Below are 227,527 nucleotides of genomic sequence, written 5' to 3' on the forward strand. Positions count from 1 at the left end.
TAAGGCAAAAGGGGGCCGCAAGATGCGGCCCCCCGGTTTCCCACCCCGAAACAGTCAGATGAAGGCATCCGGCATCGAGGCCTTCTTGCGCGCGACATAATCGGCCAGCGCCTCGGCCACGCCCGCATCCAGCGCGGGCGGCTGATAGTCGCCCAGCATCCTGGTCACCCGCAGCGCGGCGAGGGTCTGGGTGTCGCGCGCGCCTTCCTCGTCCCAGGTCTCGAACGGCTTGTAGTCGAAAAGGTCCGACCGCCAGAACGCGCTCTTGAAGTTCTGCTGGGTATGCTCGCAGCCCAGATAGTGCCCGCCGGGGCCGACCTCGCGGATCGCGTCCATGCCCTGCCCGTTGGCATCCATCATCACGCCCTGCGCCAGATGGTGCAGCGTGCCCAGCTGGTCTGCATCCATCACGAATTTCTCGTAAGAGCTGACCAGCCCGCCCTCCAGCCAGCCGCAGGCATGCAGCATGAAGTTCACCCCCGCCAGCAGCGCCATGTTCAGGCTGTTCGCCGTCTCGTAGGCCGCCTGCGCATCCGGCAGCTTCGAGCCGCAGAAACTGCCGCCCGACCGGTAGGGCAACCCCATCCGCCGCGCCAGTTGCCCCGCGCCGTAGGTGATGTGCGCTGCCTCTGGCGTCCCGAAGGTCGGCGCGCCCGAGTTCATGTCGATGCTGGTGACGAAGGCGCCGAAGATCACCGGCGCCCCCGGCCGCACCAGCTGGCTGTAGGCCACCCCCGCCAGAACCTCGGCCAGCACCTGCGTCAGCGTCCCCGCCACCGTGACCGGCGCCATCGCCCCCCCCACGATGAACGGGCTGATGATCGCCGCCTGCCCGGCCTTAGCATAGACCTCCAGCGCGCCCATCATCGTCGAATCGAAGCTCAGCGGGCTGTTGATGTTGATCAGGCTGGTCATCACCACGTTCCGGTCGACGAAGTCATCCCCGAACAGGATCTTCGACATCGCCACCGAATCCCCTGCCCGCACCGGCTCGGTCACCGACCCCATGTAGGGCTTGTCGGAAAGCGTCATGTGGGCGTGCAGCATGTCGAGATGGCGCTTGTTCACCGCAATGTCGGTCGGCTCGCACACTGTGCCGCCCGAATGGTGCAGCCATTTCGACATGTAGCCCAGCTTCACGAAATTGCGGAAATCCTCCATCGTGGCATAGCGCCGCCCGCCCGCCAGATCGCGCACGAAGGGCGGCCCGTAAACCGGCGCCAGCACCAGATTGCGCCCGCCGATCTCGACGTTGCGCGCCGGGTTGCGTGCGTGCTGCGTGAAGGCAGATGGCGCCGTGGCGCACAGCCTGCGCGCAAGGCCGCGCGGAATATGCACGCGCTCGCCCTTCACATCCGCCCCGGCCTCGCGCCACAGCGCCAGCGCGCCCGGATTTTCCAGGAAGTTCACCCCGATCTCTTCCAGAACGGTGTCGGCGTTCCACTCGATGATCGCCAGCGCCTCCTCGTTCAGGATCTCGAAGTTCGGAATGTTGCGGCTGATATAGCGCGCGCTCTCGAAGCTGACCGCCGTCCGCTCCGCCCGCCGCGCCGACCCGCCGCCGCCCCGCGCCTTGCGCCCCGATACTTCGTTCATCGCAAACTCCTCCGGACTGCGCCGCGCGGCGCCTGATCCCGCCCTTATGCCGCCATTCGCCCCGCCCCCGGTCGCCGTTTCCGTCACCTGCGTCCCGAAAACGACATGCGCCCCGCCCCGCCAGTCACCCTTTCTGACCTTCCTCGTTCACCTTTGTGAAAATATCCTCGGGAGGTGATGAGCGCCCGGCAAACCTGCCAGTGGCAGGTTTGCAGCGAAGAACGCGCGGCCTGTGGCCGCGCTGGAGGGCAGACAGCCCCCCGCCTGTCCGCAATCGCGCCGCAGCCCCCTTGCGAATTCCGCCATCGCAGCCTAATCCCTGCGCGCATGAAACAGCATGACCGCCTTCTCATCATCGACTTCGGCAGCCAGGTGACGCAACTGATCGCGCGGCGCCTGCGCGAGCTGAACGTCTACTGCGAAATCCACCCGTTCCAGAAGGTGACCGACGCCTTTCTGGTGGATTTTGCTCCCAAGGCGATCATCCTTTCCGGCGGCCCGGCCTCGGTGTTTGCCGACGGCGCGCCGATGCCGCCGCCTTCGGTCTTCACGCTGGGGGTGCCGGTGCTGGGCATCTGCTACGGCCAGCAGGTGATGATGCACCTGCTCGGCGGCCGGGTGGAGCGTGGCCATGGCACGGCGGAATTCGGGCGGGCCTACGTCACGCCCACTGCCGTCAGCCTGCCGATGCTGGAGGGCTGGTTCGCGGACGGCCGCGAACAGGTCTGGATGAGCCATGGCGACCATGTCTCCGAAATCGCGCCCGGTTTCGCGGTCTATGGCACCTCGCCCAATGCGCCCTTCGCCATCACCGCCGACCCCGCGCGCCAGTTCTACGCCGTGCAGTTCCACCCCGAGGTGCACCACACCCCCAAGGGCGCGAAACTCTACGAAAACTTCGTCCGCCTTGCAGGCTTCACCGGCGACTGGACGATGGGCGCCTACCGCGAGGATGCCATCGCGCGCATCCGCGCCCAGGTGGGGGCCGGCCGCGTCATCTGCGGGCTGTCGGGCGGGGTCGACAGTTCGGTGGCCGCCGTGCTGATCCACGAGGCGATCGGCGAGCAGCTGACCTGCGTCTATGTCGATCACGGGCTGATGCGGCAGGGCGAATCCGAACAGGTCGTCGGCATGTTCCGCGACACCTACAACATCCCGCTGATCCATGCCGACGAATCCGATCTGTTTCTCGACGCGCTGGAAGGCGCTTCCGACCCCGAGGTGAAGCGCAAGACCATCGGGCGTCTGTTCATCGAGGTGTTCGAGAAACACGCCCGCGCCATCGGCGGGGCCGAGTTTCTGGCGCAGGGCACGCTTTACCCCGACGTGATCGAATCGGTCAGCTTTTCGGGCGGCCCCTCGGTCACGATCAAGAGCCACCACAACGTCGGCGGCCTGCCGGAAAAGATGGGGATGAAGCTGGTCGAACCGCTGCGCGAGCTGTTCAAGGACGAGGTCCGCGCGCTGGGGCGCGAGCTTGGCCTGCCCGCGCATTTCATCGGCCGCCACCCCTTCCCCGGCCCCGGCCTTGCCATCCGCTGCCCGGGCGAGATCACCCGCGAAAAGCTGGCGATCCTGCGCCAGGCCGATGTGGTGTTCATCGACCAGATCCGCCGCCACGGGCTATACGACGAGATCTGGCAGGCGTTCGTGGCGCTGCTGCCGGTGAAAACCGTCGGCGTCATGGGCGACGGGCGCACCTACGATTACGCCTGCGCCCTGCGCGCGGTGACCAGCGTCGACGGCATGACGGCCGACTACTACCCCTTCAGCCATGAATTCCTTGGCGAAACCGCCACACGCATCATCAACGAGGTGGCGGGGATCAACCGCGTCACCTATGACATCACCTCCAAACCGCCCGGCACCATCGAGTGGGAATAGGTCATGCGGCAGCACTTTGACGCCTGGATCGCCACGCAGGGGCTGGTGCCGCGCACCATCGCCTCGCGCTGTTCCGAACTGCGGCGGATCGAGGCGGCCTATGGCGATCTGGACGCGCTGGCTGCCGCCGGGCAACTGGATGCGGTGCTGGAGTCTTTGACCTATTCGCGCGCCGACGCCGACGCCGGGCGGGAAAACCCGTCGCGGATCGCGATCGCGGGCGACGTGTGGAACGGCCTCGCCACCCTGCGCACGTCGCTGCGGCTTTACCGGCGCTTCCTCGCCACGCAGCCCTTGAGATGATCGTGCTGACCGGCCGCCTGATCTGCGCCGACGCCGCCGAGGCGGCCCTGGTGGCGGAACACCTGCCCCGGCATGTCGCCCTGACCTTGGCCGAGCCGGGGTGCATTTCGTTCACCGTGGTTCAGACCGCAGATCCGCTGGTTTGGCAGGTGGACGAGTGCTTCACCGACCGCGCCGCGTTCGAGGCGCATCAGGCCCGCACCCGTGCGTCCATGTGGGCAAGCGCCACCGCCGCAATCCGCCGCGACTTCACGACGCGCGACACCGACGCCTGACGCAACAGCAACCGGCGCTTCCCCGACCTGCACCGAATCAGCCAGCATCCGGTGCTTCCGTGCTAACCCGTTCATCCCCTGGTTTTGACGGGCGGCCCGTGGATGTTTGGACTGGAACGCATTGCAGAAGGGTTTGACCGGATTCACGCTGATGTTCAGCGCGATGTCGACCGTTTCTTCCTGGAAGACTCGGCAAGGAAGATGGGCGAGCAGTTCGGCCCCGACAGCTTCATGACCTGGCAGGCGGCGATCAGTTCCGGCATCACCTGGTCGCTGATCACCTTCACGCTGGGGTCGGGAAAGAGCCTTGTCGATGTGTTGCGGCTGGGCGAAGGAACAAAGACCGGCACCGCAAAGGGCGTCGCGCAGGACGGGCTGCGCCTGCTCAACCTCGCCCCAGCCGTGGGCGCTGCGGCACGCGGTCTGGGCATGACCGGGCGGGTCGCGGTCACGGCATCGGCGGCGCGGGTGGTGGGGCAACAGGGGGCGATGTCGTGCGGGCCGACGGCGCTGGCGGCGGCGTCGCGGCTCTCGGGGCAACGGGCGGCCCTCACGCTGGACGAGGTCGGCACGGCACTTGGGCGCGGCCACCCCAATTCACCCAGCTTCAACGGCATGTGGTTCCACGAATTCAAAAGCACGATGGACGCCGTCTCGGTCACCCACAAGGAAATCAACATGGCCGGTCAGGGGATCGACGCGGTCGAAGCGGCGGCGGCGCAGGGAAAGGGGCCGGTGGTGTTCGGCATCCAGTACTGGACCAAGGCAAACAACATCATCCAGCCCGCCTCGCGGATCGTTCCCAACGCCCAGACCGGCCGGCAGATGCAGCAGTTCATGAATGCGGGCACCAATTACGCCGAGGCGGGCGACCACTGGATGGTGGCGTTCCGCAGCGCCTCGGGGCGGGTGCTGGTCGCCGACCAGCAGGGAATGCGGTCGATTGCCGACCTGACAAAGGCGGGTAACTTCACGGTGACCTCCCGGGCCTTGCTGGTGCCGGATGGTGCCTTGATGCGGGTCGTCGGGGCCGCGGAATCGCTCGCCTCTGCCACCAGCACCAGCGGAAGCAACGCGCGGTGGCTGGCCTCCAGCTTCATGATCAACGCCGTGGTGGTCAACGCGCCGACCACGGCGGCGCTTGACAACCGGGTGCGCGACGCGATGGGCCGCCCACCGCGCGAATGGCCCGGGGTGCCGGTCAACGGCAGTTCCGGCAGCGCAAGCCGGGGCCGCGACCTGCCCGGCCCGCGCGTCGATCAGGTGTCGGGCCAGACCCCCGGCAGCAATGCCCCCAGCACCATTCCGCTGCCCAACATCCTGAGCCCGACGCTGATCCAGGATTCGCTGCTGGTGTTGGCGCGCCTGCCCGTCAACGGCGACACGCGCGAGTTTGCCACGCTGGAATTCGAGACCGGACTGCCCGCGATGCGCGTGCGCGACGGGTTGCTGCGGCTGGTCTCCTCGGGGTTGATCGTGGTGACGCACTGGGGCACGGTCGGGGGCAGATCGACTCCGGTCATGGCGAAGCGCGCGATGCGGCGGTGATCGGTTCCTGATCCGGCGACGCTGGACAAGCCCGCACGGCCGGGTAACACAGGGGCGCAAGCTTGGCGGCCCCACCCGCCCGGAGGGGCCATGACCGCCAGGAAACCACAGACCCACCGCCCGCTGGCTGCCGCCCTGTGGATGATCGGCTCGATCCTGTCGTTCTCGTCGATGGCGGTGGCGGGACGGGCGGTGGCGGGCCAGCACGACACGTTCGAGATCATGATGTGGCGCTCGCTGGTCGGGTTGATCCTCGTGCTGGCGGTGGCGGGGGCGGCGGGGCGGCTGGGCGAGGTGCGCGCCGACCGGCTGGGCCAGCATCTGGCGCGCAATGTGGTGCATTTCACCGGGCAGAACCTGTGGTTCTGGGCGCTGACCATGATTCCGCTGGCGCAGGTCTTTGCGCTGGAGTTCACCTCGCCGATCTGGGTGATCCTTCTGTCGCCGCTGTTCCTGGGCGAGCGCATCACGCCCGCCCGCGCGCTGGCGGCGCTGATGGGCTTTGCGGGCATCCTGATCGTGGCGCGCCCAGACTTTGCCGCGCTGAACCCCGGCGTTCTGGCGGCAGCGGCCTCGGCGGTGTGCTTCGCCGGATCGGTGATCCTGACCAAGGCGCTGACGCGCGGCGAAAGCATCGTGTCGATCCTGTTCTGGCTGACAGGGATGCAGCTTGTGCTGGGGCTGATCGCGGCCGGGCTGGATGGCCGGATCGCCTGGCCATCGGCGCAAACCCTGCCCTGGCTCGTGCTGATCGGGGCGGCGGGGGTGATCGCGCATTTCTGCCTGACCACGGCGCTGTCGCTCGCATCGGCCTCGGTGGTGATGCCGATCGACTTTGCCCGCCTGCCGCTGATCGCGGTGGTGGCGATGGTGCTGTATGACGAGCCGTTGGACGTGCTGGTGATCCTTGGCGGGGCGGTGATCTTTGCGGCCAACTGGATCAACCTGCGCGCCGAGAACCGGGCACAACGCGCGGCCCGCAGCTAACAAGTCTGCCACAACCGGAAGGGTTTTTTCCCTGACGCCGCGTCATTGATTGACCGGGGATTTTTCGACCCATACGGTCGAAAAAAACTCGGGCAAGGCCGCCCTTAACTTAACTGCAACGGGGGATGAGGAAAATGAAGACATTGGCAGGGGCCGTGGGCGCGCTGGCATTGGGGGCCACGGCGGCGACGGCGGGGGGGATCGACAGGTCCGGCCAGAACATCGGCGTGCTGTTCGAGAAGGGCCGCTATGCCGAACTGTCGTTCGGCCATGTCACGCCCGACGTGACGGGGGTCGACAATGATGGCAATGCCACAGGCAATGTCGCCGGGTCCTTTACCCCTCTCAGTTTTGCCTACAAGTATGACATCAATGACCAGGTGTCGTTCGCGGTGATACTCGACCAGCCGTTCGGGGCCGACATCGCTTATGGTGCTAGGGCCTGTTGACGTTTGAGGATTCCCAAATCACCCGCTGACTGATTCAAGGTTGCCAACATGGGAGGCAACCTTGATCCGCACTACTCTGACTGATGCCCAGTGGGCAACCATCGCTCCGCACTGTCTTGGCCGCGCATGCGACCCCGGCCGCACCGGACCCGACCCTCGTCTTTTCGTTGAGGCGGTGCTGTGGATTGCCCGCACGGGCAGCCCCTGGCGCGACCTGCCAGAAGACTTCGGCAAGTGGAATTCAGTATTCAAGCGGTTCCGCAGATGGGTGAAAGCAGACGCTTTCTACTGTATGTTCAGGGCGTTGGCCGAAGATAGCGACTTCGAATACACCATGATTGATGGAACCATTGTCAAAGTCCACCGTCACGGTCAGGGCGCAAAAGGGGGACTCAAAGTCAAGCCATTGGGCGTTCTCGCGGCGGTATAACTACCAAGATCATGGCGTTGACAGACGCACTCGGAAACCTGATCGACTTCCGGTTGCTGCCGGGACAGGCTCACGACCTGCGGGGCACGGCGGCGCTCATCGAAGGGCTATCCTGCGGAAAGCTCCTCGCGGACCGTGCTTTCGACGCGAACTGGCTGCGCGAGATGCTGGCGGAGGCCAAGATTGAGGCGGTTATCCCGCCCAAATCCAACCGCCGTTTCCCTGCCGAGTTCGATTGCGACACCTATAAATGGCGTCACCTGATCGAGAACTTCTTTGGAAAACTTAAGGAATATAGGGGTATAGCAACAAGATGCTGCAAGACCGACACCAGTTTCAGCGCATTTATCTCCCTCGCATCAACCGTCATCCGGCTCCGGTGAACGTCAACACGCCCTAGTTCGACGCAACTCGGCGGAACGGTCGCAAATGCTGATTCCACTGCTCTGACCGGCCTGCTGCGCTACAAGTTCAACGAGAATTTCAGCGTTCACGGTGGCCTGCGCGCCTCGCGCGCGAGCGCCAACATTGACCTGCGCGGGTTGGCCTATGGACCGTCGAACGGCTATTCCGTCGATCTGGCGAATGATCTCGGCCTCGGCTATGTGCTGGGCGTCGCCTACGAGCGGCCCGAGATCGCCCTGCGTGTGGCGTTGACCTACAACTCGGTGGTCAAGCACGACTTCGACACGGTTGAAACCCTGAACGGCGCCACCATCGGCACCGAAACGACCAATGTGAAGACGCCGCAAACAGTGAACCTCGATTTCCAGACCGGGATCGCCAAGGACACGCTGCTTTTCGGTCAGGTCCGCTGGGCGGACTGGAGCAATTTCCGGCTTGATCCTACGACCTTCGTCGCGCGGTCACCGGACGGCACGGGCTTGATCAGCCTAGAGGACACCGTAACCTACACCCTTGGCGTCGGGCGCAAGTTCAATGACACTTGGTCGGGCGCGGCTTCGGTCACCTACGAGAAAGAGCTCAATCCGCTGGTCTCGCCGCTGGCCCCGACCAACGGGCGTCTGGGCATCACGCTGGCCGCGATCTACACCCGCGACAACATGAAGATCACCACCGGGATCAACTACACCAGTCTGGGCGATGCCAATCCTGAAACCGGCAACAATCCGGATGTGGCCCGCGCCAACATGACCGGCAACTCGGCGCTCGGCATCGGCGTGAAGGTCGGCTTCACCTTCTGACCGGCCGGTTTCTTCCGGACGGCACTGGGCCCCGCAGCGATGCGGGGCCTTTTCGCTTGGCGACTTGGGAAGCCGTTCTCTTCGCGCTATGATCGGGGGGAGGAGGCGGCCATGATCACCGATATCGAGGATTACTTCACCAAGGGCTGCGGCCGCTGCGACCGCTTCGACACGCCGGAGTGCTCGACGCGGCGCTGGGAAGGCGGCCTGCGAGACCTGCGCCGGATCTGCCTTGATGCGGGGCTGGTCGAGACGCTGAAATGGGCGCATCCCTGCTACATGCACGCCGGGCGCAACATCGCGATCATCGGGGCCTTGCGCGGCGATTTCCGCCTCGGGTTCTTCAACGCGGCCTTGCTGAAAGACCCCGAGGGCGTGCTGGAGAAAAGCGGGCCCAACACCAGCCACCCCGACACCCTGCGATTCACCGAAACTGCGCAGGTGGCGCAGATGGAGCCGGTGATCGTGGCCTGCCTGGCCGAGGCGATGGGCCATGCCGAGGCGGGCGTCAAGCCGCCGAAGGTGGAACGCGACCTCGACCTGCCCGAGGAACTGGTCGAGGCGCTGGACGCAGACCCCGATCTGGCCGAGGCATTCCACGGCCTGACCCCCGGTCGGCAGCGAAGCTACGTGATACATCTCGGGTCGGCCAAGACCTCTGAAACCCGGGTGGCACGGATCACCCGGTCGCGCGACAGGATCATTGCCGGCAAGGGCGCGAACGAGCGTTAAGCGGGTCTCGCTATCCGTCATGTTCCGGGTCGCGGTGCCGGTTCGATCCGGCTAAGGCTGCGGCATGATACAGCAAAGAACCATACCGCCACGCGCCTGGGCCGAGCTTCTGCTGCTGGCATTTATCTGGGGCGGGTCGTTCCTGATGAACCGGCTGGCGCTGGACGGGGTCGGCGTGTTCACCACCGTCGCCGTGCGGGTGGCGGGGGCCTGCATGATCCTCTGGGCGGTGGTGCTGTGGCGCGGGCTGGCGCTGCCACGCGGCGCGGGCGTCTGGGCGGCGTTTCTGCTGATGGGGGTGTTGAACAACGCCATCCCCTTCACGCTGATCACCTGGGGACAACTGACGATTCCCTCGGGGCTTGCCGCCATCCTGAATGCGTCGACGGCGCTGATCGGGGTGCTGGTGGCCGCCATCGCCTTCCGCGACGAGGCGCTGACCGGGCGCAAGCTGGCGGGCGTGGGTTTCGGCTTTGCCGGGGTGGTGGTGGTGATCGGGTGGGGCGCGCTGGCGCGGCTGGACCTGACATCACTGGCACAACTGGCGCTGATCGGGGCGTCGCTGTCCTATGCGCTGGCGGGCGTCTGGGCACGCAAGCGGCTGGGCGGCCTGGCCCCGCAGGTGGCCGCAGCCGGAATGCTGACCGGATCGAGCCTGATCATGTTGCCGACCGCGCTGTGGCTGGAGGGGTGGCCCGCGCTGGATCATGGCGCGGCGGTCTGGGGGGCGCTGGGGTATCTTGCGGTGGTGGCCACGGCCTTTGCCTATCTGCTCTATTACCGCGTCCTGGGCATGGCTGGGGCGGGCAACCTGAGCCTCGTCACGCTGCTGGTGGCCCCGGTGGCAATCGCACTTGGCGCGCTGGTGCTGGGCGAGGCCCTGCCGCTGCGCGCCTACGTCGGCTTTGCGCTGATCGCCTGCGGCCTTGCGGTGATCGACGGGCGCATCCTGCGGCTGTTCCGCAGACGGGCATGGCGCAAAGATTCCGCGTGAATTCCCCGCCGCCCGGCGTTACCACGGCCCGGGCAGCGGGGGTGCGTTCTGATGATCTATCAATCGGCAAGTGACTGGCGGGCGACGACGGCCAAGCGGGTGCTGCTGTTCGGCATGTCGGGCCTTGGCAAGACCCACCTTGCCAACATGCTGCGCGAGGGGGACGCCTGGTTCCACTACTCGGTCGATTACCGGATCGGCACGCGCTACATGGGCGAATACATCGCCGACAACTTCAAGCGCGAGGCGATGCGCCTGCCCTTCCTGCGCGAATTGCTGATGACCGATTCGGTTTACATCACCTCGAACATCACCTTCAACAATCTGGCACCGCTTTCGACCTACCTCGGCAAGCCCGGCGATCCGGCGCGCGGCGGGGTGCCGTTCGCCGAATACTGCCTGCGCCAGAGCCAGCACCGCGAGGCGGAAATCGCGGCCCTCCATGACACCACGCGCTTCATCCACCGCGCACAGGACCTGTATGGTTACCGCAATTTCGTCTGCGACAGCGGCGGGTCGATCTGCGAGGTGGTGGAACCCGACAACCCCGCCGACCCGGTGCTGCGCGAACTGGCCGACAACCTGCTGCTGGTCTGGCTCAAGGGGTCCGACGCGCATCAGGCCGAACTCATCCGCCGCTTCGACCGCGCGCCGAAACCGATGTATTACCAGCCCGCGTTCCTCGCGCGGATCTGGGCCGACTGGCTGACACAGCAGGGTCTGGCCGAAGATCAGGTCGACCCCGACGCCTTCCTGCGCTTTGCCTATGCGCAGGTGCTGGAGCACCGCCAGCCGCGCTATGCAGCCATGGCACGCTGGGGCGTGACCGTGACGCCCGAGGAGGTGGCGGCGGTGCGCGACGTGGCCGGTTTCGAAGACCTGATCGCCCGCGCCATCGACCGGCGCGGGGTTGAGGACGCGCCCGCCCCCGCATAGATACCGCCCCCCTGCCAGACCCCGGGAACACAGATGCCGATCACCCTGCCCGCCACCCTGCCCGCCTTCGAAGTCCTGCGCCGCGAGGGCGTCATGGTCATGTCGCCCGAACGCGCGGCCACGCAGGAAATCCGCCCGCTGCGCATCGCGCTGTTGAATCTGATGCCGAAGAAGATCCAGACCGAGAACCAGTTCGCCCGGCTGATCGGCGCCACGCCCTTGCAGATCGACCTGCACCTGATCCGGATGAGCGAGCATCAGACCAAGAACACCGCCGCCGAGCACATGGAGGCCTTCTATCGCCCCTTTCAGGAGGTCAAGGCCGAGAAGTTCGACGGCCTGATCATCACCGGCGCGCCGATCGAGCATCTGGATTTCACGCAGGTCACCTACTGGGACGAGCTCTGCGAGGTGATGGACTGGACGCAAAGCCACGTCCATTCCACCTTCGGCGTCTGCTGGGGCGGCATGGCGATGATCAACCATTTCCATTCCGTGCCCAAGCACCTGCTGGCGGCCAAGGCGTTCGGCTGCTTCCGCCACCGCAACGTCGCCCCGACCTCGCCCTACCTGCGCGGCTTTTCCGACGACTGCGTGATCCCGGTCAGCCGCTGGACCGAGATGCGCCAGCCCGAGATCGACGCCGCCCCCGGCCTGCGCACCCTGCTGGCCTCGGACGAGGTCGGCCCCTGTCTGGTCGAGGATGCCGGGCACCGCGCGCTCTACATCTTCAACCATTTCGAATACGACAGCGACACGCTGAAACAGGAATATGACCGCGACGTGGCCGCAGGCAGGGCAATCAACGTGCCGCTGAACTACTATCCCGATGACAATCCCGCGATGACCCCGCTGAACCGCTGGAGAAGCCACGCCCACCTGCTATATGGCAATTGGATCAACGAGATATACCAGTCAACCCCGTATGATATCAAAGCCATTGGCAGCTAGCTTCATCATCGCGGCCCTTGCTGCCAGCGGCTGCGCCGCCGTGGTGGACCGGCGGGCCGACGCGCGCGAGACGGCAGCCGAGGCCCGCTTTCCGCCCGAGGGTCGGCTGATCGCGGTGCCGGGCGGCAACGTCCATGCCGTTACCCGCGGCGCCGGGCGCGACCTCGTGCTGATCCACGGCGCATCCGGCAATACCCGCGACTTCACCCTGCGGCTGGTCGATCTGCTTGAAACCGACTTCCGCGTGACGGTATTCGATCGTCCTGGCCTTGGCTGGTCCGACGACCTTGGCACGCCCGGCATCAGCCCACTGGTGCAGGCCGATGCGCTGCGCGCCGCGGCGGAAACGCTGGGGTTGCACCGGCCGATCGTGCTTGGCCACAGCTACGGCGGGGCGGTGGCGATGGCCTGGGCGCTGCGCGACCCCGAAACGGCTGGCCTTGTCATCGTGTCGGGGGCCACCATGCCCTGGCCCGGCGGGCTGGGGCCGTGGTACGCGATTTCGGCCAGCAGGCTGGGCGGGGCAACCGTGGTTCCGCTGATCTCGGCCTTCGCGTCAGAAGCGCAGGCCGAAGCGGCGGTGGCATCCGTCTTCGCGCCGCAGATCCCGCCGCCGGGCTATGCCGAGGGCATCGGCATCGGCCTGACGCTGCGCCGCGACAGCATCCGGGTCAACTCGCGTCAGGTCAGCGGGCTGAAACCCCACCTGGAGCGGATGCTGCCGAACTATCCGCGCCTGACGCTGCCGGTCGAACTGGTGCATGGCGATGCCGACACGGTGGTGCCGGTGCGGGTCCATGCCGAGCCGCTGTCGCGCCTTCTGCCCGACGCAACGCTGACCGTGCTGCCCGGCGTCGGCCACATGCCGCACCACACCAACCCCGAGGTCGTGGTCGCCGCCATCCGCCGTGCCGCCGCAAGGTCGCGCTGAGCCGCCGATTGCACTGGCCCCCGGCTTGGCCCTAAGGTGATCCGCACAGCAAGGAGACCGCGATGCCCCTGCCCTTCGACGGCGCGATCAGCCACTACTTCAAGGAAGGCGCCCCCAATGCCATCCGCAAGGCCATCGAGGATGCAGACCACAACGACCTCTACGACCCCGCCTTCCCCTACCGCGAGGAAATGAGGCGCAAGGATTATGACGCGCAGATGGAGGGTCTGCAGCGCCAGCTTGTGCGGCTGCAGGCCGATGTCAAGGCAACCGGCAAGCGGGTGGTTGTGGTGTTCGAGGGGCGCGATGCGGCGGGCAAGGGCGGCACCATCGCGGTGATGCGCGAAAACCTGAACCCGCGCATCGCCAACGTGGTGGCGCTGGCCAAACCTTCTGACCGCGAGGCGACGCAATGGTATTTCCAGCGTTACGTCGACTGGCTGCCCGCCGCCGGCGAAATGGCTCTGTTCGACCGCAGCTGGTACAATCGCGGCGTGGTCGAACACGTCTTCGGCTTCTGCACCCCAGACCAGCGCGAGCATTTCTTCCGCCAGTTGCCCGCCTTCGAGCGGATGCTGGTCGATGAAGGCATCGTGTTCGTGAAGCTCTGGCTGAATGTCGGGCGGGCGGCGCAACTGCAGAGGTTTCTCGATCGCGAGCAGGACCCGCTGAAGCAATGGAAACTGAGCCCGGTCGACATCGAGGGGCTGGCGAAATGGGACGCGTACACCGCCGCCATCGACGAAACCCTGCGGCGCAGCCACACCGAAGACGCGCCCTGGACGCTGATCCTTGCCGACGACAAGCGCCGCGCCCGCATCGCCGCAATCCAGACCGTGCTGCGTGCCATGCCGTTCGACGGCCGCGACGACGGCTGCATCGGCGTGCCCGATCCAAAGATCTGCGGCGGGCTCGACCTCTGGCATGTCTAAGCGCGGCTATCACCACGGCAACCTGCGGCAGGCGCTGGTCGAGGCCGCGCTGCAACTGATCGAGGAAAAGGGGCCGCAGGGGTTCACCCTGTCCGAGGCTGCGAAGGCCGCCGACGTGACCCCCGCCGCCGTCTACCGCCATTTCGCCGGGCGCGAGGATCTGATCGCCGAGGCGGCACGTCAAGGCTACGAGATCTTCGCGGCGCTGATGGATTACGCCTACAACAACGGCCAGCCCTCGGCGCTGGCGGCCTTCGAGGCGACCGGGCGCGCCTACCTCGCCTTCGCGCGCAAATACCCCGGCCATTACATGGCGATGTTCGAAAGCGGCATTTCCCTTCAGGCCAACCCCGAACTGGCGCTGGTGGCGCAGAAGGCGCGCAATGTGCTGGAATTGGCCGCCGCCCGGCTGTCGGACCACATTCCCCCCGAAAAGCGCCCGCCCGCCGCGATGTTTTCCGCCCATGTCTGGGCACTGAGCCACGGTGTGGTCGAGTTGTTCGCGCGCGGCAACCCCGGCGCCAAGTCGCCCTTCCCGCCCGAGGATCTGCTGGAGGCGGGCATCGGCATCTACCTGCGCGGGCTGGGCCTGCTGCCCCCCGACCGCTAGGCCACCCAGCGCCGGTCATGCGGATAGATGCCTTCGGCGAGGATATTTGGGCCAAGATGAAACGCATCGGGTTTCTTCTTGGCCCAAATACCCCCTTTGCCGTCGGTCAGGCCGGGCGCAGGTTCAGCGGAAGAGCACCAGCGCGCCGGGGCTCCACGCCACCCGGGCGCGGGTGCCGATGTCGAGCACCGGGCGGCCGAACACGTTGCGCATCGAAATCCGCATCGGCGTGTCCACCCCGTCAAGGCGCACGTCGTAATAGGTCATGTCGCCGAAGTAGACGACTTCCTCGATGCTGGCCATGCTCTCGCGCTCGGCGGTGGGCTGGCCTTCGAACAGGATCGTCAGGGTTTCGGGGCGGAAGCCGACCGAAACCTCGCCGCCGGTCACCGCACCCGGAGCCTGCGCCGCCTCCAGCGTCGCGCGGCCGAAGCCGCGGACATCGACCTCGATGCCGCCCGGCCCTTCCGACAGCACCGTGGCGGGCAGGAAGTTCATCGTGCCGATGAACTCGGCCACCTTGCGCGACTTCGGGCGACGGTAGAGCGTTTCGGGGTCGTCGAGCTGGGAGATCTCGCCCTCGAACATCACGGCGATGCGGTCAGACATCACCAGCGCCTCTTCCTGGTCATGGGTCACCAGGATGAAGGTGATGCCGACCTGGCGTTGCAGCTTGATCAACTCGACCTGCATCAGTTCGCGCATCTTCTTGTCGAGCGCCGACAGGGGTTCGTCCAGCAGCAGAACCTTGGGCTTCAGGATCAGCGCGCGGGCCAGCGCCACCCGCTGCCGCTGACCGCCTGAAAGGGCATGGGCCGCGCGCGCACCGAAACCCTTCAACCCCACCATGTCGAGCGCCTCGCCGACGCGGCGGCCGAGGTCTTCCTTCGACAGCCGTTCGCGGCGCAGCCCGAAACCCACGTTTTCCTCGACCGTCAGGTGGGGGAAGATGGCGTAGCTTTGAAACACCATGTTGGTCGGGCGCTTGTTGGCCGGAATGGTCGCCGCATTCTTGCCGTCGATCAGCACCACGCCGGACGAGATGTCCTCGAACCCGGCGATGGTGCGCAGCAGGGTGGTCTTGCCGCAGCCCGACGGCCCCAGCAGCGAGAAGAACTCGCCCGCCCGGATCGTCGCGGTGATGCCGCGCAGGGCGTGGTAGTCGCCGTAATACTTATGCACATCGCGGAATTCGATCATGGTGGGTTTGGCTGCGACGGTGTTCACAGGAAGCCTCCGGTATCCTTGCCACCGGCCCGGGCGATGCCGCGGCGGCGGAAATATTCTGCGATGGAAAGAAGCACGATCGAGAGGCACACCAGAATGGTGCCCAGCGCCATGATCACGGGCACCGCCTGCGGGAAGCGGAACTGCGAGAAGATGTAGACCGGCAGCGTCGCCTCGGTGCCCGCGAGGAAGAAGGCGATGATGAACTCGTCGAGGCTGATCGTGAAGGAGATCAGCAGCGACGATATGATGCCCGGCATCACCAGCGGCAGGATGATCAGCCGGAAGGTCGAAAGCGGCGTCTCGCCCAGGTCATAGGCCGCCTCCTCCAGCGACTTGTCGAGGCTCTGGAAAGCCGAGGACAGGATGGCGATGGTGAAGGGCGTGCAGATCAGCACATGGCCGAGGATCACCGTGAAGATCGACAGCGGCACGCCGATGCCCAGCAGCACGATCAGCAGCGACACCGCCACGATGATTTCGGGCAGCACCAGCGGCAGCATGATCAGACCCATGATCCAGCCCTTGCCCGGAAACGGGAACCGGGTCGAGGCGCGGGCGGCAAACACCCCCAGCGTGGTCGCCAGGATCGAGGACGACACCGCGATGATCAGGCTGTTCTTGACCGCGCCGTAGAGCGGCGGGCTGTCAAGCATGGCACTGAACCAGCGGGTGCTGAACCCGGTCAGCGGAAAGGCGATCACCGTCGCGTCGTTGAACGCGAACAGCGGCAGGATGATGATCGGCGCATAAAGGAAGATCAGATAGCCCAGCGCATAGACCTTGAACCAGCCGGCTTTCATCATTTCGGGCCTCTCAGGTAGCGCCGGTTCAGGAACAGGAACACGAGGCTGACCGCCGTCACGATCGCCATCGCCGAAACCGCGATGGCCGACCCCAGCGGATAGTTGTCAAGCTTCAGGTATTGCAGCTGGATCAGGTTCGCGACCATCCGCCCTTCCGGCCCGCCGACCAGTTGTGGCGTGACATAGTCGCCGATGGTCGGGATGAACACGATCAGCACAGAGGCCACGACCCCCGGCATTGCCAGCGGCAGCGTGACCCGGAGGAAGGTCATGAACTTCGATTCTCCCAGATCCTGCCCGGCCTCCAGCAGCGACCGGTCGATCTTTTCCAGCGCCACGAAGATCGGCAGGATGGCAAAGGGCGCATAGGCATGGGCCAGCGTGATGACCACCGCATTGGTGTTGTAAAGGATGAAGGTCAGCGGCTCGTCGATCACCCCCAGCCCCAGCAGGCCGGAGTTCACCACGCCGTTGTAGCCAAGGATCACCTTCCACAGGAACACCCGTATCAGATAGCTGGTCCAGAACGGGATGGTGATCAGGAACAGCCAGAACGCCTTGCGCGACGGCGCGACATGAAAGCTGACGAAATAGGCCACCGGAAAGGCCAGCAGCACCGTGACCACCGTCACCGACATCGACACACCCAGGGATCGCAGCATCACCGTGCGGTAAAGCTCGTTGGTCCAGGCCTCGACATAGTTGGCAAGGGTAAAGAGCGGCAGAACCGTCAGGTAGCCGTCGGTCAGGACCGAGTAAAGGACGATGGTGCCCAGCGGCGCGGCCAGCAGCAGCAGGGCATAAAGCGCGGTCGGGCTGACCAGAAGCAATCCACTGGCGGCTTCAGTCTTTCTGAAGCGGCCCCATCGCATCCCGAGATCCATCTTTCCCCCTGTCAGCGCGGCTTTTTCGTTTATGTGGCACAGGACGGGCACTGTGAAAAGGGGCGATCTGGCCGGGTTGCGGCGCCCCTGACCGGGCCGGGGGCGCTGCATGAAGAAGCGGCAGCCGCCGGGATGGCGCACCGATCCCGGGCAGTTGCGAAACGGCCCGCGTCAGCGGATCACGGCCTCGACCATGATCTCGTGCTTCTTCAGTTCCGAGTACAGCGCCGGAACCACCCGTGTCTGGGTCACGGCGCGCGACAGGGCCTGCGTCAACCTGCTGGTGTCGGTCATGCCTTCCGTCACGCGCCAAACCAGACGGCGGGCGACGCCATCGTCATAGACGATTTCGGTCTCGCCGGTGCGGGCAGTGCGCAGTGCAAGAAAATCAGCACCCCCGTTGGGGGCGTGGAAGGAGGATTGGTGTCCCATTCTGGGCTCTCTTTGTTTTTGTGTGCTGCTTCGATCCGGCAAGTGTGCCCGTGCCGGGGCTGATCGGTCAACGCGCGACACAAGTTTGCGCGCCCGCAGGCACACAATTCCGCCAGACCTGGGCACAAGTGCAACAATCGGCACCCGGCCGCCGCTCAGACCGCCAGTTCCGAAGGCGGTCTGGCCAGCAGCCGTGCCAGCGTCGCCAACCCCATGTCGAAGGCCGCGCGCGGGATGCCACCCGCGATGGCCAGCCGCACCGCATGAGGTGCGCGGCCATGGATCAGCGCATATTCGTCGGCCGAACGCACCAGCACGCCCTCGGCCTCGGCCATGCGCGCAAAGGTCGAGGCCCGCCAGCCCGAGGGGAGACGCAGCCAGACGAACGGCAACCCCGGCTGCCAGGTCAGGTCGCTGGCCCCCAGCGCGTTGACCATCGCCTGCAGGCGATCGGCAAATTCGGCCTGCACGGCGCGGCGCAGGCTGGCGGCGCTGCCCGAGGCGAACAGGTCTAGACAGAGGTCCGACACCGGGCGGGCCAGCGCGAAATGGCCGTGCTGCGCGGTCAGGCGCCCGGCCTCACCCATCCCGGTCGGGCACAGCACGAAGCCCAGGCGCAACGCCGCCGAAATGGTCTTGGACAGGCTGCCGACATACCAGGTGCGTTCGGGTGCCAGCGCGCGCAGCAGCGGCAGATGGCTTTCGGCCACCGAATAGCAATCGTCCTCCAGCACCTGAAGGTCGTGGGCGCGTGCGATGGCGGCCACCTCGCGGCGGCGGGATTCGGGCATCCGGGCGGCGGTGGGGTTCTGCGCCTCGGTGGTCAGGCACAGCACCTGCGGGCCGTGGCGGCGGCAGGCGGCCTCCAGCGCGTCGGGGCGCAGCCCGTGCTGGTCAAGCTCGACCCCGACCACCTCGGCGCGTGCCAGCCGCGCGGCATGGCGGAAGCCGGGGTAGGCCAGATCCTCGCACAGCACCACCGGGCGGTCGCCGCGCAGGCAGCACAGGAACACCAGGTTGATCGCGCTTTGCCCGCCATGGGTCAGCGCCATGTCTTCCGGGCCATGCGGCCCCAGCACGCGGTCGGCCAGCCAGTCGCACACGGCGGCCCGCAGCGGGGCCTCGGCGCGCTGGCTGGGATAATCCAGCCAGTCAGCGCCGATCCCATCGGCCACCCGGCGCAGCGCCGCAGCAAAGGCTGCCCCCTGCCCGACATCCGGCAGCTGCGGCGACCGCAGATCGACAAGGCCGCCGATCAGCCCCGGATCGCGCTCGGTGAACAGCGGCTGCGTCGGGCCAAGGCGCGGCGCCTGCGCCGCAACAAAGGTGCCGCGCCCGACCGTGGCGGCCAGCAACCCCTCTTGCGTCGCAAGCTGGTAGGCGCGCGCCACCGTGCCGGGCGTGACCGAGATGGCAAAGGCCAGATCGCGCACCGTGGGCACCTGCACGCCATGCGGCAGCGCACCCGCCCTGATCGCCTCGCGCAGCGCCCGGGTCAGGGCCAGATATTTCGGGCCGGGGTAATCGGCCAGATCTGGCCGCCAGATTGTATCAGTCACAATGTTCCTCTGGTATCGGCTTCGGCAAGATTGTATTCTTTCTCTATCGAAGATTCAAACTTGTATCAATACAAAGCTCTGGTGTCCCATGACCCGCTCTCTGACCATCCCGCTGCTGCCGACCAACCCGCTGACCCGGTTCGCGCGTGACGCGACCCGCACGCTGCTGACCTGGGACGAGCGCCGCCGCAGCCGCCTGCATCTGGGGCGGATGGACGGGCATATGCTGCGCGACATCGGGCTTGAGCAGGAAGCGGCGCTGCGCGAGGCGCAAAAGCCGTTCTGGCGCGGCTGAGGCCGCAGCCCTTCACAGGTTTTCCCCAGACTGGGGCCGGGGCAACCCGGCCCCTTTTTTTCGCGCCCCCATCGTCCGCTGCCCGCAGCCGACTGCCGTTCATGGCGCATCCTGCGGAACCTTGCGGCGCCCCGGCAGTTGTTTCCATGCACGGTCTGAGTGCAATCACTGGAGGAAGAGACTGATGGACCATTCTACCCACATCCCGCTTGCACCCGAAGAACTGAACGTGACGAACCTGGAAGGCGCGGCCATCTACGATTCCGAAGACAACAAGATCGGCAGCGTGTCGCACATGCATGGCGCGGGCCCCCATGCGCAGATCATCGTGGATGTCGGTGGATTCCTGGGAATCGGCGCCAAGCCGGTGGCCCTGCCGCTGACCGAACTGCACTTCATGCGCGACAACAACGGTTCGGTTCACGCGACCACCGCCTGGTCGAAGGACGCCCTGAAGGACCTGCCCGAACATCACCACGTCTGACCGGCCGCCCCGCCGCGACCGCACAGCAAAAAGGCCCGCAAACCTGCGGGCCTTTCCATTTCCGTGAACCGGCGGTCAGCGCTTGGAGAACTGGAAGCTCTTGCGCGCCTTGGCCTTGCCGTATTTCTTGCGTTCCACCACGCGGCTGTCGCGGGTCAGGAAGCCCGCGGCCTTGAGCGCGGCGCGCAGGCCGGGCTCGTAAAGCTGCAGCGCCTTGGAAACGCCGTGCTTGACCGCGCCGGCCTGGCCCGAAAGCCCGCCGCCGGCAACCGTCGCCATCACGTCGAACTGGCCTTCGACGCCGGCCACGGTGAAGGGCTGGCGCAGGATCATCTGCAGCACCGGACGGGCGAAGTATTCCGCCATGGTCTTGCCGTTGACGATGACCTTGCCCGAACCCGGGCGGATCCAGACGCGGGCGACGGCGTTCTTGCGCTTGCCCGTGGCATAGGAACGGCCCAGCGCATCACGCACCGGCACGCGCGGCGGCGCGACGGGGGCTGCCACCGGGGCGGATTCGGTCACGGCGGATTTCAGATCGTCGAGGGATTTGAGGTCGGCCATGGTCATGCGCTCCGGGTGTTCTTCGGGTTCAGCGACTTGACGTCGAGAACGGTCGGCTGTTGCGCCTCGTGCGGGTGCTCGGCGCTGGCATAGACCCGCAGGTTGGTCATCTGCTGGCGGCCGAGGCTGTTGCGTGTGATCATCCGCTCGACGGCCTTGGTCACCACGCGCTCGGGGTGCGCGCCTTCCAGCACCTGACGCGCGGTGCGGAACTTGATCCCGCCCGGGTGGCCGGTATGCCAGTAATAGCGCTTGTCGTCGCGCTTGTTGCCGGTCATCTGTATCTTGTCGGCATTGATGACGATCACGTTGTCGCCCATGTCCATGTGCGGCGTGAAGGTCGGCTTGTTCTTGCCACGCAGGATGCTGGCCACGATGGTCGCAAGGCGGCCCAGAACGACGCCTTCGGCGTCGATCAGGATCCACTTCTTGTGGATGTCCGCAGGGGTTGCGGTGAAGGTTTTCATTTCGAACCTATTGAAGTGAAGCAGGGGCCAGGCCCCCGGGATCTCGGATGGCGCTGTATCCGACAATCGGGCGCCACGGTCAAGGCGTTTGACCTGTAAAATTGCATTGTAAAACAGGTGCTTGCAAGAAAGGTATCATTTTACCCCATTCATCGCGGTCATCGCGCACCCGCCGATCCGAAGTCTGCCCTAGCGCAGGCGGGGCGGGCGGGGCGGGATGGTTACGGGCGCATCCGGCGCAGGTGCCGCCGGACGTGCGGGTGTCGCGATGTCGAACCGCAGCCCGACCCGCGCCATTTCCCGTTCCGTCGCCGTGCCGGGCGCAACGAAGGTCACGTCCATCTCGCCCGCCTCGACGCCCGAAAAGGTCAGCGCCTCGGCGGCGGCGCGGGCCAGCGCGGCCTCGGCCTCCGGCACCGCCCCGACGAAGGCCAGCATCTGCCCGCGCCGCCCGCCCTGATACGTCACCCCCGCCAGCAGCACATGCGAGGCCAGCCCCCCGGCCCGGGCCAGCCGGCCTTCCAGCGCCACCCGCAATGCTGCGGGCAGAACCTGCGGGGCGTGGAACGCCTGCGGCACCGCCTCGACCTCGTCGGGGGCGTGCTGCAACGTCGCGGCCAGCCAATCGACGGCGGCGGGCGGCAGCAGCATCGACGACGGCGCCACCCCGAGGTTCACCCCCAGCCCGATCCCCTGCCCCGCCAGTTGCGCGGCGATCACCCGGCCCGGCAGCGCGGCATAGGCCACCGCCTGCCCCGCGAATTCGGCCAGCCGGTCCTGATGGTCGAAGATCAGCACCACCGGCCCGTCCTCGAGTTCGAACACGCGCGGCGTCAGCACGTCGCCTTCCGCCTCGGCTTCCAGCAGCAGCACCATCTCGCCATCGGCGATCTGGGCGTAGAAGCGCAGGCGTGCTGCGTCATCCTCGGGGTCGGCCAGCATCGCGGCATGGGCCTGATCCAGTGCGGTCATCGCGGGGTCTCCTGCTCGGGTCGCCCTTGGGTAGACCGGTCGGCGGGGGGCGGCAAGGGGCGGGGCGGCCGCCGGCCGCGGCCTTTCGCGGCGGCAAGGCACCGGCACGGATGCGGGGCGGCAACACATTGCCGCAAACCCCGCCGCGGTGCGCGGGCCGCATTGCCCCGACGCAGCCGCAGGGCTAGGTCGGCGGTGTTCCCCGCCAGCGCAATCCGTCTGTATCGGTCGCCCCCCATGTATCGCGTTTCGTCCTTCATCCGTCACTTTGCCTGGGCGCTCCTGTCCGGTGTCGCGCTGGCCACGCTGTGGGTCAACCTGTCGCCGGGCACCTACTACGATGCGATCGAGTGGCGGCTGGCAGACCTGCCGCTGGAACTGGGGCCGCGCGGCAGCCTGACGCTGCGGGCGCTGGTGTCGGAAGTGCTGATGGCGCTGTTCCTGTTCTATCTTGGCAAGGAGCTGTGGGAAGCACTGGTGCTGAACCGCGGCGCGCTGCGTGGGCGGCGGGCCGTGGTGCCGATGATGGCCGCCGCCGGGGGGATGATCGGCGCGGTGCTGGTCTGGCTTGTGCTGGCCGCCCTGTTCGAGACCGCCGAGGAGGCGACGCCCGGCATCGGCTGGGCGGTGCCGCTGGGCAGCGACGTGGTGCTGGGCTACGTGATCGGGCGGCGGCTGTTCGGTCCGGGGCATCCGGCGCTCCACATGCTGCTGCTGACCGCCATCGCCGCCAATATCGCCGGGCTGCTGGTGCGCGGCGTGTCCTTCCCGCCCGAGGCGCTGCGGCCGCTGTGGCTGATCCTGCCGCTGGCCGCGTCGCTGGCGCTGGCGGCATTCTGCCGACTGGCGGTCCGGTCCGAACGCGCGCGCAGGCGGGCGCTGCACATGTGGCCTTATCTGCTGGCCGGGGCGGCAAGCTGGGTCGGCGTCACCGCCTCGGGGTTGCCGGGGGCGCTGGGGCTGCTGCCGATCCTGCCCGCAATACCCCATGCCGACCGCGCCTTCGGGCTGTTCGCCGAGGCCGAAGAGTTCCTCACCGACCCGCTGAACCGCTTTGCGCATCTGATGGTGCGGCCGCTGATCGTGGTGCTGTTCCTGTTCGGGCTGACGCGCGGCGGCATCGACCTTGGCGCCATGGCCCCGACCACCGGCATCGTGCTGGGTGCATTGTGGCTGGGCAAGCCGCTGGGCTTTCTGGCCGGCGGGGTGCTGGCGCTGCGGCTGTTCGGGCTGCGCCTGCCGCGCGGCGTCACGTTGCGCGACCTGGCGCTGGTCGGGTTGATCTCGGGCATGGGCTTCACCCTGCCGATGCTGGCGCTGGAAACCGAACTTCCGGGCGGCGCCATGCAGGAGGCGGCCCGGCTGGGCCTCGCGCTGAGCCTTGCCGCGGGCCCGATTGCCCTGATGCTGGGCAGGCTTCGGGCGCGGGGCTGAGGCCAGCCTGCCGGCGGTGGGCGGGTCACAACCCCGGCACCCGGCCCCGGGCCCCTGCCCGTCCGCCGCAAGGGCATTGTCTTTCGCCCGGCAACTCCGACATAATGCTGCCGGAAAGGCCGGGCACGGTTCCGGTGACCGGGAATTAACGAAAAGCCCGTATCCGGGACGAACCCGGAACCCGAGGCCCCGGCACATGAGGCGCAAGCCAAAGGCACGAGCATGATCGCGTTCGAAAATGTCAGCAAGTCCTTCTGGACCGGGAAAACCCGCAAGGTCATTCTCGACGGCGCCTCGTTCCGGGTCGAGCTGGGGCATTCGCTGGGCATCCTTGCCCCGAACGGCACGGGCAAGACCACGATCATCAACATGATGGCCGGGCTGGAACAGCCCGACGAGGGCAAGGTGCTCCGCACCTCGCGGATCTCGTTTCCGCTGGGGTTCATGGGCGGCGTCACCTCCAAGCACAGCGGGACCGAGAATGCCCGATACATCGCCCGGCTCTATTCGCTCGACCCCGACTATGTCGAAAGCTTCTGCCGCTGGATGGCCGGCATCGGCGAGTATTTCGACATGCCGGTGGGCACCTATTCGCAGGGAATGCGGGCGCGCTTCTCGTTCTCGCTGATGCTGGCACTGGAATTCGACATCTACCTGATCGACGAGGGGATGCCCGCGACCACCGATGTGGAATTCAACCGCAAGGCCGGCGCGATCCTGCGCGAAAGGCTGAGCAAGTCGACCGTCGTGGTGGTATCGCATCAGCCGAGGACACTCGAGAAATTCTGCCGCTCGGCGGCCGTGCTGCGCAACGGGCAGCTTTACATGTTCGAAACCCTTGAAGAAGCGAAACGTCTTTATGACTATGAAGCTCAAGGCTAAGCGGTTCCGCATCCGGCGTCCCGATCCGGTGGCCCCCCCGCCCGCCGATCCCGCGGCCCTGTTCGAGACCGAAGACGAGGACGGTTTCGGCGCGGCACCCTTCGCCACCGCTTCCGCACCCCGCATGGCCGCCCCGCAGGACGTGTCGTCGCCCGCCGAGGTCGCCTCGGAAACCGACATGGACGCGATCCGCCGCGAGGGGCTGACGGGGCGGCAGCTGCGCATGGCGCGGCGCGTCGCGCAAAAGCACAACCTGCCCGCGACATCAGATTTCGACGCCGTGCGCCTGCTGCGCCAGGCCGGGATAGACCCGTTCCAGCGCACCAACATGCTGGAACTTGTGACCTCGGAAGGCACCCCCGTGGGGTCGCAGTCGCGCGCGCTGACGCCGGTGGGCGACGGGGTTCAGCTGCCCCAGACCGTCAAGCCGATCAAGGTGCCCTCGACCGAGGTGCGCGCCGAGGTCAGCCACGCCGCCGAAATCATGCGGATGCAGCAGGACATCGCGCGCCGCCGCCGCCGCAAGATGGTGCTGCTGTCGGCGCGGCTGCTGTTCTTCGTGCTGCTGCCGACGCTGCTGACCGGCTATTACTATTTCATGGTCGCAACGCCGCTGTTCGCCACCAAGTCGGAATTCGTGATCCAGCAGGCACAGAATCCGTCGGCCGCGTCCGGCGGGCTTGGCGGGCTCTTGCAGGGCTCGCCGATGGCGACCAGCCAGGACAGCATCGCCGTGCAGGGCTACCTGCAATCGCGCGAGGCGATGCTGCGGCTGGATGCCGACATGGGGTTCCGCGCCCATTTCAGCCAGCCGCAGATCGACCCGATCCAGCGTCTGGCCGCCGATGCCACGTCCGAGGCCGCCTACAAGCTTTACAAGCGCAATGTGCTGATCTCCTACGACCCGACCGAAGGTCTGGTAAAGATGGAGGTGATCGCCGCCGACCCCGCCATTTCGGAACAGTTCGCCCGGCACCTGATCGGCTACGCCGAGGAGCAGGTCGATCAGCTGACCCAGCGCCTGCGCGAAGACCAGATGCAGGGCGCCCGCGACAGCTACACCATGGCCGAGGCCAACATGCTGGACGCGCAGCGCCAGGTTGTCGAGCTGCAGGAAAAGTTCAAGATCCTGTCGTCCGAGGTCGAGGTGTCGCTGATCACCAGCCAGATCGGCGGGCTTGAAACGCAACTGACCACCGACCGGCTGTCGCTGACCCAGATGGAATCGAACGCCAACCCCAACGCCGCGCGGGTCGAGCCGCTGAAGCGGCGCATCGCGGCGGTTCAGGCCGAAATCGCCGCCATGCGCGCCAAGCTGACCGAAGACGGGGCGGGCGGCCTGTCGCTCGCCAAGGTGCAAAGCGAGCTGCTGGTGGCGCAGGCCGATGTGCAGACCCGGCAGCTTCTGCTGGCGCAATCGCTGCAATCCATGGAAACCGCACGGGTCGAGGCAAACCGCCAGGTGCGCTATCTGTCGCTGTCGGTCAGCCCGGTGGCCCCGGACGAGGCGACCTATCCGCGCGCCTTCGAGAACACGATGGTGGCGATGCTGATCTTTGCCGGGATCTACCTGATGATCTCGATGACCGCCGCGATCCTGCGCGAGCAGGTCACCGCCTGAGGCCGGGGGCGCGCGGCCTGGCGCCCTCTTTCCGGGCCGCGGCCCGGAGGGCGATGCGGACCCGGCGCCCTGCGGGCCGACCCCCGGCCCGCCACCCTGTGCAACCGCCAGCCCGCACCGGCGGCCTGCCCGCATTGCCTGATGCCATCGGCCCGGAACCGTGGTGCGGCCCTGGCGCGGCAGCGCCGGGCGAACGGACGGCCACCTTGCGGAGCCGGAATCCCCCGGGCGGTTGACCATCCCCGCCTCACGCCACCGGCCCCGACAGGGTGATGCGGACCCGGCGGGGCGCATCTGACAGGGGCAGGATCAGCGGGCCGCCGCCGTGGGGCACCGCCATGCCGTCGATCTCCACCTGCGCGATGCCGTGGCCGGTGCCGCCGGGATTCTCGACCAGCAGCGTGACCGCAGCCCCGTCCTGGCGCAGCGTCGCCTCCATCCGGGGCCAGGCGGCGGGAAAGCACGGGTCGATGTGCAGCGCGTTGCCGACCCGCGTCAGGCCGAGGATGCCCTCGATCCCGGCGCGATACATCCAGCCGGCCGAGCCGGTATACCACGTCCAGCCGCCGCGCCCTTCGTGCGGGGCGGTGGAATAGACATCGGCCGCCACCACATAGGGCTCGACCTTGTAGCGTTGCGCGTCGGCCGGGGTCAGGGCGTGGTTGATCGGGTTCAGCAGTGCGAAAAGGCTGCCCGCAGCCGTGCCGTTGCCGAGCCTTGCCTGCGCCAGTACCGCCCACATCGCGGCATGGCTGTATTGCCCGCCGTTTTCGCGCAGGCCGGGCGGATAGCCCTTGATGTAGCCGGGATCGCGCGGCGTGCTGTCGAAGGGCGGGGTGAACAGCAGCACAAGGCCGGGGTCCGGCCGCACCAGATGTGTCATCACGGACTCCATCGCCATCGCCGCGCGTGCCGGATCGGCCGCGCCCGACAGCACCGCCCAGGATTGCGCGATGGAATCGATCCGGCATTCGCCGGAACCGGCCGACCCCAGCAGCCCGCCGTCGTCATAGGTGCCGCGCCGATACCATGCGCCGTCCCAGCCCTCGGCCTCGATGGCGGCGCGCAGGGTTTCGGCATGGGCCCGCCAGCGCCCGGCGCGCTCGGGGTCGCGGCTGTCGGCCAGCGGCGCCAGCCGCGCGATGGTGGCAAGCAGCAGCCAGCCCAGCCAGACCGAGGTGCCCTGCCCGCCCTCGCCCACCCGGTTCATCCCGTCGTTCCAGTCGCCGGTGCCGATCAGCGGCATCCCGTTGGCGCCGGTCAGGGCAATCGCCTGGTCGATGCCGCGGGCGCAATGTTCGAACAGGCTGGCAATCTCGTCCGACATCCCGGGCTGGAAGAAGTCGTCATGCGCGCCGGGTTGCAGGTGCGGACCTTCAAGGAAGGGCAGCATTTCGTCGAGAATGCCCTCGTCGCCGGAAACAGTGATGTACTGCGCCACGCCGAAGCCCAGCCACACCCGGTCGTCGGAAATCCGGGTGCGGACGCCCTGCCCGGAATGCGGCAGCCACCAGTGCTGCACGTCGCCTTCGGGAAACTGCCGCGACGCCGCGCGCAGCAGATGCGACCGGGTCAGCGCCGGGCGGATCGCGGTCAGCGCCATGCCGTCCTGCAACTGGTCGCGGAACCCGTAAGCGCCGCTGGCCTGATAGAACCCGGCCCGCGCCCGGATGCGGCAGGCGACGGTCTGATACAGCAGCCAGCCGTTCAGCAGGATGTCCATCGCCCGGTCGGGCGAGCGCACCTGCACGCTGCCCAGCAGGTCGGCCCAGCCGCGCTTGACCTCGGCCAGCACGGCACGGGGGTCGGCGGCGCGGGTGCGCAGGATCAGGGCGCGCGCCGCCCCGGCGCTGGCGGCCTGCCCGATCAGGAAGGTGACCTCGACCGTCTGGCCGGGGGCAAGGGTCACGATGCGCTGCAGCGCGGCGCAGGGGTCCAGCGCCGGGCCGGTGCGCCCCGACAGCGGGCCCGCGATGCCCGCAGGCGCGGCAAGGTTGCCGTTCGGCCCCAGAACCTCGGCCCGGTCGCCGCTGCGGCTGGCGACGTCGGCCCCCAGATCGGCAAAGGCCACCCGCCCCGGAAAGGCGGTGGCATAGGGGTTGTGCGCCAGGACGGCGCCGGTCTCGGGGCAGGTCTCGGTGATGACATGCGCAAGGGTGGCATCGCGCGACGCGCCCAGCACCCATTCGGCATAACCGGTGACCGAAAGCCTGCGCGGCCGCGGCGTGGTGTTGCGCAACGTCAGGTGGCTGATCTTGACCGGATCGTCCGGCGGCACGAACTGCACCATCTCGGCCATGATGCCCTGTGCGGTGTGGCTGAAGCGGCTGTAGCCGAAGCCGTGCCGCGCGGTGTAGGCGCCCAGGCCGCGGATCGGCAGGGCGGTCACGGTCCAGACCCGGCCGGTGTCGAGATCGCGCAGAAAGATCGCCTCGCCCGCCGGATCGCTGACCGGATCGTTGGACCACGGGGTGATCTGGTTCTCGCGGCTGTTCTCGGCCCAGACATGGCCGCTGCCCTCGGCCGAGACCTGAAAGCCGAAGCCGTCGTTGGCGATCACGTTCAGCCAGGGTGCGGGCGTGGTCTGGCCGTCGCGCAGGATGGTGACATATTCGCGGCCATCGTCGTCGAATCCGCCGGTGCCGTTGAAGAATTCCAGCGCGGGGGGCGACTCGGGGCTGTCTTCGGCCAGCGGACGGGCCAGCGGCAGGGGTGCGGCCTGCGGGGCGGGCACGGGCAGGGCCGCGATCTGGTTTCCGATGCCGCCCCGGCTGGCCACCAGCGCCGCCCCGGCCACCGCGACCAGCAGGGCGCGCGCGTCGGCCGGGATCAGATCGGTTCGCAGGGCGAAGATCCGGCCCCGGTCGGGGTGATGGCCGTTTTCGGCGCGGGGCCGCGACTGGGCACTGCGCACCGCCGTCTCGATGGCGTTCTGCAGGTCTTGCACATAGGACGACGCGCGGTCGTTCAGGATCACCAGATCCACCGCGAACAGCCGCATCCGCCAGTATTCATGCGCCGCCAGCGCCTCGTATACCCGGGCGATATCCTGCACGTCGTCGATCTGAAGCAGCACGATCGGCAGATCGCCCGAAATGCCCAGCTGCCACAGCCGCGACTGCGGCCCCGCCCCCGCCAGGATGCGCGGCACCCCGGCGCGCAACCGGGCGTCGCCGCTGATCAGCACGCCCGACAGGCGCTGGAAATCCGCCGCGGCCGCCGGGGTCACGCCAAGGTGGCGCAGGCCCACCTGCGCCTGCGTCCAGGCCAGGGTTTCGGCGCGGGCATAGGCCGACACGTCGCGGTGGCGTTCGACCAGATCGAGCAGCGCCTCGGGGGTTTCCGCCACGATGGTCCAGAAGGTCACCCGCGCCATCCCGCCCACCGGCACCCGCAGGCGGCGGCGGATCGAGAACACCGGGTCGAGCACGGTGCCGGTGCTGCCCGACAGCGGCGCCGCCGCCATCACCGCCGTGTTGATGGCCCGGCCGCGCCCGATGAAGCGGGCACGATCGGTCTCGAACTGCATCGGCGCGGTTTCCTCGCCCTCGACCACGGCGATATGGGCGGCCCAGACCTCGGGTTCATCCGGACTGCGGCGGCGGCGCGTGGCGATGATCACGCCCAGTTCGGGCAGGTGGTCGGTCACGACGAACATCTTGGAAAAGGCCGGATGCGCCACGTCGGTCGCCGTCGGGGCCAGCACGAGTTCGGCGTAGGAGGTCACGTCGACCTCGCGCGCGTAGCGCCCGGTGTTGGTCAGGGTGACACGCCGCGCCTCGGCGTCATCCTCGGCCGAAACCACGACCTCGGTGGTGGTGGTCAGGTGCGGGCCCGCATGGGTGAAGGCGGCATGGTGTTCGCAGAATACGGCCGTGCGGCGGGCGGGGTCGCTGCCGGTGGGGGCCAGCCCCGCCGACCACAGCGCGCCGCTTTCGGCATCGCGCATGAACAGGAACGTCCCCAGCCCCTGCCCCGCATCGGACCGCCACCGGGTGATCGCCAGGTTGCGCCAGCGGCTTGACCCGGTGCCGGAGGGCGTCAGCATCGTGCTGAAGCGGCCGTTCGACAGCAGATGCGCGGTGGGGGCATCCTGCCCCGGGGCGGCAAAGCGGCGCAGCGCCAGGGTGTCGGACGCCGCCGCCGGGGTGACCGGCACGTCGGCCGCGCGGGGCTGCGCGCTGGCCGCGTCGCGCGGCACCCGTTCCTGCAACAGCAGGTCGACGCCCTTGATCATCGGCTCGGCGTGAAAGCGTTCGCGCAACCGACCGCCTTGCAGCGTGTTGGCGATGGCGGTGATCGTCATGCCCTGGTGATGCGCCATGAAACTGCGCACGATGGCGACCCCCGCCCCTTCGGGCAGGCGGGACCGGGTGAAATCCAGCGCCTCGTAGAAGCCGTAGCGCCCTTCGGCGCCCAGCGTGGCCAGCGCGGCGTAGTTCGCGGCGGCGGCGGCCGGGTCGACCATCGCGGCGAGCCCGGTGGCATAGGGCGCGATCACCCGGTTCAGGCTCAGCCCGCGCTTCAGCCCCAGACCCGGCACGCCGAAGTCGGAATACTGGTAGGTCATCTCCAGGTCGCGGGCATTGAACGACGATTCCGAGATGCCCCAGGGAATGTCCAGCGACGCGCCATAGTCCCGCTGCCGCGCCACAACCAGCCGGTTGGTCTGTTCCAGCACCGAGCCTGCGGGCGCACGCATCACCAGCGCGGGCATCAGGTATTCGAACATGCTGCCCGACCACGAGATCAGCGCCGAGGCCGCCCCCAGCGGCGTCGCGGCCCGGCCCAGCCGGAACCAGTGCCGGGTCTCCACATCGCCCTTGGCGATGGCGAACAGGCTGGCCAGCCGCGCCTCCGACGCCAGCAGGTCATAGCAGTTCGGGTCCAGCGTCTTGGTCGGCACGGTGAAACCGATCGACAGCAGCTTCTTCTCGGGGTCGAGCAGGAAGCCGAACTCCATCGCCAGCGCCATGTCGCGGGCAAGCCGCGACACCATCTGCAGGCGGCGCAGGTCGGGGCCGTCGAGCCGGGCGTCGGTGGCGGCCTCGGCCAGCCGCTGCCGGATCGCCGCGACCCAGAAGGCAGGGTCGCCCGGCGGCGCGCGGTCGGGCCGGGCGGCCTGCTTCGCATCGGGGCCGGTAAGTGCGGCCACCAGCGCCAGCGCCCGGTCGGCATCGGGCAGCATCGCCCCGGCGTCCAGGCGGCCGCTGTCCGCCAGCGCCGCCATCATCCCGTCCAGCAGGTCGGCCAGTTCCGCCCCGGCCAGGGTATCGGCACCCTCGGTCAGGGCCTGCCGGGCCAGCAGCAGCGTGTCGCGCAGGCCCGCCCGCAGGTCGCGGTCGTCGGGTGCGGCGGTCTGCCAGTCCTGGCAGGCCTGCGCCACGGCGATCAGATGCCCGGCAAGGTTGCCGCTGTCCACGGTCGAGACATAGGGCGGGTCGAGCACGCGGCCGTCGCGCGTGTCATACCAGTTGAAGAAGTGTCCACGAAAGCGCGGCAGCGCCAGCATGGCGTGCAGCGTCTGCTCCAGCCGTGTCAGGGCGGCGTCCTGACCGATCCAGCCGAGGTCGTGCGAAGCCGTGGTGGCCAGCAGGTAAAGCCCCATGTTGGTGGGCGAGGTGCGCTGGGCCACGACCGGGCGCGGGGTTTCCTGAAAGTTGTCAGGCGGAAGATGGCTGTCGGTCGGGGTGACGAAGGTCTCGAAATAACGCCAGGTGCGGCGGGCGATCAGCCGCAGCCGGGCAGCATCGGCGGGGCTCAGCGGGGCGGCATGGCGCAGGGCGCGCGGCCGGCTGATGCCCAATGCCACCGCCGGCGCGGCAAACCACAGCGCGACCAGCGGCAGAACCGCAGGCCAGGCGGCGGGGTTGACCAGCAGGGCCGCCCCTCCGGTCGCCAGCCCCAGCCCCAGCCCGCCCGCCATGCGCCGGTAGCTGCCCGCCAGCCCCGGCAGCGCGCTGCCTTCGGCCTGCGCCGCCGTCACCCAGTCGAGCAGGCGGCGCCGGCTGACGGCCAGCCGCCACAGGGTGCGCAGGGTGGCGTCGAGCATCTGCCAGCCGGTATCGGCCAGAAACACCACGCCCAGCACGATCTGCGACACCGCGGCCTTCGTGTCCGCCGCCAGCGCCGCGACATGGCTGCGCGAGGTGATCCCCGCCCGTCCCGGCAGCACCGCAAAGGGCAGCCCGATCAGCCGCGGCAGCGCCAGCAGGCCCAGCAGCAGCCCGGTCCAGGCCGCGGCCTGCGGCTGTGGCAGCAGCATCCAGCCCGCCGCGAGCGCGGCAAGGCTCAGCGGGGCCGTCAGCGACCGGCGCAGGTTGTCGAGCATCTTCCAGCGCCCCACCGCCGGGATGTCCCGGCCCCTGCGCCCGAACACCCAGGGCAGAAGCTGCCAGTCGCCGCGCACCCAGCGGTGCTGGCGGCGGGCGGCAACGTCGAAGCGGGCGGGGAAATCCTCGACCACCTCGATGTCGGACGCCAGCGCGGCGCGGGCGAAGATGCCCTCGAAAAGGTCGTGGCTGAGCAACGCGTTCTCGGGCACCCGCCCGGCCAGCGCCTCGTCGAAGGCATCGACATCATAGATGCCCTTGCCGGTGAACGACCCCTCGGCGAACAGGTCCTGATAGACATCGGAAATCGCCGCCGCATAAGAATCGATTCCGCCGGGGCTGGAGAACACCTGCTGGAACAGCGATCCCTCGCTTCCCACCGGCAGCGCCGGGGTGACGCGGGGTTGCAGGATGCCGTAACCGCTGGTGACCCGCCCCGAGGCCGGATCGACCCGCGCGCGGTTCAGCGGATGCGCCATCTTGCCGATCATCCGCCGCACCGTGTCGCGCAAAAGCCGGGTGTCGGCGTCCAGCGTGATGACATAGCGGATGTCCTGCGGCACCTCCTGCGGCAGGAAGGTGGTGTCGGTCGCGCCGCGCAGCAGGCGGTTCAGCTCGTCCAGCTTGCCGCGCTTGCGCTCCCACCCCATCCAGCAGCCCTGCGCCGGGTTCCAGCGCCGGGTGCGGTGCAGCAGCAGAAAGCGGTCGCCCCGGTCGGACGGATAGGTTTCGTTCAACTGGGCAATGCCCGCCCGTGCCGCGGCGATCAGGTCGGCATCGCCGGGCGTGGTTTCGGTGGCGGCATCGGGGCCGTCGGACAGCAGCGCGAAATGCAGCGCGCCGCCGGTGCTGGACAGGTGATGAACCTCCAGCCGCTCGATCTGGCGGGCCAGATCGTCGGCATCGCTGAGGATGACGGGCACCGCGACCAGCGTTCGCAGATGCGGCGGGATGCCGTCGATCAGGTCGAGCGCGGGAAGCAGCTTCGGCGCCACCGTGCGGGTGACGGCCAGGTTGATCAGCGCCGTGCCGGCCTCCACGGCGGCCGCAGCGCCGGTCAGCGCAAGCGGCAGCAGCGCGGCCGGGCCCGCCCCGCTGCCCCAGAGGGCTGCCGACAGAAGCGCGCCGCTGGTCGCCGCAATCGCCCCGAGATAGCCGCCCAGCCCCAGCCGACCAACCAGCCGCCGCGTCCGCAGCCGCAGCGGCGGGGCATAGCCCAGTTGCCGCTCCAGCGCCGCGCGGCCCGGACCGATCAGGGCGTGGCCCGGGTCGCCGTCGCGGGCCGTCATCGCCAGCGCCGCCTCGGTCACCCCGGTCTCGGTCAGGGCCGAGTGGCGCGAAAGATCCTCGATCGCGGTGCGGTAGCGGTTGCGCGTCGCGAAATCCAGCGCCTCGAAATCTGACGCTTGCCGCAGCCGCGCGTCGATCAGGCTGACCGCCTCGAACACGTCGGCCCAGTCGAGTTCCGATGCGAGCCTCATGCTGGTGACGATGTTGCGCATCGTGACGTTGGAGGCGGCCTGCCGCTGGTGGGCGCGCAGCACCACGTCGTCGATCGTGGTGCCCTGCTGGCGCAGGCGGTCCTCCAGCCAGCCGCGCAGCGGCGTTTCGGTGGGGTCGAGGCCGCGCAGCCGTTTGGCGATCTGCGCCGCAAGGATCTCGGGCAGCGGCCGGTCGGCGTGGTCCGCAAAGGCGACATGCACCGGCACCGGCGGGGCCGTCGATTCGTCTCGGGTCGGCTTGCCGAACACCGCATCGACCAGGGTATCGGCCTCCAGCCGCATCCGGTGGCCAACGGTTATCTGCGCCACCAGACGGCGCATGTTCTCTATCAGCACGATGCGCAGGGTGATGGCCACCGCCCACAACTCGCCGATCATCAGCGGCTGAACCTGCTGATAAGCCTGCACGAACCGGATGAGGATCGGCCCCGACAGCAGGCTGTCGGTATGGGCAACATAGGCCCAGGCCAGCCCCAGCACGCGCGGATACCCCGCCAACGGCCCATCGCGCAGTTTGGGCAACTGCCGGTAATAGCCCGGCGGCAGATCCTCACCGATCTGGCGCAACTGCTGTTCCACCAGATGCACGTTGTCGAGGAGCCATTCCGCGGCAGGCGACACGGTCTGCCCGTCCTGCACCGCCTGCGACAGCGACCGGTAGGCAGCCAGCAGCACCTGCGCATTTTCGCGCACCCGCCGCGTCAGCGGCAGCACTCTGGACGACCGCCCGTCCGGGACGACGGCTTGCGCCGCAGCAAGGGTGCGGGCGTGGTGCTCAAGCCGGTCAGGACCGAAGAGGTCGGCCCTGACCGGAGCGTCGTCTTGCCACAGGTCACGATCCGGTCGCGCCTGCCTCCACCGGGTCGTGAAGCCGCGCGAAGACGGCTGCGGGGCGGCGGTTGCGGGTTTGCCCTCGGGCAAGGGCGACCCGCTCACTTGACGGCCGGGGCCTCTGCTGCCGCATCGGCGGGCGGGGCGACCGGCGTCCCTCGGGGCAGGCTGCCCGCATCCATTTCAACCATGTCAATGCGCGGCGTCATCGCGCCCATCGAACTGCGCGGTTTTCGGACACCCTGAGCGCGGCAGGCCATCTCTGTCCATTTGGTTTCAATCTGATCCCAGGTCATGCAGCATTCCTTTCGTGTCTGTCAGGATGGAATGTGACAGCGCCCTTGGCAGAGGGGGCGCCCCGGTACGGGCGAGACGCCATACCGCCACACAGGATTTCAACGCAGGGGCGAGGATTTGGTTCCAGCCCCCGGGGCGCAACCGTCGGATGTTTTGCGCAGGGCGCCCGCACGGCCCGCCGGCGCCGTGCAGCCAAAGGTAAAGGCGGTTGCTTTCCGGGCGGGCAAAGGCTATCAAACGCCGGGAAAACGGCGGTTTCTGGCGTGGAAATGCAATGGATTACAGATATGTAGACCCGCCAACCCCAGGCTGGGCACGCTGGCGAAGCCTCTACCGCCACCATGCCGGCCTGTCGGTCCTGCGGGTTCTGGAATACGAAAAGCTGGCGCAGCAGCCGCTGGCCGGGCGGGTGCTGGATGTCGGCGGCGGGCGCAACGCGCGCTACCTGAGCCAGCTTCCGGCCGATATCACGCTGGAATCGGTGAACATCGACCCGAAGATCGACCCCACCCACCTGATCACCCCCGGCGCGCCCTTCCCGATGGCCGACGACAGCTATGACATGTCGATCTGCCTCAACACGCTGGAACACGTCTATGACGGCGCGGCGGTGCTGGCCGAGATTTTCCGCGTGCTGAAGCCGGGCGGCACGGTTTATGTCACCGTGCCCTTCATCTTCCGCATCCACGCCCATCCCGACGATTACTTCCGCGCCACGCCAAGCTGGTGGCGCGAGACGTTCCGGCGCGCGGGCTTTTCCGGCCTGACGCTGCAACCGCTGGTCTGGGGCCGCCAGACCACCGCCGGGATGATCACCGGCTATCGCGGCCCGTTCCCGCGCGGCCAGTTCCATCTCGCGCACCTGCGCGACCTTGCCTACGCCCGCCTGACCCGCTGCGGCGCCACCTATTCCGGGCGGCGCGGCGAGCGGATCTGCGCCGTGGCGCCGGGGTGGTTTCTGACGGGGGTGAAATGACCGTGCAGTTCCGCATCAACCCTGCAACCTGTGCCCGGTGCCCGCGATGAAGAAACCCCCGTTCCGCGCGCTGACCCTGCTGTGGCATCGCCTGACCGGCAGCAAGACGGTCACGCTGGCCGGGGTGCGCCTGCACACCGATGCCGGGCGGGTGCCCCGGTCGCTGCAAAGCGCGATTTTCAAGGGCCGCTATGAACTGCCCGAGCGGGTGCTGGCGACGCGCGCGCTCCGCAAGGGCGACCGGGTGCTGGAAATCGGCACCGGGCTTGGCTTCATCAGCCTGCTGTGCAGCAGGCTGGCCGGGCCGGGGCAGGTTGTGTCCTACGAGGCGAACCCGGCGCTGGCGCCCATCATCGCGGCGAATTACGCGCTGAACGGGCTCGACCCCCGGCTGGTGCTGAAGGCGGTGACCACCGACGGCGCGCCGGTGACGTTCTTCCAGAACGATAACGTGGTGTCATCCTCGCTCCTTGACCGCGATCTGGGCGCGCGCCGGATCACCGTGGAAAGCGACCCGATCAACAGCGTGATCGACGCGCACCGCCCCGATGTGATCGTGATGGATGTCGAAGGTGCCGAGATTGCCCTGCTGACAGAAGCCCATCTTGCAGGCGTGCGCGCCATGGTGGTCGAGGTGCATCCCCATATCGTCGGGCAGGCGGCCATCGACGCGCTGCTGGCGCATCTGGCGGCGCAGGGCTTCGGCGTGGCGCAGACGCTGCACAAGAACGTGCTGCTGACCCCCGGACGGCGGGCTAGGCCATGTGGCCCGCGCAGGTCATCAACCTGGCCGACAACACCGCGCGGATGGCCAATGCCGCAGCGATCCTCGACGCGCAGGGCATTCCCTTCACCCGGCTGGATGCGGTCCATGGCAAGACCCTGCGCCCGGCGGTGCTGAATCGGGTTTATGACCCCCGCGCCAACCGCGCCCGCGCCCGCCACCCGCTGGTGCTTGCCGAGATCGGCTGCTACCTCAGCCACATCGCCGCCTGGCAGGCGATTGCCGATGGCGACGCGCCCGGCGGCTTCATCTTCGAGGATGACTTTGCCGCCTCGGGCGATCTGGCTTCCGTTCTGGCCGCCCTGTCGCGGGATGCCGCGGGCGATTGGGACATGGTGAAGCTTTTCGCCTTCGACACCCATCCCCGCGTGGTGAGCCAGCGTGCGCTGGGGGACGGACACCGGCTGGTGATCCCCTACCGCGTGCCGACCTGCCTGCTGGGCTACGGGCTGACCCAGGCCGCCGCCCGGCATCTGGCGGGGCAGGCCTTGCCGTTCTTCCGCCCGGTGGACGAGGATCAGAAGTTCTTCTGGGAAACCGGGCTGCGGGTGGCGCTGGTGCTGCCGACACCCCTCCGGGTCGGTGACCAGCAGACTGTCACCGGCACCATCGGCAGCGCGCGGCGTGCGGCGGGCAAAAGCGGGCTGGCGTCGCTGCTGCGCGGCCTGCGCTACCAGATCGGCTACCGCGCCCGGCTGCACTGGCACCGGCTGCGTGGCGGGGCCGGGCAATGACCGGGACCGAGACTGCCCTGGCGCCTGCCGCCCTGCCCCGCGTGCTGCACCTGCATTTCGGCAAGGAAGGCGGGGCGGAACGGTTCTTCGTCAGCCTCGTCAACGCGCTCGGGCGGCGCGGTGTGGACCAACGCTTCGTGATCCGCCCCAACCGCAGCTGGCGGGGAGAGATCGCAGACCTTGGCCCGTTGATCGAGAACAACTACAGCCGCATCTCGCCGCTGAGCCCGCTGCTGGAATGGCAGGTGCGGCGCCTCTGCCGCGAGTGGCAGCCCGATGCGATCATGGCCTGGATACCCCGCGCCGCGCGGCTGATCCCCGACTGGCCGGGGGCGGTGAAGCTGGCGCGGCTGGGCGATTTTCCCAAGAACCTCAAGCATTTCGGGCGGTGCGACCTGCTGGTGGGCAACCTGCCCGGCATCGGCACCCGTTGCCGCGATCTGGGCTGGACGAAGCCACTGGTCACCATCTCCAACTTCCCGCGCCCGATCAAACCGGTGCCGGTCACGCGTGCCAGCCAGACGACGCCCGAGGATGCCTTTCTTCTGGTGGCAGGCGGCCGGTTCGTGCCGCGCAAGGGCATGGATGTGGCGATCAGGGCAGCGGCAGAGGTGCCGGGGGCGTGGCTGTGGCTGTTGGGCGACGGCAACGAGCGCCCGATGCTGGAGTCGCTGGCGCGCGAGCTTGGCATCGCAGACCGCGTGCGCTTTGTCGGCTGGGTGGCAGAGCCGATCCACCATCTGGCCGCCGCCGATGTCTTCCTGATGCCGTCGCGGCACGAACCCCTCGGCAACATGCTGCTGGAGGCGTGGCAGGCCGGGGTGCCCTCGGTTTCCACAAGGTCAGAGGGGCCGGACTGGTTCATGCGCGACGGCATCGACGGTCTGGTCACCCCGATCGACGACGTGGCGGCAATGGCTGCGGCGATCCGGCGGCTGCGGGCGGACCCGGCGCTGGCGCAGGGCTTCGCGGAGAACGCCAGCGGCCGGCTGGACGAGATGTTCAGCGAACACGGCGTGGTCGATGCCTACCTGCGCGTCTTCGCGGGCGAACTGCCCTTCGGGGCATAGGCCATGCGGGTGATGGTGATCAACCTCGCCGGGCAGACCGCGCGGCTGGCGTTTCAGGCCGGGCAGCTCGACCGGCTGGGCCTGCCCTGGCAACGGGTCGAGGCCGTCACCCCCGCGACCCTGTCGCCCCCTTCCGATGCGCCTTACTGGCAGCGATGGGAACGCCCGCTCAGCCCCGCCGAGAAGGCCTGTGCCGCCTCGCATCGCGCGGTCTGGGCGCGGGTGGCGGCCGGGTTCGGCCCAGTGCTGGTGCTGGAGGATGACGCGCTGCTGCTGCCGGGGGTCGCGGATTTCCTGGCCCGCGTGACGGGGTTTCAGGGGGTTGATCACATCTCGCTCGAAACCCGGGGGCGACGCAAGCTGCTGGGGGCGCCGCATCCGCAGGCCCCGATGCGGCGGCTGTGGCAGGACCGCAGCGGGGCCGCCGCCTATGTGCTGTGGCCCGCGGGCGCGGCGCGGCTGCTGGCGCGGGCCGACCGGCGGGCGGGCATTGCCGATGCGGTGATCTGTGCCGCCTATGACATGTCGTCGTGGCAGGCCGACCCCGCGCTGGCGATCCAGATCGACCAGTGCGCCCGCTACGGCATCCCGCCCCCCTGCCCGCCGACAAGAGCAGCATCGGCGCATCGGGCAAGGCGGCGCTGGCGGGAATGGCTGCGCGGGTGCGGGCCGGCTTTCGCCTGCGCCGGGTGGCGGCGCAGCTGCGCATGGGTCTGCGCCGGGTTCAGGTGATCGGCCGGGCAACGCGGCGCGAGGTCCTTCCGGCGCGCCCCTAAGCCTGCACCCCGGCCAGCCTCCGGGCGCGCGGCGCGCGTGGCGCCTTGCCGCCGATCAGCACGGCCGCATCGGCCAGCGGCAACAGCGGCGGCAGGGCCGAGGGAACCGCCAGGTAATGCGGATGCCAGGCCGGATCGAACTTCTCCTTGAAGGCGCGCAGGCCGGCGAAGTTGTAGAAGTTGCCGCCATGGCGGAACAGCGCCGCCCCGAACCTGTCCCACAGCCTGCGGCTGCGGTCGGGCATCAGCCCCGACAGCGGCGCCATGCCCAGCGAGAAGCGGTGATAGCCCTGCTCGCGCAGGCGCAGCATCAGGTCGGTGAACAGGAATTCCATCGTGCTGCCGGGTGCGTCCGCGCTGTGACGCATCATGTCAATCGAGGCCGCGGCGCGATTGTCGGTCACCAGCAGGTTGGCAAAGGCCACGATCCGCCCGGAATGGCGCACCACCGCCACCGGCCAGCGGTTCAGCCAGCCCGGATCGAACCGCCCCACGGAAAAGCCCTTCTCCCGCGCGTTCCTGGCCGCCAGCCAGTCGTCGGAAATGCCGCGCAGCGTGGCGATCAGCGCCGGGTCGTGCGGCGGGCTCAGCACCTCCAGCGTCAGCCCGTCGCGCTGGGCGCGGGCGTGGGCGGCGCGCAGCGACTTGCGGGCGGGCCCCTCCAGCGCGAAGGTGGCAAGGTCGATCACCGCCTCTTCGCCCAGTTTGTGCAGGTTCATCCCGAGGTCGAGCATCAGCGGCAGGTCACCCTCGCCAACCTCGTAGAACACCGGGCGGGCGCCCGCATGGCGGGCGGCATCGACAAAGGCCCAGGCGAGGCCCGCAAACGCCTCGGGCGCGCCAACCGGGCCGCCAAGGGCGATCCACGACCGGCCCTGCACCGCGAACATCAGGAAGGCATCGCCGCTGTCGGCAAACAGCAGCGTCTTGTCGCCGGTCAGCGCAAAGCCCGCGTCGGGTTTCTGCCCGGCCATCGCAATTGCCTCGGCCTGCACCAGTTGCACGGCATCGGGCAGGGTCGGAGTGAAGCGCGGTGCGCGCAGCAGCAGGAACAGCGTTGCCAGCCCGACCGCGAGGCTGGCCAGCAGCCCCGCCCGCAGGGCCCTGGGCGCGCCCTGATCCATCGCGAATTGCCACCACAATTCATGGGCATAGGGCGTGCTCTTGTTGGCGAAGAAGAATACGAACCCGAACGAGGCGACCGTGGCCGCCACCAGCACGATCCACCCCGGCGAGAAGAAACCAGAATGCGTCAGCCGGGTGCGGCGGTTGAACTCGCCCCGGAAGGGCAGCAGGATCAGGCAGGCCAGCCCCAGCACCACCGCGCGCTGGTAGTCCAGCCCCTGCATCAGCGACACCGCCATCCCCGCCGCCAGCGCCGCCAGCGACAAAAGCCACGCCCCAAGGCTGCGCCGCGAGATTCCCAGCGCCAGCACGATCAGCCCCGCACCAAGGGCCGAGGACAGCAGCGCCGACCCCTCGACAAAGGCCAGCGGAAACAGCGCCTCGGCGGCCTCGGCCGCTTCGGAGGTGCGCGGGATCAGCGCGGAAAAGCTCATCCACAGGCCCGAGCCGAAGATCATCACCGCCAGCAGCAGCGGTGCCAGCGGCGCCACGGCACCGAACGCCGGGCGCGTCGCGGCCAGCGCCCGACCGACCGGGCCGCGCGGTGCCACCAGCGCCGCCCCGCCCAGCGCGCAATAGCCCTCGTAAAGCGCCAGCACGATCAGGGCCAGCACGAAGGGCACGATGTAATAGGTGAAACGGTACAGCAGCAGCCCCGCCGCCACCGTCTCGATCTGGGTGCCCGCAGGCATCGCGGCGATCACCACCGTCTCGAACACCCCCACCCCGCCGGGCACATGGCTGAGAATCCCCGCCATGGTCGCCGCCGCGAACACCGCAAGGAACGAGAAGAACCCCATCTCGATCGGCGGAAGCAGAAGGTAAAGCGCAACCGCCGACAGTGCGATGTCGGCCAGGCTGAACAGCACCTGCCCCGCCAGCACCGGCAGGGTCGGCGCGCGCAGCGAAAAGCGGCGGAAGCGCAGCTCGCCCTTGCGCCACGAGGCGACCACCAGCGGCACCACCACGGCGGCAATCGCCGCCAGCGCCAGCCAGCGCAAGAGATGCGGCGCGATCGGCACCACCGCACTCAGCGCCGCCGGATGCGCCGCCAGCGCCCCCAGCCCCACCAGCGTCGCCGCCACCCCGTAGGACACCGCCGCGAAGGTAGACACCGCTGCTACGTCATAGCCGTCAAGCCCCAGACCGGAATAGATGCGGTAGCGCACCGCCCCGCCCGACACCGCGCTGAGGCCCACGGTGTTGCCGAAGGCATAGGCCATCAACCCGCCCGCCACCACCACCGGCACCGGCAAGGGCTTGCCGATGTAGCGCAGCGCCGACCAGTCATAGCCGACCAGTGCCAGATACCCGCCCAGGGTCGCAAGAAACGCCAGCGCCAGCGTCGACCATGGCGTGGCCCGCATCTGGTCCGCGACATCGTTGATGTCGACCTTGGACAGCAGGTGATACAGCGCATAGAGCCCCAACCCGAACAGGAACGCCGCCACCAGATACGGCAGGCTGGCATGGAAACGGTTCCACAGGGTGGTGTTGTGCCTGGCGGGCGGGCCTTCGGGCCGCGTCTGTTCCGTCATGCCGTGTTCGCTCCGCACTTGGGTTCGGATCTCTGTACCGGATATGGGGGTCACATGAAGAAAGAGCCCTGCCTTGTCGGATCGTTGCGGATCGTTCCGGATCGTTCGAGCCGACCTGATGCCAGTCCGGCGCCGATGCACTGATGACATCTTACCAGTGTATCGGGAAGGGTGAATGGGGAAAAATCTGCGCCCAGTGGCATGTCGCGATGCTCGTCCCCCGGCGCCCCTTGTCCCGGCGGCGCGCCAAGGGCCCCGCGCACGGGGCGGGCGGCGGGACCGGGGGCCCTGCGTCTCTCGGATGCCGGGCCGGAGGGGCCTTGACCCGAGGGGTCGAAAGGCGGTCTGGTCGGGATCAGGGCCGCGCCCACCTCGCCCAGCGTCGGCCCCGCGCCGAGCGGTTGGACGTTTGATCGGGCGGGAGGGCAGTCCGCATCCCCGCCACAAGGCCACCAATCAAGGAACGGACCTGCATGTTGCGAAAACTGCCCCATCCCCGCTTCGTGCTGTTCTTTGCCGTCCTTGCCGCCGGGACGGCGGCCTCCGCCCACCTGACCGGGGTCGAGGTCGCGTTCGTTGCGGGCTTCGACGCGGCGGCGCTGGCGTTCATCCTGTCCTGCCTGCCGCTGTGGCGTCAGGACCGGCTGGACGCGATCCTCAGGCGGACGGCGCGCGACGATGGCGGGCGGGTGCTGCTGCTGGTGGTGGCGGCGGTGGTGCTGGTCACCGTCCTGCTGGCGCTGGGGCGCATGATCGGGGCGCGTGCGACGCCGGGCCCGGCCGATTTCGCGCTGGTTACGGGCACGCTGGTGCTGGCATGGCTGTTCGTCAACCTGGTCTATGCCTTCCACTATGCCCATCTCTATTACGATCAGGGTGACGCGGGCGACACGCGCGGTCTGGCATTCCCTGGCAAGGACACGCCGCTTTTCGCGGATTTCTGTTACTTCTCCTTCGTGATCGGCATGACCTGCCAGGTGTCGGACGTCACGATCCAGACCACCACCCTGCGCCGGGTGGCGATGCTGCACGGGCTGTTCGCCTTCTTCTTCAACCTTGGCGTGCTGGCGCTGACGATCAACGTGCTGTCGGGCGTGCTGTGACGCCCGACAGCGGCGGATGGCGGTTCAGGCCGGCTGGTCGGCGCGGTTGCCAAGCAGCACCGTCAGCCCCTGCGCCTGACCGGCGCGCAGCAGGTCAAGCCTGACCGAGGCGCCCGGCGCGGCGCCGGCCACGATCCGCGTCAGCTCGCGCGCGTCGGCCACCTTGGCACCATCGACCGCCAGCACCACGTCACCGCGCTTCAGGCCGGCCTTCGCCGCCGGGCTGTTGGCCGACACGTCGGCGATCAGCGCCCCGTTGGTGGACACCAGCCCCAGCGCCGCCGCGATGTCGTCCGACACCGGCTGGATGGTGACGCCCAGCCAGCCCCGGTCCACCTTGCCATCGGTCGCGAGTTCGGCGATCACCTTCTGCGCCGTTTCGGCCGGCACGGCAAAGCCGATGCCGACCGACCCGCCCGAGGGCGAGAAGATCGCGGTGTTCACGCCCACCACCTGCCCCGCCCCATTGAACAGCGGCCCGCCCGAGTTGCCCTTGTTGATCGCGGCATCGGTCTGGATGAAGTTGTCGAACGGCCCGGCATTGATGTCGCGCCCCAGCGCCGAGACGATGCCCGCCGTGACGCTGTTGCCAAGGCCGAACGGATTGCCGATCGCCACCACATCCTCGCCGACCCGCAGCGCGGTGCTGTCACCGAAAGCGACGGTCGGCAGGTCGCCGGTCGGCACGACCCGGATCAGCGCAAGGTCGGTGGCGGGGTCGGCGCCGACCACGGTCGCGGGCAGCTTCGTGCCGTCCGAAAGCGTGACGGTCACCGTGTCGGCGCCCTCGACGACATGGCTGTTGGTCACGATGTCGCCCGAGGCCTTGACGATGAAGCCGGTGCCAAGCCCGTTCAATTCCTGGCCGGGGGCCTCGGGACCGCCCGGTATCCCGGGCATCGGCATTCCGAAGCGGCGGCTGAATTCCTCGAACGGAAAGCCCTGCGGCATCTCGGCGGGGTTGATCCCGGCCATGGTGGGGGCGGCCCTGGTGACTTCGATCAGCACCACGCCGGGGGCGACGCGTGCCACCAGATCGGCATGGCCGCCGGTTGCGGCGGCATAGGCATCGGCAGGCCCGAAGGCCGGGGCCAATGCGACGACGCTGGTTGACGCCAGCACTGCGCCCAGCACGAAGGCCGGCAGATGTCTGGCGCGCGGGAAAGCGGAAAGGGTCATGGTCAGGCTCCTGAAAGCGACGCCCGGTTGCAGGATCGCGCGGCGGGCGGATGCGGTGAAGCTGTGCGCGCAACCTCGCAGCGCGGTCTCGGCAGGATTACAAATCTGCAAGGCTGGCGATGCCGGGGTCACGATGACGTGTGCGGCCGGGCCTTGCCGCCGGGGCCCGCGCCCTGCCCTTCCAAACCGTGCATTCCCAAACCCCGCCTTCCCAAACCCCGCCTTCCCAACCCCCGCCTTCCCAAACCCCGCACGGGCCCCTACCTTGTCGGACACCGCGCCCCGGCATCGGGGCGGCAACCGGCAGGATGGCAATGAAGATTCTGGTGATCGAGGACGATCCCGCCACCGCGGACTACATTTCACGCGGCCTGCGCGAGGAAGGCCACGCGGTCGATCTGCTGGGCGACGGCCCCTCGGGCGTGGCGCAGGCGATGGTCGGGGCCTATGACGTGCTGGTGGTGGACCGGATGCTGCCGGGGCTGGACGGTCTGTCGCTGATCAAGGCCCTCCGCGCGGCAAGGGTCCGCACGCCCGCGCTGTTCCTGACCGCGCTTGGCGGGGTCGATGACCGGATCGAGGGGCTGAACGCCGGGGCCGACGACTATCTGGTGAAGCCCTTCGCCTTCGGCGAGCTGTCGGCCCGCGTCGCAGCCCTGGCCCGCCGCCCCACGATCCGCGACGAGGAAACCGTGCTGACGGCGAGCGATCTGCGGATGGACCTGATCCGGCGCAAGGTGACCCGGGCGGGGCAGGAACTCGACCTGCTGCCGCGCGAATTCGCCCTGCTGGAACATCTGATGCGCCGCAAGGGCCGGGTCCAGACCCGCACCATGCTGCTGGAGGCGATCTGGGACATCACCTTCGATCCGCAGACCAATGTGGTCGAAACCCATGTCAGCCGCCTGCGCGCCAAGGTCGACAAGCCGTTCGGCCATGACCTGATCAAGACCGTGCGCGGTGCGGGCTACCGGATCGAGGACTGAGCGTGCCGCCCGACCCGCAGCCAGCCCCGCCGCCAGCCCCGCAGCCCATCCCGCAGCCCGCCGCGTCGCAAGTCCCTGCGCCCGTCCCTGCACCAGCCCCGCACCTGCCGCTGCGCCGCCTGCTGGCCGCCTCGCCGGTGCGCCTTGCGCTGGGGCTGGTGCTGGTGTTCAGCCTGACCAGCCTTGTCACGCTGGGCGGGGCCTATCTGTCGATCCGCAGCAGCCTGGAATCCGGGCTGGCCGCCAACGTGGCGCAGAACATCGCCGGCTTTCGCGCGGCCCCCAGCGCCTTGGCGGTGGCAACGCTGGTGGAAGCCGAGGCGTCGGCCACCGATGTCGCGGACCGCATCTTCAGCTATACCACTGCCGATGGCCGCAGCTTCGGCAACGCCCGCGCCGAACCCGAGGCCGGAGGCATCGTGCTGCGCCCGGCCGCGGGCGGGCGGACGCTGGCGCCCGCGGGCTATCTGCACGAGGCGGTGCCGCTGCATGGCGGCTTGCTGGTGGTGGCCGAAAGCCGTGCGGCGATTGCCGAACTGGGCGACGTGTTTGCGGCGCTGCTGGGGCTCAGTCTGCTGCCGACCACGCTGGTGGCGCTGGGCGCGGGGCTGGCCCTGTCGAGGCGCGCGGCGCGGCGGGTGGCGCGGATCGAGGCGGCGCTGGATGCGCTGACGGCGGGTGATCTGGCGGCAAGGGTCGGCGGCAGCGCGGACAGGGCCGACGATCTGGACCGGATCGGCACGCGGATCGACCGGATGGCTGCGGCGCAGGAAGCCTCGGTTTCCGCCCTGCGCCAGGTTTCGGCCGACATCGCGCATGACCTGAAGACCCCGGTGCAGCGCATTGCCCTGCTGCTGGGCCAGTTGCGCGACGGGCTTGACCCCGGTTCGGCCGCCGCCCTCCTTGCCACCCGCGCCGAGGCCGAGGCCGACCGCGCGGTGGCGGTGTTCCAGTCGCTGCTGACCATCGCGCAGATCGAGGGCGGCAGCCCGCGCGCCCGCTTTGCCCCGGTCGATCTGGGCGCGCTGCTGGCCACCTTTGCCGAGATCTACGCCCCCGCAGCCGAAGACAGCGGCCATCTGCTGCACCTCTGTCCCCTGCCCGACCGCCCGTTGCCGGTGCCGGGTGACCGCAGCCTGCTGGGCCAGATCATCGCCAACCTGATCGAGAACGCCCTGCGCCACACGCCCCCCGGCACGCGGATCACCCTGGCGCTGGGGCAGGACGGGGGGCGCGCCACGCTGTCAGTCTGCGACAATGGCCCCGGCATTCCGGCGGAGGAACGCGACCAAGTGCTGCGCCGCCTCTACCGGCTGGAACGCAGTCGGACGACCCCGGGCCATGGCCTCGGCCTCAGCCTGGTGGCCGCGATCAGCGCGCTGCACCGCGCAGACCTGACCCTGTCGGATGCCGCCCCCGGGCTGTGCGTGCGCGTGGCCTTCCCCGCCGCCGGGGACGAATCATCCCCGCGGGGCGGCGCCGGCGCCGTGACATCGCGCCCGACCCCGGCCGCGCTTTCGCCCTGAATTGCCCGAGCCGGTCAATCGAATCTTAAACCCCCGTGCGTACCGATGGTCATGCGGGCCATCGGGCCCGGTTGCGATCAAGGGAGCAGGCGGAACCCCATGTCAGTCGGTTGGAAAACTTTCGCTTTGCCCGAAAGGGGGGGCCTTGGCGAGGCTCGGGGGCTCGAGGCGTTCCTGCGCGATCAGGTCGCGGCGCCGGTGCGGCTGGACGCAAGCGCCGTGCAGCGACTGGATACGCTGCTGCTGCAATACCTGCTGGCAGCCGGGCGCGCCTGGTCCCGCCGCGGCCTCGGGTTCGAGGTGACGGGGGTCGGCGCCGCCCTGGGGGCGGAGCTTGCGCTGGTCGGCCTCACGCCCGACCTGCTGGCCTGGCAGCGGGGGGCGGCATGACGATCAAGGTGCTGGCCATCGACGATTCGCGCACCATCCGGTCGCTGATGCAGAAGGTGATGCAGGACGCGGGCTTTTCCTGCGTCTGCGCCGACGACGGCGTGCAGGGCGTCGCGATGTTCGCCGCCGAACGGCCCGATGTCGTGATCACCGACATCAACATGCCCAACCTCGACGGCTATGGCGTGATCGCCACCATCCGGCGCGGCGAGGTGAACCGCGCGGTGCCGATCCTGGTGCTGACCACCGAAAGCGCCGATCACCTGAAGGCCCGCGCACGCGAGGCCGGGGCCACCGGCTGGATCGTCAAGCCGTTCGACGACGCGGCGATCGTTTCGGTGGTGCGGCGGGTGACGGGGGCGCGGGGCTGACATGACCAGCATGACCTCGATCCGCGACACGTTCTTTGAAGAATGCGAGGACCTGCTGGCCGCGCTGGCCGACGGGCTTGACCATATCGCGGCCGGAACGGCGGATGGCGACGTGGTCAACGCGGTGTTCCGGGCGGTGCATTCGATCAAGGGCGGGGCCGGGGCGTTCGGGCTGTCCGATCTGGTGGGGTTTGCCCATCGCTTCGAGACCGTGCTGGACGCGGTGCGCAACGACAAGCTGGTGGTGGATGGCGCGGTGCTGCACACGCTGCAACGCTCGGCCGACCATCTGGCCGAACTGATGGAGGCGGCGCGCGACGACCTGCCCCTGTCGCCCGAGGTGACGGCCGGTTTTCTGGAACAGCTCGATCTCTGCCTCGGCGATGACGATCCGGAGTCGGACGCCTTCGCCGATTTCGAGTTTGCCCCCCTGGCGCTCGATTTCGGCCCGCCAGAGGTCGGCGGGGTGTTCGACATCGACTTCGCGCCCGGCCCGGGGCTGTATCGCAACGGGCACGAACCGGCGCTGCTGATCGCCGCACTGGCCGACCTCGGCACGCTGGAGGTCAGGCTCGACGCCTCTGCCCTGCCCGACTGGGACGTGTTGGACCCGGGCAAACCCGGCCTGCGCTGGTCGATGCGCCTGACGACGCCCGAAAGCGAAGCCGCGCTGCGTGAGGTGTTCGAATTTGTCGAGGGCCTCTGCGAACTCGACATCCGGCCTGTCGAAGCCGCCGTCGAGGCGGCGCTGCCGGAGCCCGGGCCGGTGGCACCCGAAGCGCCGCCGCTTCCCCCCGTCGCAACGCCGCTCCCCCCGCCCGACGCCGCCGAAGAGGCCAGACCGGCGAGGCCCGACGATGCCGAGGCGCGGGGCCCCAAGCCCACGCTGCGCGTCGATCTGGAACGGGTGGACCGGCTGATCAACGCGGTCGGCGAACTGATCATCAACCAGGCGATGATCGCGCAGCGCACCGCCGAACTGGGGCTGGCCGCGGAATCCGACGTGGTGACCCATGTCGAGGATTACCGCCTGCTGGCCCGCGACATCCAGGAAGCGGTGATGGCGATCCGCGCCCAGCCGGTGAAGCTGCTGTTCCAGCGCATGTCGCGCATCGTGCGCGAGGCTGCCGATTCCACCGGCAAGCTGGCGCGCCTGGTCACGGTGGGCGAAAACACCGAGGTCGACAAGACCGTGGTCGAGCGGCTGGCCGACCCGCTGACCCACATGATCCGCAATGCCGTGGACCACGGGCTGGAAAGCCCGGAAACCCGGGTGGCCGCCGGAAAGGACCCGTGCGGCACCATCCGGCTGGCGGCGGCGCACCGCTCGGGCAGCGTGATCCTGACCCTGCGGGATGACGGCGCCGGGTTGAACCGCCCCCGGATCCGCCAGATCGCCGAACAGCGCGGGCTGGTGTCGCCGGAGGCCGAACTGAGCGATACCGAGGTCGATGCGCTGCTGTTCATGCCGGGGTTTTCCACCGCGCAGTCCGTGTCGAACCTGTCCGGCCGCGGCGTGGGGCTGGATGTGGTGCGCTCGGCGGTCACGAGTCTCGGGGGGCGGGTGTCGATCGCCTCGACCCCCGGTCAGGGCACCGAATTCACCGTGTCGCTGCCGCTGACGCTCGCGGTGATGGACGGGATGGTGGTGTCGGTGGCGGGCCAGACCATGGTGGTGCCGCTGGCGTCGATACTGGAAACCATCCGCCCCGCGGCCGCCGATCTGCATCCGATGGGCAGCGGCGAGACGCTGCTGCTGATCCGGGGGCGGTTCATCCCGACGGTCGATGTGGCCCGCGCGCTCGGGTTTGCACGGCCGGAGACGGCGGCAACGCCCCTGCTGCTGCTGATCGAGGGCGAAAATGCCAGCCAGTGCGCCCTGTTCGTCGATGCCGTGCACGACCAGCGGCAAGTCGTGATCAAGGGGCTCGACAGCAATTACGGCGCGGTGCCCGGCGTGTCGGCGGCCACCGTGCTCGGCGACGGGCAGATCGCGCTGATCCTCGACCCCGACGCCATCGCGGCGCAGCGCCCGCCCCTGAACTTTTCCGAAGGAACCCATCATGCCGCTCGTTGATCCCGGCACCTCGGCCGTCGCCGAATTCGTGACCTTCTTTTCCGGCGGTCAAAGCTTCAGCCTCGACATCACCGAAGTCCGCGAGATCCGGCGGTGGAGCCCGGTAACCCCCCTGCCCCACGCCCCGGCCGAGGTGCTGGGCGTGATGAACCTGCGCGGGTCGGTGATTCCGATCTATGATCTGGCGTCACGGTTCGGCTTCCCGCCCACCGCCGAAAACCCGCGCAACGTGGTCGTGGTGGCGATGCACGAACGCCAGACACTGGGCCTGCTGGTCGAGTCGGTGTCCGAGATCCTTTCGGTGTCGCGCGACCAGATCCAGGACACGCCCGACCTGCGGTCCGACTGCGCGCGCCCGTCGGTCACCGGGATGATTTCGGTTGGCGACGGCATGACCCGGGTGATCGACCTTGGCGCCGTGATCCACCCCGGCGCGCAGGTCGGCCCATGACACTGCGCGGCAACCCTGTGCTGGACGAGGGTGAAGCCCGCTTCACCGATGCCGATTTCGCGGTGATCGCCCGGCTGGCGCGGGCCGATTTCGGGTTGCACCTGACCGGATCGAAGAAGGATCTGGTCTATGCCCGGCTGGCCAGGCGGCTGCGCCACCTGCGCCTGCACAGCTTTCGCGCCTATTGCGACCTTCTGGAAGGCCCGGGCGGCGCCGAGGAACGGGTGCATCTGCTGTCGGCGCTGACCACCAACGTCACCCACTTCTTCCGCGAGGCGCATCATTTCCAGCTGTTGCGCGGCACGGTGCTGCCGCCCCTGATCAAGGCCGCGCGAGACGGGCGGCGGGTGCGGATCTGGTCGGCCGGATGTTCGGCCGGGCAGGAACCCTATTCGCTGGCCTTCACGCTGCTGGACCTTTGTCCCGAGGCCGGGCGGCTGGATATCCGCATCCTGGCCTCCGATGCCGATCCGGCGATCCTGCGGCGGGCCGAGGCCGGGGTCTACCCCGCCGAAGAGATGAAGGCCCTGCCGGTGGCCGCGCGCCGCCTGACCGATCCGGCGCCGAACGGGGCATTCGCGATCGCGCCCAAGGCGCGCGCGCTGGTGCGGTTCGGCGCGCTGAACCTGATGCAGGCCTGGCCGATGCGCGGCCCCTTCGACATCATCTTCTGCCGGAACGTCGCGATCTACTTCGACAAGGACACCCAGTCGCGGCTCTGGCACCGCTTTGCCGGCCTGATCCCCGAAGGGGGGCACCTGTTCATCGGCCATTCCGAACGCGTGGCGGGCCCGGCCGAGGCCGCATTCCGCGGCATCGGCATGACCGCCTACTGCAAACTTGCCGAAACCGGCGATCAAGGAGGATTACCGCGATGAGCCTGAAAGATTCGCTGCGGGTGATGGTGGTCGACGACATGTCGGTCAGCCGCGCGCTGATCGAGCAGTCGCTCGATGAAATGGGCATCAAGAACTACACCACCGAAAGCGACAGCCGCACCGCACTGGGCAAGCTGGCCGCGAATCCGGTTCACCTGGTGATTTCAGACATGCACATGCCGGGGATGACCGGGTTGCAGCTGCTGGGCTCGCTGCGCCAGGCGCGCGCCACGCAGAAGATCGGCTTCATCCTGATCACCGGCAGTCCCAGCCCCGAGGTGGTGCGCGAGGGTCAGGAGCTTGGCCTGAACAACCTCGTGCGCAAGCCCTTCACCACGCTCTCGCTGAAATCGAGCATCGAACGCGTGGTGGGCAGGCTGTGAGACCCTGCCCCGAACCCCAGGTGCAGTCGGCAGGCGACGTGCTGGCGCGCGCCGCGCTGGAAGTGCAGCGATGCGAGGTGATGCTGCGCCGGATCGAGACGGCCGTGGCCCCGATGATCGCCGCCGAACGCCGGGAAGGATGCAGCCACGCCCTGCAGGACATCGACCTGCTGGGCCAGAGCCTGGCCGACATCGCGACCTGCCTGACCGGCGTGGCCGGGCAACTGCCCCCCGGCGCCAGCGTCGATGCCCGCAGCCTGCTGGCACCGCTGCGGCTGGACGATCTGTGCCAGCGGCTGGGTGGCCTGATGGCGGTCGACTTGCGCCCCGAGGAACGGATCGCCCTGTTCTGATGCCTCCGTCGAGCCGCCATCGACATCAGGGGCCTGTGCCCCGCCGACCCCGATTTTCCGCACAAGGTGAGTGCCATGCTGAAGCTGAGAACCATGCCGCTGAAATTCAAACTGCCCGCGATGATCGTCGGGTTCTGCCTGGTGATCGCAGCCGCGCTGCAGGCCATCAGCTTCCATGACCTGTGGAAACGCGAGCTGGCGGCCGCCCGCGCGCAGATCGATGTCACGGCGCAGCAGCGCCACGCCGCCCTGCAGCAGCGGGTCGACAGCCTGACCCAGGATGCCCTGCTTGTCGCCGCCTCGCCCGCAACGGCGGATGCGATCCTGCGGCTTGGCGCCGCATATGGCAGCATCGCGGGCGATCCCGTCACCGCATTGCGGGATGTCTATGTGACCGCCAACCCCTGCCCGCGGGGCCAGCGCCAGCTTCTGGTCACGGCGCAGGGCGGACTGGCCTATGACGCGCCGCACGCGCAGTTTCACCCCTATTTCGAACGAGTCCGCAGCATCCGGGGCCTGCAGGACCTGCTTTTGTTCGATCTCGGGGGCAACGCGGTCTACTCTGCGTCGAAGGGCGCCGACTTCGCGACCAAACTTCCGTCCGGCCCCGATGCCGGCGGCGCGCTGGGCCGCGCCTTCGGCAATGCGCGCAACGGCGAGGCGGGCAAGGTCTACATGACCGATTTCGCCCCCGACGCCGCTGATGGCGGTGCGTCTTCGGTCTTCATTGCCACGCAGGTGGCGGCGGCGGATGGCACGCCGGTCGGGGTCGTCGCCTTCCGGGTGGCGCTCGGCACCCTGTCGGCAGCGACCGGCACGGCACAGGGCCTTGGCGAAACCGGCGAAGCCTACCTCGTCGGGGCGGACCTTGCGGCACGCACCGCCTCGCGTTTCTACGGCCGCTTCGCCGCGGCCGACCCGCTGCTGCCGGTGCCCCAGCTTGGCGATCTGGCGGCGGGTGCGGAACGGCTGCACGAGGACGTGCCGGTGCAGTCCGGCCAGCGCGGTTTGGCCCGGACCAGGCTGATCACCGGGCCCGGCGTGACCTGGCTGCTCGTGGTCGAGCGCGACATGGCGGAAGTGCTGGCGCCGGCATATCGGGACCTGCGCAAGATGCTGGCGGTCACCGGCCTCTGCGCCGTCATCGTGCTGGGTCTGGGCGTGCTGATGGCGCAGTCGGTGACCCGGCCGATCAACCGGGTCAGCGCCGCGATGCAGCGGGTGGCCAACGGCGATCTCGACACGGTCGTGACGGAAGCCGACCGCGAGGACGAGGTCGGCCGGATCGCCCGGTCGCTCGACGGGTTGCGCGAAAAGCTGACGATGGCCGAGCTTGGCGAGAAGGAGCGCGATCGCCTTCAGGCCGAACAGACCCGCGTGGTCGAGGCGCTGAGCGTCGGGTTGCAGAACCTGTCGAACGGCAATCTGTCCCAACCGATCACCGAACCCTTCGCGGGCACCTACGAAACCCTGCGCAGCGACTTCAACCAGACGCTGGCCGAGTTGAACGACACCATCTCGCAGGTGATCGAGGCATCCGAAAGCATCCGCAACCGCTCGACCGAAATCAGCCGAGCGTCCGAAGACCTGTCGCACCGCACCGAAAACCAGGCCGCCACGCTGGAGCAGACTGCGGCGGCGCTGGACGAGCTGACTGCCAGCGTCAAATCGGCCGCCGATGGCGCACGGCAGGTGGAATCCATCGTGCGGCAGGCCCGAAAGGAGGCCGAAGACAGCGGCGTGGTGGTGCAGGGCGCGGTGGACGCGATGACCGAAATCAAGAAATCCTCGGAACTGATCAGCCAGATCATCGGCGTGATCGACGACATTGCCTTCCAGACCAACCTTCTGGCGCTGAACGCCGGGGTCGAGGCGGCGCGGGCGGGCGATGCCGGCCGCGGCTTCGCGGTGGTCGCGTCGGAAGTGCGGGCGCTAGCGCAGCGGTCTTCCGCCGCGGCCAGGGAAATCAAGACCCTGATCAGCGCCAGCACGCAACAGGTCGGACGCGGCGTGGCACAGGTGGACCGGGCGGGCGAGGCGCTGGCCAGCATCGTCGGCCGGGTGGCGCATATCTCGACGCTGGTGTCCGACATCGCGTCGGGCGCCAGCGAACAGTCGACCGGCCTGGCCGAGATCAACATCGGGGTGACCCAACTGGATCAGGTGACCCAGCAGAACGCGGCGATGGTCGAGCAATCCACCGCCGCCAGCCACGCGCTGCATCAGGAGGCGACAGGTCTGGCCGATCTGGTGGGGCGTTTCGCGACCACCTCGGGCGAGGGAAGCTCGGGGCGCGAGGCCGAACCGCCCCACCCGATCGCGGCCCCGGTGACCAGGCTGCGCCCCCCGGCCGCTGCGCCGCGGCGCGAAGCCAGGGTGGCGGCCGCCGGTCACGGGGTCTGGCAGGAATTCTGATCGGTGCCATCCCGGGTCCGGCTGCGGCGGCCGGACACGATGATCAACCACGCCCCGACCTTCAGGAGTCTCGCGGATGAACGCGCTACGGATGATCATCGCCTCGCCCAGTCCGCTGGAACGGTCGCGCCTGGCCAAGGCGCTGGCGGGAGATCCCCGGATGACGGTGATCGCGCAGACGGCCGACCTGTCGGAAACCTACACGCGCGCCGAGCAGATGGAACCGGACATCGTGCTTCTGGCCGCCGCCTATACCGGAGTGGCCGAGTTCGCCTGCATGGAGGCGCTGTTCGACGCGCTGGAGATCAGCTGGCTGGCCATCGGCGCCGAAGGCGCGGCGCGCCCGGCTGTGCCGATGATCGCGGCCACCATGACGCCCGACCAGTTGTTGCAGCGCATAGCCGAGGCACGCCGGCTGCGCGCCATGCCCGGACGCGGCCGCCCCCGGCCGGCAAGGCAGGCGGTGCCGCACCTGCGGCGCGACCGGATCGTGCTGATCGGCGCCTCGACCGGCGGGGTGGTTGCGCTGCTGACGGTGCTGGGCAGCTTTCCGGCCGACTGCCCGCCCACGGCCATCGTGCAGCACACCGGGCGCGGCTACTCTGAAAGCCTGATCAAGCTGCTGGATCGCAATTGCGCGGCGCGCGTCGTCTCGGCGGCAGAGGGTCTGGTGCTGCAACCCGGGTCGGTCTGCGTGGCCGGCGGCAGCGCCGGGCACCTGCGGCTGCTGCCCGGGCGGCCGCTGCGCTGCGCCATCACGCCGGGGGCGCCGGTATCGGGCCACATGCCTTCGGTCGATGCGTTGTTCCGGTCGTTCCTGCCGGTGGCAGGGCAGGTCGTCGCGGTCGTGCTGACCGGCATGGGGCGCGACGGGGCGGAAGGGCTGCTGGACCTGCGCCGGGCCGGGGCCCACACCATCGGCCAGGACGAGGCCAGTTCCGTGGTCTACGGCATGCCGCGCGCCGCCGCGGAAATCGGCGCGGTGCAGCAGCAACTCGGCCTCGATCGCATCGGCCCGGAAATCCTGCGGCTGTGCGGCAGCGACAGCGCATTGCGACCGGTGACGCGATGAGCCTGCGGGCCGACACCATCCTGTTCGTGCTGCAGGGCGAATACCGGGTCTCGCGCGACCCGGACGAGGTGCTGGCGACCATTCTGGGCTCCTGCGTGGCGGTTTGCCTGTGGGACGAGGTCGCGGCTCTGGGCGGCATGAACCATTTCCTGCTGCCCTTCGGACCCAAGGCTGCCGCCTCTGCGCCGGAACGCTATGGCGTGCACGCGATGGAGATCCTGATAAACGCGATGCTGAAGGCCGGCGGGCGGCGCAGCCGGTTCAAGGCCAAGCTGTTCGGCGGGGCGCGGCTGTCAGCGACACTTGGCGATATCGGGCAGTCGAACGCGCTCTTTGCCAGGGATTTTCTGGCAACCGAGGGCATTCCGTGCATTTCGGAAAGCCTGGGCGGCACCAGTGCGCGGCGCGTGCAGTTCCGGCCCGTCACCGGGCAGGTGCGCCAGCTTCTGGTGCCCGACACCACGCTCAGTCCTCCGACGCTGGAAAGCCCCGTGATGCGACCGACCGATATCGTGCTGTTCTGACGGCGTCGCCCCGCCCCGCCTCAGCCCAGCAGCAGGCGGGGGGCCCTGTCGGTTGCGGCAATCCCGCCGATCACCGCCGCGCCTGGAAAGCCGTGGCGGGCGAAGATCGCAAGCACGTCTTCCACCGCAGAGCGGGCGCAACTGACCAGCAGCCCCCCGCTGGTCTGCGGGTCGGTGAGCAGCGCGCGTTCCGTGGCAGGAAACCCGTCGGGCAGGCACACCCCGGCGCCGTAGCCGTCCCAGTTGCGCCCCGAAGCGCCGGTGACGAAGCCTTTGGCCAGCAGGTCCCGCACCCCGGACATGACCGGCACGCGGCCCCAGTCGATCCGCACATCGCAGCCCGCCCCCCGAGCCATTTCAAGCGCATGACCGGCAAGACCGAAACCCGTCACATCGGTCAGGGCATGAACCCCCGGCAGCTCGGCCAGATCGGGGCCGGGCGTGTTGAGCCCGGTGGTGGTGGCGAGCATTTCGGCATAGCCGCTCGCGCTCAGCTGTCCCTTCTTCAGCGCCGCCGACATCACCCCGGTGCCAAGCGGCTTGCCCAGCAACAGAACGTCGCCCGGCCGCGCCCCCGCATTCTTGCGGACGCGGTCGGGATGCACCAGCCCTAGCGCGACCAGGCCGTAGATCGCCTCGACGGAATCGATTGTATGGCCCCCGGCAACCGGGATGCCCGCGGCGGCACAGGCGGCCGCCCCGCCCTCGAGGATGCGCCCGATCGTCGCGGTGGACAGGACCGCGATCGGCATCGCCACCAGCGCCAGCGCCAGGATCGGCCGCCCCCCCATGGCATAGACATCGCTGATCGCATTGGTGGCGGCGATGCGGCCGAAATCGAAAGGGTCGTCGACGATCGGCATGAAGAAGTCGGTGGTCGCGACCAGCGCCTGATGGTCGTTCAGCCGATAGACCGCCGCATCGTCGGAGGTGGCGATACCGACCAGCAGGGCCTCCGGCACCGGCAGCGCGGCCGTGGACCGCAGGATATCGGCCAGCACGCCCGGCGCGATCTTGCAGCCGCATCCGCCGCCATGCGACAGCGATGTCAGGCGCGGTTCTGTGGGGCTGGGGACGTTCATGCGCTTCTCTCCGACACTCGGCCGCCGCGGCATCCGGCCTGTCCGCGACGGTTAGGGGCGCAATCGCGGCCCGTCAAGCGGCCGCACCGACGCGCCACCCCCCGGCGGCCCCAAGGCGCCGTTCTGCGGCGACCGGGCTACGCCCGACCGGGCGTCACATCGTGGCGGACCAACGGCGAGAACATCAGAACAGGACAAGACCCACCAGATCGTCATCCTTCGGCCGTACCATCCCGTCCTGCTGCGCCCCTTCATCGCATCGTTCCGCCAGCCCGAACGCGTCGGCCAGCCGATCGTGAACCACCCTTTCCGTTTCCATGGTGTAGATTGATCTCAGGTCGACAAATTCGGGCGCGCAATCGGTGTCGGGCGCGACCGGTATGGTGCCACGGTCCAGCAGGTCGAGCCGCTCGATCAGCGCGGTCACGGTGCCAAAGAGGTCGGATTGCGCGGCAAGAGCCCGTTCGCCATCGCCGATTTCATGCCCCCTGACGGCCTTCGCACGGGTGGCCGCGCCCTGCGCTTCAAGCATGATCGCCGTGATCTCGTCGAGTTCGGTGATCAAGCTGGCCTCCAGCGCCGCGATGGCCCGCAGCTTCGACCCGACATCGACCAGCAAACGCTGGCCGACCGATGCGACGACCGGGCTCAGCGCCGAAATGCGCGCGCGCAGTCTGCCGAACTGCGCGCTCGACCGGCCGACCAGATCGCGCAGTTGCAGGGCGTTTTCGCGCAGCGCCTTCCCCTCGCCGCCAAGCCTGGAACAGACGATGACCGCGTTCAGGCTGATCAGGCGGGTGCGGATCTCGACATCGTCCATCGTGCCCATTATCCCGATCATGGTGGCAAAGCCGGCCTGAAGCTGCGTGGCGACCGGATCGAGCTGGGTCTGCGAGGCACGGCATCTTTCCAGGATCTGGCGCAGCGTCGTCACGCCCTGCTGGATGCTGCCGGAACAATCCGCCCCCGTGGCCCCGCCGACCCGGTCCGACCCGATCAGATCCTGCGTCAGATCGGTGGCCCTTTGCAGGTCGGCCCGGCCGATGCCGATCGCGGTGTCGTGCCGATCCTTGGCGTCGCGCAGCAGCGCCGACGCCAGTTGCACCACCGGCCGCGACAGCGTGCCGTTCGCCCGCAGGATCTGCGCCGCGGTTGCGATCACCCTGGCCGCATTCTGCAGCCGCTGATGCGTCGCGTCACCGATCTGCAACGTGGTCACGACCGAACTCACGGCTTGCTGGATCGCCCGGATGCGCCCTGCGGTCTGGCCGCCCGCGGCAGTGGCCTGCGCAACCTCGGCATCCAGCCGCCCGACATGCCCGCGGATTTCGCTCAGGGTGCGAAACAGCCCGGTGTCGAAGGCGCGTGACAGGGCAATCGATTCCGCGTCGGCTGCGGCCACCCGCAGCAGCATCTGCCGGATCGTGCCGTCGATGGCGCCGGTGATGGCGTAAGCCTCGTCGACCAGCCCCGAAGCGGCCAGCGTGAAGGCATCGAGTTCGGCGTTGCGCGTGGTCAATACCGCCGCGTTGACGCGCGCGTTCAGCGCGACAATCGACATGGTCTGGATGATGCGGCGCATCTCGACCACCTCGCCCTCGAGGTCGAGCGCGCCGCGATGCATGACATCGACGGCTTCGAACACGCGGTGCAGCGTCTGCATCAGGTCGCGTGACTGGTCTTCCAGCTCGGTCGCATACCCGACCAGTGCCGCAAGCTTGCCGCTGCCCGAGATTTCCGCCAGCTTCGCCAGCGGTGCGGCAAAGCGGTCGAAGCGGCCGACGGCCTTGCCCAGACTGGTGCCGGCGCGCAGGAAATACCGTTCGCTCCGGCCGCCGAGATAGGCGATTTCGTCAAGTATCCGGTCCAGCACATGCAGGCTTGCCACGGCGGCGGCATCCGGCAATCCGGGGGCCGGTTCGGGAGCCAACTCGGGGGCCGTTTCGGGTTCGTCCAGCCGGTCGGACAGGTCAAGGGCGAGCATGGCTGTCATCTGCGCCGCGCCCCCGGTGCCGGGTTGCCCTCGGCGAAGGCCATGATTTCCGCTGCGATGCGCGACAGTTGCACGCTCCGCTCCGCGCTGCCGCGGCTGATCGCCTCGCCCGGCATGCCGAAGACGATGCAACTGGCCTCGTCCTGCGCCAGGGTCCGGGCGCCGGCGTTGCGCATTTCAAGCAGGCAGCGGGCGCCGTCGTCGCCCATGCCGGTCATGATGACCCCCAGCGCATTCGCGCCGGCCGCCTGCGCCGTCGAGCGGAACAGCACGTCGACCGAGGGCCGGTGACGGCTGACGCAGGGGCCCTCAAGAATGTTGACGCGATACTCGCTGCCATGGCGACGCATGACCATGTGGTGATTGCCGGGAGCGATCAGCGCCGTGCCCGGTTCCAGCAGATCGCCATCCGCGGCCTCGCGCACGGTCATGGCGCATTGCGCGTCCAGCCGTCTGGCGAAGGCCAGGGTGAAATGCTCGGGCATGTGCTGCACGATCGCGACCGGCGGGGCGTTGGCGGGCAGCGCGCGCAACACCTGCAGCAGCGCCTCGGTGCCGCCGGTCGAGGCACCGATGGCAATCACCGGCCCGGTTCTGGGCACCGCGCGCGGCGGCATCGGCGGCAGGATCACGTCGGCCGACAGTTTCTCGCCCGGGGCAAGGGCGGCCGGGGCACGCGCCCCCGCCCCCTTGCGCCCGGTCTGGGCGGCGGCGCGCAGCGCATCCCCGATCCGGATCGCGGCCTCCTGCCGGTTGGCCGGGGTGTCGAGGCGCGGTTTCGCCAGCACCTCTGCCGCCCCCAGATCGAGCGCCTTCATCATCGCCTCCGACCCCGCCCCGGTATGGCTGGAACAGACGACGACCGGGATCGGGCGCTGCGACATGATCTTCCTGAGGAAGGTCAGGCCATCCATCCGCGGAAGTTCCAGATCCAGCAGCATGACATCGGGAATCTCGTCCCGCATCTTTTCCACGGCCACATAGGGGTCGGCGGCGGTGGCCATCAGCGACAACCCGGGATCGGCGGCGATGATCGACGAGAACGCCGCCCGGATCGAGGCACTGTCGTCAACGACCAATACACGGAGCACCTGACGGGGCCTGGGGATTGCGACGGCGGGCATGGACCTTCACCTTTTCTGAAACACGGCCGGCGCGATCTGCTTCAGCAGCTCGTGCCGCACCACCATCGATTCGGAATGCCCGACGACCAGGTGACCGGCGGGTGCCAGATGGGCGACCATCCGGGCGATGACCTGGGCCTGATCGCGCGGCTCGAAATAGATCAGCACGTTGCGCAGGAAGATCAGGTCGATGTCGCGATCCAGCGCATGGCTATCGCCCATCAGGTTCAGTCGGGCGAAATTGACCCGCGCCCGCAGTTCGGGCACGATCCGCACCTGCCCGGCGGTGGCACCGCTTCCCATGAGCAGAAAGCGGTGCCGATAGTCCTTCGGCACCGGTGCCACGCCGGCCAGCGGATAGATCGCCTGACGCGCGGTCGCGAGCACCTCGGTGTTGATGTCGGTTCCCAGGATCAGATAGCTGAACTGCGCCGATTTCGACGCGATGTCCTGCAGCACCATGGCGATCGAATAGGCCTCGGCACCGGTCGAACAGGCCGCGCTCCACACCCTGTAGCCCTGCCGCTGCCGCGCCGGCCCGCGCTGAAGCAGCGCCTGCGGCACGATTCTGCTTTCCAGCAGCCGGAAATGGTCGGGCTCGCGAAAGAAATCGGTGGTGTTGGTGGTCAGCGCGTCAAGGATGGCGCCGAGTTCGCTTTCCAGCCCGCCCTGATCGAAGATGTGGCGGAAGTAGTCTTCCAGCGTGGCAAGCCCCAGCGCCAGATGCCTGCGACGCAGCCGGCCTTCCACCATCTGCCACTTGTTGGCAGGCAGCTTGACGCCGATCTCGTCCTTGACGAGCCGGGAGAGGCGCTCGTAGTTCCGTGCCGAAGGCGTGCCTGACCCGGCGACGGTCGGCGTGCCTTCGGCACCCGGCACGGGCGTGGAGCGCGCACGCGGCACCGACATCAGGCTGCCTCCTCCGGCTGCGCGCCGTCGGGACCGGCGGCATGCAGATCCTCGGCGTCGAACATCCGGTCGATATCCAGCACGGTGAAGAAGGCGCCGTTGACGCGGCTGATCCCGACCACCATCTGCTGTTCCCAGCGCAGCAGCCGGTTCTGCGGCAGCGGCGTGAGGGCGGCGGAATCAAGTGCCGTCACCTCGAACACCCGGTCGGCCTTGATCGCCACCACCGCGCGTTCCTCGCCCGCCATGACCCAGAGCACCACGATGCGGTTCGCCTCGGTGTCGGGCACGGGCGCCAGGCCCAGCAAGGCGCGCATGTCCACCACCGGAACGCCTTCGCCGCGCACGTCGATCACCCCAAGCAGATGCCGCGGCGCATTGGGCAGGCGCGACACCCGCTGCAGGTCGAGGATCTCCTGAACCCGGGTGACGGGGACGGCAAACAGGTCGTCCCCCACACCCAGCGTCAGCACCTGCAATCCCCCGGCCACGGGGGAAACGCCCGACTCCATCATGCCGCTTCGCCTTTGCGCCCGCCGACCTGGCGCAGGAAGCCGCCATCGAGGCTGTCCCCGGCCGAAGCCATGTCGAACGAGAACCCGCCGTCGAGCTTGGAGGGCGCAGCCCGACGCGGTGGCGCTGCCGGAGCGGCGCGTTGCCGGGTCTTGACCACACGTTCCGCGGCAGCCACGGCCGCCAGCGGCGCATCCGACAGCCGGAAGAACGCAATGGCCGAGCGGAGCTGTTCGGCCTGGCTCGAAAGCTCCTCGGCAGTCGAGGACATCTCTTCCGCAGCGGCGGTGTTTTCCTGCGTGACCTTGTCAAGCTGCTGGATGGCCAGGTTCACCTGCGCCGCCCCGGCCGACTGTTCCTGCGCCGAGTTCGAGATCTCCAGCACCAGCTGCGACGTGCGTTCGATATCGGGCACCAGTCCTTGCAGCATCTCGCCCGCCGCCTGCGCCGCGCGCACCGTGTTGCCCGACAGGGCCGAGATCTCGCCCGCGGCCGACTGGCTGCGTTCGGCCAGCTTGCGCACCTCGGATGCGACCACGGCAAAGCCGCGCCCATGTTCGCCCGCCCGCGCCGCCTCGACCGCCGCGTTCAGCGCCAGCAGGTCGGTCTGCCGCGCGATTTCCTGCACCACCATGATCTTTTCGGCAATGGTGCGCATCGCCTCGACCGCCTTGGCGACCGCGGCGCCGCTTTCGCGCGCGTCATCGGCCGACTTGCGCGCCATCGATTCCGTCTCTGTCGCGTTCTGCGCGCTCTGCTTGATGTTGGCGGCCATCTGTTCCATCGACGCCGACGCCTCTTCGGTCGAACTGGCCTGCTCGGTCGCGCCGTCGCTCAGCTGTTGCGCGGTGATCGACATCTGCTCGCTGCCCGAGGCAACGTTGCGCGACGAGCTTGCCACATCGGTGACGACACCGCGCAGCCGCTCCACCATCGTGTTCAGCGCGCGCAGCAGGTCGGTCACCTCGTCATTGCCGCGCAGCGACGCGGTTTCGGTCAGGTTGCCGTCAGCCACGCCCTGCGTCAGCCTGATGGCCCCCTGCAGCCCGCGCGCGATCGAGACCACGATCCAGGTAGCTGCCAGCGAGCCGATCAGCAGCGTCGCGACGAGGATGGAGACCACCATGGTTCTGGCATCGCCGTACAGATGCGCAGCGTCCGTGCTTGCGACATCAAGCAGGGTCGTGTTGCGGTGCAGGATGGTGTCTAGAATGGTTTCCATTTCCAGCCAGGTCTTCCGGCCCTCGCCGACCAGGAACATGTAGGCCTCGTGGGTCTGGGCATTGCGGGCCATCGCCATGGCGCGGTTGTTGATGCCCTGCATCAAGGCGAGGTAATCCTGAAAACCCTCGAGTTCCGTTTTCCCCGCGTCGTCCGCCATCGCATAGAGCTCGTCGATGTTCGACTTGGTCGCTTCGCGTTCGGCGGCAAGCCGGGCCTCCACTTCGGACCGTTCGTCGGGGGCTGCCGTCAGCAGGTAGTTGCGCACCTCGCGCTGGATCTTGACCTGATTTGCAATCATTTCCTGCGCCAGGACGATCCGCCGGGCATCGGTGCTGACGATGCCCTCCACCTTGGTGTTCAGCGACGCCAGACCGTTCAGGGCGATGAACTGGCCAACCCCCCCCAGGACCAGGATGACCAAGAACGCCATCGCCAGTTTCAGTTTTACCGTCAGTCTCATGGTGTCAAATCCCTTCTTCCACCAGCGCACCGGCCGCGCAATGCGCCAGCCCTTGCGAGAATATCCGTCCAAGATCGGGCAGGATCACGAAGCCGCCCTGCCACTTTCCGATTCCGCTCACGAATTCGGGCGGCCAGCGCGTGCCCACCGCCGGAATGGCCGCGAGGTCCGCAACGTCGATTTCGGTGACCTCGTGCACCTTGTCCGCCAGGATCGCGACCACCGCCTTCGGCCCCGCGGTCTCGACATCGAGCACCAGCATCCGCGTGTCGGCGGTGGCGGGGTCCAGCGCCATGCCGAACGGCACCCGCAGGTCGGCCAGCGGCACGACGACGCCGCGCACGTTGATCAGGCCAGACACGAACTCTCCCGCCTGCGGCACCCGCGTCACCGCCACGGGTTCAAGAATCTCGCGCAGGCAGTCGGCGGGAATGGCCATCATCTCGCCGCCCAGCTTCAGGGTCACCACGTTCATCACTTCGCCTTTCTGCTGCGCGTTCATGGGTGCGGTGCCGGTCATGCCGCGCGCTCGCGCTGCGCGGTGCGGCCCCGATCTTCCAGCGCGCGCCCGGCGTTCACCAGTTGCGGCACGTCGAGGATCAGCGCCACGCTGCCGTCCCCAAGAATGGTCGCGCCGGAAAAGCATTTCAGATGCGCGTGCAGCCGCGACAGCTGCTTGATGACCGTCTGGTTGTTGCCGATGATCCGGTCGACCACGATCCCGACCCGTTCGCCCGCGGCCGACACGATCACCACCTTCTGGAAATCCGGCGGCGGCCCCGCGACCGACAGCACGTCGCGCAGCCGCAGGAATGGCACCAGCCCGCCCCGGATGTCGAGGAAGGACGACGCGCCGCCCGGCACCACATGCCGCGCCGGAAGTTCGACGCATTCCTCGACCGAGGCCAGCGGGAAGGCGTAGTGCTCGCTGCCGACCTCGATCAGCAGCCCGTCGATGATCGCCAGCGTCAGCGGCAGGCGCAACGTGACCGAGGTGCCGTGCCCCGGTTCGGACGCAAGCTCGATCGTGCCGCGCAGCGAATCGATGGTGCGCTTGACCACGTCGAGCCCGACTCCGCGCCCCGAAACCTCCGAAACCACGTCGGCCGTCGAAAACCCCGGCTCGAAGATCAGCCTGAACAGGTCGGCCTGCGGCGGCTGGGCGTCGGGTGCCAGCAAACCCGAGGCCACCGCGCGCTGGCGGATGCGATCGCCGTCCAGCCCGCGGCCGTCGTCGTGGATGGTGATCAGCACTTCCGCCCCGCTGTAGGCCGCGCCAAGCTCGATGCTGCCGGTTTCGGGCTTGCCCGCCGCGCGGCGCATCTCGGCGGTTTCGAGCCCGTGCCCGATGGCGTTGCGCAGCAGGTGGACCAGCGGGTCGGCCAGCAGTTCGATCACCGTCTTGTCAAGCTCGGTATCCTCGCCCGAGGTGGCAAAGGTCACCGGCTTGCCCAGCGATTGCGACAGGTCGCGCATCAGGCGGCGGAAGCGCCCCATGATCGAGGCGATCGGCACCATGCGGATCGACATCGTCGCATCGCGCATCCCCGAGGCCAGGCGCTGGATGTCTTCGGCGACGGCCAGCAGCACCGGCTCGCGCATCGCCTGTGCCAGCGCCGACAGCCGGGCCTCGGCGATCACCAGTTCACCGACCCGGTCCATCAGCTCGTCGAGGCGGGCGGTTTCCACCCGCATCGTGTCGGTATGGGCCGGCGGGGCCGGGGTGGGCACGCAGGCAGCCGCAGCCATGCCCGCCATTGGCGGCGGTTCTGCGCTGCCCTGCGGCGCGGGGGGCGTGATCTCAAGCCGCATGTCGTCACGGTAGAAGAAGAAGACCTCCTCGATGGCTTCGCGGCTGATCGGTCCTTCGATCCGCACCTCCCACCCCAGGCAGCAGGCGAACGGGTCGAGCGCCCCAAGCGGCGGCACGTCGGACAGGATGGCGCGCACCCGCGTCCTGCCAAGCTCGCGCAATTCATCCAGCAACAGCAGGGGGTTGCCGCCAAGGCGCAGCGTGCCCGCGCCCAGATGGAACCGCAGCAGCCAGCTTTCGGGCGGTGGCAGGCTTTCGCCCGCCGTCGCCAGCGCCAGTGCGGCCAGAAGCTCGGCGCTGGCCTCGGTCGCCGCCTGCGGCGCGTCGATCAGGCGGGTGATCTGGTCGCAGGCCCGCAGCGCCACCGCGATCAGCGCCGGGGTTACCATGGCCGCGCCGTTGCGCACCGCATCGAAGATGGTTTCGAATTCGTGCACGAAATGCGCAAGATCGGCATAGCCGAACATCGCCCCCGAGCCCTTTATCGTGTGCAGGTCGCGAAACACCGCATTGATCAGGTCCGCATCCCGCGGCGCGGATTCCAGATCCAGCAGGCCCTTTTCCAGCGAGGCAATCAGTTCCGCGGCTTCCTGGCGGAACATCCCGCCGATTTCGTCATCGCCATTCATGCGCCTACCACCTTCTTCATCACTGCCAGCAGTTGAGCCTGATCGAACGGCTTCATCATCCAGCCCGTCGCCCCGGCGGCACGGGCCTGTTCCTTCAGCGTGTCGCGCGACTCGGTCGACAGGAACACGATCGGCACGCCGATCGAGTCCGGCGAGGTGCGGAACTTGCGGATGAAGCCAAGCCCGTCGAGGCGCGGCATGTTCTGGTCGGTCAGGATGGCGTCGAAGCGTTGCGCGCCGACCTTGGCCAGCGCGTCTTCGCCGTCGCACGCCTCGACCACCGCAAACCCTGCCCCGGTCAGCGTCAGCCGCACCATCTGCCGCACCGAGGGCGAGTCATCGACTGTCAGTATCGTTTTCGTCATGGTGCGCTCCTCTCAGGCGTCGTGCAGGCCGGTCCAGACCCCGCTGGCGAGGTCGAGCCGCGCATCGCAGGCGTCGGCCACGCCGAACATTTCCAGCGCGGCAAGCATGGCGCCGCCGGCGGGCACCCCGATTTCCAGCGGCCGGCCCATGCGCGCTGCCTGCCGCTGCGCCGCAATCAGGATCTGCAGGGTTGCAACATCCATGTCCTCCACCGCATCGGTGACGATCCTGACCCGCCGCTGGCCGGAAAGCGCCTCCAGTATCTGACCGGCAAGGGTGTCGGCCTCCTGCAGGTTGGTGCGCGAGGGCAGTGTCAGCACATGGGTGTCGGCAGGCATGTTCCAGTCCTTTGTCCCGGTCGGGACAGTCCCGACAGGGGGACCGTAGGCGCAGAACGTTTAAGCGCGACTTAAGCCCCGCCGACCCCGGGTGCGGCGTTTCGTGCAGCAGTTTCCGCCACCGGATCTGCCCTCTTGCGGGCAATCACGCCCCCCGCGGCACAGGTTGGCTCACTTGGCCGAAGATGGGGCACCGGCCCCGATCCGGCAGACGCGACGCCGCAAGGGGCCAAGGCGTGCGGCAGGGCTTTGTGGAAAATGTCATGCCTTTCGGCCCGCATTCCCGGAAAACAGCCCTGGTTCACCGTTTGCAGCATGATGGCAGGCGGGGTTGTCCTCGCATCGGCCGGTGACGGGGGCTGCGGCGGGCCTCTGGCGCGCGGCCTGACGCGGGCGGCCGACACGCTACAATTGTCGACAATCTCTCGCGCCGCAGTATCCTTCGCAACTGGGGAAACAGACCTGCCTTCTGCCCGAGCGTGTCTGCATGGCGGGCACTGCGGCATTGCACGGTGCAACGCGTCCGGCACCCCGCCCCGGACATCGTCGTGGGGCATCACCGGCCCTTGCGCGGTCGGCCCCTGCCCGACCATCCGGCCCGCGCCCGGGCCGGGCTGCAGCGCCCCCGCCGCGGCAGGTGATGACCCCGCGCCACAGCGCGCGGGCGCTGCCGCAGTCCGCCCAAATTCGGACACAATCCGGACGTAATCGCGAATCCGGGCAGAATCAGTTCCGGGCATCGACGCGGAACGGCAGGCGGGCGGGCATATCGTGGCGATCATCAACGGAACTTCCGGGAACGACACCCTTGCCGGAACGGCGTCGGCGGATTCCATCAGCGGTGGCAGCGGCAACGACCTGCTGTCGGGCGGGGCGGGCAATGACACGCTGTCGGGCGGCAACGACAGCGACACGCTGATCGGTGGCGCCGGGGCTGACGCGCTTTTTGGCGGATCGGGCACCGACACCGCCGATTACAGCACCTCGGGCGCTGGCGTCACGGTCAACCTCGGCACCGGCAGCGCCAGCGGTGGCGATGCGCAGGGCGACACCTTCAACAGCATCGAGAACCTGACCGGATCGGACTTCAACGACGCGCTGACCGGCACCTCCGGCAGCAACGTGCTGGCCGGGGGCCTGGGAAACGATGCGCTGTCGGGCGGCGGGGGCAACGACACCCTTTTCGGCGGCGTCGGCAACGACACGCTGGCCGGCGGCAGCGGCAGCGACCGGCTCGATGGCGGCGACGGGTTTGATGTCGCAGACTACAGCGCCTCGACCGCGGCGGTGACAGTCAGCCTGGCAACCGGCCTGGGCAGCGGCGGCGATGCGGGCAACGACACCCTGACCGGGATCGAGGCGCTGATCGGCTCGGCCTTCAACGACAGTCTGACCGGCGACGCGGGCGACAACGCGCTTTACGGCGGGGCTGGCAACGACACGTTGACCGGCGGCGCCGGGGCCGACACGCTGGATGGCGGCGCAGGCACGGACACGGCCGACTACAGCGCCTCGGTGGCGGGGGTCATGGTTGACCTGTCCACCGGCACCGGAACGGGCGGCGACGCGCAGGGCGACGTGCTGACCGGGATCGAGAACCTGACCGGCAGCGCGCAGGCCGACATGCTGACCGGCGACGGCGCCGCAAACGTCCTGTCAGGCGGGTCGGGTGCCGACACCCTGTCGGGCGGCGCCGGGGCGGATTCGCTTTACGGCGGCAATGACGACGACATCCTGGCCGGGGGAAGCGGCGCCGACCTGCTGGATGGCGGCGCAGGCATCGACACCGCCGACTACAGCGCCTCGGCGGCCGCCGTCACCGTCAGCCTGGCCACCGGCACAGGCAGCGGCGGCGACGCGCAGGGCGACACGCTGAGCAGCATCGAGAACCTGACCGGCTCGGCCTTCAACGACCGCCTGACCGGCAATACCGGCAACAACATCCTGTCCGGCGGCGCCGGGGCCGACACGCTGGATGGCGGCAGCGGCACCGACACCGCCGATTACCGCGCCTCGGCCGCGGGCGTCACGGTCAACCTGGCCACCGGCGTCCACAGCGGCGGCGACGCGCAGGGCGACGTGCTGATCAGCATCGAGAACCTGGCCGGATCGGCCTTCGCGGACCTGCTGACCGGCAACGGCGGCGCCAACGTGCTGGATGGCGGCGGGGGCGACGACCGCCTGTCCGGCGGCGCGGGCAACGACACGCTGCTGGGCGGGGCGGGCGACGACACGCTGACCGGCGGCAGCGGCAGCGACCGGCTTGAAGGCGGCGACGGCATCGACACCGCCGATTACAGCACCTCGGCCGCCGCGGTGAACGTCAGCCTGGCCACCGGCAGCGGATCGGGCGGCGATGCGGCGGGCGATACCCTGACCGGGATCGAGAACCTGGCAGGCTCGGCATTCAACGACACGCTGACCGGCAACGCGGGCAACAACGCGCTTTACGGCGGTGCGGGCAACGACAACCTGTCGGGCGGCAGCGGCGACGACACGCTGGCGGGCGGGGCGGGGGCCGATACGATCAACGGCGGCGAGGGGATGGATTACCTCGACTATTCCGCCTCGGGCGCGGCCGTGTCGATCAACCTCGGCACCGGGGCCGCCTCGGGCGGCGATGCCACGGGCGACGTGCTGTCGGGGGTCGACGGCATCTTCGGCTCGGCCTTCAACGACACGCTGATCGGCTTCGACAACCAGGGCCTGGTCGGCGATGTCTACACCAACATCTTCTACGGCGGCGCGGGGAACGACTACCTCGACGGCGGCGGGTCCGACGACATCCTTTACGGCGGCGCCGACAACGACACCGTGCTGGGCGGTTCCGGGGAAGACGCGCTTTACGGCGACGAGGGCGACGACCTGCTGTCGGGCGGCACCGGCAACGACACGCTCGACGGCGGCACCGGCAACGACACGCTTTTCGGCGGCACCGGCAACGACACGCTTTTCGGTGACGCCGGGGCCGACAGCCTGTACGGCGGCGACGGCAGCGACAGCCTGGACGGTGGCGAGGGCAACGATCTGGTCGACGGCGGCGCGGGCGATGACCTGGTGCTGGGCGGGCTTGGCAACGACACGCTGCTGGGCGGCGGCGGCAACGACACGCTCTCGGGCGGCGACGGCGCCGACAGCCTGGACGGCGGCGAGGGCAGCGACACGCTGTCCGGCGGGGCGGGCAACGATACCCTCCGGGGCGGCGCGGGCGATGACGTGCTGTCGGGCGACGACGGCAACGACGTGCTCCACGGCGGCGACGGCAACGACCTGCTGATCGGCGGCGCGGGGTCGGATACGCTGTATGGCGGCGATGGCGACGACACGCTCATCGGCGGCGACGGCGGCGACTATCTGGTCGGCGGCCACGGCTCGGACGTGTTCCGCGTCGGTCTGGGCGACACCGTCAACGGCGACGAAAGCGGCGACGAATTCGACGTTCTCGACCTGACCGGGCTTGGCCGCCACCGGATCATCCAAGACCCCCTGAACCCCGAGAACGGCGTGATCGAGTTTCTCGACATGTATGGCGCGGTCAGCGGCACCATCACCTTCTACGACATCGAAACCATCGTGGCCTGCTTCACCCCGGGCACGCAGATCGCCACCCCGGCCGGGCGCGTGGCGGTCGAGACGCTGGCGGTCGGTGACCTGGTGATCACCCGCGACCACGGCCCGCAGACCGTCCGCTGGATCGGCTCGCGCCGGCTTGGCCGCCCGTCGCTGCGGCGCGACCCCAGCCTTCAGCCGATCCTGATCCGCCGGGGCGCGCTGGGACCGAACGCCCCCGACCGCGACATGATGGTGTCGCGCCAGCACCGGATGCTGCTTTGCGGGCCGCGGGCCGAACTGCTGTTCGGCAGCGACGAGGTGCTGGTGCGCGCCGTGCACCTGCTTGGCCTGCCGGGGGTCAGCACGGTCGAGGTGCCGGCCGTGACCTATATCCACATCCTGTTCGACCGGCACGAGATCGTGCAGGCCGACGGCGCCTGGAGCGAAAGCTTCCAGCCCGGCGACCGCAGCCTTGGCGGGCTGGATGCCGACCAGCGCGACGAGCTGTTCAAGATCTTTCCCGAAATGGGCTCGGCCGACCGGCCGGGGCAGTTCGAATCCGCCCGCGTCACGCTGAAATCCCACGAGGCGCGGGTGCTGCTGGCCGCCTGAGCCGCGACCGGACGCCAGCCGTCCGGCGCCTGCTGGCCGCCCGGCCTGCGCATCCCGCGGCCCGCCACCGCGAACCGGTCGTTCAGGGGCGTTTCCGGGGCCCGCCCCGGCGCCCCTCAGCCGCCGCGCCACCGACATGCCGGCCCGGCCCTTGTGTCATTGATCGGCCCCGCGCGGCCCCGTCACGATCATCGCCGCAGGGGGCCGGGCCGACGTGTCGGTGGGGTCGGCGGGGTCGGTGGCACACCACCCGCCATCCTCGCGCCGCCGGTGGCGCCGCGCATGGGCCACAAGGGCCTCGATATCGGCATCGGGCCCGACATCTCCGAACAGCCAGGCGCCCTCGCCCGTCGCGCGCCAGGCCACCGTGCAGGGGTGATCGCAACTCGACAGGCAGGTGGTGCCCGAGACCTCGAAACCCTCGGTCAGTCCCCCCGCCGCCAGCACGCGCTGCAACGCCGCAATCAGCGCCAGCCCCGGACCGCACGGCGCGTCCATGTGGTGGCACCGGGTGCTGACCAGCACCTTGTGCGGCGCCGCCTGCGCTGCCTGAAAGGTGGAATGGCCCGTCCGGGCGTGGTCCGTGGCCATCAGAACGCTCCTTCCGGGACACCCGGCCCGGTTTGCAGTCATCGGTCTTGACGGCAGGTCTCCCGACTTTCGGGTCATTGCCTGCCTGCGCCTTGCCGCCCCCGTGCGGGACCGTGGCATCGCGGGGCCGCTCCACTTGCGGTTGCGGGGGCAGGCACGGATCTGGCGGCTGTTGCCTGAACCTGAAAGTGTTCCCCTGTCATCCGGCGCAGCCTTGCGCCTGCCGGACCCATCGCACCCCTTATCGGCGCGAAGCCGCGCCCCCGTCAATGCCGGATGCGGCCCTCGCGCCTTCGCCGGCATCAGGACGCGGGGTGCCGTGGGGAAACACGGCCATCGCAGGCGCCACGCAGGATCGCTTGCCGACGCGAATGTTATAGTATAACACTCAGTCATGCCCGCAGCGGCCGAATGCCACCGCCTGATCCCGAACCCCAACCCCGCCACAGGTCGCCCATGCACCCTCACGACATCCGCCTTCCCGTTACCGTGCTGTCCGGCTTTCTTGGCGCGGGCAAGACCACGCTGCTGAACCATGTCCTGAACAACCGCGACGGCCGCCGGGTGGCGGTGATCGTCAATGACATGTCCGAGGTCAACATCGACGCCGACCTGATCCGCGAGGGGGCGGAGCTCAGCCGGTCAGAGGAAAAGCTGGTCGAGATGACCAACGGCTGCATCTGCTGCACCCTGCGCGACGACCTGCTGGTCGAGGTGCGCAGGCTGGCGGCCGAAGGGCGGTTCGACTACCTGCTGATCGAATCGACCGGCATTGCCGAACCGCTGCCGGTGGCTGCCACCTTCGATTTCCGCGACGCGACCGGCAACAGCCTGTCGGACGTGGCGCGGCTCGACACCATGGTGACGGTGGTCGACGCGGTAAACCTGCTGCGCGATTTCGCCAGCCACGAGCTTCTGGCCGACCGTGGCGAAACGCTGGGCGACGACGACCACCGCTCGCTGGTCAACCTGCTGACCGAGCAGATCGAGTTTGCCGACGTGATCGTGCTGAACAAGGTCGGGGATGCCGGGCCGCAGCGCGTCGATGCCGCGCGCAAGATCATCCGGGCGCTGAATCCCGATGCGCGGGTGATCGAGACCGACCGCGCGCAGGTCGACCCGGACGCCATCTTCGACACTGGCCTGTTCGACTTCGACGCGGCGCACACCCATCCGATGTGGGCCAAGGAACTGTACGGCTTTGCCAACCATGTGCCCGAAACGGAAGCATACGGCATTTCGTCCTTCGTCTATAACGCCCGCGCGCCATTCCATCCGGCAAGGGTGTTTGCCGTACTGAACGGCCCGCTGCCGGGGGTGATCCGCGCCAAGGGGCATTTCTGGCTGGCCACCCGCCCCGACTGGGTGGCCGAGTTCAGCCTGGCAGGGGCAATGTCGACCGTCACGCCGCTGGGCCGCTGGTGGGCCGGCGTGCCGGTCGAGCGGCTGCCGACCCATCCCGACGCGCAGGCCGAGATTGCCGCGAAATGGGCCGAGCCCTGGGGCGACCGGCGGCAGGAGATCGTGTTCATCGGCGCGGGGCTCGACCGCGAGGCGATCTGCACGGCCCTGAACGCGGCGCTGGTTCCCGCCGACGATTTCACGCCCGACGCCTGGAAACACCTGCCCGACCCGTTCCCTGACTGGCGGCGTGCACCCTCGGCGGCAGCCTGAGCCCGTGCGCGGGCGGAACCTGGCGACTGCGCCGCGGCGCGTGCCCGGTGCCGCCGATGGCGCCCTGCCGCAGCGGCTGTTCCGGCTGGCCGCGCTGCCGGTGGCGCTGGCGGTCGCAACCGGGGCGGCCTTGGCTATCGTGCGGTTGCGGCGAGGCCGGGGCGCAGACCGGCGGCCGGGCGGTGCAGGCCCATGTGCGGCTCCCGCCCTTTCGGGACAGAAAGGATCGACGCCCGCCTGACCCTCGCCCCGTCAGCCCTGCATCAGCCGCGCGCCACGCGCGCATCGCCCGCCCGCCCCCCCTTGATACGTCCTGCCAAGGCCCGCCGAGGCGGTCCGGGTCAGTCCAGACCCCACATCCGCGCCTCGCCGACCTCGACCGAGTTGCCCGCGGGGTCGCGGATGTAGACCGACCGCGCGCCGTCCGGCCACAGGTGATCGTGCTCCACCTGAAGGCCCAGGCGGACGAAATGATCGCGCCATGCAGCCACCTCGTCGGCATCTGCGGCCCGGAAACAGACGTGCCCCGGGCCATGGGCACCGTGGCGCGGGATCGGGTTCGCCGGGTCTGCCCTGGCCGCGGCGTCGGGGTTGAACACCAGGAGCATCTGCCGGCCGCACCGCAGAAAGACAAAGCTGCCGTCCACCTGCCGGACCACCGTCAGGCCAAGGACATCACGGTAGAACTGCGCGGCTGCGGCGATGTCGGCGGCGTAGATCGCCGTTTCCAGAATGGATGTGACGGGTTTCATCCGGGCTTCCCCTTCGCCAGGCCCCCTCGCGGGGCCCCCGCACCAAGCCTGCGCGCCAGGCCACCGCACGAAGCCAGGGGGCGGGTGCGCGGCCCCTGCCTGCACGATGCCGCCGCCCGGCCGTGAAGTAAACCCGCCGGGAAGCCCCCGCTGCCGCCCTGCCCGGCGATGCGCGATTTTTCCGTTACCGGAATCATGATAGCCTTCCCGGCACCACCCAGCAGCAGGAGCAGGATCATGACCCTCCGTCTCAGCCGTCGCGGCTTTCTGGCAGGCACCGCCGGGCTAGTCATCCTCCATCCGTTCTCGGCCCGGGCGCAGGCCAATCAGGCCCATCTGCGGATCATGGAAACCACCGACCTGCATGTGCATGTCTTTCCCTACGACTATTACGCCGACCAGCCGGTCGATACGGTCGGGCTTGCCCGGACGGCGGCCATCATCGCGGCGATCCGGGCAGAATCGACAAATGCGATCCTGATCGACAACGGCGACTTCCTGCAGGGCAACCCGATGGGCGACTACATCGCCTACGAGCGCGGCATGGCGGAGGGGGCCATCCACCCGGTGATCAAGGCGATGGACGTGCTGGGCTTCGAAGCCGCCACCCTTGGCAACCACGAGTTCAATTACGGGCTCGATTTCCTGATGAACACCGTCGCGGGGGCAGGCTTTCCCGTGATCTCGGCCAATGTGGTCACCGAAATGGGCGCCACGCCGGTGCAGGACAAGACGCTGGTGCCGCCCTACGTCATCCTCGACCGCCAGATCACCGACGGCGCGGGAGAAAGCCACCGCATCCGCATCGGCCTGATCGGCTTCGTCCCGCCCCAGATCATGAACTGGGACCGCAACCACCTGGAAGGCAAGGTGCAGGCGCGCGACATCGTCGAAACCGCCCGCGCCTGGGTGCCGCGCATCCGCGAGGAAGGGGCCGACATCGTGATCGCGCTGTCCCATTCCGGCATCGGCGCGGCAGAGGACGTGCCGGGGCAGGAAAATGCCGCAATCCCGCTGGCGGGCGTGGACGGGATCGACGCGATCCTGACCGGGCACAGCCATCTGGTCTTTCCCGGCCCGACCTTCGAGGGGCGCGAAGGCGTGGACAGCGCGGCGGGCACCATCAACGGCAAGCCCGGCGTGATGGCGGGGTTCTGGGGCAGCCACCTCGGCCTGATCGACCTCTTGCTGGAACGCGACGGGTCAACCTGGCGCGTGCTGTCGCACACGTCCGAGGCCCGCCCGATCTCCGAGCGCAACGCTGACAACAAGGTGGTGGCGCTGGTGGAAAGCGACGCGGTCGTGCTGGCGTCGGTGCAGCAGGAACATGACGAGACGCTGGGCTACATCCGCCGCGCGGTCGGCAGGACCGAGGCGCCGCTGCACAGCTATTTCGCGCTGGTGGCCGACGACCCCTCGGTGCAGATCGTGTCGATCGCGCAGACCTGGTACATCGCGCAGATGCTGGCGGGCACCGAACATGCCGATTTGCCGCTGCTGTCGGCGGCGGCCCCGTTCAAGGCCGACGGGCGCGGCGGGCCGGAGTATTACACCGACGTGCCGGTGGGCGACGTGGCGATCAGGAACGTGGCCGACCTTTACCTTTACCCCAACACGGCGCGCGCGGTGCGGGTAACGGGGGCGCAGGTCAAGGACTGGCTGGAACGCTCGGCCGGAATGTTCAACCAGATCACCCCGGGCGGGGCGGATCAGGTGCTGTTGAACCCCGACTTTCCCAGCTACAATTTCGATGTGATCGACGGGGTGGAATACCGCATCGACCTGTCGCAACCCGCAAGGTTCGACCGTGATGGCGCGGTGGTCGCGGCGGATGCCAACCGCATCGTGGATCTGACCTACCAGGGGGCACCCATCGACCCCGCGGCCGAATTCGTGATCGCCACCAACAACTACCGCGCGGGCGGGGGCGGGTCTTTCCCGGGGGCGGACGGGTCAACCATCATCTTCGAGGGCCCCGATACCAACCGCGACGTGATCGTGCGCTTCATCGTGGAGCAGGGCACCATAAACCCCAAGGCCGACGCCAACTGGGGTTTCGCGCCGATGCCGGGCACCACCGTGCTGTTCGACACCGGGCCCGCCGCGGCGGCCTATGCCGCCGATGTGCCGGGTGTGAGCATCGAACCGGCAGGCGACGGGCCGGACGGTTTCGCCCGGTTCCGCATCGCGCTGTGATCGGGGCCGATCTGCCCCCCCGGGCGGGGGCAGACCGCCCCGCCGCAGGCCGGGCCAGCCTGCGCCGCTTTCCGCCGACGGCAGGATTTCGCGCAACTTTTGCGCGAGGATTGCCGGAGTCCGCCCATGGTGACACTCTCCCGCGCAGGCCAGGGAGGTCCGCCATGGGAAAAGCCATTCCGCAACCCGCATCTGAAGCGGCGCCGGTTTTCGACGTGAAGGCCCGATCGCAGTTGCAGGCGCGGCTGCGCGGCATCGACCATGTCCGGGTGCGGCTGCTGGGGCCGGACCGGACGACGGCGCTGGAAGTCGTGACGTTTCTGACCGAAGCCGGCTTCGAGGTGGAGTTCGACACAATCGCACACATGGTCCCGGTGCCGGTGCGGCGTTTCGTGCTGCAATTCAGCGGCAGGACCGCCACCCTGACACTTGCGCCCCATATCGTCGTCGAGTCGCCCTCCGACGCAATGTGGTAAGGCCGGGCATCGGGCGGCGCCGGAATGCGGGCCGCGCGGCACGTCCTGCGCCCGCGGCACGGCACCTGCGCGGCCCGGTCGCCGCGGGCCGGGTGGCACGGGGCAATCGGCGGGGTCGGGCGGCAACCGTCCGCACGCCGGTTCCGGCGGGGCGCAGGCAGCGCGGCAAGCGGGCCGGCCCCTCCCTACCCGCCCCCCCTACCCGCCCCCCCTACCCGCCCCCCCTGCCCGCCACCCCATGCCCGCCGCACCCCGTGTCCGCCGCACCCGTGTTCGGCCACATCCTGCCCGCCACCACATGCACGCCCCCGAATGCCCCCCGTGGGCTTCGCCAAGTGCCCGACCAGCAGATCGCGCAGCCGGAAGACAGCCGACTAGGGACGGCGGCAGCCCTGCCCGGCCTGTGGCGGATGCGGGCCCGCGGCACGGCGGCGCTTTACTGTCGCGCCGGGCCGTGCCTCACTGGCACCGCACCCGCAGGCCGGGGCGGCCGCTGAAGGGACAGTTCATGACCGACGACAGGATCACCGCCGCCTTTGCCGCGCAGGCGTCCGGGGCCGCGCGGCGGCGGCTGGAGTTCGGGGCCGAGGCCCGCCGCGCGGCGCTGCTGGCGCTGCGGGATACAGTCCGGCGCCGGGAAGCCGAGGTCATCGCGGCTCTGGCGCAGGATTTCGGCAAGCCCGAGACAGAGGTGATCCTGACCGAAATCCTGCCGGTGCTGCAGGAAATCGGCCACACCGTGCGGCACCTGAACCGCTGGATGCGGCCGCAGCGGGTCGGGGCGACGCTGGCGACCCTGGGCACCCGGTCGCGCATCCGCCCCGAGCCGCGCGGCACCTGCCTGATCATCGCTCCGTGGAACTACCCGTTCAGCCTTGCGCTGTCGCCGCTGGTGTCGTGCCTTGCGGCGGGCAACAGTGCCATCCTGAAGCCGTCGGAACTGACCCCCGCCACCTCGGCACTGATCGCGCGCATGGTGGCCGAGACCTTCCCGCCCGACCTGGTGACGGTGATCGAGGGCGACAAGGAGGCGGCGACCGAACTGCTGGCGCTGCCCTTCGACCACATCTTCTTCACCGGCAGCCCGGCGGTGGGGCGGATCGTCATGGCGGCGGCCGCCAGGACCCTGGCCTCGGTCACGCTGGAACTGGGGGGCAAGTCGCCCACCATCATCGGCCCCGGCGCCGACCTTGCCCGCGCGGCGGACTGGGTCACCTTCGGCAAGTTCACCAATGCCGGCCAGACCTGCATCGCCCCCGACCACCTGTTCGTGCATGACAGCGTCAGGGACGCCTTCGTTGCGGCGTTGCGCGCCCGCATCGCCCGCGCCTACGGCCCCGCGCCCGACACCAGCCCCGATCTGGCGCGCATCGTCAGCCCCGGCCACGCCGACCGCCTGCGCGGCCTGATTGCCGATGCCACGGCAAAGGGCGCGCGGCTGCTGCTGGACGGCGCGGCGCAGGGCACCCGCCTGGCCCCGACCCTGATCGAGGCGATCACCCCAGAAATGCAGATCGACCAGGAGGAGATCTTCGGCCCCGTCCTGCCGATCATTCCCTATGGCGACCTGCAGCCGGTGATCGACCGCATCAATGCCCGGCCCAAGCCGCTGGCGCTTTACGTCTTCGACCGCGACCGCGCCTGTTCCGACCGGATCATTGCCGCCACCACCTCGGGCGGGGTGGGGGTGAACCTGACGGTGCTGCACTACACCCACCCCGGCCTGCCGTTCGGCGGCGTCAATTCCTCGGGGATCGGGGCGGCGCATGGCGAGCACGGGTTTCGCAGCTTCAGCCACCTGCGCGGCATCATGGAGAACCGGTTCTCGTCGCTGCCAGTGCTGTTCCCGCCCTACACCGGCACTGTCCGCCGTATGGTCGGGCTGGCAAGGCGGCTGCTGGGCTGATCTTGGACCATGTGCCCGGCCCCCTGGCGACCCAGGCTTGAATGCGGGCGGGAAGGCTGGCATGACGCTGCGGCGATGCACCGGCACGCGCGCCGGTCTTCGGGCGCGTCCGCGACACCGCGCTGCCCCTCGGCGCGGCCTTCCCGAGGCGCTGCGGGCGCGGGCCGACCCCGACGCCGCACCAGCGGCCCGACCCGCAGCTTCCCGTCCGGTTTCCCTGCCGGCAGGGCCTTTCCACCGACCGAGGATCCACGATGACACGTTCCCTTTCCCTGCTTGCCGCGCTCCTGCTGTGCTCTGCCGCGGTCGCGCATGAAAACACGGTGGGCGATCTGCAGATCATTCACGCCAGCATCCCGGCCCCGACGAACTCTGCCCGGTCTGCGGCGGGCTACATGGCGATCTCGAACGAAGGCACCGCCGCCGACCGTCTGATCGGCGTCGAGGTCGATTTCGCCGCGCAGGCCATGCTTCACACCACAGAGTTCGGGTCTGACGGCGTGGCGCGGATGATGCATCTCGATGCACTGGAGATTCCCGCCGACGAGACCGTGATGCTGGAACCGGGCGGCCACCACATCATGCTGATGGGCCTGAACCGGACGCTGGAACCCGGCGCGATGCTGCCCGCCACGCTGATCTTCGAACAGGCGGGCCGGGTCGAGATGGAGTTCATGGTCGATCCGGCCGCGCACGGGGGCGACCATTCCACGATGGATCATTCGGCGCACGGGGCCGCGACGACGACGGCGCCCTGATCGCCGCGCCCTGCGGCCAAGCCCCCTGCCCGCCCGCCGCCTCGGCTGCCGCGCCGATGCGTCTTTCATCCTCCGGTGCAGGGTCGGCCGGCCCGCGCGCCACCGCGCCCGATGCGGCAGCCGACGCCGGCCGCGGCAGTGGCAAACCGCCTCGTTTCGGAATGGGCGCCGGAACCGGCCTCGCGGGTCTGGCTGCGCGGCCCGCGCCGCCGCTGCGACCGGCCCGACATGACGGCTTGCCATTGCCGTGCCGGGCGCGGAAAACGGGGGGCCGGGGCGCGCAGGGCCCCCGCCAGCCAGAGGCTTGCCGCATGAACGACCGTTCTTTCCGCTTTACCCACGCCATCACCCGCCGCCCTGCGGCCAGCATCAGCCAGGGCCTGCGCGCGGTCGATACCGGCGCGCCCGACCTCGCGCTGATGCTGGCGCACCACGCCGACTACGTTGCCGCCCTGCGCGAAACCGGGGCTGCGGTGGTGGAACTGGGCCCGCTCGACGCCTTCCCCGACAGCGTGTTTGTCGAGGACACCGCGCTCTGCCTGCCCGAGGGCGCCATCGTGATGCGCCCCGGCGCGCCTTCAAGGCTGGGCGAGGCGGCGGAAATGGCGCCGCATCTGGCGGCGCTTTACGGTCAGGTGGTGCAGATCGGCGGGCCGGGCTTCATCGAGGGCGGCGACATTCTGGTGACGGGGGCCGAGATTCTGGTCGGCCGCTCGGCGCGCACCGATGCGGCGGGGATTGCCGAGCTGCGCGGCATCGTGGAGAGGTGGGGCCATGACCTGCGCGAGGTCGAAACGCCCCCGGGCGTGCTGCATTTCAAGACCGACTGTTCGCTGCTGGATGCCGAAACCATTCTGGCCACGCCGCGCCTTTCGGCCTCGGGCTGCTTTGCGGGTTACCGGGTGATCCATACGGCCGAGGGCGAGGAGGCTTGCGCCAACGCCATCCGCTTCAACGACCTCGTGCTGATGCCCGCAGGCTTTCCGGCCACCGCCGACCGGCTGGCGCAGGCGAGCTATGCCATCCGCCAGATCGGCAACAGCGAATGCGCCAAGCTCGACGGCGGCATGTCGTGCCTGTCGCTGCGCTTCACCCCCCGGGCGTAAGGGTCAGGGCATCAGCACCTGCGCGCGGGTGAAATCGGCCATGTCGGTGGCACCGTCGTCATAGGTCACCAGCACCGAAACCGCCTGCACCGACCCCAGCGGCAGCCGGATGTAGGGCTCGCGCCCGGCGGCAATCGCGTGGGGCTGGGCGGTGCCCTCGAAGCAGGGGTCCATCGCCCAGACCTCGGGTGCGGCCCCGTTCACGCCATAGCGCACCTCGGCCAGCCCGCAACGCCAGCTTTCCAGATGGGTGAAATGCAAGAGATCCTGCCCGTCGAATTCGCGCAGCGCCACCCAGTTGGTGCGCGTCGCCTCCAGAATGGGGCGGATCTCGGCGGCGGTGGTGAAACCCTGCGCCAGCGCCGCCCCGGCCAGCCCGGCAGCACAGGCGGCCACAAGGCCGAAATGTCCTGAGATCATGATGCTTTCCCTCGCTGTGATCCCTTCTGCCCGCCCGGTTTGGCCCCTATAGTCGGGCGCAAGACGCATGGGGGCAGGGTCACTATGGCAAGGACGGCGGGCATGAAACAAGGGGATGGTTTGCAGCCCTGCAACATCGTCGCCATCGTGCAGGCCGGGCGGCTGCAATACGAGGCCGTGCTGCTGGCGGCATCCCTGCGCGCCGCCAACCCCGGCTTCACCGGCACGCTCTATCTGGCCGAACCGCAGCCCGGCCCGAAGTGGCGGCAAGACCCCCGGGTGACCGACCCGGCGACCCGGTCGCTGCTGGAAAGCCTCGGCGCCGTGTTCCTGCCGTTCGAGAGCCGGGTGTTCGGCGACAGCTACCCCTACGGCAACAAGATCGAGGCGCTGGCCGCCCTGCCCGACGCGCCCTTCCTGTTCCTTGACACCGACACGCTGGTCACCGGCCCGCTCGACACGCTGTCCATCGACTTCACCCGCCCCTCGGCCTCGATGCGGCGCGAGGGCACCTGGCCGCAGAGCGAGCTTTACGGCCCGACCCCGACCCAGACGTGGAAGTCGCTTTACGACCGCTTCGGGCTGGATTTCGCCAGCAGCCTCGACCTGACGCAACCCGACAACTACTGGCAACGGTATCTCTATTTCAACGCGGGCTGGTTCTTCCATGCCAGCCCGCACGCCTTCGGTCGGCGGTTCCTCGATTACGCAACCGCCATCCGCGACACGCCGCCACCGGAACTGGTGTGCCAGCCGCTGACGCCCTGGCTCGACCAGATCGCGCTGCCGCTGGTGATTCACGCGCTTGGCGGCGGGCGGCCGGGGCCGGGGCTGGCGGGGCTCGACGGCGACGTGACCTGCCACTGGCGCACCCTGCCGCTGCTTTACGCCCGCGAAAGCGACCGGGTGATAGAGGTGCTGGAAACGGTCGCCGCCCCGAACCCGGTCAAGAAGGTGCTGAAAACCTACGAGCCGTTCCGCAAGCTGATCTATCAGGGCAAGGGCGCAGAAATCCGCGCCCTGTTCGACCGCGACGCCCTGCCCAAGCGCGAACAGGTGCTGCGCAACACCATCAAGCGCGAGGGACTGTGGCTGCGCTAACTCCATGAAATACGCCGCATCCAAGCATTGGCCAAATTGATCTGGATCATCGACGCGCCGGAAAATGCGGCGCGAGGTTCGGATTGAAGGCCAACCGTTCAGGCGGCCAGGGTGGAAGTGTCACCGACTTGCGTCCTGTTCCGGGGGTTCTTCGCCAAAGCAGGAGGACTCAATGAAATCTGTCATTGCCGCATTCGGAATCGTCGCAATCAGCCTTTCCGTATCCGGATGCAGCCAGAAATTCGTCGACGAAATTTCCACGGCCCCGATCACCCATCGCGGCAAGCAGGCCACGATCAGCAAGAGGCAGGTCGATTTCAAGTATCCGGAGGGCGGCATCGAGGCTGCGAAACCGGAAGAACGCTGGGAAGAATGGTGGGTGGTCTATGACGGAAACTCGAAGCAATGCGAAAGCAATTCGGTCGATAGCTGCAAGAAGGCGATGGACGAGTTGATCGCCGTCGAGACCTTCAACGCCGCAAAGCGGGTCAAGCCGCCACTTCCGGCCACAACGGACGACAGGAACGGGGGCAAGGACTGCTGACCCGACGTGCAATGATCGGCGTCCCGCCTTGAACGCATCAGGCCGCTTAGCCAAAGCGGCCTGGGCGACCGGAACGGGGGTGCCGGTCAGCGACCAACCACCCGTCCGGTGCCCGCCCTCTCAGACGCGCACGTCCACCACCACACGGCCCTGCACGGCGCCCTTGAGGATCGCCTCGCCCAGGGTCGGCAGATCGGCCAGCCCGGCGGGGTGGATCATCGCCTCCAGCCGGTCCGGCGGCAGGTCGCGCGCGATGCGCACCCAGGCCTGCTTGCGCCGCGCGATCGGGCACAGCACGGAATCGATGCCCAGCAGGTTGACCCCGCGCAGCAGGAACGGGATCACCGTCGCGGGCAGCGCCGTGCCGCCCGCAAGGCCGACCGCCGCGACGCTGGCGCCGTATTTCATCTGCCCCAGCACGCGCACCAGCATCGCGCCGCCCACCGCATCGACGCAGCCGGCCCAGGTTTCCGCCTCCAGCGGGCGCTTGACGACCTCGGCCAGATCGGCGCGCGGCACGATGCGCGCGGCGCCGAGCGCGGTCAGGTAGTCGGCCGTTTCGGGCCGCCCCGTCACCGCCGCCACGCGGTAGCCCAGCCCCGACAGGATCGCCGTGGCGACCGACCCCACGCCGCCCGCAGCGCCCGTCACCAGCACCTCGCCCGCGTCGGGGGTCAGGCCGTGATCCTCCAGCGCCATCACCGCCAGCATCGCGGTCAGCCCCGCCGTGCCCACCGCCATCGCGGCGCGGGTGGTCAGCCCGTCGGGCAGCGGCACCAGCCAGTCGGCACGCACCCGTGCCCGTTCGGCATAGCCGCCCCATTGCACCTCGCCCACCCGCCAGCCGGTCAGCACCACGGCGTCGCCGGGGGCAAAGCGCGGATCGTCCGAGGCCGCCACCCGGCCGGCAAAGTCGATTCCCGGCACATGCGGCCAGACCCGCACCAGCCCGCCGCCAGCGCCAAGGCAGAGCCCGTCCTTGTAGTTCAGCGTGGAATATTCGACCGCCACCGTCACGTCACCCGCAGGCAGGCGATCCTCGGTCACCTGCTGCACCGAGGCGTGCGTTGCCCCCGCCGCGTCCTTTTCGACCACCAGTGCCCGGAACATCGCATTCTCCCCCTGTCCTGACCCGCGATCCTGAGCGCAGGCGCGGGCAAGTGCAAGCCTTGCCGCCGCTCAGGCGTCGTCGTCGGTGGCGATGCCGTAGCGCGTGAACATCCGGCTCTGGGCCAGAAAGAACACCAGCAGCGCCGCCGTCAGGCCGAAGGTCTTGAAGTTCACCCAGACATCGGTGCTGAAGCTGCGCCAGATCACCTCGTTGGCGATGGCAAGGCCGAAGAAGAACGCGGTCAGGCGGCGGGTCAGGATCATCCAGCCCTCGGGCTGCATCGGCAGCACCTCGTCCATCACCAGCCGCAGGTAGGACTTGCCGCGCATCAGGCCGAAGCCCAGCACCCCGGCGAACATCAGGTAGATGATCGTCGGCTTCATCTTGAAGAACCGCTCGTCGTTCAGCCAGACCGAAAGCCCGCCGAACACCACCACCAGCACCGCCGTCATCACCTGCATCACCGACAGCTTGCCAGTCAGACGCCACATGATCGCGGTGGTGACCAGCATCAGCGGAATGAAGGCCGCCGTCACGACGATGAAGCCGTCATGGGCGGTGCCGCCGATGGTGAACATTTGGCCCTTCAACTTCACGTAGCCGATGAAGAAGGCTATGATCGGCCCCATCTCCAGGGCCAGTTTCAGCATCGGGTTGATCTTGCGGTGTTCGGTCATGGCGCGGCTTTCTTCAGGGGGATGGTGCCGACTTAGGGTGTCGCGGCGCCTGAATCCAGCGGGCGCGGCAGTTTCACGGCCGGGATCGGCAAGTCTCCACACCCGGCCCACGTCGCGGCGGGCCTGGCCGCGCCAGGTTCAGTCGTCCAGCCCGACCAGCGCGCGCGCGAAATCCTCGGGGTCGAAGGCGTCGAGGTCGTCGATCTGCTCGCCCACCCCGATGGCGTGGATCGGCAGGCCGAACCGGTCGGCCAGCGCCACCAGCACGCCGCCCTTGGCGGTGCCGTCAAGCTTGGTCATCACGAGCCCGGTCACATCGGCCAGCTTGAGGAATATCTCGACCTGGTTCAGCGCGTTCTGCCCGGTGCTGGCATCCAGCACCAGCAGGGTGTTGTGCGGCGCCTTGGGATCCTTCTTGCGGATGACCCGGACGATCTTCGACAACTCCTCCATCAGGTCGGCGCGGTTCTGCAACCGGCCTGCGGTGTCGATCATCAGAAGGTCGGCGCCGCTGGCCTGCGCCTGGGTCATGGCGTCGAAGGCAAGGCTTGCCGGGTCGGAGCCTTCGGGGGCGGTCAGCACCGGCACGCCGGCCCGCTGCCCCCAGACCTGCAACTGTTCCACCGCCGCGGCGCGGAAGGTGTCGCCCGCCGCGATCACCACCGACTTGCCCGCCGCCTTGAACTGCGAGGCCAGCTTGCCGATCGTCGTGGTCTTGCCGGAGCCGTTGACCCCCACCACCAGCACCACCTGCGGCCGCGAGGGGTAAAGCGGCAGCGGCCGGGCGACCGGCGTCATGATCCGGGCGATCTCGGTCGCCAGCGCCTCGCGCAGTTCGCGCGACGAGATGCGCTTGCCAAAGCGGCCTTCGGAAATGTTGGCGGCGACGCGCGCAGCCGTATCGACCCCCATGTCGGCCTCGATCAGCAGCTCCTCCAGCCGCTCCAGCATGGCGTCGTCCATCTCGCGCCGGGCGGTTTCCGCCGATTCGCCCAGCAGGCGTCCAAGAAAGCCGGGACGCGGCTCTTCGGGTCTGGCAGCGGCGCCGGGGGTTTGGACCAGGTTCGGGGCCGGGGCTGGCGGTGCCGCCAAGGGCGGGCGCGCCGCAGGGGCCTGCGGAACGGGAGCCTGAGGAACGGGGGCCTGCGGCGCTTGCGGCCGCGGCGCGGTGGCCTGCGGTGCGGCCGGTTGCGGCGCGGGGGCTCGCGGCGCGGCGTAAGGCGGGGGTGCGGGCCGGGCGGCGGCGGGCGGCACAGGTTGGGGGGGCGAAGGCTGGGGGGGCGCGGGTTGGGGGGGCGCCGGGGCCTGCGCCTGCGGCGCCGGTTTCAGCACCAGCGGCGGCAACGGGGCGGGACGCGGGGCGGTGGCCACCGGCTCTGTCCTTGGTTCGGGCAATGGCCCGGGCAATGGGTCACGCGGGGCGGCGGGCTGTGCCGCGGCCGCCACCCCGGCGACCGGATCGCGGCTGGCCGCACCGGCCGCCCCGGCTGCCGGGTCATGCGTTTCGGCGGGCGCGTCTGCGACAAGCGCATCCAGCCCCTCGCCGATCTTGTCGGAGGACCGGAACATCCGGTCGCGCATCTTCTTGAGAAAGGACATCGGCGGCCTCGCTGGCTTTTCCCATCACCTAGTCAATTCGGGGCAAGGATGGAAGGGCCGGAGGGCAGACTGACGATCAGGATCGGCACCTGACCGGCCCGACATGCGGGCCAAGGCACCCGCACCGGCGCAGGCCGCACGCCCGGCCACCGCAGCACGAAACCTTCAGGCGCCAGCAAAAGGTCCGGCAGCACGAAAAGTGCCGCGCGGGCCTGCGTCGGCGCGTGCGTCGGGCCCGGGGTCGTTGCCGCCGCCGCCATGGCAAGAATGGCTGCGGCATAGCCGCGCACCGGCCAGCCCGGCACCTGCGCACCGCAAGCCGGCAGCGCGAAGGGGCCGCGTCGGGCGCAGAGGGTCGCGACATGCCCGCCTGTCGCCGGACGCCCCGGTCGAACGCGGCCACGCCCGCCAGAAACGGCCGTGACGTGGCACGACACGGCAGGATCCCCTGCCCCGCCAGGGCCCAGGCCCGGCGCGCATCTGAGCGGGCGCCTGCCCGTCCCGGCCACCGTCAGCACCGCGACCGCCCCGGTCCTGACCACAGGACGCGGCCGCCCGCAAGTTTGCGCCCGGCAAGGCCCATCCGGGCAATTGGGTCAGACAGCAGCGATCCCCGGGGGCTGGCCGCGCACCGGGGCGGGCAGCCGGGGCGGGAGAACTGGGGCGGTACATCGGGGGCGGGACATCGGGGGCTGGCCCGGTCAGGCAAAGATGCTAGACTGCGCCGCGATGAAGCACCCGTTGGCCCTGCCCCCGATGGCGCTGTTCGCGCTGGCTGCGCTGGCCCCCTTGCCGCTGCTGGTGGCGGGGGTGGCGCTTGGCGGCGGCTGGGCGCTGGCGGGGCTCGGCTACATGACGATGCTGACCGCCAGCCTCGACCGCTTGGTGCCGCTGATTGCGGGCGACGCGCCGGAAGGGGCAGAGTTTCCGGCGGCCGACACGCTGCTGGTGGTCCTCGCGCTGGCGCATCTGGCGGCGCTGCCGCTGGCTGTCTGGGCAGTCGCGGGCGGCTCGGGGCTGGGCGGGGCGGAGCGGCTGGCGCTGTTCCTCGGCTTCGGGCTGTTCTTCGGGCAGGTGTCGAACCCGGCGGCGCATGAACTGATCCACCGCGGCGACCGCAGCCTTTTCCGGCTGGGGGTGGCGATCTACACCTCGCTGCTGTTCGGGCACCATGTCTCGGCGCACCGGCTGGTGCATCACCGCCATGCCGCCAGCCCCGACGACCCGAACACCGCCCGGCGCGGCGAAGGCTTCTACCGCTTTGCACCGCGCGCCTGGGCCGGATCGTTCCGGGCGGGCCTCGCCGCCGAATCCGCGTTGCGCGGACGGGGGGCGCGGGGGCTGCACCCCTATGCGGTCTATCTGTGCGGGGCGGGGCTGGCACTGGGGCTGGCCTGGGGGCTGGCCGGTGCGGCGGGCGTGCTGGCCTGGGCAGGACTTGCGGGTCATGCGCAGAGCCAGTTGCTGCTGTCCGATTACGTGCAGCACTATGGGCTGATGCGGGCGCGGCTGGCCGATGGGCGGCTGGAGCCGGTGACCGACCGCCACAGCTGGAACGCCGCCCCGTGGTTTTCGGCGCATGTGATGCTCAACGCGCCCCGCCATTCCGACCATCACGCCCAGCCCGCCCGCCCCTACCCCGCCCTGCGCCTGCCGGGCGCGGGTCAGGCGCCCCGCCTGCCGTGGTCGCTGCCGGTGGCCTGCGTGGTGGCGCTGCTGCCACCACTGTGGCGGCGCAAGATCCACCCCCGGCTGGCCGTCTGGCGGGCGCGTGACCCCGCATCGGCCTGAAGCGGCCGGATGTTGGCGCAGGCGTGACTGGCCAAGGCGCGCCCGCTCTGGCAGGGTGAAGCAAAACCGACGGAGACCGCGATGCGCAAGATCCTGGCCCTTGCCCTGCTGCTGCCGCTGCCCGCCTTCGGGCAGGACGCGCTGACCGCCGGCGACTTCGAAGCCTACGCCACGGGCAAGACGCTGTCCTATGCGTTGGCGGGTGAGATTTACGGTGCCGAACAATACCTTCCCAACCGCCGCGTCCGCTGGGCCTTCAAGGACGATACCTGCCGCGACGGCTACTGGTATGAAGCCGAGGGGCTGATCTGCTTCGTTTACGAGCATGACGCCACCCCGCAATGCTGGAGCTTCTATCTTGAGGATGGCAGCCTGCTGGCGCGCTATGCAGGCGACGCCGAAGGGTCCGAACTGTCGGAGGTTGCCCAGACGCCGGTGCCGCTGATCTGTGCCGGGCCCGATCTGGGCGTCTGACGGCCGCGCGGCAGCCCCGGCAGGCGCGAATTTTCTACGAAAATTCCAACCGGCCCGGGCGTGAATTTTCGTAGAAAATTCGCCTCCCCCGTGCGGGGCGTCAGAACAGCCGCCCCTGGTCAGGCCCGTCGCCCCCTGCCCTGCCGCGCCGGGACGGGCGGGCGCCCACGCTCAGCCTGCCATCGGCAAACTCGATTTCCAGCGCGGCCGCCTGCTCGGCCGCCGCCCTTGTGGTGACCAGCGCGCCGCCGTCGCGCACCACGGCATAGCCGCGCCGCAGCGTCTCGGCATAACCAAGCGTCTGGCGCATCCGGTCCAACGCGCCGAGCCGCTCAGCCAGCCCGCGCAACCGCAGCGCCGGGGCTGCGTCAAGCCGCAGCGCAACTGCCGCCAGCCGCTCGCGCCCGCGCGCCGCGTCGCGTCCGGCCAGCGCCAGTGCGCGGGCAAAGGCCGGTTCCAGCCGCCCGCCCTCGCGCGCCAGCCGGTCGGCGGCGCGGCTGGTGCGGGCCTCCAGCGCCGGGGCGAGGCGCGCGGCGCGGGCGGCCAGCCGGTCGGCCAGCCCCGCCAGCAGGGCGCGCAGCATCTGCGGGCGCAACTGCCCCGCCGCCCGTTCATAGCCCGAGCGGCGCCGCGCCACGGTCAGGCTCAACGCACCATCCAGCCGCCCCGACCACAGGTCGAACCGTTGCGCCGCCTGCGCGGTAAGCGTCTCGGGCCGGGGCACCGCGCGCGCAAGATCGCGCAGCCGCTGGCCGCGCAGTCCCAGCCCCTGTGCCACCGCATGGCTTAGCCGCGCGCCCTGCGCATCCAGCGCCGCCACGAGGTCCAGCCGCACCGGCACCGCCATCTCGGCCGCCGCCGTCGGGGTCGGCGCGCGGCGGTCGGCGGCAAAGTCGATCAAAGTGGTGTCGGTTTCGTGGCCCACCGCCGAAATCAGCGGGATGCGCGAGGCCGCCGCCGCCCGCACCACGATTTCCTCGTTGAAGCCCCACAGGTCTTCCAGACTGCCGCCGCCGCGCGCCACGATGATCAGGTCGGGGCGCGGCACCGGCCCGCCGGGCGCGATCGCGTTGAAGCCGTTGATTGCCGCCGCCACCTCGGCCGCGCAGGCCTGCCCCTGCACCGCCACCGGCCAGATCAGCACATGGCGGGGAAAGCGGTCGCGCAGCCGGTGCAGGATGTCGCGGATCACCGCGCCGGAAGGCGAGGTCACCACCCCGATCACCCGCGGCAGATAGGGCAGCGCCTGCTTCCGCCCGGCGTCGAACAGCCCTTCGGCCGCCAGCGCCGCGCGGCGTTTCTCCAGCATCGCCATCAGCGCGCCCGCCCCGGCCAGCGCCACATCCTCGACAATCAGCTGATACTTCGACTGGCCGGGAAAGGTGGTCATGCGGCCGGTGGCGATGACCTCCATCCCCTCCTCGGGGCGGACCTGCATCTTGGCGACCTGGCCCTTCCAGCTGATCGCCGCTATCACGCTGCGGTCGTCCTTCAGGTCGAAATAGAGGTGCCCCGACGACGGCTTCGACACCCGCCCCACCTCGCCCCGCACCCGCACCAGACCGAACTCGCCCTCGATCACCCGCTTCACCGCGCCCGACAGCTCGGACACGGTGTATTCGGGGGCGTTGCCCAACGGCGGAGTGTCCTCGAAAAGCTCTGACATGCGGGGCGTGATCCCTTGCCTTGTGATCTTGAAGGGCAGACCTTAGAACGCGCATCAGCAAAGGCCAAGCGGGGGCGACGATGAACATTCTGGTGCTGGGCGGCGGCGGGCGCGAACATGCGCTTGCCTGGGCGATCAAGCAGAACCCGAAATGCGACCGCCTGATCGTGGCGCCGGGCAATGCGGGCATCGCCCTGCTTGCCGAATGCGCCGACCTGAACATTCTGGATGGTGCTGCGGTGGTGGTGTTCTGCGAAGAGAACGCGGTCGATTTCGTGGTGGTCGGACCCGAGGCGCCGCTGGCGGCGGGCGTGGCCGATGCGACGCGGGCAGCGGGCATCCTGACCTTCGGGCCTTCGGCGGCGGCGGCGGCGCTGGAAGCCTCGAAAACCTTCACCAAGCAGGTCTGCGATGCCTGCGGCGCCCCCACCGCCGCCTGGGGCCATTTCACCGACGCTGACGCCGCACGCGCCTACGTTCAGGCGCAGGGTGCCCCGATCGTGGTCAAGGCCGACGGGCTCGCGGCCGGCAAGGGCGTGATCGTGGCTGCCACCGTGCCCGAGGCGCTGGCCGCGATCGACGCCATGTTCGCGGGCAGCTTCGGCGCCGCCGGGGCCGAAGTGGTGGTCGAGGAATTCATGGCGGGCGAGGAGGCCAGCTTCTTCGTGCTGACCGATGGCGAGACCTGCCTGCCCATCGGCACCGCACAGGACCACAAGCGCGCCTTCGACGGCGACGAGGGGCCGAACACCGGCGGCATGGGCGCCTATTCCCCCGCCCCGGTGCTGACCGACGCGCTGATGGCACAGGTGATGGCCGAGATCGTCGAACCCACGGTGCGCGAGATGGCGCGGCGCGGCACGCCCTATCAGGGGGTGCTCTATGCCGGGCTGATGATCGAAGATGGCCGCGCCCGGCTGGTGGAATACAACGCCCGTTTCGGCGACCCCGAAGCGCAGGTGCTGATGATGCGGCTCGGGGCGCAGGCGCTTGACCTGATGCTGGCCTGCGCCGAGGGGCGGCTGGCCGACTGCGCGGTGAACTGGGCCGACGATCATGCGCTGAGCGTGGTGCTTGCGGCGCGGGGCTACCCCGGCGCCTATGAAAAGGGCAGCGTGATCAAGGGGCTGGAGGCGCTGCCCGAGGACAGCTTTGCCATGGCGTTCCACGCGGGCACCACGGCGGTGGACGGGCGGATCACCGCGACCGGCGGCCGGGTGCTGAACGTCACCGCCCGAGGCGCGACACTGGCCGAGGCGCGGGCGCGGGCCTATGCCATGGTCGATGCCATCGACTGGCCGGGCGGCTTCTGCCGCCGCGACATCGGCTGGCGCGCGCTGCCCGCCTGACCCTCGCGGCGCCTGCCCTTCGGGCCGCCCACTCGCGCCGCCTACCCTTCGCGGCGCCTACCCTTCGCGGCGCCATACCCGCAGCGGCGCCAGACGCGGCGATTTCTTGTCGTGGTGCCGGTCCATCCGGGCCAGAATCCCGCGCAGGAAGGTCACCGCCGCCACGACATGCGGCCCCTTGTTCAGCATGACGCATTCGGCGCGCTGGCTCATCGCGGCGTCGGTCACCTCGGCGCGGCTGGCCTGCCCGTCCTTGACCATGCCCTCCAGCACCTGCGTCGCCCAGACCACCGGCACCTGCGCCGCCTCGCAGAGCCACAGGATTTCCTCCTGAATCTCCGACAGCCGATCAAAGCCGATCTCGACCGCCAGATCGCCGCGCGCGATCATCACGCCGACCGGCAGCAAGCCGCCCGCCTCGACGATCAGGTCGGGCAGCGCGTGCAACCCCAGCGGCGTCTCGATCTTCAGCAGCACGGCGGGCAGTTTCGCCCCCGGTTCGGCCCGCGCGTGCATTTCCACGATCAGGGCGCGCACGTCCTCCACCGTCTGCACGAAGGAAAAGGCCACGATGTCGGCGTGCTTGACCACGAAATCCAGTGCCGACAGGTCGTCGGGCGTCAGCGCCTCCACCCGCAGGTCGGCGCCGGGCAGGTTCACGCCCTTGCCGGGCTTGATCCGCCCACCCTTGGCCGGGGCGCGCGTGACCTCCAGCACCGCATGGCCCGCCTTGACCTTGACCACCCGCGCCCAGACCTTGCCGTCATCGACCGACACCTCGGCCCCCGGCACCAGCGCCGCCAGCAGCGCGCCGTGGCTGAGCGTGGCACAGACCATCGCCACCGGCCCGTCCTTCAGCCGCGCGGCAATGGCGAAATGATCGCCCGGCGCAAAGCGATGCTTGCCGCTGTCGCTGACCTCGGTCACCCGGAACTTCGGCCCGCCCAGATCCATCGACACCGGCACGCGCCGCCCCGTCTCGGCCTCGGCGCGGCGGATGTTGGCGATCATCGCGCCCCAGGCTTCCGGGTCGTCATGGGCGCAGTTGATGCGGAAACAGTCGGCCCCCTCGCGCACCAGCGCCCCGATCAGCCCGGCATCTTCCGCCGCCTCGGATGGCAGGGTGACCATGATGCGGGTCAGCGGCCCGCCCGTGCCCGCACCGAACATCGCGTCGCGACGCTGCGCCAGCAGGTCCGACCCTTCGGTGAAGGCGCGCGGGTCGGGATAGGGCACCCCGGCCTCGCCGCCCAGCACCGCCAGCGTGGCGATCACCGCGTCGAGCGAAGCGCGCACATGCCCGTCAAGCCGCCCCAGCGTCGACAGCCCCAGCCCGGCCAGCGGCCCCTGCAATGCCGTCAGGTCGGCCTGCCGCAGCGCCAGCCAGTCGGCCATGTTCTCGACCGAGGGCAGGAAGTCCATCGCCCGGATCGCGGGCCCCCAGGCCGCCATGCGTTCGCCTGCCTGGCGGATCAGGTCGGCGCGCAGGGCGGTCAGGTCGGCGTAAAGCGCGCGGGCCAGCGCCTGCTGCGGCCCGGGCTCTGCCTGGGGATCGGCCGGGTCGGTGGGCAGGGGGCTTTGGTCGTTCATGATAGGATGGCTTTCGGTCAGGAGGATGTCAGTCGGGGGCCGTCAATCTGGGGCGGTCAGTCTGGCGACCTAGCAGGACTGTGCGACAGTTCCGTGTCGGTCGGCGGGGATGCGGCCCACCGCCGCCCCGCCCCGGCGCTGCGCGCGGAGGGCCTGCCGCCCCGCCCCGGCGCTGCGCTGCGCTGCGCGCGTTCGGCCTGCGGCCCGCCCCGGCGCTGCGCTGCGCTGCGCGCGTTCGGCCTGCGGCCCGCCCCGGCGCTGCGCTGCGCTACGCGCGTTCGGCCCCGAAACGCTCCCCCGGAGCGTTTCGGGGCCTCACCCCATCCTCTCCGACGCGTAGGAACCGGGGCTGGCGGGAAACACCACCGTCTTGTTGCCGTTCTGGAACACCCGGTGATGGATGTAGGCGTGGATCGCCCGGCTCAGCACCGCCGATTCGACATCACGCCCCAGCGACACGTAATCCTCGGCGCTTTGCGCATGGGTCACCCGCACCGTGTCCTGCTCGATGATCGGGCCCTCGTCCAGGTCGGCGGTGACGAAATGCGCCGTGGCGCCGATCAGCTTCACGCCGCGCTCGTAGGCCTGCTTGTAGGGGTTGGCGCCCTTGAAGCTGGGCAGGAAGGAATGGTGGATGTTGATGATCCGCCCCGACATCTTCGAACAGAACGCATCCGACAGCACCTGCATGTAGCGCGCCAGCACCACCAGTTCCGCCCCGGTTTCCTCGACCAGCGCCAGCAGGCGGCCTTCGGCATCGGCCTTGTTGTCGCGCGTCACCTTGATGTGGAAGAACGGCAGGTCGTGGTTCACCACCACCTTCTGATAGGTCAGGTGGTTCGACACCACGCCGACGACCTCGATCGGCAGCGCGCCGATCCGCCAGCGATACAAGAGGTCGTTCAGGCAGTGGCCGAAGTTCGACACCATCAGCAGCACCTTCACCCGGCGCGCCGCATCGCGGATCGCCCATTCCATCTCGAACGGCGCGGCCACGGCGGCAAAGGCGGCAACCAGCGCCGCGCCGTCGGCACCCACTTCCGACAGAAAGGTGATGCGGGTGAAGAACATGCCGGTCTGGGCATCGTCATACTGCGCGGAGTCGGTGATGTTGCAGCCCTGTTCGGCCAGAAAGGCCGAGATTGCCGCCACGATCCCGCGCCGGGACCGGCATTTCACCGTAAGGACGTAAGACTTCATCTGGGTTTCCCGTGTCTGCCGCAGGGCCGCGCCGCCCCGCCATTTTCCGCGCCATGATGGCCGCATCGCGCGCCCGACCGCCAGCCCCGAAACGACCCAGCCGGGCGAAAGCCGACGCGGCCCCCCGGTGCCTTGCGCCTGCGGGGCCTTCTGCTATTAAGCAGGCGCTTTTTCAGGCGGGAACAGGACGTGAAGCCATGCCGCGACTGGTGATGAAATTCGGTGGCACCTCGGTGGCCGATCTGGCGCGGATCCAGAATGCCGCAGCCAAGGTCAGGCGCGAGGTCGAGCGCGGCTACGAGGTGATCGTGATCGTCAGCGCGATGTCGGGCAAGACCAACGAGCTGGTGGGCTGGGTCGAGGGCACCTCGCCGCTGTTCGACGCCCGCGAATATGACGCCGTGGTATCCTCGGGCGAGAACGTCACCGCGGGCCTGATGGCACTGACCCTGCAGGAAATGGGCGTGCCCGCCCGGTCGTGGCAGGGATGGCAGGTGCCGATCAACACCACCTCGGCCCATTCCAGCGCCCGTTTCGTCAGCATCCCGCGCGACAACATCGACACCAAGTTCGACGAGGGCTTCAAGGTCGCGGTGATCGCGGGCTTCCAGGGCGTCTCGCCGGAAGGGCGCATCACCACGCTGGGGCGCGGTGGGTCCGACACCACGGCGGTCGCCTTCGCCGCCGCCTTCGGTGCCGAACGCTGCGACATCTACACCGATGTCGACGGCATCTACACCACCGACCCGCGCATCACCGCCAAGGCGCGCAAGCTGGAAAAGATCGCCTTCGAGGAAATGCTCGAACTGGCCTCGCTGGGGGCCAAGGTGCTGCAAACCCGCTCGGTCGAGCTGGCGATGCGCTACAAGGTGCGGCTGCGCGTGCTGTCCTCGTTCGAGGATACCGACGAAAACTCTGGAACCCTGGTCTGCGACGAGGATGAAATCATGGAATCGAAAGTCGTCTCTGGCGTGGCCTATTCGCGCGACGAAGCCAAAATGACGCTCGTGCGGGTCGAGGACCGCCCCGGCATCGCCGCCGCGATCTTCGGGCCGCTGGCGGACTCGGGCGTGAACGTCGACATGATCGTGCAGAACATCTCGGAAATCGACGACCGCAGCGGCAAGCGGTCCGTCACCGACATGACGTTTTCCTGCCCGACGAATCAGGTCGCCCGCGCCCGCAAGGCGATGGAAGACGCCATGACCGCAGGCGCCATCGCCTATGACGATCTGGTGGTCGATACCGAGGTGGCCAAGGTTTCGGTCGTGGGAATCGGGATGCGGTCACACGCCGGGGTTGCGGCGACCATGTTTCACTCGCTGGCTGCCGAAAACATCAACATCAAGGTCATTGCAACCTCCGAGATCAAGATTTCGGTTCTCATCGACCGGAAATATATGGAACTTGCGGTGCAGGCGCTCCATGATGCCTTCGAACTCGAAAAGGCGCACTGAGGCGTCGGGCCAGGCGAGGTGCCATGCCGGAACGCACGGATAGCGATAGTCGCAGGCTGCTGAAACGGCTGCGGGACAGTCTGGCGGTGCCCGGGAAGGGCCAGGATCGGCTCGACCGGATCACCCATCTGATCGCCGATTCGATGCTGACCGAGGTCTGCTCGATCTACCTGTTCCGCGACTCCCAGACGCTCGAACTTTGCGCCACCGAGGGGCTGAACCCCGGTTCGGTCCACAAGACCCGGCTGAAACTCGGCGAGGGGCTGGTGGGCCGCGTCGCCCGCAGCGCCACCCCGATCAACACCGGAAACGCCCCCGCCGAACGCGGCTTCCGCTTCATGCCCGAAACCGGTGAGGAAATCTATTCCGCCTTCCTCGGCGTGCCGATCCAGCGGGTCGGGGAAAAGCTGGGCGTGCTGGTGGTGCAGTCCAAGGCCGCGCGGCAGTATTCCGATGACGAGGTCTATGCGCTGGAAGTCGTGGCCATGGTGCTGGCCGAGATGACCGAGCTTGGCGCCTTTCTCAGCGACGACGAGGCGATGCGCGCGCTGCACCAGCAGCCGGTGATGTTTCGTGGCGGCACCGGGCAGGAAGGCTCGGCCGAAGGCCATGTCTGGCTGCACGAGCCGCGCGTGGTGGTCACCAACCCGGTGGCCGACGACCCCGTGACCGAGGTCGCCCGCATCCGCGCGGCGGTTGGCGAATTGCGGGTGTCGGTCGATGACCTCTTGTCAGCGGCCAGCCTCGACAAGGACCAGCGGCAGGTGCTGGAAGCCTACCGGATGTTCGCCCATTCGCGCGGCTGGCTGAAGCGGATGGAGGAGGACATCCAGCTTGGCCTGTCGGCCGAAGCGGCGGTGGAGAAAGAGCAATCGGCCGCCCGTGCCCGGCTGGAACAGGTGCCCGACGCCTATCTGCGCGACCGGCTGCACGACCTTGACGACCTGTCGAACCGGCTGTTGCGCATCCTGACCGGGCAAGGCGCCGATACCGGCGCCGCGATGCCCGACGACCCGGTGCTGGTGGCGCGCAACATCGGCCCGGCGGAACTGCTGGAATACGGCCGCAAGCTGCGCGGCGTGGTGCTGGAGGAAGGCTCGGTCGGCAGCCACGCCGCCATCGTGGCCCGCGCGCTGGCGATCCCGCTGGTGATCCATGCGCAAAGGGTGACGACCGAGGCGCTGAACGGCGACCATATCCTGGTGGACGGCGATCAGGGCATCGCCCACCTGCGCCCCGAGGAAACCGTGGCCAAGGCCTTCCGCGACAAGATCGCGATGCAGGCCAAGGCGCAGGAACGCTATGCCTCGCTGCGCAACCTGCCCGCGCAGTCGCTCTGCGGCACCGTCACCAGCCTGCACATGAATGCGGGCCTGATGGCCGACCTGCCCAGCCTCGACAGCTCCGGGGCCGAGGGCGTCGGCCTGTTCCGCACCGAACTGCAGTTCCTGGTGCGCAGCCAGATGCCCAAGCGCGACGAGCTTGCCAAGCTTTACGCAAGGGTGATCGACGCCGCAGGCCCGATGCGCGTGGTGTTCCGCACGCTCGACATCGGGTCCGACAAGGTGCTGCCCTACATGAAGCCGAATGACGAGCCCAATCCCGCGATGGGCTGGCGCGCCATCCGGGTCGGGCTCGACAAGCCGGGGGTGCTGCGGATGCAGCTGCAGGCGCTGCTGCGCGCCGCCGACGGCCGCCCGCTGACCATCATGTTCCCCTTCATTACCGAGGCGGCCGAATTCGCCATGGCCCGCTCGCATCTGCTGCGCGAGATCCACCGCGAGAAAAGCCTGGGCCACGCCGTTTCCGACCGGATCGAGATCGGCGCGATGCTGGAAACCCCGAGTCTGGCCTTCGCGCCGCAGCATTTCTTCGAAAGCGTCGATTTCGTCTCGATCGGCGGCAACGACCTAAAACAGTTCTTCTTCGCCGCCGACCGCGAGAACGAACGGGTGCGCCGCCGCTATGACACGCTGAACCTCAGCTTCCTGACCTTCGTCAGCAAGATCATCGCGCGCTGCGCCAATGCGGGCACGCCCCTGTCGTTCTGCGGCGAGGATGCGGGCCGCCCGGTCGAGGCGATGTGCCTTGCAGCCCTCGGCATCCGCACCCTTTCGATGCGCCCGGCCTCGATCGGCCCGGTCAAGCACCTGCTGCGCCGGGTCAACCTGCGCGAGGTGCGCGCGGTGATCGACCGCGCCCATGCCGAAGGGGCGGATTCGGCGCGCCCGGCGGTGATGGACTGGCTGACCGGGCAACTGGACTGACCCCGGATCGCCCGCCACGGCCCCCCCGCCGAACGGCCTGCGCCGACATCCCGGCCGAACGGCCTGCACCGCCCTCCCGCCGCAACGCCCAACACCGCCGTTCCGATCGAACGGCCGGCAACACTTTCCCGGCCGAACCGACTGCAACACTTTCCCGACCGAACAGACTGCACCGCCTTCCCGCCGGAACGCCCAGCAACGCCACCCCGCCGAACGCCCTGAACCGCCCCGGGTTTACCGGAGGGTGGTTTGTTCAATGACTACGCGACCATATCGAGTGAGTTCAGGTTTGCATAGAACGCCTCCTCTGCTTCTGCGGGTGGGATGTATCCGATTGGGCCAAGCAGGCGGCGGTTGTTATACCAATCGATCCATTTCAGCGTTTCCCATTCGACCTCGCGCATTGATTTCCAGGGGCCGATCTGGTTGATGACCTCTGTCTTGAACAGGCCGATGACGCATTCAGCCAAGGCGTTGTCATAGGCATCGCCAACTGTTCCAACGGAAAGGTCGATCTCGGCCTTGGCCAGGCGTTCGGTGTATTTGATCGACAGGTATTGTGATCCGCGGTCCGAATGGTGGACCAAGCTCTTGTTATCCGGCGTCTTTCTTTGCCAGATCGCTTGCTCCAGCGCGTCGAGCACAAACTGGGTCTTCATCGATGTCGAGACGCGCCAACCGACAATACGACGTGCAAAGACGTCGATGACGAAGGCCACGTAGACGGTGCCGGACCATGTGGGCACATAGGTGAAATCTGAAACCCACAGCTTGTTCGGCCGATCCGCCATGAACAGCCGGTTCACCTTGTCGTCCGGGCAAGGCAGAGACGTGTCAGGATTGGTCGTGATGACCTTCTTGCCACGGACCACGCCCCTGATGCCCAGATGGCGCATCAATCGTTCCACGGTGCAGCGGGCGGCGTCTTCACCCTGCCGTCGCAAAACATGCCAGATCTTCCGCGCGCCATAGAGCTTGCGGTTGGCATCCCAGGCCGCGTCGATCTTGAGGCTCAGGGCGGCATCCGATTTGGCCCGGGCCGAGGCCCGGTCAGGATCACGCATGATCGCCCGCCGGTCATAAAAGGTGGAAGGGGCAAACTGCAGTGCCCTGCAGATCGGCTCGACCCCGAATGCCTCTCGGCTTTCCTCAATGAAAGCAGTCATTTGCGAAACGGGCGGTCGAGCTCCGCCTGGGCAAAATACGCTGAAGCTTTGCGCAGAATCTCGTTCGCTTGCCGCAGTTCCCGGTTCTCGCGCTCAAGCTCTTTGATCCGCGCGATCTCAGCGCTGGTAGGTCCCGGCCGTTCGCCACCATCGCGCTGGACCTGTCGCATCCAGACGCGAAGGCTGTCCGTCGAACAGCCCAATTTACCTGCAATCGCCGTCAGCGCCGCAGCCTCGCTCTGATAATCATCGCGGTGTTCCATCGCCAGCCGCACCGCACGCTCGCGGAACTCAGGTGAATACGGCTTCGAGGTCTTCTTCTTTGAGGTCTGTTCCATAACGGGCAATTCTCCGTGTTCAGCGACAACCATCTTGGCCGGTGCCGACAACCACCTTGGCCGGTGGGGCTGAACGGAAGACGGGCATGCCCGTCTGGAGGGCAGCCCCACCGGCTTGATTGATTTCGGGGAAGGTGCTGGTCGCTGCGGGTTGGTAAGCCGGGTTCCTCTGCCGTCAAACGGAGGATCCGGGTTGGCCTACAAACCCATCAACGACCAGCAATTGAGATTATACATGTCCGACCTCCGATATCACAGTCAGCGCACGTCGGCCGCCCGCGCCGGGTTCAGTGAGCGCACGGCCCGACGGTTCGATGCCGATCCGACGCTGCCCTCGAACCGCAAGATCGTTCACGGGCGCACGGTGGCCGATCCCCTCGAAGGCTTTTGGGAGGGCGACATCCTTCCCTTGCTGGAGAGGGACAGCGCCTTGCAGGCCGTCACCCTGCTGCGCCACCTTCAGGGCCTGCACCCGCTGGCCTTCCCCGATGACCGGATCCGGCGCACCCTGGAACGGCGGGTGCGGCAGTGGCGGGCGCTGAACGGACCCGAGCGCGACATCATCTTCCGCCAGACGCCGGAGCCGGGCCGCATGGCCCAGTCCGACTTCACTCATGCCGAGGAGCTGGAGGTGACGATCGCGGGCCAGCTATTCCCGCATCTGCTCTACCACTTCGTCATGGTCTACAGCCGGTGGGAGCATGTCGGGGTGGTCCTGGGCGGGGAGAGCTTCACGGCCTTGGCCGAGAACCTGCAGCAGGCGCTCTGGTCGCTCGGCGGGGCACCACAGGAGCATCGCACCGACAGCCTCTCGGCCGCTTTCCGCAACCTGACGGCTGACCAGCGCCAGGATATCACCACGCGCTACAATGCCTTCGTCGGCCATTACGGCATGGAGGCCAGTCGCAACAACCGCGGGGAAGCTCATGAGAACGGCGCGGTGGAATCCCAGAACCGGCACCTGAAGAAGGCCATCGAACAGGCGCTGATCCTGCGCGGCAGCCGCGACTTCGCCAGCATTGAGGACTACCGCCGCTTCATCGACATTCTGGTGGCACGGCGCAACCGGCAGCGGGCGATCGCGGTTCAGGCGGAACAGGCGCATCTGAAGCCCCTGCCGTCCCGGCGCACCACCGACTTTACAGAGACCGTGGTTCCGGTCACCCGCACCAGCGGCTTTCTGGTCAAGAGCATCTTCTACAGCGCCCCGTCGCAGCTGATCGGGCAGCGCTTGCGGGTCCACCTTTACGACGATCGCCTTGAGGCCTTTCTCGGCAGCACCCTGGTCGTCAGCCATACAAGGGCGCGTGGTCGCGGCGACGGCCATCGCGTGCATGTCATCAACTACCATCACGTCATCCACGCGCTGCGGCGCAAACCGCAAGCCCTGTGGAGTTCGATCTACCGCGACAGCCTGTTCCCGCGAACCGAATACGCTGCAGCCTGGCAGGTGCTGCAGCGTGATCTGCCCCGCCGCGACGCCTGCCGCCGCATGGTCGACCTGCTGTTCATCGCCCACGACCGGGCCTGCGAGGCGGAACTGGCACATCTGCTGGCAGCAGAATTGGACGCGGGCCGGGTGCCCGATCCCGGACCTCTGGCATCCTGCCTGAACCCGCGGCAAACGGCGCTGCCGAGAGATGTTGCCGTCGCCCATCCCTCGCTCGACAGCTTCGATGCCCTTCTGGGAGCCTGCGCATGACCTCCCGCGAGATCGACATCCACACGCTGCCAGGCATGCTGACCGCGCTGCGCCTGCCCAGCTTCCACAAGCTTTGGGCCGACATCGCCACCCGTGCCGACACCGAAGGCTGGCCCGCTGCCCGCTTTCTGGCTGTCCTCGCGGAATACGAACTGGCCGAGCGCGACATGCGCCGCATTCAGCGCCACATGAACGAGGCACAGCTACCGGCTGGCAAGACGCTGGCGACCTTCGACTTCAAGGCGCTGCCAACCCTGCCGCGCGCCCGGATCGAGGCCTTGGCGGCCGGCGACTGGCTGGAGGGTGGCGGCAATCTGATCGCCATCGGCAATTCCGGCACGGGCAAAACGCACATTCTCTGCGCGATAGGCCATGCCCTGATCGAGCGGGGACACCGCGTGTTCTATACCCGCACCAGCGATCTGGTGCAGCGACTTCAGGCCGCCCGCCGCGATCTGGTGCTCGAAGCCGCGCTCGCCAAGCTCGACAAGTTCGACCTGATCATCCTCGACGACATCACCTACGCCCACAAGGATCAGGCCGAGACAGGCGTGCTCTTCGAGCTGATCGCCCGGCGCTACGAATGCCGCAGCATCGCCATCGCCGCCAACCAGCCCTTCAGCGGCTGGGACCAGATCTTCCCGGACAAGGCGATGACCGTCGCCGCCATCGACCGGCTGGTTCATCACGCAGCGATCCTGGAGATGAATGCCGAAAGCTTCCGCCAGCGCGCGGCCGCCTCCAACAAAGAGGCGCTGAGCAGACCGCCAACGACAACCATCGCCGACAACAAGGACAAAGGAGAAGGCTGAGCGAAAAACAATTCCAGATACGCCAACCCAGCGGCCTAAAACCGGCCAACGTGGTTGACGGTCACGGACATGCTGGTTGACGCGCTACACTCCGAGAGTTTTGCCCTCCGGTAAACCCGGGGCGGTTCACCCCGCCACCGCCATCCCGCCGGAACGGCCCGCGCCGAGCCTGCGGGATGCGACGGCTCCGGCCCTGCCCCCCCTGCCACCGCGACTGCGGCGGTCAGGGGTCCTCGGGCGTCACAAGTGCCAGTTCGCCCGTCGTTTCCAGATCGCGGATCGTGGTGATCACCGCGCTCATCGCCGTCTCGGCGTCCTTTTCCTTGACCTTGCCGCGGGCAGCCGCGTCTTCGCGCAGGCCCTGCGCCATGCGTTGCGACATGTTGGCCAGAATGAACTCCGCCGCCGCGGTCAGGCCCGGATCGGCAAGGGCCGCGGCAAGCGCCGTGACCATCACCGGCTGGTCGATCAGGCGCACCACCTTGGGCACGTCGCGCGGCGCCAGACGGTCGGGGATGTGCACGAATGTGAAGATCGCCTTGCGGACCTGTTCGGCAAAGTCGGCGTCGGTTTCGTCCAGCCCCTTCAGAACATCGTCGCGGGTCAGCGCGGGCGACACGTTCAGGATCGCGCCGACCCGTTCCACCGGGCCGGTCTCGAAGGCGCGGATCGGCTGGGTATCCAGCTGGATCGCCAGCGACATGCCGATCCTGTGCACGGTTTCGGGATCGACATTTCCGGTCATCGACACGGCATAGGCGACGCGCCGGGCCCGTTCGCCCGCCATCTTGCCCAGCAGTTCGGCGGCCTTCGGCACCGGCAGCTTCGACAGCATGACGGCGGCCACCTCGGTGCTTTCCTGTTCCAGCACCGGCAGCAGCCTTTCGGTCGGCAGCGCCGTTATCCGGTCCCACGGATCGGCCCTGGAGCTGGCCCCGGCAAGGCGGCGCAGGCGGCTGGCGGCGGTGGTGCTGATGTGGCCATCCATCATCGCCAGCGCCCCTTCGATGCCGCCGGGGAACGACAGGCCGATCTGTTCCAGTTCGGTCAGGAATTCATCGACCACCGCGCCGAGCGTGGTTCGGTCGATCGAGCGCATGGTGCCCATCTGTTCGGTCAGCGCCGACTGCATGTGTTCGGGAAGCGCCGACAGCGGCAGCGGCGAACCTTCCGCCAGCATCAGCCGGACGATGATCGCGGCCTTTTCGCGGTTCGAGAGCACACGCGGGCCTGACGGCACCGGGTTCCCCGTCGCCGCCACCGCGCGTTGCACCGGTTTGATGCGTGCCAGAGCCTGAGCCATTGCCGTCCCCCGATTCCATTGCCTCGGGGGACTGTCGCAAGCCCGGGTTAACAGGCGCTTAGCCCGTGACGGTCACGCAACTCTTGCTGGCCGGGTCGTAAACCTTGCCATCCAAGCAATTCATCGCCACCTCGTCGTGGCCGCAGGCGGCATGGGCAAGGGCGGGGGCCAGCATCAGGGCAATCACGGCAAGGGTTGTCTTGATCTTCATGGTCGTCCTCCGGTCAGGGGGTCGGGACGGCAGCGCAGGCCAAGGGGGCCATGCACCGCCGACAGAACGAAGGGTAGCACGGGATTCGCCCGGTCAAGGGCGGAAATGTCCGCGCCCTGCCCCGCGCTGCATCACGGCTGCGTGATCTCAGGCGCCGAACACCCGGGCAAAGATCGTGTCGACATGCCTGGTGTGATAGCCGGTGTCGAACTTTTCCTCGATCTCGGCGGGGGTCAGGGCGGCGGTCACTTCCGCGTCGGCCAGCAGTTCGGTCTTGAAATCGGCGCCCTTTTCCCAGACCTTCATCGCGTTCCGCTGCACCAGCCGGTAGCTGTCCTCGCGCGAAACCCCGGCCTGCGTCAGCGCCAGCAGCACGCGCTGGCTCATCACCAGACCGCGGAACCTGTTCATGTTGGCCAGCATGGTTTCGGGATAGATCACCAGCTTTTCCAGCAAGCCGGCCAGCCGGTGCAGGGCGAAATCGAGCGTGATCGTGGTGTCGGGCGCGATGGCACGCTCGACCGAGGAATGGCTGATGTCGCGTTCATGCCACAGCGCCACGTTTTCCATCGCGGGCACAACGGCCATGCGGATCAGCCGGGCAAGGCCGGTCAGGTTCTCGCTCAGCACCGGGTTGCGCTTGTGCGGCATCGCGCTGGAGCCCTTCTGGCCAGGGCTGAAGAACTCTTCCGCCTCAAGCACTTCGGTACGCTGCATGTGGCGGATCTCGACGGCGATGTTCTCGATGCTCGATGCAATCACCCCCAGCGTGGCGAAATACATCGCGTGCCGGTCGCGCGGGATCACTTGAGTCGAAATCGCTTCCGGCGTCAGGCCCAGCATCTTGCAGACGTGTTCCTCGACCGAGGGGTCGATGTTGGCGAAGGTGCCGACCGCCCCCGAAATCGCGCCCGTCGCCACCTCGGCCCGGGCATTTACCAGCCGCGCCCGGCCCCGCGCCATTTCGGCGTAAAAGCGCGCGAAGGTCAGGCCCATCGTGGTCGGCTCGGCATGGATGCCGTGGCTGCGGCCGATGCGGACGGTATCCTTGTGCTCGAAGGCGCGCGCCTTCAGCGCGGCCAGCACCCGGTCCATGCCCACCAGCAGCAGGTCGGTGGCGCGCACCAGCTGGATGTTCAGCGTGGTGTCGAGCACGTCGCTGGAGGTCATGCCCTGATGCACGAAGCGCGCGTCGTCGGCACCGATATGCTCGGCCAGATGGGTCAGGAAGGCGATGACATCATGCTTGGTGACCGCCTCGATCTCGTCGATCCGGGCCACGTCGAAGGTCGCATCCTTCGCCCGCCACACCGCCGCGGCATTGGCCTGCGGGATGACCCCAAGGGCCGCCTGCGCGTCACAGGCGTGCGCCTCTATCTCGAACCAGATGCGGAACTTCGTTTCCGGCGACCACAGGGCGACCATTTCGGGGCGGGAATAGCGGAGGATCATCGGGCGGCCTTTCGCTGGCAGGGGGCGCTGACCTCCTAGACCGCGCCGCCCGTGCTGGCAAGCGCCGGCTCAGAGCGGGTTGTGGTCGCGGTAGAGCTTCCATTCCTCGACCACCGAGCCGTCGCGCAGGATGCAATAGCCCGCCTGCCCGCCCTGTTCGGCACGCATCTGCATCTTGCCCCCGATCTTGGTGCAGTAGACCGAGGCCGGGTTGGCCATGCCGGAGCGGTGGATGTCACCCCCCTCACCGCCGCCACCGCCACACCCGGCCAGAACCAGCGGCACGACACCGGCAAAGATCTTCATGCGATACATCAGGATTTTCCCATAAGCCATTGGTCAAAAGGATATTTCGTCAGGTTCTCGTATCCGGTCTCGGTGATCAGCACCTGATCCTCCAGCTTGATCGAGAAGCTGCCGCCTTCAGGGGATACCAAGGCTTCCACGCATAGCACCATGCCGGGCTGCAAGGCCACCTCGAATGCGCCGTCGGCCCAGGCGTCGGGATAGGGCACGAAGGGCCATTCGTCGCAGAGCCCCACCCCGTGCATCTTGCAGGAATACTTCTGCTTCCAGTATTCCGGGGCCAACTGGTGGCCGCCGTGGGTCAGCTCGCGCACGGTAACGCCGGGTTTCAGCATCGCCATGTTGGTGTCGATGTGGTCGCGGGCGTGGTGCATCGCGCTGATCATCGCGTTCGTGGGGCGCCGGTCACCGACCCACCAGGTGCGGCTGATGTCGATGCAGAAGCCGTAGGCGCCGATCAGGTCGGTGTCGAAGGCCACGATCTCGTTGGCCTGCACCAGCCGCGGCCCGCATTCCTGAAACCACGGGTTGGTGCGCGGGCCCGAGGCGAGCAGCCGCGTCTCGATCCATTCGCCACCGCGGCGGATGTTCTCGGCGTGCAGCACCGCCCAGATGTCGTCTTCCGACATGTTGCCCAGCGGCACCCGGGTGCGGCACTCGGCCTCCATCGCGGCGATGGCGCTTTCGCAGGCGTGGTGGGCGCAGCGCATCGCGGCAATCTCGTCGGCGCCCTTGATGGCGCGGGTGCGCTCGGTGACCTCCTCGCCTTCGATCACGGTGAACCCGGCGCGTTCCAGCGCGCGAAGGCCGTTGATCATGATCTTGTCAACCGCAAGGCGGCGGTTGGCACCGGCATGGGCGCGCATCACCTCGTCCACCTGCCCGGCAAAGCCCGCAGCATCCTGCGCCACATGGTCGCCGCAGACGTTGTAAAAGAACGAGGCCCCCGTGCGGATTTCCCGGATCAGCGGGTTGAAGGTCACCAGGAACGGCGCCTGCCGGTATTCCCATATCACCATGTGGCCGTCGGCGCACAGAAGCACGGCGCGGAACGGGTTGTGGCTGTTCCAGAGCTGCATGTTGGTGGTGTCGGTGGCGTAGCGGATGTTCAGCGGGTCGAACAGCAGGATGCCGCCAAGGTCACGCGCCACCAGCGCCTCTGTCAGCCGCCGCCAGCGGTATTCCCGCATCCGGTCGAGGTTCGGCAGCGCCAGCCCTGCCGCCTGCCATTCGGCAAAGGCAAGCTGCGTCGGGCCGATCTCGACCCGGTCATTGTCGTTCGGGGTGCCGTCGCCCAGCGTCGCGCCGCGGGAAGGGTCGATCTTGCGGCGGTCGGCATAGGGTTCGGTCATCATGCGCTCCGGTTTGCCGCAGGGTTTCGCGGCCGGGCGCGGGCGGCTTTGCCACGGGCGACACAGCGGGTCGCAATCGGGGGTTTCCGGGCGGCGGGGCCTGCCCCGGCCCGGCCCGCCGCCGCTGTCAGACCATCGCCGCCATCATCTGATGCCCCAGCGGGCTGTGGCTCAGCCCGACCAGCGTGCCGGTCACCGCCATCACCCGGGCCGAAAGCTGCATGTCCTCGCCGCGCAGCAGGGTGTAGGTCATCAGCGCCGCCCCCACCGGCAGCGATACCACGATCAGCGTCGCATTGACGGTATGAACCGCCAGCCGCATCGGGGTCGAGGGCTTCGCAGCCGGTCCGGCCGGTTCGGGCGCCGGGTAAAGCGCATCGCGCACCCGCTGCATCTGCTCAAGCTGCGGGCAAGGCAGATCGGGCCGGTCGTTGCCGGCACACGGGGCTGCGGCAGGCGGGGCCAGCGGCACCCGGCGGATGTGGGGGGCGACCACCACAATGGCCGCAGCTTCGGCTTCGGGCTGCGGCGCCGACAGCGCGGTCGCATCTGGCAGCGCGTCGATCAGCGCATCCACCAGATCGGGCGTCACCACCTGCGGCGTCTGGTGCCACAGCACCGTTCCGGCCGGATGCCGGCTCTGCACCCGGTCCACGATCAGCCGGCACAGGCCATCGTGCCGCAGGGCCAGCGGCGAGGGCGTCAGGCACCCCGGGCTCGGCCCGACCGCGATGGTCAGGCAGCCGGCATGACCCCCGCCCGGACTGTCGGAATGGCCAAGCACCATCCTCGTGCCGTCGGTGTCGAAGACCGCGACATCCTCGCAATCCCAGACAAAGGCGCGCGGCCCCGAACAGCACTTGTCCAGTGCCGCGTCCATCTCGCCCACGATCAGGGCAAAGTTCAGCGGGGTGTGGCTGGCAAAAAGAAGCTGGGCAATCGTGCTCGCCGTTGCGTCGTTCATCGCGTTCCCTCCGAAGGCTGGTGCCACCGTTGGATGCATCAGGAATGCGCCGACACTGCGCGGGGAATGTGGTGTTCACGCGTTATTAACCCTGATCGGCGCCGCGTTTCCGCCCCAAAGGCAAAGGCCGCCCGAAGGCGGCCTTTGTTTCCTCGATCTTCCAGGCTGCGGTCAGCAGCTGTAGTACATCTGGTATTCCACCGGATGCGGCGTGTGCTCGAAGGCGTAGACCTCTTCCCACTTCAGCGCCATGTAGCCTTCAAGCTGGTCCTTGGTGAACACGTCACCGGCCAGCAGGAAGTCGTGGTCCTTCTCCAACTCGTCCAGCGCCTCGCGCAAGGATCCGCAAACGGTCGGGATCGCGGCCAGTTCTTCGGGCGGCAGATCGTAAAGATCCTTGTCCGAGGCCGGGCCGGGGTCGATCTTGTTCTTGATGCCGTCAAGGCCGGCCATCAGCAGCGCGGCATAGCACAGGTAGGGGTTCGCCGCCGGATCGGGGAAGCGGGCCTCGACGCGCTTGGCCTTCGGCGATTCGGTCCACGGAATCCGGACGCAGCCCGACCGGTTGCGGGCCGAATAGGCGCGCAGCACCGGGGCCTCGAAACCGGGGATCAGCCGCTTGTAGCTGTTGGTCGAGGGGTTGGTCAGCGCGTTCAGCGCCTTGGCGTGCTTCAGGATGCCGCCGATGAAATACAGCGCGTCCTGGCTCAGGTCGGCATACTTGTCGCCTGCGAACAGCGGCTTGCCGTCCTTCCAGATCGACATGTTGACATGCATCCCCGACCCGTTGTCGCCCTTGATCGGCTTGGGCATGAAGGTCGCAGACTTGCCGTAGGCATGGGCCACGTTGTGGATCACATACTTGTATTTCTGCATGTTGTCGGCCTGTTCGACCAGACCGCCGAAGATCATGCCAAGCTCGTGCTGGGTCGAGGCGACCTCGTGGTGGTGCTTGTCGACCTTCATCCCCATGCGCTTCATGGTGGACAGCATCTCGCCGCGCAGGTCGTGGGCCTCGTCGATCGGGTTGACCGGGAAGTAGCCGCCCTTGATGCCCGGACGATGGCCCGAGTTGCCGCCCTCATAGGTGGTGTCGGTGTTCCACGACGCATCGGTGGCATCGACCTGATACGACACCTTGTTGATCGAGACCTGATAGCGCACGTCGTCGAACAGGAAGAACTCGGCCTCGGGGCCGAAGTAGGCGGCGTCACCGATGCCGGTCGATTTCAGATAGGCCTCGGCCTTGAGCCCGGTGCTGCGCGGGTCGCGGCTGTAGGGCTCGCCGGTGTCGGGCTCGACCACGTTGCAATGCACGCACATGGTCTTTTCGGCATAGAACGGGTCGATGTAGACCGAGCCCGCATCGGGGATCAGCTTCATGTCGGACTGGTCGATAGACTTCCAGCCCGCGATGGACGAGCCGTCGAACATGAAGCCTTCCTCGAAGAAGTCCTCGTCGACCAGATCGGCGCAGAGCGTCACGTGCTGCAGCTTGCCGCGCGGGTCGGTGAAGCGGATATCGACGTATTCGACCTCCTCTTCCTTCATCAGTTTCAGAGCAGTCTGGACTTTGCTCATGTCGGGGACATTCCTTTTACTTGAGGATTGTGGTTGCGGGCAACGGCGCCCGGCAATGGTTCAGATCGCGTCGTCGCCGGTCTCGCCGGTGCGGATGCGGATGGCCTGTTCGACCGTGCTGACGAAGATCTTGCCATCCCCGATCTTGTCGGTGCGCGCGGCCGCCACGATCGCCTCGATCGCGGCATCGACCATGTCATCGGCCAGCACGACCTCGATCTTCACCTTGGGAAGGAAATCCACGACGTATTCGGCGCCGCGATACAGTTCGGTGTGGCCCTTCTGACGACCGAAGCCCTTGACCTCGGTAACGGAAAGTCCCTGGATCCCGGCCTCCTGAAGCGCTTCCTTGACCTCGTCAAGCTTGAAGGGCTTGATGATCGCCTCGATCTTCTTCATGGGCCGACTCCCCCGGTGATTTCTTCTTGCAGGCCAGTGACCATTTCCGAGCGGCCGGAACAATTGGCGAGACGGCGGCTGCGGCGGTCCGGGGCGGATTTCCGCGGGTCGTGGTGAAAAATTGGGCTAATGGCTGCATTACTGGGCGGCCTGTAAACGGATTGGGCGGCGAAATGACCGAACTGCTGACTTCTGCCCAAATGCGCGCCGTCGAGGCCGCGGCGATCGCCACCGGCCGCGTCACCGGGCCGTCGCTGATGGAACGTGCGGGGGCGGGCGTGGTCGATGCGGTGCTGGCGAAATGGCCGGACCTCGCGGGGGGCCCGCAGCGCGCAGTGGTGCTGTGCGGGCCGGGCAACAACGGCGGCGACGGCTATGTGGTGGCGCGCCTGCTCGCGGCGCGCGGCTGGGCCGTGCAGGTGGTGGCGCCGACCCCGCCCGCCACCCCGGACGCCCGCGCCATGGCCGCCCGCTGGACGGGCCCGCTGCCAGGCCCGGATGCCCCCGACCGGACCAGCCTCGCAGACCGCCCGCTGGTTGTAGACGCGCTGTTCGGCACCGGCCTGTCGCGCCCGGTCGCCCCGGGGGTCTGGGGCCTGCTGGCGCTGGCACAGGGCTGCGGCTGCCGACTGGTGGCGGTCGACATCCTGTCGGGCATCTGCGCCGATTCGGGCCGGGTGCTGGCGACGGGCGGCTACATCGACCGCGCCGCCGACCTGACGGTGACGTTTCAGCACATGAAACTCGGGCATGTGCTGGCCGATGGAGCGGGCCTGAGCGGGGCCATCGCAGTTGTGCCGCTGGGGCTTGACCGCGAAATCGAGACGCTGCTGCGCGCCGATGATGGCCAGGCGGTGGCCGACCTCGCCACCCCGGCGACCGCCCTGCTGGGCAAGGAAGCGGGGCACAAGTACCGGCACGGCCATGCGCTGGTGCTGGCGGGCGGGGTCGGCCACGGCGGGGCGGCCCGGCTGGCGGCACGCGGCGCGCTGCGCATCGGCGCGGGCCTCGTGACACTGGCCTGCCCGCCCGCCGCGCTGCTCGAAAACGCGGGAAGACTCGATGCGGTGATACTGCGCAAACTGCCCGATGCGGCGGCGCTGACGGCCCTGCTGGCAGATGCCCGCATCACGGCCCTCTGCCTCGGCCCCGGGCTGGGGCTGGATCGCGCCCGCCGGATGGTGCCGGCAGCGTTGGCGGCGGGGCGGCCCTGCGTGCTCGACGCCGACGCGCTGTCCGCCTTCGCCGAAGATCCGGCGGCGTTGCTGGCGCGGCTCCACGATGGCTGCGTGCTGACCCCGCACGGCGGCGAGTTCGCCCGCCTGTTCCCCGACCTCGCCGGACGGCTCGACGCCCCTGCGTCGCATGGCCCCGCCTTCTCGAAACTCGATGCCGCACGGGCAGCCGCGGCCCGGGCCGGTTGCACCGTGCTGCTCAAGGGCGCCGACACCGTGATCGCCACCCCCGACGGCCGCGCCGCCGTCAGCGCCGCCTGCCGCGACCGCGCCGCCCCCTGGCTGGCCACGGCGGGTGCGGGCGACGTGCTGGCAGGCTTCCTCTGCGGCCTGCTCGCCCGCGGCCTGCCGCCGTTCCTCGCGGCGGAAACCGCAGCCTGGCTGCATGTCGAATGCGCCCGCACGTTCGGCCCCGGCCTGATCGCAGAAGACCTGCCCGAACACCTCCCCGCCGTGTTCCGCGCCCTCGCCCTCTGATCCTGCAATTTCTCGTTGGCCCAAATACCCCCGCCGGAGGCTCCACCCTCGCCGCCTGAATCCCCGCCCAACGCGCGCGACCCAAAATTCTTCAAAGAATTTTGCAAAAGTCTTGCAAGACTTTTGCCGCGCCCGACCGGCCATCCGCGGCCCGGCACCTGAAACCCGGCCTTGAACCTCCCCCCGTCCTGGCGCAGAACTGCGACAGAGCCGCGCGCGGCATACGGTCCGCACGGCCCCGTCGGTCCGGGCGCCTTTCCACGGAGGTTCCCGGCATGTCCCGGACGCAGACCCGAAGCCCGGCCAGCCGGGGCATCCTGCTGATGCTGGCCGCCGTCGCCCTGTTCACCGCGATGGACGCGCTGGCCAAGGGTCTGGTGGCCGACTATCCGACCCTGCAAGTCGTCTGGGCGCGCTACACCGGCCAGACGGTGATCGTGGCGCTGGTGCTGGGCCGCCGCCTGCCCGCCCTGCTGCGCACCCGCTATCCCGGCCTGCAGGCGTTCCGGTCCGCCTGCCAGTTCGGCGCGACGGCGCTGTTCTTCTTCAGCCTCGGCTTCATCGGCCTGGCCGAGGCCACCGCGCTGGTCGACATCAACCCGGTGCTGATCACGCTGGGGGCCGCGCTGTTTCTGGGCGAGAAACTCGGGCCGCGGCGGATCTTCGGGGTGGTGGCGGCGCTGGTCGGGGCGCTGATCGTGATCCGGCCGGGCCTCGGCGTCTTCACCCCGGCCGCGCTGCTGCCGCTGGGCTGTGCGGTGTGCTACGCCGGATACGCCATCGCCACCCGCCATGTCGGGCGGGATGAAAGCGCCTGGACCTCGCTGGTCTATGCCGCACTTCTGGGCACTGTGGTGACCTCGCTCGCCATGCCCGCGATCTGGGAACCAGTCGCCGCGCGGCATCTGCCGGCCTTTCTGGCCCTTGGCCTGCTGGGGGCGGCGGCGCAGTTCTGCCTGATCCGCGCCTTCACACTGGCCGAGGCGTCGGCGGTGGCGCCCTTCGGTTATGTCGGGCTGATCTTCGCCACCTTCTGGGGCATCGTGCTTTTCGACGAATACCCCGACCTCTGGACCATTGTCGGCGCACTTGTGATCGTGGCGGCCGGACTTTATGTCTGGCACCGCGAGACGCGGGCATCCCGCAACACGGCGTGAGGCAGGAACCGATGCGGGACGGCCCGACAGACAGGCTGCGCGCCTGGACGTGGAACCTCGCCATGAGGGGGCTGATCGGCGGGCTGCTGCTGCTGCCCTATGCCTGGCGGGTGCCGCTCTGCGGCTGGGTGATGGCCTGGATCATCGCGCCGCTGGCGGGCTACCGCGCCCGGGTGCGCGACAACCTCGCGCTGATCCTGCCCGACCTGCCCGCGTCAGAGGTCCGTCGCCTGATGCGCGCCGTGCCCGACAACGCCGGGCGCACGGTGATCGAGATCTATTCCGGGCCCGAATTCGTCGCCCGCGCCACCCGCACCCCGCCGCACGGCCCTGGGCTGGCGGCGCTGGACCGCGCCCATGCCGAAGGCCGCCCGGTGATCCTGATCACCGGCCATTTCGGCAATTACGACGCGAGCCGCGCCGCGCTGATCGCCCGCGGCTTCCGGGTCGGCGCGCTCTACCGCCCGATGAACAACCGCCATTTCAACGAGCACTACGTCCGCGCCATCACCCGGATCGGCGCGCCGGTGTTTCCGCGCGGCAAGCGGGGCCTCGGCCAGATGCTGCGCTTCCTGCGCGGCGGCGGCATGTTGGGCCTGCTGATCGACCTGCACATGCGCGGCGGCGCGCGGCTGCAGTTCTTCGGCCATGACGCGATGACCTCGGTCGCGGCGGCGGAAATGGCGCTGAAATACGATGCCCTGCTGGTGCCGACCTACGCGGTGCGCGCCGAAAACGGCCTCGATTTCGACGTGCGGGTAGAAGCGCCGATCCCGCAGGGCACGCCCGAGGCGATGACCCAGGCCCTGAACGATTCGCTGGAGGCGCTGGTGCAGCAGCATCTGGACCAGTGGTTCTGGATTCACCGGCGCTGGAAGGCGTAGGGGCGGCTCTGCAAGGCACGGAGGCGCTGCAAGGCACGGAGGCGCTGCAAGGCACGGAGGCGCTGCAAGGCACGGAGGCGCTGCAAGGCACGGAGGCGCTGCAAGGCACGGGGGTAGGCGACAGAAGGCGTAAGCCTCAGTCCAGCCGCGCCGCCGCCAGGATCTCGGCCGGACCTTCGGCCTGCAGGATCACCACGACCGGCTCGGCCCCGGCGGCCTCGGTCTCGATCTCCAGCGGGCTAGTGCCCGCCCACTGCGCCAGGGGCTGCCAGCTGGTCACGATGTTGTGGTAATCCACGGTGCGCCCGGCATTCTCGCCCCGCTCGATCGTCACGGTCTGCGACGGGCGATAGCGCACCAGCTGCACCCGCGCCGCATGGGTCAGCGGCGGCACCGCCTCGGCGCGGATGATCAGCCGTTCGCCCTTGCGCTCCAGCCACAGCCGCACGCGCGGCGCCTTGCCCAGATGCGCCGCGATCAGCCGTTCCACCTCGGCCGGGCGGTGGCCCTCGACCCGGTCCAGCCCGGCCACGATCAGCTGCGGGGTATAGATGGTGCGGCTGCCCGCCGCCCGGGCATAGGCCTTCTGGCGGTCGGTGAAGCGGGCCTGCGCGAAAGCGTCCGGCCAGCCGATGTAATCCCAGTAATCGACATGCAGCGACAGCGGAATCACCTGGCGGTTCTTGATCAGCGTTTCCAGATATTCGTCAGCCGGCGGGCAGGACGAACAACCCTGCGAGGTGTAAAGCTCGACCACCACCACCGGTTCCGAGGATTGCGCGAACGCTGTTCCGCAAAGGGCAAGCCACAGCCCGCATGCGGCGCTGATGATATGTCGCATGATCCGGATTCCACTCCCCAATGTGTTCACCGCTTCTAGCGCCGCAACCCACCCGCTGCCAATCAAGGTTTTGCGAGGGATGTCCCTTGCACCACGATCCCATTGCGGGCAAACCGCCGCAGGGCTGCCTGAAACTTGGTCTGGATTTTTGGCATACTATGGTATACAAGCCGGACAGCCCGCCTGCCCGCCCCCCTTCCGGGGACAAAATCCGCGCCGGGAGCCTTTTTGCTTGACCCGCCCTTCCGCCCGATATGCCATTGCCAGAACTGACCCGAGCCAGCCCAGGAGGCCCGCATGACCGTCACCGTCGGACACGACAGCACCAACACCCGCAAGACCCTGACCGCAGGCGGCCGCAGCGTGGCCTTCTACTCGATTCCCGCCGCCGAGGCTGCGGGTCTGGGCGCCTTCGCCCGCCTGCCCGCCAGCCTGAAGGTCGTGCTGGAGAACATGCTGCGCTACGAGGACGGCAAGACCGTCACGGTCGATGACATCCGCGCCTTCGGCACCTGGGGCGAACAGGGCGGCAAGAATCCGCGCGAGATCGCCTACCGCCCGGCACGCGTGCTGATGCAGGATTTCACCGGGGTTCCCGCCGTGGTCGACCTGGCCGCGATGCGCGACGGCATCATCGGGCTTGGCGGCAACGCCCAGCAGATCAACCCGCTGGCCCCGGTCGATCTGGTGATCGACCATTCGGTGATGATCGACGAATTCGGCACGCCGCGCGCCTTCCAGATGAACGTAGACCGCGAATACGAACGCAACATCGAGCGCTACACCTTCCTGAAATGGGGCCAGAAGGCGTTCGACAACTTCCGGGTCGTGCCGCCCGGCACCGGCATCTGCCATCAGGTGAACCTGGAATACCTGGCGCAGACCGTCTGGCTTGACGCCGACCAGAATGGCGAACAGGTCGCCTACCCCGACACGCTGGTCGGCACCGACAGCCACACCACCATGGTCAACGGCCTTGCCGTGCTGGGCTGGGGCGTCGGCGGCATCGAGGCCGAGGCCGCGATGCTGGGCCAGCCCGTGTCGATGCTGATCCCCGAAGTGGTCGGCTTCCGGCTGACCGGCACCATGGTCGAAGGCACCACCGCCACCGACCTCGTGCTGAAGGTGGTGCAGATGCTGCGCAAGCACGGCGTGGTGAACAAGTTCGTCGAATTCTACGGCGACGGGCTCGACCGCCTGCCGCTGGCCGACCGCGCCACCATCGCCAACATGGCCCCCGAATACGGCGCGACCTGCGGCTTCTTCCCGGTCGATGGCGAAACCCTGCGCTACCTGCGCAACACCGGGCGCGACGATGATCGCGTGGCGCTGGTCGAGGCCTATGCCAAGGCCAACGGCATGTGGCGCGACGCGTCCTATGACCCGATCTACACCTCGACCCTCGAACTCGACATGGGCACCATCGTGCCCGCGATTTCCGGACCCAAACGCCCGCAGGACTTCCTGCCGCTGACCGGGGCGGCGCAGGCCTTCGGCGACTACATCCGCAGCACGCGCAAGCTGCCCGCCGTCCCGGCGCTGGAAAAGGCCGAACTGGTGGACGAAGGCGGCAACCCCGCGCCCGAACATCTGCCGGGCAACCATGACGGATTCTCGTCGGCCATGGTGGCGGGCGAAAACTATTCGCTGCACGACGGGTCGGTAGTGATCGCCTCGATCACCTCCTGCACCAACACCTCGAACCCCTCGGTGATGATCGCGGCCGGCCTCGTGGCACGCAAGGCACGCGCGCTCGGCCTGACGCGCAAGCCCTGGGTCAAGACCTCGCTGGCCCCCGGGTCGCAGGTGGTGGAGGAATACCTGAACGCGGCCAACCTTCAGGAAGACCTCGACGCCATCGGCTTCAACCTCGTGGGCTTCGGCTGCACCACTTGCATCGGCAACTCGGGCCCGCTGCAGCCCGAGATTTCGGCGGCAATCAACGAGGGCGACCTGATCGCCACCGCCGTGCTGTCGGGCAACCGCAACTTCGAGGGCCGCATCAGCCCCGACGTGCGCGCCAACTACCTCGCCTCGCCGCCGCTGGTGGTGGCCTATGCGCTGGCGGGCGACATGAACATCAACCTGACCACCTCGCCGCTGGGCATCGGCACCAACGGCCCGGTCTACCTCAAGGACATCTGGCCGACCAACGCCGAGATCGCCGAACTGGTCGAAGCCACCGTGACCCGCGCCGCGTTCCTCAAGAAATACGCCGATGTCTTCAAGGGCGACGCCAAGTGGCAGGCGGTGGAGACCACCGACTCCGAGACCTACGACTGGCCGGCCTCGTCGACCTACATCCAGAACCCGCCCTATTTCCAGGGCATGTCGCGCGAGCCGGGCGTGATCTCGAACATCGCAGGCGCCCGCGTGCTGGCCGTGCTGGGCGACATGATCACCACCGACCACATCAGCCCCGCAGGCAGCTTCAAGGCCACCACCCCGGCGGGTGCCTACCTCTCGGAACGCCAGGTGCCGGTCTCGGAGTTCAACTCCTACGGCTCGCGGCGCGGCAACCACGAGGTGATGATGCGCGGCACCTTCGCCAACATCCGCATCCGGAACGAGATGCTGGCGGGAGTCGAAGGCGGCTACACCCTGGGGCCGGACGGGGCGCAGACCTCGATCTACGACGCGTCGATGGCCTACCAGGCGGCGGGCGTGCCGCTGGTGATCTTTGGCGGCATCGAATACGGCGCAGGCTCCAGCCGCGACTGGGCGGCCAAGGGCACCGCACTGCTGGGCGTCAAGGCGGTGATCGCGGAATCGTTCGAGCGCATCCACCGCTCCAACCTAGTCGGCATGGGCGTCATCCCGTTCGAGTTCACCGGCGGCGACACCCGCAAGTCGCTGGGCCTGAAGGGCGACGAGGTGGTGTCGATCGACGGGCTGGACGGCGACCTGAAACCGCTGTCGGTGGTGCCCTGCACGATCAGCTACGGCGACGGCACGGTGAAGACCATCACCCTGAAATGCCGGATCGATACCGAGATCGAGATCGAATATGTCGAACACGGCGGCGTGCTGCACTACGTGCTGCGCGATCTGGCGAAGGCCTGACTGTCGCCAATGCCAGGAGCCCCGGCCGACATGCCGGGGCCGACGGCCGGGCCGGGAGCCAAAATTCTTGCAAGAATTTTGCAAAAGTTTTGGGAAAACTTTTGGCGCCCGGCCCCGCCGCTGCACCCGACCTGCCCGCCGCCTGCGACCAGCCGGGCCGCCGGAGCCTCCGGCGGGGATATTTGAGAAAAGAAGAAGAAGAAGGGATCAGTCCGGCTTCTGTCCTGCCAGTGCGGGGCGGATGGTATCTTCCAGCGCCCGCGCCGAGATCGGCCCCGCAAAGCGCAGCACGATCGTGCCGTCTTCGTCGATGACGTAGGTTTCCGGCACGCCGTAAACGCCCCAGTCCAGCGCCATCCGCCCCGAGGCATCGGCCCCCATCGCGGCATAGGGGTTGCCCAGCTCGCTCAGGAACCCGAGCGCGTTTTCCGGTCTGTCCTTGTAGTTCACACCCAGAATGGTCACGCCTTCCGCCGCGAGCTTCTCGAGCATCGGGTGTTCGGCGCGGCAGGGCGCGCACCAACTGGCCCAGTAGTTCACCAGCTTCATGCCCGGCGCGCGCAGGGTCTCGTCGCTGAAAGGCTGGCCGTCGCCCAGCGGCGTCAGCTGCACGGCCGGCGCGGGCTTGCCGGTCAGCGCCGAAGGCAGCCCGTCGGGGTCATCTCGCGCCATGCCGAGCCAGAACATCGCGGCCAGCCCGGCGAACAGCACCGGCGGCAGGATCATCAGCGCCTTAGCCATCGTGCCGCCCCTGCCGTTCTTCCACATCGCGCAACGCGCGCCGCATCCGCGCCGCCCGCCACAGGCTGAGCACCACCAATGCAAGGATCAGCGCGATCGACGCCGCATAGGACATCAGAACCGCGCCCGCGTATTTGCCGAGTTCGGGCATCATGCCACCCTCTCGCGCGCCAGCAGGGCAGCCAGTCGGCGGGCGCGGATCTCGGTCCGGGTGCGCAGCAGCACCAGCGTGACAAACAGCAGAACAAAGCCCGCGATGCAGACCAGCAGCGGGAAATAGAACACGTCCGCCACGTTTTCTTCCTTGTCCAGCGACAGCGACGCGCCCTGGTGCAGCCCCTGGTTCCAGAAATTCACCGCATAGCGGCTAAGCACCGCAAACACCGACCCCACGATGCACAGCACGCTGGTCAGGTCGGCCGCAGCATCGGGATCGTCGATCGCCTCCCACAGCGCGATGTAGCCGAGGTAGAACAGGAACAGGATCAGGAACGAGGTCAGACGCGGATCCCAAGCCCACCAGGTGCCCCACATCGGCTGCCCCCAGATCGCCCCGGTCACCAGCGCGATCAGCGTGAACGTGATCCCGACCGGCGCCGCGGCCTTGGCCGCCAGCGCCGAAACGTGGTGCCTGCGCACCAGCCAGATCAGCGACGCCACCAGCATCATCAGCCAGGCATTGATCGCCATCAGCGCGGCGGGAACGTGCAGGTAGATGATCTTGACGGTAGAGCCCTGCTTGTAGTCATCGGGCGTGAAGAAGAAGCCCCAGACCAGCCCGCCCACCAGCGCCAGCGCCGCAAGCCCCGTCACCCAGGGCAGAACCCAGGCCGAAGTCTGCATGAATCTTTTCGGATTGGCATATTCCCAGATCGACATGGCGGAGCCTTACGTCCTCTCTGTTCCTGTCTCAAGTCAATATCATGTCAACCGGCGCACCGCTCAGCGCAGATTGACGCGGAGAGCCAGCGCCGAGGCGAAAGGCAGCAGCGCCGCCGCCCCCGCCGTGATGCCGGCCAGCATCAGAAGCGGCGTTCCGGTGTCCATTCCGGCCGCACCCCGCTTCACCACCTCGGCCCCGAACACCAGGGTCGGCACATAGAGCGGCAGCACCAGCAGGCTCAGCAGCAACCCGCCGCGCTTCAACCCCACCGTCAGCGCCGCCCCGAAGGCGCCGATCACCGACAGCGCCGGGGTTCCCAGCAGCAGCGAGGCCACCAGCCACGGATACCCCGCCGCGGGCAGGTTCAGCAGCACCCCCAGCACCGGCGCGGCCAGCGTCAGCGGCAGGCCGGTCACCGCCCAATGGGCCAGCGCCTTGACCGCCACCGCCCCTTCCAGCGGCAAGGGCGCCGTGGCCAGCAGGTCGAGCGAGCCATCCTCGTAATCCAGCGCGAAGATGCGGTCGAGCGACAGAAGGCACGCCAGCAGCGCGCCGACCCACAGGATGCCGGGCGCGATCAGCGCCAGCGTGTCGCCCTCGGGGCCGACCCCGAGCGGCACCAGCACCGCCACCAGCAGAAAGAATGCAAGGCCAAGGCCGAAGCCGCCCCCCGCCCGCATCGCCAGCCTCAGGTCGCGGATCAGCAGCGCGATCATGAGAAACTCCCGCCGAACGGGTCGTCGAACGCGGTGCCCCGGCCACCCTGCGCCGGGCTTGCCGCGCGGAAGGGCGCGAGGTCCAGCACCGCCGCCTCCTCCAGCCCGAGGTCGATGTGGCTGGCAATCAGCGCCGCGCCGCCGCCCGCCAGATGCGCGCGCACCACGCCCGCGAACAGCGCGACCGAAGCCGCATCCAGCGATACGGTCGGCTCGTCCAGCACCCAGATCGGCCGGCCCGTGACCAGCAGCCGCGCCAGTCCCAGCCGCCGTTTCTGCCCGGCCGACAGGTTGGCCGCCATGCGGTCGCGCAAACCGGCCAGGTTCATCTGCTCCAGCGCCGGGCGCACCAGCGCCGTGCCATAGATCGCCGCCCAGAAGGCCAGATTTTCCGTCACCGTCAGCGTGGCCTTCAGCCCGTCGGCATGGGCGGCATAGGCCATGCTTTCGGGCGGAGCCGACACCGTGCCTGCCATGGCCGGCTGCAGGCCCGCAAGGGTGCGCAGCAGGGTGGTCTTGCCGATGCCGTTCGGGCCGCGCAGCACCAGCGCACGCCCGCCGGCCAGCCGGAAGCTCACGCCTTCCAGCACGCGCAGCCCGCCACGGGCACAGGCAAGATCGGTGACGCTCAGTTCCATGGCGGCATGGTTAGCTCATGCCACGACATGCGAAAAGCGAAACCGGCCGAAGGTCGATCCCGCCGAAACGGCCGGGTGAGTCAAAATTCTTCACAAGAATTTTGCAAAAGTTTTCAGGAAAACTTTTGGCTCTCACCCTTCGACCGGCAGCAACGCCGCAGCGATCCGCCGCCCTTCCGACAAAAGCACGTTGTAGGTCCGGCAGGCGGCGGGCGAATTCATCACCTCGACCCCTATTCCGGCCGCTTCCAGCGTGGCGCGGAACCCCTGCGGCGCGTGGGCGATCTCGCCGCCCATGCCGACGAACAGCACGTCGATCCGCCCCTGCAGCGCCATCGGCCCCGCCGTGTCCTCGAACCCGCCCCAGGCCCCCGCCCCCCAGGGCGTCACCAGCACCGGCCCGCGCAGCACCTGCCCCGCGATGCGGAAAAACCCGGGGCCATAGCTGTCGATCGGGCGGGCCTCGTCATAGGTGATCTCGGTCAGGTGCATGGCTCAGGCGTCGATGTTGGCGAACTCGGACCCGGGCGCGTCCTTCTTCGGCTTGTCGCGGTCCAGCCCGATCATCAGCACGATGTTCTTGGCGACGAAGACCGACGAATAGGTGCCAAGGATCACCCCGAAGGCGATGGCGAAGGTGAAGCCCCGGATCACGTCGCCGCCGAAGATCAGCATCGCGGTCAGCGCGACCAGCGTGGTGGAAGAGGTCATCAGCGTCCGGCCCAGGGTCTGGTTGACCGAGATGTTCATCACCTCGCGCAGGGCCGTGGTCTTGTACTTGATCAGGTTTTCCCGCAGCCGGTCGAACACCACCACCGTGTCGTTGATCGAATAGCCGAGGATGGTCAGCAGAGCCGCGATGATCGTCAGGTCGAACTTGATCTGGAACAGCGCGAAGACCCCGATCGTGATGAAGATGTCATGGATCAGCGCCAGCACCGCCCCCAGCGCGAACTGCCACTCGAAGCGCAGCCAGATGTAGACAAGAATCCCCGCCGTCGCCCCGACCATGGCCAGGATCGCCTTCAGGATCAGCTCGCCCGACACCTTGGGCCCGACCGATTCGACCGACGGAAACACCATCGCCGGGTCTAGCGCGTTCAGCGCCCCCTCCAGGGCCAGGATCACCTCCGGCGTCACCGCCTCCGATCCCTCCTGCGGCGCGATGCGGATCATCGCCACATGCTGGTCGTCGCGGAACGTCGGGTCCGTCACCTCGATGATCGACACGTCGCCCAGATCCAGCGTGCCCAGCGCCGCGCGGTAGGCCCCGATGTCGACCGGCTGGGTGCTTTCGGTGCGGATCGTGGTGCCGCCCTTGAAGTCGATGCCGTAGTTCAGCCCCATCACCGCCCAGACCAGCAGCGCCGCGACCGTCATCACGATAGAGCCGCCGAAGGTCAGCTTCTGATATTTGAAGAAATCGAACGTCGTGTGTTCCGGTGCAAGTCTCAGTCGCCAGGCCATCGCCGTTCTCCCCTACACCACAACCGTTGCGGGCCGCCGGATGGCGAACCACATCTCGATGATCGCCCGCGTCACGTAAACGGCGGTGAAGACCGAGGTGACGATGCCGATCCCCAGCGTGATCGCGAAACCCCGCACCGGTCCGACCCCGACCGTGAACAGCACGATCGCCGCGATCAGCGTGGTGATGTTGGCGTCGATGATCGACGAAAGCGCCCGCTCGTAGCCGATCTGGATCGCCCGCGCCGGGTTCTTCTGGTTGCGCAATTCCTCGCGGATGCGCTCGAACACCAGCACGTTGGCATCGACCGCCATGCCGATGGTCAGCACGATGCCGCCGATGCCGGGCAGCGTCAGCGTGCCGCCGACGATCGACAGCGCCCCGAAGATCAGCGCCATGTTGATCGCCAGCGCCAGGTTGGCAAAAAGCCCGAACATCCCGTAGGAGACGACCATGAACACCGCCACCATGGCAATGGCGATCAGCGCCGCGATGCGGCCCGCGTCGATGCTGTCCTGCCCCAGTTCCGGCCCGACGGTGCGTTCTTCCAGAAAGGTCATTTCGGCAGGCAGCGCGCCCGCGCGCAGCAGCACCGCAAGCTTGGTCGATTCCTCGACCGAGAACGAGCCGGTGATGATCCCCGACCCGCCCGGAATGTGGCTCTGGATCACCGGGGCCGAAATCACCTCGTCGTCCAGCACGATGGCGAAGGGCGACCCGATGTTGTTGGCGGTATAGTCGCCGAAGGTCCGCGCGCCCGTCGGGTTGAAGCGGAAGCTCACCGCCGGGCGGTTGTTCTGGTCGAAGGCGGGCTGGGCATCGACCAGCTCCTCGCCGGTCACCACCGGCGTCGCCTCGACGATGTAATAGGTGCCCGGCTCGTCCATCGACGGCAGCAGCAGGTTGCGCGCCCCCGCCGTGGCCCCGGCATCCGACGTGCGCCCGACCACCGGATGGAAGGTCAGCTTCGCCGTGGTGCCGATCAGCGCCTTCAGCTCCGCCGCCGACCCGATGCCCGGCACCTGGATCAGGATACGGTCATTGCCCTGGCGCTGGATGGTCGGCTCGCGGGTGCCGACCTCGTCGACCCGGCGCCGGATGATCTCCAGGCTCTGCTGGATGGTCCGGCTGTCGGTCGCGGCCCGTTCCGATTCCGAAAGCTGCACCACGATGTCGCTGCCCTCGGCCGTCACCTCGATGTCGTTAGACCCGATTCCGGTCAGCGAGACCACCGGCTGCGCCAGCGCCCGCACCGCCGTCAGCGCCGCATCCATTCCCGCCGGGTTCGAGATCGCCACCCGCAGCACGCCCGGCACCGAAGGCTGGCGGCGCACGTTGCCCACCGTGTCGCGCACGTCGCGCAGCGCGTCGCGCACCTCGGGCCACATCGCGTCGATCCGGCTGGCATAGACGTCGGCCACCTGGACCTCGGCCAGCAGATGCGCGCCGCCGCGCAGGTCGAGGCCAAGGTTGACCAGCCCCGACGGCAGGAAGTCGGGCCAGCGCGCCGCCGCCGCCGCCTGTTCCGGCGTGGCGACCCCGCCCGCACTCTCGATCGCGGCGACGGCGTCGTTGTGCCCCTCCACCCGCCCGTAGAACCCGTTCGGCATCGCATAAAGAATGCCGAAGGCGCAGACCCCAAGGATCAGCAGGCGCTTCCACAGCGGAGTGTTGGTCATGACGGAACTTCCGGATACGGGCGGCAGGCGCGGCGGGAACAGGCGCGGCGTTCGGTCGCGATCGGGCGGCGGGGCGGTCAGGCGGTCAGGCTGCGGGTTCGGTCTTCGACATGACCTGCGCGATGGTGTGGCGCATCACGCGCACCTTCACACCGTCGGCGATCTCGACATGCACGATGCCGTCCTCGCCCACCAGCGTCACCTTGCCCAGGATGCCGCCCTGGGTCAGCACCTGGTCGCCGCGGCGCAGCGCCTCGACCATGGCCTTGTGTTCCTTCAGCTTCTTCTGCTGCGGGCGGATCAGCAGGAAGTACATGATCGCGAAAATCAGGATCAGCGGCACGAAGCTCGTGAAGGCGCTTGCAGCGCCACCACCGGCGGCAGCCTGCGCGAAGGCGGGGGTTGCGAACATGGGTCGTCCTTTGTGCAAGAGGGGGCAAAAAAACCCCGGAATTCCGGAGGTGCACCCTATAGGCGGGGTGCAGCGAAGGCAAGGCAGCCTGCCACCGCCGCGATATAGGCGCATCCGCCGTCCGAACCAAGGGGCAACCGTCGCCCGCGCTGCCCGCCGGGCGTCCTTGCCCGCTTTTCCCGCCCGACACCGCACCGCCCCCCCGTTCCGCCGCGCCGCCCCTTCCGGTCAGGCCCCTCGCTCCCGCCGGCCGCCCCACCCCGCTTCACCCCCATCCCCGCCCCACCATCCCGTTCCGCCGCGATACCCCTCCCGATCCACACCGATCCTCCGACCTCCGCCCCGCCACCCACCTTCCCCGGTTTCCCCCCCATCCCTGCCCCGCCGCCTCCCATCCGCCGCGCCTCCCCTCCCGATCCACGTCCAACCTCCGACCGCCGTCTGGACAGCCAACCACCCCGGCAATCCCTGCCCCGCGCCCGGCCGACCACTCGCCGCGCTCCCGCCACGGCCCTGCAACCACCCGGCACAGCCCTCTCACTGCACGTTCACCTTTGCCCAAATATCCTCGGGGGGTGAGCCCGGCACGGGCGAGGGGGGCAGACAGCCCCCCTGCTGCCGCGGCACCAAAACCTTGCCAGATCCTTGACAAAAAATGCTTTTCCTAATGATTACTGTCGACTGGCATGATTTTCACGCGTGAAACACCGCCCGCGCCCGGCCGCAGCTGCCCCCTTCACCCCGGCCGCGCAATCGGGCATATCTGCCCCGTCCAGCATCCGAGGGAACAGCCATGCACGACATCCGCGCCATCCGCGAAAACCCCGCCGCCTTCGACGCCACCCTGTCTCGGCGCGGCCTGCCGGGGCTCGCGGCGGACATCCTCGCCCTCGACAACTCGCGCCGCGCGAAGATCCTCGCCGCCGAAACCGCCCAGGCGGCGCAGAATGCTGCCTCACGCGGGGCGGGGGCGGCGAAAGCTGCGGGCGATGCTGCCGAATTCGACCGGCTGCGCGATCTCGTGGTCGCCACCAAGGCCGAGATCGCCCGCCTGACCGAAGAGGCGGGGGCCGAGGACGCGCGGCTGCGCGACCTGCTGCTCACGATTCCGAACAGCCCGCTGCCCGAAGTCCCCGACGGCGCCGACGAGACGGGCAATGTCGAGATCGGCCGCTGGGGCACGCCGCGCGCCTTCCCCTTCAAACCGCGCGAGCATTTCGACATCGCAGGCGTGAAACCCGGCATGGATTTCGCCACCGCCGCCAAGCTTTCCGGCGCGCGCTTCGTCGTGCTGCGCGGCGCGGTGATCCGCGTCCACCGCGCGCTGGCGCAGTTCATGCTGGATACCCACATCACCGAACACGGGCTGACCGAAACCTGGACCCCGGTGCTGGTCAAGGACGAGGCGATGTATGGCACCGGAAACCTGCCGAAATTCGCCGAGGACAGCTATCAGACCACCAACGGCTGGTGGCTGATTCCGACTTCGGAAGTCACGCTGACCAATACGGTCGCGGGCGACCTGCTGGACGAGTCCACACTCCCGTTCCGCCTGACCGCGCTCAGCCAGTGCTTCCGCTCGGAGGCGGGCTCGGCGGGCAAGGATACCAGCGGGATGCTGCGCCAGCACCAGTTCGAGAAGGTCGAGATGGTCTCGATCACCATTCCCGAAAGCAGCGCCGCCGAACACGACCGCATGACCCGCTGCGCGCAGGCGATCCTGGAAAAGCTGGGCCTGCCCTATCGCACCCTGTTGCTCTGCACCGGAGACATGGGGTTCGGCTCGACGAAAACCCATGATCTGGAGGTCTGGCTGCCGGGCCAGAACACCTACCGCGAGATCAGTTCGGTCTCGGTCTGCGGCGATTTCCAGGCCCGGAGGATGAATGCCCGCTTCCGCGCGCCGGGTGGCAAGCCGGAGTTCGTGCATACCCTGAACGGCTCGGGCCTCGCGGTCGGGCGCTGCCTGATCGCGGTGCTGGAAAACGGCCAGCAGGAGGACGGCTCGGTCGATCTGCCGGCCGTGCTGCACCCCTATCTCGGCGGCAAGACCCGGATTTCGGCCTTGGGTGAGATGGAGTAGGACCACCGGGGGCGGCAACGCCCCCGCCGCGGGTCAACTGCCCAGAATCACCGAAACGTAGTTCTTCGTTTCCTGATAGGGCGGAATGCCGTCGTGCTTTTCCACCGCCATCGGCCCGGCGTTGTATGCGGCCAGCGCCAGACGCCAGCTGCCGAACTTGTCATACATCAGCTTGAGATACTTGGCCCCGCCGTCGAGGTTCTGGTGCGGATCGTCGATATCGACCCGCATCAGGGTCGCGGTGCCCGGCATCAGCTGCGCCAGCCCGGTCGCGCCCTTGACCGACCTGGCCGAGGGGTTCCAGCCCGATTCCTGCTGCACGAGGCGCAGGAACAGGTCTTCGGGAATGCCGTGCTTGCGGGCCGCGGCCTTTGCCACGTCGAGGTATTCGCCCTTGTAGCTGCCCTTGAAGCGCGGCACCGCCGCCTCTGCCCCGGCCTTGACCTTGGGTTGCAGGCGGACCGAGGTCTGGTACTGCTTGGCCAGCCGACCGTCGAGCAGCTTGGCCTGCGACTTGAACAGCGCGGCCCGCGACTTGCTGGAGCCCGAGAGGGTCAGCCCCTCTGCCGCGGCACCGCCCGCCGATGCGGCCGCAGCCAGAACACAGATCACACCGATGAACCGCCGCATCGCCCCGCCCTGATCGTTTCACACCGCCAGACTATACGACATTTTCGCCATTCCGCCAGAGGAAGCACGCACGCGCCGGGCGGCAAGCCCGCATTGCGGGATGCCGAGGGCGGCGGTATAGGTTTTCATAACCATGCCGGGCGAGGATGCCCGGACCAACGCAGAGATGAGGGGAGAAGCCCATGGCGGGTTCGGTCAACAAGGTCATCATCGTGGGCAATCTCGGCCGCGACCCCGAGGTGCGCAGTTTCCAGAACGGCGGCAAGGTGGTGAACCTGAACATCGCCACCTCGGAATCCTGGCGCGACAAGGCGACGGGCGAGCGCAAGGAGAAGACCGAATGGCACCGGGTGGCGATTCTGAACGAGAATCTGGCCAAGATCGCCGAGCAATACCTGCGCAAGGGCTCGACCGTCTACATCGAGGGCCAGCTTGAGACCCGCAAATGGCAGGACCAGTCGGGGGTCGAGAAATACACCACCGAGATCGTGCTGCGCCCCTTCCGGGGGGAACTGACCCTGCTGGGCGGCCGGGCCGAAGGCGGCGGGGCGGCGGCCGGCGGTGGCAGCTACGAGGATCGCGGCGGCTATGACAATTACGAGGGCGGCCCCGCCGCAGGCGCGGCCAAGCCCGGGGCGGCGCGCGGCGGCGCAGGTTATGGCGGGGGGCCGGCAGGCGGCGGGCGGTCGGACATCGACGACGAAATCCCGTTCTGAGCAGGGCGGGACCGCGCGTCGGCCCGGGCCGCAAAATTCTTGCAGCAAGAATTTTGGCCTGCTGCACGGGCTTCCGCGACGACTCCGTCTTGTGGGGTGTTGCCCAAGGAGTGTTGCGCTGGGGGTGAGGCAGTGGTCCGGACGGGCGAGCCACCGCTTTGGTGTGGGATGGCGGGGCGGCCGCCGCTGCGTGCTTGCCTGCAAGGCTGCTCTGGCGCGCAGGCCGGAGCCTCCGGCGGGGATATTTGGAAAAGGAGAACGGGAGGGGTGTGGCCCGCGCCGGAGCCGTCCGGCTTGCAGGTGAAGCGGGCAAGGCCGATCTGCCCGGAAGACCCTAGCGCGGAGCCGTTCTTGCGGCCCGGAACGGTTCTGGCGGCCGACAAGGGGAGTGCGAAAGCGGTGAGCGGGGACGGGCTGTCGCGGCGGATCGCGCCCGATCGGCACCACTGGACGCGCGGGCGCTTATTCCCTATATAATCTCTCAACAAACCGCGCGAGAGTCACATGAACCAGGCCACTGACCGGATCGAGGGCACGCCCCTCATCAAGCCGTCCACCACCGAGCATCCGCTTTACGAGACGGTCGTCGAAGCCTGCCGATCCGTTTTCGACCCGGAAATCCCGGTCAACATCTTCGATCTGGGGCTGATCTACACCATCGAGATCACGCCGGAAAACGAAGTCGGGATCGTGATGACGCTGACCGCGCCCGGCTGCCCCGTCGCGGGCGAGATGCCGGGCTGGGTCGCCGATGCGGTGGAACCGCTGCCCGGCGTCAAGCAGGTCAACGTCGAGATGACATTCGAACCGCCCTGGGGGATGGAAATGATGTCGGACGAGGCCAAGCTGGAGCTTGGCTTCATGTAAAGAGCCGACGGGTGCGCGCCCGGCGGGCTTGAGACTGCCCGCGCGGCAACCCGCATCGGCGGAAAGGCAAGAAGGACGATCCCATGTTCGGCATTCCCGGCAAGCAGGCTGTCACCATCACCCCTTCGGCGGCGAAGCAGATCGCCCGGCTGATGCAGAAGCAGGGCTCGCAGGGCCTGCGGATCGGCGTCAAGAAGGGCGGCTGCGCCGGCATGGAATACACCATGGATTATGTGTCGGAAATCAACCCGATGGACGAGATGGTGGAACAGGACGGCGCGCGGGTGATGATCGCGCCGATGGCGCAGATGTTCCTGTTCGGCACCCAGATCGACTATGAGACATCGCTGCTGGAAGCCGGGTTCAGGTTCAACAACCCAAATGTGTCAGAATCCTGCGGTTGCGGCGAATCGATCAAGTTCAAGGACGCCTGAGCGGTTTTTCCGCCCGCGCGGCAATCGCGCGCTTCCCCCCCGCCCTCGGCATCGCGTAGAAAGCCCGGAACGCGGGATAGGGGAGAATGCGATGCGCAAACTGGCAGCAGGCAACTGGAAGATGAACGGCACGGCGGCATCGCTGCCGGAAGTGGCGGCGCTGCTGGCGGCACATCCCGCCCCCGGCTGCGAGATGCTGATCTGCCCCCCTGCCACGCTCTTGGCGCGGATGGCCGATCTGGCGGCGGGCAGCGCGCTGCGGATCGGCGGGCAGGACTGCCACGCCAACCCCTCGGGCGCCCATACCGGCGACATATCGGCCGCGATGCTGCGCGACGCCGGGGCGACCCATGTGATTCTTGGCCATTCCGAACGGCGCGCCGATCACGCCGAGACCGATGCTCAGGTGTGCGCCAAGGCCCGGGCCGCGCTGGCCGCGGGGCTGGTGGCGGTGGTCTGCGTCGGCGAAACCGAAGGCCAGCGCGACGCGGGCGAGACGCTGGACGTGATCGGCCGCCAGCTTGCCGTGTCGGTGCCGGATGGCGCCACGGCGGCGGGGCTGGTGGTGGCTTACGAGCCGGTCTGGGCGATCGGCACCGGGCGCACGCCCTCGCTGGCCGAGATTGCCGAAGTGCATGATTTCCTGCGCGCCCGGCTGACCGCCCGTTTCGGCGGCGAGGCGGCGGGGATGCGGCTGCTTTACGGCGGGTCGGTGAAGCCGTCGAATGCCGCCCAGATCTTTGCCACCCCGAATGTCGACGGGGCGCTGGTCGGGGGCGCCAGCCTGAAGGCCGCGGACTTCGGCGCCATCGTCTCCGCCCTGTCTGCCGCCTGAGGACGGGCGGCACGATGTCGGGCGCCAGAGGACGGGGCGTGACATCTGCGGCATGACCTGTCGCGCGCGGAACAGCCTGCCACCCGCGAACCGGGCAATCCTCGGGTCCGGGGCCAGACCCCGGCCCGAGCCCGGAGCGTCATGACCCGCCCTGCCACCAGCCCGCTGACCGCGAACCTGATCTGCATGGCCTCGATGCTGGTCTGGGCCGCGGGCCTGCCGGCCGCCGACCTGCTGATCGGGCCGCTGCATCCGCTGCCGCTGACCGCGCTGCGCATGGCGCTGGCTGCGGCGGTGCTGCTGCCCTTGTGGCTGGTGCTGGACGGGTGGGCCGTGCTGCGGGCCGCGCCCTGGCGGCGGGGCGTGCTGGTCGGCGGCATCGGCTTCGGCCTCGGGGCCTACCTTCTTATCCTGGCGCAGGCACTCAGCGATGCGGTGACGGTGGCGGTGATCACCGCCGCCATGCCGGTGGTCGGCATCGCGCTGGAATGCGCGCTCGACGGGCGGCGGCTGCGGCTGTCGCTGGTCCTGGGGCTGGCGCTGAGCCTCGCGGGCGGCGTTCTGGCATATGGCGCACGGGTGGGCGGCGTCGGGGTCGGGCTGGGGGCGGTGGCGGCGCTGGCCTCGGTCCTGGCCTTTACCTGGGGGTCACGGGCGACGGTCATGGCCTTTCCGGCGCTGACCCCGATCGGGCGGACCACGATCACGCTGACCGGGGCGGCGCTGGTCACCGCCGTGGCCGCGCTGGTCGCCGCGGGCATGGGCGCCCCCGCCCCGGACTGGGCCGCCATCGGCGGGCGCGAGATCGCGGCACTGGCGCTTTGTTCCATCGGCGCGCTGGCGGTCAGCCAGGTGCTGTGGATCCTGTCGGTCGGGCAACTGGGCATCGGCCTGGCCAGCCTGCACATCAACGCCGCCCCGTTCTACGTGATGATCTTCATGGTGCTGCTGGGCGGCACCTGGAACAACATGCAGGCGCTCGGCGCGGCCATCGTCGGCATCGGCGTGCTGGTGGCGCAGGGCCTGCCCGCCCGCCAGACGGCCTGAAGCGATGCAATCCCTGCGCCAGTCCCCCACCGACCCCGCCTTCGTGCAGAACCCCTACCCGTTCTACGAACGCGCCCGCGCGGCGGGGCCGTTCTTCTTCTGGGAAGACTACGGCCTGCCCTGCACCACCTCTGCCGCCGCCGTGAACGCCCTGCTGCGCGACCGCCGCGCCGGTCGCGAGGTGCCGCCCGAAAAGCGCGCCCCGATCCCCGACCATCTGCAACCCTTCTACGCGGTCGAGGCCCATTCGATGCTGGAACTCGAGCCGCCGCGCCACGGCCGCCTGCGCAGCCTGGTGCTGCGCGCCTTCACCTCGCGCCGCATCGCCGCGCTGGCGCCCGAGATCGCGCAGCTCTGCCATGACCTGATCGACGCCTTCCCGCCGGGCCGGTTCGACCTGCTGGCCGCCTTCGGCCAGCGCCTGCCGGTGATCGTCATCGCCCGCCTGCTGGGCGTGCCGGAATCCCGATCCGACGACCTGTTGCGCTGGTCGAACGCGATGGTCGGGATGTACATGGCCGGCCGCAGCCGCGCCACCGAAGTCCGCGCCGCCGCCGCAGCCACCGATTTCGCCGCCTTCCTGCGCGCCCATGTCGAAGCCCGCCGCGCCACCCCCGCCGACGACCTGATCAGCCACCTGATCGGCGCCGAATCCGAGGGCCGGCACCTGACCACCGACGAGCTGATCAGCACCTGCATCCTGCTGCTGAACGCGGGCCACGAGGCCACGGTGCACACCATCGGCAACGGCGTGAAGACCCTGCTGCAAGCCCGCACACCCGCCGCCGCGCTGGCCCCCGACGCCATCGCGGCGACCGTCGAGGAGATCCTGCGCTTCGACCCGCCGCTGCACCTCTTTACCCGCCACATCTACGACGATATCGACCTGATGGGCCACAGCTTCGCCCGGGGCAGCGAGGTCGGCCTGCTGCTCGCCGCCGCCAACCGCGACCCGGCGCTCTGGGACGCCCCGGCCCGCTTCAACCCGCGCCGCCCGGCCAAGACCAACCTCTCCTTCGGCGCGGGCCTGCATTTCTGCGTCGGCGCCCCGCTGGCCCGGCTGGAACTCCAGATCGCCCTGCCGATCCTGTTCGCCCGCCTGCCCGGCCTGCGCCTCGCCGAACCGCCGGCCTACGCCGATGTCTACCACTTCCACGGCCTGCAACGCCTGCTCGTCACCCCCTGACCAGCTTCCGTTTCATCTTGGCCCAAATATCCCGGGGTGCGGGGCAGAGCCCCGCTTCTTCCTACACCGGCAGCACCGTCGTCGACTTGATCTCCTGCATCGACAACAGCGCCGTCACGTTGAAAATCCGCACCTCGGAGATCAGCGCCTGATAGAAGGTGTCGTAGGCCCGCGCATTGGCGACCCGCACCTTCAGGATATAGTCGATGTCGCCCGCCAGCCGGTGCGCCTCCAGCACTTCGGGGCGGGCGCGCAGCGCGGTCAGGAAGCGGCGCTGCCAGTCGGCCTCGTGCTCCGAGGTGCGGATCAGCACGAAGAAGCACGCCTCCAGCCCCAGCGCCTCGGGGTCGAGGATCACCGTCTGGCGCAGGATCACGCCTTCGTCGCGCATCCGGCGGATTCGCGTCCAGACCGGGGTCTTCGACGACCCGACCTTCCGCGCGATCTCGTCCAGCGACTGCGCCGCATCCTCCTGCAACTCGACAAGGATTTTCCTGTCGATCTCGTCCAGACGGACCGCCATTCGCCCCACCCCCCGCTTTTCGGAACTCCGTTCCGTCAGGCGCCAGTATCCGAACAAATGTTCTTATCGGCAAGGCCGTCTGGTGCAGAACAGGGAAAATGTTCTATATTCCACCCAAGCCGCGAAAGGACAGACCATGCCGCACCCGCCCCAGTTCCCCGGTCATGTCACCTTCGCAGGCGCAGGCCCCGGTGCTGCCGACCATCTGACGCTCGGGGTGCTGCGCGCCCTGCAGTCGGCGGATGTGGTGATCCACGACCGGCTGGTGGGCCCCGAGGTTCTGGCGCTGGTTCCCGCCACCGCGCTCTGCATCGACGCAGGCAAGGAAGGCTTTGGCCCTTCCACCCCGCAATCCGAGATCAACGCGGCGCTGGTGGCGCAGGCCAGGGCGGGCGCGCGGGTGGTGCGGCTGAAGGCGGGCGACCCCGGCATCTTCGCGCGGCTCGATGAGGAAATCGAGGCCGTCACCGCCGCGGGCATCGCCTTCACCCTGCTGCCCGGCCTGACGGCGGCCAGCGTCGCCGCCGCCGCCATCGGGCAGGCGCTGACCTGCCGGGGCCGCAACGCCAGCCTGCGCATCATCACCGGCCACGACATGGCAGGCTTTGCCGAGCAGGACTGGCGCGGCATGGCGCGGGCGGGCGAAGTCGCGGCGATTTACATGGGCAAGCGGTCCGCCCGCTTCCTGCAGGGCCGCCTGCTGATGCATGGTGCAGCGCCCGACACGGCCGTGACGCTGGTGGAAAACATCAGCCGCGCCGACCAGCGCATCCACGCCGCCCGCCTGTCCACGCTGGCAAAGGTGGCCGCCGGGGTTGAAGGCCCCGCCGTCATGCTCTACGGCCTCGCCCCGAGGCAGGCCGCCGCCGCCCTGCCCCAGCTCAAGGAGGCCCACGCATGACCCGCGCCTTTACCCCCAAGGTCGTCACCGCCAACCTGCTGCTGGATGGCGAGGTGGTCTGGCTGACCGAAGATGACCGCTGGACGCGCCACCACCACGAGGCCGAGCTGATCGAGGACGAGGCGCACGCCCAGTTGCGCCTGCTCAAGGGTGCGGCACAAAAGCATCTTGTGGTCGGCGTCTATCTCGCGGATGCACGGGCAGGCAGTATCGGCCCCGAGCCCGTCCATTTCCGTGAAACGTTCCGCACGCGCGGTCCGTCGAACTATGCACATGGCAAGCAGGTCGATCATGTATGACTATTCCGATTTCGACGAAGCCTTCGTGCGCGCCCGCGTCGCGCAGTTCAGCCAGCAGGTGGCGCGCCGCATCGACGGCTCGCTGACCGAGGATGAATTCCGCCCGCTGCGGCTGATGAACGGGCTTTACCTGCAACTTCATGCCTACATGCTGCGGGTGGCGATTCCCTACGGCACGATCAACCCGCGCCAGATGCGACAGCTGGCGATGATCGCCGATGTCTATGACAAGGGCTATGGCCACTTCACCACGCGGCAGAACATCCAGTTCAACTGGCCGAAGCTGCCCGACGTGCCTGCGATCCTTTCCGCGCTGGCCGATGTGGAGATGCACGCGATCCAGACCTCGGGCAACTGCGTGCGCAACGTGACGGCCGACCATTTCGCCGGTGCAGCCGCCGATGAGATCGAAGACCCGCGCCCGGTGGCCGAGCTTTTGCGGCAATGGTCGACCGACCACCCCGAGTTCCAGTTCCTGCCGCGCAAGTTCAAGATCGCCATCACCGGCAGCCCGAATGACCGCGCGGTGACGCGGGCGCATGACATCGGGCTGCGCATGGTGCGCCGCGATGGGGCGCCGGGCTTCGAGGTCATCGTGGGCGGCGGCCTGGGGCGCACCCCGATGATCGGCCATGTGGTCCGCGACTTCCTGCCCAAGGCCGACCTGCTGCCCTACGTCGAGGCGATCCTCAGCGTCTACAACACGCTGGGGCGGCGCGACAACAAGTACAAGGCACGCATCAAGATCACCGTGCATGAAACCGGCGTCGCCGAGATCACCCGGATGATCGAGGACCGCTTTGCCGAGATCCGGCCGCAATTCGGCGGGAACGACCAGACGCTGCTGGCCGAGATCGAGGCGGCCTTCGCCCCGCCCGCCTTCCGCAACGCCCCGGTGGCGGATTTCGACGCGGCACGCCTGATCGACCCGGCCTTCCGCGCCTGGGCCGACACCAATCTGGCCGAGCATCGCAACGCGCAATATGCCATCGTCACCATCAGCCTTAAGGCGCATGGCGAAACGCCGGGCGATGCCTCGTCCGACCAGATGCGCCTGATCGCCGATCTGGCCGAACGCTACGGCCATTCGGAAATCCGCATCAGCCACGAGCAGAACGTGATCCTGCCGCATGTCCACAAGGGCGACCTTCCCGTGCTGCACGCCGCGCTGCTGAAGGGCGGGCTCGGTACGGCCAATGTCGGGCTGCTGTCGGACATGATCGTGTGCCCCGGCATGGACTACTGCGCGCTGGCCACGGCGCGCTCTATCCCCGTGGCGCAGGAAATCGCGTTGCGGTTCAAGGAATTGCAGATCGAACATGATGTGGGGCCGCTCAAGATCAAGATCTCGGGCTGCATCAACGCCTGCGGGCATCACCATGTCGGCCACATCGGCATCCTGGGGCTCGACCGCGCCGGGGTCGAGAATTACCAGATCACGCTGGGCGGCGACGGCACCGAAACCGCGGTGATTGGTGAACGGGCGGGCCCCGGCTTTGCCTATGACGAGATCACCCCCGCCATCGAGCGGCTGATCGTGGCTTACCTCGCCCTGCGGCTGGAACCGGCCGAGACGTTCCTGCAAACGTATCGCCGCACCGGCCTCGCCCCGTTCAAGGCCGCGCTTTACGATCAGGCCGACCGCAATGCCGCGTGATGTCGCGATGGACCCGGTGGCCGCGCGCGTCGAGGGGCTGAACGCCCGCTATCGCCACCATGCGGCGACGGCGGTGCTGGAACATGCGCTGCACGACCCGCAGGTTGGCCGCATCGCGCTGGTATCCAGTTTCGGCGCGGAATCGGTGGTGCTGCTGCACCTGCTGTCGGTGATCGACCGCGCCACGCCAGTGCTGTTCATCGACACGCACATGCTGTTCCCGGAAACCCTGAGCTATCAGGCAGAACTGGCGGAAAAGCTACAGCTTTCCGACATCCGCACCATCCATGCCGCCCCGGCGCGGCTGGCACTGGAAGACCCCGACGACACGCTGCACCAGTTCAACACCGACGCCTGCTGTGCCGTGCGCAAGACCGAACCATTGGAACGTGCGCTGTCTGGGTTCGACGCCTGGATCACCGGGCGCAAGCGGTATCAGGGCCAGACCCGGCAAAGCATCGACTTCTTCGAGGCCGACGGCGAACGGCGCATCAAGGTCAACCCGCTGGCCCACTGGGGCCGCGAGGATCTTGAGGAATACATGGTCAACAACCGTCTGCCGCGTCACCCGCTGGTGGCCAGGGGCTACCCCAGCATCGGCTGCGCCCCCTGCACCAGCCCGGTCGCGGCAGGTGAAGACCCGCGTGCAGGCCGTTGGCGCAACAGCGCAAAAACCGAATGCGGCATCCATTTCATCAACGGGCGCGCAGTGCGCTCCCCCCTGCCGAACACGGAGAACGCCGCATGAGCGTGATCGTCACCGACCAGGGCTTCGCGCCCGATGACTGGGCGTCCGAGATCGTGCCGCTGGCCGCCCTTGCGGGCCAGGATGCGGTGGAGCTTGCCCATACCGACGACCCCGCGGGGCTTGCCGGGCGGTTCGGCGGGCTGGCGCTGATCCGCGTCACCTTCCCGTCCTTCGGTGACGGGCGCGGCTTCACCGTGGGGCGGCGGCTGCGTGAACTGGGCTACACCGGGCGGTTGCGCGCCGCCGGGCCGCTGCTGGCGGATCAGTATGCCATGGCCCGCCGGGTGGGATTCGACGAGGTCGAGATTCCCGACGACCTGGCCGAACGCCAACCCGCGGAGCAGTGGCTTTTCCGCTCTGACTGGCGGTCGCATGACTATCAGTCGCGGCTGCGCGGGTGAAAACGGGGTTTTCCCGTTGCCACTTGTGACGTAAGCGTGACACATGTTCAGGAGTCCGAAACCATGACCGAGATGACCCCCGTGACCGACGCCACACCCGTGAAGATCCTGCCCGATGCGCAAACCGTGACCTTCGTGCAGCACTGGACCGACCGTCTGTTTTCGTTCCGCGTGACGCGCCCGCGTTCCTTGCGCTTCCGCTCGGGTGAATTCGTGATGATCGGGTTGCTGGACGAACGCGGCAAGCCGCTGCTGCGCGCCTATTCCATCGCCTCGCCTTCGTGGGACGAGGAGCTTGAGTTCTATTCGATCAAGGTGCCCGACGGGCCGCTGACCTCGAAACTGCAGCACATCGTGCCGGGCGACCAGATCATCCTGCGCCCCAAGCCGGTCGGCACGCTGGTGCATGACGCGCTGCTGCCCGGCCGCCGCATCTGGTTCCTCGCCACCGGCACCGGGCTTGCCCCCTTCGCCAGCCTGATGCGCGACCCCGAGACCTACGAGAAATACGATCAGGTCATCATGATGCACACCTGCCGCGAGGTGGCCGAACTGGAATACGGCCGCCAACTGGTGGAAAGCCTGAAGGATGACGAGCTGATCGGCGAGATGGTCGAGGGCAAGCTGCTGTATTACCCGACCACGACGCGCGAGCCTTCGGCGCTGATGGGGCGGATCACCGACAACCTGACCTCGGGCAAGGTGTTCGCCGATCTCGACCTGCCGCCGATGGACCCCGAGAATGACCGGGCGATGGTCTGCGGCAGCCTTGAGTTCAACCACGACGTGAAGGCGGTGCTGGAGAAGTTCGGCCTGCGCGAGGGTGCCAATTCCGAGCCGATGGAGTATGTGGTGGAGAAGGCCTTCGTCGGCGAAGGCATCTGATCCTGCGCGGAACACCTGTTTCCTTGACGCGCCGCGCGGCCCCCCGCGCGGCGTTTTCCTTTTCCGGCCCGCGCGGTCACATTCCCAGCGCGGCCTTCACCTGATCCAGCGTCGGCTCGATCATGGTCGGATTCGCGGCGGCCTGATCGACCGCGGCCTTCAGCGTGGTCTTGGTCGCTTCATCCAGCGCCGAGGCGTCGATCAGGGCGCTGATTTTCGCGGCGTCGAAGTTTTCCACCGTCAGCCGTTCGGCCGGCGGCATGTCGTCGCCCGCCGCAACGAGGGCCGCGGCGGCGGCTTCGGCGTCGTCGGCCAGCGCCCTTGCGGCGGCCTCGGCATCGGACGCGACCGCGGCTGCCGCATCCTCGGTAGCGGCGACTGCGGCATCGCCGGCATTCTCGACCGCGGCGGCTGCTGCCGCGGCCGCTTCCTCGGCAGCCCTGACCGAGGCGGCGGCAGCCTCTTCGGCGGCTTTGGTCGCGGCTGCGGCCTCCTCGGCGGCACGTACTTCGGCGGCTGCGGCCTCTTCGGCGGCTTTCTGGGCAGGGACATAGCTGAACTGGTAGTATCCAGCCGCGGCCGCCACGATGACGACTGCCCCGATGATCACGCTCTTGTTCATTTCAGACCTCCTTTGACCGGTTCAACCCTCGGTCGCATCCGGCATGACAGAAACGGGCTGCCTTGAAAAGGCGCAGGCATCTGGCGGTGTTGCGACTATTTGCCGACCGGCGGAACCGGCCCGTGCCGCAGAAGCCGGAAATCGGCGCGGAATCCGGGTTGAATCACCCCGGCCAGAGGTCTATTTTGCCACGACCGCCATAAAACAAGGAACGACACCATAGCCCGCAGACCCCACAACGCCCCGCCGCAACGCGACACGGGCCCCCGCATCAACGACCGCATCCGCAACCCCGAGATTCGCCTGATCGGCGCCGATGGGGAGAACGTCGGTATCGTGACGCCGGCACGGGCGATGCAACTGGCCGAGGAGGCCGGCCTTGATCTGGTCGAGATTTCGCCGAACGCCGAACCGCCGGTCTGCAAGATCATGGATTTCGGCAAGTTCAAGTACGAGCAGCAGAAGCGCGAGGCCGAGGCCCGCAAGAAGCAGCACATCATCGAGATCAAGGAAATCAAGTTCCGCCCCGGCACCGACACGCATGACTACGACGTGAAGATGCGCTCGGTGCTGAAGTTCCTGGAAGAGGGCGACAAGGTGAAGGTCACCCTGCGCTTCCGGGGCCGCGAGATGGCGCACCAGGATCTGGGGCTGGAACTGCTGAACCGGGTCGCCGCCGACGTGACGGCCGCCGAGGCCGGAAAGGTGGAATCGTTCCCCCGGCTGGAAGGCCGCCAGATGGTGATGATGATCGGGCCGAAGTGATCGGTCTTCTGTAACCGGCGCGAATACGGCAGACACCGGGGGGTTCACACCCCCCAGCCCGGCCACTGGCCGGGCTTTCTTTGCCTAAAACCTTCCACTGGAAGTTTTTTCCGGGCGCGCGTCGCCCCGTGGGGTATTTTCACCAAGAAGAAGCCGGAACGCATTCGGGCGCTGCGACCTTCTATTCGGCGTGGTCCCGGGGTCGGCCCCTGACTGGCGTTTCCTTCAGCAACCCGCCAACGCCCATTTCGGCGATGTCGTCATCGTTGACGGTCAGGCCGCAGGCAAGGCGGTCCAGCACCCAGTCCGCGCCGTTCAGCGCGGGCGAGCGGGCGCAGCCGGGCAGGCCGATCACCGGGCGCTGCCCCAGCCGGCCATGAAACAGCAGGTTGCCCGGATCGACCGGCATCCCGAACCGCGCCACGCTGCCCCCCGCCGCGCGCAGCGCCTGCGGGCCGGTATCGTGCAGGTCGGATGTGGCAGAGCCGGTCAGGATCAGCAGCATCGCCCCCGGCAGGCGCGTCAGGGCCGCAGCCATCGCCTGCGTGTCATGCGCGGTGACCTCGACGCCCGCCAGTTCCATGCCGAGCGCACGCAGCCGACCCTCGACCGCGCGGCGACCCTTGCGGGTCAGCTTGTCATCCTGCCCAGGCACCTCGGTCAGCAAGAGGCCGGCCGAGCCGAGCGTCACCGGAAGGATGCGCAGGGCGGCATGGGCAAGAGCCTCCGCTTGCGACAGCGCCGCCCCCGGCACGGCGTAGGCGATGATCTTGACGGTGCCGACCATCTGCCCCGGCGCCACCCGGGCAAAGGGCGGCAGGGTGGCCAGCGTGATCGCGGGGTCTAGTCGGTTCAGGGCGTGAATCGCCGCCGTGTCGATCTGCACGATGCCGATACCGGCGGCCTTGAGGTTGACGCGGCCGGTGCTGGCGGGGCTGAGCGTCAGGCCGGCCGCTGCGGGGTCGGGCACAAGGGCTGCGGCAAGGCGGTCGGCGGCGGCGTCCTCTGCCAGATCGAGCGGGCCGGGGCGGGCCACCGTCACCTCGGCCACGCCCGCAGCCAGCAGGCGGGCGATGTCGGGCGCCTGCAGCACCAGCCCCTTGCGCAGCCGCCCGTCGGGCAAGGCCACCGAATGCGCCAGCAGAGCACCCGACGCCCGTGCCGTGGGCACCGCGCCGAACTCCATCAGCCGCGCCGCAGGGTCTGGGTCACCTGCGCCATGATCGACACCGCGATCTCGGCGGGCGATTTCGCGCCGATGTCGAGGCCGACCGGCGCATGGATGCGGGCAATCTGGTCTTCCGCCACACCCTCCGCGCGCAGCCGGTCCAGCCGCCTGGCATGGGTGCGGGGCGAACCGAGGCAGCCAAGGTAGAAGGCGGGCGAGGCCAGCGTGCCGCGAATCGCCGGGTCGTCGAGCTTGGGGTCATGCGTCAGCGTGATCACCGCCGTGCGGGCATCGGGGGCGAGGGCCGCCACCGCCTCGTCGGGCCAGTCGTGCAGGATGGTTTCGCCGGGAAAGCGGGCGGCGGCCCCGAAGGCCTCGCGCGGGTCGATCAGCACCGGGTCGTAGCCGCAGGCCCGCGCCATGCCGAGCAGCGGCTGCGCGATATGCACCGCGCCGACCACGATCATCCGCAGCGGCGGGTTGTGGATGCCGATGAACCAGCCGGATTCGTCCATCCCCGAACGGTCGGCGCGCAGGCGGGTGGCGATGGCTTCGGCCAGCGGGTCGCCAGGGCCGTCACTTAGCCGGTGCTCGCCGGTTTCGGGATGCACCAGCAACGCCACGGCGCGGCGGGCGGCGCGGGCTTGCACCAGATCGGCCAGCATCGCCACCGGCAGCACTTTGCCGACCGGCGTCACCAGCACCCGTATTGTGCCGCCACAGGCCAGCCCGACCGCAAACGTCTGATCGTCACTGACCCCGAAAGTCAGCAGCCGCGGCTTGCCGTCGGCGATGGCGTCCACCGCCTCGGTCACCACCGCGCCCTCGACGCAGCCGCCCGAGACCGACCCCATGATCTCGCCCGCCGCCGAGATCACCAGTTGGCTGCCGGCGGGGCGTGGGGCGGAGCCCCAGGTTTCCACCACGGTGGCCAGCGCCACCCCGCGGCCCTCGCGCGCCCAGGCAAGCGCGACTTCGGCCATGCTGTCATGATCTGCGTGTATCATCGCTTCCCCCCGTTTGGCGCGAAGTATGGCGGGTGCCCGTGCCGCGCGCCACTGTCGAATGGTCGGACAGCCGGACATGGGAACGCCGCGGAAGCAGTCTCCCGCGGCGCTGGTTGGTCATCCGGCCGGAGTGTCGCGCCCTGGCGGCGCGACTTCCGCAACGGGCGGCGGCGTCAGTTCGAGGCAAGCCGCTGCAGCAGCGGCGAGATCAGCCGCACCGCCGCACGGCGGTTCAGCGGTTCGCCGACCTGCGTCGGGATACGCAGTTCCGATTCGCCGTAGCCCTGCACCACCATGTTTTCCGGCGGCACCCGGAAATATTCGGTCAGCGCCAGCGCCACCGATTCCGCACGCCGGTCGGACAGCGCAAGGTTCGAGGCGGCAGAGCCGACCGCGTCGGTATGGCCTTCGATCAGGAACATCTCGGAGGGGTTGGTCTTGATCAGGTCGGCCATCAGGCCACCCAGACGGGCAAGCTTTTCCGCCTCGGTGGAATCGATCGCCGCCGATCCGGTGCGGAAGGTGATGTTTGCCACATCGACGGTCGGGGCAAGTGCCCGGACCTCGCGGTATTCGCGGATCTGGCGCAGGCTGAACTTGCGGCCAAGGTCGCGCTCTTCCGCCGCGCGCAGGGCAGCGCGCAGGGCGGCCCCTTCGTCACGGGTCGAGACGTAGGGCACCTCGACCGGGCGCGGCAGGGTGGCGACGTTGACCGGCTCGACCGGGGTCAGATCGTCGAGCAGCAGCCTTTCGCGGCCGTCGACATCAATGTGCGACCGGCGCAGAACCCGGCCAGAGGCATCGCGGATCGTCACGATCCGGGTATTGTCTTCGCGGGTGACGATCGAGCGGGTCGAACCGTCGGCGAAGTTTTCCGTGCTGACGGTGGAGCCAGGCTGGCGGATCAGCGTGTCGTCGTCGCGCATGACGGTATAGTTGCCGTCCTGATCCTCGACCACGACGCGGTCGCCGGAATTCGACACCACCTTGTTGCCGTTGTTCAGGATGGCACCGACCACAAGACCGCCCAGAACCACCAGACCGAACTTTTCAAGATCGCTGAGGCCGCCCTTCTTGCCGCTGCTGGTTGCGACCGGGGCTTCTCCTGTGGCCGTGGTCGAGAATTCCTCGCTGCTCGACCGGCTGTCGGCTTCGGTCACGTTGGTGACCGTGGCGGTGCCGGACAAGGCGGCGGCGGCAGCGGCGGCCACCGGAGAGTCGCCCTGTTCGCGGGTCGACAGGATCTGCGCCAGGGCGTCGGCAGCGGCCGTGTCGGAGACCGGGGCTGCGACCGGCGGGTTGGCCAGGGCGTCGGCTCGGGCGGCGGCGGCTGCGGCCTCTTCCTCGGCGGCTTTCTTCGCAGCCCGGGCGGCGACCCGCGCCGCCTTGGCGGCGGCGGCATCGTCACCGGTCTGTCTGGCAGCAGCGGCGTCGGCATCGGCAGCGGCAGCTTCGGCGGCCTGTGCGGCGGCGGCGTCAGCGGCGGCCGCTTCGGCTGCAGCTGCGGCGGCTGCATCACCGGCCGCAGCGGCGGCTGCGGCTTCGGCGGCGGCAGCGGCTTCGGCGGCGGCAGCGGCTTCGGCGGCGGCAGCGGCCTGCGCCCTGGCCGCGTCGTCGGCGCCATCCCGGGTGGCCTGGGCGGCAGCGGCGTCAGCGGCGGCGGCGGCCTCGGCAGCAGCGGCGGCCTGGGCGGCAGCAGCGGCGTCGGCAGCAGCAGCGGCGTCGGCAGCAGCAGCGGCGTCGGCAGCAGCAGCGGCCTCGGCGGCGGCAGCGGCCTCGGCGGCGGCAGCGGCCTCGGCGGCGGCAGCGGCCTCGATTGCGGCAGCAGCCTCGGCGGCGGCCTGGTTGGCCTCGGCAGCGGTGGCGGCTTCGGCGTCGGCTGCGGCCTTGCGGGCGGCCCTGGCTTCGGCGCGGGCCGCTTCGCTGGCCTCATCTTCGGCGGCGGCGGCAGCGTCAGCGGCAGCCTTGTCGGCAGCCTTGTCCGCGGCCTTGTCGGCCTTGGCCTCGGCCTTTCCGGCAGCGCGGTCGGCCTTCCTGGCGGCCTTGATTTCCTCGGGGTCGTCGCAGGGCGGCTCGGGGATCACGAAACAGGTGGCACCTTCGGGGCAGGCCCGATCGGCTTCGGTCAGGCAGACGATCCCCTGTTCGCCAAGGGTCTGGGGGGTCTGCGCCAGCAAGGGCAGCGGCGACATGCCGGCCAGTGCAACCGAAAATGCCGTGGTGGAGGTCAGAAGCCGTCTCATCGGGTCGTCCTTTCAAGTGGTCCTTGCCATGCATCCGGACCGATTCTGCCCGTGCCGGGCCGGTCCGGAATGCAACGTCGCGGCACGAAAGGCCATTTCGCCCTGATATGCGATAACAACCGATGGACATCCCGTGACAGCCGGGCGAAACCCGGCAACCAAGCAACGTGCCCGGGGCCTCAAGGTTCCTGCAAAAGACCAAGCAGACGGGTCTTTTCGCCCCGGTCGCCCGGATCCGAGATCACCAGCGCCAGGGATTCCAGCGAGGCGATCGAATGGCCGGCGCGGAAACTGTCGACATGGGGCAGCATGGCGCGGATGCCGCTGGCGCGCGGGGCAAAGCCTTCCCAGCGCAGAAGCGGGTTCAGCCAGATCAGGCGGCGGCAGGAAAGGTGCAGCCGCTCCATCTCGCGCGCGAGGGTGCCGGGCTCGTCGCGGTCCAGCCCGTCGGTGATCAGCAGCACCACTGCCCCCTGCCCCAGCACCCGGCGCGACCAGTCGCGGTTGAAGGCGTGCAGGCTGGCACCGATCCGGGTGCCGCCCGACCAGTCCTGCGCCTCGGACCCGGCGGCGGCGAGCGCGGCATCGACATCGCGCTGCGCAAGGTGGCGGGTGATGTTGGTCAGCCGCGTGCCGAAGGTGAAGCCGTGGACCCGGCTCCAGCCCTGACCCTTGGCATTGGCCACCGCATGAAGGAAATGCAGCACGAAGCGGGAATACTGCGACATCGACCCCGAGATGTCGCAGAGCACGACAAGGTTCGGCCAGCGAATCGCCGGTGACTTGCGCGCGATGCGGGTGATCTCGCCGCCCTGGCGAACCGCCGTGCGCAGGGTGCGGCGGGCATCGGCACGCGCGCCCGACGGGTCGGCAAAGGTCCGCCGCGAGGTCAGCGGCTTCACCGGCAGCGACAGGCGGGCCAGCATCCGCTTGGCCTCGGCCACCTCGGCGGTGGACATCTGCTCGAAGTCGAGGGTGCGCAGGCGTTCGTCGCGCGACATGGTGCGGGAGGCGTCGATTTCGATCTTCGTCTCGCCGTCGTCCTGGGGCGCGTCCTGCGGCGCCTCGCGGTCGGCACCGTCGAGCAGCGCCTCGGCCGCGCGCTTTTCGGCGGCCTGGGCCGCGCGTTCCTCCTGCACGCCGCGGATCGCGGGCAGCATCATCGACATCATGTGTTCAAGGTAGCGCGGGTCGCGCCAGTAGAGCCGGAATATCTGCTGGAACACCGCGCGGTGTTCGGGGCGGCTGACAAAACAGGCGTGCAGCGTCCAGTAGAAATCGACCCGCCGGGTGAAGCCCGCCGCCTGCACCGCCGTGACCGCGTCGATCACCCGCCCCGGCCCGATCGGCAGCCCGGCCTTGCGCAGCGCCCGGGCGAACCAGGCGATGTTGTGGGCGAGCTTGCCGTTCTCGGGCAGGGCGATGTCGGGGTATTCGGGCATGGGGACCGGCTGGGGGATTGCGGAAAGACCGGGGGGGCTGCCTGCCCCCCGGCCCCCCCGGGGATATTTGCGAACAGAAGAAGGGGGCAGGAAGTGGGGGTCAGGCGGGGGCGAGGCTGCGGCGGACCTCGTCGAGCAGGCGTTTGGCTTCGGAGCCTTGCAGTTTCTGGATGTCGTCCTGGTATTTCAGGATGGCGCCCAGCGTGTCGGCGATGACTTCGGGGGAAAGCTGGATCACGTCAAGCGCCAGCAGGCATTTCGCCCAGTCGATGGTTTCGGCGACGCCGGGCTTCTTGAACAGGTCTTCGGTGCGCAGCCGCTGCACGAAGGCCACGACCTCGCGCGACAGGGCTTCGGAGGCTTCGGGGGCGCGGGCGCGCAGTATCTGCATTTCGCGCTCGTGGGTCGGGTAGTCGACCCAGTGGTAGAGGCAGCGGCGCTTCAGGGCGTCATGCACCTCGCGGGTGCGGTTGGAGGTCAGGATCACGATCGGGGTTTCGGGGGCGCGGATGGTGCCAAGCTCGGGGATGGTGACCTGGAAATCGGACAGGGCTTCGAGCAGGAACGCCTCGAACGGCTCGTCGGTGCGGTCAAGCTCGTCGATCAGCAGCACGGGGGCGCCGCCGGGTTGCGGGCGCATCGCCTGCAGCAGCGGGCGTTCGATCAGGTAGTCTTCGGTGAAAAGCTCGGTCTTGAGGCTGTCGCGGTCGGCGCCGCCCCCGGCCTCGGCGGCGCGGATCGCGATCATCTGGGCGGCGAAGTTCCATTCGTAGACGGCGGAGGAGGCGTCGAGCCCTTCGTAGCATTGCAGCCGGATCAGGCGGCGGCCGAGGCCTGCCGCGATGGCCTTGGCGATCTCGGTCTTGCCGACGCCGGCCTCGCCTTCGAGGAACAGCGGACGGCCGAGGCGCAGCGACAGGAACACCACGGTGGCCAGAGCGCGCGAGGCGACGTAGTTCTGGGCGGCGAGCATTGCCGCCACGGCGTCGATGGAGTCAGGCTTGGCGATCACGGGGCGGCTCCCTGGGGTTGGGCCATGCTGGCGGGGCGGGCCCTGGCGGTCAAGGCGGCATGGGTTCGTCTGCGACCTAAGAAGGGGGTCAGAGCGCCGCCATCCCCTGCCGGATGAAGCGGTTGTCGCCGCGCGTCAGCACCCAGCGGCCAAGGCGGCGGGCAAGGTCGGGGCGGCCCCGGTCGAGCGCGCGCTTGAAAAGCTCGCGCTGGTAGCGGGGGAAGGTCTTGCGGGCGCGAAGTGCGCGGTAGAAGGCGCTTTCGGTCAGGGTGCCGTTCAGCGCGCCGAGGGTGATCGGAGCGAGGATGCCCATCTGCTGCAGGCTGGAGCCGAGCCGGTGGCCCATCAGCGAGGCGCGCAGTTTCAGCACGTTGGGGCCGGTGAAGCGGGTGGCGTGGCCGCTGTCGAGCGGCTCGAACGGGTCGTAGAGCAGGGTGACGCGGCCCGCGGCGCGGCTGACCTCGGCCGCGTCGCCGTATTTGCCGGTGAAGTCGCGGTCCCAGGCGGTCTTGTAGCGGGTTTCCCACGGCACCATCGCCCGGTCGAGGGTGGATTGCGGCGAGATTGCCACCACATCGGCCCCCGGGCAGGCGGCGACGAAGGCGCAGGCGGCGTAGCCCCCCATCGAGGCGCCGTAGAACACCACCCTTTTGAAGCGTGCGAAGAAGCCCGAGGCGGCAAGCTGGTCGAACTGGTCCCACACCCAGGGGTCGCGATACCAGGTCCAGCCGTTGGCCATCACGCCGAGCATCGACCAGCCCTGCTTTTCGATGAAGCCGAAGCCCCAGGGGCGGCGGTCCTCGCGCTTGGTCATCGCGATGTCGAGGTTGTCGAAGGTCACCACCAGCGTGTCGCCGCGCGGCATGTAGAGGAAGCTGTGCTGGCCGTTGTCGCGGAAGAAGCCGTCGGGGCCTGCGAGGGTGCGGGCGATGGCGCTCCAGCCGTCATCCGACGTTGGCGGGGCGGCGGGGGCGTTGGCGCGCAGCAGGACGCGGGTGATGGTGGTGCCGCCGGAGCCGTCGCGCGACAGGGTCTCGGCGGTGCCATAAGCGGCGAGGAAGGGGAAGGCGCCCGAGCCCTTGCGGATGTCGGTCAGCAGGCGGGTATCGGCGTGCAGGCAGGTTTTCAGCAGCGGTTCCAGATGCTTGACCTTGTGCACGTCGCCAAAGCCCGCAAGGTTGGCGATCACGTCGAACGGGTGCAGCGCGACGGCGCTGGCGATCACCTGCACCTTGTCGGCGGGCACGCCGTCAGCGATCAGCCGGGCGCGGGCGGCGGCGATGCCGGGGCTTGCGCTGGCGGGAAACGCGCCGCGCGGGTCGAGGTCGATCAGGGCGATGGTGCAGTCCCACCGCGACCAGGCGGCCAGCGCCAGGGCGGGGGCGGTGCCTGCGATGTCGGCAAAGCTCGCGACATCGGGCAGGTCGATGGCGTCGATCAGGGCGGCGTCGCGGTCGGGCGCGGTCTCGGGCGCGATGGGGGCGGCGGCGGGGTCGATGCCGTGGGCAGCGGCCTGTTCGGCCAGAAAGCTGCCCGCAGGCGGCAGACCCGCGTGTTTCAGCGCAAGGTCGCGCCGCGTCGCGGGCCAGAGCCGCAGGGCGCGCGCCCCGGGCGGCAGCAGGGCCGCCACATGCGCCGCCCCGCGTTGCAGCTTGCGCCGGTCGCTGCCCGCCAGCGGGGCCAGCGCGGCGGCGGGCAGCAGCCGGGCCTGCTGGTCATGGGCGTGCAGCGCGTGGAGGAGCGAGGGCAGCGGGTCGGCCAGCAGCGCGGTCAGCATCCGGCTGCGGGCGGGCATGGCCAGCAGCGCCGTGCTGACGCCGCCTGCCCCGTCGGACCCGATCAGCCAGCCGTCGCGCGCCGCCACCGGGCCAAGCGCCAGCGTATCCGGCTCGGCCCAGATCATGCCGGGGCAGGCCCGCAGCATGAGCAGGCGGAAGCGGTCGGGGGCAGTGCCCTCGGGGGCAACTTGGGTCGCCTCGCGCAGCGTGATGCCGGGCGGTGTGCCTGCGGGCGCCGGGCCGAAGTGGAACAGCGTGACCCCGTGACCGGCATCGCGGAACGAGGCGAGGCACAACTGGTCGAGCCACGTCAGCGCGCCCCCCGGTGCGAGCGTGCCGATATCCGCCGGTCTTGCCATCTGCGTGCCCTTCCGCCCTGCCCGCCGGACTGCGCCGACCCCCGCACTTCGTCGGATTGGCGTCACTCTGACAAGAAACCCGGGGCTTGCCAAGGACGTGCGTCAGTCATCGTCGTCTTCCGCCGCACCTGGCTTGACCGGGATCGGGGCGGCAGTGGGGTCGATGCCGTGCTTGCGCAGCAACTGCCCGATCAGGCTGCGCGGGCGCGGGATGCCGCCGTCCTTGGAAACGATGCGCGCCCGCATCCGCCGGCCGTAGAAATGGATCGAGAAGGTCTCGTCCGTCACATAATCCGAGACCTCGACGCCGGGGCGCAGCATCAGGCGGCGGTCCTCGTAGGCAAAGGGGTAGAGCGCGGCGCGCGGCAGGGTGTGGCGCACCTCGCCGGTCTGTTTCAGGAAATGGGTCAGCGCGTGCGGCCCCCACACCCCCCACGGCTGTTCCGAGACATGCAGCGGCGTGCCCGCATCGCGCAGCGCGCGCAGTTTCGCGCAGTAGTCCTCGTCATACCAGTCGGGCACGGCGAATTCGTCGCGGGTGAACGCCAGCAGCGCCGCCAGCGTCGCGCTGTCCTGCGGCAGGCCCAGCACGCCGCCGTTGATGCCGGTCTCCGATTCCCACGCGTGGAAATGGCCGGTCGGCGTGGTGAAGGGTTTCACGCAATAGGCGTCGGTGTCGGCCCAGATCATGCGGTCGCGCTTTGCCAGCAGGTGATAGCGGAACACGTCGGAATGCAGCGCCGGGCTGCCGGTGCGTTCATGCCGCAGAAAGCCGGTCTGCGGCAGGATGGCGGCGGCATCTTCCAGCGCCACGCCGTCGGGAGCATTCGTCACCCCTTCATAGGTGAACAGCGTCACCTGCTGCCCGGCATCGACGAAGGATTTCAGGCACAACTGTTCAAGGAAACTCAGCGACCCGCCGATCCACAGGGCGCCGATCTGGTAGTCTTGGCTCATGTCACGTCCCCGGGGCACGACCCGGCCCCCTGTGCGGCAGAGTGGCGGGGCTTTCGGGGCGGATGCAATGGGTAAAGTGGGGCGGTTCTCAGGCGGGCGGCGATATGCTAGCAGGGACGCACGGGGCGGCGGCAAGACCGCCCGGACGGGCAAGGCGATGGGTTCGGCAGGCATGGACAGGGACGGTTCCGGGCGACGGGCGGGCGGGGTGCAGGTCTTGCACCGCCGACTGTGGATGCAGGACATCCACGCGGGGGGCGTGACGCGCCTGCTGGATGCGGTGGCGGAACCCTCCGGTCGGCTGCGGCTGTTCTTCGGCCACGGCACGAAGCCCGAAGCCTTTCTGCCCGATGGCGCGCCGGGCTGCTGCCTGCCCGAGGAACTGCGCGACATTTCCGACAGCACGATGGTGGTGGCGCGCGGCGGCTCTGCCGTGCTGGCGCTGACGGATGGCGGGCGCATCACGGCGCAGCCTGCCCCCGCGGAAACCGGGTTTCTGGCCGGGCTGAACTGCATCCTGTCCTTCCGGCTGGAGGAGACGGCGGCGCAGGTGGCCGAAGGGCTGGCCCATCAGGCGCGGCACCATGGGCTGCAAGGGGTGCTGATCGTCAACCGGGTGCCGGGTGACGACCCGGCCGGTTTTGCGGCGGAACTGGAGGCGGCGCTTGCGGGGTTTGACCTGAGCGTGGTGCTGCTCGACTGCCCGCAGCCGCTGGGCAAGCCCGACCTCGGGCCGGAAAGCCACCCGTTCCTTGCCCCCGACGCCCCCGGCAAGGACCGCATGACCCCGCCCGACCCCGACCCGTGGCGCTCGGCACTGGGCGAGGGGCTGATCCACGAGGTGGCGAAGTGGCGCTTCCTTGCCGAGGCGCGGGCTGTGCTGACGCTCGACCCATGCGACATCCTCGCGCCGCGCCTCGCCGGGGCGCCGACGGCCTTTGACCTTTGCGTGCAGGCCAAGCATGGCGTGGTGCTGATGATCGGGCGGCGCATCTACCCGTGGCGGGTGCGCGCGGGGCAGCAGGCGAGGTTCGGTGACCACATCTGCCGCCCGTTCGACGCCCGGCGCGGCATGGCGCGCTGGGGTGTGGCGCCGCAAAAGGCGGGGCTGGAAAACACCTGGCGGGCGGCGCGGGTGGCCTTTGCCAAGCCCGATGCCGGGGTGACGGTGCCCTTCCTGCGCGCCATGTCGATCAAGGTGCCGGGCCGGTCGGCCTCGGAACTGGTGCCCAAGACCGCGCTGATCGAGGATGCCGCCCTGCTGGCGCTGGCCGAAGGCGCGTTCGGCCACAAGCCGATCCGCGCGCCGGTATCGGCGCCGAAGCCCGCCCCCCGCGCGGCGGTGGATGCCGGGCGCACCGCCATCGTCACCACGATGAAGAACGAGGGGCCGTTCATTCTGGAATGGCTGGCCTATCACCGCATGATCGGGGTGCAGGATTTCCTGATCTACACCAACGACTGCACCGACGGCACCGACACGATGCTTGACCTCCTGCAGCGCAAGGGGCTGGTGCAGCACCGCGAGAATCCGTTCCGCACCACGGACCTCAAGCCGCAGCACGCGGCCCTGCAGGCGGCCGAAGCCGAGCCGGTGATGCAGAATTGCGGCTGGGGCATCTGCATGGATGTCGATGAATTCATCAACATCAGGATCGGTGACGGCACCCTGCCCGCGCTCTACGACGCGATGGGCGAGGCCAACATGATCAGCCTGACCTGGCGGCTGTTCGGCAATGCCGAGGTGCAGGCGTATCGCGACCGCTTCCTGCTGGACCAGTTCGCCCGCTGCGCGCCGGAAGTGATCCGCAAGCCGCATCAGGCCTGGGGCTTCAAGACGCTGTTCCGCAACATCGACATCTACAAGAAGCTGGGCGTCCACCGCCCCAAGGGGCTGCGTCCCGACCTGTGGAATCAGGTGCGCTGGCTGAACGGGTCGGGCAAGCCGATGCCGACCGAGATGTTCCGCAACGGCTGGCGCTCGACGCTGGAAACCTATGGCTACGACTGGGTGCAGCTGAACCACTATGCGGTGCGGTCGGCCGAAAGCTTTCTGGTCAAGCGCGACCGCGGCCGGGTGAACCATGTCGACCGCGATCAGGGGCTGAACTACTGGTTCCGGATGAACCACAATGTCGGGCTCGACCGTTCCATCCAGCGGATGATCCCGCGGATGAAGGTCGAATACGACCGCCTGCTGGCCGACCCCGAGATTGCGGCGGCGCATGGGTTCTCGGTCGCCTGCCACCGGGCGAAGATTTCCGAACTGCGCGGGATGGACCACCATCGGCGGTTCTACGACGAGCTGACCGGCGACCGGATGCAGCGGCTTTGCCGGCTGCAGGCGCATTTCGGCTCGGCGGTGTTCAATGCCGGACCGGGGGTGATTCCGGCAGACCTGCACGAACGGGAACTGGCGCCGGATTTCCTGTTCACCGTGGCCCATGAAGGCGAGGCGGAGCATTGAGCGCTTCCGTCCGGCAGTTTTCGGGCGGAAGGGGCGGAGCCTCCGGCGGGGATATTTGGGCCAAGATGAACGGGGGCGCGGGGCGGGCATGAGCGGCGGGTTCACCGTGGTGACCACGATGAAGAACGAGGGCGCATTCCTGCTGGAATGGGTCGCGCACCACAAGGCGCTGGGGTTCGACGCCATCCTGATCTGCACCAACGACTGCGCCGACCCGACGCGCGAGATGGCGCTGCGGTTGCAGCAGATGGGGCTGGCGCGGCATCATGCGACGAAACCCTGGGCGGTGACCTCGATCCAGCGGTCGGCGCTGAAGCAGGCGACGCGCTATCCCAAGGTGACGGGGGCGGAGTGGCTTTATGTCTGCGACGCCGACGAGTTCCTGTGCGTCAAGCTGGGCGACGGGTCGGTGCGGGCACTGGTGGCGGCGGCGGGGGCCGGGGCCGAGGTGGTCTCGGTGCCGTGGCGGGTGTTCGGGCCGGCCGGGCGGCGGGATTATGACGACGTGCCGGTGACGCGGCAGTTCATCCTGGCCGAGGCGCCGCCGCAGCGGCCGGTCTACCCCAAGTCGCTGTTTCGCGGGCTGGACAATGTGGGACGGATCGGCATCCATGCGCCGATTGCGCGCGATGGTCTGGGGCGCGACCTGCGGCGCGAACTGCCGGGCGGGGTAGCGCATGTGCCGCAGCATCACGCGATGTTTGTTGCGGGCGACGTGCGCTTTGCGCAGGTCAACCACTATGCCCTGCGCACGCGTGACAGCTTTCTGGTCAAGCGCGACCGGGGGCGGGTGAACCATTCGGCGCAGGGGATGGAGATCGACTACTGGGACCGCTTCGACCGCGCCGAGGTGCCCTGCGACGCCATCCGGCGCTATGACGAGGCGGTGGCGGGGTGGCTGGCGCATCTGCAGGGCGACGCGGTGCTGGCGGGGCTGCACGCCGTATCGGTGGCCTGGCACCGCGAACGGGTGGCGGCGCTGAAGGGCCGGGCAGACCATGCCGACATTCTGGCGGCGATCGGGGAAAGGCAGGGCAGATGCGTATCCTCGCCATCCTGACCGTGCGCGACGAGGGTGCCTTCCTGCTCGACTGGCTGGCGCATCACCGGGCCTGCGGGTTCACCGATTTCCTCGTGTTTTCGAATGATTGCACCGATGGCACCGATGCGATGCTCGACCGGCTGGCGGCGCTGGGGGGGCTTTGCCATGTGCGCAACGACGGCCCGCACCCCGAGGGGCCGCAATGGGCGGCGCTGAAGGCCGCCGACCGGCACCCGCTGAAGGCCGCCGCCGACTGGGTGCTGGTCTGCGACATCGACGAGTTCGTGAACATCCATGTCGGGGATCGCAGCGTGGCGGCGCTGCTGGCCGCCCTTCCGCAAGCCACGGCGATTCCGCTGACGTGGCGGCTGTTCGGCAATGCGGGCGTCGTGGACCATAGCGACGCGCCCGTGCCCCATGTCTTTACCCGCGCCGCCCCGGCCGTGCTGCACTGGCCGTGGCGTGCAGCGCTGTTCAAGACGCTGTTCCGCAATGACGGGGCCTATGCCAAGCTGGGCGTCCACCGCCCCCGCGCCCCCGACCCCGGCCGCCTGCCCGACCAGCGCTGGTTCGACGGATCGGGGCGCGAGATGCCTGCGCTGTTCCACACGGGGCGGATCTTTTCCGACTTCGGGCAGGACAACTATCAGATGGCGCAGTTGAACCACTACGCGCTGGGGGCGATGGCCAGCTATGTGGTGAAGTGCGACCGGGGCCGGGCAAACCGCGACGCCTCGGCCTTCGACATGAGCTATTGGGTCGAGCGGAACTTCTGCGACGCCGAAGATGCCAGCGTGCTGGCGCTGGAGCCCGCCGCGGCCCCCCTGCGCGCCGCGCTGCGTGCCGACCCGGTGCTGGGGCCGCTGCATGACGCGGCGGTGGCCTGGCGGCAGGCGCGCTTTGCCGCGCTGATGGCGGAAGAGCAGTGGCGGGCACTGTTCGGGCGGCTGCTGATGACCCCGCCCAGCCGCGCCCTGCCGCGCGACCAGGCGCGGATGATCATTCGCCATGCCCGCCGGGGGAACGATGGTTGATGCCGGGGTGGAAACAATAGCGCCGAATTGTTTCCGGGGTGCCCGGAAAAGCCGCAAACCTGCCCCCTTGTCCGCCCGATTTGGCCACGCAACACTGAGACACTGGCTGAACGACCCAGACCTTCCCGGCGAACCCGCAGAGGCATCCCCATGACGCGTGACGATGTGCCCACCCTTACGATTGCCGTCGATGCCGAAGCCGCCACCGACCGTGACAGCTGGCTGGCGCTGATGGACCAGATCGGTGAAGAGGCGGGGCATTTCCAGCCGCTGGGCGCGCGGCACTGGGCGTTCTTCGTCGACGAAAGTCCGATCCTGCTGGTCAGCTTCGAATCGCTCGACGAGATCCGCGCCGACCAGCCCGGCCAGATGCCGCTGGGCCATGCCATCGCCAGCGGTCAGGGCTGGTCGCACCTGTGCCTGATCGCGGATGGCGAGACCTGGTATCGCGACCCTGCGGTTTACGGCTATTTCGACCGGCTGGTCGATGATGCCTTTTTCGAGGATTTCGACCGCGTCGTGTTCTACGGCGCGGGGATGGGCGGTTATGCCGCCTGCGCCTTTTCGGTCACCGCCCCCGGTGCGACCGTGGTGGCAGTGCAGCCCGTGGCGACGCTAGACCCCGCCGTGGTCGGCTGGGACCGCCGCCATCTTGGCCAGCGGCGGCTGAACTTCACCGACCGATACGGCTATGCCCCCGACATGACCGAAGGCACCGGCGAGGTGTTCGTGGTGGTGGACCCCGTGCAGGTGCCCGATGCGATGCACGCCGCCCTGTTCCGCAGGCCGCATGTCACCGTTCTGCGCTGCCCCCATCTGGGCGACCGGCTGGAGGTGGCGCTGAGCCACATGCAGATCCTGACCCCGATGATCGAGGCGGCGGGCGAGGGGCGGCTGACGCCCGCCGCCTTTGCCCGGCTGTGGCGGGCGCGCCGGCAGTTCGGCCCCTATCTGCGCCAGATGCTGACCCTGTCCGAGCAGGCGGGCCACCTGTCGCGCGCCGCCAGGGTCTGCCGCAGCGTCACCAACCGGATGAGCGCGCCGCGCTTCCGCAAGCGCCTTGCCGAACTGGAGGCGCTGATGGCCGCCCCCCCGGAGCCACCGTCCGCTTCGCCGCCGGGTCAGTAGGTCACGGCGATCGCGTCCAGATCCTCGGCGCGCTGCCAGGTCAGGCGGGCGCGGCAGGCATAGATCACCATCGGCTCGATCGACCCGCCGTGATAGGCATAGCCCTCGGCGGAGCAGGTCGCGTCGCGAAAGGTGACCCAGGCGCGCTGCGCGTCGCGAAGTTGCATCTCGGCACCGCGCCGGGCCTCGGGCAGACCCGCGTCAATGTTGCGCATGACATCGCGGGCCGCTTTGTATGTGACGTTCAACGCCTTGTCGGCGGCGTTCCAGTCCTGCTCGGCGCAGAATGTCAGTTCCATCTGGACCTCGGCCGCCTCGCAATCGACCTCCTGCGCGGCGGCGGGCTGGGCAAGCAGGAGAGCGGCAAGGGCAGCGGTCAGCGGTAGGGGGTGGGTCATGGCGGGCTCCGGGGTGGCTGTGGGTTTGATCAGGCAGAAAACGGAAGCGTGCGGCAGTGGAGGCATCATTCTTCGCAAACTGGCCAAGCCGAATGTAAGATCAACGCAGGTGCTCTGGATAAGAAAAATCCCACACCAACATCCCGACGGGCGGAAATCTGCGAGGTAGATTCGTCGGATCGAATGGAAGTTCCCTTGCCACTGAACTATCAACAGCTTGATTCAATTGATTGTGCTGTTCTGCATAAAAATAACAGAGCTTCAAGTATCTGCGAAGCACTGCCAGACTCGGAAAGGTCATTCTCTGTCGATGCCAAACCATTAAATCCTTGTCGCCACGGCTTGTATTGCAGTGAGGGCACGAGCGCACCTGATTCAACGCAATGTATTTTCCATTCAGCTTGCTGCGCGGTATCAGATGATCCCAATGATACACCGGGCTCGTGCTGCCACAGTGGGCGCATACCGGAGTTCCATCCTGTGCGAGCGCATCGTCACGGTCAAGAGTGCTGATGTTCAAGGTTTTCTGCTGATATTTGGACATAATTATATTCGTCGCCTTTGTCCTGCCTCCTGGATATGGATTAGGTTTTCCTGCTGTTGCGCACTTTTCCAATTGGCGGCACACGGTCAGCATAGAATAAGCCCAGAAAATGTGATCTTCAACGGTTAGAAGCCTTCTGTGCCGCTTGAGATCGCTCCAATCCCAGTTGTTCTTGCCGGACATAGCGCATCTCCCCAGAAGCTCGATTGACTTAACCTTACGCGAACTGGTGTTAGGGGCAAAGGCTTCAACTCCGTCGCCGTCGATCGAATGTCGCCCGGGCAAGGTTGCCACCACGTTGAAAGTGGCCACCCACCCCACAAGCCACTGGAAAACCGCCCCCCGATGCGCTACCCGCTCCCCATGACCCAGAGCCTCACCATACGCCGACCCGACGACTGGCATCTGCACCTGCGCGATGGCGCGATGCTGCAGGGGGTGCTGCCCGAAACCACCCGGCATTTCGCCCGCGCCATCGTGATGCCGAACCTCGTGCCGCCGGTGGTGACCGGGGCGCAGGCGGCCGCCTACCGCGACCGCATCCTTGCCGCGATGCCCGAAGGCGCAGCGTTCGAGCCGCTGATGACGCTTTATCTGACCGAGACCACCGACCCCGACGACGTGGCCGCCGCCGCCGCCTCGGGCCTCGTCAAGGCGGTCAAGCTCTACCCGGCCGGCGCCACCACCAATTCGCAATCCGGCGTGCGCGATTTCGACCGCGTCCGCCCGGTGCTGGAACGCATGGCCGAAATCGGCCTGCCGCTCTGCGTGCATGGCGAGGTGACCGACCCTTCGGTGGACATCTTCGACCGCGAAGCGGTGTTCATCGACAGCGTGCTCGACCCGCTGCGCCGCGCCACGCCGGGGCTGCGGGTGGTGATGGAACACATCACCACGGCGCAGGGCGTGGGCTATGTGCGGCAGGGGGGCGCGGATCTGGGCGCCACCATCACCACGCATCACCTGATCCTGAACCGCAACCACATCCTCGCGGGCGGCATCCGGCCGCATTACTACTGCCTGCCGGTCGCCAAGCGCGAAAGCCACCGCCTGGCGCTCCGCGCCGCCGCCACCAGCGGCGAGGGCTGCTTCTTCCTCGGCACCGACAGCGCCCCGCATGTCGACGCAGCGAAGGAACAGGCCTGCGGCTGCGCCGGCTGCTTCACCGCCACCAACACCATGGCCATCCTGGCCGAGGTGTTCGAGGCCGAAGCCGCCCTGCCCCGGCTGGAAGCCTTCGCCAGCCTGAACGGCCCAACCTTCTACCGCCTGCCGGTCAACCGGACCACCCTGACCCTGACCCGCAGCGACCACCCCCATTCCCCCTCCCTCTGGCCCGACAAGATCCTGACCGAGGCCGGCCCCGTCACCGTTTTCGACCCCGGTTTCCCGCTGCACTGGCATGTCGAAGGCTGATTTCTTCTGTTTCCAAATATCCCCGCCGGAGGCTCCGGCGGATCGGCCGGGTGCCTCCGGCGGGGATATTTGCGCCAAGATGAAAACGATTTTCACGAAAGGACAGCGCCCATGATCCCCTCTGCCTTCCCGCCCAGGGATGAAATCGCCCGGCTGACGGCGCGGATGCTGCTGGAAATCAAGGCGGTGCATTTCAACACCGAGACGCCGTTCACCCTGGCCTCGGGCCTGCCGTCGCCGACCTACATCGACTGCCGCAAGCTGATCTCGCATCCGCGCATCCGCTCGGTGCTGATGGATTTCCTGACGGTGACGGTGATGCGCGATGCGGGCTTCGAGGCGTTCGACAACATCGCGGGCGGCGAGACGGCGGGGATTCCCTTTGCCGCGCTGGTGGCCGAACGCATGGCGCTGCCGATGACCTATGTGCGCAAGAAGCCCAAGGGCTACGGCCGCAACGCCCGGATCGAGGGCGAGATGACGCCCGGCCAGCGCGTGCTGCTGGTCGAGGATCTGACGACCGACGGCGGCTCGAAACTGTCCTTCGTCGATGCGATCCGCGAAACCGGGGCCAGCTGCGCCCATACGGCGGTGATCTTCTACTACGGCATCTTCCCCGAGACGACGCAACGGCTGGCCGACCACGGCGTGACGCTGCATCACCTGTGCACCTGGTGGGACGTGCTGGCCGAGGCGCGCGCCACGGCGGCCTTCGATGCCGGGACGCTCGCCGGGGTCGAGGCTTTCCTGTCAGCCCCGCGCGCGTGGCAGGAGGCCCGGGCGGCGAAATAGCGCCCATCCGCGCCGCGGCCGCGCCGGACGGGCGCCGCCGCCTGTGGATCATCCCGCCGCCCGCCCCCGCGGAATCGCCACAAGCTGTGGCCCCTGTGCAGCGCCCCCCCGGATATGGTAGGGTCACACTTGTCCACAGCCTATCCACAGGCCATCCACAAGGCACAGGGCCGGTTTGGCACCGCCTTGTGCCCTGTTTCGGGAAGCCCCGGCATGGGGTATGCACGACCCACAAGAAACGTCGCCAGAAAACACGAGGGCAGCATGAACGAGATCACCGCATTCCGGCCCACGGCTCCGCAACCTGCTCCGCCGGCCGCCGACGATGCCCTGCCCCAGAATATCGAGGCCGAACAGCAGCTTCTGGGTGCGATCCTGACCAACAACGACGTTTACGACCGCATTTCGGCGGTGGTGAAGCCCGAGCATTTCTTCGACCCCGTGCATCAGCGCATCTTCGAGATCGCCGCCGCCCGCATCCAGAAGAATGCCCTCGCCTCGCCGGTGACGCTGAAGGCGTTTCTGGAGGATGACGCGGGGCTGAAGGAACTGGGCGGCCCGGCCTATCTCGCCCGCCTGGCAGGGGCGGCGATCTCGGCCTTCGCCGCGCGCGACTATGCCCAGATGATCTACGACCTTGCGGTGCGGCGCGAACTGATCGCGCTGGGGCGCGACATCTCGGCCCGCGCGGCCAAGGTCGATGTGACCTCGGAGCCGAAGGAACAGATCGTCGAGGCCGAACAGCGGCTTTACAAGCTGGGCGAACAGGGCCACGCCGAACGTGGATTTCAAAGCTTTCTCAAGGCGGTGACCGACGCGGTGAATGTGGCCAACGCCGCCTACCAGCGTGACGGCGGGTTGGCCGGCATCTCCACCGGCCTGATCGACCTCGACAAGAAGCTGGGCGGCCTGCACCCGTCGGACCTCCTGATCATCGCCGGGCGCCCCTCGATGGGCAAGACCTCGCTCGCCACCAACGTCGCCTTCAACATCGCCAAGGCCTACAAGCGCGGCCGCCAGCACGACGGGTCGGAAGGCGCGGTCGAGGGCGGCGTGGTCGGCTTCTTCTCGCTGGAGATGAGCGCGGAACAGCTGGCCGCGCGCATCCTGTCCGAAGCCTCAGAGGTGCCCTCGGAACAGATCCGCCGCGGCGACATGACCGAACAGGAATTCCGCCGCTTCGTCGAAGCCGCCAAGTCGCTGGAGGCCTGCCCGCTCTACATCGACGACACGCCCGCCCTTGCCATCAGCCAGGTCGCCGCCCGCGCCCGCAGGCTCAAGCGCACCCACGGGCTCGACGTGCTGATGATCGACTACCTGCAACTGCTGAAAGGCACCAACAAGAACGACAACCGCGTCAACGAGGTGTCCGAGATCACGCAGGGCCTGAAAGCCATCGCCAAGGAACTGAACATCCCGGTGGTGGCGCTGTCGCAGCTCTCGCGCCAGGTCGAAAGCCGCGAAGACAAGCGCCCGCAACTGTCGGACCTGCGCGAATCCGGCTCGATCGAGCAGGATGCCGACGTGGTGATGTTCGTCTACCGCGACGAATACTATAAAGAACGCGAAAAGCCGGGCGACCACGAGCTGGAAAAGATGGCGCAGTGGCAGTCGGTGATGGAACAGGTGCACGGCAAGGCCGAGGTCATCATCGGCAAGCAGCGGCACGGCCCGATCGGCTCGGTCGAACTCAGCTTCGAGGGCCGCTTCACCCGCTTCGGCAACCTCGCGAAATCCTGGCAGGGCGACGGCGGCGACGACCGGTTCTGACCGGCCGGCCGGGACACCCCGATCCGGCACAGAGGGGTATTTGAACCAAGAAGAAGCCTCACCGTTTCTTCTTGGCCCAAATACCCTCTCCGCCTCTCCCCCGACGCCACCGCACGACGCCCGGGGTGCGTCAGCGCCGCCCGAGGGGGCTCGATGCCCCCGAGGGCGGCGGCTCCGTCCCCTTTCCCCCTTGACCTCGCCCGCCCGCCTGTCAAAACACGCCCCATGGCCACAGCAATCCTCACCATCGACCTCGACGCCATCGCCGCCAACTGGCGCGCGCTGGACCGGCTCAGCGCGCCCGGCACCCAGACGGGTGCCGTGGTCAAGGCGGATGCCTATGGCCTTGGGACGGCGCGGGTGGTGCGGGCGCTGGCGCAGGCCGGGGCGCGGCGGTTCTTCGTAGCCGTGGCCGAAGAAGGTGCAGCCGTGCGCCAGTCGCTGGGGCCGGGGCCGCAGATCAACGTGCTGGGCGGCCACATGACCGGCGACACCGAGATGATCCACGACCTCGATCTGACGCCGATGCTCAATTCCATCGAGCAGATCACCCGGCACCTCGAATCGCTGCCCGGCCATCCCTTCGGGGTGCAGCTTGATACCGGGATGAACCGTCTCGGGATCGAGGCCGCCGAATGGGAGGCCGTGGCCGCCCTGGTGATGGAGGCCGGGCCCGAGCTGGTGATGAGCCACCTCGCCTGCGCCGACGAGCCCGAGCATCCGATGAACACGGCCCAGCTGGCCGAGTTTCACGCCATGACCGACGGCATCGGCGTGCCGCGTTCGCTGTCTGCGACGGGCGGCATCCTGCTGGGGCCCGAGTATCACTTCGACCTGACCCGCCCCGGCATCGGGCTTTACGGCGGCCGCCCCTTCGATGCCGGTGCCCGTTCCGTCGCGCTGTCGCTGCCGGTGGTGCAGGTGCGCGAGGTCGCCACGGGCGAGGCGGTTGGTTATGCCGCAAGCTGGATCGCCGAGGGTCCGGCGCTGATCGCCACCGTTTCGGGCGGCTATGCCGACGGTCTGCCGCGCGGGTTGTCCAATGCCGCCGTGCTCTGGGATGGCGACACGCCCTGCCCGCTGGTCGGCAGGGTGTCAATGGACCTGATCACGGTCGACATCAGCCACCTGCCCCGGGTGCCCGCGCATCTCGACATACTCGGGCCGCATCAGGGCCCGGACGATCTGGCCGACGTGGTCGGCACCATCGGCTATGAGATCCTGACCCGGCTCGGCGCGCGCTACACGCGCCGCCATGTCGGCAGCCTCGCATGATCCTGCTGGCCCCGGTGGCCGCTTTGGGCAAGGTGGTGCTGGCCGCCCTTGCCAGTCTGGGTCGGGTGATGCTGTTTGCGGTGCAGGTAGTGTCGCACATGTTGCGCCCGCCGTTCTATCCGCGCGAATTCGGCCATGCGCTGGTGCAGATCGGCTGGCTCAGCCTGCCGGTGGTCGGGCTGACCGCGCTCTTCACCGGCGGTGCGCTTGCCTTGCAGATCTATTCCGGCGGGGCGCGGTTCAATGCGGAATCGGTGGTGCCCTCGATCGTCGCCATCGGCATGGTGCGCGAACTCGGGCCGGTGCTGGGCGGGCTGATGGTGGCGGCGCGGGTTGCCAGCTCCATCGCCGCCGAGATCGGCACCATGAAGGTGACCGAGCAGATCGACGCGCTGGTGACGCTTTCGACCAACCCGTTGAAATACCTTGCAGTCCCGCGCGTGCTGGCCGCCACGCTGGTGATGCCGGTCCTGGTCGCGGTGGGCGACGCCATCGGCATTGCCGGCGGCTGGATCGTGGGGGTGAATCGGCTGGGCTTCAACTCGGCCACCTACCTCAAGAACACCATCGACTTTCTCGAACCGTGGGATGTCGGGTCGGGCCTCGTCAAGGGCGCGGCCTTCGGCTTCATCGTGGCGCTGCTGGGCTGCTGGCACGGCATGAACTCGGGGCGGGGCGCGCAGGGCGTGGGGCGTGCGACCAAATCGGCCGTGGTGGCGGCTTCGATCCTGATCCTTGCGGCCAACTACCTGCTGACGGAGGTGTTCTTCACCTCATGATCGAGCTGACCGGCGTTCACAAATCCTTCGGCGGCAACCATGTGCTGCGCGGCATCACGCTCGCGGTGCCCGAGGGGCAGAGCATGGTGATCATCGGCGGGTCGGGCACCGGCAAGTCGGTGCTGCTGAAATGCATCCTCGGGCTGGTGCATCCAGAACAGGGCCGCATCGCGCTGGATGGCGAGGATGTGACGCGGGCCGAGCGCGAGGGCTTCCTGTCGAAGTTCGGGATGCTGTTCCAGGGCGGCGCGCTGTTCGACAGCCTGCGGGTCTGGGAAAACGTCGCCTTCCGGCTGCTGCGCGGCCAGGGCAAGCTGCCCAAGGCCGAGGCGCGCGCCATCGCACTGGAAAAGCTGCGCCGGGTCGGGCTGGGGCCGCAGGTGGCCGACCTTTACCCGGCCGAACTGTCGGGCGGGATGCAGAAGCGCGTCGGCCTTGCCCGCGCGATCGCCGCCGCGCCGCAGATCATCTTCTTCGACGAACCGACCGCCGGGCTCGACCCGATCATGGCCGGGGTGATCAACGCCCTGATCCGCGAGATCGTGGTCGAGATGGGCGTAACGGCGATGACAATCACCCATGACATGACCTCGGTCCGCGCCATCGCCGACCGGGTGGCGATGCTGCACGAAGGCGTCATCCAGTGGACAGGGCCGGTGGGCGACCTCGACACCACGCCCGACCCCTATCTGCAGCAGTTCATCCACGGCCGCGCCACCGGACCGATCGCCGCGGTGCGTTGACAGGAATGGCCCCGGGTGGAACAACCCGGGCCAGAGGGGGAACACCCGTGCCCGGCCCGACCCTGAACCGCCTGCTGTTCGCCGCCAACCTGTTGCTGGCGCTGCTGTTCCCGGTGGCGTGGTTCGCGCCGCTGATGACGGTGAAGGTCAGCCTGAAATTCTGGGCCGAGGGCACCGACCTGTCGGTGATCGGCACGCTGCAGGGTCTGTGGCCCGACGATCCGGTGCTGGCGCTGCTGCTGACATTTGCCGCCATCGTGGCGCCGACCGTCAAGGTGCTGGGCACGGGGCTTATTTTGCTGGACCTGCTTTCGCCCCGCGTGCAGGGCGCGCTGTTCCACATCGGGCGCTTCGCCATGGCGGACGTGTTCCTGATCGCGGTCTACATCGCCATCTTCAAGGGGCTGGACGGCGGCAGCATCACCATCGGCTGGGGGCTGTATCTCTTCACCGGCTGCATCCTGGCCTCGATGCTGATCGGGCTGATCGACCACCGGCGCTGACCGGCCGCCCTTGCGGCCCGCCGCCGGGCGTTGCATCAAGGCGGCATGGCAAAAGCACCCAACACCTTCACCTGCACGGCCTGCGGGGCCGTCCACCGCAAATGGGCCGGGCGCTGCGAGGCCTGCGGCGCCTGGAACTCGGTCGTCGAGGAGGCGCCGCTTTCCACCGGCCCCAAGGCACTGGGCGGCAAGGGCCGCACGATCCCGCTGACCGACCTTGCCACCGAGGAAGCTCCGCCCCCCCGCGCCGGGTCGGGGATGGAGGAGCTTGACCGCGTGCTGGGCGGCGGGCTGGTGCCGGCCTCGGCGATCCTCGTCGGCGGCGATCCCGGCATCGGCAAGTCGACGCTGCTCTTGCAGGCCGCCGCCAGCTTTGCCCGCACCGGGCTCAAATGCCTCTACATCTCGGGCGAGGAGGCGGCGGCGCAGGTCCGGATGCGGGCGCAAAGGCTGGGGCTGACCGACGCGCCGGTGGCGCTGGGGGCCGAGACCAACCTGCGCGACATCCTGACCACGCTCGATGCCGAACGGCCCGGCCTTGCCATCATCGATTCGATCCAGACCATGTGGCTTGACACCGTCGATGCCGCGCCGGGGTCGGTCAGCCAGGTGCGGGCGGCGGCGCACGAACTTGTGACCTTCGCCAAGCGTCGCGGCGTGGCGGTGGTGCTGGTGGGGCATGTCACCAAGGACGGCCAGATCGCGGGGCCGCGCGTCGTCGAACACATGGTCGACACCGTGCTTTACTTCGAGGGCGAGCGCGGCCACCAGTTCCGCATCCTGCGCGCAGTGAAGAACCGTTTCGGCCCCGCCGACGAGATCGGCGTGTTCGAGATGACCGGCGCGGGGCTGGCGCAGGTCAGTAACCCGTCGGCGCTGTTCCTGTCGGAACGCGGCACCGCCACGCCCGGCTCGGCGGTATTCGCAGGCATCGAAGGCACCCGCCCGGTGCTGACCGAGATTCAGGCGCTGGTCGCCCCCTCGCCGCTCGGCACGCCGCGCCGCACCGTGGTCGGGCTGGATTCGGGGCGCCTCTCGACCATCCTCGCGGTGCTGGAGGCGCGCTGCGGCATCCCCTTCACCGGGCTCGACGTGTTCCTCAACGTGGCGGGCGGAATGCGGGTCAGCGAACCCGCCGCCGACCTTGCCGTTGCGGCAGCCCTGGTTTCGGCGCGCGAGGATGTGGCAATTCCGCCAGACATGGTGCTATTCGGTGAAATCAGCCTGTCGGGTGCCCTGCGCCCGGTCGGCCAGACGGAAAACCGGTTGAAAGAAGCATCGAAACTTGGTTTTTCACAGGCAATTGCGCCGTCCCGCTCCAAACTGGGCGGGGGAGAGGGGATGCGGGTGCGTCAGATGCCCGACCTCACGGCGTTCGTGGGCGAAATGTTCGGGGCCGGATAGTCCCCGAGAGGAGCATGTGAATGGAAGGCTTTACCCTGATCGACGCCGTCGTGGCGGTGGTCATCGTGCTGTCGGCGGTGCTGGCATACTCGCGCGGGCTGGTGCGCGAGATCATGGCGATTGCGGGCTGGGTGGGTGCGGCGGTGCTTGCCTTCATCTTCGCCCCGCAGGCGCAACCGCTGGTCAAGGAGCTGCCGGTGATCGGCAACTTCCTGGGCGACAGTTGCGAATTGTCGATCATCGCGGCCTTCGCGGCGGTGTTTGCCATCGGTCTGGTGGTGATGTCACTGTTCACGCCGCTGTTTTCCTCGGTGATCCAGCGGTCCGCTTTGGGCGGGGTGGATCAGGGGCTGGGCTTCCTGTTCGGCGTGCTGCGCGGCATTTTGCTGGTTGCGGTGGCCTTCATCGTCTATGACCGCGCCGTTGCGGCCAATTCGGTGCCCATGGTCGACAATTCGCGCAGCGCCAAGGTGTTCGCCTCGTTCCAGGTCAGCATCGACGAGAACATCCCCTCGGATGCGCCGGGCTGGATCGTGGGCCAATACGAAAAGCTGGTTGGAAGCTGCGGCGCCCCGTCGGCCCCCGCCGCTGGTCCGGCCGCAGCACCGGCCATCGGCAACTGATCCCGCCGCACCATCGGCGCGTGACAGTGGCGTGACATCGGACTAAACGCGGGGCGTTCCCTGCCCCCCGGATTCGGAGCTTCGCATGATGCGTCTTCCCCTTGCGTCCCCCTTCGATCCCGCCTTCGACGACGACAAGCTGAGGGAGGAGTGCGGCGTCTTCGGCGTGATCGGCGTGGCGGATGCCGCCAACTTCGTGGCGCTTGGCCTGCACGCCCTGCAGCATCGCGGGCAAGAGGCCGGCGGCATCGTCAGCCACGACCCCGAACAGGGCTTCAACTCGGCCCGCCGCTTCGGCTACGTGCGCGACAACTTCACCAACAAGACGCTGATGGACACGCTGCCGGGGCCGCTTGCGATCGGCCATGTGCGCTATTCCACCGCCGGATCGAAGGGTTCCACCGCGATCCGTGACGTGCAGCCGTTCTTCGGCGAGTTCTCGATGGGCGGGGCCGCGATTGCCCACAACGGCAACCTGACCAATGCCGATGCGCTGCGGCGCGAACTGATCGAGCGCGGCTCGATCTTCCAGTCATCCTCCGACAGCGAATGCATCATCCACCTGATGGCGCGCTCGATCCAGAAGAACATCTCGGAACGCATCAAGGACGCGCTGCGCCGGGTCGAGGGCGCGTTTTCCATCGTCGCCATGACGCGGACCAAGCTGATAGGGGTGCGCGATGCGCTGGGGGTGCGGCCGCTGGTGCTGGGCCGCGTCGGCGAGGGCTGGGCGCTGAGCTCCGAGACCTGCGCGCTCGACATCATCGGGGCCGAGTTCATCCGCGAGATCGAGCCGGGCGAGATGGTGGTGATCGACGGCAACGGGATCGAATCCACCCGCCCCTTCGCCCCGGCCAAGCCGCGCTTCTGCATCTTCGAGCATGTCTATTTCTCGCGCCCCGATTCGATCCAGGGCGGCCGCTCGGTCTACGAGACCCGCCGCCAGATCGGGGTGGAACTGGCGATCGAGGCCCCGGTCGAGGCCGATCTGGTCTGCCCGGTGCCCGACAGCGGCACCCCCGCCGCCATCGGCTACAGCCAGCAGTCGGGCATCCCCTATGCGATGGGGATCATCCGCAACCAGTACATGGGCCGCACCTTCATCGAGCCGACCGAAAGCATCCGCAACATGGGCGTGCGGCTGAAGCTGAACGTCAACCGCAGCCTGATCAAGGGCAAGCGCGTGGTGCTGGTGGACGATTCGGTGGTGCGTGGCACCACCAGCCGCAAGATCAAGGACATGATCCTCGAGGCCGGCGCGGCCGAGGTCCACTTCCGCATCGCGTCGCCGCCGACCGCCTGGCCCTGCTTCTACGGGGTGGATACCCCCGAACGCAGCAAGCTCCTGGCCGCCAACATGTCGGAAGAGGAGATGCGCGACTGGATCGGCGTCAATTCCCTGCGCTTCATCAGCCTTGACGGGCTTTACCGCGCGGCGGGCGAGGCGCTGGGGCGCGACAACAAGGCGCCGCAGTTCTGCGACGCGTGCTTCTCGGGGCAATACCCCGTCGCGCCGTCCGACAAGATCGAACAGGGCTTCGAGATGAAGGCGGCGCAATAGCCGCATTGCTTGCCACGGCCTGCGCTTTCATCTTTGCCCAAATATCCCCGCCGGAGGCCCCCACGGTGCCGCCGGACCGACGCCGGGCGTTCAAGCCCGCCAGAACCGAAGGCCCGTCCCCATGACCACCCTGCCCGACCGTCCCCGCATCGCCCTTGTCACCGGAGCCTCGCGCGGGCTCGGTTTTGCCATCGCCGAAAATCTGGCGGCGCAAGGCTGGTATGTGGTGGCCGTGGCGCGCACCGTGGGCGGGCTGGAGGATCTCGACGACCGCATCAAGGCCAATGGCGGCGAGGCGACGCTGGCCCCGATGGACATCACCAAGGACGACGCCATGCGCCACCTCTGCCGGTCGATCCACGATCGCTGGGGGCATCTGGAACTGTGGGTGCACACCGCCATCCATGCCGCCCCGCTATCGCCCGCGGCCTATCTGGATGGCGAGGACTGGGACAAGTCGGTTGCGCTCAACGTCCGCGCCACCGGCGTGCTGATCCCGCTGGTGGAGCCGCTGCTGGTTGCCTCGGGCCATGGCACGGCACTGTTTCTGGATGATCCGCACGGCGGCGAGAAGTTCTTCGGGGCTTACGGCACCACCAAGGCGGCGCAGATCGCGCTGGCGCGCAGCTGGCAGGCCGAAACCGTGAAAACCGGCCCGCGCGTGCGGATCGAAACCCCCGCCCCGATGGCCACTGCCACCCGCGCGCGCTTTTACCCCGGCGAGAACCGGGCGGTTCTGGCCGACATCCATGCCGAAGCTGCGCGGATCGTGGCGACGCTGGGCTGAGCGGGCTGCAAGGAAGAAGGGGGGCTGTCTGCCCCCCTCTGCTGCGCATTCACCCCCCGAGGATATTTTCGCAAAGGTGAATGGGCGAAGGCAGGGCTATTCCAGCCTTGCGGGGAAGCCTGTCGCGCGCAGGTCTGTGCCGAGAACGTCTTCCAGCAGCTTGACGATCTGGGTCGATTGCGCCTGCCCGCCATAGGCGGCGCGGCCCTTCACGAAGGTCTGCTGCGTCATTGACGCAAGATCCAGCGGCACACCGAACTCTCGCCCGAACTCCATCGCAAAGCCCAGATCCTTCAGCGCCAGATCCATGCTGAAGGAGATGTCATAGCTGCCGTTCAGGATCAGCTGGCCCTCGGTTTCATGGACGAAGGATGTGCCCGACGAGGCGGCGATCGCCTCCCAGGCGGTCTTCAGGTCCAGCCCGCCGCGTTTTGCCAGCATCAGCGCCTCGCCATCCGCCACAAGATGGATGAAGGCCAGCATGTTGGTGATGACCTTGATCACCGCCGCCGAACCGAGTGGCCCCATGTGGAAGATGCGGTCCCCCATCGCCTGCAGGGCGGGCAGGTGACGGTCGTAGAGGTCAAGGTCGCCCCCCGCCAGCACGGTGATGCGGCCCTGTGCGGCCAGATGCACGCCGCCGGTCACCGGCGCCTCCATCAGCCGCACGCCCTGCCCGGCGGCAAGCTCTCCCAGCCGCAGGATATCGTCGCGGCCCAGGGTGGAATTCTCGATCCAGCAGGCACCGGGCCGCATCCGCGGCAAGATCTGCGACAGCACCCGTTCCGATGCGGCTGGCGAGGGCAGGCAGGTGATGACATGATCGACCGCCGCCGCCAGATCGGCGGCGCTGTCCGCCCGGCCTGCCCCCATCGCGATGTGGCGTTCGGCCAGCGCGGGGTCGATGTCATGCACCGTGACGCGGAAGCCTCCGCGCAACAGGCTGGCGGCAAGGTGGCCGCCGAGGTTGCCCAGACCGATATAGCCGTAATGCATCATGCCTCTCCCAAACCGACCCGCGTTCTGACCGCGCTGGCGTCGCGAATGCCCCGATGGGCGGAACAGGGGTTGACCTGACCGGCGCTTCCGCCCCGCGGCGGGGCGGCAGAGGCGCCGGGGATGCAGGGTTTCAAGCGGTTGTCGAAGGTCATCGTGCTGTCACCTGAAATGGATGTTGTAGGTCGCCCGGATCGCGGCGTCGATCTCGGGTTCGATCTGGCTGCCGGCCCTGGCGAGCAGTTCGTTCTTGCGGGCAATCGCGCGGTCCAGCAGCATCGGCCGCCCGGCCTCGACCCATTCCTTCGGGCTCATCCGGTTGCCGACCGCCGGATAGATGTATTCGGTCTGCATCAGCGCCAGCGTCTGGTCGGACCCGAGGTAATGCCCAGGCCCGCCAAGGCAGACCTGCTTCATCGCCTCGATCGACGTGCTGTCCTCGGTCACGTCGATGCCGCGCACGCAGCGCAGCACCTGGCCCAGGATGTCGTCGCCCAGCACCAGGCTTTCCATGCAGAAGCCCAGTAGCGATGCGTGCATCCCCACCGCCTCGTAGACCATGTTCAGCCCGGACAGGCCCGCCAGCGTGTTGGTGATCGCCTGCTCCCAACCCGCCTGCATGTCGGGCAGCTTGCTGTCGCTGATCCCCGCCGCCGCCCCGCCCGGCAGATCGTAGAAGCGGTGCATCTGCGCGCAGCCCGCCGTCAGCAGCGCCTGCTCGGCCGACCCGCCCGACATTGCCCCGGTGCGCAGATCGGAAACGAAGGGCCAGGTGCCGAAGATGCAGGGCGCGCCCGGCGTGATGGCATTGGCATAGACCACCCCCGCGAGGCATTCCGCCATGGCCTGCACGATGGCCAGCGCGATCGGCGCCGGCGCCGTCGCCCCCGCCTGCCCGGCCGACAGCAGCAGCATCGGCATCCCCGCGCGGATGCAGGCCTCCATCGTGATGCAGCTTTCCTCGGCAAATTTCATCGGCGGCACGACGAAGCAATTGGAATTGCTGACGAAAGGCCGCGCCCGCCACTTGTCCTCGCCCCCCGCCACCCGGTGCAGCAGGTCGAAGCATCCCTCCACATGGGACGGGTCGCTGAACGAGGTGCCGACATGCTTGGTCGTGCCCGAAAGACAGGCGTAAAGCGTGTTGATGTCCATGTCGAAGTTGTCCAGCACGTCGCGGCAGACCATGGCGCGCTGGAAGAAATGCACGTTGTCAAGGTGATGCGTGATCCGCGCCGCGTCGTATAGATCCTGCGCCGTGCTGTCGCGATAGGTGTTGGTGGCCACGTCCACGATATGCACCGCCGCCCCCGCCGTGCCGAAATGCACGTTGGTGCCGCTCAGATGCAGGTCGAACTTCGGGTCGCGGGCGCAAAGCGTGATGTCGCGCGCCGCAACCGCCAGCATGTCCTCGACCAGCGCGCGCGGAAACCTTATCCGCCCGTCATCACCCAGCACCGCCCCCGCCTCGGTCAGCAGCGCAACACCCGATGGCGGCGCCTGGGCAAGCCCGATCACCTCCAGCGCGTCCAGCGCCGCGGCGTGGATCTTCGCCATCCCGGCTTCGGTCAGGGGCCGGTACTGCCCACCCGGCATCCCGGCCCGCACCGGGCGCAGGTTCTCGGCCAGCGGGGCCGAGCGCAGCGCCACCCGGTTCGCCCGCCCACCCGACCGCCGCGCCCGTGCCGGTTCGCACGCTTCGCCCACGTCGCTCATGGCCCCATCCTTCTTCTGTTCACAAATATCCCGGGGGTGCGGGGGCTGGCCCCCGCTCGATCCTTGGTCACCCGCGCACCCGCACGGCCTTCGGATCATGCATCGCCACCAGCGAGGCCACCGCGTCGTGCCTGCGCCCGGCAATCTCGATCTGGTAGTGCCCGGCCAGCACCTCTTCGGCACTTTCCCCCCGGCAGGGCACATAGCCCAGGCCGACCGACCCGCCGAGGAAATGCCCGTAGTTGCCCGAGGTGACCGGCCCGACGATCCGCCCATCGCGCACCACCGCCTCGTTGTGGAACATCAGGGGCTCCGGGTCGGCCAGGCGGAACTGCACCAGACGGCGGTCGAGCCCCGATTCCTGCTTGCGCAGCACCGCCTCGCGCCCGATGAAATCGCCCTTCCCGGTCTTGACCGCAAAGCCCAGGCCCGCCTCCAGCACATGATCCTCGTCGGTGATGTCGTGGCCGAAATGGCGGTAGCCCTTCTCGATCCGGCAGGAATCGAGCGCGTGCAGCCCGCATAGCGTCAGCCCCGGGTCCGCCTCGACCAGTGTTTCGAATACATGCGCCGCCTGATCGGTGGGCACATAAACCTCCCAGCCCAGCTCGCCCACGTAAGTCACCCGATGCGCCCGCCCCAGCCCCATGCCGATCTCGATTTCCCGCGCCACCCCAAAGGGATGCGCGGCGTTGCCGAAGTCGTTCGGGGAAACCGCAGCCAGCAGGTCGCGGCTTTTCGGCCCCATCACGCACAGCACCGCCTCGCCCGCCGTCACGTCCGTGACCACGGCGAATGCCTCACCGAGATGCCGCCGCAGCCACGCCAGATCGCGCTGCAGCGTCGCCCCCGGCACCACCAGCAGGAACGCGGTCTCGGAAAGCCGCGTCACCGTCAGGTCGCTTTCAATTCCCCCCCGCGCGTTCAGCATCTGGGTGTAAACGATCCGCCCCGCCGCCACGTCGACATCGTTGCCGCACAGCCGCTGCAGGAAGGCGCAGGCGTCGCGCCCCTCGACCCGGATCTTGCCGAACGAGGTCATGTCGAACAGCCCCACGCCCTCGCGCACGGCCATGTGTTCCGCCCGCTGGTTGGCGAACCAGTTCTGCCGCCCCCAACCGTAACGATACTCCCGCTCCTGACCGTCGCGCGCGAACCAGTTCGCCCGCTCCCACCCCGCCACCTCGCCGAACACCGCGCCGCGCGCCGCCAGATGCGCGTGCAGCGGCGAACGCCGCACCCCACGCGCCGTCGCCATCTGCCGGCAGGGGAAGTGGTCGGCATACAATAGCCCCAGCGTCTCGCTGACCCGCTCCTTCAGATAGCGCCGGTTCTTCTGGAACGGCTGCGCCCGCCGGATGTCGACCTCCCACAGGTCGAACGGCGCTTCGCCGTTGGTGATCCAGTGCGCCAGCGCCATCCCCGCCCCGCCCGAGGACACGATGCCGACCGAATTATACCCCGCCGCGATCCAGTAGCCGCCCAGTTCGGGCGCCTCGCCCAGATAATAGCGGTCGTCGGGGGTGAAGCTTTCCGGCCCGTTGAAGAAGGTGTGGATGCCCGCAGTCTGGAACAGCGGCATCCGCTGCATCGCCGCCTCTAGGATCGGCTGGAAATGGTCGAAATCCTCGGGCAGCGTGTCGAAGCAGAAGTCCTCGCGGATGCCGCCCATCCCCCAGGGCTTGGCCTTCGGCTCGAAGGCCCCCAGCATCATCTTCCCGGCATCCGACTTGTAGTAGGCGCATTCGTCGGGCACCCGCAGCACCGGCAGATGGCCCAGCCCGTCAACAGGCTCGGTCACCAGATAGAAATGCTCGCAGGCGTGCAGCGGCAGCGTCACCCCGTTCTGCGCCGCAAGGTCCCGCCCCCACATGCCGCCGCAGTTGATCACCACATCGGCGGCGATATGCCCCCGCTCGCCGCCCACCTCGTAGTCGACCCCGGTCACCCGACGCCCCGCCTCGGTGACCCCCGTGACCTTGACCCCCTCGAATATCCGCGCCCCGCGCATCCGGGCGCCCTTGGCCAGCGCCAGCGCGATGTTGCCCGGGTCGCACTGCCCGTCCAGCGGCAGCGCCACCGCGCCCACCACATCGCCGACATTCAGATGGGGATAACGCGCCTTCACTTCCGATGGCGAGATCTCGTGCACCTCGACATCGAAGATCCGCGCCACCGTCGCCTGGCGCAGCAGCTCCTCGTGCCGCGCCGCCGTCAGCGCGACCGAGATGGAGCCCACCTGCCGCATCCCCGTCGCCACCCCGGTCTCGGCCTCCAGCTTCACGTAAAGGTCGGCGGAATACTTCGCCAGCCGGGTCATGTTCTGGCTGCCTCGCAGCTGCCCGATCAGCCCCGCCGCATGCCAGGTGGTGCCGCAGGTCAGCTGCCGCCGTTCCAGCAGCACGATGTCGGTCCACCCCGACTTCGCCAGATGATAGGCCACCGAACACCCCGAGATCCCCCCGCCGATGATCACCGCCCGCGCCGTTTTGGGAACCTCACCCATCCGCCAAACCCTCATTCTTCTGTTCACAAATATCCCGGGGGGTCCGGAGGGCTGGCCCCCCGGCTTTGCCCCTCAACCGCGCAGCCGCGTGTTCGCCGCATCCCACAGCGGCGCATCCGCCTGCACCACCGCCGGATAGAGGTGCCCGAAGATTTCGACCTCCAGCGCCGTGCCCGGTTCTGCCAGATCGGCCCGCACCATGCCCAGCGCCACGCAGGCGCCGACCCGGTGGCCCCAATAGCCGCTTGTGGTCTCCCCAACCACGCCGCCCGCGTGCCACAGGGTCGACATGTAGGGCGGGTCGCAGTCGCCTGCCGCCACGCGCAGCGTGACGAAGCGCCGGGTGACGCCCGCCTGCTTTTCGGCCGCCAGCGCCGACCGGCCGCGGAATTCGGGCTTGGACCAGTCGATGAACCGCTCCAGCCCGCCCTGCAACACGGTGTAATCGGTCGAGAGGTCGCCCTTCCACGCCCGGTAGCCCTTCTCGATCCGCAGCGAATTCAGCGCGAACATGCCGAAGGGGCGCAGGCCGTAGCCTTCCCCGGCCCGCGTCACCGCGCCGAACACCGCCGGGATGTCGGCCACCCGGCTGTGCACCTCCCACCCCAGCTCGCCCGCGAAGGACACGCGGAACAGCATCACCTCTGCCCCGCCGATCCGCCCCGTTTGACAGGTCAGCCACGGCCGCGTCAGGTCGGCGTCACACACCGCCGCCAGAATGTCGCGCGACAGGGGCCCGGTCAGGATCTGGCATGACCAGTCGTCGGTCTCGTCCACCAGCGCCAGCCCCGGCTCCAGATGGCGCGCCAGCCAGTCGCGGTCATGCGCCTGCGCGGTGGCGGCGGTGATCAGCAGCACCGTGTCATCCGCCAGCCGCGCCATCGACATTTCGGTGACGATACGGCCCTTGTCGTCGGCGAAATAGGCCAGCCCCAGCCGCCCCACGGGCGGAACCCTGCCGGTGATCTGGCGCGCCAGCCACTCCGACACCCCAGCCCCGGTCACCCGATAGCGCGAGAAACCCGGCAGGTCGAGAATACCCGCCGCGTCGCACACCGCCTGACATTCGGCCCGCACCGCGCCGAACCACGGGCCCTCTCGGCCCCACGTCCGGCTGGCGGCCTCCGACACGTCGTCGCCGGGCCGGGCATACCACAGCGCCCGCTCCCAGCCGTTGTAGGGGCCGAACTGCGCCCCCAGCGCCGCCACACGGTCATGCACCGACGACAGCTTCCGGTCGCGCCCCTCCGGCCAGACGTGGTGCGGGAACTGGATGGCGTATTCGTTGCCGTAGACCTCCATCCCCTTCTTCACGCAGTAGTCCCGGTCCTCGAAGCCGGTGAAGCGGCGCGGGTCGCAGGACCACATGTCCCATTCGGTGGCGCCTTCGGACACCCATTCCGCCAGCACCTTGCCCGCCCCCCCGGCCTGACAGATGCCGAAGGTGAAGACGCAGGCCTCGAACGCGTTCGGCACCCCCGGCATCGGCCCGATCAGCGGGTTGCCATCGGGGGTGTAGGGGATCGGCCCGTTTATCACCTTGGTCAGCGCCGCCTTTTCCAGCAGCGGCACACGCGCCATGGCGTCGGCGATGTGCCACTCCAGCCGGTCAAGATCGTCGGGGAAAAGCTGAAAGCTGAAATCCTCAGGGAAAGGGTCGTCGGGCGTCGCCCAATGGGCGCGGCAGTTGCCCTCGTAGGGGCCAAGGTTGAAGCCGTTCTTTTCCTGCCGCAGGTAGTAACTGGAATCCACGTCGCGCAACAGCGGCAGCTTGTGGCCGACCTCTGCCGACCACGCGGCCAGTTCGGGAATGGTGTCGAACAGCATGTATTGATGGCTCATCACCATCATCGGCAGGTCGCGGCCGAACCATTTGCCGACCTCTCGGGCATAATAGCCTGCCGCATTCACCACCACCTCGCAGCGGATCTCGCCCTTGGCGGTCTGCACCACCCACTCGCCCGCCTCGCGGCGCACGCCGTTCGCGGGGCAGAACCGCTCGATCCGCGCGCCAAGGCTGCGCGCCCCCTTGGCCAGCGCCTGCGTCAGCTGCGCCGGGTCGATGTCGCCATCGTAGGGATCATAAAGCGCCCCTGTCAGGTCGTGGGTTTCCACGAACGGGTATTTGGCGCGAATCTCGTCCGGCGCGAGGATTTCCAGGTCCATCCCCTGATAGCGGCCCATGCCGACCACCCGCTGAAACTCCTGCAACCGCGCGCGGCTGTGTCCCAGCCGCACCGATCCGGTGACATGGTAGTTCATCGGGTAATCGACCGCCTGCCCCAGCCCGCGGTAAAGCTCTGCCGAATAGCGCTGCATGTTCATGATCGACCAGCTGGAACTGAAGGTCGGCACATTGCCCGCCGCGTGCCAGGTAGACCCGGCGGTGAGTTCGTTCTTCTCCAGCAGCACGGCATCGGTCCAGCCCGCCTTCGCCAGATGGTAGAGCGCCGAAACCCCCACCGCCCCGCCGCCGATGATCACAACCCGCGCTGATGTCGGAAATCCGGCCATCCCTGCCCCCCTGCTTTGCCCGCAGTATCGGGTGGCGCGGCCGGGCTTACAATTCGCCATTTCCGGCCTTATTGATCGGATATTCCGATCAGGGGCCCGCCATGCAGATCGACCTTCTGGAAACCTTTCTCGACCTGATCGAGACCCGCAGCTTCAACCGCAGCGCCGAACGGCTGGGGGTGACGCAATCCACCGTCTCGGGGCGCATCGCGGCGCTGGAAACGGCGCTGGGGGTGCGCCTGTTCACCCGCAGCCGGGCCGGGACCGAGATCACCACCGAAGGGCTGAAGTTCGAGGCCCATGCCCGCGCGCTGCGCCACGCCTGGGCCGAGGCGACACGCGCGCTGCGGGCAGGAGGCACGGCGGCGCTGTCGCTGCGCATCGGCATCCAGAACGATCTGGCGGCGGGGCGGATCGGCGACTGGGTGCAGGATTTCCGCCGCGCCCTGCCCGATTGCGCCTTCTACATCGAGCCCGACTATTCGGCGCAGATGTGCAACGATCTGGCGCTCGGCATCCTCGATTTCGCCGTGCTGTTCACCCCGCGCGCCCTGCCCGAGCTGCATGTGGCAAGCCTTGGCGACGTGCGCTACCGCCTGATCTCGTCCGACACCGCCAGCCGCGCGGGCCTGACCCCAGCGCGCTACATCCTTGCCAACTATGCCCCGGCCTTTGCGCAGACCCACGCACAACTGTTGCCGGAATTTTCGGGCGCGCCGCTGGCCTCGGGGCAGAACGCGGCCGTGGCGGGGCTTCTGACCACGCTGGGCGGCGCGGGCTTCGTGCTGGAGGACACCGCCCGCCACCTGGTCGATACCGCCGGTTTCCACATGGTGACCGACGTGCCCGCGATTCCCCAGCCGGTCTTTGCCGCCATCCATCAACGCCACCGCACCTCGCGCCTGCACCGCCGCCTGCTGCGCATCGTGCAGCGCCCCTTCGCCGCACGCTGACCCCGCGGTTTCATCTTGGCTCAAATATCCCCGCCGGAGGCACCCGCCCCCGCCGCCGGAGCCTGCGGCGCGGATATTTGAGCCAAGATGAAAGGGAAAGGTCAGCCCTCAAACCAGCGTGTGCAGCCGGTAGCCGGGCGCATAGGCCAGACGGACCGAGGTGACCGGCGCCGCCTCGGTCCAGGTGGTGCGCTCGGTGATGAACAGGGCGGCGCCGGGGGCGAGGCCCAGCACCGCCGCCTCGGCGGGGGTGGCCGGGGCGGCGGAGAAGGCGATGTCGCCGGTGGTGAAGGGCACATGGCTGACCAGCCATTCGTTGACGCTGATCGCGGTGAAATCGGGGGCCGGGTCGGGCAGGACGGCGGGGTTCAGCCAGCGGTCCTCGAAAAGATAGGGCCGCCCGTCCGCCAGGTGCAGGGTGCCGAGGTGCCAGAGCGGCGTGCCGGGGGCGAGGCCAAGATGCGAGGTGACCGGCACCGGGGCGCGGGTCATCATCTGTTCCAGCAAGCGGAAGCTGTAGGTCTGGCCGCGCCCCTCGACCTCCAGCCGGGTCACCGGGATGTCGAGCGTCGCCTTGCGCACCGGGTGCAGCGTCACGCGGGTGCCCGCCTTGCGGCGGCGTTCCAGAAGCCCGGCCTCGGCCAGATCGCGCAGCGCCCGGTTGACGGTGGCGCGGGCGCAGGCGAACTCGGCCGCCAGCGCCTCTTCGGTGGGGATCGTGGCGCCGGGGGGCCAGATGCCGGTGCGGATGCGGCGCAGGACTTCGGCGCGGATTTCCTCCCAGCCCTTCGGCCCGGCCTCGACGTTCACAGCCGCGCCCTCAGACCCGCCATGCAGGCGCGGTAGCGGGCGGTGATCCCGTCTTGCGCGACATGACGGCCACCCTGCACCAGATGTCGCCCGGCGGACCACACCTCTGCCACCATCCTGTCATCGCCCGCGAAGATCCAGGCATCGAGCAGGGCGTCGCCCGCGCGCCCCTCCAGATCGACCGCCGTGCCGTCTAGCGCCAGCAGGTCTGCCGTGGCGCCGACCCGGATCGCGCCCGCATCCCGCCCCGCTGCCTGCGCGCCGCCCCGCACCGCGCCTTCAAACAGCACCCGGCCAGTCGTATGCGCCTCAGTTGCCAGCAGCGACCGCCCCCGGTCGCGCAGGCGCTGGCCGTATTCAAGCAGGCGCAGTTCCTCGGCCAAAGCAACACGCAGGTTGCTGTCCGACCCGATACCGAAGCGCCCGCCCGCGCCGAGGTAGCGCACGCCGTCGAAGATGCCGTCGCCCAGATTGGCCTCGGTGATCGGGCAAAGCCCCGCCACCGCCCCCGAGGCCGCCAGCGCCAGCGTCTCGGCCGGTTCCATCTGCGTCGCGTGGATCAGGCACCAGCGCGCATCGACCGCATGGTTGGCCAGCAGCCATTCGACCGGGCGCGCGCCATAGGCCCCCTGCACCTCGGCCACCTCGGCCAGTTGTTCGGCGGCGTGGATGTGGATCGGCGCGGCGGGGGCCATGGAGGCCGCAGAAAGCAGCCCCTCCTGCGTCACCGCGCGCAGCGAATGCGGCGCCACCCCCAGCACGGCATCATCGGGCAAGCTGGCCAGCGCCCGCGCCGCCGCCTGCCACAGCCGGGCAAAGCCGTCCGGGTCATTGCCGAAGCGCCGTTGCCCCGGCCCCAGCGCCCGCCCGTCGCAGCCGCCTTGCTGATACAGCACCGGCAGCAGCGTCAGCCCGATGCCGCTGGCCGACGCCGCCGCCGCGATGCGGCCCGACATCTCGGCCGGGTCGGCATAGGGCGCACCATCCGGCCGGTGGTGCAGGTAGTGGAACTCGGCCACCGCCGCATGGCCGGCCAGCAGCATCTCCATCTGGACGAAGGCAGCGATGGCCTCGACATCGTCCGGCGTGAGGTGGTCGAGGAAGCGGTACATCAGGCTGCGCCAGGTCCAGAAACTGTCCTGCCCGGCGCTGCGCGCTTCGGTCATGCCCGCCATGGCGCGCTGAAAGGCGTGCGAATGCAGGTTGGCCGGGGCGGGCAGCAGGCAGGACAGGCGGCGGCCCTGCGGCGCGGCGCCGGGGTTCACGCCCGTGATCCGCCCCGCCGCGACGGTGACCTGCACGTTTGCGGCCCAGCCGTCCGGCAACAGCGCGGTTTCGGCCCAGAGGGTGATGGCGGGCATGGCGGGCCTCTTGACAGCTGTTATTATGTGCAGACATATTAAGTCAAGGCGCAGACAAAAGGCAAGTCCGATGATTCTGACCCATGCAACGGTTGCGACGATGGTGGCGGGTTACTGCCTGATCCGCGATGCGGCGGTGGTGGTCGGCGGCGGGCTGATCCTCTGGGTCGGACCGATGACCGACCTGCCCGGCACATATGCCGCCCTGCCGCAGCGGCACATGGGCGGGCGGCTGGTCACCCCGGCGCTGATCGACTGCCACACCCATCTGGTCTGGGGCGGCCACCGCGCAACGGAATTCGAGATGCGGCTGAACGGGGCAAGCTATGCTGATGTGGCGCGCGCCGGGGGCGGCATCCTGTCCACCGTCGCCGCGACCCGCGCGGCCCCGGACGACGCGCTGCTGGCGGCGGCGCTGACCCGCGTTGACCAGATGCTGGCCGAAGGTGTCGGCACCATCGAGATCAAGTCGGGCTACGGCCTTGATGTGGAAACCGAACTGCGCATGTTGCGGGTGGCGCGACGCATCCCCGAACTGCGCGATGTGACGGTGCAGACCAGCTTTCTCGGCGCCCATGCCATCCCGCCCGCCTACGCCGGGCGCGCCGATGACTACCTGACCGAACAGGCCCTGCCCGCCCTGCGCGCCGCCCATGCCGAAGGTCTGGTCGATGCGGTTGACGCCTTCTGCGAAGGCATCGCCTTCTCGCCTGCGCAGGTGGCGCGGGTCTTCGCGCGGGCACGCGACCTCGGCCTGCCGGTCAAGCTCCATGCCGAACAACTGTCGAACCTCGGGGGGGCGGCACTGGCGGCGCGGCATGGCGCGCTGTCGGCCGACCATCTGGAACATCTCGACGCGGAGGGCGCGCGGGCGATGGCTGCGGCCGGAACCGTGGCGGTCATCCTGCCCGGCGCCTTCTACACCCTGCGCGAAACCGTGGTGCCGCCGATTGCCCTGCTGCGCGCCCACGGCGTGCCGATGGCGGTCGCGACCGACTGCAACCCCGGCACCGCGCCGATGACCTCGCCCGGCCTCGCGATGAACATGGCCTGCACCCTGTTCCGCCTGACCCCGCAAGAGGCGCTGCTCGGCACCACGGCCCATGCGGCCCGCGCGCTCGGCCTGCGCGACCGGGGCTCCATCGCGCCCGGCCTGCGCGCCGACCTTGCGGTGTGGGAGGCGGACCATCCCGCCGAACTGGCCTACCGCATCGGCGCCACGCCGCTGCACGCCCGCATCATCGGAGGCCGCCATGACGCCTGAAACCCTGATCCCGGGCGCCACGCCGCTGGCGCAACTGGAACGGCTGTTCCGCAACGGCGCCCCGGCCCGGCTGGACCCCTCGGCCCGTGCAGGCATCGAGTCTGCCGCCGCCCGCATCGCCACCGCCGCCGCAGGATCGCAGGCGGTCTATGGCGTGAACACGGGCTTCGGCAAGCTCGCCAGCCTGAAGATCGCGGCGGAAGACACCGCGACCCTGCAACGCAACCTGATCCTGTCGCATTGCTGCGGCGTGGGCGAGCCGATGCCGCGCGACGTGGCCCGGCTGATGCTGGCGCTGAAACTGCTCAGCCTCGGGCGCGGCGCGTCGGGCGTGCGGTGGGAAATCGTGGCGCTGCTGGAAGGGATGCTGGAACGCGGCGTGACGCCGGTGATCCCGGCGCAGGGCTCGGTCGGGGCCTCTGGCGATCTGGCACCGCTGGCGCATATGGCCGCCGTGATGATCGGCGAAGCGCAGGCAGAGGTTGGCGGCGTGGTCCTGCCGGGCGCGCAGGCGCTGGCAAAGGCGGGGCTGACCCCCGTCACGCTCGGCCCCAAGGAGGGCTTGGCGCTGATCAACGGCACGCAGTTTTCCACCGCCTACGCGCTGGCGGGCCTGTTCGGGGCGTGGCGGGCGGCGCAGGGCGCGCTGGTAACCTCTGCGCTGTCCACCGATGCCATCATGGGATCGACCGCCCCCCTGCACCCCGAAATTCACGCCCTGCGCGGCCACGCGGGCCAGATCGAGGCCGCCGCCACCCTGCGCGCCCTGCTCGACGGCTCCGAGATCCGCGAAAGCCACCGCGACGGCGACACCCGCGTGCAGGACCCCTACTGCATCCGCTGCCAGCCGCAGGTCACCGGCGCCGCGATGGACGTGCTTCGCATGGCCGCCCGCACGCTGGAGGTCGAGGCCAACGCCGCCACCGACAACCCGCTGGTTCTGTCGGATGGCCAGATCGTCTCGGGCGGCAACTTCCATGCCGAACCGGTGGGCTTTGCCGCCGACATGATCGCGCTGGCAATCAGCGAGATCGGCGCGATTGCGCAGCGCCGGGTGGCGCTGATGGTGGACCCGACGCTCAGCTTCGACCTGCCCCCGTTCCTGACGCCGAACCCCGGCCTGAACTCCGGCCTGATGATCGCCGAGGTCACCACGGCCGCGCTGATGAGCGAGAACAAGCACCTCGCCACCCCCTGCGTCACCGATTCCACGCCCACCAGCGCCAATCAGGAAGACCACGTTTCCATGGCCGCCCATGGCGCGCGCCGCCTCGCGCGCATGGTCGCCAACCTGAATGCCATTCTGGGGGTCGAGGCGATCTGCGCCGCACAGGGCATCGACTTCCGCGCCCCCCTTTCCACCTCCGCCTCGCTGAAACGGGTGGTTGCCCGCCTTCGGAAAGACGTGGCGACGCTGGGCGAAGACCGCTACCTCGCCCCCGATCTCGAAGCCGCGACCCGCCTGATCGCCAGCGGCGCGCTGACGGATGCCGCCGCCCTCCCGCTGCCCGCCTTTCATCTTGGCTGAAATATCCCGCGGGGGTCCGGGGGCGCGAAGCCCCCGGTTCCCCTGCCGGACGACAAGGACCGCATCATGACCCGCCACAACACCCGCGACATCTTTCCCGCCACAGGCTCGACAATCACCGCCAAAAGCTGGCTGACCGAGGCACCGATGCGGATGCTGATGAACAACCTGCACCCCGACGTGGCGGAAAACCCGCACGAACTGGTGGTCTACGGCGGCATCGGACGCGCCGCCCGGACGTGGGAAGATTTCGACCGCATCGTGGCGACGCTGAAAACGCTGGAGGAGGATGAAACCCTGCTGGTCCAATCCGGCAAGCCGGTCGGCGTGTTCCGCACCCACGTGGACGCGCCGCGCGTGCTGATCGCCAATTCCAATCTGGTGCCGCACTGGGCGACCTGGGACCATTTCAACGAACTCGACAGGAAGGGTCTGGCGATGTATGGCCAGATGACCGCCGGGTCGTGGATCTACATCGGCACGCAGGGCATCGTGCAGGGCACGTTCGAAACCTTTGCCGAGGCCGGGCGGCAGCACTACGGCGGCAATCTGGCGGGCCGCTGGATCCTGACCGGGGGCCTTGGTGGCATGGGCGGCGCGCAACCGCTGGCTGCGGTGATGGCCGGGGCCTGCTGCCTCGCGGTGGAATGCGACGAGACGCGCATCGATTTTCGCATTCGCACCAGATACCTGGACGCCAAGGCTCACACATTGGATGAAGCTCTGGCGCTGATTGCCGGTTGGACGGCGAAGGGCGAGGCGAAGTCGGTCGGCCTGCTCGGCAACGCCGCCGACGTGTTCCCCGAACTGGTCGCGCGTATGAAACAGGGCGGCCCGCGCCCCGACATCGTCACCGACCAGACCAGCGCCCACGACCCGCTGCACGGCTACCTGCCCCAGGGCTGGAACGTGGCCGAATGGCGCGCAAGGCAGGAAACCGACCCCAAGGCCGTCGAGAAAGCCGCCCGCGCCAGCATGAAGACCCATGTCGCCGCGATGGTCGATTTCTGGAACGCGGGCGTGCCGACGCTCGACTATGGCAACAACATCCGGCAGGTGGCACTTGACGAGGGGCTGGAAAACGCCTTCGCCTTCCCCGGCTTCGTGCCCGCCTACATCCGCCCGCTGTTCTGCCGCGGCATCGGTCCGTTCCGCTGGTGCGCCCTGTCGGGCGACCCCGAGGACATCTACAAGACCGACGCCAAGATGAAGGAACTGTTCCCTGAGAACACCCACCTGCACCAGTGGCTCGACATGGCGCGCGACCGCATCGCCTTTCAGGGCCTGCCCGCCCGGATCTGCTGGATCGGCCTCGGCGACCGGCACAAGGCGGGACTGGCCTTCAACGAGATGGTGCGCTCGGGTGAATTGAAAGCCCCGGTGGTGATCGGCCGCGACCACCTGGATTCCGGCTCGGTCGCCTCTCCCAACCGCGAAACCGAGGCGATGAAGGACGGCTCCGACGCGGTGTCGGACTGGCCGCTGCTGAATGCGCTGCTCAACTGCGCCAGCGGGGCGACCTGGGTCAGCATCCATCACGGCGGCGGCGTCGGCATGGGCTTCAGCCAGCATTCCGGCATGGTGATCTGCGCCGACGGCAGCGACGACGCCGCTCGCCGCCTGACCCGCGTGCTGTGGAACGACCCCGCCACCGGCGTCATGCGCCACGCCGACGCGGGCTATGACGAGGCGCTGGCCTGCGCCCGCGAACACGCCCTGCGCCTGCCGGGCATCCTGGGCAACTGAGCGTCCTTACCCGACACCGCACCGTCCACCCATTTCTCGGGCACAGCAGATGGGAACAGCCAGTCAGGGCCCTGGCTCCCCAATTTCTCATTGGCCAGGATACCCTCGGGGGTGATGCGCGCCGGGAAAACCTTCCGCTGGAAGGTTTTCAGCGCAGAACGCCCGGCCCGTGGCCGGGCTGGGGGGGCAGACAGCCCCCCGGCGCCAGCCGCAAGACCACCATCAGATCGTGGCCACCGTCGCCCCGCCGTCCAGCAGGATGTTCTGCCCGACGATGAACCCGGCATGCATACTGCACAGGAAGGCGCAGGCCGCGCCGAATTCGTCGGCGGTGCCGTAGCGGCGGGCGGGAATCGTCGCCTCGCGGGTGGCGCGGGCCTCTTCGAGGCTGATGTTCTGCGCCTTCGACACGCCGCCATCCAGCGCCACGGCGCGGTCGGTGTCGTGAATTCCCGGCAGCAGGTTGTTGATCGTCACGCCAAACGGGGCCACCTGCCGCGAGGTGCCCGCGACATAGCCGGTCAGCCCGGTGCGCGCGGCGTTCGACAGGCCAAGCTGCGGAATCGGCGCCTTGACCGATTGCGAGGTGATGTTGACCACCCGGCCCCAGCCCCGGTCCATCATTCCCGGCAGCAGCGTGGTCATCAGCGCGATGGGGGTCAGCATGTTGGCATCCAGCGCCCTGATGAAATCCTCGCGCCGCCAGTCCTGCCACAGGCCCGGCGGCGGGCCGCCCGCGTTGGTCACCAGGATGTCGATCTGGCCCGCCTGTTCCAGCACCGCCTCGCGGCCCTCGTCTGTGGTGATGTCGGCGGCCACCGCCGTCACCTCGATGCCATGGCGCGCGCGCAGCATTGCCGCCGCCGCGTTCAGCGCATCGGCGCCGCGCGCGTTGATCACCAGATCGACGCCCGCCATCGCCAGTGCCTGCGCGCAGCCATAGCCGAGCCCCTTCGACGAAGCGCAGACCAGCGCCCGCTTGCCGCGTATTCCCAGATCCATGGCATATACCCTCCTGCGTTCCGGCGTTCAGTCCTAGCAGGCGTGGGCCTGCCGGGAAAGGGCGACGGGTGATTCGCCCTGCCGCTGCGCGCCCCTTGCCCCCTGCCGCCACGTTCCGGCACTGTGGCGCCGGACGCGACAATCCGGCCGGTCCCGTCGCAGCCGTTTCGCATCTTCACGGATCAGTGTGCCCCGGTTGACGCGGGGCCAGAGACCTTGATACCTCTGCAAGGGCTTGGTGGGGACCGGAGCACGCCCGAAACTTCGATGAACCCTGGATTGGCCGCCGACATGACCGCCCCGAAAGCACCCTTGCCAGACCGCCACGCCCTGCCCGGCCACGCCTGTCAGGTGTTCGAGGCCGACTCGATCTTCGTGTCCTCCGGGGCGAACATCGGTGACGGCATCGGCGGCACCGAGGCGGCCTGCCTCGGCGATGTCTATGAACTCGACCGGAACGCCCGTGCGCTGCGACTGGTGGTGACGCGCGTGGCGCAGGGCGGGGTTCAGCATGTGGCCCCCGGGTCCGAGGTCGGGGTGCCGGGCGAACCCGTGCGGCTGGACGCGCGCTTCACCCTGCTGGCCCCCGACGGCGACCGCGTCGAACTGCTGATCCTGCGCCATGGCGGCGCGGCGGGGGGCTGCTTTGCGCTGCCCCTGTCACCGATCGGGGCGCGGATCGACTACACGCTGGTCAAGATCGACCCCGAACCCGAAGCGGCGCTGCTGGCCGACCTGATGTGCGTGTCCTTCGCGCGCGGCACGATGATCACCCTGGCCAACGGCGAGCAGCGCCCGATCGAGGCATTGTCGCCGGGCGACCGGGTGCTGACGCGCGATCACGGCGCCCAGAAGGTGCGCTGGGTCGGGCGCGCCGCGCTGAAGGCGCTGGGAGCCTTTGCCCCGGTGGTGATCTCGGCCGGGGCGCTGGGCAACGCGGGCGATCTGATGGTAAGCCAGCACCACCGGATGTTCCTGTATCAGCGCGACCGCAGATCGGGTCTCGCGACCTCGGAACTGCTGGTGCAGGCCAAGCACCTGATCGACGGCGACCGGATCTTCCTGCGGCCCGGCGGCTATGTCGACTACTTCAGCCTGGTGTTCGACCGGCACGAGATCATCTATGCCGAGGGCATTCCCGCCGAAAGCCTGCTGGTGACCGAGGCGACGCTGTCGCGCCTGCCCGCCGATCTGGCCGACGAGGTGAAGGCCCGCTTCCCCGGCCTGAACCAGAACCAGCATTTCGGCACCGAGGCCGGGCGCAACCAGCTTGACGCGATTGCCGTGCCCGCGCCCGCCAAGCCGCCGCGCGCCGGGGCTGCACGCTGACCGCCCTTCCTGCCTGCCCTGGACGGTAGACGCCGCGCGCCGCTTGGGCTAAAGCCCCTGCCATGTTGGACACGCCGAACCGCCCCGCCCTGCCGCCCGAAATCGCCCGCCGCCGGACCTTTGCGATCATCTCGCATCCCGACGCCGGCAAAACCACGCTGACCGAAAAGTTCCTGCTGTTCGGCGGCGCGATCCAGATGGCGGGGCAGGTCCGCGCCAAGGGCGAGGCGCGGCGCACAAGGTCGGACTTCATGAAGATGGAGCAGGAGCGCGGGATTTCGGTCTCCGCCTCGGCCATGTCGTTCGACTTCCGGCAGTATCGCTTCAATCTGGTCGACACCCCCGGCCACTCCGATTTCTCGGAAGACACCTACCGCACCCTGACGGCGGTCGATGCCGCGATCATGGTGATCGACGGGGCGAAGGGCGTCGAGTCGCAGACCCGCAAGCTGTTCGAGGTCTGCCGCCTGCGCGACCTGCCGATCCTGACCTTCTGCAACAAGATGGACCGCGAATCCCGCGACACCTTCGAGATCATCGACGAGATCCAGCAGAATCTTGCGATCGACGTGGCGCCGGCCTCCTGGCCGATCGGCATGGGCCGCGATTTCCTCGGGTGCTACGACATCCTGCATGACCGGCTGGAACTGATGGACCGCGCCGACCGCAACCGGGTGGCGGAATCGATCAAGATCGACGGGCTGTCGGACCCGAAGCTGGCCGACCACATACCGGCCGAACAGCTTGCCAAGCTGCGCGAGGATCTGGAGATGGTCGAGGCGCTGCTGCCGAAGTTCGACCGCGCGTCGTTTCTGGAAGGCCACATGACGCCGATCTGGTTCGGCTCGGCGATCAACTCGTTCGGGGTCAAGGAACTGATGGCCGGCATGGGCGAATACGGGCCCGAGCCGCAAATCCAGAAAGCCCGCGAACGCCAGATCGCGCCCGAGGAAACCACGGTCACGGGCTTCGTGTTCAAGGTGCAGGCCAACATGGACCCCAAGCACCGCGACCGGGTGGCCTTCGTGCGCCTTGCCTCGGGGCATTTCCTGCGCGGGATGCGGCTGAACCACGTCCGCACGAAAAAGCCGATGGCGATCACCAACCCGGTGCTGTTCCTTGCCGCCGACCGCGAGCTGACCGAGGACGCCTGGGCGGGCGACATCATCGGCATCCCGAACCACGGGCAGTTGCGGATCGGCGATGCGCTGACCGAGGGCGAGGCCCTGCATTTCACCGGCATCCCCAGCTTCGCGCCCGAACTGCTTCAGGGCGTGCGCGCGGGCGACCCGATGAAGGCCAAGCATCTGGAAAAGGCGCTGATGCAGTTTGCCGAGGAAGGCGCCGCCAAGGTGTTCAAGCCGATGATCGGCTCGGGCTACATCGTCGGCGTGGTCGGTGCGCTGCAGTTCGAGGTGCTGGCCAGCCGGATCGAGCAGGAATATTCGCTGCCGGTGCGGTTTGAAGGCTCCAACTTCACCTCGGCCCGCTGGGTCAGCGGCCCGAAGGCGGAAGTCGAGCGGTTCGTGAACGTCAACAAGGGCCACATCGCGCAGGACAGTGACGGCGATCTGGTGTTCCTGACCCGCCTGCAATGGGACATCGACCGGATCGGGCGCGACTACCCCGAGGTCAAGCTGACCGCGACCAAGGAAATGATGGTGTGACCGAAGGGCAAATTGCCCTTTCCGGGCGGTTTGCTATCCTGTGTCCCTGGATGCGGCGGGTCGGGATGCCCGGGGCTAAAACCGGGGAAACGGGATGAATCCGATCAATACGGCAATCGGCCGCGCACTGGCCAGTTTTCTGGAAAAGCAGACCGCGGGCTATGTGCCCTTTGCCGTCACCCCACCGCACAGCCTGCTGTCCACCCTGCGCCCCGGCGACGTGCTGCTGGTGGAAGGCGACCGTCGGGTTTCGGCGGCGATCAAGTATCTGACCCATTCCACCTGGTCACACTCGGCCTTCTATGTCGGCGGCGATGCGGCGACCGCGCTGATCGAGGCCGACCTGCAGGCAGGCGTGCGCGCCGTGCCGGTCGCGACCTACCAGAACCTGAACACCCGGATCTGCCGCCCGGTGGATCTTGCCCCCGAGGATCTGGCGCGGGTGATCGGATTCATGCAGGCCAGCATCGGCAAGAGCTACGACCTGCGCAACGTCGTCGATCTGGTGCGCTATCTCTTGCCGCACCCCCCCGTTCCGCAGCGCTTTCGCCGCCGGATGCTGGCGCTGGGGTCGGGCGACCCGACGCGCGCCATCTGTTCGTCGCTGATCGCAGAGGCGTTCCAGAGCGTGCGCTACCCGATCCTGCCCGAACCACGCCCCGACCGCGACGATGCCTTCACCGAGGAAATGGACCGCATCCGCCACCATTCGCTCTACACCCCGCGCGATTTCGACCTGTCGCCCTATTTCCGCGTGATCAAGCCGACGGTGGAAGAGGCGTTCGACTACCGGCAACTGCGCTGGTACGGCGGCTGACCCGGCGCGCGGAAAGGTTTTTTTTCGCACAGCAACCCGCCCTTTCTGCACGGCACAACCGCGCATCCTGCCGGGTTAAACGCCACATTTCGCCAGGGTTGCCTGACATTTCGCCCGATCTTTCGGCCATTCATGCGGCCATGGTGCCGCACCCGCCCCTTGCGCACCCGCCCGCGACCCGATCTTAGTCCGCCCGATCCCTAGCGCGAGGCTGCAATGACCCTGACCGGCAATGTCCATTCCCTGCTTGAAACCCTTGGCGTGACGCTGACGGCGGGCCCCCTGCCCGCCCGCAGCCCGATCACCGGCGAAACGCTGGCAGAGATTGCCGAACATTCCCCCGCCGAGGCCGACGCCGCCATCGCCGCCGCCCACGCGGCCTATGCCGAATGGCGCAGCGTGCCAGCCCCGCAGCGCGGCGAACTGGTGCGGCTTTTGGGCGAGGAGCTGCGCACCCACAAGGCGGCGCTGGGGCGGCTGGTGTCGATCGAGGTCGGCAAGGTGGTTTCCGAAGGGGCCGGCGAAGTGCAGGAGATGATTGACATCTGCGATTTTGCCGTGGGCCTGTCGCGCCAGCTATACGGGCTGACCATCGCCTCGGAACGCCCGAGCCACCGGATGATGGAAACCTGGCACCCGATCGGGGTGGTGGGCATCATCTCGGCCTTCAACTTCCCGGTTGCGGTGTGGTCGTGGAACGCGGCGCTGGCGCTGGTCTGCGGCAATGCCGTGGTGTGGAAACCGTCGGAAAAGGCGCCGCTGAGCGCATTGGCGACGCAGGCGCTGCTGGGCCGCGCGATTGCGCGCTTCCGCGCGGCCGGGGGCCAGGCACCCGAGGGGCTGGCCGCGCTGCTGATCGGCGGGCGGGCGCTGGGCGAGGCGCTGGTGGAAAGCCCGTCGGTCGCGCTGGTGTCGGCCACCGGATCGACCGCGATGGGCCGCAGCGTCGGCCCGCGCGTCGCCGCGCGCTTCGGGCGCAGCCTGCTGGAACTGGGCGGCAACAACGCGGCCATCGTCACAGCCTCGGCCGACCTGGACCTGACGCTGCGCGGCGTGGCATTTTCCGCCATGGGCACCGCGGGCCAGCGTTGCACCACCCTGCGCCGCCTGTTCCTGCATGACAGCATCGCCGCCAGCTTCCTGCCGCGCCTGAAGGCCGCTTACGGCTCGGTCAAGGTCGGCAACCCGCTGGAGCAAGGCGTGCTGATCGGCCCGCTGATCGACGCGGCCGCGCTGGGGGCGATGCAGGCCGCGCTGGACGATGCCCGCGCGGCCGGCGGCACCGTGACCGGCGGCGAAGTGGTTGACGGCCCGGGCGGCGCCTATGCCCGCCCGGCGCTGGTCGAGATGCCGCAGCAATGCGGCCCGGTGCTGCGGGAAACCTTCGCGCCGATCCTCTACGTCATGACCTACAGCGATCTTGATGCGGCGATGGCCGATCACAACGCGGTGCCGCAGGGCCTGTCGTCGTCGATCTTCACCAACGACCTGCGCGAGGCCGAGGCCTTTCTGTCGGCAGCCGGGTCGGATTGCGGCATCGCCAACGTCAACATCGGGCCATCGGGCGCCGAGATTGGCGGGGCGTTCGGTGGCGAGAAGGAAACCGGCGGCGGGCGCGAAAGCGGGTCGGACGCGTGGAAGGCCTACATGCGCCGCGCAACCAACACGATCAACTACGGCCGCACCTTGCCGCTGGCGCAGGGCGTGACCTTCGACATCGGCTGACCGGCTGCAACCGGCGGGTGCAGGGCGGCATCAAACACCCTGCCCCGCCGCAGATCGCAAAAATTTCCTTCAAGATCATATCGAAAGGGCCTTGCCACAGGCCCTGTCGCCATGCTGACATCCCCGTCGAATTCAGGGGGAAAATGGATGGCAATTGCGACTTTCGGTTCGGGTGTGGCCAGTTCGATCAGCACCATTCTGTCCGGCATCGACCGCTTGGCAGGGGATGTGGACTTCGTATCGGCCACCCCGACCGCTGCCGTCGTGACTGACGGCATTTCGGTTTTCACCGTAAGCGGAACTGGGCTGCAATACGGCCTCGTCGGCGGCTCGCCCGCGCTGATTGGCGGTGTGATCGACAGCGTTGTCGAGACGATCAATGGTGTGATGCAGGTTTCCATTGCCGATCTGAAAATGAACGCCGCGGATTTCTCGAATGCGGTCAGGCTTGAGGTTACGGGTTCCGACAACGGCGCGATCGAGCGGCTGTTTCTCGACCTCGACTGGACCTACATCGGAAAGGGGAATGCCGACATCCTGAACCCCGGCACAAGGTCGCCCGACGGGATCGAACTCAATCTGATGGGCAATGATCTGTTTCGCGGCAACGGCGGCAACGACCGTTTCGCGCTTGGCGACGGCAATGACCGGGGCTATGGCGGGGCCGGAGCAGACCGGATCTGGGGCGGCGCAGGCAACGACAGGCTTTACGGCGATGCGGGCAATGACGTGCTGACGGGCGATGCCGGTCGTGACATGCTTTATGGTGGCCGCAATGCCGATACGCTGACCGGCGGTGCGGGCAAGGACACGCTGGATGGCGGCACCGGCAACGACGTGCTGGCGGGCGGTCCGGGCGCCGACACGTTCGATTTCCGCACCGGAGACGGTGCCGATGCGATCACCGCCTTCAACGCGGCGCAGGATGTCATCAGGATCGACTCCGCCTCGGCGCCGGCGGTGACGGCGCTGCAACAGGGCAACGGGGTCAGCATCGAATACGGCAACGGCGACACCATCCTGCTGATGGGCGTCAATGTGGCCGACATCGTGATTGGCGACAACCTTCTGCTGGTCTGACGCTTCGCCGGGGGCCGATCATCATCCGGCCCCCGGCGGGACTTGCAAGCGCAGGGCTTCGCCGCAATGATCGCGCCTGATGAAGTCGCCAAGGATCGCAGCGTGACCGCCACCCAGGCCACCTACCCCGACGCCCCGGAAAGCCTGATCACCCATTGGGAAAGGCGCCGCGCCCGGCTGACCTTCGCGCCGGGCGAGGCCCTGCCGCCGCTTGATGTCGATCTGGCCGCGCTGGCTGCGGCCAGACTGCCGGCAGAGGTGCCGCCCCTGGCCAAACCGGCCAGTCCGCACGCGCAGAAACGCCATGCCCTGATGCAGGAACTGGCGGGGCAAAGCGAACTGGCGCTGTTGAATGCCCTGCTGATCGCGCATCTGCGCAAACGGCGCTATCCGCGCAACACCACCCGCCTGTTCCGCCGGATCTGGGTCGAGCAGGGGCCGTTCCTGATGGGCGAGTTGTCGACGCGCTGGCTGATCTCGTCGATGATCACCTTTGCCGACCATGGCGAAACGGAAGCGCAGCGCCGCCTCCGGCAATCGCTCAACATCCTGTTTTCGCTGATGAAGCTTTACGAATATGAACGCAGCTACACCGGGCTGGAACCGTCACGCCCCTTCAGGAACGGCCCGCGCAACATCGCACCCCTGCCGCTGGGAATGCCGGAATTCGCGCTGGCGACCGGCGGGCTCGACATCAACCTGCTGGCGCCGATCTGGAAAGAGGCGCAGGAAGAACCGGTGATCGGGCCGCTGGCCTGCCACCTTCTGGCGGCGCTGAACGCCGACCCCGGCAACCTGTTCCGCCGCATCACCCAGATGCGCGTCAAGCTGCGCCGCCGCCGCGCCGCCCGCGCAACCGCGGATTGAAGCCGAATCACCCCGCCCCTCCCCTGCCACCAGACCGCCGCCGGAGGTCAGAATGGCGCCCGCCCCACCCCTGACGGGCCAGATTCGGCGCCATGCGACACGAAAAGGCAGAAACCTTGACCTTGGAGGGAAATTCGGATAATCCGCAGGCGAGCCTTCGGGCCAAAGACGCCGGGGCGCCCGGATATGCAGCGTCCCTGAATTCAATGCGGTCCGATACCGCATCCACAGGACGCACATGACCAAGTTTTCCGACCTTGCGCTGGACCCCCGCGTGCTTCAGGCCGTGCAGGAAGCCGGCTACGAAACCCCGACCCCGATTCAGGCCCAGGCCATTCCCCATGCGCTGGCAGGCCGCGACGTGCTGGGCATCGCCCAGACCGGCACCGGCAAGACCGCGAGCTTCGTGCTGCCGATGATCACGCTGCTGGGTCAGGGCCGCGCCCGCGCCCGGATGCCGCGCAGCCTGGTGCTGGCGCCGACCCGCGAACTCGCCGCCCAGGTGGCCGAGAATTTCGAGACCTACGCCAAATACACCAAGCTGACCAAGGCGCTGCTGATCGGCGGCGTGTCGTTCGGTGAACAGGACAAGCTGATCGACCGTGGCGTCGATGTGCTGATCGCCACGCCGGGCCGCCTGCTCGACCATTTCGAGCGTGGCAAGCTCTTGCTGACCGGCGTGCAGATCATGGTGGTGGACGAGGCCGACCGGATGCTCGACATGGGGTTCATCCCCGACATCGAACGCATCTTCAGCCTGACCCCCTTCACGCGCCAGACCTTCTTCTATTCGGCCACCATGGCGCCGGAAATCGAGCGCATCACCAACACCTTCCTGACCAGCGCGGTCAAGATCGAGGTGGCACGGCAGGCGACATCCTCGGAAACCATCGAACAGAAGCTGTTCGCCATCACGCCCTCGCGCAAGGACCAGAGCTTTGCCGACAAGCGCGCCACCCTGCGCGCGCTGATCCGGGCCGAGGGCGAAAGCTGCACCAACGCGATCATCTTCTGCAACCGCAAGATGGATGTCGACGTGGTTGCCAAGTCGCTGAAACAGCACGGCTTCAACGCCTCGCCCATTCACGGCGACCTTGACCAGTCGGTGCGGACCCGCACGCTGGACGGGTTCCGCGATGGCACGGTGCATCTGCTGGTCGCCTCTGACGTGGCGGCGCGCGGCCTGGACATTCCGGCGGTCAGCCATGTGTTCAACTTCGACGTGCCCTCGCACCCCGAGGACTATGTGCACCGCATCGGCCGCACCGGGCGGGCCGGGCGCAAGGGCAAGGCCTTCACCATCGCCACGCCCTATGACGACAAGTATCTGGCGGCGATCGAGCATCTTGTGAAACAGCCGATCCCGCGCGGCACCCTGCCGGAAGGCTTTGCCCTGCCCGAACCCGGCGAGGCACGCGCCACCACGAAACCCGAAGGCCGCAGCAGCAGCGGGTCGAGCCGCAGCCGGGGCGGCAGCAGTTCCAGAAGCCGCGAACGGGGCGAAGACCGCCGTCCGCCGCGCGATGCCGAAGCGACCGAGGTGCCAGCCGTCGAGGCCGCGGCCACCGAAGCCGTTCGCGAAGAACGCATCCCCCAGCCCCGCCGCGAGGAACCCCGCCGGGAAGAACCTGTGCGCGAGGACGCCCGCCGGGAAGAACCGCGCCGCGACGACCGCCGCCGCGATGCGCCGCGCGATGACCGCCGCGACCGCTATCCGCGCGACAACAGCCCCGGCGTGGTCGGCATGGGCGACCATGTGCCCGATTTCATCCTGCGCAGTTTCCGCATCGAGACCGTCACGCCCGACGAGCCGGAAACCGAATCGGTCGGTGAAGCCAGCGAAAGCTGACGACACCAACGCTGACGTTACCAACAGAAAGGGGCGCCGCAGCGCCCCTTTTTCTTCATGCGCCGGTCAGCAGGTCATTCCGCCAACAGGCGGCTGACGACCACCGTGACCTCGGGCTTCTTGCCGATCTCCTCCATCGAGACCTGACGCACGATCCGGCGCGTGGCCTCGTCGAGCTTGTCATCGTCGCGCAGCACCTTGGCCCCGGCGCGGCTGAGAAACTCGCCCAGTTCGGATTCCAGCGTTTCCGACAGCACAGCCCCGGTCTTGCCGCGGGCAGGCAGGCCCATCAGTTCCACCCAGGCATCGCCCAGCGGCGCGTCGGATTCGTCAAGCAGCACCGTCACCAGCGCATGGCCGTTCAGCGCCATGCGGATCCGGTCGCGCACCACCCCGTCACGCGCCCCGATCATCACCGAACCGTCAAGGTAGGTGCGGCCGGTCTCGATGAACTCGGCCACTTCCGGCGTCCTGCCGGTCAGGTCGATCAACATGCCGTTGGTCACCACTTCCGAGGCGATGCCCTTGGCGGTGGCGATGCGGGCATGTTCGCGCAGGTGGCGGTGTTCGCCGTGCATCGGAATCAGCATCTCGGGGTTCAGCGCGTGATGCATGGTTTCAAGGTCAGGCCGGTTGGCATGGCCCGAGACGTGGTAGAGCCCGTTGCAGTCATCGACAATGTCGACGCCCATCTCGCTGAAGGCGTTCATGATGGCGATCACGCCGCGTTCGTTGCCGGGGATGGTCTTGGACGAGAACAGGAACAGGTCGCCCTCCTTCATCTCCATCCCCAGATACTTGCCGCGGCTGAGCTGCGCCGAGGCGGCCCGGCGTTCGCCCTGGCTGCCGGTGACGATCAGCATCAGGTTGCCGCGCGGCACCTCCATCGCCTGTTCGGGGCTGAGCATGGGGGGGAAATCGGTCAGCACGCCCGACTCCTGCGCCGCCGTGACCATGCGCTTCATCGCCCGGCCCAGCAGGCAGACCGAACGGTCCGCCGCCCGCGCCGCCTCAGCCAGCGTCTTCAGCCGGGCGACGTTGGAGGCGAAGGTGGTGGCGACCACCATGCCGCGCGCGCCCTTGATCAGGTCGCGCAGCGGTTCGCGCAGCGTGGTTTCCGACCGGCCGGGATGGGGCGAGAACACGTTGGTGGAATCGCACATCAGCGCCTTGACCGGCACCTCGGCCGCGATGCCCGCGAAATGCGGCGCATCCCAGGCCTCGCCCACCACCGGGCTCGCGTCGAGCTTGAAGTCGCCAGTATGCACGATCCGCCCGCCGGGCGTGTCGATGATCAGCGCCGAGCTTTCCGGGATCGAATGCGCCACCGGCACGAACTGCACCTTGAACGGCCCGGCCTCGACCACGTCGGGGCGGGTGCCGACCACGGTAATCGCATCCTGCGGATGGCCGTGTTCCTCGAACTTCAGCCGGCCGATGGTGGCGGTGAAGCGGCGGGCGTAGATCTTCGATTTCAGCCGGGGCCAGAGGTGGCCCAGCGCGCCGATGTGGTCTTCATGGGCGTGGGTGATGAAGATCGCCTCGATCCGGTCGCGCCGGGCCTCAAGCCACGAAATGTCGGGCATGATCAGATCGACGCCGGGGGTTCCATCCATGTCGGGGAAGGTCAAGCCCAGATCGACCACGATCAGGCGTTCGCGGTCTTCCGGCCCGTAGCCGTAAACATAGCAATTCATCCCTATCTCCCCCGCGCCACCGAGGGGGAGGTAGATCAGTCGGTTCTTGGCCATACGTTTTCCAGTTCCTTGTTAACGTCCGTTCAGGACGACGGTCTTTCCGCGGTCACGCGGCATTCAGTTGGCTGATCAGGACGAGACCATGCATGGTCAGATCGTCCTCGACAGCGTCAAATAGGTCGGTTCCCTGATCGAACAGGGGGGCAAGCCCCCCCGTGGCAATCACCCGCATCGGGCGTTCGCGCTCCAGACGGATCTGGCGCACGATGCCTTCGACCAGGCCGATGTAGCCCCAATACACGCCCGATTGCATACAGGCCACCGTATTCGTGCCGATGGCGGATTGCGGTTTCGTGACATCGACATGCGGCAGCGCCGCAGCGGCCATATGCAGCGCCTCCAGGCTGAGGTTGACGCCGGGGGCAATGACGCCGCCGATATAGGCTCCGTCGATGTCCACCACGTCGAAGGTGGTGGCGGTGCCGAAGTCGACCACGATCAGGTCGCCGCCATGCCGGTCAAACCCCGCCACGGTGTTCACCAGCCGGTCCGGCCCGACCGTGGTGCCCTGATCGACGCGCGGGGCCACCGGCAGCCTGCATTCCGGCTTGCCCACCACCAGCGGGCGGCAGTCGAAATAGCGGTTGCAGAGCACCCGCAGGTTGAACACCACGCGCGGCACGGTGCTGGAAATGATCGCCTCGTTCACCAGCGCCTCGGTCCTGGTCAGCATCATCAGCGACGACAGCCAGACGAAGTATTCATCCGCCGTGCGCTTGTGGTCTGTGGCGATGCGCCAGGTCGCGAGGAAACGGCTGCCATCCCAGATGGAAAACACCGTGTTGGTATTGCCGCAGTCGATCGCCAGAAGCATGTCTGCCCCCTTTTCAGAAGAAAACTTCGGCCGCCGGAATCGCCTCGCGCCCGGTGGCGGTGTTCAGGATCAGCGCGCCACTCTGGTCCAGGGTCTCGAAGATGCCCTCGCGGGTGTGGGTTCCGGTGCGGGCGCGGATCGGCTGGCCCAGCCGGGCGGCGCGCGCCAGCCAGGCGGCGCGGATCGGGGCAAAGCCGTGGTCCACAAACGTCGCCTCGCGCGCGGCATAGGCCGGGGCCAGCGCATCGAGGAACGCCTCGGGCGTCACGCGCAGCCCGGTCTCGCCCAGCAGGCTGACCGGGCGCAGCGCGCCGACTTCCACCAGCGCGGGGTCGGGGGCAGCAATCAGGTTGACGCCGATGCCGATCACCAGATGCGTGACCCGCCCGCCCTGCCCGGCACTTTCCAGCAGAATCCCTGCCAGCTTGCCACCGTTCAGCAGCACGTCATTGGGCCATTTCAGGGTGAAGGCATCGGCCAGCCCGGTCAGCCCGGCGCAGGCGTCGTGCAGCGCCAGCGCCGCCACAAAGGACCGCAGCGCCACCTGTTCGGCAGGTTCGCCCGGGGTCATCACCAGCGAGGCGTGGAAATTGCCGCGCGGGCTGGCCCAGGGCCGACCGCGTCGCCCGCGCCCGCCGGTTTGCGTCAGCCCCAGCACCCAGGCGGGGCCGGGGGCGCGGCGGGCGGCCTCGGCGTTGGTGCTGTCGACCTCGTCCAGCACGACGCGCGCAACACCGGCCGGCCAGGCGGCCTTAGCGGACAAGCGATTCCGCCGCGATGGCTGCCAGCGGCTCGATGCCCAGCAGGTTGATCACGCCGAACACCATGATCAGCGCCGACCCCATCAGCATGACCCATTGCACCGGCACCGTGCGGCTGATCATGGATTCGCCGTCCTTGCCGAAATACATGAAAAACACCATCCGCAGGTAGTAGTAGGCCCCGATCACCGAGGCCAACGCCCCCGCCACCGCCAGCCAGACCATCCCGGCATCGACCGCGGCCTTCAGCACGAAGAACTTGCCGAAAAACCCGACCATCGGCGGCACGCCCGCCATGCTGAACAGCAGCACCAGCAGCGCCAGCGCCTTCAGGGGGTCACGCCGGGCGAACTGGTTCAGCCCGTCGATGGCGGTGATCGGCTTGCCATCCCGTTCCATCGACAGGATGAAGGCGAAGGTGCCGATGTTCATGGTGACATAGATCGAAATGTAGACCAGCGTCGCCTGCACCCCCTGCGCCGTTCCCGAGGCCAGCCCGACCAGCGCATAGCCCATGTGGGCGATCGAGGAATAGGCCATCAGGCGCTTGATGTCGCGCTGACCGATGGCGGCAATCGCGCCAAGGAACATCGAGGCCACCGCCAGCGCCGCCAGCACCTGCCCCCAGTCGCCGGGGATGCCGCCAAAGGCGTCATGCACCACCCGCGCGATCAGGCAGATCGCGGCGACCTTGGGCGCGGTGGCGAAGATCGCGGTGATCGGGGTCGGCGCGCCCTCATAGACATCGGGCGTCCACATGTGGAATGGCGCCGCCGAAACCTTGAACGCCAGCCCCGACAGCATGAACACCAGCCCGAACAGCAGCCCCAGCGGCACCTCGCCGCCCAGCGTGCTGAGGATGCCCGAAAACAGCGTCGTCCCGGCAAAACCATAGACCAGCGACGCGCCGTAAAGCAGCAGTCCCGACGACAGCGCCCCGAGCACGAAGTATTTCAGCCCCGCCTCGGTCGACTTGATGGAATCGCGCCGCAGGGTGGCGATGACGTAAAGCGCCAGACTTTGAAGCTCCAGCCCCATGTAAAGCGTCATCAGGTCGCCCGACGACACCATCACCATCATGCCGATCACCGACAGCGCGACCAGGATCGGGTATTCGAAGCGCAGCAGGCCCCGCCGTTCCATGTATTCCTGCGTCATCACCAGCACGGCGGCGGCCGACAGAAGCAGCGTCACCTTGGCATAGCGCGAGAACGGATCGTCGACGAACATGCCGCCAAAGGCCGTGCGCGCGCCGGTGCCTGCGACCCCGGTCCACAGGGCCAGGGCGGCAAACAGCCCCGCGGTGGCCCAGACCAGCGTTGGCGCGGTGTTGTCCTTGCCCATGAAGGCCCCGAACATCAGCGCAGCCAGCGCAAAGACCGCAAGCACCACCTCGGGCAGCACGGTATAGAAATCGGCGGGGGTCATCGGTCGCGTCCCTTAATGCATGGCCACGTCGCTGCCCGGAACAACGGGCAGCGCGGCGCGGTAGTCGGCGGTCAGCTGGGCGACCGAAGGACCGATGATGTCGGTCACAAGGCTCGGGTAGACGCCCAGCAGCAGGGTCATGGCCACCAGCGGCGCGAAGATGGCCTTCTCGCGGCCGGTCATGTCGGTGATGGTCTTCAGGCTTTCCTTGATCAGCGCGCCGAACACGACGCGGCGGTAAAGCCACAGCCCGTAGGCCGCCGACAGGATCACGCCCGAGGTCGCCACGGCGGCAACCCAGGTGTTGACCTGGAAGATGCCGATCAGCGTCAGAAACTCGCCGATGAAACCGCTGGTCCCCGGCAGGCCGACGTTGGCCATGGTGAAGAACATGAACACCAGCGCATAGACCGGCATCCGGTTGACCAGCCCGCCATAGGCGTCGATCTCGCGGGTGTGCATCCGGTCATAGATCACGCCCACGATCAGGAACAGCGCGCCCGAGATGAAGCCGTGGCTGATCATCTGGAAGATCGCGCCATCGACCCCCTGCTGGTTGGCGGCAAAGATGCCCATGGTGACAAAGCCCATGTGCGCCACCGAGGAATAGGCGATCAGCTTCTTCATGTCGCTTTGGGCCAGCGCCACCAGACTTGTGTAGACGATGGCGATGGCGCTCATCCACAGCACCAGCGGCGACAGCAGATCCGACCCGACCGGGAACATCGGCAGGCTGAAGCGCAGGAAGCCGTAGCCCCCCATCTTCAGCAGGATGGCCGCCAGCACGACCGACCCCGCCGTGGGGGCCTGCACATGCGCGTCGGGCAGCCAGGTGTGCACCGGCCACATCGGCATCTTCACCGCAAAGCTGGCAAAGAAGGCCAGGAACAGCAGCGTCTGCAGCCCCCCGATGATCGGCAGGCCCAGAAGATGCATCGTGTCGCTGCTGAAGTTGTGGGTCAGCAGCGTCTCGATGTCGGTGGTTCCCGCATCGAAATACATCGCGATCATCGCGACCAGCATCAGCACCGAGCCGAGGAAGGTGTAGAGGAAGAACTTGAACGCCGCATAGATCCGTTCCTTGCCGCCCCAGATGCCGATGATCAGGAACATCGGGATCAGGCCCGCCTCGAAGAACAGGTAGAACAGCACCAGATCCAGCGCGCAGAACACGCCCAGCATCAGCGTTTCCAGCACCAGGAACGCGATCATGTATTCCTTGACCCGCGTCTTGACCGGCCAGCAGGCGGCGATGGTGATCGGCATCAGCGCCGTGGTCAGCATCACGAACAGCACCGAGATGCCGTCCACCCCCATCTTGTATTGCAGCCCGATGATCCAGTCGTGCTGCTCGACGAACTGGAAGCCGGTGTTGGACGGGTCGAACCCCGCCAGCAGGAACAGCGACACCACGAAGGACGCCGAGGTTGCCAGCAGCGCCAGCCATCGGGCGTTCTTCTGCGCCGCCTCGTCATCGCCGCGCAGGAACAGCGCCAGGATCAGCGCCGCCACCAGCGGAATGAAGGTTATGATGGAAAGCAGGTTTTCCATTATTCAGCGCCCCCCGTGAGCGTCATCCAGGTCACGAAGATCACAATCCCGAGGAACATCGCGAAGGCGTAGTGGAAGATGTAGCCAGACTGCGCCCGCCCGGCCAGGCGGGTCAGCAAGGGAATCAGGCCCAGCGCCACCCCGTTGATGGAGCCGTCGATCACGCTGCCGTCGCCGCGCCGCCACAGAAAATCGCCAAGCCAGCGGGCGGGGCGCACGAAGATGATCTCGTAGAGCTCGTCAAAGTACCATTTGTTCAGCAAGAACAGGTAGAGGGGGCGCTGCTGCGCAGCCAGCTTGCCCGGCAGCGCCGGATTCGCGATGTAGAACAGCCAAGCCAGCGCAAGGCCCAGGACCATCGCGACGAAGGGCGACAGCTTGACCCAGGCGGGCACCAGATGCGCCTCGTGCAGCACATGGTTGTCCGGCCCCATGGCAATCGCGCCCTTCGGGGCCGCGCCATGGACAGCCGGTGCCGCGTGCGGTGCGGCGTCGGTGACCGCAGGCTCTGCCGGAACGGCCGCGCCGTCGGTGACGACAGGCGCATCTGCCGGGGCCGCAGGCTCTGCCGGGGCGGCCGCGCCGTCGGTGACAACAGGCGCCCCGGCCGGGGCAGCGGGTTCGGCCGGGGCGGCGTGGCTTTCCACCGCGGCATGATCGCCCGCCCCAGCCTCGTGCTGTGCAGCCTCCATCCCGAACCAGTTGCGGACCTGATCCTCATCGCCGAAGAACACGTTGTACCAGATCATCCCCGAGAACACCGCCCCGAGGCCCAGCACGCCCAGCGGAATCAGCATGGTCTTGGGGCTTTCGTGGGCATGGTCATGGGTGTGGTGATCGCCGCGCGCCTTGCCGAAGAAGGTCATGAACATCAGCCGCCAGCTGTAGAAGCTGGTCATGAAGGCCGCGACCACCAAAAGCCAGAAGGCATACTGCGACCCGACGAAGGCAGACTCGATCACCGCATCCTTGGAAAAGAAGCCCGCGAAGCCGATGTAGGTGAAGGGTATCCCCACCCCGGTGATCGCCAGCGTGCCGACCAGCATCGCGGCGAAGGTGTAGGGGATCTTCTTGCGCAGGCCGCCGTAGTTCCGCATGTCCTGTTCGTGGTGCATGGCATGGATCACCGAGCCCGCGCCAAGGAACAGCATCGCCTTGAAGAAGGCATGGGTGAACAGGTGGAACATCGCCACCGAATAGACCCCGACACCCGCCGCCACGAACATGTAGCCAAGCTGCGAACAGGTCGAATAGGCGATGACGCGCTTGATGTCGTTCTGCACCAGACCGACCGTCGCGGCAAAGAACGCCGTCGTGGCACCCACCACCACGACCATCATCGCGGCATCGGGCGCATATTCGTAGATCGGCGACATGCGGCAGACGAGGAACACCCCCGCCGTGACCATCGTCGCGGCATGGATCAGCGCCGAAACCGGCGTCGGGCCTTCCATCGCGTCGGGCAGCCAGGTGTGCAACCCAAGTTGGGCCGACTTGCCCATCGCCCCGATGAACAGCAGGACGCCGATCAGGTTGGCGGCATTCCACTCGCCCCAGAGAAAGTGCAGGTTGGTCTCTGCCAGTTCGGGCACGGCGGCGAACACGTCGTCAAAGCGGATGCTGTCGGTCAGGAAGAACAGCGCAAAGATCCCCAGCGCAAAGCCGAAATCCCCGACCCGGTTGACGACGAACGCCTTGATCGCCGCCGCATTGGCGCTTGGCTTGCGGTAGTAGAACCCGATCAGCAGATAGGAGGCGACCCCCACCCCTTCCCAGCCGAAGAACATCTGCACCAGGTTGTCGGCGGTCACCAGCATCAGCATGGTGAAGGTGAAGAACGACAGATACGCGAAGAACCGCGCCTTGTAATGCTCGTGATGGCTCCAGTTCTCGTCATGCGCCATGTAGCCGAAGGAATAGAGGTGCACCAGCGCCGAGACCGTGGTCACCACCACCAGCATGATCGCGGTCAGCCGGTCCAGCCGGATCGCCCATTCCGTGCTGAGGCTGCCGGATTCGATCCAGCGCATCAGCACGACCTGCGTGGTCACGCCGTCGAAGGTCAGAAAGATGATCCAGGACAGCAGCGCCGCCAGGAAGACGAGGCCGGTGGTGATCACCTGCCCGGCAAATTCGCCGATGTAGCGCCAGCCGAAGCCGCAGATCAGCGCGCCGAGCAACGGCGCCAGTAGGATGATCGTTGCCATTGCGTCAGCCCTTCATCACGTTGACGTCTTCGACATCGATGGTGCCGCGCATCCGGAAGAAGCTGACGAGGATCGCCAGACCCACCGCCGCCTCGGCCGCCGCAACCGTCAGCACGAACAGGGTGAAGATCTGACCCACCAGATCGCCCAGAAAGCTGGAAAAGGCGACGAGGTTGATGTTGACGGCCAGCAGCATCAGCTCGATCGACATCATGATCACGATGACGTTCTTCCGGTTCAGGAAGATGCCGAAGATCCCGATGACGAACAGAGCAGCCGATACCGTCAGGTAATGTTCAAGTCCCACCATTTTCGTCCCTCCGGGTCATGCGCCCGTTTTTCCGTGTTCAGGGCGGTCCCGCGCGGGGGCCGCTGGAATGCGTCTCTCAGAGCCCCTGCCCCGGTTTCACGTCTTTCAGTTCCATCGCCTTGGCCGGATCGCGCCACATCTGGTGCAGCACGTTCTGGCGCTTGACATCGGTGCGGTGGCGCAGCGTCAGCACGATCGCCCCGATCATCGCCACCAGCAGGATCAGCCCGGAAAGCTGGAACAGCAGGATGTACTTGTCGTAGATCAGCAGGCCCAGCGCGCGGGTGTTCTCGACCTCGGCGAGGTCGGGTGCCAGCGCCTGGCGCAACCCCATCGCGCTGTCCGACTGGACCCAGACGCCCATCGCCAGCGCGAACTGCATCAGCAGCACCACCCCGATCAGCAGGGCCAGCGGCATGTATTTCGACATTTCCGCCTTCAGCTTGGCGAAATCCACATCCAGCATCATCACCACGAACAGGAACAGCACCGCCACCGCGCCGACATAGACGATCACCAGCAGCATCGCCACGAACTCTGCCCCGCACAGCAGGAACAGCCCCGACGACCCCATGAACGACAGGATCAGCCACAGAACCGAATGCACCGGGTTGCGAGCGATCGTGACCATCAGCCCGGCGGTGATCACGATCAGGGCAAAGGAATAGAAGGCGACATCGGGAAAGCTCATGCCTCGTCCTCCCCGGTTTCGGCAAAGACCGACTGCGCGATTTCCAGCGCCTTCTGCATGGCGGGCAGGCCGCCGAACATGCTCATCTGATAGATGACCTCGGCCACCTCGCGCTTGGTCGCCCCGGCGGCAAGCGCGTGGCGGATCGTCAGGCGCAGCTGCGGTTCGGCCTGCGCGCCCAGCACGGTCAGCGCGGCGATGGTGACCAGAAGCCGGGTGCGGGCATCAAGGCCTTCGCGGTTGAAGGTCTTGCCGAACCACATCTCCAGCATGTCCTTCGACATGGTGGGAAACAGCTTCTCGAAGCCCTTGACCTGGAAGTTCTCCAGCGCCGGGTTGAAGGCGCGGGCCATTTCCTGGCTCTGATCCATCATTGCCTTGAACATCTTGGAAAATTCTTCGGTCATACCTCAGCCCTCCAGCCGGTCTGTGATGCGCTGCATGTGGCCCGCCAGAAGCGTCAGGATCACCGACAGCCCGTCGGTCATCTGGCCCTGCTCGGCGCTTTCGCGGCGCAGCACGGCCATGTCGGCCCGCAGGGCGGCGATGTCGGTGCGCAGGGCCCTGATCTCGTCGAGGATATTGTCATCCATCGGGGTGCTCATCTGTAGGGCGCATCGGTTTCAAGGTTGCGGGCAATCTCGGCTTCCCAGCGGGCGCCGTTTTCCAGCAGGCGGTCCTTGTTGTAGAACAATTCCTCGCGGGTCTCGGTCGAGAACTCGAAGTTCGGGCCTTCGACGATGGCATCGACCGGGCAGGCTTCCTGGCAGAAGCCGCAATAGATGCATTTCGTCATGTCGATGTCGTAGCGCGTCGTGCGCCTGCTGCCATCCTCGCGCGGTTCGGCGTCGATGGTGATCGCCTGCGCCGGGCAGATCGCCTCGCACAGCTTGCATGCGATGCAGCGTTCCTCGCCGTTGGGGTAGCGGCGCAGCGCGTGCTCGCCGCGGAACCGCGGGGAAAGCGGCCCCTTTTCATGCGGATAGTTCAGCGTGACCTTGGGGGCGAAGAAATACTTCATCCCCAGCCCGAACCCCTTGATGAAATCGAACATCAGGAAGTACTTCGCCGCCCGCGTGTAGTCTATGGCACGATTGTCGCCCACGTCAGCCTCCCACGGTCCAGCGGGCCCAGGCCCCGCCCATCACTTCGAATTTCGCCAGGAACGCCACCAGGATCACCCAGCCGAGGCTCATCGGCAGGAACACCTTCCAGCCGATCCGCATAAGCTGGTCATAGCGGTAGCGCGGCACGATGGCCTTCACCATCGCGAACAGGAAGAAGAAGATCGCCATCTTGCCCACCATCCACAGCGCGCCATCGGGCAGGCCGGGAATGGGCGACAGCCAGCCGCCGAAGAACAGCACGCTCATCAGGCCGCACATCATGAAAATGGCGATATATTCGCCGGCCATGAACAGCAGGTAGGGGGTCGAGGAGTATTCGACCATGAACCCCGCCACCAGTTCCGACTCTGCCTCGGGCAGATCGAACGGCGGGCGGTTGGTTTCGGCCAGCGCCGAGATGAAGAACAGCACCACCATCGGCAGGTGCGGCAGCCAGTACCAGTTGAACAGCCCCAGATCGCCGTCCTGCGCCCGCACGATGTCGCTGAGGTTCAGCGACCCGGTCGAGATGATCACCCCGATGATGATCAGCCCGATCGACACCTCGTAGGAGATCATCTGCGCGGCGGACCGCAGCGAGCCGAGGAACGGGTATTTCGAGTTCGACGCCCAGCCCCCCATGATCACGCCGTAAACCTCCAGCGAGGACACGGCAAAGATGAACAGGATCGCCACGTTGATGTCGCCCAGCACCCAGCCGTCTGCGAAGGGTATGACCGACCACGCCATCATCGCCAGCACGAAGCTCAGCATCGGGGCAAGGAAGAACACCGCCCGGTCGGCCCCGGCGGGGATGACGATTTCCTTGACCACGTACTTCAGCGCATCGGCCACCGATTGCAGCAGCCCGAACGGCCCCACCACGTTCGGCCCGCGCCGCATCTGCACCGCAGCCCAGATCTTGCGGTCGCCATAGACGAGGAACAGCAGGCTGATCATCACGAAGGCCACGACCAGCAGGCTTTGCGCCGCCAGCAGCAACACCGTCCCCAGCCCCGTTTGCAGAAAGTCAGCCATGATGCCCCGTATTCCTCAGCGCCCTGTTGCTTGGCGCGGCCCCAGTCGTGCGATGCCCTGTCGGGCACCCCTTGTCAAACCGTCGGTATGCCCTGCTCGCCACAATCGCGCACCGTCACTTCGGCGTCGATGGTCTTGAGCCCGCGGGGCAGCGCCGACGAAATCGTGTAGACCGCATCGCCGCGCCAGCCGTCCCCGGCACGCGACACGTTGGTGCGCAGATGCCGGGCGAAACCGAACCCCCGGATCAGCGCATATTGCGCCGCCGCACAGCGCCCGTAGGCCGCCACATCCTCGTTGTTGCGCGCGCCTTTCATGGCGACGCGAAAGTTCACCAGATCGCCGTCCAGCAGGATGGTCTCGATCCCGCCATAGGCCGGGCGGAAGCCCGAAGTCGAGGGCGCCTCCTGCGGCGCACAGCCCGCCGCGAGGGCGAGCGTCAGGCCAAGGCAAAGGCGCGTGCCGCAAGTCATGCCGTCACTCCGCCGCAAGCGGGCTGTTGCGCCGCGCCGCCACGCCCGCCGAAAGCTCGGCCATCAGCGCGCTGGCGCGGGCAATCGGGTTGGTCAGGTAGAAATCGGCCACCGCGGTGCGGAAATCGGCCCTTGCCGCATCGCGCAGCGGCAAGGGTTCCCAGACGTTCACCGGCACCGCGTCGATCCGGGCCAGATACGGCACCGCCTGCACCAGCGCCCGACGCAGCGCCGCCAGCGAGTCCCACGGCTGCACCACGCCCAGTTCGGCCGACAAGGCCCGCAGGATCGCCCAGTTCTCCTTGGCCTCGCCAGGCGCAAAGCCCGCGCGCGAGGCGCGCTGCGGCCGGCCTTCGGTGTTGACGAAGATGCCGCTTTCCTCGGTCCAGGCCGCGCCCGGCAGGATCAGGTCGGCGCGGTGCGCGCCCCTGTCTCCGTGGCTGCCCTGGTAGATCACGAAGGCACCGGCGGCGATTTCCACCTCGTCGGCCCCCAGATTGTAGATCACCTCGGCACCGTCCAGCGCGGCAGCCAGACCGCCTTCGGTCACCGCCCCCACATCCATCGCGCCGACCCGTGCGGCGGCGGTGTGCAGCACCAGCAGCTTCCCGCCCTGCGCCCCGGCAAGCTGCATCGCCTGCGCCAGCACGGCCTCGCCATCGGCCTCGGTCAGCGCGCCCTGCCCGACGATCACCAGCGCGGGCTTGTCCATCGCCTGCGCCCCGGCCGCCATCTGCGCCAGCGCATCGCGCCCTGTGCCTGCATGGGTCACGTCATAGGTCAGGTCGGCGGCGGGCCCGACAAGCGTGATCTCTGCCCCCAGCGTCCAGGCCTTGCGCAGCCGCGCGTTCAGCACTGGCGACTCCAGCCGCGGGTTGGTGCCGATCAGGGTGATCACCTTCGCAGCATCGATGTCGGCAATCGTCGCGGTGCCGACATAGGCCGAGCGGTTGCCCGCAGGCAGCTTCGCGCCATCGGTGCGGCACTCGATCCGCCCGCCGAGACTGTCGATCAGCGCCTTCAACGCAAAAGCCGCCTCGACCGGCACCAGATCACCGACCAGCGCCGCCACCTTGCGCCCGCGCATCGCGGCGGCGGCAGCCACCAGCGCCTCGCCCCAGCCCGCTTTGCGCAGGCGGCCGTTCTCGCGGATGTAGGGCGTGTCGAGCCGCTGGCGGCGCAGGCCGTCCCAGACGAAGCGGGTCTTGTCGGAAATCCATTCCTCGTTCACGCCGTCATGGTTGCGCGGCAGGATGCGCATGACTTCGCGGCCCTTGGTGTCTATGCGGATGTTCGACCCCAGCGCATCCATCACGTCGATGCTTTCGGTCTTGGTCAGTTCCCACGGCCGCGCCGTGAAGGCATAGGGCTTGGAGGTCAGCGCGCCGACCGGGCACAGGTCGATGATGTTGCCCTGAAGGTTGCTGTCCAGCGTGCCGCCAAGATAGGTGGTGATCTCGGCATCCTCGCCGCGCCCGGTCTGGCCCATCTGGGTGATCCCGGCGACTTCCGAGGTAAAGCGGACGCAGCGCGTGCAGGAAATGCAGCGCGTCATCTTGGTTGCGACCAGCGGCCCCAGATCCAGGTCTTCCGACGCGCGCTTGGGCTCGCGGTAGCGGCTGAAATCGACGCCGTAAGCCATCGCCTGATCCTGCAGGTCGCATTCGCCGCCCTGATCGCAGATCGGGCAGTCGAGCGGGTGGTTGATCAGCAGGAATTCCATCACCCCCTCGCGGGCCTTCTTGACCATGGGCGAGTTGGTCCGGACCACCGGCGGCTCGCCGTTGGGGCCGGGCCGCAGGTCGCGCACCTGCATCGCGCAGGAAGCGGTGGGTTTCGGCGGCCCGCCCACCACCTCGACCAGGCACATGCGGCAGTTGCCCGCGATGGTCAGCCGTTCATGGTAGCAGAAGCGCGGCACCTCCACCCCTGCCAGCTCGCAGGCCTGGATCAGCGTCATCGCGCCGTCAACCTCGATCACGGTGCCGTCGATGCTGATTTTCTTGAGGTTGGTCATAGGCTTACTCCGCCGCCGCTTGGGCACAGCCGTGGGTTTGCCACAGGCTTGTCTCACTCAGATGCGACCGGCCGAACGCCTGATCGCTGTCACCATGGTCGTGCATCCCGGTCATGCGCAACCCTCCACGAAAACCCAGCCGCCACCGTCGAACCGGTCGTGGATCGAGCTTTGCACGCCGCCCGGGCCGCACAGCGCGTCGGCCGCGCGCCGCGCATCGGCGCCCTGGTCATAGGCAAAGGGCACCGGCCCCGTCCGGGTAACCCGCACGCCGCCGCCCGCCACCGGTTTCAGCACCGCCTGCACCGGGGCCGCGCCGACGGGCATCGCCACCGGCGCCGGGGCCGCGCAGGCCGCCAGCACCGCCGCCGGAACCAGAAGGGTTGTTGCCCGCTTCACCGCCTACCCCGCCGCCATCGCGCCCATGCGCCCGGTCTTCTTCGCCTTGATGCGGTCCTCGATCTCCTCGCGGAAATGCCGCACCAGCCCCTGGATCGGCCAGGCCGCGGCATCGCCCAGCGCGCAGATCGTGTGGCCCTCGACCTGCCTGGTCACGCTCAGCAGCATGTCGATCTCCTCGACATCGGCCTCGCCGGTCACCAGCCGTTCCATCACCCGCATCATCCAGCCGGTGCCTTCGCGGCAGGGGGTGCACTGGCCGCAGCTTTCGTGCTTGTAGAACTTCGACAGCCGCCAGATCGCCTTGATTACGTCGGTGCTCTGATCCATCACGATCACCGCCGCCGTGCCGAGGCCCGACTTCTGCTCCCGCAGCCAGTCGAAATCCATGATCGCATCGTCGCATTGCGCGGCGTTCAGCATCGGCACCGACGACCCGCCGGGGATCACCGCCTTGATGTTCTTCCAGCCGCCCCGCACGCCGCCGCAATGGCGGTCGAGCAACTCGCGCAGGCTGATCGACATCGCCTCCTCGACGACGCAGGGGTTGTTGACGTGGCCCGAGATGCCGAACAGCTTGGTCCCGGCATTGTTCGGCCGACCGAAGCCCGCGAACCACTCGGCGCCGCGCCGCAGGATGGTGGGCACCACCGCGATGGATTCGACGTTGTTCACCGTGGTCGGGCAGCCGTAGAGGCCCGAGCCTGCCGGGAACGGCGGCTTCATCCGCGGCATCCCCTTCTTGCCTTCAAGGCTTTCCAGCAGCGCGGTTTCCTCGCCGCAGATGTAGGCCCCGGCGCCGTGGTGCAGGTAAAGATCATAGTCATAGCCCGACCCGCAGGCGTTCTTGCCGATCAGCCCCGCGTCATAGGCCTCGTCGATCGCGGTCTGCAGCGCCTCGCGCTCGCGGATGTATTCGCCGCGGATGTAGATGTAGCCCGCCACCGCGTTCATCGCGAAACCGGCGATCAGGCAGCCTTCGACCAGCGTGTGCGGGTCGTGGCGCATGATCTCGCGGTCCTTGCAGGTGCCGGGTTCGGATTCGTCGGCGTTCACCACCAGATACGACGGCCGCCCGTCCGATGCCTTGGGCATGAACGACCATTTCAGCCCGGTCGGAAAGCCCGCCCCGCCGCGGCCGCGCAGGCCCGAGGCCTTGATGCGGTCCACCAGCCAGTCGCGGCCCTCGCCGATGAAGCCCGCCGTGCCCGACCAGTGCCCGCGCTTGCGCGCGCCCGCAAGACTGCGGTCGTGCATCCCGTACAGGTTGGTGAAGATCCGGTCCTGGTCTTTCAGCATCATGCGTCCTCAATTGTTCCGTGGGCCGGCCTTCTGTCGCCGCCAGAGCCGATAGGTGACAACCAGCGCCCAGACGAACGCGGCCAGTGCGGCAAGGTCGAACAGGAAGGCAAAGCGGCTGTCCCAGCCCAGCCGCCCGCCCAGCCATTGCGCCCCCACCCACAGGATCATGGTGCCCGCGATCATGAACGCGACCATCCGCGCCTGCTTCGCCAGATACCTGTCCTCGGGGGTGGGGGCTTTTGTCATGGGTCAGTGAATCCGGCCGGCCCGGACACCGGCCGAATGTTCGGTCTTGCCCCCGGCGGCCAGAATCTTCGCTTGCTCCACCCAGTCGTCACGGGTCACGCGCCCATTGAAGCCTTCCAGATTGTCATCGACCCAAGCGATCTCTTCCGGGGTCCAATGGGCGATCTGGTCGAAATGGTAAAAGCCGAGGCTGTGGCAAAGCACTTCAAGCTTTGGCCCTATACCCTTGATTTCCTTCAGATCATCCGCCTTGCCCTCGCGCGCCATGCTCAGCCCTTCGGGTTTGCGGGCCGGTGCCCCGGTTGCGGCGGCGGCGGTCACCGCGGCGGGCGCCATGGCGGCGGGCGCGGCACGGGCCGGCGTGGACGCGGCAGGAACGGGCGCCGTGGCCGGTTCGGCCGCAGGCACCACGGGCGCCGGCGGGGCCATGCCCGGTTCACCCCAGCGCAGGCCGATCACCAGCCCGAGCACGGTCGTCAGCACGATGCCGGTGAATGACGCCTGCATCAGGTTGAAGTCGCCGATCACACTGGCGACGCCACCGGCCACCAGACCCGCAGCCACCGCAATAACCCACCCGTCCAGCAGGGGGCCGTTCTTGAATTCTGCACTACTCATTGGTTCGGTCTCCACTTTATTGCCCGTCACCGGGTCGTGTTGCCTATGTGTCGAGATCGTCACAGTCATCTTGCGGGCCGAAGGTCAGCTCTGGCCGCCCGCTGCCAGTCGTTTCGCCTGCGCCACCCAGTCGTCGCGGCTCACGCAACCGGCCGGGCCTTGCAGATTGTCATCCATCCAGGCCACTTCGGCCGCCGTCAGGGCCGCGATCTGGTCGAAATGGAACAGGCCCAGATCGTGGCACCGGGCTTCAAGTCCGGCGTCCATCCCCTTGATCTGCATCAGATCGTCGGGTTTGCCACCGCGCGGGGCGGCAAGCGCCTGCGGCTTTTCGCGGGTCAGCGGTTCGGCGGGCGCGACCGAGGGCTGGCGCTCCGGCATCCCCTTGGAAAGCGCCGGCGCCTCCTGCACCGTGATGCCGGTCGCATCCACGGGAACGCCTTCGCCCGGCGTCGGTTCGGTTTCCTGCCCCTCGGCAGGGGTCGCGGGTTCGGCGCGGCCCAGCCAAGGCGTCAGCAGAGGCACTTCGCTGCCGTCGATCCGCTTCACCGTGTCGCCAAGGTCCACCGCCGCCTGCACGCTGGCATTGTATTGCGTGCGCCCGCTTTCGAAATCCTTCAGCGAGGTCAGCCCCGACAGCGGTTCCGAGGCATAGCGCCCGTTCTGGGGCCCCGGCACCGGCACCTCGCCCGCCGCAAACCGCCCGATCAGCTCGCGCAGCCGGGCTGCCGTCAGGTCTTCGTAATAATCCTTGCCGATCTGGGCCATCGGCGCGTTGGTGCAGGCGCCGAGGCACTCGACCTCTTCCCAGCTGAACCGGCCATCGGCCGACAGCGTGTGCGCCTTGGGCGAAATCAGTTCCTTGCAGACCGCGATCAGTTCCTCGGCGCCGCAGATCATGCACGAGGTGGTGCCGCAAACCTGAACATGTGCAATGGAACCAACGGGTTGAAGCTGAAACATGAAGTAGAACGTCGCCACTTCCAGCGCCCGGATACGGGCCATGCCCAGCATGTCGGCGACATGCTCGATCGCCGGGCGGGAAAGCCAGCCCTCCTGCTCCTGCGCGCGCCAGAGCAGCGGAATGATCGCCGAAGCCTGTCGCCCATCCGGGTATTTGGTGATCTGGCCCTTGGCCCAGGCGAGGTTCGCCGCGGTGAAGGCGAAACTGTCGGGCTGGGTGTGGTTCAGGCGGCGCAGCATCAGTTCATCCTATTGCAGATCGCAGGCCGAAGCCCATTCCAGACAATCAGCGAGGCTGGCACCAGAGTGGCGAGCACCGTTCCCGCCACCAGACCCGCCCAGAGCACGGCGCGCCAGTATCCCCCGCCCCAACGCGCCGCTGCGGTGCCGCCCAAGAGCGCCAGTCCGAAGGGCGTCAGAGCGATCAGCAGGCCGAGGATCTTCCACTTCGTGCAGTAGTCCATCGGGCACCATCACCGGTCGATCTCCCCGAACACCACATCCATCGAACCGATGATGGCCGACACGTCGGCCAGTTGGTGACCCTTGGCCATGTAGTCCATCGCCTGCAGGTGCAGGAAACCCGGCGCGCGGATCTTGGCGCGGTAGGGCTTGTTCGTCCCATCTGCTACCAGATAAACGCCGAATTCGCCCTTGGGCGCCTCGACGCAGGCGTAGATTTCGCCTGCGGGCACATGGAAGCCTTCGGTGTAGAGCTTGAAGTGATGGATCAGCGCCTCCATCGAGGTCTTCATCTCGGCCCGCTTCGGCGGCGTGATCTTGCCGCGCGCCAGCACCTCGCCCGGCTCGACCCGCAGCTTGGCGCAGGCCTGGCGGATGATGCTGGTCGACTGCCGCATCTCCTCCATCCGGCAGAGATAGCGGTCGTAGCAGTCGCCGTTCTTGCCCACGGGAATCTGGAAGTCGAATTCGTCATAGCATTCATAGGGCTGGCTGCGCCGCAGATCCCAGGCAAGGCCAGAGCCCCGCACCATGACGCCCGAAAAGCCCCAGTCGAGAATGTCCTGCTCGGTCACCACGCCGATGTCGGCGTTGCGCTGCTTGAAGATGCGGTTCTCGGTCAGCAGGCCGTCGATGTCGTCGATCACGCGGGGGAACTCGACCGCCCACTGGTCGATGTCCTCGATCAGCTGCGGCGGCAGGTCCTGATGCACCCCGCCGGGGCGGAAATAGGCCGCGTGAAGGCGCGCCCCACAGGCCCGCTCGTAGAACACCATCAGCCTTTCGCGTTCTTCGAAGCCCCAGAGCGGCGGCGTCAGCGCGCCCACGTCCATCGCCTGCGTCGTCACGTTCAAGAGGTGGTTCAGCACCCGGCCGATCTCGCAGAACAGCACCCGGATCAGTTGCGCCCGACGCGGCACCACCGTGCCGGTCAGCTTCTCGATCGCCAGACACCAGGCATGTTCCTGGTTCATCGGCGCGACGTAATCGAGCCGGTCGAAATACGGCAGGTTCTGCAGGTAGGTGCGGCTTTCCATCAGCTTTTCGGTGCCGCGGTGCAGCAGCCCGATATGGGGGTCGCAGCGCTCGACGATCTCGCCGTCAAGCTCCAGCACAAGACGCAGAACGCCATGCGCCGCAGGGTGCTGCGGGCCGAAGTTGATGTTGAAGGTGCGGATCGACTGTTCGCCGGTCAGCGCGTCGTCATAATGCGCGTCCATCACTTCGCCCCCGCCTTCTGGTCACCGGGAAGGATGTAGTTTGCCCCTTCCCACGGGCTCATGAAATCGAACTGGCGGTATTCCTGCACCAGCTTGACCGGCTCATAGACCACGCGCTTCTTTTCCTCGTCATAGCGGACCTCGGTATAGCCGGTGGTCGGAAAGTCCTTGCGCATCGGGTGGCCGCGAAAGCCGTAGTCGGTCAGGATGCGGCGCAGGTCGGGGTGGCCGGTGAACAGGATGCCGAACATGTCGAACACCTCGCGCTCGAACCAGTTGGCGCTGGGGTGGACGCGGTGCAGCGAGGCCAGCATCTGGTCTTCGCGCAAGGCCAGCTTCAGGCGGATGCGCTGGTTCTGGTACATCGACAGGAAGTGGTAGACCACCTCGAACCGCGCCACCCGGTCGGGATGGTCGATCGCCGTGATGTCCACGAGGCTGGAGAACCGGCACGCCGGATCGGTCTTGAGAAATTCGACCAGCGCCACCAGATGCGCCGGCAGCACCTCCAGCGTCAGCTCGCCATGCGTCACGGCGGCCGAAACCACCGCATCGGCGCGTTTCATCCGGATCAGGGCACCAAGTTCGACAAGCGCATCAGACATCGGACGCCTCCTCAGCGGGTGATGGTGCCGGTGCGGCGTATCTTGCGCTGCAACTGCAGAATGCCATAAAGCAGGGCCTCGGCCGAAGGCGGGCAGCCGGGCACATAGATGTCGACCGGCACGATCCGGTCGCAGCCGCGCACCACCGAATAGCTGTAATGATAGTAGCCGCCGCCATTGGCGCAACTGCCCATCGAGATCACGTAGCGCGGTTCCGGCATCTGGTCATAGACCTTGCGCAGCGCGGGGGCCATCTTGTTGGTCAGCGTGCCCGCCACGATCATCAGATCCGACTGTCGCGGGCTGGCGCGCGGGGCGGTGCCAAAGCGTTCGAGGTCATAGCGCGGCATCGAGGTGTGCATCATTTCCACCGCGCAGCAGGCCAGACCGAAGGTCATCCAGTGCAGGCTGCCGATGCGCGCCCAGTTGATGACATCCTCTGTCGAGGTCAGAAGAAAGCCCTTGTCGGCCAGTTCCGCATTCAGGCTCCGGGTTGCGACCTCGGCATCGGGCCCGGCCGCGTTGACGCCGGTGCTCACGCCCATTCCAGTGCCCCCTTCTTCCATTCATAGACAAATCCGACGGTCAGAACGCCCAGAAACACCATCATCGACCAGAAACCGACCATCGACATCTCGCCGAAGGCGACGGCCCAGGGGAAGAGGAACGCCACTTCCAGATCGAAGATGATGAACAGGATCGACACGAGGTAGAAGCGCACGTCGAACTTCATCCGCGCGTCGTCGAAGGCGTTGAAGCCGCATTCGTAGGCCGACACCTTCTCGGGGTCGGGGTTGCGCACCGCCAGCACGAAGGCCGCCAGGATCAAAATGATCGCGAGCCCCCCCGCCACGATGAGGAAGATCAGGATCGGCAGATACTCTCGGAGAAGGTCGTTCACGAGTGGCTCCTTCGGCTGTCAGCTGACCTGAATACAGGGGCGCGCGCTTCGATTTGCTGGGGACCGTTTACTCTGCCCCCCGGGCTGGGTCAACCGAAGGTGGCTGCGCCAAGTCCAGCAAACGCTCTGTCCGACCTCAGTGTATTCCATTGTGTGCCGTCGACCACGACAAAATTGCCGCTGTGACATGCTGTCCCGCAGCATCACCGCGACTCACACCCGCCGCGCCGCCCGGGGCGCCGCCGATTCCCCCCGCCAACCACCCGACCTTTCATCGCCTGAAACCGGCCCCACGGCCCGGCCGGGGCCGGTTCTTCGGCACGGATCGTCGCACCAGCCACCAGCCGCCCCGCGCCGGCCCAAAATTCTTCAAAGAATTTTGCAAGAATTTTCGAAAATTCTTGCCGCGTCCCACCGGCAGTTCCCGGGCCACCGGCGCGGCGTCTGCCCCGGCGTCAGCCGGCCTTGCCGCCCTCTGCGCTTGTAACGGCGCGCAAAGCGCGCATCCTGCGTCCACAAGCAACCATTCTGGGATCAGACGCCATGCCCCGCCACATCCGAACCAGCCTCGCACGGACCACCCTGGCCTGCGCCGCCCTGACCTGCGCCGCCCTGCTGGCCACCCCCGCCACCGCGCAGGAGGTTGGGCGCGTCGGGGTCGACTGGGTCGGCAACGACATCATCATCGAAGCGATTGCCGACCCCGGTGTGCCCGGCGTCACCTGCCATGTCGCCTATTTCGAACGCTCGCTGATCGACCGGCTGTCGCAGGGCAACTGGTTCGAAGACCCGTCGAACGCCTCGATCGCCTGCCGCCAGACCGGGCCGATCACCATCGGCGACATAAGGCGCGGCCCGAAGGGCGAGCAGATCTTCCGCGAAAGCCGGTCCATCGTGCTGAAATCGCTGCGCATCACCCGGATCTTCGACGAGGCGAACCAGACGCTGATCTATCTGGCTCATGCCGCCGAACTGACCGAAGGCTCGGCCAAGATGTCGATCTCGTCGGTGCCGCTCTATCGCGGCAACTAGTCGGCGGTCCCGGTGGCGGATACCGCAGCCGCCCCCTGCCAGACGGCCGAAACCTCGGCCCGGAGGATGCGCCCGATCTGGGCGGCGTCGTCCAGGCTGAAGGTCAGCGGCAGGCGCAGGTCGATCAGCCCGGCCAGCACCCGGTCGGTCTGCGGCAACGGCTCTGGCTGCGCGTAGTGCCAATGGTCATAGCGCGAGGTGAAGGCTGCCGGTTCCGCCGCGCCGAACCATTTCAGCTCCACCCCCCGCGCCAGGGTCCGCGCCAGCAGCGCCTGAACCCGCGCGCCTTCCCACCCCGGCAGCAGGAACTGGAAGGACGAGCCGACATAGCCCTCGTGTTCCGGCCGCGTGATCAGTGCCAGCCCCGGCGTGCCCGCCAACCCCGCCTCCAGCACCCGGTAAAGCGCCCCCCAGCGCGCCACCCGGTCGGGGAGGCTGGCCAGTTGCGGCCGCAGGATCGCGGCGCGCAGGTTGTCCATCCGGCCCGAGATGTTGGGCATGTCATATTTCAGCCCCTCGAACACCTCGGGCGGCGGCGCTGCGCGGTGGCGGGCATAAAGCATGTAGCTGCCCGACAGCAGGATCGCGCGGGCCATCGCCTCGGCATCATCCGAGATGATCAGCCCGCCCTCGCCGGAATTGGCGTGCTTGTAGGTCTGGGTAGAAAAGCAGGCCATCCGCCCGTGCCGCCCCGAAGGCACCCCGCGCCACGCGGCCCCCATGGTATGGGCGCAATCCTCGACCACCTGCACCCCCGCCGCATCGCAAAGCGCCATCAGCCGGTCCATGTCGCAGACATGGCCGCGCATGTGGCTGAGCAGCAGCACCTTCGCGCCGCAACCAAGCTTGGCCGCCAGATCGTCCAGATCAATCGTCAGATCGTCGGTCACCTCGACGAACACCGGCACCGCGCCGACCGAGGCAATCGCCCCCGGCACCGGCGCCAGGGTGAAGCCGTTCGACAGCACAAGGTCGCCCGCCCCCATCCCCAGTGCGCGCAGCGCGCAGGCCATGGCATAGCCGCCCGAGGCCACCGCAAGGCAGTAGCGCGCCCCGGTCAGGGCGGCGAACTCCTCCTCCAGCAACGCGGCCTCGGCCACCTCGCCTGGGGCGGTATTGTAGCGGTGCAGGCGACCGTGGCGCAGCACGGCCATGGCGGCGGTGATCGCCGCCTCGGGGATCGGTTCCTGTTGGGTGAAACTGCCGGTGAATACTTCCATGGCGCGGGTCTGGCTTTCTGACGAAGGACGGGATGACCCCATGACAGCCGATTGTATCACGCAGGCGACAGCAGCCGTTCGGCCAGCGCCGGCAGGTCGTCGAAATGGTCGAGCAGCGCCTCCGGCTGCATCCGCGCCACGCCGCCGCCCTCGGGACCAAACGTCACCAGCGCCACCGGCACCCCGGCAGCGCGCCCGGTGTCGCGGTCGGTTCCGGTATCGCCCACCAGCATCGAACGCGCCACCGTTCCCCCCGCCCCGCGCACCGCCGCGATGTAGGGCGCGGCATCGGGCTTGCGGGTCGGCAGGGTGTCGGCCCCGATCAGCGCGCCGAACAGGTCGCGGATGCCCATCCGGCGCGTCAGGGTCTCGGCCAGACCTTCGGGCTTGTTGGTGCAGATCGCGGTGGCAAAGCCTGCGCGCAGCAGGGCCTGCACCGCCGCCACAGCACCCGGATAAAGCGTGGTGTGGGTGTCGATCGCATCGCCATACGCCGCCAGCAGCCGGGGGTACTGCGCATCCACCTCGGCCTCGCTCACCTGCCCGAGCCGCCCGAACCCCAGCCGCAGCATCGCCCGCCCGCCGTGAAAGGCGGTCAGCGCATCGCCCGGCCCCAGCAGGTCGCCATGCCCCAGATGCCGGAAGCAGGCATTCGCCGCCGCCAGCAGGTCGCCCGAACTGTCCACCAGCGTGCCGTCCAGATCGAAAACCACCGTCCGCATACCCTGCCCCCTGAAACCTGCCGAAAGGTGGCGTGATGCCATCGCGCCTTGCGGCCCGTCCAATCCCGGTTAAAACGGGCGCAAGCCAAAGAAAAGGGGTGCCATGCCAGTTTCAACCTCGTTGTCGCTGATTGTGCTGGCCGCGGGCCAGGGCTCGCGGATGAATTCGGAACTGCCGAAGGTGCTGCACGGGCTGGCGGGCGCACCGATGCTGCACCATGCGCTGGCGGCGGGGCGCGCGCTGGAACCCGACCGGCTGGTGGTGGTCGCGGGCCATGGCGCCGCCGCGGTGCGCAAGGCCGCGCTCGCCTATGACGACACGGCCGAAATCGTCGAGCAGACCGAACAGCTTGGCACCGCCCATGCCGTAGCACAGGCAGCCCCGCTGCTGGCCGACGTGCCGGGCGATGCAATCGTGCTTTACGGCGACACCCCCTTCATCCGCCCCGAAACGCTGGAGGCAATGCGCGCCGCCCGCAGCCGCCATGCGGTGGTGGTGCTGGGCTTCCAGCCGCGCGAGGCGGGCCGCTACGGCCGTCTGGTGATGGATGGCGACACGCTGGAACGGATTGTCGAGTTCAAGGACGCCACGCCCGAAGAACGCGCCATAACTCTTTGCAATTCAGGCGTTATCTGCGCCGAAACCCGGCTGCTGCTCGATCTGGTTGCCGCCGTCGGATGCGACAATGCCGCGCGCGAATACTACCTGACCGACATCGTGGCCCTCGCCCGGGCGCGCGGCCTCTCCGCCGGGGTGGTGACCTGCGACGAGTCCGAAACGCTGGGCATCAACACCCGCGCCGAACTGGCCGCCGCCGAGGCCGCCTTCCAGACCCGCGCCCGCGCCGAGGCGCTGGAAAACGGCGTCACCCTGACCGCCCCCGAAACCGTGTTCTTCGCGCTCGACACACACATCGGCCGCGATGCCATCGTGGCGCCGCATGTGGTGTTCGGCCCCGGCGTCACCGTCGAATCCGGCGCCGAGATCCGCGCCTTCTGCCACCTTGAAGGCTGCCACATCAGCCGCGGCGCCACGGTCGGCCCCTTCGCCCGCCTGCGCCCCGGCGCCGAACTGGCCGAGGATGTGCATGTCGGCAACTTCGTCGAGATCAAGAACGCCATCCTCGACGAGGGCGTCAAGGTCGGCCACCTGACCTACATCGGTGACGCCGACATCGGAGAGCATACCAACATCGGCGCGGGCACCATTACCTGCAACTACGACGGGGTGAACAAGCACCGCACCAGCATCGGCGCCAACGTCTTCATCGGGTCCGACACCATGCTGGTTGCGCCCGTCAGCATCGGCGCCGGCGCCATGACCGGCTCGGGCTCGGTCATCACCGAAGACGTGCCGCCGGGTGCGCTTGCGCTGGGGCGTGCCCGGCAGGTCAACAAGCCGGGCTTTGCCGCGAGACTCCTGTCCCTCTACCGCGCCGCGAAGGCCGCGCGCCAGAAAGGCCCCCAATAATGTGCGGCATCATCGGCGTTCTGGGCGATCACGAGGTCGCCCCCCTGCTGGTCGAGGCGCTCAAGCGCCTCGAATATCGCGGCTACGATTCCTCGGGCATCGCCACCGTCAACCACGGCCGCCTCGACCGTCGCCGCGCGGTCGGCAAGCTGGTCAACCTGTCGGACCTTCTGGTGCATGACCCGCTGGCGGGCAAGGCGGGCATCGGGCACACCCGCTGGGCCACCCATGGCGCGGCCACCGTGACCAACGCGCACCCGCACCTCTCTGGCCCGGTTGCGGTGGTCCACAACGGCATCATCGAGAACTTCCGCGAACTGCGCGCCGAACTGGTCGCGGCGGGCCTTGCCTTCGAATCCGAGACCGACACCGAAACCGTGGCCCTGCTGACCCGCCACCTGATGGATCAGGGCATGACCCCGGTCGAGGCCGCCCGCGCCACGCTCTTGCGCCTGCGCGGCGCCTTCGCCCTGTGCTTCCTGTTCGACGGCGAGGAAGACCTGCTGATCGCCGCCCGCAAGGGCAGCCCGCTGGCGATCGGCCACGGAGATGGCGAGATGTTCGTCGGTTCCGACGCCATCGCGCTGGCGCCGATGACCGACCGCATCACCTACCTGGAAGAAGGCGACTGCGCCGTGGTCACCCGCGCCGGGGTCGAGATCTTCGACGCCGCGGGCCGCCATGCCAACCGCGCCCTGACCCGCATCCAGATCGACGCGACCCGGATCGACAAGGCCGGCTTCAAGCATTTCATGGCGAAGGAAATCGCCGAACAGCCGCTGGTGATCGCCGATGCGCTGCGCCACTACCTGACGGACGGCGGACACGCCCTGAACCTGCCCGGGTCGCTTGATTTCACGGGGGTGGACCGGCTGACGATGGTCGCCTGCGGCACCGCCTCCTATGCCTGCATGGTGGCGAAATACTGGTTCGAGCAGATCGCGGGCCTGCCCTGCGATGTCGATATCGCGTCGGAGTTCCGCTACCGCGACCCGCAGCTCTCGCCCGCCTCCTGGGCGGTGTTCGTCAGCCAGTCGGGCGAGACCGCAGACACGCTGGCAGCCTTGCGCCACGCCCGCGACCGGGTGGCCAAGGTGGTCGCGGTGGTCAATGTCGCCAGCTCCTCCATAGCCCGCGAAAGCGATCTTGCCCTGCCGATCATGGCCGGGGTCGAGGTCGGCGTGGCCTCGACCAAGGCCTTCACCTGCCAGCTGACGATGCTGGCGCTGATGGCCCTGAAGGCCGCCGCCGACCGCGGCCGCCTGGCCCCCGGGGCGCTGGCCGCCCACCTTGCGGCGCTGGCCGCGCTGCCCGGCCTGATGAACCACGCCCTCGGTCTCGCGACCGAAACCGCCGCCATCGCCGACGATCTGGCCGAGGCGCAGGACATCCTGTTCCTCGGACGCGGAGCGCTCTATCCGCTGGCGCTGGAAGGCGCGCTGAAACTAAAGGAAATCAGCTACATCCACGCCGAAGGCTATGCCAGCGGCGAGCTGAAGCACGGCCCCATCGCCCTGATCGACGCCCGCGTTCCGGTGATCGTGATGGCACCGCACGACGCGCTGTTCGAAAAGACCGTGTCCAACATGCAGGAGGTCATGGCCCGCCATGGCCGCGTGCTGCTGATCTCGGATGCGCCAGGCATCGCCGAGGCAGGCAGCGGCTGCTGGAAAACCCTGACCCTGCCCGAAGCCACCGCCCTGACGGCCCCGATCCTCTATGCGGTCCCGGCGCAGCTTCTGGCCTATCACACGGCCATCGCCAAGGGCACCGATGTGGACCAGCCGCGCAACCTCGCCAAGTCGGTGACCGTGGAATGACCGCCGCCGCCATCACCGCCCCCGAAGCCATCGCCGCCATCGCCGCCCGCGCCCTGCCCGGCAAGGCCGCCGAAATGGCCGCCTACCACAAGGTCGCGCGCCCCTACCTCGGCACCGCAAACCCCGAGATCGACGCCCTGACGAAGGAATGGCGCGCCGACCTCGGCCTCGACGACCGCCTGGCCCTCGCCGCCGACCTCTGGGCCAGCAACATCCACGAGGCCCGCATCGCCGCAGCCAAGCTGCTGACGCAAGCCCGCATCCGCCCCGACGACAGCGCCGCCTGGGCGCTGATCTGTGGTTGGTTGGCCGAAGCCGACGCCTGGGCCATCGCTGATCACGCCTGCATCGCGGGCCAGAAGCGCGTGACCGCCGACCCGTCGCGGCTGGACGAGGTCGAGACCTGGACGCAAAGCCCCAACCTCTGGACCCGCCGCGCCGCCCTCGTCGTCACCCTGCCCTTCGCCAAGATGCCCAACCCCAAGCCCGCCGACCTCGCCGCCCGCGACCGCATCCTCGACTGGGCGGCCAACCTTGCCGACGACCGCGACTGGTTCATCCAGAAGGCCGTCGCCTGGTGGCTGCGCGACCTCTCGAAACACGACCCCCGGCGCACCCGGCTTTTCCTGAACGAACACGGCGACCGCCTGCGCGGCTTCGCCCGCAAGGAGGCCGCGCAATACCTGCCCGCCGTCCACGACCCGGAGCCGACGGCCCCCGAAGCCTGACCCTTCCCCTTCTCATTGGCCCAAATACCCTCGGGGGTGGGGTCCGGGGCGGGGGCAGACAGCCCCCGCCCCGGCGGCCGGCGAAAAGACTAGCGCGCCAGAACCCGCACCTCCGGCAGATCGGTCAGCCCCAGGCCCAGACTGCGGAACGCCGCCAGCGACAGTTGCGCCCCCCCGGTGCCCGGCCGCAACTCGACCTGCACCGAGGCACCCGCCGCCGTCACCACCCGCCCCGGGCCCTTGGCGGTGACCAGCGGCGATTGCAGCCAGAAGCCCGGCTCGGTCACCGACCCCAGCCCGACGACCACCCGGCCCAGTTCGCGCTCGCCCGCAGGGGCAGGCAGCGCTGCTGCCGCCGCGCGCTCGGCCGGGCTGGTGGTGTCCAGCGCTGCGGCCGAGGCGCCGCCGGCCCCGACCATCGGTGCGGGGCGCGGCATCGGGGCGGCAGCGGTCGGCGCCGGGGCTGTGGGGGCGTTGCCCTGGAAAATCGGCAGATCGCAGCCCGACAGGGCAAGGGCGGCCAGAACGGCGGCCAGAACGGAGGGGGGGGATGAATGTTTCATACCCCGACGATAGTCCTGCCCCCGCCTCGGGGCAATCCCGGCATTGGCGCTTGCCCGACGGGTGCGGCGCGCCTACCTTGAGAGGCATGGAACCGCTCATCGACCCCTTTGCCCGCGCGATCGACTATCTGCGCGTCTCGGTCACCGACCGCTGCGATTTCCGCTGCGTCTACTGCATGTCGGAAAACATGACCTTCCTTCCCAAGGCCGACCTCCTGACGCTGGAAGAGCTTGACCGACTGTGTTCGGCCTTCGTGCGGATGGGGGTGCGCAAGCTGCGCATCACCGGCGGCGAGCCCCTGGTGCGTCGCGGCATCCTGACCTTCTTCCGCGCCATGACCCGGCACCTCGACAGCGGCGCGCTGCGCGAACTGACGCTGACCACCAACGGCTCGCAACTGGTGAAATACGCGTCCGATCTGGCGGCCTGCGGGGTGCGGCGCATCAACGTCTCGCTCGACACGCTCGACCCCGCAAAGTTCGCGGCGATCACCCGCTGGGGCCGCCTCGCGCAGGTACTCGACGGGATCGAGGCCGCCAAGGCGGCGGGGCTTCGGGTCAAGATCAACACCGTGGCGCTGAAGGGCTTCAACGAGGACGAGCTGTTTTCGCTGCTCGACTGGTGCGCCCGCGAAGACCACGACCTGACCTTCATCGAGGTCATGCCGATGGGCGATCTCGGCAACGAGAACCGGCTCGATCAATACTGGTCGCTCAAGGAAATGCGGGCGCGGCTGCGCGAGCGCTTCACCCTGACCGACCTTGCCGAACGCTCTGGCGGCCCGGCGCGCTATGTCCGCATCGAACAGACCGGGCAGAAGCTGGGCTTCATCACGCCGCTGACCCACAATTTCTGCGAAAGCTGCAACCGGGTGCGGCTGACCTGCACGGGCGAGCTTTACATGTGCCTTGGTCAGGAAGACATGGCCGACCTGCGCGCCCCCCTGCGCGCCAGCCCCGCTGATGCCGGGCTGGAACACGCGATCCGGGCGGCGATTTCGCGCAAGCCCAAGGGGCACGATTTCGACTATTCCCGCCAGAACGTCGCCGGCCAGATGACCCGGCACATGAGCCATACCGGCGGTTAGTCTTTCGACAGGCAGCGGGGGGCTGTCTGCCCCCCGCACCCCCCGAGGATATTTGAGCCAAGATGAATGAGGGACTGACGGACCTGCACTCAGGCGGCGGGCATCCGGCTTTCGACCATCCCGGCATACCAGCTTGACCCGAAGGGGATCGCGGCGTCGTCGAAATTGTAGGCGGGGTGGTGGACCATCGCGGTATCACCGTTGCCAAGGAAGATGTAGGCGCCGGGGCGTTCGTTCAGCATGAAGCTGAAGTCTTCGGCCCCCATCAGCGGGGCGGTGTCGGTATCGACCTGGCCCGACACCTCGGCCGCGACCTGTGCGGCGTATTCGGTGTTGGGGGCGGCGTTGACGGTGACGGGGTAGCCGCGCTGGTAGTTCACCTCGGCCGTGGCGCCGAAGGTGGTGGCGACACCCGTCACGATCTCGGTCACCCGGCGTTCGACGTAGTCCTGCACGGCAGGGTCCATGGTGCGGACGGTGCCCTTCATCCTGACCATCTGCGGGATGACGTTGTGCGCCGGGCTGTCGGTCGAGAAGGTGCAGACCGACACCACCACCTGTTTCAGCGGGTCCACCCCGCGTGAGGCGATGGATTGCAGCGCCACCACGACATGCGCGCCGACCAGCGTGGTGTCGATGCACTCGTGCGGCTTGGCGGCGTGGCCGCCCTTGCCGGTCAGCGTGATCTCGAACTGGTCGGCCGCGGCCATGATCGCGCCGGGGCGGATGGCGAAATGGCCGACCGGGATGCCGGGCATGTTGTGCATGCCGTAAACCTCCTGGATCTTCCAGCGGTCGATCATGCCGTCTTGCACCATCTCGCGCCCGCCGCCGCCGCCCTCTTCGGCGGGCTGGAAGATCATCACCGCCGTGCCGTCGAAATTGCGGGTTTCGGCCAGATACTTCGCGGCACCCAGCAGCATCGAGGTGTGGCCGTCATGGCCGCAGGCGTGCATCTTGCCGGGGGTCTTCGAGGCATAGTCGAGCCCGGTCGCCTCGATGATCGGCAGCGCGTCCATGTCGGCGCGCAGGCCGATCACCCGGCCGGCGGTGTCGGTCCTGCCCTTGATCACCGCCACCACCCCGGTGCGCCCGATGCCCGTCACCACCTCGTCGCAGCCGAACGAGCGCAGCAGGTCCGCCACCTTTGCCGCCGTGCGGTGCACCTCGAACAGAAGTTCGGGGTGCTCGTGGAAATCGCGCCGCCAGGCGGTGATTTCGGGCAGCATCTCGGCGAAGCGGTTCTTGGGGGGCATCGGTCGGCTCCTTCTGGGTCGGGCTTTGGTCAGCCTGTTACAATCCCGTGAGGTCTGCAAGGGTCAGAGCGACGGCCCGAGCTCGATTGCCGACCCGTCGGTAAAACGCGACAGGCGGAAGCGGTGCAGGTCATGGCCGGGCGGGTTGCCCGCCACAAGGTCGGCCACCACGCGGCCCACGCCGGGGCCGATGCCGAAGCCGTGGCCGCACATTCCCGTCGCCAGCGTAAGGCCGGGGATCGCCGCCACCCGGTCGATCACCGGCACGACATCGGGCATGGTGTCGATCATTCCCGCCCAGGTGGCCGTCAGGCGGGGGCGGCCAAGGTCTGGGAAAAGGGCTGCGAAGGCATCCTGCACCCGGCCAAGGCTTGCCAGGTTCGGCGCGGGGTTCAGCACGCGGATCGCCTCGAACGGGCCGGGGCGGTCAGCGGGCCAGCGGCGCGGCGTCGTCCAGCCGTCGGGGTAGCCTTTGGGTGCTAGCGGGCGGAAATGGGTGGAGCGGAAGTCCTTCTTCAGCAGCTTCAGGTATTTGCCCGCATGGCGCAGCGCGTCGGGGCCGGGGAAGAAATCATGCTCGGCCCCCGGCGCGATGGTATAGCCGCCATCGTTGCGCCGCCGCACGCCGAGGTCATCGGTCGCCACCGCGCCGCTGAACACGTCCGGCAGGGGTTCAGTCGCTGCGACCGACGCCAGCACAGAAAGCTGCGGGATGCTGACCCCATGCGCCCGCGCGAACAGCGCCGACCACGCGCCCCCCGCCAGCACCACCTGCGCGCAGGCGATGCGGCCGTGTTCGGTCACCACCCCGGCCACCCGCCCGCCCGCCAGATCGAGCGCGCGCACCGCGCAGCCCTCGCGCAGCACAACGCCGCGCGCCATGGCCCCTTGGGCCAGCACCGGCACCGCCTGCCAGGGTTCGGCCCGTGCGTCCGATGGCGTCCAGAGCCCGCCCGGAAAATCGCCCCGCGCCCCCGGAAACCGCGCCGCAATCTGCGCACGGCCTTGCATCACGGAATCAATTCCGTTGGCCCGCGCATGGTCCAGCCACGCCTCGTACCCCGCCATCGCGCCTTCCGACCCTGCCAGATACAGCACCCCGGTCTGGCGGAAGCCCAGCGCATCGCCGAATTCCTGCGCCAGCCCTCGCCACAGTGCCAGGCTTTCCACCATGATCGGCAGTTCGCCCGGATCGCGGCCCTGCTGGCGGATCCAGCCCCAGTTGCGGCTGCTCTGTTCGCCCGCGATGCGGCCCTTTTCGCAGAGCGTGACCCTGAAGCCGCGCTCGGCCAGATAGAACGCGCTCATCACCCCGATCACGCCGCCGCCGATCACCACCACGTCGCAGGCGGCGGGCAGCGGGGCGTCGAAGCGGATCGGCGAACTTTCGGAAATCGGGAAAGGCGTCATTGGCAAAGGTCGTCCACCAGTCGCTGCATGAAGCCCCATCCCGCCTGAAACTGCGTCACCTCAAGGTATTCGTCGGGCTGGTGCGCCTGCGCGATGTCGCCCGGCCCGCAGATCACCGCCGAATAGCCCTCGGCCTGGAACTGCCCGGCCTCGGTGCCGTAGCTGACCACAAGGGAGCCGTTGTCGCCGGTCAGGCGGCGCACCAGCGCCTCGGCCGCGCCGCCCGCCTCGGGCACCAGCGGCGGCACCACGAAATACTGGTCCAGCGTGATGGCCGCCTCGGGGCGCACTGCCTGCAATTCGGCCTCCAGTGCCGCCACTTCGGCACGGTAAGCCGCCACCCAGTCCTCCAGCCGCTCGCCCGGCACCACGCGGAAATCGAGGCCGAAGCGGCAGTCGCCCGCCGTGATGTTGTGCGCCGTGCCGCCCTGGATGGTGCCGACATGCACCGTCGTCCACGGCGGGTCGAACATCGCGGCCAGCGCGCCCGGCACCAGCGCGCGGTTGGCGATGTTCTGCCGGTTGGCCCAGTCGATCAACCGGGCGGCGGCCATGACGGCGTTGACGCCGGTGTGCATGATCGAGCTGTGAACTTCGAACCCCTTCACATGGGTCTTGAAGCCGGTGCCGCCCTTGTGGCCGTTCACCGCCTTCATCAGCGACGGCTCGCCCACCACCACGGCGCGGGCTTTCGGCAGCCGCCGCACCATGTCTGCGATCATCGGCGGGGCGCCGGTGCAGCCCACCTCCTCGTCGTAGCTGAGCGCGATCTGCAACGGGCGCTTCACCCCCGCGGCCAGCGCCAGCGGCACCGCGGCCAGCGCCAGCGCGTTGAAACCCTTCATGTCGCAGGTGCCGCGCCCGTAAAGCCGCCCGCCGCGTTCGGTCACCGTCCAGGGGTCGGAGGCCCAGGTCTGGCCATCGACCGGCACCACGTCGGTGTGGCCGGAAAGCACAACGCCGCCAGCAACTTCCGGGCCGACATTGGCGTAAAGCGCGGCCTTGGTGCGGTCGGCATTCCACACCCGGTGCGAGGGCACGCCGTGACCGGCCAGATAGGCTTCGACCCAGTCGATCAGGTCCAGATTGCTGTCGCGGCTGACGGTGCGAAAACCCACCAGCCGGTCGAGGATCGCCCGCGCGTCCATCGTCATTGCTCCATCAGCACGAAATGCTTCGGGGCCACCTCGACATAGGTCGAGGGTGCCGGCTGATAGCTGAGCGGGAAGATCGGCGAAACGATCGGCTTGTGCTCGACCTCGCCGCGCAGCACCCGGCGGCGCGGATCGGCCACCGGCACCGCCGACAGTAGCGACATGGTATAGGGATGCGACGGGTTGCCGAACACCGAGGCGCGGGGACCAAGTTCGACGATCCGACCCAGATACATCACCCCGACCGTATGGCTGACCCGCTCCACCACCGCCATGTCATGGCTGATGAACAGGATCGAGATGCCCAGATCCTGCTGCAACTCCAGGAGCAGGTTCAGCACCTGCGCCTGCACCGAGACATCCAGCGCCGACACGGCCTCATCCGCAATCAGCAGCTTGGGGTTCAGCGCCAGCGCGCGGGCGATTGCCACCCGCTGGCGCTGCCCGCCCGACAACTCGTGCGGAAAGCGGTTGAGGAAGCTGCGCGGCAGTTCCACCCGGTCGAACAGCGCCGCCACCCGGTCGGTCAGCGCCTGCCCGGACACCAGATTGTAGTTGCGCAAGGGTTCTGCAACCTGGTCGCACAGCCGCATCCGGGGGTTGAGGCTGGCGAAGGGGTCCTGAAACACCATCTGCATCTCGCGCCGCGCGGCGCGCAGGTCGCTGTCGTCCAGCTTCAGCACATCCTTGCCGTCGATCAGCACCTCGCCCGAGGTCGGCTCGACCAGCCGCAGGATCGACCGGCCGCAGCTCGACTTGCCGCAGCCCGATTCGCCGACCAGCGACAGGGTCTGCCCGGCGAGGATGGAGAACGACACATCCTCGACCGCATGGACATTCGCCACCAGCCGCCGCAACAGGCCACCGCGCACCGGAAAGCGCGTCGTCAGGTGCTTCACGTCCAGATAGACCTGCCGCCCGGCCGTGCCGAAATCCTTGGGTGCTGGCCGTGCCACCGCCGCCCGCGCCCCGCCGGGGCCGCCGCGTGCCAGCAGTTTCATCGGCTCGGGGGCGTCGCGCCCCGCCATCTCGCCCAGACGCGGCACGGCGGCGATCAGCGCCTTGGTGTAATCGTGCTGCGGGTCCTCGAAGATCTGCTCGGCCAGCCCCTCCTCGACCTTCAGGCCGCGATACATCACCACCACGCGGTCGGCCATCTGCGCCACCACCGCCATGTCATGGGTGATGAACAGCACCGCCGTGCCCTTTTCGCGCTTCAGCCGGTCGATCAGCGCCAGAATCTCGGCCTGGATAGTGACATCCAACGCCGTGGTCGGCTCGTCGCAGATCAGCAGGCGAGGCTCGCAGGCCAGCGCCATCGCGATCACCACGCGCTGCCGCATCCCCCCCGAAAGCTCGTGCGGGTATTGAAGCATCCGCCGTTCCGGTTCCGACATCCGCACCATGCGCAAAAGGTCCAGCGCGCGCACCTCGGCCTCATCCTGCGTCATCTCGCGGTGGACGCGCAGCCCTTCGGTCAACTGCCGCCCCACGGTGAATACCGGGTTCAGGCTGGTCATCGGTTCCTGAAAGATCATCCCGATCTCGTTGCCGCGGATCTGGCGCATGGTTTCGCCATCTGCCCCGACAAGGTCGATCTGCCCGCCATCCTTGCGTTTCAACAGGATGCGCCCGCCCGCGATGGCACCGCCGCCGAATTCCACCAGCCGCATCACCGACAGCGACGACACCGACTTGCCCGACCCGCTTTCGCCCACCACGCAGACGCACTCGCCGGGCCGGATGGAAAACGACACATCCTCGACCCCCGTCACCCGCCCGTCATTGGTCTCGAAATCCACCCGCAGATTCTCGATGGTCAGCAACGGCGTGTCGAGCATGGGGCATCCTTTGCGGCGGAAGGGGCATCCGGGCAGGCTAGCGACAGGGCGGGGGGCAAGTCAAACCCTGACGCAATCTGCCCGGCAACGGTCGCGCGGTCTGCCCGCCATGGGGCAGCCCTGCCCTGCCCTTGTGCAGCCGACCCGACGCAGCGACACCCGGCGCACAAGTCTCTTGCTTTTTGGAATGAAATGCGCGGAGACTTGGCGTCAAGTCATCACGACCCAAACAAAATCCTGATCAAGGATATGCGCCCTGACCCGACCTGCCCGCCGCAAAACCCCGTCTGCCGACCGGTCGCTTTCATCGGCAGACATGGCCGTGACACAAGCAGCACACGGCAGGGCCGAAGACTTCCCAACAAGGAGATTCCGATGAAACTCAAGACCCTGCTTCTTGGCGCCGGTGCGGCTTTGGCCCTTGCACCCGCCGCCTTTGCCGAACGCGGTGCGGACGGCAACGTGAACATCATCTACTGGCAGGCGCCCTCGACGCTGAACCCCTACCTGTCCTCGGGCACCAAGGATGTCGAATCCGCCAGCCTGGTGCTGGAACCGCTGGCCGGGTTCAACGAACTGGGCGAGGTGATCCCGCGTCTGGTGACCGAAGTGCCGACGGTCGAAAACGG

General features: G+C 68.3%; 207 protein-coding genes, 1 pseudogene, 1 riboswitch and 1 other annotated feature (2 of these 210 only partly in view). Of the genes and pseudogenes, 106 read left to right on the forward strand and 102 right to left on the reverse strand.

The features are described from left to right. Positions 1 to 3 carry the end of a DUF6477 family protein gene (locus tag RNZ50_13310; GenBank protein ID MDT8855971.1) on the forward strand. The gene continues 288 nt to the left of window position 1, outside the view, so the window shows 3 of its 291 coding nt (coding positions 289-291); its start codon lies off the left edge, out of view; it ends in the stop codon at positions 1 to 3. Between the two features lie 51 nt (positions 4 to 54). Here the strand turns inward: RNZ50_13310 and RNZ50_13315 are convergent, their stop codons facing one another. Continuing rightward, positions 55 to 1,596 carry a trimethylamine methyltransferase family protein gene (locus tag RNZ50_13315; GenBank protein MDT8855972.1) on the reverse strand — a complete coding sequence of 514 codons (1,542 nt, stop codon included), beginning with the start codon at positions 1,594 to 1,596 and terminating at the stop codon, positions 55 to 57. Positions 1,597 to 1,923: 327 nt separating this feature from the next. Between RNZ50_13315 and guaA the strand changes: the two genes are divergently transcribed. The 15 genes and pseudogenes from guaA to RNZ50_13390 all read left to right on the forward strand — a co-directional run bounded on the left by guaA (position 1,924) and on the right by RNZ50_13390 (position 14,763). Continuing rightward, positions 1,924 to 3,480, forward strand: a complete 1,557-nt coding sequence (gene guaA, locus RNZ50_13320; protein ID MDT8855973.1) for a glutamine-hydrolyzing GMP synthase — start codon at positions 1,924 to 1,926, stop codon at positions 3,478 to 3,480. A gap of 3 nt (positions 3,481 to 3,483) precedes the next feature. Further along, entirely contained in the window at positions 3,484 to 3,783 is a 300-nt protein-coding gene (locus tag RNZ50_13325; protein MDT8855974.1) for a hypothetical protein, read from the forward strand. Next, positions 3,780 to 4,058 carry an antibiotic biosynthesis monooxygenase gene (locus tag RNZ50_13330; GenBank protein ID MDT8855975.1) on the forward strand — a complete coding sequence of 93 codons (279 nt, stop codon included), beginning with the start codon at positions 3,780 to 3,782 and terminating at the stop codon, positions 4,056 to 4,058. The genes RNZ50_13325 and RNZ50_13330 overlap by 4 nt, the downstream gene beginning before the upstream one ends. A 102-nt stretch (positions 4,059 to 4,160) precedes the next feature. Next, a complete protein-coding gene (locus RNZ50_13335) occupies positions 4,161 to 5,606 on the forward strand; it encodes a hypothetical protein (protein MDT8855976.1) in 1,446 nt (481 codons plus the stop codon). Positions 5,607 to 5,696: 90 nt separating this feature from the next. Then, positions 5,697 to 6,593 carry a DMT family transporter gene (locus RNZ50_13340; protein MDT8855977.1) on the forward strand — a complete coding sequence of 299 codons (897 nt, stop codon included), beginning with the start codon at positions 5,697 to 5,699 and terminating at the stop codon, positions 6,591 to 6,593. A 134-nt stretch (positions 6,594 to 6,727) separates the two neighbouring features. Next, a complete protein-coding gene (locus RNZ50_13345) occupies positions 6,728 to 7,042 on the forward strand; it encodes a hypothetical protein (protein MDT8855978.1) in 315 nt (104 codons plus the stop codon). Between the two features lie 61 nt (positions 7,043 to 7,103). Next, positions 7,104 to 7,855, forward strand: a pseudogene (locus RNZ50_13350) (IS5 family transposase). A 63-nt stretch (positions 7,856 to 7,918) separates the two neighbouring features. After that, positions 7,919 to 8,677 carry an outer membrane protein transport protein gene (locus tag RNZ50_13355; protein ID MDT8855979.1) on the forward strand — a complete coding sequence of 253 codons (759 nt, stop codon included), beginning with the start codon at positions 7,919 to 7,921 and terminating at the stop codon, positions 8,675 to 8,677. 111 nt (positions 8,678 to 8,788) lie between these two features. Then, on the forward strand, positions 8,789 to 9,409 hold the full coding sequence (locus RNZ50_13360) for a YdeI/OmpD-associated family protein (GenBank protein MDT8855980.1): 621 nt from the start codon (positions 8,789 to 8,791) through the stop codon (positions 9,407 to 9,409). A gap of 64 nt (positions 9,410 to 9,473) precedes the next feature. Next, complete coding sequence (locus tag RNZ50_13365; protein ID MDT8855981.1) at positions 9,474 to 10,403, forward strand: DMT family transporter; 930 nt, start codon at positions 9,474 to 9,476, stop codon at positions 10,401 to 10,403. Positions 10,404 to 10,454: 51 nt separating this feature from the next. Continuing rightward, the gene (locus RNZ50_13370; protein ID MDT8855982.1) at positions 10,455 to 11,339 is read left to right on the forward strand and encodes an ATPase; all 885 of its coding nucleotides are present in this window, start codon (positions 10,455 to 10,457) and stop codon (positions 11,337 to 11,339) included. Positions 11,340 to 11,372: 33 nt separating this feature from the next. After that, positions 11,373 to 12,290, forward strand: coding sequence for a homoserine O-succinyltransferase (gene metA / locus RNZ50_13375; protein MDT8855983.1), 918 nt, complete (start codon positions 11,373 to 11,375; stop codon positions 12,288 to 12,290). Further along, positions 12,280 to 13,221: an alpha/beta hydrolase gene (locus RNZ50_13380; protein MDT8855984.1), complete on the forward strand. Its 942-nt coding sequence runs from the start codon at positions 12,280 to 12,282 to the stop codon at positions 13,219 to 13,221. The genes metA and RNZ50_13380 overlap by 11 nt, the downstream gene beginning before the upstream one ends. 62 nt (positions 13,222 to 13,283) lie before the next feature. Beyond that, the gene (ppk2, locus tag RNZ50_13385) at positions 13,284 to 14,153 is read left to right on the forward strand and encodes a polyphosphate kinase 2 (GenBank protein MDT8855985.1); all 870 of its coding nucleotides are present in this window, start codon (positions 13,284 to 13,286) and stop codon (positions 14,151 to 14,153) included. Continuing rightward, positions 14,146 to 14,763: a TetR/AcrR family transcriptional regulator gene (locus RNZ50_13390; protein ID MDT8855986.1), complete on the forward strand. Its 618-nt coding sequence runs from the start codon at positions 14,146 to 14,148 to the stop codon at positions 14,761 to 14,763. Before ppk2 ends, RNZ50_13390 begins: the two co-directional genes overlap by 8 nt. 123 nt (positions 14,764 to 14,886) lie before the next feature. Here RNZ50_13390 and RNZ50_13395 read toward each other — a convergent pair whose 3' ends face one another. The 5 genes from RNZ50_13395 to RNZ50_13415 form a co-directional block, all read right to left on the reverse strand. After that, complete coding sequence (locus tag RNZ50_13395) at positions 14,887 to 15,963, reverse strand: ABC transporter ATP-binding protein (GenBank protein MDT8855987.1); 1,077 nt, start codon at positions 15,961 to 15,963, stop codon at positions 14,887 to 14,889. 23 nt (positions 15,964 to 15,986) lie between these two features. Beyond that, positions 15,987 to 16,793: an ABC transporter permease gene (locus RNZ50_13400; protein ID MDT8855988.1), complete on the reverse strand. Its 807-nt coding sequence runs from the start codon at positions 16,791 to 16,793 to the stop codon at positions 15,987 to 15,989. Next, entirely contained in the window at positions 16,793 to 17,680 is an 888-nt protein-coding gene (locus RNZ50_13405; GenBank protein ID MDT8855989.1) for an ABC transporter permease, read from the reverse strand. The genes RNZ50_13400 and RNZ50_13405 overlap by 1 nt, the downstream gene beginning before the upstream one ends. Before the next feature lie 171 nt (positions 17,681 to 17,851). Further along, entirely contained in the window at positions 17,852 to 18,112 is a 261-nt protein-coding gene (locus RNZ50_13410; protein ID MDT8855990.1) for a hypothetical protein, read from the reverse strand. 155 nt (positions 18,113 to 18,267) lie between these two features. Beyond that, positions 18,268 to 19,671: a PLP-dependent aminotransferase family protein gene (locus tag RNZ50_13415; GenBank protein MDT8855991.1), complete on the reverse strand. Its 1,404-nt coding sequence runs from the start codon at positions 19,669 to 19,671 to the stop codon at positions 18,268 to 18,270. 88 nt (positions 19,672 to 19,759) lie between these two features. Here RNZ50_13415 and RNZ50_13420 point away from each other — a divergent pair, with 88 nt between their 5' ends. Both RNZ50_13420 and RNZ50_13425 read left to right on the forward strand, forming a co-directional pair. Further along, positions 19,760 to 19,966, forward strand: coding sequence for a DUF1127 domain-containing protein (locus RNZ50_13420; GenBank protein MDT8855992.1), 207 nt, complete (start codon positions 19,760 to 19,762; stop codon positions 19,964 to 19,966). A gap of 184 nt (positions 19,967 to 20,150) precedes the next feature. Continuing rightward, entirely contained in the window at positions 20,151 to 20,450 is a 300-nt protein-coding gene (locus RNZ50_13425; protein ID MDT8855993.1) for a PRC-barrel domain-containing protein, read from the forward strand. A 75-nt stretch (positions 20,451 to 20,525) separates the two neighbouring features. On the opposite strand, the gene rpsI is transcribed toward RNZ50_13425, so the two are convergent. The 3 genes from rpsI to RNZ50_13440 all read right to left on the reverse strand — a co-directional run bounded on the left by rpsI (position 20,526) and on the right by RNZ50_13440 (position 22,453). Further along, positions 20,526 to 21,014, reverse strand: coding sequence for a 30S ribosomal protein S9 (rpsI, locus tag RNZ50_13430; GenBank protein ID MDT8855994.1), 489 nt, complete (start codon positions 21,012 to 21,014; stop codon positions 20,526 to 20,528). 2 nt (positions 21,015 to 21,016) lie between these two features. Further along, the gene (gene rplM, locus RNZ50_13435) at positions 21,017 to 21,481 is read right to left on the reverse strand and encodes a 50S ribosomal protein L13 (protein MDT8855995.1); all 465 of its coding nucleotides are present in this window, start codon (positions 21,479 to 21,481) and stop codon (positions 21,017 to 21,019) included. Between the two features lie 189 nt (positions 21,482 to 21,670). Then, entirely contained in the window at positions 21,671 to 22,453 is a 783-nt protein-coding gene (locus tag RNZ50_13440; GenBank protein ID MDT8855996.1) for an SseB family protein, read from the reverse strand. A gap of 237 nt (positions 22,454 to 22,690) precedes the next feature. Between RNZ50_13440 and RNZ50_13445 the strand changes: the two genes are divergently transcribed. The 3 genes from RNZ50_13445 to RNZ50_13455 all read left to right on the forward strand — a co-directional run bounded on the left by RNZ50_13445 (position 22,691) and on the right by RNZ50_13455 (position 26,390). After that, positions 22,691 to 23,887 (forward strand): Na+/H+ antiporter NhaA, encoded by a 1,197-nt coding sequence (locus tag RNZ50_13445; GenBank protein MDT8855997.1) that lies wholly within the window; start codon positions 22,691 to 22,693, stop codon positions 23,885 to 23,887. A gap of 222 nt (positions 23,888 to 24,109) precedes the next feature. Then, the gene (locus tag RNZ50_13450; protein MDT8855998.1) at positions 24,110 to 24,769 is read left to right on the forward strand and encodes an ATP-binding cassette domain-containing protein; all 660 of its coding nucleotides are present in this window, start codon (positions 24,110 to 24,112) and stop codon (positions 24,767 to 24,769) included. Next, positions 24,747 to 26,390, forward strand: a complete 1,644-nt coding sequence (locus RNZ50_13455; protein ID MDT8855999.1) for a capsule biosynthesis protein — start codon at positions 24,747 to 24,749, stop codon at positions 26,388 to 26,390. Before RNZ50_13450 ends, RNZ50_13455 begins: the two co-directional genes overlap by 23 nt. A gap of 247 nt (positions 26,391 to 26,637) precedes the next feature. Here the strand turns inward: RNZ50_13455 and RNZ50_13460 are convergent, their stop codons facing one another. Then, on the reverse strand, positions 26,638 to 34,938 hold the full coding sequence (locus RNZ50_13460) for a glucoamylase family protein (GenBank protein MDT8856000.1): 8,301 nt from the start codon (positions 34,936 to 34,938) through the stop codon (positions 26,638 to 26,640). Between the two features lie 218 nt (positions 34,939 to 35,156). Next, positions 35,157 to 35,351: a hypothetical protein gene (locus RNZ50_13465; protein ID MDT8856001.1), complete on the reverse strand. Its 195-nt coding sequence runs from the start codon at positions 35,349 to 35,351 to the stop codon at positions 35,157 to 35,159. A gap of 275 nt (positions 35,352 to 35,626) precedes the next feature. Here RNZ50_13465 and RNZ50_13470 point away from each other — a divergent pair, with 275 nt between their 5' ends. From RNZ50_13470 to RNZ50_13490, 5 genes are read left to right on the forward strand one after another with little or no spacing between them, the layout of a single operon-like run. After that, a complete protein-coding gene (locus tag RNZ50_13470) occupies positions 35,627 to 36,328 on the forward strand; it encodes a class I SAM-dependent methyltransferase (protein MDT8856002.1) in 702 nt (233 codons plus the stop codon). 46 nt (positions 36,329 to 36,374) lie between these two features. Then, on the forward strand, positions 36,375 to 37,229 hold the full coding sequence (locus RNZ50_13475; GenBank protein MDT8856003.1) for an FkbM family methyltransferase: 855 nt from the start codon (positions 36,375 to 36,377) through the stop codon (positions 37,227 to 37,229). Further along, complete coding sequence (locus tag RNZ50_13480) at positions 37,136 to 37,846, forward strand: glycosyltransferase family 25 protein (GenBank protein MDT8856004.1); 711 nt, start codon at positions 37,136 to 37,138, stop codon at positions 37,844 to 37,846. Before RNZ50_13475 ends, RNZ50_13480 begins: the two co-directional genes overlap by 94 nt. After that, positions 37,843 to 38,916: a glycosyltransferase gene (locus tag RNZ50_13485; GenBank protein MDT8856005.1), complete on the forward strand. Its 1,074-nt coding sequence runs from the start codon at positions 37,843 to 37,845 to the stop codon at positions 38,914 to 38,916. Before RNZ50_13480 ends, RNZ50_13485 begins: the two co-directional genes overlap by 4 nt. A gap of 3 nt (positions 38,917 to 38,919) precedes the next feature. Continuing rightward, positions 38,920 to 39,648, forward strand: coding sequence for a glycosyltransferase family 25 protein (locus tag RNZ50_13490; protein MDT8856006.1), 729 nt, complete (start codon positions 38,920 to 38,922; stop codon positions 39,646 to 39,648). Between the two features lie 40 nt (positions 39,649 to 39,688). Here the strand turns inward: RNZ50_13490 and mprF are convergent, their stop codons facing one another. Next, a complete protein-coding gene (gene mprF / locus RNZ50_13495; GenBank protein MDT8856007.1) occupies positions 39,689 to 42,355 on the reverse strand; it encodes a bifunctional lysylphosphatidylglycerol flippase/synthetase MprF in 2,667 nt (888 codons plus the stop codon). Positions 42,356 to 42,828: 473 nt separating this feature from the next. Between mprF and RNZ50_13500 the strand changes: the two genes are divergently transcribed. Beyond that, positions 42,829 to 43,458 (forward strand): DUF1345 domain-containing protein, encoded by a 630-nt coding sequence (locus RNZ50_13500; protein MDT8856008.1) that lies wholly within the window; start codon positions 42,829 to 42,831, stop codon positions 43,456 to 43,458. A gap of 24 nt (positions 43,459 to 43,482) precedes the next feature. Here the strand turns inward: RNZ50_13500 and RNZ50_13505 are convergent, their stop codons facing one another. Next, the gene (locus tag RNZ50_13505) at positions 43,483 to 44,637 is read right to left on the reverse strand and encodes a trypsin-like peptidase domain-containing protein (protein MDT8856009.1); all 1,155 of its coding nucleotides are present in this window, start codon (positions 44,635 to 44,637) and stop codon (positions 43,483 to 43,485) included. A 314-nt stretch (positions 44,638 to 44,951) separates the two neighbouring features. Between RNZ50_13505 and RNZ50_13510 the strand changes: the two genes are divergently transcribed. The 12 genes from RNZ50_13510 (at position 44,952) to RNZ50_13565 (ending at position 56,063) form a co-directional block, all read left to right on the forward strand. Beyond that, entirely contained in the window at positions 44,952 to 45,623 is a 672-nt protein-coding gene (locus RNZ50_13510) for a response regulator transcription factor (protein ID MDT8856010.1), read from the forward strand. Between the two features lie 2 nt (positions 45,624 to 45,625). Continuing rightward, complete coding sequence (locus RNZ50_13515) at positions 45,626 to 47,149, forward strand: HAMP domain-containing sensor histidine kinase (protein MDT8856011.1); 1,524 nt, start codon at positions 45,626 to 45,628, stop codon at positions 47,147 to 47,149. Between the two features lie 126 nt (positions 47,150 to 47,275). Next, on the forward strand, positions 47,276 to 47,539 hold the full coding sequence (locus RNZ50_13520) for an STAS domain-containing protein (protein MDT8856012.1): 264 nt from the start codon (positions 47,276 to 47,278) through the stop codon (positions 47,537 to 47,539). Next, the gene (locus RNZ50_13525) at positions 47,536 to 47,910 is read left to right on the forward strand and encodes a response regulator (GenBank protein MDT8856013.1); all 375 of its coding nucleotides are present in this window, start codon (positions 47,536 to 47,538) and stop codon (positions 47,908 to 47,910) included. The genes RNZ50_13520 and RNZ50_13525 overlap by 4 nt, the downstream gene beginning before the upstream one ends. A gap of 1 nt (position 47,911) precedes the next feature. Continuing rightward, the gene (locus RNZ50_13530; GenBank protein MDT8856014.1) at positions 47,912 to 49,987 is read left to right on the forward strand and encodes a chemotaxis protein CheA; all 2,076 of its coding nucleotides are present in this window, start codon (positions 47,912 to 47,914) and stop codon (positions 49,985 to 49,987) included. Further along, complete coding sequence (locus tag RNZ50_13535; GenBank protein MDT8856015.1) at positions 49,974 to 50,438, forward strand: chemotaxis protein CheW; 465 nt, start codon at positions 49,974 to 49,976, stop codon at positions 50,436 to 50,438. The genes RNZ50_13530 and RNZ50_13535 overlap by 14 nt, the downstream gene beginning before the upstream one ends. Beyond that, positions 50,435 to 51,316, forward strand: coding sequence for a protein-glutamate O-methyltransferase (locus RNZ50_13540; GenBank protein ID MDT8856016.1), 882 nt, complete (start codon positions 50,435 to 50,437; stop codon positions 51,314 to 51,316). The genes RNZ50_13535 and RNZ50_13540 overlap by 4 nt, the downstream gene beginning before the upstream one ends. After that, a complete protein-coding gene (locus tag RNZ50_13545; protein MDT8856017.1) occupies positions 51,313 to 51,699 on the forward strand; it encodes a response regulator in 387 nt (128 codons plus the stop codon). Before RNZ50_13540 ends, RNZ50_13545 begins: the two co-directional genes overlap by 4 nt. Next, the gene (locus RNZ50_13550; protein ID MDT8856018.1) at positions 51,696 to 52,052 is read left to right on the forward strand and encodes a hypothetical protein; all 357 of its coding nucleotides are present in this window, start codon (positions 51,696 to 51,698) and stop codon (positions 52,050 to 52,052) included. Before RNZ50_13545 ends, RNZ50_13550 begins: the two co-directional genes overlap by 4 nt. Positions 52,053 to 52,127: 75 nt before the next feature. Further along, on the forward strand, positions 52,128 to 54,467 hold the full coding sequence (locus tag RNZ50_13555) for a methyl-accepting chemotaxis protein (protein MDT8856019.1): 2,340 nt from the start codon (positions 52,128 to 52,130) through the stop codon (positions 54,465 to 54,467). A 76-nt stretch (positions 54,468 to 54,543) separates the two neighbouring features. Next, the gene (locus RNZ50_13560; protein ID MDT8856020.1) at positions 54,544 to 55,539 is read left to right on the forward strand and encodes a chemotaxis protein CheB; all 996 of its coding nucleotides are present in this window, start codon (positions 54,544 to 54,546) and stop codon (positions 55,537 to 55,539) included. After that, positions 55,536 to 56,063 carry a chemotaxis protein CheD gene (locus RNZ50_13565; protein ID MDT8856021.1) on the forward strand — a complete coding sequence of 176 codons (528 nt, stop codon included), beginning with the start codon at positions 55,536 to 55,538 and terminating at the stop codon, positions 56,061 to 56,063. Before RNZ50_13560 ends, RNZ50_13565 begins: the two co-directional genes overlap by 4 nt. 20 nt (positions 56,064 to 56,083) lie before the next feature. Here the strand turns inward: RNZ50_13565 and selD are convergent, their stop codons facing one another. The 10 genes from selD to RNZ50_13615 all read right to left on the reverse strand — a co-directional run bounded on the left by selD (position 56,084) and on the right by RNZ50_13615 (position 66,514). Further along, positions 56,084 to 57,145 carry a selenide, water dikinase SelD gene (selD, locus tag RNZ50_13570; GenBank protein MDT8856022.1) on the reverse strand — a complete coding sequence of 354 codons (1,062 nt, stop codon included), beginning with the start codon at positions 57,143 to 57,145 and terminating at the stop codon, positions 56,084 to 56,086. Positions 57,146 to 57,329: 184 nt separating this feature from the next. After that, positions 57,330 to 59,129, reverse strand: coding sequence for a methyl-accepting chemotaxis protein (locus RNZ50_13575; GenBank protein MDT8856023.1), 1,800 nt, complete (start codon positions 59,127 to 59,129; stop codon positions 57,330 to 57,332). A 5-nt stretch (positions 59,130 to 59,134) separates the two neighbouring features. Next, positions 59,135 to 60,262, reverse strand: coding sequence for a chemotaxis response regulator protein-glutamate methylesterase (locus RNZ50_13580; protein MDT8856024.1), 1,128 nt, complete (start codon positions 60,260 to 60,262; stop codon positions 59,135 to 59,137). Between the two features lie 6 nt (positions 60,263 to 60,268). Continuing rightward, positions 60,269 to 61,171 carry a CheR family methyltransferase gene (locus RNZ50_13585; protein ID MDT8856025.1) on the reverse strand — a complete coding sequence of 301 codons (903 nt, stop codon included), beginning with the start codon at positions 61,169 to 61,171 and terminating at the stop codon, positions 60,269 to 60,271. Continuing rightward, positions 61,171 to 61,686, reverse strand: coding sequence for a chemotaxis protein CheW (locus RNZ50_13590; GenBank protein MDT8856026.1), 516 nt, complete (start codon positions 61,684 to 61,686; stop codon positions 61,171 to 61,173). The genes RNZ50_13585 and RNZ50_13590 overlap by 1 nt, the downstream gene beginning before the upstream one ends. After that, positions 61,683 to 63,368 (reverse strand): methyl-accepting chemotaxis protein, encoded by a 1,686-nt coding sequence (locus RNZ50_13595; GenBank protein ID MDT8856027.1) that lies wholly within the window; start codon positions 63,366 to 63,368, stop codon positions 61,683 to 61,685. Before RNZ50_13595 ends, RNZ50_13590 begins: the two co-directional genes overlap by 4 nt. Positions 63,369 to 63,372: 4 nt before the next feature. Continuing rightward, positions 63,373 to 63,888: a chemotaxis protein CheW gene (locus tag RNZ50_13600; GenBank protein MDT8856028.1), complete on the reverse strand. Its 516-nt coding sequence runs from the start codon at positions 63,886 to 63,888 to the stop codon at positions 63,373 to 63,375. Beyond that, a complete protein-coding gene (locus RNZ50_13605) occupies positions 63,885 to 65,810 on the reverse strand; it encodes a chemotaxis protein CheA (GenBank protein ID MDT8856029.1) in 1,926 nt (641 codons plus the stop codon). Before RNZ50_13605 ends, RNZ50_13600 begins: the two co-directional genes overlap by 4 nt. Further along, positions 65,807 to 66,175 carry a response regulator gene (locus tag RNZ50_13610; protein MDT8856030.1) on the reverse strand — a complete coding sequence of 123 codons (369 nt, stop codon included), beginning with the start codon at positions 66,173 to 66,175 and terminating at the stop codon, positions 65,807 to 65,809. The genes RNZ50_13605 and RNZ50_13610 overlap by 4 nt, the downstream gene beginning before the upstream one ends. 12 nt (positions 66,176 to 66,187) lie before the next feature. After that, entirely contained in the window at positions 66,188 to 66,514 is a 327-nt protein-coding gene (locus RNZ50_13615) for an STAS domain-containing protein (GenBank protein MDT8856031.1), read from the reverse strand. A 771-nt stretch (positions 66,515 to 67,285) separates the two neighbouring features. On the opposite strand from RNZ50_13615, the gene RNZ50_13620 reads away from it, so the two are divergent. After that, positions 67,286 to 70,678 (forward strand): Hint domain-containing protein, encoded by a 3,393-nt coding sequence (locus RNZ50_13620; GenBank protein ID MDT8856032.1) that lies wholly within the window; start codon positions 67,286 to 67,288, stop codon positions 70,676 to 70,678. Between the two features lie 156 nt (positions 70,679 to 70,834). Here RNZ50_13620 and RNZ50_13625 read toward each other — a convergent pair whose 3' ends face one another. Continuing rightward, entirely contained in the window at positions 70,835 to 71,269 is a 435-nt protein-coding gene (locus RNZ50_13625) for a DUF1636 family protein (GenBank protein ID MDT8856033.1), read from the reverse strand. Between the two features lie 34 nt (positions 71,270 to 71,303). After that, positions 71,304 to 71,518: riboswitch (cobalamin riboswitch) on the reverse strand. Positions 71,519 to 71,725: 207 nt separating this feature from the next. On the opposite strand from RNZ50_13625, the gene RNZ50_13630 reads away from it, so the two are divergent. Beyond that, the gene (locus RNZ50_13630) at positions 71,726 to 72,943 is read left to right on the forward strand and encodes a GTP-binding protein (GenBank protein MDT8856034.1); all 1,218 of its coding nucleotides are present in this window, start codon (positions 71,726 to 71,728) and stop codon (positions 72,941 to 72,943) included. A gap of 341 nt (positions 72,944 to 73,284) precedes the next feature. Here RNZ50_13630 and RNZ50_13635 read toward each other — a convergent pair whose 3' ends face one another. After that, entirely contained in the window at positions 73,285 to 73,695 is a 411-nt protein-coding gene (locus tag RNZ50_13635; protein ID MDT8856035.1) for a VOC family protein, read from the reverse strand. Between the two features lie 237 nt (positions 73,696 to 73,932). On the opposite strand from RNZ50_13635, the gene RNZ50_13640 reads away from it, so the two are divergent. The 6 genes from RNZ50_13640 to RNZ50_13665 all read left to right on the forward strand — a co-directional run bounded on the left by RNZ50_13640 (position 73,933) and on the right by RNZ50_13665 (position 80,137). Further along, a complete protein-coding gene (locus RNZ50_13640) occupies positions 73,933 to 75,891 on the forward strand; it encodes a bifunctional 2',3'-cyclic-nucleotide 2'-phosphodiesterase/3'-nucleotidase (protein ID MDT8856036.1) in 1,959 nt (652 codons plus the stop codon). Positions 75,892 to 76,055: 164 nt separating this feature from the next. Beyond that, positions 76,056 to 76,367: a hypothetical protein gene (locus tag RNZ50_13645; protein ID MDT8856037.1), complete on the forward strand. Its 312-nt coding sequence runs from the start codon at positions 76,056 to 76,058 to the stop codon at positions 76,365 to 76,367. A 254-nt stretch (positions 76,368 to 76,621) separates the two neighbouring features. Further along, positions 76,622 to 76,864, forward strand: a complete 243-nt coding sequence (locus RNZ50_13650; protein ID MDT8856038.1) for a hypothetical protein — start codon at positions 76,622 to 76,624, stop codon at positions 76,862 to 76,864. Positions 76,865 to 76,875: 11 nt separating this feature from the next. Further along, entirely contained in the window at positions 76,876 to 78,273 is a 1,398-nt protein-coding gene (locus tag RNZ50_13655) for an aldehyde dehydrogenase family protein (GenBank protein ID MDT8856039.1), read from the forward strand. 254 nt (positions 78,274 to 78,527) lie between these two features. After that, positions 78,528 to 79,031, forward strand: coding sequence for a copper chaperone PCu(A)C (locus tag RNZ50_13660; GenBank protein MDT8856040.1), 504 nt, complete (start codon positions 78,528 to 78,530; stop codon positions 79,029 to 79,031). Positions 79,032 to 79,342: 311 nt separating this feature from the next. Continuing rightward, positions 79,343 to 80,137, forward strand: coding sequence for a dimethylarginine dimethylaminohydrolase (locus RNZ50_13665; protein MDT8856041.1), 795 nt, complete (start codon positions 79,343 to 79,345; stop codon positions 80,135 to 80,137). A 3-nt stretch (positions 80,138 to 80,140) separates the two neighbouring features. Here the strand turns inward: RNZ50_13665 and RNZ50_13670 are convergent, their stop codons facing one another. Continuing rightward, a complete protein-coding gene (locus RNZ50_13670) occupies positions 80,141 to 80,557 on the reverse strand; it encodes a hypothetical protein (GenBank protein MDT8856042.1) in 417 nt (138 codons plus the stop codon). A 102-nt stretch (positions 80,558 to 80,659) separates the two neighbouring features. Between RNZ50_13670 and RNZ50_13675 the strand changes: the two genes are divergently transcribed. Both RNZ50_13675 and RNZ50_13680 read left to right on the forward strand, forming a co-directional pair. Beyond that, on the forward strand, positions 80,660 to 81,658 hold the full coding sequence (locus RNZ50_13675) for a hypothetical protein (protein MDT8856043.1): 999 nt from the start codon (positions 80,660 to 80,662) through the stop codon (positions 81,656 to 81,658). Positions 81,659 to 81,830: 172 nt separating this feature from the next. Beyond that, a complete protein-coding gene (locus RNZ50_13680) occupies positions 81,831 to 82,202 on the forward strand; it encodes a hypothetical protein (GenBank protein ID MDT8856044.1) in 372 nt (123 codons plus the stop codon). A gap of 120 nt (positions 82,203 to 82,322) precedes the next feature. Here RNZ50_13680 and RNZ50_13685 read toward each other — a convergent pair whose 3' ends face one another. From RNZ50_13685 to RNZ50_13700, 4 genes are all read right to left on the reverse strand, one after another. Continuing rightward, positions 82,323 to 83,312, reverse strand: a complete 990-nt coding sequence (locus RNZ50_13685) for an MDR family oxidoreductase (GenBank protein MDT8856045.1) — start codon at positions 83,310 to 83,312, stop codon at positions 82,323 to 82,325. 69 nt (positions 83,313 to 83,381) lie between these two features. Continuing rightward, positions 83,382 to 83,990: an inner membrane-spanning protein YciB gene (locus RNZ50_13690; GenBank protein ID MDT8856046.1), complete on the reverse strand. Its 609-nt coding sequence runs from the start codon at positions 83,988 to 83,990 to the stop codon at positions 83,382 to 83,384. A 138-nt stretch (positions 83,991 to 84,128) separates the two neighbouring features. Continuing rightward, a complete protein-coding gene (gene ftsY, locus RNZ50_13695; GenBank protein MDT8856047.1) occupies positions 84,129 to 85,589 on the reverse strand; it encodes a signal recognition particle-docking protein FtsY in 1,461 nt (486 codons plus the stop codon). Positions 85,590 to 85,621: 32 nt separating this feature from the next. After that, positions 85,622 to 85,894 carry a hypothetical protein gene (locus RNZ50_13700; protein ID MDT8856048.1) on the reverse strand — a complete coding sequence of 91 codons (273 nt, stop codon included), beginning with the start codon at positions 85,892 to 85,894 and terminating at the stop codon, positions 85,622 to 85,624. A gap of 436 nt (positions 85,895 to 86,330) precedes the next feature. Between RNZ50_13700 and RNZ50_13705 the strand changes: the two genes are divergently transcribed. Continuing rightward, complete coding sequence (locus RNZ50_13705) at positions 86,331 to 87,380, forward strand: alkane 1-monooxygenase (protein ID MDT8856049.1); 1,050 nt, start codon at positions 86,331 to 86,333, stop codon at positions 87,378 to 87,380. Positions 87,381 to 87,461: 81 nt separating this feature from the next. Next, a complete protein-coding gene (locus RNZ50_13710; GenBank protein MDT8856050.1) occupies positions 87,462 to 87,854 on the forward strand; it encodes a hypothetical protein in 393 nt (130 codons plus the stop codon). Between the two features lie 100 nt (positions 87,855 to 87,954). On the opposite strand, the gene xseA is transcribed toward RNZ50_13710, so the two are convergent. Beyond that, on the reverse strand, positions 87,955 to 89,520 hold the full coding sequence (gene xseA / locus RNZ50_13715; GenBank protein ID MDT8856051.1) for an exodeoxyribonuclease VII large subunit: 1,566 nt from the start codon (positions 89,518 to 89,520) through the stop codon (positions 87,955 to 87,957). An 80-nt stretch (positions 89,521 to 89,600) separates the two neighbouring features. On the opposite strand from xseA, the gene purD reads away from it, so the two are divergent. Then, a complete protein-coding gene (purD, locus tag RNZ50_13720; protein ID MDT8856052.1) occupies positions 89,601 to 90,869 on the forward strand; it encodes a phosphoribosylamine--glycine ligase in 1,269 nt (422 codons plus the stop codon). A gap of 57 nt (positions 90,870 to 90,926) precedes the next feature. On the opposite strand, the gene RNZ50_13725 is transcribed toward purD, so the two are convergent. After that, a complete protein-coding gene (locus RNZ50_13725; protein MDT8856053.1) occupies positions 90,927 to 92,459 on the reverse strand; it encodes a pyruvate kinase in 1,533 nt (510 codons plus the stop codon). Between the two features lie 315 nt (positions 92,460 to 92,774). Beyond that, positions 92,775 to 93,659: a formyltetrahydrofolate deformylase gene (gene purU / locus RNZ50_13730; GenBank protein MDT8856054.1), complete on the reverse strand. Its 885-nt coding sequence runs from the start codon at positions 93,657 to 93,659 to the stop codon at positions 92,775 to 92,777. Between the two features lie 197 nt (positions 93,660 to 93,856). Here purU and RNZ50_13735 point away from each other — a divergent pair, with 197 nt between their 5' ends. Then, positions 93,857 to 95,116 carry an aspartate kinase gene (locus tag RNZ50_13735; GenBank protein ID MDT8856055.1) on the forward strand — a complete coding sequence of 420 codons (1,260 nt, stop codon included), beginning with the start codon at positions 93,857 to 93,859 and terminating at the stop codon, positions 95,114 to 95,116. Between the two features lie 23 nt (positions 95,117 to 95,139). After that, positions 95,140 to 97,383, forward strand: a complete 2,244-nt coding sequence (gene ptsP / locus RNZ50_13740; GenBank protein MDT8856056.1) for a phosphoenolpyruvate--protein phosphotransferase — start codon at positions 95,140 to 95,142, stop codon at positions 97,381 to 97,383. Positions 97,384 to 97,643: 260 nt separating this feature from the next. Here the strand turns inward: ptsP and RNZ50_13745 are convergent. After that, positions 97,644 to 98,887 (reverse strand): IS3 family transposase gene (locus RNZ50_13745; GenBank protein MDT8856057.1). Its coding sequence is split into 2 segments (ribosomal slippage): positions 97,644 to 98,584 and positions 98,584 to 98,887, totalling 1,245 coding nucleotides; the frame shifts between segments, so codons are not numbered across the junction. Beyond that, positions 98,475 to 98,591 (reverse strand) — a sequence feature (AL1L pseudoknot). (Overlaps the previous gene by 117 nt.) A gap of 193 nt (positions 98,888 to 99,080) precedes the next feature. Between RNZ50_13745 and istA the strand changes: the two genes are divergently transcribed. Continuing rightward, on the forward strand, positions 99,081 to 100,589 hold the full coding sequence (gene istA, locus RNZ50_13750; protein ID MDT8856058.1) for an IS21 family transposase: 1,509 nt from the start codon (positions 99,081 to 99,083) through the stop codon (positions 100,587 to 100,589). Then, positions 100,586 to 101,401 (forward strand): IS21-like element helper ATPase IstB, encoded by an 816-nt coding sequence (gene istB, locus RNZ50_13755; GenBank protein ID MDT8856059.1) that lies wholly within the window; start codon positions 100,586 to 100,588, stop codon positions 101,399 to 101,401. The genes istA and istB overlap by 4 nt, the downstream gene beginning before the upstream one ends. A 223-nt stretch (positions 101,402 to 101,624) precedes the next feature. Here the strand turns inward: istB and RNZ50_13760 are convergent, their stop codons facing one another. The 8 genes from RNZ50_13760 to RNZ50_13795 form a co-directional block, all read right to left on the reverse strand. Further along, positions 101,625 to 102,704: a FliG C-terminal domain-containing protein gene (locus RNZ50_13760; GenBank protein MDT8856060.1), complete on the reverse strand. Its 1,080-nt coding sequence runs from the start codon at positions 102,702 to 102,704 to the stop codon at positions 101,625 to 101,627. Positions 102,705 to 102,762: 58 nt separating this feature from the next. After that, on the reverse strand, positions 102,763 to 102,915 hold the full coding sequence (locus RNZ50_13765) for a hypothetical protein (GenBank protein MDT8856061.1): 153 nt from the start codon (positions 102,913 to 102,915) through the stop codon (positions 102,763 to 102,765). A 147-nt stretch (positions 102,916 to 103,062) separates the two neighbouring features. Further along, a complete protein-coding gene (gene purB, locus RNZ50_13770) occupies positions 103,063 to 104,367 on the reverse strand; it encodes an adenylosuccinate lyase (protein MDT8856062.1) in 1,305 nt (434 codons plus the stop codon). A gap of 69 nt (positions 104,368 to 104,436) precedes the next feature. Further along, positions 104,437 to 104,682 carry a DUF333 domain-containing protein gene (locus RNZ50_13775; GenBank protein ID MDT8856063.1) on the reverse strand — a complete coding sequence of 82 codons (246 nt, stop codon included), beginning with the start codon at positions 104,680 to 104,682 and terminating at the stop codon, positions 104,437 to 104,439. Beyond that, positions 104,682 to 106,025 (reverse strand): Xaa-Pro peptidase family protein, encoded by a 1,344-nt coding sequence (locus RNZ50_13780; GenBank protein ID MDT8856064.1) that lies wholly within the window; start codon positions 106,023 to 106,025, stop codon positions 104,682 to 104,684. Before RNZ50_13780 ends, RNZ50_13775 begins: the two co-directional genes overlap by 1 nt. A 127-nt stretch (positions 106,026 to 106,152) precedes the next feature. After that, entirely contained in the window at positions 106,153 to 106,989 is an 837-nt protein-coding gene (locus tag RNZ50_13785; protein MDT8856065.1) for a hypothetical protein, read from the reverse strand. 171 nt (positions 106,990 to 107,160) lie between these two features. Beyond that, positions 107,161 to 108,570: a type I glutamate--ammonia ligase gene (gene glnA, locus RNZ50_13790; GenBank protein MDT8856066.1), complete on the reverse strand. Its 1,410-nt coding sequence runs from the start codon at positions 108,568 to 108,570 to the stop codon at positions 107,161 to 107,163. A 60-nt stretch (positions 108,571 to 108,630) separates the two neighbouring features. Then, entirely contained in the window at positions 108,631 to 108,969 is a 339-nt protein-coding gene (locus tag RNZ50_13795; GenBank protein MDT8856067.1) for a P-II family nitrogen regulator, read from the reverse strand. A gap of 173 nt (positions 108,970 to 109,142) precedes the next feature. On the opposite strand from RNZ50_13795, the gene RNZ50_13800 reads away from it, so the two are divergent. From RNZ50_13800 to RNZ50_13810, 3 genes are all read left to right on the forward strand, one after another. Then, positions 109,143 to 110,681: an NAD(P)H-hydrate dehydratase gene (locus RNZ50_13800; GenBank protein MDT8856068.1), complete on the forward strand. Its 1,539-nt coding sequence runs from the start codon at positions 109,143 to 109,145 to the stop codon at positions 110,679 to 110,681. A gap of 275 nt (positions 110,682 to 110,956) precedes the next feature. Continuing rightward, positions 110,957 to 111,838 carry a DMT family transporter gene (locus tag RNZ50_13805; GenBank protein MDT8856069.1) on the forward strand — a complete coding sequence of 294 codons (882 nt, stop codon included), beginning with the start codon at positions 110,957 to 110,959 and terminating at the stop codon, positions 111,836 to 111,838. Between the two features lie 62 nt (positions 111,839 to 111,900). Next, positions 111,901 to 112,722, forward strand: coding sequence for a lysophospholipid acyltransferase family protein (locus tag RNZ50_13810; protein MDT8856070.1), 822 nt, complete (start codon positions 111,901 to 111,903; stop codon positions 112,720 to 112,722). Positions 112,723 to 112,858: 136 nt separating this feature from the next. Here RNZ50_13810 and RNZ50_13815 read toward each other — a convergent pair whose 3' ends face one another. Then, the gene (locus RNZ50_13815; GenBank protein ID MDT8856071.1) at positions 112,859 to 113,563 is read right to left on the reverse strand and encodes a DUF1223 domain-containing protein; all 705 of its coding nucleotides are present in this window, start codon (positions 113,561 to 113,563) and stop codon (positions 112,859 to 112,861) included. Between the two features lie 297 nt (positions 113,564 to 113,860). Between RNZ50_13815 and acnA the strand changes: the two genes are divergently transcribed. Beyond that, positions 113,861 to 116,626, forward strand: a complete 2,766-nt coding sequence (gene acnA, locus RNZ50_13820) for an aconitate hydratase AcnA (GenBank protein MDT8856072.1) — start codon at positions 113,861 to 113,863, stop codon at positions 116,624 to 116,626. Positions 116,627 to 116,833: 207 nt separating this feature from the next. On the opposite strand, the gene RNZ50_13825 is transcribed toward acnA, so the two are convergent. From RNZ50_13825 to yajC, 9 genes are all read right to left on the reverse strand, one after another. Continuing rightward, positions 116,834 to 117,367 carry a DsbE family thiol:disulfide interchange protein gene (locus RNZ50_13825; protein MDT8856073.1) on the reverse strand — a complete coding sequence of 178 codons (534 nt, stop codon included), beginning with the start codon at positions 117,365 to 117,367 and terminating at the stop codon, positions 116,834 to 116,836. Continuing rightward, a complete protein-coding gene (gene ccmD / locus RNZ50_13830) occupies positions 117,360 to 117,521 on the reverse strand; it encodes a heme exporter protein CcmD (protein MDT8856074.1) in 162 nt (53 codons plus the stop codon). Before ccmD ends, RNZ50_13825 begins: the two co-directional genes overlap by 8 nt. Beyond that, positions 117,518 to 118,246, reverse strand: a complete 729-nt coding sequence (ccmC, locus tag RNZ50_13835) for a heme ABC transporter permease CcmC (GenBank protein MDT8856075.1) — start codon at positions 118,244 to 118,246, stop codon at positions 117,518 to 117,520. The genes ccmD and ccmC overlap by 4 nt, the downstream gene beginning before the upstream one ends. A gap of 63 nt (positions 118,247 to 118,309) precedes the next feature. Next, the gene (gene ccmB / locus RNZ50_13840) at positions 118,310 to 118,966 is read right to left on the reverse strand and encodes a heme exporter protein CcmB (protein MDT8856076.1); all 657 of its coding nucleotides are present in this window, start codon (positions 118,964 to 118,966) and stop codon (positions 118,310 to 118,312) included. Next, positions 118,963 to 119,604, reverse strand: a complete 642-nt coding sequence (gene ccmA, locus RNZ50_13845; GenBank protein MDT8856077.1) for a heme ABC exporter ATP-binding protein CcmA — start codon at positions 119,602 to 119,604, stop codon at positions 118,963 to 118,965. The genes ccmB and ccmA overlap by 4 nt, the downstream gene beginning before the upstream one ends. A gap of 132 nt (positions 119,605 to 119,736) precedes the next feature. Further along, positions 119,737 to 120,096, reverse strand: a complete 360-nt coding sequence (locus RNZ50_13850) for an Mth938-like domain-containing protein (protein ID MDT8856078.1) — start codon at positions 120,094 to 120,096, stop codon at positions 119,737 to 119,739. 3 nt (positions 120,097 to 120,099) lie between these two features. Further along, a complete protein-coding gene (gene secF, locus RNZ50_13855; protein ID MDT8856079.1) occupies positions 120,100 to 121,071 on the reverse strand; it encodes a protein translocase subunit SecF in 972 nt (323 codons plus the stop codon). Positions 121,072 to 121,083: 12 nt separating this feature from the next. Beyond that, positions 121,084 to 122,751, reverse strand: coding sequence for a protein translocase subunit SecD (gene secD / locus RNZ50_13860; GenBank protein ID MDT8856080.1), 1,668 nt, complete (start codon positions 122,749 to 122,751; stop codon positions 121,084 to 121,086). Positions 122,752 to 122,836: 85 nt separating this feature from the next. Further along, positions 122,837 to 123,163 carry a preprotein translocase subunit YajC gene (yajC, locus tag RNZ50_13865; GenBank protein ID MDT8856081.1) on the reverse strand — a complete coding sequence of 109 codons (327 nt, stop codon included), beginning with the start codon at positions 123,161 to 123,163 and terminating at the stop codon, positions 122,837 to 122,839. 793 nt (positions 123,164 to 123,956) lie between these two features. Here yajC and serS point away from each other — a divergent pair. Further along, positions 123,957 to 125,246 (forward strand): serine--tRNA ligase, encoded by a 1,290-nt coding sequence (serS, locus tag RNZ50_13870; protein ID MDT8856082.1) that lies wholly within the window; start codon positions 123,957 to 123,959, stop codon positions 125,244 to 125,246. Between the two features lie 33 nt (positions 125,247 to 125,279). On the opposite strand, the gene RNZ50_13875 is transcribed toward serS, so the two are convergent. Next, a complete protein-coding gene (locus tag RNZ50_13875) occupies positions 125,280 to 125,876 on the reverse strand; it encodes a lytic transglycosylase domain-containing protein (GenBank protein ID MDT8856083.1) in 597 nt (198 codons plus the stop codon). Positions 125,877 to 126,058: 182 nt separating this feature from the next. On the opposite strand from RNZ50_13875, the gene ssb reads away from it, so the two are divergent. The 6 genes from ssb to RNZ50_13905 all read left to right on the forward strand — a co-directional run bounded on the left by ssb (position 126,059) and on the right by RNZ50_13905 (position 130,961). Continuing rightward, positions 126,059 to 126,592 (forward strand): single-stranded DNA-binding protein, encoded by a 534-nt coding sequence (ssb, locus tag RNZ50_13880; protein ID MDT8856084.1) that lies wholly within the window; start codon positions 126,059 to 126,061, stop codon positions 126,590 to 126,592. Between the two features lie 504 nt (positions 126,593 to 127,096). Next, positions 127,097 to 127,459, forward strand: coding sequence for an SUF system Fe-S cluster assembly protein (locus tag RNZ50_13885; protein MDT8856085.1), 363 nt, complete (start codon positions 127,097 to 127,099; stop codon positions 127,457 to 127,459). A gap of 83 nt (positions 127,460 to 127,542) precedes the next feature. Further along, positions 127,543 to 127,893 (forward strand): iron-sulfur cluster assembly accessory protein, encoded by a 351-nt coding sequence (locus RNZ50_13890; GenBank protein ID MDT8856086.1) that lies wholly within the window; start codon positions 127,543 to 127,545, stop codon positions 127,891 to 127,893. A 91-nt stretch (positions 127,894 to 127,984) separates the two neighbouring features. Continuing rightward, a complete protein-coding gene (gene tpiA / locus RNZ50_13895; protein MDT8856087.1) occupies positions 127,985 to 128,728 on the forward strand; it encodes a triose-phosphate isomerase in 744 nt (247 codons plus the stop codon). Positions 128,729 to 128,869: 141 nt separating this feature from the next. Beyond that, on the forward strand, positions 128,870 to 129,775 hold the full coding sequence (locus RNZ50_13900; GenBank protein MDT8856088.1) for a DMT family transporter: 906 nt from the start codon (positions 128,870 to 128,872) through the stop codon (positions 129,773 to 129,775). A gap of 4 nt (positions 129,776 to 129,779) precedes the next feature. Further along, positions 129,780 to 130,961 carry a cytochrome P450 gene (locus RNZ50_13905; protein ID MDT8856089.1) on the forward strand — a complete coding sequence of 394 codons (1,182 nt, stop codon included), beginning with the start codon at positions 129,780 to 129,782 and terminating at the stop codon, positions 130,959 to 130,961. 61 nt (positions 130,962 to 131,022) lie between these two features. Here the strand turns inward: RNZ50_13905 and RNZ50_13910 are convergent, their stop codons facing one another. Beyond that, positions 131,023 to 131,484, reverse strand: a complete 462-nt coding sequence (locus tag RNZ50_13910; GenBank protein MDT8856090.1) for an Lrp/AsnC family transcriptional regulator — start codon at positions 131,482 to 131,484, stop codon at positions 131,023 to 131,025. A 136-nt stretch (positions 131,485 to 131,620) separates the two neighbouring features. Between RNZ50_13910 and cobA the strand changes: the two genes are divergently transcribed. From cobA to RNZ50_13940, 6 genes are all read left to right on the forward strand, one after another. Continuing rightward, positions 131,621 to 132,385 (forward strand): uroporphyrinogen-III C-methyltransferase, encoded by a 765-nt coding sequence (gene cobA / locus RNZ50_13915; GenBank protein ID MDT8856091.1) that lies wholly within the window; start codon positions 131,621 to 131,623, stop codon positions 132,383 to 132,385. After that, positions 132,382 to 132,684 (forward strand): DUF2849 domain-containing protein, encoded by a 303-nt coding sequence (locus tag RNZ50_13920; GenBank protein MDT8856092.1) that lies wholly within the window; start codon positions 132,382 to 132,384, stop codon positions 132,682 to 132,684. Before cobA ends, RNZ50_13920 begins: the two co-directional genes overlap by 4 nt. Further along, a complete protein-coding gene (locus RNZ50_13925) occupies positions 132,677 to 134,341 on the forward strand; it encodes a nitrite/sulfite reductase (protein ID MDT8856093.1) in 1,665 nt (554 codons plus the stop codon). Before RNZ50_13920 ends, RNZ50_13925 begins: the two co-directional genes overlap by 8 nt. Further along, positions 134,331 to 135,089, forward strand: a complete 759-nt coding sequence (locus RNZ50_13930; GenBank protein ID MDT8856094.1) for a phosphoadenylyl-sulfate reductase — start codon at positions 134,331 to 134,333, stop codon at positions 135,087 to 135,089. The genes RNZ50_13925 and RNZ50_13930 overlap by 11 nt, the downstream gene beginning before the upstream one ends. Further along, positions 135,086 to 135,490, forward strand: a complete 405-nt coding sequence (locus RNZ50_13935) for a DUF934 domain-containing protein (protein MDT8856095.1) — start codon at positions 135,086 to 135,088, stop codon at positions 135,488 to 135,490. The genes RNZ50_13930 and RNZ50_13935 overlap by 4 nt, the downstream gene beginning before the upstream one ends. 63 nt (positions 135,491 to 135,553) lie before the next feature. Continuing rightward, positions 135,554 to 136,375 carry a ferredoxin--NADP reductase gene (locus tag RNZ50_13940; GenBank protein ID MDT8856096.1) on the forward strand — a complete coding sequence of 274 codons (822 nt, stop codon included), beginning with the start codon at positions 135,554 to 135,556 and terminating at the stop codon, positions 136,373 to 136,375. A 76-nt stretch (positions 136,376 to 136,451) separates the two neighbouring features. Here the strand turns inward: RNZ50_13940 and RNZ50_13945 are convergent, their stop codons facing one another. Continuing rightward, complete coding sequence (locus RNZ50_13945; protein ID MDT8856097.1) at positions 136,452 to 136,997, reverse strand: hypothetical protein; 546 nt, start codon at positions 136,995 to 136,997, stop codon at positions 136,452 to 136,454. A 306-nt stretch (positions 136,998 to 137,303) separates the two neighbouring features. Between RNZ50_13945 and infC the strand changes: the two genes are divergently transcribed. Beyond that, on the forward strand, positions 137,304 to 137,762 hold the full coding sequence (gene infC / locus RNZ50_13950) for a translation initiation factor IF-3 (protein MDT8856098.1): 459 nt from the start codon (positions 137,304 to 137,306) through the stop codon (positions 137,760 to 137,762). Positions 137,763 to 137,943: 181 nt separating this feature from the next. Here infC and RNZ50_13955 read toward each other — a convergent pair whose 3' ends face one another. The 7 genes from RNZ50_13955 to RNZ50_13985 form a co-directional block, all read right to left on the reverse strand. Further along, positions 137,944 to 138,948: a molybdopterin-binding protein gene (locus RNZ50_13955; protein ID MDT8856099.1), complete on the reverse strand. Its 1,005-nt coding sequence runs from the start codon at positions 138,946 to 138,948 to the stop codon at positions 137,944 to 137,946. Continuing rightward, positions 138,948 to 139,937, reverse strand: coding sequence for an XdhC/CoxI family protein (locus tag RNZ50_13960; protein ID MDT8856100.1), 990 nt, complete (start codon positions 139,935 to 139,937; stop codon positions 138,948 to 138,950). Before RNZ50_13960 ends, RNZ50_13955 begins: the two co-directional genes overlap by 1 nt. 173 nt (positions 139,938 to 140,110) lie before the next feature. After that, positions 140,111 to 142,180, reverse strand: coding sequence for an OmpA family protein (locus RNZ50_13965; protein ID MDT8856101.1), 2,070 nt, complete (start codon positions 142,178 to 142,180; stop codon positions 140,111 to 140,113). A gap of 179 nt (positions 142,181 to 142,359) precedes the next feature. After that, positions 142,360 to 143,622 (reverse strand): VWA domain-containing protein, encoded by a 1,263-nt coding sequence (locus tag RNZ50_13970; protein MDT8856102.1) that lies wholly within the window; start codon positions 143,620 to 143,622, stop codon positions 142,360 to 142,362. A gap of 100 nt (positions 143,623 to 143,722) precedes the next feature. Next, positions 143,723 to 144,631, reverse strand: coding sequence for a MoxR family ATPase (locus tag RNZ50_13975; protein MDT8856103.1), 909 nt, complete (start codon positions 144,629 to 144,631; stop codon positions 143,723 to 143,725). A 91-nt stretch (positions 144,632 to 144,722) separates the two neighbouring features. Then, complete coding sequence (locus tag RNZ50_13980; GenBank protein ID MDT8856104.1) at positions 144,723 to 146,771, reverse strand: hypothetical protein; 2,049 nt, start codon at positions 146,769 to 146,771, stop codon at positions 144,723 to 144,725. Positions 146,772 to 146,873: 102 nt separating this feature from the next. Next, the gene (locus RNZ50_13985; GenBank protein ID MDT8856105.1) at positions 146,874 to 147,728 is read right to left on the reverse strand and encodes a hypothetical protein; all 855 of its coding nucleotides are present in this window, start codon (positions 147,726 to 147,728) and stop codon (positions 146,874 to 146,876) included. A gap of 172 nt (positions 147,729 to 147,900) precedes the next feature. Between RNZ50_13985 and RNZ50_13990 the strand changes: the two genes are divergently transcribed. The 4 genes from RNZ50_13990 to RNZ50_14005 all read left to right on the forward strand — a co-directional run bounded on the left by RNZ50_13990 (position 147,901) and on the right by RNZ50_14005 (position 153,399). After that, entirely contained in the window at positions 147,901 to 150,195 is a 2,295-nt protein-coding gene (locus tag RNZ50_13990) for a glycosyltransferase family 2 protein (protein MDT8856106.1), read from the forward strand. Between the two features lie 88 nt (positions 150,196 to 150,283). Beyond that, positions 150,284 to 151,255: a glycosyltransferase family 2 protein gene (locus RNZ50_13995; protein MDT8856107.1), complete on the forward strand. Its 972-nt coding sequence runs from the start codon at positions 150,284 to 150,286 to the stop codon at positions 151,253 to 151,255. Next, positions 151,234 to 152,271 (forward strand): glycosyltransferase family 2 protein, encoded by a 1,038-nt coding sequence (locus RNZ50_14000; protein ID MDT8856108.1) that lies wholly within the window; start codon positions 151,234 to 151,236, stop codon positions 152,269 to 152,271. The genes RNZ50_13995 and RNZ50_14000 overlap by 22 nt, the downstream gene beginning before the upstream one ends. A 150-nt stretch (positions 152,272 to 152,421) precedes the next feature. Then, on the forward strand, positions 152,422 to 153,399 hold the full coding sequence (locus RNZ50_14005; protein ID MDT8856109.1) for a phosphoadenosine phosphosulfate reductase: 978 nt from the start codon (positions 152,422 to 152,424) through the stop codon (positions 153,397 to 153,399). Here the strand turns inward: RNZ50_14005 and RNZ50_14010 are convergent. Both RNZ50_14010 and RNZ50_14015 read right to left on the reverse strand, forming a co-directional pair. Next, positions 153,393 to 153,797, reverse strand: coding sequence for a lysozyme inhibitor LprI family protein (locus RNZ50_14010; GenBank protein ID MDT8856110.1), 405 nt, complete (start codon positions 153,795 to 153,797; stop codon positions 153,393 to 153,395). The two genes, RNZ50_14005 and RNZ50_14010, sit on opposite strands and share 7 nt — an antisense overlap. Positions 153,798 to 153,897: 100 nt before the next feature. Then, complete coding sequence (locus tag RNZ50_14015) at positions 153,898 to 154,524, reverse strand: HNH endonuclease signature motif containing protein (GenBank protein ID MDT8856111.1); 627 nt, start codon at positions 154,522 to 154,524, stop codon at positions 153,898 to 153,900. 180 nt (positions 154,525 to 154,704) lie between these two features. Here RNZ50_14015 and pyrC point away from each other — a divergent pair, with 180 nt between their 5' ends. The 11 genes from pyrC (at position 154,705) to RNZ50_14070 (ending at position 165,994) form a co-directional block, all read left to right on the forward strand. Next, on the forward strand, positions 154,705 to 155,757 hold the full coding sequence (gene pyrC / locus RNZ50_14020; GenBank protein MDT8856112.1) for a dihydroorotase: 1,053 nt from the start codon (positions 154,705 to 154,707) through the stop codon (positions 155,755 to 155,757). A 111-nt stretch (positions 155,758 to 155,868) separates the two neighbouring features. Further along, positions 155,869 to 156,549, forward strand: a complete 681-nt coding sequence (locus tag RNZ50_14025) for an orotate phosphoribosyltransferase (GenBank protein MDT8856113.1) — start codon at positions 155,869 to 155,871, stop codon at positions 156,547 to 156,549. 264 nt (positions 156,550 to 156,813) lie between these two features. Continuing rightward, positions 156,814 to 158,319, forward strand: a complete 1,506-nt coding sequence (locus RNZ50_14030) for a replicative DNA helicase (protein ID MDT8856114.1) — start codon at positions 156,814 to 156,816, stop codon at positions 158,317 to 158,319. 225 nt (positions 158,320 to 158,544) lie between these two features. Next, positions 158,545 to 159,594 (forward strand): alanine racemase, encoded by a 1,050-nt coding sequence (gene alr / locus RNZ50_14035; protein ID MDT8856115.1) that lies wholly within the window; start codon positions 158,545 to 158,547, stop codon positions 159,592 to 159,594. Then, positions 159,591 to 160,373 carry an ABC transporter permease gene (locus tag RNZ50_14040; GenBank protein ID MDT8856116.1) on the forward strand — a complete coding sequence of 261 codons (783 nt, stop codon included), beginning with the start codon at positions 159,591 to 159,593 and terminating at the stop codon, positions 160,371 to 160,373. Before alr ends, RNZ50_14040 begins: the two co-directional genes overlap by 4 nt. Then, positions 160,370 to 161,116: an ABC transporter ATP-binding protein gene (locus RNZ50_14045; GenBank protein ID MDT8856117.1), complete on the forward strand. Its 747-nt coding sequence runs from the start codon at positions 160,370 to 160,372 to the stop codon at positions 161,114 to 161,116. The genes RNZ50_14040 and RNZ50_14045 overlap by 4 nt, the downstream gene beginning before the upstream one ends. Positions 161,117 to 161,163: 47 nt before the next feature. Next, on the forward strand, positions 161,164 to 161,619 hold the full coding sequence (locus RNZ50_14050; protein MDT8856118.1) for a paraquat-inducible protein A: 456 nt from the start codon (positions 161,164 to 161,166) through the stop codon (positions 161,617 to 161,619). Between the two features lie 45 nt (positions 161,620 to 161,664). Beyond that, positions 161,665 to 163,023, forward strand: coding sequence for a DNA repair protein RadA (gene radA, locus RNZ50_14055; protein ID MDT8856119.1), 1,359 nt, complete (start codon positions 161,665 to 161,667; stop codon positions 163,021 to 163,023). Positions 163,024 to 163,043: 20 nt separating this feature from the next. Further along, a complete protein-coding gene (locus RNZ50_14060; GenBank protein MDT8856120.1) occupies positions 163,044 to 163,646 on the forward strand; it encodes a CvpA family protein in 603 nt (200 codons plus the stop codon). Between the two features lie 85 nt (positions 163,647 to 163,731). After that, positions 163,732 to 165,207 (forward strand): amidophosphoribosyltransferase, encoded by a 1,476-nt coding sequence (gene purF, locus RNZ50_14065; GenBank protein MDT8856121.1) that lies wholly within the window; start codon positions 163,732 to 163,734, stop codon positions 165,205 to 165,207. A 121-nt stretch (positions 165,208 to 165,328) separates the two neighbouring features. Continuing rightward, entirely contained in the window at positions 165,329 to 165,994 is a 666-nt protein-coding gene (locus RNZ50_14070; protein ID MDT8856122.1) for an SDR family oxidoreductase, read from the forward strand. A 96-nt stretch (positions 165,995 to 166,090) separates the two neighbouring features. On the opposite strand, the gene RNZ50_14075 is transcribed toward RNZ50_14070, so the two are convergent. From RNZ50_14075 to RNZ50_14090, 4 genes are all read right to left on the reverse strand, one after another. Then, on the reverse strand, positions 166,091 to 166,990 hold the full coding sequence (locus RNZ50_14075; protein MDT8856123.1) for an NAD(P)-dependent oxidoreductase: 900 nt from the start codon (positions 166,988 to 166,990) through the stop codon (positions 166,091 to 166,093). Between the two features lie 162 nt (positions 166,991 to 167,152). Continuing rightward, entirely contained in the window at positions 167,153 to 168,706 is a 1,554-nt protein-coding gene (locus RNZ50_14080) for a trimethylamine methyltransferase family protein (protein ID MDT8856124.1), read from the reverse strand. A 67-nt stretch (positions 168,707 to 168,773) separates the two neighbouring features. Then, positions 168,774 to 171,212, reverse strand: coding sequence for an FAD-dependent oxidoreductase (locus RNZ50_14085; protein ID MDT8856125.1), 2,439 nt, complete (start codon positions 171,210 to 171,212; stop codon positions 168,774 to 168,776). A gap of 72 nt (positions 171,213 to 171,284) precedes the next feature. After that, on the reverse strand, positions 171,285 to 173,726 hold the full coding sequence (locus RNZ50_14090) for an FAD-dependent oxidoreductase (GenBank protein ID MDT8856126.1): 2,442 nt from the start codon (positions 173,724 to 173,726) through the stop codon (positions 171,285 to 171,287). Between the two features lie 101 nt (positions 173,727 to 173,827). Between RNZ50_14090 and RNZ50_14095 the strand changes: the two genes are divergently transcribed. After that, positions 173,828 to 174,679, forward strand: a complete 852-nt coding sequence (locus RNZ50_14095; protein ID MDT8856127.1) for a LysR family transcriptional regulator — start codon at positions 173,828 to 173,830, stop codon at positions 174,677 to 174,679. 108 nt (positions 174,680 to 174,787) lie between these two features. Here the strand turns inward: RNZ50_14095 and RNZ50_14100 are convergent, their stop codons facing one another. Together RNZ50_14100 and RNZ50_14105 are read right to left on the reverse strand one after the other, a co-directional pair. Further along, positions 174,788 to 175,489, reverse strand: a complete 702-nt coding sequence (locus tag RNZ50_14100) for a GntR family transcriptional regulator (protein ID MDT8856128.1) — start codon at positions 175,487 to 175,489, stop codon at positions 174,788 to 174,790. Further along, a complete protein-coding gene (locus tag RNZ50_14105; protein ID MDT8856129.1) occupies positions 175,486 to 176,850 on the reverse strand; it encodes a formimidoylglutamate deiminase in 1,365 nt (454 codons plus the stop codon). Before RNZ50_14105 ends, RNZ50_14100 begins: the two co-directional genes overlap by 4 nt. Positions 176,851 to 176,920: 70 nt before the next feature. Here RNZ50_14105 and hutI point away from each other — a divergent pair, with 70 nt between their 5' ends. From hutI to hutU, 3 genes are all read left to right on the forward strand, one after another. Further along, entirely contained in the window at positions 176,921 to 178,114 is a 1,194-nt protein-coding gene (hutI, locus tag RNZ50_14110) for an imidazolonepropionase (protein MDT8856130.1), read from the forward strand. Then, complete coding sequence (gene hutH, locus RNZ50_14115; protein ID MDT8856131.1) at positions 178,104 to 179,642, forward strand: histidine ammonia-lyase; 1,539 nt, start codon at positions 178,104 to 178,106, stop codon at positions 179,640 to 179,642. The genes hutI and hutH overlap by 11 nt, the downstream gene beginning before the upstream one ends. A gap of 66 nt (positions 179,643 to 179,708) precedes the next feature. Further along, positions 179,709 to 181,388: a urocanate hydratase gene (gene hutU, locus RNZ50_14120; GenBank protein ID MDT8856132.1), complete on the forward strand. Its 1,680-nt coding sequence runs from the start codon at positions 179,709 to 179,711 to the stop codon at positions 181,386 to 181,388. A gap of 222 nt (positions 181,389 to 181,610) precedes the next feature. On the opposite strand, the gene RNZ50_14125 is transcribed toward hutU, so the two are convergent. Further along, on the reverse strand, positions 181,611 to 182,390 hold the full coding sequence (locus RNZ50_14125) for an SDR family oxidoreductase (protein MDT8856133.1): 780 nt from the start codon (positions 182,388 to 182,390) through the stop codon (positions 181,611 to 181,613). 291 nt (positions 182,391 to 182,681) lie between these two features. Here RNZ50_14125 and RNZ50_14130 point away from each other — a divergent pair, with 291 nt between their 5' ends. The 7 genes from RNZ50_14130 to RNZ50_14160 all read left to right on the forward strand — a co-directional run bounded on the left by RNZ50_14130 (position 182,682) and on the right by RNZ50_14160 (position 191,724). Then, positions 182,682 to 183,719, forward strand: coding sequence for a Hint domain-containing protein (locus tag RNZ50_14130; protein MDT8856134.1), 1,038 nt, complete (start codon positions 182,682 to 182,684; stop codon positions 183,717 to 183,719). A gap of 62 nt (positions 183,720 to 183,781) precedes the next feature. After that, on the forward strand, positions 183,782 to 185,386 hold the full coding sequence (locus tag RNZ50_14135; protein ID MDT8856135.1) for a peptide chain release factor 3: 1,605 nt from the start codon (positions 183,782 to 183,784) through the stop codon (positions 185,384 to 185,386). Positions 185,387 to 185,480: 94 nt separating this feature from the next. Then, complete coding sequence (locus RNZ50_14140) at positions 185,481 to 186,203, forward strand: lipo-like protein (GenBank protein MDT8856136.1); 723 nt, start codon at positions 185,481 to 185,483, stop codon at positions 186,201 to 186,203. Between the two features lie 216 nt (positions 186,204 to 186,419). Continuing rightward, a complete protein-coding gene (locus RNZ50_14145; GenBank protein MDT8856137.1) occupies positions 186,420 to 187,928 on the forward strand; it encodes an aldehyde dehydrogenase family protein in 1,509 nt (502 codons plus the stop codon). Between the two features lie 147 nt (positions 187,929 to 188,075). Beyond that, the gene (locus RNZ50_14150; protein MDT8856138.1) at positions 188,076 to 189,008 is read left to right on the forward strand and encodes a calcium-binding protein; all 933 of its coding nucleotides are present in this window, start codon (positions 188,076 to 188,078) and stop codon (positions 189,006 to 189,008) included. A gap of 102 nt (positions 189,009 to 189,110) precedes the next feature. Beyond that, entirely contained in the window at positions 189,111 to 189,875 is a 765-nt protein-coding gene (locus RNZ50_14155) for a hypothetical protein (GenBank protein MDT8856139.1), read from the forward strand. A 238-nt stretch (positions 189,876 to 190,113) separates the two neighbouring features. After that, positions 190,114 to 191,724: a DEAD/DEAH box helicase gene (locus RNZ50_14160; protein MDT8856140.1), complete on the forward strand. Its 1,611-nt coding sequence runs from the start codon at positions 190,114 to 190,116 to the stop codon at positions 191,722 to 191,724. A gap of 74 nt (positions 191,725 to 191,798) precedes the next feature. Here RNZ50_14160 and RNZ50_14165 read toward each other — a convergent pair whose 3' ends face one another. From RNZ50_14165 to RNZ50_14280, 24 genes are all read right to left on the reverse strand, one after another. Continuing rightward, a complete protein-coding gene (locus tag RNZ50_14165) occupies positions 191,799 to 193,475 on the reverse strand; it encodes a ribonuclease J (GenBank protein ID MDT8856141.1) in 1,677 nt (558 codons plus the stop codon). A 52-nt stretch (positions 193,476 to 193,527) separates the two neighbouring features. Beyond that, positions 193,528 to 194,295, reverse strand: a complete 768-nt coding sequence (locus RNZ50_14170) for a type III pantothenate kinase (GenBank protein MDT8856142.1) — start codon at positions 194,293 to 194,295, stop codon at positions 193,528 to 193,530. A 13-nt stretch (positions 194,296 to 194,308) separates the two neighbouring features. After that, positions 194,309 to 195,058 carry a biotin--[acetyl-CoA-carboxylase] ligase gene (locus RNZ50_14175; protein ID MDT8856143.1) on the reverse strand — a complete coding sequence of 250 codons (750 nt, stop codon included), beginning with the start codon at positions 195,056 to 195,058 and terminating at the stop codon, positions 194,309 to 194,311. Beyond that, the gene (gene nuoN, locus RNZ50_14180) at positions 195,048 to 196,484 is read right to left on the reverse strand and encodes an NADH-quinone oxidoreductase subunit NuoN (protein MDT8856144.1); all 1,437 of its coding nucleotides are present in this window, start codon (positions 196,482 to 196,484) and stop codon (positions 195,048 to 195,050) included. Before nuoN ends, RNZ50_14175 begins: the two co-directional genes overlap by 11 nt. A 12-nt stretch (positions 196,485 to 196,496) precedes the next feature. After that, entirely contained in the window at positions 196,497 to 198,035 is a 1,539-nt protein-coding gene (locus RNZ50_14185; protein ID MDT8856145.1) for an NADH-quinone oxidoreductase subunit M, read from the reverse strand. After that, positions 198,035 to 200,242 carry an NADH-quinone oxidoreductase subunit L gene (gene nuoL, locus RNZ50_14190; GenBank protein ID MDT8856146.1) on the reverse strand — a complete coding sequence of 736 codons (2,208 nt, stop codon included), beginning with the start codon at positions 200,240 to 200,242 and terminating at the stop codon, positions 198,035 to 198,037. Before nuoL ends, RNZ50_14185 begins: the two co-directional genes overlap by 1 nt. A gap of 4 nt (positions 200,243 to 200,246) precedes the next feature. Next, entirely contained in the window at positions 200,247 to 200,552 is a 306-nt protein-coding gene (gene nuoK / locus RNZ50_14195; protein ID MDT8856147.1) for an NADH-quinone oxidoreductase subunit NuoK, read from the reverse strand. 76 nt (positions 200,553 to 200,628) lie between these two features. Continuing rightward, positions 200,629 to 201,243, reverse strand: a complete 615-nt coding sequence (locus RNZ50_14200) for an NADH-quinone oxidoreductase subunit J (GenBank protein MDT8856148.1) — start codon at positions 201,241 to 201,243, stop codon at positions 200,629 to 200,631. Further along, positions 201,240 to 201,650, reverse strand: a complete 411-nt coding sequence (locus RNZ50_14205) for a carboxymuconolactone decarboxylase family protein (protein ID MDT8856149.1) — start codon at positions 201,648 to 201,650, stop codon at positions 201,240 to 201,242. The genes RNZ50_14200 and RNZ50_14205 overlap by 4 nt, the downstream gene beginning before the upstream one ends. Before the next feature lie 3 nt (positions 201,651 to 201,653). Continuing rightward, complete coding sequence (locus tag RNZ50_14210) at positions 201,654 to 201,836, reverse strand: hypothetical protein (protein MDT8856150.1); 183 nt, start codon at positions 201,834 to 201,836, stop codon at positions 201,654 to 201,656. 8 nt (positions 201,837 to 201,844) lie between these two features. Beyond that, entirely contained in the window at positions 201,845 to 202,348 is a 504-nt protein-coding gene (gene nuoI, locus RNZ50_14215) for an NADH-quinone oxidoreductase subunit NuoI (GenBank protein MDT8856151.1), read from the reverse strand. A gap of 1 nt (position 202,349) precedes the next feature. After that, the gene (gene nuoH, locus RNZ50_14220; protein MDT8856152.1) at positions 202,350 to 203,387 is read right to left on the reverse strand and encodes an NADH-quinone oxidoreductase subunit NuoH; all 1,038 of its coding nucleotides are present in this window, start codon (positions 203,385 to 203,387) and stop codon (positions 202,350 to 202,352) included. Positions 203,388 to 203,461: 74 nt separating this feature from the next. Next, positions 203,462 to 203,860 (reverse strand): hypothetical protein, encoded by a 399-nt coding sequence (locus RNZ50_14225; GenBank protein ID MDT8856153.1) that lies wholly within the window; start codon positions 203,858 to 203,860, stop codon positions 203,462 to 203,464. A 4-nt stretch (positions 203,861 to 203,864) separates the two neighbouring features. Further along, positions 203,865 to 205,877: an NADH-quinone oxidoreductase subunit NuoG gene (gene nuoG, locus RNZ50_14230; protein ID MDT8856154.1), complete on the reverse strand. Its 2,013-nt coding sequence runs from the start codon at positions 205,875 to 205,877 to the stop codon at positions 203,865 to 203,867. Between the two features lie 111 nt (positions 205,878 to 205,988). After that, positions 205,989 to 206,276, reverse strand: a complete 288-nt coding sequence (locus RNZ50_14235; GenBank protein ID MDT8856155.1) for a hypothetical protein — start codon at positions 206,274 to 206,276, stop codon at positions 205,989 to 205,991. Between the two features lie 3 nt (positions 206,277 to 206,279). Continuing rightward, positions 206,280 to 207,575 carry an NADH-quinone oxidoreductase subunit NuoF gene (gene nuoF / locus RNZ50_14240; GenBank protein ID MDT8856156.1) on the reverse strand — a complete coding sequence of 432 codons (1,296 nt, stop codon included), beginning with the start codon at positions 207,573 to 207,575 and terminating at the stop codon, positions 206,280 to 206,282. Positions 207,576 to 207,584: 9 nt separating this feature from the next. Continuing rightward, positions 207,585 to 207,824, reverse strand: a complete 240-nt coding sequence (locus RNZ50_14245) for a DUF5337 domain-containing protein (protein MDT8856157.1) — start codon at positions 207,822 to 207,824, stop codon at positions 207,585 to 207,587. A gap of 3 nt (positions 207,825 to 207,827) precedes the next feature. Beyond that, the gene (locus RNZ50_14250) at positions 207,828 to 208,505 is read right to left on the reverse strand and encodes an NADH:ubiquinone oxidoreductase (GenBank protein MDT8856158.1); all 678 of its coding nucleotides are present in this window, start codon (positions 208,503 to 208,505) and stop codon (positions 207,828 to 207,830) included. A gap of 21 nt (positions 208,506 to 208,526) precedes the next feature. Continuing rightward, the gene (locus RNZ50_14255) at positions 208,527 to 209,645 is read right to left on the reverse strand and encodes an NADH-quinone oxidoreductase subunit E (protein ID MDT8856159.1); all 1,119 of its coding nucleotides are present in this window, start codon (positions 209,643 to 209,645) and stop codon (positions 208,527 to 208,529) included. Continuing rightward, complete coding sequence (locus tag RNZ50_14260) at positions 209,645 to 209,869, reverse strand: hypothetical protein (protein ID MDT8856160.1); 225 nt, start codon at positions 209,867 to 209,869, stop codon at positions 209,645 to 209,647. The genes RNZ50_14255 and RNZ50_14260 overlap by 1 nt, the downstream gene beginning before the upstream one ends. Positions 209,870 to 209,878: 9 nt before the next feature. Further along, complete coding sequence (locus RNZ50_14265) at positions 209,879 to 211,087, reverse strand: NADH-quinone oxidoreductase subunit D (GenBank protein ID MDT8856161.1); 1,209 nt, start codon at positions 211,085 to 211,087, stop codon at positions 209,879 to 209,881. After that, positions 211,087 to 211,692: an NADH-quinone oxidoreductase subunit C gene (locus RNZ50_14270; GenBank protein MDT8856162.1), complete on the reverse strand. Its 606-nt coding sequence runs from the start codon at positions 211,690 to 211,692 to the stop codon at positions 211,087 to 211,089. Before RNZ50_14270 ends, RNZ50_14265 begins: the two co-directional genes overlap by 1 nt. A gap of 11 nt (positions 211,693 to 211,703) precedes the next feature. After that, positions 211,704 to 212,237, reverse strand: coding sequence for an NADH-quinone oxidoreductase subunit B family protein (locus tag RNZ50_14275; GenBank protein ID MDT8856163.1), 534 nt, complete (start codon positions 212,235 to 212,237; stop codon positions 211,704 to 211,706). Continuing rightward, entirely contained in the window at positions 212,228 to 212,593 is a 366-nt protein-coding gene (locus RNZ50_14280; GenBank protein ID MDT8856164.1) for an NADH-quinone oxidoreductase subunit A, read from the reverse strand. Before RNZ50_14280 ends, RNZ50_14275 begins: the two co-directional genes overlap by 10 nt. 543 nt (positions 212,594 to 213,136) lie before the next feature. Between RNZ50_14280 and RNZ50_14285 the strand changes: the two genes are divergently transcribed. Next, the gene (locus RNZ50_14285) at positions 213,137 to 213,625 is read left to right on the forward strand and encodes a CreA family protein (GenBank protein ID MDT8856165.1); all 489 of its coding nucleotides are present in this window, start codon (positions 213,137 to 213,139) and stop codon (positions 213,623 to 213,625) included. Here the strand turns inward: RNZ50_14285 and RNZ50_14290 are convergent. Together RNZ50_14290 and RNZ50_14295 are read right to left on the reverse strand one after the other, a co-directional pair. Next, positions 213,622 to 214,845, reverse strand: a complete 1,224-nt coding sequence (locus tag RNZ50_14290) for a DegT/DnrJ/EryC1/StrS family aminotransferase (GenBank protein MDT8856166.1) — start codon at positions 214,843 to 214,845, stop codon at positions 213,622 to 213,624. The genes RNZ50_14285 and RNZ50_14290 overlap by 4 nt on opposite strands. Positions 214,846 to 214,901: 56 nt before the next feature. After that, the gene (locus tag RNZ50_14295) at positions 214,902 to 215,567 is read right to left on the reverse strand and encodes an HAD hydrolase-like protein (GenBank protein ID MDT8856167.1); all 666 of its coding nucleotides are present in this window, start codon (positions 215,565 to 215,567) and stop codon (positions 214,902 to 214,904) included. 103 nt (positions 215,568 to 215,670) lie between these two features. Between RNZ50_14295 and glmU the strand changes: the two genes are divergently transcribed. From glmU to RNZ50_14310, 3 genes are read left to right on the forward strand one after another with little or no spacing between them, the layout of a single operon-like run. After that, a complete protein-coding gene (glmU, locus tag RNZ50_14300) occupies positions 215,671 to 217,038 on the forward strand; it encodes a bifunctional UDP-N-acetylglucosamine diphosphorylase/glucosamine-1-phosphate N-acetyltransferase GlmU (GenBank protein MDT8856168.1) in 1,368 nt (455 codons plus the stop codon). Further along, complete coding sequence (gene glmS, locus RNZ50_14305; protein ID MDT8856169.1) at positions 217,038 to 218,858, forward strand: glutamine--fructose-6-phosphate transaminase (isomerizing); 1,821 nt, start codon at positions 217,038 to 217,040, stop codon at positions 218,856 to 218,858. Before glmU ends, glmS begins: the two co-directional genes overlap by 1 nt. Further along, positions 218,855 to 219,586: a DNA alkylation repair protein gene (locus RNZ50_14310; protein MDT8856170.1), complete on the forward strand. Its 732-nt coding sequence runs from the start codon at positions 218,855 to 218,857 to the stop codon at positions 219,584 to 219,586. Before glmS ends, RNZ50_14310 begins: the two co-directional genes overlap by 4 nt. Before the next feature lie 89 nt (positions 219,587 to 219,675). Here RNZ50_14310 and RNZ50_14315 read toward each other — a convergent pair whose 3' ends face one another. Continuing rightward, positions 219,676 to 220,149 carry a D-galactarate dehydratase gene (locus tag RNZ50_14315; protein MDT8856171.1) on the reverse strand — a complete coding sequence of 158 codons (474 nt, stop codon included), beginning with the start codon at positions 220,147 to 220,149 and terminating at the stop codon, positions 219,676 to 219,678. 86 nt (positions 220,150 to 220,235) lie between these two features. Here RNZ50_14315 and moaA point away from each other — a divergent pair, with 86 nt between their 5' ends. Next, the gene (gene moaA, locus RNZ50_14320) at positions 220,236 to 221,237 is read left to right on the forward strand and encodes a GTP 3',8-cyclase MoaA (GenBank protein MDT8856172.1); all 1,002 of its coding nucleotides are present in this window, start codon (positions 220,236 to 220,238) and stop codon (positions 221,235 to 221,237) included. A gap of 89 nt (positions 221,238 to 221,326) precedes the next feature. Here the strand turns inward: moaA and RNZ50_14325 are convergent, their stop codons facing one another. The 4 genes from RNZ50_14325 to RNZ50_14340 form a co-directional block, all read right to left on the reverse strand. Further along, positions 221,327 to 222,493 (reverse strand): M20 aminoacylase family protein, encoded by a 1,167-nt coding sequence (locus RNZ50_14325; GenBank protein ID MDT8856173.1) that lies wholly within the window; start codon positions 222,491 to 222,493, stop codon positions 221,327 to 221,329. Positions 222,494 to 222,556: 63 nt separating this feature from the next. Further along, a complete protein-coding gene (locus RNZ50_14330) occupies positions 222,557 to 223,903 on the reverse strand; it encodes an FAD-binding oxidoreductase (GenBank protein MDT8856174.1) in 1,347 nt (448 codons plus the stop codon). Continuing rightward, positions 223,900 to 225,057: an acetylornithine deacetylase gene (gene argE / locus RNZ50_14335; protein ID MDT8856175.1), complete on the reverse strand. Its 1,158-nt coding sequence runs from the start codon at positions 225,055 to 225,057 to the stop codon at positions 223,900 to 223,902. The genes RNZ50_14330 and argE overlap by 4 nt, the downstream gene beginning before the upstream one ends. Continuing rightward, complete coding sequence (locus RNZ50_14340; protein MDT8856176.1) at positions 225,054 to 226,898, reverse strand: ABC transporter ATP-binding protein; 1,845 nt, start codon at positions 226,896 to 226,898, stop codon at positions 225,054 to 225,056. Before RNZ50_14340 ends, argE begins: the two co-directional genes overlap by 4 nt. Before the next feature lie 375 nt (positions 226,899 to 227,273). Between RNZ50_14340 and RNZ50_14345 the strand changes: the two genes are divergently transcribed. Next, positions 227,274 to 227,527, forward strand: the 5' portion of a protein-coding gene (locus tag RNZ50_14345; protein ID MDT8856177.1) for a peptide ABC transporter substrate-binding protein. 1,447 nt of this gene lie beyond the right edge of the window; 254 of the gene's 1,701 nt are visible here — the first part of the coding sequence; it begins with the start codon at positions 227,274 to 227,276; its stop codon lies beyond the right edge, outside the window.

It is taken from the genome of Paracoccaceae bacterium Fryx2 (genome assembly GCA_032334235.1).
In the GTDB taxonomy this organism is placed as follows: domain Bacteria; phylum Pseudomonadota; class Alphaproteobacteria; order Rhodobacterales; family Rhodobacteraceae; genus JAVSGI01.

Excerpts from the sequence above, each read along its gene's own strand:
- RNZ50_13945 (MDT8856097.1), bottom strand. The coding sequence starts at position 136,997 with ATGAACAAGAGCGTGATCATCGGGGCAGTCGTCATCGTGGCGGCCGCG.
- RNZ50_13985 (MDT8856105.1), bottom strand. The coding sequence starts at position 147,728 with ATGAGCCAAGACTACCAGATCGGCGCCCTGTGGATCGGCGGGTCGCTG.
- hutU (MDT8856132.1), top strand. The coding sequence starts at position 179,709 with ATGACCCGCCACAACACCCGCGACATCTTTCCCGCCACAGGCTCGACA.
- secF (MDT8856079.1), bottom strand. The coding sequence starts at position 121,071 with ATGGCCTGGCGACTGAGACTTGCACCGGAACACACGACGTTCGATTTC.
- RNZ50_13930 (MDT8856094.1), top strand. The coding sequence starts at position 134,331 with ATGCCGCGTGATGTCGCGATGGACCCGGTGGCCGCGCGCGTCGAGGGG.
- moaA (MDT8856172.1), top strand. The coding sequence starts at position 220,236 with ATGGAACCGCTCATCGACCCCTTTGCCCGCGCGATCGACTATCTGCGC.
- RNZ50_13670 (MDT8856042.1), bottom strand. The coding sequence starts at position 80,557 with ATGATCTCAGGACATTTCGGCCTTGTGGCCGCCTGTGCTGCCGGGCTG.
- RNZ50_13600 (MDT8856028.1), bottom strand. The coding sequence starts at position 63,888 with ATGACCGGCACCGCACCCATGAACGCGCAGCAGAAAGGCGAAGTGATG.
- RNZ50_14060 (MDT8856120.1), top strand. The coding sequence starts at position 163,044 with ATGGAAGGCTTTACCCTGATCGACGCCGTCGTGGCGGTGGTCATCGTG.
- RNZ50_14205 (MDT8856149.1), bottom strand. The coding sequence starts at position 201,650 with ATGACCGAAGAATTTTCCAAGATGTTCAAGGCAATGATGGATCAGAGC.
- RNZ50_14025 (MDT8856113.1), top strand. The coding sequence starts at position 155,869 with ATGATCCCCTCTGCCTTCCCGCCCAGGGATGAAATCGCCCGGCTGACG.
- RNZ50_13555 (MDT8856019.1), top strand. The coding sequence starts at position 52,128 with ATGCTGAAGCTGAGAACCATGCCGCTGAAATTCAAACTGCCCGCGATG.
- RNZ50_13595 (MDT8856027.1), bottom strand. The coding sequence starts at position 63,368 with ATGAGACTGACGGTAAAACTGAAACTGGCGATGGCGTTCTTGGTCATC.
- RNZ50_13425 (MDT8855993.1), top strand. The coding sequence starts at position 20,151 with ATGGACCATTCTACCCACATCCCGCTTGCACCCGAAGAACTGAACGTG.
- RNZ50_13995 (MDT8856107.1), top strand. The coding sequence starts at position 150,284 with ATGAGCGGCGGGTTCACCGTGGTGACCACGATGAAGAACGAGGGCGCA.
- RNZ50_13795 (MDT8856067.1), bottom strand. The coding sequence starts at position 108,969 with ATGAAGAAGATCGAGGCGATCATCAAGCCCTTCAAGCTTGACGAGGTC.
- purU (MDT8856054.1), bottom strand. The coding sequence starts at position 93,659 with ATGAAGTCTTACGTCCTTACGGTGAAATGCCGGTCCCGGCGCGGGATC.
- RNZ50_13890 (MDT8856086.1), top strand. The coding sequence starts at position 127,543 with ATGTTCGGCATTCCCGGCAAGCAGGCTGTCACCATCACCCCTTCGGCG.
- RNZ50_13645 (MDT8856037.1), top strand. The coding sequence starts at position 76,056 with ATGGGAAAAGCCATTCCGCAACCCGCATCTGAAGCGGCGCCGGTTTTC.
- RNZ50_13510 (MDT8856010.1), top strand. The coding sequence starts at position 44,952 with ATGAAGATTCTGGTGATCGAGGACGATCCCGCCACCGCGGACTACATT.
- RNZ50_13810 (MDT8856070.1), top strand. The coding sequence starts at position 111,901 with ATGAGGGGGCTGATCGGCGGGCTGCTGCTGCTGCCCTATGCCTGGCGG.
- RNZ50_13805 (MDT8856069.1), top strand. The coding sequence starts at position 110,957 with ATGTCCCGGACGCAGACCCGAAGCCCGGCCAGCCGGGGCATCCTGCTG.
- RNZ50_13325 (MDT8855974.1), top strand. The coding sequence starts at position 3,484 with ATGCGGCAGCACTTTGACGCCTGGATCGCCACGCAGGGGCTGGTGCCG.
- purB (MDT8856062.1), bottom strand. The coding sequence starts at position 104,367 with ATGATCCTCCGCTATTCCCGCCCCGAAATGGTCGCCCTGTGGTCGCCG.
- tpiA (MDT8856087.1), top strand. The coding sequence starts at position 127,985 with ATGCGCAAACTGGCAGCAGGCAACTGGAAGATGAACGGCACGGCGGCA.
- RNZ50_13640 (MDT8856036.1), top strand. The coding sequence starts at position 73,933 with ATGACCCTCCGTCTCAGCCGTCGCGGCTTTCTGGCAGGCACCGCCGGG.
- RNZ50_13910 (MDT8856090.1), bottom strand. The coding sequence starts at position 131,484 with ATGGCGGTCCGTCTGGACGAGATCGACAGGAAAATCCTTGTCGAGTTG.
- metA (MDT8855983.1), top strand. The coding sequence starts at position 11,373 with ATGCCGATCACCCTGCCCGCCACCCTGCCCGCCTTCGAAGTCCTGCGC.
- RNZ50_13440 (MDT8855996.1), bottom strand. The coding sequence starts at position 22,453 with ATGACCGCACTGGATCAGGCCCATGCCGCGATGCTGGCCGACCCCGAG.
- RNZ50_14005 (MDT8856109.1), top strand. The coding sequence starts at position 152,422 with ATGACGCGTGACGATGTGCCCACCCTTACGATTGCCGTCGATGCCGAA.
- RNZ50_13500 (MDT8856008.1), top strand. The coding sequence starts at position 42,829 with ATGTTGCGAAAACTGCCCCATCCCCGCTTCGTGCTGTTCTTTGCCGTC.
- RNZ50_13525 (MDT8856013.1), top strand. The coding sequence starts at position 47,536 with ATGACGATCAAGGTGCTGGCCATCGACGATTCGCGCACCATCCGGTCG.
- rplM (MDT8855995.1), bottom strand. The coding sequence starts at position 21,481 with ATGAAAACCTTCACCGCAACCCCTGCGGACATCCACAAGAAGTGGATC.
- RNZ50_14255 (MDT8856159.1), bottom strand. The coding sequence starts at position 209,645 with ATGCTGCGCCGCCTGAACCACACCCAGCCCGACAGTTTCGCCTTCACC.
- RNZ50_13485 (MDT8856005.1), top strand. The coding sequence starts at position 37,843 with ATGACCGGGACCGAGACTGCCCTGGCGCCTGCCGCCCTGCCCCGCGTG.
- RNZ50_14270 (MDT8856162.1), bottom strand. The coding sequence starts at position 211,692 with ATGTCTGATGCGCTTGTCGAACTTGGTGCCCTGATCCGGATGAAACGC.
- RNZ50_14290 (MDT8856166.1), bottom strand. The coding sequence starts at position 214,845 with ATGGAAGTATTCACCGGCAGTTTCACCCAACAGGAACCGATCCCCGAG.
- RNZ50_13575 (MDT8856023.1), bottom strand. The coding sequence starts at position 59,129 with ATGCTCGCCCTTGACCTGTCCGACCGGCTGGACGAACCCGAAACGGCC.
- RNZ50_13335 (MDT8855976.1), top strand. The coding sequence starts at position 4,161 with ATGTTTGGACTGGAACGCATTGCAGAAGGGTTTGACCGGATTCACGCT.
- RNZ50_13370 (MDT8855982.1), top strand. The coding sequence starts at position 10,455 with ATGATCTATCAATCGGCAAGTGACTGGCGGGCGACGACGGCCAAGCGG.
- RNZ50_13825 (MDT8856073.1), bottom strand. The coding sequence starts at position 117,367 with ATGGCTAAGGCGCTGATGATCCTGCCGCCGGTGCTGTTCGCCGGGCTG.
- RNZ50_14200 (MDT8856148.1), bottom strand. The coding sequence starts at position 201,243 with ATGAGCTTTCCCGATGTCGCCTTCTATTCCTTTGCCCTGATCGTGATC.
- RNZ50_13735 (MDT8856055.1), top strand. The coding sequence starts at position 93,857 with ATGCCGCGACTGGTGATGAAATTCGGTGGCACCTCGGTGGCCGATCTG.
- RNZ50_14330 (MDT8856174.1), bottom strand. The coding sequence starts at position 223,903 with ATGACGCCTTTCCCGATTTCCGAAAGTTCGCCGATCCGCTTCGACGCC.
- RNZ50_13655 (MDT8856039.1), top strand. The coding sequence starts at position 76,876 with ATGACCGACGACAGGATCACCGCCGCCTTTGCCGCGCAGGCGTCCGGG.
- RNZ50_13800 (MDT8856068.1), top strand. The coding sequence starts at position 109,143 with ATGACCGAACTGCTGACTTCTGCCCAAATGCGCGCCGTCGAGGCCGCG.
- RNZ50_13850 (MDT8856078.1), bottom strand. The coding sequence starts at position 120,096 with ATGCACCTGACCGAGATCACCTATGACGAGGCCCGCCCGATCGACAGC.
- RNZ50_14145 (MDT8856137.1), top strand. The coding sequence starts at position 186,420 with ATGACCCTGACCGGCAATGTCCATTCCCTGCTTGAAACCCTTGGCGTG.
- RNZ50_13395 (MDT8855987.1), bottom strand. The coding sequence starts at position 15,963 with ATGATCGAATTCCGCGATGTGCATAAGTATTACGGCGACTACCACGCC.
- RNZ50_13390 (MDT8855986.1), top strand. The coding sequence starts at position 14,146 with ATGTCTAAGCGCGGCTATCACCACGGCAACCTGCGGCAGGCGCTGGTC.
- RNZ50_13490 (MDT8856006.1), top strand. The coding sequence starts at position 38,920 with ATGCGGGTGATGGTGATCAACCTCGCCGGGCAGACCGCGCGGCTGGCG.
- hutI (MDT8856130.1), top strand. The coding sequence starts at position 176,921 with ATGATTCTGACCCATGCAACGGTTGCGACGATGGTGGCGGGTTACTGC.
- RNZ50_14105 (MDT8856129.1), bottom strand. The coding sequence starts at position 176,850 with ATGCCCGCCATCACCCTCTGGGCCGAAACCGCGCTGTTGCCGGACGGC.
- RNZ50_14130 (MDT8856134.1), top strand. The coding sequence starts at position 182,682 with ATGACCGCCCCGAAAGCACCCTTGCCAGACCGCCACGCCCTGCCCGGC.
- RNZ50_13935 (MDT8856095.1), top strand. The coding sequence starts at position 135,086 with ATGAGCGTGATCGTCACCGACCAGGGCTTCGCGCCCGATGACTGGGCG.
- RNZ50_14310 (MDT8856170.1), top strand. The coding sequence starts at position 218,855 with ATGACCGCCGCCGCCATCACCGCCCCCGAAGCCATCGCCGCCATCGCC.
- RNZ50_14030 (MDT8856114.1), top strand. The coding sequence starts at position 156,814 with ATGAACGAGATCACCGCATTCCGGCCCACGGCTCCGCAACCTGCTCCG.
- RNZ50_13565 (MDT8856021.1), top strand. The coding sequence starts at position 55,536 with ATGAGCCTGCGGGCCGACACCATCCTGTTCGTGCTGCAGGGCGAATAC.
- nuoH (MDT8856152.1), bottom strand. The coding sequence starts at position 203,387 with ATGGCTGACTTTCTGCAAACGGGGCTGGGGACGGTGTTGCTGCTGGCG.
- RNZ50_14000 (MDT8856108.1), top strand. The coding sequence starts at position 151,234 with ATGCGTATCCTCGCCATCCTGACCGTGCGCGACGAGGGTGCCTTCCTG.
- RNZ50_13480 (MDT8856004.1), top strand. The coding sequence starts at position 37,136 with ATGGCCAATGCCGCAGCGATCCTCGACGCGCAGGGCATTCCCTTCACC.
- ppk2 (MDT8855985.1), top strand. The coding sequence starts at position 13,284 with ATGCCCCTGCCCTTCGACGGCGCGATCAGCCACTACTTCAAGGAAGGC.
- RNZ50_13455 (MDT8855999.1), top strand. The coding sequence starts at position 24,747 with ATGACTATGAAGCTCAAGGCTAAGCGGTTCCGCATCCGGCGTCCCGAT.
- RNZ50_13970 (MDT8856102.1), bottom strand. The coding sequence starts at position 143,622 with ATGCCCGAATACCCCGACATCGCCCTGCCCGAGAACGGCAAGCTCGCC.
- RNZ50_14085 (MDT8856125.1), bottom strand. The coding sequence starts at position 171,212 with ATGGGTGAGGTTCCCAAAACGGCGCGGGCGGTGATCATCGGCGGGGGG.
- RNZ50_14070 (MDT8856122.1), top strand. The coding sequence starts at position 165,329 with ATGACCACCCTGCCCGACCGTCCCCGCATCGCCCTTGTCACCGGAGCC.
- RNZ50_13660 (MDT8856040.1), top strand. The coding sequence starts at position 78,528 with ATGACACGTTCCCTTTCCCTGCTTGCCGCGCTCCTGCTGTGCTCTGCC.
- RNZ50_13360 (MDT8855980.1), top strand. The coding sequence starts at position 8,789 with ATGATCACCGATATCGAGGATTACTTCACCAAGGGCTGCGGCCGCTGC.
- RNZ50_13330 (MDT8855975.1), top strand. The coding sequence starts at position 3,780 with ATGATCGTGCTGACCGGCCGCCTGATCTGCGCCGACGCCGCCGAGGCG.
- RNZ50_13445 (MDT8855997.1), top strand. The coding sequence starts at position 22,691 with ATGTATCGCGTTTCGTCCTTCATCCGTCACTTTGCCTGGGCGCTCCTG.
- RNZ50_13775 (MDT8856063.1), bottom strand. The coding sequence starts at position 104,682 with ATGTATCGCATGAAGATCTTTGCCGGTGTCGTGCCGCTGGTTCTGGCC.
- RNZ50_13760 (MDT8856060.1), bottom strand. The coding sequence starts at position 102,704 with ATGGCTCAGGCTCTGGCACGCATCAAACCGGTGCAACGCGCGGTGGCG.
- RNZ50_13560 (MDT8856020.1), top strand. The coding sequence starts at position 54,544 with ATGAACGCGCTACGGATGATCATCGCCTCGCCCAGTCCGCTGGAACGG.
- RNZ50_13765 (MDT8856061.1), bottom strand. The coding sequence starts at position 102,915 with ATGAAGATCAAGACAACCCTTGCCGTGATTGCCCTGATGCTGGCCCCC.
- RNZ50_14095 (MDT8856127.1), top strand. The coding sequence starts at position 173,828 with ATGCAGATCGACCTTCTGGAAACCTTTCTCGACCTGATCGAGACCCGC.
- RNZ50_13920 (MDT8856092.1), top strand. The coding sequence starts at position 132,382 with ATGACCCGCGCCTTTACCCCCAAGGTCGTCACCGCCAACCTGCTGCTG.
- RNZ50_13340 (MDT8855977.1), top strand. The coding sequence starts at position 5,697 with ATGACCGCCAGGAAACCACAGACCCACCGCCCGCTGGCTGCCGCCCTG.
- rpsI (MDT8855994.1), bottom strand. The coding sequence starts at position 21,014 with ATGGCCGACCTCAAATCCCTCGACGATCTGAAATCCGCCGTGACCGAA.
- RNZ50_14295 (MDT8856167.1), bottom strand. The coding sequence starts at position 215,567 with ATGCGGACGGTGGTTTTCGATCTGGACGGCACGCTGGTGGACAGTTCG.
- RNZ50_13410 (MDT8855990.1), bottom strand. The coding sequence starts at position 18,112 with ATGGGACACCAATCCTCCTTCCACGCCCCCAACGGGGGTGCTGATTTT.
- RNZ50_13940 (MDT8856096.1), top strand. The coding sequence starts at position 135,554 with ATGACCGAGATGACCCCCGTGACCGACGCCACACCCGTGAAGATCCTG.
- ccmB (MDT8856076.1), bottom strand. The coding sequence starts at position 118,966 with ATGATCGCGCTGCTGATCCGCGACCTGAGGCTGGCGATGCGGGCGGGG.
- secD (MDT8856080.1), bottom strand. The coding sequence starts at position 122,751 with ATGACCAACACTCCGCTGTGGAAGCGCCTGCTGATCCTTGGGGTCTGC.
- RNZ50_14040 (MDT8856116.1), top strand. The coding sequence starts at position 159,591 with ATGATCCTGCTGGCCCCGGTGGCCGCTTTGGGCAAGGTGGTGCTGGCC.
- RNZ50_13530 (MDT8856014.1), top strand. The coding sequence starts at position 47,912 with ATGACCAGCATGACCTCGATCCGCGACACGTTCTTTGAAGAATGCGAG.
- RNZ50_13505 (MDT8856009.1), bottom strand. The coding sequence starts at position 44,637 with ATGACCCTTTCCGCTTTCCCGCGCGCCAGACATCTGCCGGCCTTCGTG.
- purD (MDT8856052.1), top strand. The coding sequence starts at position 89,601 with ATGAACATTCTGGTGCTGGGCGGCGGCGGGCGCGAACATGCGCTTGCC.
- RNZ50_13725 (MDT8856053.1), bottom strand. The coding sequence starts at position 92,459 with ATGAACGACCAAAGCCCCCTGCCCACCGACCCGGCCGATCCCCAGGCA.
- RNZ50_14225 (MDT8856153.1), bottom strand. The coding sequence starts at position 203,860 with ATGACTTGCGGCACGCGCCTTTGCCTTGGCCTGACGCTCGCCCTCGCG.
- RNZ50_14210 (MDT8856150.1), bottom strand. The coding sequence starts at position 201,836 with ATGGATGACAATATCCTCGACGAGATCAGGGCCCTGCGCACCGACATC.
- RNZ50_13610 (MDT8856030.1), bottom strand. The coding sequence starts at position 66,175 with ATGACGAAAACGATACTGACAGTCGATGACTCGCCCTCGGTGCGGCAG.
- RNZ50_14125 (MDT8856133.1), bottom strand. The coding sequence starts at position 182,390 with ATGGATCTGGGAATACGCGGCAAGCGGGCGCTGGTCTGCGCTTCGTCG.
- RNZ50_14260 (MDT8856160.1), bottom strand. The coding sequence starts at position 209,869 with ATGGACTACTGCACGAAGTGGAAGATCCTCGGCCTGCTGATCGCTCTG.
- RNZ50_13615 (MDT8856031.1), bottom strand. The coding sequence starts at position 66,514 with ATGCCTGCCGACACCCATGTGCTGACACTGCCCTCGCGCACCAACCTG.
- RNZ50_13990 (MDT8856106.1), top strand. The coding sequence starts at position 147,901 with ATGGACAGGGACGGTTCCGGGCGACGGGCGGGCGGGGTGCAGGTCTTG.
- RNZ50_13675 (MDT8856043.1), top strand. The coding sequence starts at position 80,660 with ATGAAACAAGGGGATGGTTTGCAGCCCTGCAACATCGTCGCCATCGTG.
- RNZ50_13685 (MDT8856045.1), bottom strand. The coding sequence starts at position 83,312 with ATGTTCCGGGCACTGGTGGTCGAAAAGGACGCGGCGGGGGCAACGCAC.
- ssb (MDT8856084.1), top strand. The coding sequence starts at position 126,059 with ATGGCGGGTTCGGTCAACAAGGTCATCATCGTGGGCAATCTCGGCCGC.
- RNZ50_14315 (MDT8856171.1), bottom strand. The coding sequence starts at position 220,149 with ATGAAACATTCATCCCCCCCCTCCGTTCTGGCCGCCGTTCTGGCCGCC.
- RNZ50_14165 (MDT8856141.1), bottom strand. The coding sequence starts at position 193,475 with ATGGCCAAGAACCGACTGATCTACCTCCCCCTCGGTGGCGCGGGGGAG.
- RNZ50_14090 (MDT8856126.1), bottom strand. The coding sequence starts at position 173,726 with ATGGCCGGATTTCCGACATCAGCGCGGGTTGTGATCATCGGCGGCGGG.
- RNZ50_13450 (MDT8855998.1), top strand. The coding sequence starts at position 24,110 with ATGATCGCGTTCGAAAATGTCAGCAAGTCCTTCTGGACCGGGAAAACC.
- guaA (MDT8855973.1), top strand. The coding sequence starts at position 1,924 with ATGAAACAGCATGACCGCCTTCTCATCATCGACTTCGGCAGCCAGGTG.
- RNZ50_14325 (MDT8856173.1), bottom strand. The coding sequence starts at position 222,493 with ATGCCCCCCAAGAACCGCTTCGCCGAGATGCTGCCCGAAATCACCGCC.
- yajC (MDT8856081.1), bottom strand. The coding sequence starts at position 123,163 with ATGTTCGCAACCCCCGCCTTCGCGCAGGCTGCCGCCGGTGGTGGCGCT.
- RNZ50_14185 (MDT8856145.1), bottom strand. The coding sequence starts at position 198,035 with ATGGAAAACCTGCTTTCCATCATAACCTTCATTCCGCTGGTGGCGGCG.
- RNZ50_13470 (MDT8856002.1), top strand. The coding sequence starts at position 35,627 with ATGGATTACAGATATGTAGACCCGCCAACCCCAGGCTGGGCACGCTGG.
- RNZ50_13690 (MDT8856046.1), bottom strand. The coding sequence starts at position 83,990 with ATGACCGAACACCGCAAGATCAACCCGATGCTGAAACTGGCCCTGGAG.
- RNZ50_13345 (MDT8855978.1), top strand. The coding sequence starts at position 6,728 with ATGAAGACATTGGCAGGGGCCGTGGGCGCGCTGGCATTGGGGGCCACG.
- RNZ50_14075 (MDT8856123.1), bottom strand. The coding sequence starts at position 166,990 with ATGCATTACGGCTATATCGGTCTGGGCAACCTCGGCGGCCACCTTGCC.
- RNZ50_13665 (MDT8856041.1), top strand. The coding sequence starts at position 79,343 with ATGAACGACCGTTCTTTCCGCTTTACCCACGCCATCACCCGCCGCCCT.
- ccmD (MDT8856074.1), bottom strand. The coding sequence starts at position 117,521 with ATGATGCCCGAACTCGGCAAATACGCGGGCGCGGTTCTGATGTCCTAT.
- mprF (MDT8856007.1), bottom strand. The coding sequence starts at position 42,355 with ATGACGGAACAGACGCGGCCCGAAGGCCCGCCCGCCAGGCACAACACC.
- alr (MDT8856115.1), top strand. The coding sequence starts at position 158,545 with ATGGCCACAGCAATCCTCACCATCGACCTCGACGCCATCGCCGCCAAC.
- RNZ50_13925 (MDT8856093.1), top strand. The coding sequence starts at position 132,677 with ATGTATGACTATTCCGATTTCGACGAAGCCTTCGTGCGCGCCCGCGTC.
- nuoN (MDT8856144.1), bottom strand. The coding sequence starts at position 196,484 with ATGACCCCCGCCGATTTCTATACCGTGCTGCCCGAGGTGGTGCTTGCG.
- RNZ50_13605 (MDT8856029.1), bottom strand. The coding sequence starts at position 65,810 with ATGAATGGCGATGACGAAATCGGCGGGATGTTCCGCCAGGAAGCCGCG.
- istB (MDT8856059.1), top strand. The coding sequence starts at position 100,586 with ATGACCTCCCGCGAGATCGACATCCACACGCTGCCAGGCATGCTGACC.
- argE (MDT8856175.1), bottom strand. The coding sequence starts at position 225,057 with ATGACGATGGACGCGCGGGCGATCCTCGACCGGCTGGTGGGTTTTCGC.
- RNZ50_14135 (MDT8856135.1), top strand. The coding sequence starts at position 183,782 with ATGTTGGACACGCCGAACCGCCCCGCCCTGCCGCCCGAAATCGCCCGC.
- cobA (MDT8856091.1), top strand. The coding sequence starts at position 131,621 with ATGCCGCACCCGCCCCAGTTCCCCGGTCATGTCACCTTCGCAGGCGCA.
- glmS (MDT8856169.1), top strand. The coding sequence starts at position 217,038 with ATGTGCGGCATCATCGGCGTTCTGGGCGATCACGAGGTCGCCCCCCTG.
- ptsP (MDT8856056.1), top strand. The coding sequence starts at position 95,140 with ATGCCGGAACGCACGGATAGCGATAGTCGCAGGCTGCTGAAACGGCTG.
- RNZ50_13710 (MDT8856050.1), top strand. The coding sequence starts at position 87,462 with ATGCGCAAGATCCTGGCCCTTGCCCTGCTGCTGCCGCTGCCCGCCTTC.
- RNZ50_14150 (MDT8856138.1), top strand. The coding sequence starts at position 188,076 with ATGGCAATTGCGACTTTCGGTTCGGGTGTGGCCAGTTCGATCAGCACC.
- RNZ50_13420 (MDT8855992.1), top strand. The coding sequence starts at position 19,760 with ATGACCCGCTCTCTGACCATCCCGCTGCTGCCGACCAACCCGCTGACC.
- glmU (MDT8856168.1), top strand. The coding sequence starts at position 215,671 with ATGCCAGTTTCAACCTCGTTGTCGCTGATTGTGCTGGCCGCGGGCCAG.
- RNZ50_13885 (MDT8856085.1), top strand. The coding sequence starts at position 127,097 with ATGAACCAGGCCACTGACCGGATCGAGGGCACGCCCCTCATCAAGCCG.
- selD (MDT8856022.1), bottom strand. The coding sequence starts at position 57,145 with ATGAACGTCCCCAGCCCCACAGAACCGCGCCTGACATCGCTGTCGCAT.
- RNZ50_14160 (MDT8856140.1), top strand. The coding sequence starts at position 190,114 with ATGACCAAGTTTTCCGACCTTGCGCTGGACCCCCGCGTGCTTCAGGCC.
- RNZ50_13965 (MDT8856101.1), bottom strand. The coding sequence starts at position 142,180 with ATGAGACGGCTTCTGACCTCCACCACGGCATTTTCGGTTGCACTGGCC.
- RNZ50_13980 (MDT8856104.1), bottom strand. The coding sequence starts at position 146,771 with ATGGCAAGACCGGCGGATATCGGCACGCTCGCACCGGGGGGCGCGCTG.
- RNZ50_14285 (MDT8856165.1), top strand. The coding sequence starts at position 213,137 with ATGCCCCGCCACATCCGAACCAGCCTCGCACGGACCACCCTGGCCTGC.
- purF (MDT8856121.1), top strand. The coding sequence starts at position 163,732 with ATGATGCGTCTTCCCCTTGCGTCCCCCTTCGATCCCGCCTTCGACGAC.
- pyrC (MDT8856112.1), top strand. The coding sequence starts at position 154,705 with ATGACCCAGAGCCTCACCATACGCCGACCCGACGACTGGCATCTGCAC.
- ccmA (MDT8856077.1), bottom strand. The coding sequence starts at position 119,604 with ATGGAACTGAGCGTCACCGATCTTGCCTGTGCCCGTGGCGGGCTGCGC.
- RNZ50_13905 (MDT8856089.1), top strand. The coding sequence starts at position 129,780 with ATGCAATCCCTGCGCCAGTCCCCCACCGACCCCGCCTTCGTGCAGAAC.
- serS (MDT8856082.1), top strand. The coding sequence starts at position 123,957 with ATGCACGACATCCGCGCCATCCGCGAAAACCCCGCCGCCTTCGACGCC.
- RNZ50_13780 (MDT8856064.1), bottom strand. The coding sequence starts at position 106,025 with ATGACCGAACCCTATGCCGACCGCCGCAAGATCGACCCTTCCCGCGGC.
- RNZ50_13960 (MDT8856100.1), bottom strand. The coding sequence starts at position 139,937 with ATGATACACGCAGATCATGACAGCATGGCCGAAGTCGCGCTTGCCTGG.
- radA (MDT8856119.1), top strand. The coding sequence starts at position 161,665 with ATGGCAAAAGCACCCAACACCTTCACCTGCACGGCCTGCGGGGCCGTC.
- RNZ50_14245 (MDT8856157.1), bottom strand. The coding sequence starts at position 207,824 with ATGACAAAAGCCCCCACCCCCGAGGACAGGTATCTGGCGAAGCAGGCG.
- RNZ50_13475 (MDT8856003.1), top strand. The coding sequence starts at position 36,375 with ATGAAGAAACCCCCGTTCCGCGCGCTGACCCTGCTGTGGCATCGCCTG.
- ccmC (MDT8856075.1), bottom strand. The coding sequence starts at position 118,246 with ATGTCGATCTGGGAATATGCCAATCCGAAAAGATTCATGCAGACTTCG.
- RNZ50_14045 (MDT8856117.1), top strand. The coding sequence starts at position 160,370 with ATGATCGAGCTGACCGGCGTTCACAAATCCTTCGGCGGCAACCATGTG.
- RNZ50_14340 (MDT8856176.1), bottom strand. The coding sequence starts at position 226,898 with ATGCTCGACACGCCGTTGCTGACCATCGAGAATCTGCGGGTGGATTTC.
- RNZ50_13580 (MDT8856024.1), bottom strand. The coding sequence starts at position 60,262 with ATGCCCGCCGTCGCAATCCCCAGGCCCCGTCAGGTGCTCCGTGTATTG.
- RNZ50_13535 (MDT8856015.1), top strand. The coding sequence starts at position 49,974 with ATGCCGCTCGTTGATCCCGGCACCTCGGCCGTCGCCGAATTCGTGACC.
- RNZ50_14265 (MDT8856161.1), bottom strand. The coding sequence starts at position 211,087 with ATGGACGCGCATTATGACGACGCGCTGACCGGCGAACAGTCGATCCGC.
- hutH (MDT8856131.1), top strand. The coding sequence starts at position 178,104 with ATGACGCCTGAAACCCTGATCCCGGGCGCCACGCCGCTGGCGCAACTG.
- RNZ50_14080 (MDT8856124.1), bottom strand. The coding sequence starts at position 168,706 with ATGAGCGACGTGGGCGAAGCGTGCGAACCGGCACGGGCGCGGCGGTCG.
- RNZ50_13545 (MDT8856017.1), top strand. The coding sequence starts at position 51,313 with ATGAGCCTGAAAGATTCGCTGCGGGTGATGGTGGTCGACGACATGTCG.
- RNZ50_13635 (MDT8856035.1), bottom strand. The coding sequence starts at position 73,695 with ATGAAACCCGTCACATCCATTCTGGAAACGGCGATCTACGCCGCCGAC.
- ftsY (MDT8856047.1), bottom strand. The coding sequence starts at position 85,589 with ATGTCCTTTCTCAAGAAGATGCGCGACCGGATGTTCCGGTCCTCCGAC.
- RNZ50_14140 (MDT8856136.1), top strand. The coding sequence starts at position 185,481 with ATGAATCCGATCAATACGGCAATCGGCCGCGCACTGGCCAGTTTTCTG.
- RNZ50_13815 (MDT8856071.1), bottom strand. The coding sequence starts at position 113,563 with ATGCGACATATCATCAGCGCCGCATGCGGGCTGTGGCTTGCCCTTTGC.
- RNZ50_13590 (MDT8856026.1), bottom strand. The coding sequence starts at position 61,686 with ATGATGGAGTCGGGCGTTTCCCCCGTGGCCGGGGGATTGCAGGTGCTG.
- RNZ50_13955 (MDT8856099.1), bottom strand. The coding sequence starts at position 138,948 with ATGGAGTTCGGCGCGGTGCCCACGGCACGGGCGTCGGGTGCTCTGCTG.
- nuoF (MDT8856156.1), bottom strand. The coding sequence starts at position 207,575 with ATGCTGAAAGACCAGGACCGGATCTTCACCAACCTGTACGGGATGCAC.
- RNZ50_13365 (MDT8855981.1), top strand. The coding sequence starts at position 9,474 with ATGATACAGCAAAGAACCATACCGCCACGCGCCTGGGCCGAGCTTCTG.
- RNZ50_14015 (MDT8856111.1), bottom strand. The coding sequence starts at position 154,524 with ATGTCCGGCAAGAACAACTGGGATTGGAGCGATCTCAAGCGGCACAGA.
- RNZ50_14010 (MDT8856110.1), bottom strand. The coding sequence starts at position 153,797 with ATGACCCACCCCCTACCGCTGACCGCTGCCCTTGCCGCTCTCCTGCTT.
- RNZ50_13585 (MDT8856025.1), bottom strand. The coding sequence starts at position 61,171 with ATGTCGGTGCCGCGTGCGCGCTCCACGCCCGTGCCGGGTGCCGAAGGC.
- acnA (MDT8856072.1), top strand. The coding sequence starts at position 113,861 with ATGACCGTCACCGTCGGACACGACAGCACCAACACCCGCAAGACCCTG.
- RNZ50_13680 (MDT8856044.1), top strand. The coding sequence starts at position 81,831 with ATGAAATCTGTCATTGCCGCATTCGGAATCGTCGCAATCAGCCTTTCC.
- RNZ50_13875 (MDT8856083.1), bottom strand. The coding sequence starts at position 125,876 with ATGCGGCGGTTCATCGGTGTGATCTGTGTTCTGGCTGCGGCCGCATCG.
- nuoL (MDT8856146.1), bottom strand. The coding sequence starts at position 200,242 with ATGGCAACGATCATCCTACTGGCGCCGTTGCTCGGCGCGCTGATCTGC.
- xseA (MDT8856051.1), bottom strand. The coding sequence starts at position 89,520 with ATGTCAGAGCTTTTCGAGGACACTCCGCCGTTGGGCAACGCCCCCGAA.
- RNZ50_13625 (MDT8856033.1), bottom strand. The coding sequence starts at position 71,269 with ATGGCCACGGACCACGCCCGGACGGGCCATTCCACCTTTCAGGCAGCG.
- RNZ50_14170 (MDT8856142.1), bottom strand. The coding sequence starts at position 194,295 with ATGCTTCTGGCGATCGACTGCGGCAATACCAACACGGTGTTTTCCATC.
- nuoG (MDT8856154.1), bottom strand. The coding sequence starts at position 205,877 with ATGACCAACCTCAAGAAAATCAGCATCGACGGCACCGTGATCGAGGTT.
- RNZ50_13465 (MDT8856001.1), bottom strand. The coding sequence starts at position 35,351 with ATGACCTGGGATCAGATTGAAACCAAATGGACAGAGATGGCCTGCCGC.
- RNZ50_13405 (MDT8855989.1), bottom strand. The coding sequence starts at position 17,680 with ATGGATCTCGGGATGCGATGGGGCCGCTTCAGAAAGACTGAAGCCGCC.
- RNZ50_13315 (MDT8855972.1), bottom strand. The coding sequence starts at position 1,596 with ATGAACGAAGTATCGGGGCGCAAGGCGCGGGGCGGCGGCGGGTCGGCG.
- RNZ50_13630 (MDT8856034.1), top strand. The coding sequence starts at position 71,726 with ATGCACCCTCACGACATCCGCCTTCCCGTTACCGTGCTGTCCGGCTTT.
- RNZ50_14275 (MDT8856163.1), bottom strand. The coding sequence starts at position 212,237 with ATGGGCGTGAGCACCGGCGTCAACGCGGCCGGGCCCGATGCCGAGGTC.
- RNZ50_13900 (MDT8856088.1), top strand. The coding sequence starts at position 128,870 with ATGACCCGCCCTGCCACCAGCCCGCTGACCGCGAACCTGATCTGCATG.
- RNZ50_13785 (MDT8856065.1), bottom strand. The coding sequence starts at position 106,989 with ATGAACGACGCAACGGCGAGCACGATTGCCCAGCTTCTTTTTGCCAGC.
- RNZ50_13540 (MDT8856016.1), top strand. The coding sequence starts at position 50,435 with ATGACACTGCGCGGCAACCCTGTGCTGGACGAGGGTGAAGCCCGCTTC.
- RNZ50_13400 (MDT8855988.1), bottom strand. The coding sequence starts at position 16,793 with ATGAAAGCCGGCTGGTTCAAGGTCTATGCGCTGGGCTATCTGATCTTC.
- nuoK (MDT8856147.1), bottom strand. The coding sequence starts at position 200,552 with ATGGTGGGACTTGAACATTACCTGACGGTATCGGCTGCTCTGTTCGTC.
- glnA (MDT8856066.1), bottom strand. The coding sequence starts at position 108,570 with ATGAGCAAAGTCCAGACTGCTCTGAAACTGATGAAGGAAGAGGAGGTC.